134 protein-coding genes are annotated in these 162709 nt (G+C 60.6%); 50 read left to right on the plus strand and 84 right to left on the minus strand.

What is annotated here, in order from left to right; genetic code table 11:
* Positions 1-30: 30 nt before the first annotated feature.
* The 12 genes from RRF64_RS16535 to RRF64_RS16590 form a co-directional block, all read right to left on the minus strand.
* Positions 31-525, minus strand: coding sequence for a PH domain-containing protein (locus RRF64_RS16535; RefSeq protein ID WP_323847029.1), 495 nt, complete (start codon positions 523-525; stop codon positions 31-33).
* A gap of 68 nt (positions 526-593) precedes the next feature.
* Complete coding sequence (locus RRF64_RS16540; protein WP_323847030.1) at positions 594-836, minus strand: hypothetical protein; 243 nt, start codon at positions 834-836, stop codon at positions 594-596.
* Positions 837-956: 120 nt separating this feature from the next.
* A complete protein-coding gene (locus RRF64_RS16545; protein WP_323847031.1) occupies positions 957-2033 on the minus strand; it encodes a hypothetical protein in 1077 nt (358 codons plus the stop codon).
* Positions 2034-2224: 191 nt separating this feature from the next.
* Entirely contained in the window at positions 2225-2926 is a 702-nt protein-coding gene (locus RRF64_RS16550) for a hypothetical protein (protein WP_323847032.1), read from the minus strand.
* Positions 2927-2971: 45 nt separating this feature from the next.
* Complete coding sequence (locus tag RRF64_RS16555) at positions 2972-3250, minus strand: hypothetical protein (protein ID WP_323847033.1); 279 nt, start codon at positions 3248-3250, stop codon at positions 2972-2974.
* Positions 3251-3303: 53 nt separating this feature from the next.
* Positions 3304-3783 (minus strand): hypothetical protein, encoded by a 480-nt coding sequence (locus tag RRF64_RS16560; protein ID WP_323847034.1) that lies wholly within the window; start codon positions 3781-3783, stop codon positions 3304-3306.
* Positions 3784-3874: 91 nt separating this feature from the next.
* Positions 3875-4345 carry a hypothetical protein gene (locus RRF64_RS16565; protein WP_323847035.1) on the minus strand — a complete coding sequence of 157 codons (471 nt, stop codon included), beginning with the start codon at positions 4343-4345 and terminating at the stop codon, positions 3875-3877.
* Between the two features lie 115 nt (positions 4346-4460).
* Entirely contained in the window at positions 4461-5144 is a 684-nt protein-coding gene (locus RRF64_RS16570; RefSeq protein ID WP_323847036.1) for a hypothetical protein, read from the minus strand.
* A gap of 314 nt (positions 5145-5458) precedes the next feature.
* Positions 5459-6019, minus strand: a complete 561-nt coding sequence (locus RRF64_RS16575) for a hypothetical protein (RefSeq protein ID WP_323847037.1) — start codon at positions 6017-6019, stop codon at positions 5459-5461.
* Positions 6020-6028: 9 nt separating this feature from the next.
* Positions 6029-6202: a hypothetical protein gene (locus RRF64_RS16580; RefSeq protein WP_323847038.1), complete on the minus strand. Its 174-nt coding sequence runs from the start codon at positions 6200-6202 to the stop codon at positions 6029-6031.
* Between the two features lie 153 nt (positions 6203-6355).
* Positions 6356-7000 (minus strand): SOS response-associated peptidase family protein, encoded by a 645-nt coding sequence (locus RRF64_RS16585; protein ID WP_323847039.1) that lies wholly within the window; start codon positions 6998-7000, stop codon positions 6356-6358.
* A complete protein-coding gene (locus tag RRF64_RS16590) occupies positions 7000-8196 on the minus strand; it encodes a multidrug effflux MFS transporter (protein ID WP_323847040.1) in 1197 nt (398 codons plus the stop codon). The genes RRF64_RS16585 and RRF64_RS16590 overlap by 1 nt, the downstream gene beginning before the upstream one ends.
* Before the next feature lie 568 nt (positions 8197-8764).
* Between RRF64_RS16590 and RRF64_RS16595 the strand changes: the two genes are divergently transcribed.
* Entirely contained in the window at positions 8765-9829 is a 1065-nt protein-coding gene (locus RRF64_RS16595; RefSeq protein ID WP_323847041.1) for a glycosyltransferase family 25 protein, read from the plus strand.
* 23 nt (positions 9830-9852) lie between these two features.
* Here the strand turns inward: RRF64_RS16595 and RRF64_RS16600 are convergent, their stop codons facing one another.
* The 4 genes from RRF64_RS16600 to RRF64_RS16615 form a co-directional block, all read right to left on the minus strand.
* The gene (locus RRF64_RS16600) at positions 9853-10290 is read right to left on the minus strand and encodes a potassium channel family protein (RefSeq protein ID WP_323847042.1); all 438 of its coding nucleotides are present in this window, start codon (positions 10288-10290) and stop codon (positions 9853-9855) included.
* Positions 10277-10732, minus strand: coding sequence for a tRNA adenosine(34) deaminase TadA (tadA, locus tag RRF64_RS16605; RefSeq protein WP_422732641.1), 456 nt, complete (start codon positions 10730-10732; stop codon positions 10277-10279). Before tadA ends, RRF64_RS16600 begins: the two co-directional genes overlap by 14 nt.
* Positions 10733-10949: 217 nt before the next feature.
* A complete protein-coding gene (locus RRF64_RS16610) occupies positions 10950-11753 on the minus strand; it encodes a putative RNA methyltransferase (protein WP_323847043.1) in 804 nt (267 codons plus the stop codon).
* Positions 11750-13384, minus strand: coding sequence for a GMC family oxidoreductase (locus RRF64_RS16615; RefSeq protein WP_323847044.1), 1635 nt, complete (start codon positions 13382-13384; stop codon positions 11750-11752). Before RRF64_RS16615 ends, RRF64_RS16610 begins: the two co-directional genes overlap by 4 nt.
* An 88-nt stretch (positions 13385-13472) precedes the next feature.
* Between RRF64_RS16615 and RRF64_RS16620 the strand changes: the two genes are divergently transcribed.
* Positions 13473-14174, plus strand: coding sequence for a class I SAM-dependent methyltransferase (locus RRF64_RS16620; RefSeq protein WP_323847045.1), 702 nt, complete (start codon positions 13473-13475; stop codon positions 14172-14174).
* A gap of 294 nt (positions 14175-14468) precedes the next feature.
* Positions 14469-14939, plus strand: coding sequence for a phosphate-starvation-inducible PsiE family protein (locus RRF64_RS16625; protein ID WP_323847046.1), 471 nt, complete (start codon positions 14469-14471; stop codon positions 14937-14939).
* 498 nt (positions 14940-15437) lie between these two features.
* Here RRF64_RS16625 and RRF64_RS16630 read toward each other — a convergent pair whose 3' ends face one another.
* Positions 15438-18140 carry a family 20 glycosylhydrolase gene (locus tag RRF64_RS16630; RefSeq protein WP_323847047.1) on the minus strand — a complete coding sequence of 901 codons (2703 nt, stop codon included), beginning with the start codon at positions 18138-18140 and terminating at the stop codon, positions 15438-15440.
* A 514-nt stretch (positions 18141-18654) separates the two neighbouring features.
* Between RRF64_RS16630 and RRF64_RS16635 the strand changes: the two genes are divergently transcribed.
* Together RRF64_RS16635 and RRF64_RS16640 are read left to right on the plus strand one after the other, a co-directional pair.
* Complete coding sequence (locus RRF64_RS16635; RefSeq protein WP_323847048.1) at positions 18655-19143, plus strand: hypothetical protein; 489 nt, start codon at positions 18655-18657, stop codon at positions 19141-19143.
* Between the two features lie 61 nt (positions 19144-19204).
* Positions 19205-19699 (plus strand): RDD family protein, encoded by a 495-nt coding sequence (locus RRF64_RS16640; protein WP_323847049.1) that lies wholly within the window; start codon positions 19205-19207, stop codon positions 19697-19699.
* A gap of 77 nt (positions 19700-19776) precedes the next feature.
* On the opposite strand, the gene lptG is transcribed toward RRF64_RS16640, so the two are convergent.
* Together lptG and lptF are read right to left on the minus strand one after the other, a co-directional pair.
* Entirely contained in the window at positions 19777-20838 is a 1062-nt protein-coding gene (gene lptG, locus RRF64_RS16645) for an LPS export ABC transporter permease LptG (protein ID WP_323847050.1), read from the minus strand.
* The gene (gene lptF, locus RRF64_RS16650; RefSeq protein ID WP_323847051.1) at positions 20831-21961 is read right to left on the minus strand and encodes an LPS export ABC transporter permease LptF; all 1131 of its coding nucleotides are present in this window, start codon (positions 21959-21961) and stop codon (positions 20831-20833) included. The genes lptG and lptF overlap by 8 nt, the downstream gene beginning before the upstream one ends.
* 192 nt (positions 21962-22153) lie before the next feature.
* On the opposite strand from lptF, the gene RRF64_RS16655 reads away from it, so the two are divergent.
* The 19 genes from RRF64_RS16655 (at position 22154) to RRF64_RS16740 (ending at position 44702) form a co-directional block, all read left to right on the plus strand.
* Positions 22154-23635: a leucyl aminopeptidase gene (locus tag RRF64_RS16655; protein WP_323847052.1), complete on the plus strand. Its 1482-nt coding sequence runs from the start codon at positions 22154-22156 to the stop codon at positions 23633-23635.
* Positions 23636-23828: 193 nt separating this feature from the next.
* Complete coding sequence (locus RRF64_RS16660; RefSeq protein ID WP_323847053.1) at positions 23829-24251, plus strand: DNA polymerase III subunit chi; 423 nt, start codon at positions 23829-23831, stop codon at positions 24249-24251.
* A gap of 28 nt (positions 24252-24279) precedes the next feature.
* Positions 24280-25077: a hypothetical protein gene (locus RRF64_RS16665; RefSeq protein WP_323847054.1), complete on the plus strand. Its 798-nt coding sequence runs from the start codon at positions 24280-24282 to the stop codon at positions 25075-25077.
* 148 nt (positions 25078-25225) lie between these two features.
* Positions 25226-28000, plus strand: coding sequence for a valine--tRNA ligase (locus tag RRF64_RS16670; protein WP_323847055.1), 2775 nt, complete (start codon positions 25226-25228; stop codon positions 27998-28000).
* A 391-nt stretch (positions 28001-28391) separates the two neighbouring features.
* Positions 28392-28820, plus strand: a complete 429-nt coding sequence (gene ndhC / locus RRF64_RS16675; protein WP_479691304.1) for an NADH-quinone oxidoreductase subunit A — start codon at positions 28392-28394, stop codon at positions 28818-28820.
* A gap of 16 nt (positions 28821-28836) precedes the next feature.
* Complete coding sequence (locus RRF64_RS16680) at positions 28837-29484, plus strand: NuoB/complex I 20 kDa subunit family protein (RefSeq protein ID WP_323847056.1); 648 nt, start codon at positions 28837-28839, stop codon at positions 29482-29484.
* Positions 29485-29612: 128 nt separating this feature from the next.
* On the plus strand, positions 29613-31418 hold the full coding sequence (gene nuoC, locus RRF64_RS16685) for an NADH-quinone oxidoreductase subunit C/D (RefSeq protein ID WP_323847057.1): 1806 nt from the start codon (positions 29613-29615) through the stop codon (positions 31416-31418).
* A 33-nt stretch (positions 31419-31451) separates the two neighbouring features.
* A complete protein-coding gene (gene nuoE / locus RRF64_RS16690; RefSeq protein WP_323847058.1) occupies positions 31452-32018 on the plus strand; it encodes an NADH-quinone oxidoreductase subunit NuoE in 567 nt (188 codons plus the stop codon).
* Complete coding sequence (nuoF, locus tag RRF64_RS16695) at positions 31996-33282, plus strand: NADH-quinone oxidoreductase subunit NuoF (protein WP_323847059.1); 1287 nt, start codon at positions 31996-31998, stop codon at positions 33280-33282. Before nuoE ends, nuoF begins: the two co-directional genes overlap by 23 nt.
* 86 nt (positions 33283-33368) lie before the next feature.
* Positions 33369-36221 carry an NADH-quinone oxidoreductase subunit NuoG gene (nuoG, locus tag RRF64_RS16700; RefSeq protein ID WP_323847060.1) on the plus strand — a complete coding sequence of 951 codons (2853 nt, stop codon included), beginning with the start codon at positions 33369-33371 and terminating at the stop codon, positions 36219-36221.
* Positions 36218-37174, plus strand: a complete 957-nt coding sequence (nuoH, locus tag RRF64_RS16705) for an NADH-quinone oxidoreductase subunit NuoH (RefSeq protein ID WP_323847061.1) — start codon at positions 36218-36220, stop codon at positions 37172-37174. The genes nuoG and nuoH overlap by 4 nt, the downstream gene beginning before the upstream one ends.
* A 202-nt stretch (positions 37175-37376) precedes the next feature.
* Positions 37377-37895, plus strand: coding sequence for an NADH-quinone oxidoreductase subunit NuoI (gene nuoI / locus RRF64_RS16710; RefSeq protein WP_323847062.1), 519 nt, complete (start codon positions 37377-37379; stop codon positions 37893-37895).
* Entirely contained in the window at positions 37892-38347 is a 456-nt protein-coding gene (locus RRF64_RS18820) for an endonuclease domain-containing protein (protein ID WP_422732642.1), read from the plus strand. Before nuoI ends, RRF64_RS18820 begins: the two co-directional genes overlap by 4 nt.
* 4 nt (positions 38348-38351) lie before the next feature.
* On the plus strand, positions 38352-38879 hold the full coding sequence (gene nuoJ / locus RRF64_RS16715) for an NADH-quinone oxidoreductase subunit J (RefSeq protein WP_323847063.1): 528 nt from the start codon (positions 38352-38354) through the stop codon (positions 38877-38879).
* Positions 38869-39186 (plus strand): NADH-quinone oxidoreductase subunit NuoK, encoded by a 318-nt coding sequence (gene nuoK, locus RRF64_RS16720; protein WP_422732643.1) that lies wholly within the window; start codon positions 38869-38871, stop codon positions 39184-39186. Before nuoJ ends, nuoK begins: the two co-directional genes overlap by 11 nt.
* Before the next feature lies 1 nt (position 39187).
* On the plus strand, positions 39188-41035 hold the full coding sequence (gene nuoL / locus RRF64_RS16725) for an NADH-quinone oxidoreductase subunit L (protein ID WP_323847064.1): 1848 nt from the start codon (positions 39188-39190) through the stop codon (positions 41033-41035).
* Positions 41032-42624 (plus strand): NADH-quinone oxidoreductase subunit M, encoded by a 1593-nt coding sequence (gene nuoM / locus RRF64_RS16730; RefSeq protein WP_323847065.1) that lies wholly within the window; start codon positions 41032-41034, stop codon positions 42622-42624. The genes nuoL and nuoM overlap by 4 nt, the downstream gene beginning before the upstream one ends.
* Entirely contained in the window at positions 42621-44156 is a 1536-nt protein-coding gene (locus RRF64_RS16735; RefSeq protein ID WP_323847066.1) for an NADH-quinone oxidoreductase subunit N, read from the plus strand. Before nuoM ends, RRF64_RS16735 begins: the two co-directional genes overlap by 4 nt.
* An 87-nt stretch (positions 44157-44243) precedes the next feature.
* Positions 44244-44702 (plus strand): hypothetical protein, encoded by a 459-nt coding sequence (locus RRF64_RS16740; protein ID WP_323847067.1) that lies wholly within the window; start codon positions 44244-44246, stop codon positions 44700-44702.
* 243 nt (positions 44703-44945) lie between these two features.
* On the opposite strand, the gene RRF64_RS16745 is transcribed toward RRF64_RS16740, so the two are convergent.
* Positions 44946-47483, minus strand: coding sequence for a TonB-dependent receptor plug domain-containing protein (locus RRF64_RS16745; RefSeq protein ID WP_323847068.1), 2538 nt, complete (start codon positions 47481-47483; stop codon positions 44946-44948).
* Between the two features lie 665 nt (positions 47484-48148).
* On the opposite strand from RRF64_RS16745, the gene RRF64_RS16750 reads away from it, so the two are divergent.
* The 3 genes from RRF64_RS16750 (at position 48149) to nagX (ending at position 50837) form a co-directional block, all read left to right on the plus strand.
* Positions 48149-48298, plus strand: a complete 150-nt coding sequence (locus tag RRF64_RS16750; protein WP_323847069.1) for a cellulose-binding domain-containing protein — start codon at positions 48149-48151, stop codon at positions 48296-48298.
* A gap of 373 nt (positions 48299-48671) precedes the next feature.
* Positions 48672-49610, plus strand: coding sequence for a glycoside hydrolase family 16 protein (locus tag RRF64_RS16755; protein ID WP_323847070.1), 939 nt, complete (start codon positions 48672-48674; stop codon positions 49608-49610).
* 129 nt (positions 49611-49739) lie between these two features.
* On the plus strand, positions 49740-50837 hold the full coding sequence (nagX, locus tag RRF64_RS16760; RefSeq protein ID WP_323847071.1) for a transmembrane glucosamine N-acetyltransferase NagX: 1098 nt from the start codon (positions 49740-49742) through the stop codon (positions 50835-50837).
* Here the strand turns inward: nagX and RRF64_RS16765 are convergent.
* The 7 genes from RRF64_RS16765 to RRF64_RS16795 form a co-directional block, all read right to left on the minus strand.
* Positions 50834-52066 (minus strand): hypothetical protein, encoded by a 1233-nt coding sequence (locus RRF64_RS16765; protein WP_323847072.1) that lies wholly within the window; start codon positions 52064-52066, stop codon positions 50834-50836. The genes nagX and RRF64_RS16765 overlap by 4 nt on opposite strands.
* 8 nt (positions 52067-52074) lie before the next feature.
* Positions 52075-52899, minus strand: coding sequence for an MBL fold metallo-hydrolase (locus RRF64_RS16770; RefSeq protein WP_323847073.1), 825 nt, complete (start codon positions 52897-52899; stop codon positions 52075-52077).
* A gap of 131 nt (positions 52900-53030) precedes the next feature.
* Entirely contained in the window at positions 53031-53534 is a 504-nt protein-coding gene (locus tag RRF64_RS16775) for a protein disulfide oxidoreductase (protein WP_323847074.1), read from the minus strand.
* A 22-nt stretch (positions 53535-53556) separates the two neighbouring features.
* Positions 53557-54171, minus strand: coding sequence for a thioredoxin family protein (locus tag RRF64_RS16780; protein WP_323847075.1), 615 nt, complete (start codon positions 54169-54171; stop codon positions 53557-53559).
* Complete coding sequence (locus RRF64_RS16785) at positions 54168-56213, minus strand: protein-disulfide reductase DsbD family protein (RefSeq protein ID WP_323847076.1); 2046 nt, start codon at positions 56211-56213, stop codon at positions 54168-54170. The genes RRF64_RS16780 and RRF64_RS16785 overlap by 4 nt, the downstream gene beginning before the upstream one ends.
* A 130-nt stretch (positions 56214-56343) precedes the next feature.
* Positions 56344-56481 carry a hypothetical protein gene (locus RRF64_RS16790; RefSeq protein ID WP_323847077.1) on the minus strand — a complete coding sequence of 46 codons (138 nt, stop codon included), beginning with the start codon at positions 56479-56481 and terminating at the stop codon, positions 56344-56346.
* A complete protein-coding gene (locus RRF64_RS16795) occupies positions 56471-56914 on the minus strand; it encodes an ATP-binding protein (protein ID WP_323847078.1) in 444 nt (147 codons plus the stop codon). The genes RRF64_RS16790 and RRF64_RS16795 overlap by 11 nt, the downstream gene beginning before the upstream one ends.
* A gap of 273 nt (positions 56915-57187) precedes the next feature.
* Between RRF64_RS16795 and RRF64_RS16800 the strand changes: the two genes are divergently transcribed.
* Positions 57188-59596 (plus strand): DNA polymerase II, encoded by a 2409-nt coding sequence (locus RRF64_RS16800; protein WP_323847079.1) that lies wholly within the window; start codon positions 57188-57190, stop codon positions 59594-59596.
* Here the strand turns inward: RRF64_RS16800 and tsaA are convergent.
* The 20 genes from tsaA to trmJ all read right to left on the minus strand — a co-directional run bounded on the left by tsaA (position 59538) and on the right by trmJ (position 79053).
* Positions 59538-60218 carry a tRNA (N6-threonylcarbamoyladenosine(37)-N6)-methyltransferase TrmO gene (tsaA, locus tag RRF64_RS16805; RefSeq protein ID WP_323847080.1) on the minus strand — a complete coding sequence of 227 codons (681 nt, stop codon included), beginning with the start codon at positions 60216-60218 and terminating at the stop codon, positions 59538-59540. The two genes, RRF64_RS16800 and tsaA, sit on opposite strands and share 59 nt — an antisense overlap.
* Positions 60219-60396: 178 nt before the next feature.
* A complete protein-coding gene (locus tag RRF64_RS16810) occupies positions 60397-61854 on the minus strand; it encodes an NAD-dependent succinate-semialdehyde dehydrogenase (protein ID WP_323847081.1) in 1458 nt (485 codons plus the stop codon).
* Positions 61855-61957: 103 nt separating this feature from the next.
* The gene (der, locus tag RRF64_RS16815) at positions 61958-63352 is read right to left on the minus strand and encodes a ribosome biogenesis GTPase Der (protein WP_323847082.1); all 1395 of its coding nucleotides are present in this window, start codon (positions 63350-63352) and stop codon (positions 61958-61960) included.
* 230 nt (positions 63353-63582) lie between these two features.
* Positions 63583-64749 (minus strand): outer membrane protein assembly factor BamB, encoded by a 1167-nt coding sequence (gene bamB, locus RRF64_RS16820; protein WP_323847083.1) that lies wholly within the window; start codon positions 64747-64749, stop codon positions 63583-63585.
* Entirely contained in the window at positions 64746-65477 is a 732-nt protein-coding gene (locus RRF64_RS16825) for a YfgM family protein (protein ID WP_323847084.1), read from the minus strand. The genes bamB and RRF64_RS16825 overlap by 4 nt, the downstream gene beginning before the upstream one ends.
* A 130-nt stretch (positions 65478-65607) precedes the next feature.
* The gene (gene hisS, locus RRF64_RS16830) at positions 65608-66870 is read right to left on the minus strand and encodes a histidine--tRNA ligase (RefSeq protein ID WP_323847085.1); all 1263 of its coding nucleotides are present in this window, start codon (positions 66868-66870) and stop codon (positions 65608-65610) included.
* 234 nt (positions 66871-67104) lie between these two features.
* Complete coding sequence (gene ispG / locus RRF64_RS16835; protein WP_323847086.1) at positions 67105-68217, minus strand: flavodoxin-dependent (E)-4-hydroxy-3-methylbut-2-enyl-diphosphate synthase; 1113 nt, start codon at positions 68215-68217, stop codon at positions 67105-67107.
* Between the two features lie 211 nt (positions 68218-68428).
* Positions 68429-69505, minus strand: a complete 1077-nt coding sequence (locus tag RRF64_RS16840; RefSeq protein ID WP_323847087.1) for a RodZ domain-containing protein — start codon at positions 69503-69505, stop codon at positions 68429-68431.
* Positions 69495-70271, minus strand: coding sequence for a type IV pilus biogenesis/stability protein PilW (gene pilW / locus RRF64_RS16845; RefSeq protein ID WP_323847088.1), 777 nt, complete (start codon positions 70269-70271; stop codon positions 69495-69497). Before pilW ends, RRF64_RS16840 begins: the two co-directional genes overlap by 11 nt.
* Positions 70272-70317: 46 nt before the next feature.
* Complete coding sequence (gene rlmN, locus RRF64_RS16850; protein WP_323847089.1) at positions 70318-71445, minus strand: dual-specificity RNA methyltransferase RlmN; 1128 nt, start codon at positions 71443-71445, stop codon at positions 70318-70320.
* A gap of 103 nt (positions 71446-71548) precedes the next feature.
* Positions 71549-71977: a nucleoside-diphosphate kinase gene (ndk, locus tag RRF64_RS16855; RefSeq protein WP_323847162.1), complete on the minus strand. Its 429-nt coding sequence runs from the start codon at positions 71975-71977 to the stop codon at positions 71549-71551.
* Positions 71978-72205: 228 nt separating this feature from the next.
* Positions 72206-72400: a Fe-S cluster assembly protein IscX gene (gene iscX, locus RRF64_RS16860; RefSeq protein ID WP_323847090.1), complete on the minus strand. Its 195-nt coding sequence runs from the start codon at positions 72398-72400 to the stop codon at positions 72206-72208.
* 26 nt (positions 72401-72426) lie between these two features.
* Entirely contained in the window at positions 72427-72765 is a 339-nt protein-coding gene (gene fdx, locus RRF64_RS16865; protein ID WP_323847091.1) for an ISC system 2Fe-2S type ferredoxin, read from the minus strand.
* Positions 72766-72861: 96 nt separating this feature from the next.
* Positions 72862-74739, minus strand: a complete 1878-nt coding sequence (gene hscA / locus RRF64_RS16870) for a Fe-S protein assembly chaperone HscA (protein ID WP_323847092.1) — start codon at positions 74737-74739, stop codon at positions 72862-72864.
* Between the two features lie 2 nt (positions 74740-74741).
* Entirely contained in the window at positions 74742-75266 is a 525-nt protein-coding gene (gene hscB, locus RRF64_RS16875; protein ID WP_323847093.1) for a Fe-S protein assembly co-chaperone HscB, read from the minus strand.
* A 158-nt stretch (positions 75267-75424) separates the two neighbouring features.
* Complete coding sequence (gene iscA, locus RRF64_RS16880; RefSeq protein WP_323847094.1) at positions 75425-75748, minus strand: iron-sulfur cluster assembly protein IscA; 324 nt, start codon at positions 75746-75748, stop codon at positions 75425-75427.
* A gap of 42 nt (positions 75749-75790) precedes the next feature.
* Positions 75791-76213, minus strand: coding sequence for a Fe-S cluster assembly scaffold IscU (iscU, locus tag RRF64_RS16885; protein WP_323847095.1), 423 nt, complete (start codon positions 76211-76213; stop codon positions 75791-75793).
* Between the two features lie 184 nt (positions 76214-76397).
* Positions 76398-77612, minus strand: coding sequence for an IscS subfamily cysteine desulfurase (locus RRF64_RS16890; RefSeq protein WP_323847163.1), 1215 nt, complete (start codon positions 77610-77612; stop codon positions 76398-76400).
* Positions 77613-77677: 65 nt separating this feature from the next.
* Complete coding sequence (gene iscR, locus RRF64_RS16895; protein WP_323847096.1) at positions 77678-78154, minus strand: Fe-S cluster assembly transcriptional regulator IscR; 477 nt, start codon at positions 78152-78154, stop codon at positions 77678-77680.
* 107 nt (positions 78155-78261) lie between these two features.
* Positions 78262-79053, minus strand: coding sequence for a tRNA (cytosine(32)/uridine(32)-2'-O)-methyltransferase TrmJ (gene trmJ, locus RRF64_RS16900; protein ID WP_323847097.1), 792 nt, complete (start codon positions 79051-79053; stop codon positions 78262-78264).
* Positions 79054-79198: 145 nt separating this feature from the next.
* On the opposite strand from trmJ, the gene RRF64_RS16905 reads away from it, so the two are divergent.
* Positions 79199-80002 (plus strand): inositol monophosphatase family protein, encoded by an 804-nt coding sequence (locus tag RRF64_RS16905; protein ID WP_323847098.1) that lies wholly within the window; start codon positions 79199-79201, stop codon positions 80000-80002.
* A 75-nt stretch (positions 80003-80077) separates the two neighbouring features.
* On the opposite strand, the gene RRF64_RS16910 is transcribed toward RRF64_RS16905, so the two are convergent.
* Both RRF64_RS16910 and RRF64_RS16915 read right to left on the minus strand, forming a co-directional pair.
* The gene (locus tag RRF64_RS16910) at positions 80078-83092 is read right to left on the minus strand and encodes an EAL domain-containing protein (RefSeq protein WP_323847099.1); all 3015 of its coding nucleotides are present in this window, start codon (positions 83090-83092) and stop codon (positions 80078-80080) included.
* Between the two features lie 288 nt (positions 83093-83380).
* Positions 83381-85390 carry an ATP-binding protein gene (locus RRF64_RS16915; RefSeq protein WP_323847100.1) on the minus strand — a complete coding sequence of 670 codons (2010 nt, stop codon included), beginning with the start codon at positions 85388-85390 and terminating at the stop codon, positions 83381-83383.
* A gap of 617 nt (positions 85391-86007) precedes the next feature.
* Between RRF64_RS16915 and RRF64_RS16920 the strand changes: the two genes are divergently transcribed.
* Entirely contained in the window at positions 86008-87171 is a 1164-nt protein-coding gene (locus RRF64_RS16920; protein WP_323847101.1) for an acyl-CoA desaturase, read from the plus strand.
* 99 nt (positions 87172-87270) lie between these two features.
* Here the strand turns inward: RRF64_RS16920 and RRF64_RS16925 are convergent, their stop codons facing one another.
* The 3 genes from RRF64_RS16925 to RRF64_RS16935 are packed head-to-tail and all read right to left on the minus strand — an operon-like array spanning position 87271 to position 90569.
* Positions 87271-88275 carry an alpha-L-glutamate ligase-like protein gene (locus tag RRF64_RS16925; RefSeq protein ID WP_323847102.1) on the minus strand — a complete coding sequence of 335 codons (1005 nt, stop codon included), beginning with the start codon at positions 88273-88275 and terminating at the stop codon, positions 87271-87273.
* A complete protein-coding gene (locus RRF64_RS16930) occupies positions 88276-89808 on the minus strand; it encodes an inactive transglutaminase family protein (RefSeq protein WP_323847103.1) in 1533 nt (510 codons plus the stop codon). It lies immediately after the preceding gene.
* A 59-nt stretch (positions 89809-89867) separates the two neighbouring features.
* A complete protein-coding gene (locus RRF64_RS16935; RefSeq protein ID WP_323847104.1) occupies positions 89868-90569 on the minus strand; it encodes an ATP-dependent zinc protease family protein in 702 nt (233 codons plus the stop codon).
* A 410-nt stretch (positions 90570-90979) separates the two neighbouring features.
* Here RRF64_RS16935 and RRF64_RS16940 point away from each other — a divergent pair, with 410 nt between their 5' ends.
* The 9 genes from RRF64_RS16940 to RRF64_RS16980 all read left to right on the plus strand — a co-directional run bounded on the left by RRF64_RS16940 (position 90980) and on the right by RRF64_RS16980 (position 101022).
* Complete coding sequence (locus tag RRF64_RS16940) at positions 90980-92641, plus strand: thiamine pyrophosphate-binding protein (protein ID WP_323847105.1); 1662 nt, start codon at positions 90980-90982, stop codon at positions 92639-92641.
* A 9-nt stretch (positions 92642-92650) separates the two neighbouring features.
* Entirely contained in the window at positions 92651-93439 is a 789-nt protein-coding gene (locus tag RRF64_RS16945) for an SDR family oxidoreductase (protein WP_323847106.1), read from the plus strand.
* Complete coding sequence (locus tag RRF64_RS16950; protein ID WP_323847107.1) at positions 93439-94908, plus strand: aldehyde dehydrogenase; 1470 nt, start codon at positions 93439-93441, stop codon at positions 94906-94908. The genes RRF64_RS16945 and RRF64_RS16950 overlap by 1 nt, the downstream gene beginning before the upstream one ends.
* A 187-nt stretch (positions 94909-95095) precedes the next feature.
* Entirely contained in the window at positions 95096-95512 is a 417-nt protein-coding gene (locus RRF64_RS16955; RefSeq protein WP_323847108.1) for a RidA family protein, read from the plus strand.
* Positions 95513-95524: 12 nt separating this feature from the next.
* The gene (locus RRF64_RS16960; RefSeq protein WP_323847109.1) at positions 95525-96073 is read left to right on the plus strand and encodes a 3-hydroxyanthranilate 3,4-dioxygenase; all 549 of its coding nucleotides are present in this window, start codon (positions 95525-95527) and stop codon (positions 96071-96073) included.
* Complete coding sequence (locus tag RRF64_RS16965; protein WP_323847110.1) at positions 96067-97086, plus strand: amidohydrolase family protein; 1020 nt, start codon at positions 96067-96069, stop codon at positions 97084-97086. The genes RRF64_RS16960 and RRF64_RS16965 overlap by 7 nt, the downstream gene beginning before the upstream one ends.
* Positions 97087-97103: 17 nt before the next feature.
* Positions 97104-97925, plus strand: a complete 822-nt coding sequence (locus RRF64_RS16970; RefSeq protein WP_323847111.1) for a cyclase family protein — start codon at positions 97104-97106, stop codon at positions 97923-97925.
* Between the two features lie 191 nt (positions 97926-98116).
* Complete coding sequence (kynU, locus tag RRF64_RS16975; RefSeq protein WP_323847112.1) at positions 98117-99397, plus strand: kynureninase; 1281 nt, start codon at positions 98117-98119, stop codon at positions 99395-99397.
* 248 nt (positions 99398-99645) lie between these two features.
* Complete coding sequence (locus tag RRF64_RS16980) at positions 99646-101022, plus strand: FAD-dependent oxidoreductase (RefSeq protein ID WP_323847113.1); 1377 nt, start codon at positions 99646-99648, stop codon at positions 101020-101022.
* 142 nt (positions 101023-101164) lie between these two features.
* Here the strand turns inward: RRF64_RS16980 and RRF64_RS16985 are convergent, their stop codons facing one another.
* The 3 genes from RRF64_RS16985 to RRF64_RS16995 all read right to left on the minus strand — a co-directional run bounded on the left by RRF64_RS16985 (position 101165) and on the right by RRF64_RS16995 (position 104927).
* Positions 101165-101491, minus strand: a complete 327-nt coding sequence (locus RRF64_RS16985) for a YqcC family protein (protein ID WP_323847114.1) — start codon at positions 101489-101491, stop codon at positions 101165-101167.
* Positions 101492-101501: 10 nt separating this feature from the next.
* The gene (gene dinG, locus RRF64_RS16990) at positions 101502-103700 is read right to left on the minus strand and encodes an ATP-dependent DNA helicase DinG (protein ID WP_323847115.1); all 2199 of its coding nucleotides are present in this window, start codon (positions 103698-103700) and stop codon (positions 101502-101504) included.
* Positions 103701-103769: 69 nt separating this feature from the next.
* Positions 103770-104927 (minus strand): 1-acyl-sn-glycerol-3-phosphate acyltransferase, encoded by a 1158-nt coding sequence (locus tag RRF64_RS16995; RefSeq protein WP_323847116.1) that lies wholly within the window; start codon positions 104925-104927, stop codon positions 103770-103772.
* Positions 104928-105237: 310 nt separating this feature from the next.
* Between RRF64_RS16995 and nhaC the strand changes: the two genes are divergently transcribed.
* The 3 genes from nhaC (at position 105238) to pgi (ending at position 110474) form a co-directional block, all read left to right on the plus strand.
* Positions 105238-106719, plus strand: a complete 1482-nt coding sequence (gene nhaC / locus RRF64_RS17000; protein ID WP_323847117.1) for a Na+/H+ antiporter NhaC — start codon at positions 105238-105240, stop codon at positions 106717-106719.
* A gap of 114 nt (positions 106720-106833) precedes the next feature.
* Positions 106834-107883: a DUF3549 family protein gene (locus RRF64_RS17005; RefSeq protein WP_323847118.1), complete on the plus strand. Its 1050-nt coding sequence runs from the start codon at positions 106834-106836 to the stop codon at positions 107881-107883.
* A gap of 968 nt (positions 107884-108851) precedes the next feature.
* Positions 108852-110474, plus strand: coding sequence for a glucose-6-phosphate isomerase (gene pgi / locus RRF64_RS17010; protein ID WP_323847119.1), 1623 nt, complete (start codon positions 108852-108854; stop codon positions 110472-110474).
* Positions 110475-110774: 300 nt separating this feature from the next.
* Here pgi and RRF64_RS17015 read toward each other — a convergent pair whose 3' ends face one another.
* The 5 genes from RRF64_RS17015 to sbcB form a co-directional block, all read right to left on the minus strand.
* Positions 110775-111425, minus strand: coding sequence for a MarC family protein (locus tag RRF64_RS17015; RefSeq protein WP_323847120.1), 651 nt, complete (start codon positions 111423-111425; stop codon positions 110775-110777).
* 18 nt (positions 111426-111443) lie between these two features.
* A complete protein-coding gene (locus RRF64_RS17020) occupies positions 111444-112205 on the minus strand; it encodes a slipin family protein (protein WP_323847121.1) in 762 nt (253 codons plus the stop codon).
* Positions 112206-112232: 27 nt separating this feature from the next.
* The gene (locus RRF64_RS17025) at positions 112233-113660 is read right to left on the minus strand and encodes an NfeD family protein (RefSeq protein WP_323847122.1); all 1428 of its coding nucleotides are present in this window, start codon (positions 113658-113660) and stop codon (positions 112233-112235) included.
* Between the two features lie 392 nt (positions 113661-114052).
* A complete protein-coding gene (locus tag RRF64_RS17030; protein ID WP_323847123.1) occupies positions 114053-115069 on the minus strand; it encodes an aspartate carbamoyltransferase in 1017 nt (338 codons plus the stop codon).
* A gap of 280 nt (positions 115070-115349) precedes the next feature.
* Positions 115350-116792, minus strand: a complete 1443-nt coding sequence (sbcB, locus tag RRF64_RS17035; protein ID WP_323847124.1) for an exodeoxyribonuclease I — start codon at positions 116790-116792, stop codon at positions 115350-115352.
* Between the two features lie 407 nt (positions 116793-117199).
* Between sbcB and RRF64_RS17040 the strand changes: the two genes are divergently transcribed.
* The 3 genes from RRF64_RS17040 (at position 117200) to RRF64_RS17050 (ending at position 120538) form a co-directional block, all read left to right on the plus strand.
* Positions 117200-117649, plus strand: a complete 450-nt coding sequence (locus tag RRF64_RS17040) for a VOC family protein (RefSeq protein WP_323847125.1) — start codon at positions 117200-117202, stop codon at positions 117647-117649.
* A 96-nt stretch (positions 117650-117745) separates the two neighbouring features.
* Complete coding sequence (argS, locus tag RRF64_RS17045; RefSeq protein WP_323847126.1) at positions 117746-119506, plus strand: arginine--tRNA ligase; 1761 nt, start codon at positions 117746-117748, stop codon at positions 119504-119506.
* A gap of 150 nt (positions 119507-119656) precedes the next feature.
* A complete protein-coding gene (locus tag RRF64_RS17050; RefSeq protein ID WP_323847127.1) occupies positions 119657-120538 on the plus strand; it encodes a dTDP-4-dehydrorhamnose reductase family protein in 882 nt (293 codons plus the stop codon).
* Between the two features lie 48 nt (positions 120539-120586).
* Here RRF64_RS17050 and RRF64_RS17055 read toward each other — a convergent pair whose 3' ends face one another.
* On the minus strand, positions 120587-120979 hold the full coding sequence (locus tag RRF64_RS17055; protein ID WP_323847128.1) for a hypothetical protein: 393 nt from the start codon (positions 120977-120979) through the stop codon (positions 120587-120589).
* A 299-nt stretch (positions 120980-121278) separates the two neighbouring features.
* Entirely contained in the window at positions 121279-122217 is a 939-nt protein-coding gene (locus RRF64_RS17060; RefSeq protein ID WP_323847129.1) for a 1-phosphofructokinase family hexose kinase, read from the minus strand.
* Positions 122218-122585: 368 nt separating this feature from the next.
* On the opposite strand from RRF64_RS17060, the gene gcvP reads away from it, so the two are divergent.
* The gene (gene gcvP, locus RRF64_RS17065) at positions 122586-125477 is read left to right on the plus strand and encodes an aminomethyl-transferring glycine dehydrogenase (RefSeq protein WP_323847130.1); all 2892 of its coding nucleotides are present in this window, start codon (positions 122586-122588) and stop codon (positions 125475-125477) included.
* Between the two features lie 173 nt (positions 125478-125650).
* On the opposite strand, the gene RRF64_RS17070 is transcribed toward gcvP, so the two are convergent.
* The 12 genes from RRF64_RS17070 to purU all read right to left on the minus strand — a co-directional run bounded on the left by RRF64_RS17070 (position 125651) and on the right by purU (position 140559).
* Positions 125651-126400: a gluconate 2-dehydrogenase subunit 3 family protein gene (locus RRF64_RS17070; protein ID WP_323847131.1), complete on the minus strand. Its 750-nt coding sequence runs from the start codon at positions 126398-126400 to the stop codon at positions 125651-125653.
* 1 nt (position 126401) lies between these two features.
* A complete protein-coding gene (locus RRF64_RS17075) occupies positions 126402-128084 on the minus strand; it encodes a GMC family oxidoreductase (protein ID WP_323847132.1) in 1683 nt (560 codons plus the stop codon).
* Positions 128085-128100: 16 nt separating this feature from the next.
* Positions 128101-128796: a 3-keto-disaccharide hydrolase gene (locus RRF64_RS17080; RefSeq protein ID WP_323847133.1), complete on the minus strand. Its 696-nt coding sequence runs from the start codon at positions 128794-128796 to the stop codon at positions 128101-128103.
* A 47-nt stretch (positions 128797-128843) separates the two neighbouring features.
* Positions 128844-130091, minus strand: coding sequence for an MFS transporter (locus tag RRF64_RS17085; RefSeq protein ID WP_323847134.1), 1248 nt, complete (start codon positions 130089-130091; stop codon positions 128844-128846).
* Positions 130082-131164 (minus strand): sugar phosphate isomerase/epimerase family protein, encoded by a 1083-nt coding sequence (locus RRF64_RS17090; protein WP_323847135.1) that lies wholly within the window; start codon positions 131162-131164, stop codon positions 130082-130084. Before RRF64_RS17090 ends, RRF64_RS17085 begins: the two co-directional genes overlap by 10 nt.
* Before the next feature lie 22 nt (positions 131165-131186).
* Positions 131187-132326, minus strand: a complete 1140-nt coding sequence (locus RRF64_RS17095) for a Gfo/Idh/MocA family protein (RefSeq protein WP_323847136.1) — start codon at positions 132324-132326, stop codon at positions 131187-131189.
* Positions 132327-132602: 276 nt separating this feature from the next.
* Positions 132603-135410 carry a TonB-dependent receptor gene (locus tag RRF64_RS17100; protein ID WP_323847137.1) on the minus strand — a complete coding sequence of 936 codons (2808 nt, stop codon included), beginning with the start codon at positions 135408-135410 and terminating at the stop codon, positions 132603-132605.
* A gap of 471 nt (positions 135411-135881) precedes the next feature.
* Positions 135882-136613: an AraC family transcriptional regulator gene (locus tag RRF64_RS17105; RefSeq protein WP_323847138.1), complete on the minus strand. Its 732-nt coding sequence runs from the start codon at positions 136611-136613 to the stop codon at positions 135882-135884.
* A gap of 34 nt (positions 136614-136647) precedes the next feature.
* Entirely contained in the window at positions 136648-137016 is a 369-nt protein-coding gene (locus RRF64_RS17110; protein WP_323847139.1) for a hypothetical protein, read from the minus strand.
* A gap of 669 nt (positions 137017-137685) precedes the next feature.
* Complete coding sequence (locus RRF64_RS17115; RefSeq protein ID WP_323847140.1) at positions 137686-138906, minus strand: acetyltransferase domain-containing protein; 1221 nt, start codon at positions 138904-138906, stop codon at positions 137686-137688.
* A 211-nt stretch (positions 138907-139117) separates the two neighbouring features.
* Complete coding sequence (locus RRF64_RS17120; protein ID WP_323847141.1) at positions 139118-139549, minus strand: hypothetical protein; 432 nt, start codon at positions 139547-139549, stop codon at positions 139118-139120.
* Between the two features lie 173 nt (positions 139550-139722).
* Positions 139723-140559: a formyltetrahydrofolate deformylase gene (purU, locus tag RRF64_RS17125; protein ID WP_323847142.1), complete on the minus strand. Its 837-nt coding sequence runs from the start codon at positions 140557-140559 to the stop codon at positions 139723-139725.
* 89 nt (positions 140560-140648) lie between these two features.
* Between purU and pepQ the strand changes: the two genes are divergently transcribed.
* Both pepQ and RRF64_RS17135 read left to right on the plus strand, forming a co-directional pair.
* Positions 140649-141983, plus strand: coding sequence for a Xaa-Pro dipeptidase (gene pepQ, locus RRF64_RS17130; protein WP_323847143.1), 1335 nt, complete (start codon positions 140649-140651; stop codon positions 141981-141983).
* Between the two features lie 437 nt (positions 141984-142420).
* Positions 142421-144379, plus strand: coding sequence for an amidohydrolase family protein (locus tag RRF64_RS17135; RefSeq protein ID WP_323847144.1), 1959 nt, complete (start codon positions 142421-142423; stop codon positions 144377-144379).
* 111 nt (positions 144380-144490) lie between these two features.
* Here the strand turns inward: RRF64_RS17135 and metE are convergent, their stop codons facing one another.
* On the minus strand, positions 144491-146839 hold the full coding sequence (gene metE, locus RRF64_RS17140) for a 5-methyltetrahydropteroyltriglutamate--homocysteine S-methyltransferase (protein WP_323847145.1): 2349 nt from the start codon (positions 146837-146839) through the stop codon (positions 144491-144493).
* Between the two features lie 231 nt (positions 146840-147070).
* Between metE and RRF64_RS17145 the strand changes: the two genes are divergently transcribed.
* Positions 147071-147997, plus strand: coding sequence for a LysR family transcriptional regulator (locus RRF64_RS17145; RefSeq protein ID WP_323847146.1), 927 nt, complete (start codon positions 147071-147073; stop codon positions 147995-147997).
* A 305-nt stretch (positions 147998-148302) separates the two neighbouring features.
* On the opposite strand, the gene RRF64_RS17150 is transcribed toward RRF64_RS17145, so the two are convergent.
* The 3 genes from RRF64_RS17150 to RRF64_RS17160 form a co-directional block, all read right to left on the minus strand.
* Complete coding sequence (locus RRF64_RS17150; protein ID WP_323847147.1) at positions 148303-148980, minus strand: Fe2+-dependent dioxygenase; 678 nt, start codon at positions 148978-148980, stop codon at positions 148303-148305.
* A 12-nt stretch (positions 148981-148992) separates the two neighbouring features.
* Positions 148993-151209, minus strand: a complete 2217-nt coding sequence (locus tag RRF64_RS17155; RefSeq protein WP_323847148.1) for a TonB-dependent receptor — start codon at positions 151207-151209, stop codon at positions 148993-148995.
* A 431-nt stretch (positions 151210-151640) separates the two neighbouring features.
* Positions 151641-152807 carry a PepSY-associated TM helix domain-containing protein gene (locus RRF64_RS17160; protein WP_323847149.1) on the minus strand — a complete coding sequence of 389 codons (1167 nt, stop codon included), beginning with the start codon at positions 152805-152807 and terminating at the stop codon, positions 151641-151643.
* Positions 152808-152993: 186 nt separating this feature from the next.
* On the opposite strand from RRF64_RS17160, the gene RRF64_RS17165 reads away from it, so the two are divergent.
* Entirely contained in the window at positions 152994-153533 is a 540-nt protein-coding gene (locus tag RRF64_RS17165) for a cytochrome b (RefSeq protein ID WP_323847150.1), read from the plus strand.
* Between the two features lie 535 nt (positions 153534-154068).
* Here the strand turns inward: RRF64_RS17165 and RRF64_RS17170 are convergent.
* From RRF64_RS17170 to rfbA, 6 genes are all read right to left on the minus strand, one after another.
* Positions 154069-155820: a DEAD/DEAH box helicase gene (locus RRF64_RS17170; RefSeq protein WP_323847151.1), complete on the minus strand. Its 1752-nt coding sequence runs from the start codon at positions 155818-155820 to the stop codon at positions 154069-154071.
* Positions 155821-156271: 451 nt separating this feature from the next.
* A complete protein-coding gene (locus RRF64_RS17175) occupies positions 156272-158005 on the minus strand; it encodes an SLC13 family permease (protein ID WP_323847152.1) in 1734 nt (577 codons plus the stop codon).
* 305 nt (positions 158006-158310) lie between these two features.
* Positions 158311-159372 (minus strand): dTDP-glucose 4,6-dehydratase, encoded by a 1062-nt coding sequence (gene rfbB, locus RRF64_RS17180; protein ID WP_323847153.1) that lies wholly within the window; start codon positions 159370-159372, stop codon positions 158311-158313.
* The gene (rfbD, locus tag RRF64_RS17185; protein WP_323847154.1) at positions 159365-160324 is read right to left on the minus strand and encodes a dTDP-4-dehydrorhamnose reductase; all 960 of its coding nucleotides are present in this window, start codon (positions 160322-160324) and stop codon (positions 159365-159367) included. Before rfbD ends, rfbB begins: the two co-directional genes overlap by 8 nt.
* 123 nt (positions 160325-160447) lie before the next feature.
* On the minus strand, positions 160448-160996 hold the full coding sequence (gene rfbC, locus RRF64_RS17190; RefSeq protein ID WP_323847155.1) for a dTDP-4-dehydrorhamnose 3,5-epimerase: 549 nt from the start codon (positions 160994-160996) through the stop codon (positions 160448-160450).
* Between the two features lie 60 nt (positions 160997-161056).
* Entirely contained in the window at positions 161057-161971 is a 915-nt protein-coding gene (rfbA, locus tag RRF64_RS17195) for a glucose-1-phosphate thymidylyltransferase RfbA (RefSeq protein ID WP_323847156.1), read from the minus strand.
* Positions 161972-162709: the final 738 nt, after the last annotated feature.

The following is a 162709-nucleotide window of genomic DNA, read 5'->3' on the forward strand; positions in this document are numbered from 1 at the left end:
CGCCCGGCTTTTTAATTGGTGGTCAGTGTTTCAGATATTGGCCAGTAATCGCTTTTTCGCTTCCTGGAACTCTTCGTCACTTACTGCGCCCGAATCGCGTAATTTTGCCAGGCGTTCCAGCTTGGCCAGGCTGTCTTCCGCTGCAGGCTCCGCTGGCTTTGACTGGGATCGCTGGCGGCCCGCATCGATCGCGGCAGCCAGTGCCTGGTCGCGCTCTTTATCCAGGCTTTTAAATTCCAGGGAATCATTGCTGGTATGAACGCGCAAAGTGTAATGACCTAGGCGGGATCTGCGATCGATAGAAGAAATCTTGTCCAGCTCGATGCTTTCCAGCACTTCCCCCAACATTCCCTTGCGGCAAAATATCACGCGATGCTGCGAAACCATCAGCGTGCCATTCTTCTGCGATTCGGCGCCCTGCCCCATCACTTTGCCTATATAGCCTTCCGCCCACGCCTGGATCCCCTCACCGGGTTTTGCGTGCGCTTGTCGAAAGTGGATAACGTGTTTCGATTCCTTGGCCATTGGATTTCTCCCTGCGGTATTAATGGCAGCAGATACTAGGAGAAATCCGCCGCGCGCGTCCAATGACACTATTGTGAATTGTGCCGATTTGCCAGCCAATTCATATTCGCTTCGATCGCGCGGAACATCGCCAGTCGGTCCATCAGCTCTTTGCGCCACTCCCGACCGATGGGCCATTGGTAGCGCGCGCCATAGAGGCGCTCAAAGTTCGGAAAAAAGATTTCATACATGGCTGCCTGGCGGTCGGTGGCAGCGCGCACGCGCCGGATCTCCACCGGCTCGCCGTCCACAATGATCTGTCTCGCTTTCATGAGTTGTCCTATACTGTCTATTTATACAGTACAGGACAAGAAGACGGCAGAATGCCAATCCAGCAGCAGACACTTTAACGAGCTTTTAACGCTAGAGCAGAGGCGTGTCTTTACTGCATTCTACTGGCTGGTTTTTTTGGACTCCTTTTCCCTGCGCAATAGTTTCATTACATGATCATGCATAGCTTGCACTTGTTTTTCCTTTTCATTCCACTCTTTTCTTGACTTAGGCTTCCTCCCAAACTCGTCCTGAGTAGCGATCAAACGCCCATCCGCCCCTCCTATGAATATCTCCTTGCCTCGCCCAAGTAACTTCACACTTTTTGATATGAAAACCCTATCCAGAGTCGCCCAATCCTTTTTCTTTAGGCCTTTCTCGGGAAATAGCCAATCTCTTCTGGCAGCCGCAACATACCTTTTTGCCCTTGACTTCAGAATATAATTTATCGCCAAAACTTGTTGTTCATCTAAATCCCGCTCACGGATAATATCGTCATAATTGGCAATTGTATTATCGAAATACCTCGGATTTGTTCTGGGCTTTCCAGCTTTTAACTTTCCGGGACTCCTCGCATATTCAATATTAGTTAGTATGGCGCAGTGATTTAAGTCTAGCGGGAAAATTGTTCTAGTGCCTTTAAGATGAATGCCGGGGTCATGCGGGAATTTACATTGCTTACTTCCAGGATAGAAAGCGGGATTGTATAGTGTCACGGGATTATCAGTAACTACGAACTTTGTATCTGAATTACCAGCACTTACAACTTCCATAGAAGCCTCTACCCACATTGTGCAGTGCATTCGGCGAATTTTTTGCATTCCAATAAGGAGATCGTTGTAATTTTTTGGCTTAACAAGCCCTATCAACCATGACAGCCCTTTGGGTGTGCGTAAACGCTGGGCATCCATGTATTCATAATAATTTAAGATATGATCGTGAATCTCCCGCATCCAGTTCTGAGATGACAACGCTGCAACGGCTGCCGAACCATCGGTATCGATTCTTCCGAACAGATATTTCTCGATATCGTCATTCTCAACACCGAAGTATTTGGTTGTATACAGGTCTATTTCGAAAAAAAACTTGCCAGGACCTTTTACAAGAACTTCGCCTTTTTTAACTTCCCTTCCATCAGGTGTAATTATGCGCTCCGGGGACAAATCCAGCCGGTAATAAGCCGTCTGCCCGTTAAGCATAAACCTCTTTTGATACCACTCGGGAACATAATGGTGTTTATGAGATTGTTGCACGACTACCTTTAACTGAATCTAGATGTTTCTTCGAACGACCAATTTTACAACTCAGAAGACCAATGGGGTCGGGCTCCTTTGATCTTTTAATTTCACTGCCTTAGAGCACGAGTCATTGATGCGAAGTTACAGGAGACCTAATTAACGTGATTGCTAAAACTTTCATCAATCGGAATTCCATTTTCTGCTCGAATACGCTTGTGACGCAGCTTCAAGGCTACTTGCATGGCCGTCATTACCAGCATTACCGAGAAAATTACTAGAATCATGGGAAAAACAGAGTCGGCAACCTTCCCGAATAAAGTAGAACTCTCGAAGCTTCCTTTAATAAACGAGAGCATTGTCCCCAATGCCACTATGGTTCCCAGCGTCATTGATAGGAGGCTGGTCATTTTCTCTTTGTATTCAACCCTTGCCACAAAAGCTTCTCTATCTATGATATCTGCCTGTAATTCCTTGGTTTCTTTTTGAATTAACGTACTAAGTGCTTCGCAATACCCCTTCTTTGAGGAAGAGGATATAAAACTAGAGTCCATAATTTCCTTAATAAGGTCTTCTACTATTTGTGCCGTGCCATGCAGCCTCTCTACTTCAACCTTATATTTTCTAGCGGTCGCGTTCCTTAACGCCTCAATTACCTCTGTGGAAGGAAGGCTATTCTCCGAAATTTCTGGACGGATAGCATACAGAATTTCTTTGTTGGCCGTACCAATGCTGATGGCCAGTTCCCGCTGGTCTTTCTTAGAAAATAAGGTTCTGGTTAGCCAAGCTACGATAAGGCCACTTAGTACACCACCACCGACTCCAACTACCCATCCATTATTCAATAGTTCTTCCATATTCTCCTCATGGAGCTATCACGACTATCCCATAGAATCGAATCATCAACTGAATGACCTTTGCCCCGCTTCTCGCAAATAGTTCATTTCAGCCCTTATTACAGACAACCTATCCTTGTAAACAATATGCAAAGGGAAAGCTACCGCTAATAGATGCCAATTTACCAACCCAATATTATTCCATTCCCCAATCAAGATGATGAATGCTATAAACCCCATCAAACCGACCACAGATGCTTGCAATCTCATCCTTGCCAGAAGCGCACTGTGAAGCAGAGTGTCTTTTACAGATGAAAACTCTTCATTATATAATTGCGTTTTCAATACCTAACCCTCAATTACAAAACCACGCCCGTCGCCGTTATCTGCGATGCATTTTACAAAGACACCTGAAAATCCTTTGTGGAACGTGATTGATCTTCATTGTCCCAGCGTAGAGTAATCGGAAAAGATGGATATCCACCGCCAAGAGCAATCACAGCATGCATGGTAAAATAATCACCTGGGTTTAAAATTTCATAAGGAATTTTTTCACTGTACTCGCTTCCGATTATTGGATTTGAAAAATCTCCCTGCCTAAGATTAAAATAAATATTCTCGGCTTTTGCAGGCCCAAGATTTTCTATATAAAATTTATACGAACCATCGTGTTTCTGCAGACTTATTCTTAAATCCGCTTTCTTTGAATTAGCTTTATCTTCAGCAATTTTTGCCAATTGTGTTTGACTTAGTTCCGCATGAATATTTTCAAGCTCAATTAGCTTCTCAGAAGTTTTTTTGCTTCTAGAGAGAGAAACTACTGACGCCAGTATCGCCAAACCAGAAAGAATCGTATTTAGAATTTCGTATTTACTCATGACTCATACTACTTAATGTTGGCAACACCCGCAGAGCGTAGCGAGGCCCAACGCATAAAATGTGCGATGACGCTTGGCCTTACTGTGAACCTTACTGTGCAAAGCCTACGTATTTATTCACAATACTCCAATTCACTGTATTTGGTGAAACACCAAGCTTTAAAGATGGCGCTTTATAACAGACACCAAATGTCTGATTTGGAGCAAGAATTTTGTGCGATTCATATGGCGTCGAGTACTCCCCACCGTATGAACCGTAGTTTACGATATTGTCGCTATAACCTGGCCTGTATGCACCAATATTCCACTTTATGTTTTCTACAACCTTTCGGCTACCATTTTTGAAGTTTATAGCTATTGGATATTCTTCAGAGCAGATTGATGTATCGTATTTCACAACTATTGATACTGCTTCAAGATCTCGTCTCTTAGAGTTTTCATCTACCTGTAGATATAGGTAAATTGCTCCCATACCTCCAACCACAACTGCACCTAGTACTCCCATCTGCTTGGGAAAAATGAATATCAATATTATTCCTATAATTATCGCAACCCAAATCATGGAATCCCCTTACCTTTACTTATAATACCTGCAGCGGGGTAGGAGCGGCCGAAGCGTAGCGCACACCATTTTGCCCACCACTAGGAGCTGGGAAAACGGCCTGCGCTTGCTATATTTATTCTGTTAATAAGGAGATCATTTTGGGATCGTAGTGAATCCCAACAGTTACGTTTTTACCTGAAACAACACGATTTGACCCAATTTCGCGAGAAAAATCTACTTTGAATTCTGAATTTAGCTTCTCGATAACTTCAGAATCAATTGTGATCTCTTGATTAGACTCATCAATCACCTTAAAGGAAACTGTAGCATTCAAAGTCTGGGTAATAACATCAAAATGAGTGCCATCTTTCATATAGGCTTGCAATTGCCGCCTCAGTGATGAGTCATTATTTATAGCCTCATCAATTGCACGGAAAATTCTATTTTTGGGAATTAAACTTGTTTTGGTGTCAGTAAATTCTACCTGAATTCTCTGGTTCGAATTATAAGACGCTCCAGCTGATAAGATTTTACTAATTTCAGATTCAAATTTAGATCTAATATTACTGGTTTCTTCAACACTAATATCCCACCCTTTTGAGGTGCTAGCTAAATCCCATGGGATTTGCGGATCAAATGCCACCTCAACTTTTCTTGGCGACGAATAAATCTCCACAATTTGTCCGGAAGTATAAATATTGCTGGGATTTGGCAGCTCCACAAATCCAGTATGTTTTTGTATTCCAACCTGATTGCCAACGCAACTTGCCAACAAAATAACGAGCATTGCAAAAAGTGGGTACTTTAAATATTTCATGATCATTCCTTTGGATATACTTAAATATGATAGGTTGCTTAAACTACAAATTCTTTATATCCGTATCGCCTAATACGGAGGGAACAACCAATCAATCTTTCAAGAAAAGTTATCATTAATCAAGAGAATTCAAATTACATCAAATTTCATGAAACTGTACATATAACGATCACTTTCCCATAGCAGAGTTGTTACTACAAGCCGAACAGATCTACGCCTCCCAAAAATCCAGCCACTTAGGTACATAATCACCGGGATACTAGGCATCATCCCACTGAGCTTCGAATACGAGCAGGCCAATTATTGGTGATTAATTAATCAATCAGAGAGCTGAGGGAGGCACTGAGCGCATTGGCATCGCCCTGATGCTCCCCAATACCCGCCTGCTGATCCGGCGGCGCCCCATGGCTCGCGTGGGTGTGGCCTGCCAGAATATTGGCCAATGACGACACAATGTCGATCAGATCCGCCAGCACCTGCAGCACATTCAGCGATTCGCTGCCCAGCCACACGGTGCCGCCGTCTTTCACCTTCACCGATTGCTGCACCGCTGCCAGGGAATCGCGCACGTTGCCCACGCGCTCTTTTAGATCCCGCCCGGCGGTGCTGTTGATATCGGCCGCCGTGGTCAGGTTCAGATTATCCAGGGCCGACAGGTTCAGGCTGCCGCCGGTAAGCAGCCGCAGCGCGCCCAGGGCTTCGATGATCTTGGCAGCGGCGATTTCTTCCAGGGAGTGTTCGCGCACCTGTTTGCGTTCGGTGCCGTAGTCTTCCAGATTTTGCGCCGCTGACAGAATGCGGCGCAGGGAATCTTCCGTGATATTGCCGTGCGTTTCGCGCAGCCAGTGGCCGGCCGCGTCGATCTTTTGCCGCACCGCTTCACTCTACTGCCACAGCTGTTCTTCGCGATCGAGCGCCGGCACGCCCAGGCCGCGACTCAACACCGTGCGGATAAAGGGCTGATCCGACTGGCCAAAGGCAAAGGGCAATTCAACCACCGTGCCCGGTTCTGGCAATGCCAGCGCGCCGCGCTCGGTACCGGCGTTGGCCAGTGCCACACTGCGGAAAATTGGCAGACTGTTATCCGACGAGACCGGCTCTCGGTTCGACCAAGCGCAGCAGTTGGGACGCCGAAGGCGCCCGCTGGAGTGCATCGGCAATGCCGACGCGATCAGTCCGACCGGGTTCATGCACAACAGCGCCCGCAACGTTCACTCGACGCTGACTTTAACTCCCGCATATTCCGTCGAAGTCGCCCTGACCACCGGCTGCACCGTCAGCATTTTGCCATCGTACTCGATATCCGGGTGCAGATAGGGTTCAAATCCTTCGGTGCTTTCACCCCCTGCCAGCCAGCGCTCGACAAAATCCGCATCCGCCGGCGCGATCATCGGCAGGGATTTCTCGTGGTATTTTTTTGTCGCCGGATGGGCATCCAGAGTGATGATGGAGCAGCTGAGCAGGTCGCCCCAGGTCTTGTACAGGCCACAGAAGAAAAACGGCTCGCCGTAGCTGAACTCCACCGGGTTCTTGCCGCCCTGACTTTCCACCCAGGCGGTCGCCGGAATCAGGCAGCGGGACTTGCGGTATTCGGGCCGCGTGCCGAGCTTTTTCCAGTTGCTGTTGATCGACCAGTACTTGCGGTGCGGCTTCCAGCTATCGCCGTCCCGCTCCAGGTACAGATGCCAGATGGCGTTTTCGATTTCCGCCTCGCCGCTTCTCGCGGTGACGATGGAGACCTGCTGGGTAGGGCGGCGGCGCCGTCCGAAGATCATGCGCTGCGGGTGGTGCACGCCGTAGATCTCCAGGAAGCGCTCAATGCCCGCGTGGTCGTCTACATCGAATACGCTGCACATCAGGTCACCGCGACCTGCTCTGCACCGCGCAGCGTCAAGGCTGAAATAGCCAGCGCCAGCACCGAACAGAGCGCGATGGCCGCCACCAGCGGCAGCGGCGTGCCGTCGAACACCAGGCTGACAATCACTATCGCCACTGCGCCCAGCAGCATCTGCACTGCACCCCCGAGGGCCGCGGCGGTGCCGGCAATGGGGCCGTGCTCTTCCAGTGAGAGCACCATGGAGGTAGGGATCACCAGTCCGAGGAAGGCGTTGCTGGTCAGCAGCATGACCACCAGCAGGGAAAAATCATCGAAACCGGCGGCGATCACGCCCAGCATCAATACGGAGCTGGCGGCAAAGCCGCTCACCGCCCATCTGACCACCGCTACCGAGCCGAAGCGCTCGCCGAGGTTCGCCGCGAACTGGCTGGCGGTGAAGAAACCCAGCGCATTCAACGCAAAGGCGAGGCTGAACTGGGTGGGCGTCAGGCCGTAGTGGCCGGTGTAGAGAAAGGACGCCGTGGACAGAAATACAAAAAAGCTCGACATGCCCATGCCGCCGATCACGGTGAGCCCCATGTAACCCGGGTCGCGCAGCAGGGTGGCGAAGGCGCGGGTCATGGCGCTGAATTTGAAAGGCACGCGATCTGCCGGCTGCAGTGTCTCCGGCAACCCGGTCGCGGCCAGTATCAGGCTGAGGACAGTGGCCAGTGCCACGGCAATAAATACCGAAGGCCAGCCGAAAGGTTCGATCAGCGCACTGCCGGCCAGCGGTGCCAGCATCGGCGAAATGGAAATCACCAGCATCACCGTGGTCATCAGGCGGGTGGCCTCGGAGCCGGTGTAGCGATCGCGGATCACCGCCCGCGGGATGGACATCACCGAGGCGGCCCCCACGCCCTGCACAAAACGCAGCGCGACCAGCCACTCGATGCTGGGGGCGAGAGCGCAGCCGACGGACGCCAGCGCAAACAGTACCAGGCCGAAATACAGCGGCGGCTTGCGCCCGAACATATCCGAGGCCGGGCCGTAGAACAGCTGGCAGAGCCCGAAGGCGACGAAAAAGGACATCAGTGTGTACTGGGTCGCCTCCACCGGCGCGTCCAGACTCGCGGCGATCGCCGGCAGCGCCGGCAGGTACATATCGATCGCAAACGGGCCCACGCAGCTCAAGAGCCCGAGAATCATTGCCATCCTGACCAGGTCCGACTTCATAACTGCCTTCCAATGCCTCTACCAAACTACCGCGCGGCCTGATCTTCTCACGGGTGAGCTACCAGGGGTGAACCGGGGATTCTAACAGGATAGCTGCCGGCACCAAGGCCGCTTTCTGGGTCGCGTTTCTGCCGTGCCTACAGTTCATGGGTCAATTTTGCAAAAATTGAAGCATTACCAATCAGATCATCCGTGTTGGTGTTAAGCTCCGGGACTTGGGTAAAGTGCAGAAACATAATTTGACGGTGTAGGGGATCTGTGTCGCTTTCCTCGCGGCGCGTGCCTCACTCAGCACTTCCGGTAGCGCAGGTCTCCCGACCGCCTGCGGAGGCCCATGAGACCAATAAGTCAATCATTAGTATCCAGATACAGGGAAGTTCGGCCCGGCCGATAAGTTTTGCTCGATCACGGACCTCAGTAGCAATCGCTGGATCTGTCGACCGCGGATAGCGGTGACTGAATTGCAGATTAAGGTGATCTTCATGCTTAGGGGACAAATTCCCACAGCGACGCCCCTGTACAACTGCAGCGGCAGTGCCGCCCATTGCACGAAAATCGGGGGGCGCAGATGAGCCGGTCGCTGCATCGCACTTTTGATAAAGTCCGGAAACTCGTTAAAGAGCTGGTGCTCCCCCACAATCAGAGTCTGCGCAGCCTGCTGCAAAAGACCTGGGTCAGAGGAGTGCCAAGCGGCCAGCTGCTCGCGGTAGCCGCAGGCCCCGAACCCGCGCACCAGTCCCGCCCCGAGGACAGACCGCAGCCAGCCGCACCGCGCCGGCGCCAGCGGCCGACACTGCTGCGCCCCGCGGCAGATGCGAATCCCTTTATCGCCACCACACCCTGCTGGGTGATCACCCTGAATCCGGAGGGCGAGCGGACCCGCGCGCTGATGGATTCCCTGCAGGAACAAGGGCTGCCGGCGCAGACCATCGCCGGCGTCGACGGCCGCGCCGGTATGCCGCAGTTAGAGCCCGGCGAGCGACTGGCGAATGCCACCACCCGCTGGCGCCACCTGTGCGAGCTGAAGAGTTCCGAAGTGGGTTGCTATCTGGCCCACCTGCGCGCAATACGCCGCGCCTATGAATCCGGCCTGGAGCGGGTCTGTATCCTCGAGGACGATGTGTGCCTGGAAGCCGACTTCGGCAGCGTGCTGGCCGAACTGGAGCGGCTGCCGGAGGATATCGAGATGGTGCGCCTGATGGGCCTGAAAATCCGCAAGCGCAAGGAAATCCAGCCGCTCGCCGACGGCACGCACCAGCTGGTGCGGCCGGAGCGCGGCTGGTGCGGCACCCAGGGCTACATCATCAACCGCGCCGGCATGAAGAAGGTACTGGCACACGGCAGCCGCATCTTCGAACCCATCGACAAGATGTTCGATCACTTCTGGCAGTTCGACCTGCACCTCTACGGCGTCGAGCCGCACCTGCTGTGGGAGATGGAGCAGACATCGAGCATCGAGAAATCCAATGCGGGCCGGGACAGGGTCGCCCCCTGGCTCTACTGGCTGCACCCGCTCGGCAAGCTCTGGCGGAGCCTGGGGCGCCACTATTACCTGCGCCGGCACGCGCGCGATTTCTACCCGGCGCGCAAGCCGAAACAGCGCCCGGGGCGCAGCGCCCGCATAAGACCCTGACCGGCAGTTGCGGCGCGGCGAACTCAGGATTGCCAGAAGCGTTGCATTTTCAGAAACATGAAAGATGCGGTCCAGGTGATCATCATCAGCCCGGTGAGCGCTTCCAGTCCGGCGGTAAAACGCAGGTGGCCCATGGGTTCGATATCGCCGAAGCCCAGCGAGGTATAGGTGGTAAAGGAGAAGTAGGCGCAGTCGATCAGGCTGCCGTCGAAGTTGCCCGTCAGCGTTTCAAAGTGCTCCGAATGCACCATAAAGAAATAACCGAGCGCGAAGAGCCAGATCTCCACAATATGGGCCAGCAGTGCGCCGAAAACGCCGGTCAACACCGCCAAATTGCGCTTGAGGGACAGCTTCTGCCCCAGGCGAAACAGACCGTTCAGGGACTCGTGATGGATCACCACTGTCGCGGCGACGAGCAGGCTGTTCAGCAGGAAGGCGATCAGCAGGTCAGCGTCGTCCACGAAAAAACTCCCTGACCAGGCCGCCGGCCTCCTCCGCCATCACACCACCTTCCAGCGCAATCCTGTGGTTGAAGAAGCCCGCCTCGCCGAGGCGCAGCCGGCTCTCCACGGCACCGGCGCGGGGCTCGGCGGCGCCGTACACCAGCCGGCCGACGCGCGCGTGCACCATGGCACCGAAACACATGGTGCAGGGTTCGATGGTCACGTACAGGGTGGTCTGCGGCAGGCGATAATTCTGCAGATGTTCCGCCGCGCGGCGCAGGGCGATGATCTCCGCGTGGGCACTGGGGTCGCAGTTGCCGATCGGCCGGTTGCTGCCCTCGCCGATAATTTCCCCCTCGTGCACCAGCACTGCGCCTACCGGCACTTCGCCGCGTTCGCCGGCGATTTCCGCCAGCTCCAGCGCGCGCCGCATAAAAGTGTAATCTCTCGGGGTTGCCATAAATAACGATGTATTTCTTCTGTGAGCGAAATGGCGGGGCGGACAAGTGTCCAACGCATCCGCTTTTCTGCTTGGTGATGCGCTAGCGCTTATCCGCGCCGCAAATCTGTGGGAGCCTGCCCTGCAGGCGACAGCATGGATGCCATCAGCGGCATTGTATCGCCAGTAAGGCTGGCTCCCACAGGCCACAACCAGCCTGCGCCGGGAAGCTTTCAAACTATTTTTTGCTGATCAACCGCCGCACGACAAAATCCGCCTCCAGCTTCAGGCTGTCGCGCAGCTCCAGCTCGCGGCGCACGTCGCTGTTGCCCTTCCAGGCGAAGGGCGTCATCGCGAGAAAGTCCGCAATCGCCTCGCGGCCGCGCAGCTTGAATGGAAAGCAGCAGCGCATCTCCACTTCCGGCGCAAAGCCCTCCACCGGCTTGGGCGGCGGGTGCCGGCGCGGTTCGTCGTAGAGCGCCGCCTTCAGCGGCCACAGGTGGTCCGGCCCCGGCGAAACGTCCAGCAGCGAACCGCCGGGATTCACGACCCGGTGCATCTCCGCATCCGCGGCCGGCGCGAACACCCGCAGCAGATGATCGACGCTGTCTGTCGCCAGGGGCAGCTCGTAGCTGCCCGCCACCACGAACTGCACACCGGGCTGGCTTTTCGCCGCCATGCGCACGCCGGCCTTGGCGATGTCGAGGCCCGCCAGTGCCTGTGCCGGCCAGCCGGCTGCCTGCAGCCCGCGGCTGTAGAAGCCCTCGCCGCAGCCGATATCCAGCAGCTGCCGCCCCGGTACATAGGGCATGAGCGCGACGATCGCTTCCACTAGCGGCCGGTAGTGACCCGACTCGAGGAAGCGCCGGCGCGCCTGCAGCATTTCTGCGGAATCTCCCGGCTCCCTGCTGCGTTTCTTGTTCACCGGCAGCAGATTCACATAGCCCTCGCGGGCGCAGTCAAAACAGTGCTGGTTGGCACAGCGCCAGGCGCCGTCGCCCAGCGCGAGCGGTAGATTACAGACGGGGCACTGCCAGATCATTCTGCTTCCATGGATTCTGTGGTCGGCAATTTCGCGGCCGGATGCTTGCGCAAGATTAAATCGGCGGCTTTTTCGGCGATGGCGATCACCGGCGCATTGGTGTTGCCGCTGATCAGGGTCGGCATTATGGAGGCGTCCACCACGCGCAGTCCATCGACGCCGCGCACTTTCAGCTCCGCATCGACCACGGCGAGATCGTCACCGCCCATTCTGCAGGTGCCGACCGGGTGATAAATGGTTTCGGCGTTCTGACGAATGAAACGCTTGATGGAAATCTTACTGACGAGCGGCTTTTGCGGGGACCACCAGCGCTTGTGATAGCGCTGCAGGTCCGCCTTCTGCAGAATTTCGCGCGCCATGGCAAAGCCCTCCTCCATCACCGCCATGTCTTCGCCGTCGCTCAGATAATTGGGCTGAATCAGCGGCAGCGCGCGGGGATCATTACTGGCCAGTGTGATTTCACCGCGACTCCGCGGGCGCAGTGCGCAGGCGTGCAGTGAATAGCCGTAGCCGCCGGTTTTTTTCCTGCCGTGCTCGAACAGCGGTGCGGCGGTCAGGTGAAACTGGATATCCGGATTGCCACCCGAGCGGCTGGAAGAGGCAAAACCACCCGCCTCGGCGACGTTATTGGTCAGCGGGCCGCGATTGATCAGCAGAAATTCCGGCAGGTGCATCGCCGTCTGCAGCTTGGGCAGCAGGGAATCGGAAAAAGTCACCGGTTCCGAGGCCTGCACCACCTGGGTGATATCCAGATGGTCCTGCAGGTTCTTACCCACCCCCGGCAGGTGCGCCTGGGGCACAATGCCGAGCTTGCTGAGTTGCTGCTGCGGCCCGATGCCGGAAAGCAACAGCAGCTGGGGCGACTGTATGGCGCCTGCACACAACAGCACTTCCTTGTTGGCCAGAATGCGCTTGCCGTTCAGCAGTTCCACTCCGCTGACCCTGTCGCCCCTGAACAACAGGCGCGCCGCCTGGCTGCGGGTCAACACGGTCAGGTTGGGCCGGTTCTTCACTGGGTGCAGATAGGCGGTGGCTGAGGAGCAGCGGCGGCCGCGCCTCTGTGTCACCTGGTAGAAGCCGACGCCATTTTGCTGGCTGCCGTTGAAATCATTGTTGAAGCGGTGACCGGCCGACTGGGCCGCCCGCACGAAGGCGCGCCCCGCCTCCGTCTTCCATTTCAGGTCGGCAACCGTCAGCGGGCCGATGCCGCTGTGGAAGGCATCGCTGCCCCGTTCATTGCCCTCCGCCCGCAGGAAGTACGGCAGCATGCCCTGCCAGCCCCAGCCGGGATTGCCAGCCGCCTCCCAGGCATCGTAATCGGCGCTGTTGCCGCGCATGTAGATCATCGCGTTGATCGAGCTGCTGCCCCCGAGGGTGCGCCCTCGCGGCCAGAACAGGCGGCGCCCGTTCAGATGCGGCTGCGGCTCGGTGTAATGATGCAGGTTGAAGCGCTTGCCGGGCACCAGGTAGCCGATACCGGCGGGCATGGAAATCAGCAGACTGCGGTCCACCGGTCCCGCTTCCAGCAGACAGACCCGGTGCTGCTCCTCGGCACTCAGCCGATTGGCCAGCACACAGCCGGCGGAACCGCCACCGACGATGACGTAGTCGAACACCAATTGGCGGGGCATATTTTCTCCGCTCGTTATTTTGTCGTGGGAATCGCCGAGACAGTACACTCAGCGGCAGCGAAATCACAGCCCGGCACGGGGCCAACCCATGAGCGATTCCGAATTCAGCGATAAAAAAATCCTGCAGAGCTGGCACAGCAATGCCGCGCCCTGGATTCGCGCCATCGACGGCGCCACTATCGCCAGTCGCAAACTGGTTACCGATGGAGCAATTGTAGCCGCCGCGCTGGACCAGCGTCCCCTCTCGGCGCTGGACGTGGGCTGTGGCGAGGGATGGCTGGCGCGGGCGCTGGCCGCAAATGGCATTGACGTGTGGGGAGTTGACGCGGTGCCGGCGCTGATCGAGGCGGCGCAGCGGCGCGCCGGGCCGCGGGAACACTACCGGCAACTCTCCTATGAGGCACTATCCGCAGGCGCACTCCAGGTGCGCTTCGATCTGCTCGTGTGCAACTTCTCACTGCTGGGCCGGGAATCTGTGAAGGGGCTGTTTGGCGCGACCCGGAAACTGCTGAATCCGGGCGGTCACCTGCTGGTGCAGACGCTGCACCCACTGGCCGCCTGTGGTGACGCCGCATACCGGGACGGCTGGCGCCCCGGTTCCTGGCAGGGTTTCAGTGAGGATTTCACGGACCCGGCGCCCTGGTATTTCCGCACCCTGGACAGCTGGTTCGCACTCTACCGCCGCAACGGCCTGGAAGTGGTGGATCTGCGGGAGCCGCTGCACCCCGAGACCGGCAGGCCCGCCTCGCTGATTCTTTGCGGGAAGATCTGTTCTAGTGTCCTGAGTTAGAAGTTCGTTCATGAATTGGCGACTGGATTTCGTTGCCAGGCAAGGCGCGGCGACGAGTCGTAGCAGAGCTATGGCGAGGAGTCGCAACGCAGCTTGGCGGCAAAAGACGCCGAAAGATCAGCTCAAAGAAGCCCCCTAATCGGCCTGGAACAGGGCGGCGCCATTAATTGCCGGTGTGCGCCACCACGATTCTCTATTAGCCTCTTTACTGAAGCCGCTATCCGGTTTGGTATGCGCTAGTCTCAGGCAGGCGATTTTAACAGTAACCCGGAACACGGGCGAAAGGAGCAGCGAATGGATATCCCCGGACTCAAACGCCTGCAGAAAGACTGGCCTCTGCTGACCTATTACCAGAAGTTCGAAAGCATAGTCGCGCTGATACTGACACTGATCATCGGCCTGATCATCGTGGTGGCCACCTTTCGCCTGGGCTACTCGGTGATCTCCGGATTGCTGTTCGGCATACTAAACCCGCTGGAATTCGAAGTGTTCCAGAGGATTTTCGGCGAGATCATGACGCTGCTGATCGCACTCGAGTTCAACCACACACTGCAGTATGTGGTGACGCGCCAGCAGAGTATTATCCAGACGACGGTGGTGATCCTGATCGCGCTGCTGGCATTGGCCAGGAAGTTCATAATTCTGGACCTGAGCAGCACAAGCGCCGGACAGCTGCTCGGTCTGGCCGCGGTAACCCTGGCACTGGGTATTACTTATTGGGTGCTCAGGGAAAAACGGGCCTGTGAACCGGAGAATATCGGCTAATCGCCGGACTGCGGCACAAACCCGACCGGTACCTACAGTCCTGAAGTGAGTCGATAATAGAAATCCAAGCCATACCGCCACAGAAAAAACTCCAGCGCATCCTGGTCACCGCCCCGTGCCTGATTGCCGACGGGGCCAGCTACCTGCTCGGCGTCCCCGCCGGTGGCCCCGCATTCCTGGTGGTGGGATTGCTTTTGAAGGTATCTTCTTGGATTCGCCTGCTGCGCAGTTAATACGGCAACTCCGTTGCCGGCTTGTCGTCGCAAGTCTCGCCGAAAGTCCCGCCGGAATGCATCTGCCGGCACCAGCCCGGAATGGATTATTTAATCTTTTCCTGTTTGCGGCGTGGAAGCAGCCGGAATTCTTCTCACAGAAAATCCGGGCGGGATTCAGATTGCCAAGGTCACATGCTCATGCAATTTTGTCTGAAACAAATTTGGACGCCGAAGGCGCCCGCAGGGCGAGCGCCAGGGATGGCGCGAGCTGGCGATGCCGGAATCAGCGCTGTGTCGTTGCCGGTTGCGGCGCTACGAGTTCCACCGCGCGGCCGGCGCGGCGGCCGTCGGCGCTGCGGGCGCGCAGGGCCTTGACCGCCGCGGCCGGCACCGCATCGGTGAGCGACTGCCAGCGTTCGCCGTCAAAATACTCCAGCGCCAGGCCCGGGTAAGGCAGCGCCGTCAGCAACTGGCCGTTCTCGGCCAGCGCGCCGGGGACCGGCACCCGGTAGCCCACGCCACCGAGATCCAGCTTCAGCAGCTCCTTGTTGCCGAGCGCCGCGGCAAACCCCCGCCAGTCGTCCTCCAGCGCCCGCTTGTCCACCGCGTCGGTCTCGGCGGAAAACGTCTGCCCTTCGACCAGCGGCAGCTCCCAGGCCGCCCGGTGCCAGGCGCGCTCCGCTAGCGCCAGCAGGCGCGGGAAGATCATGTACTCCACCTGGGCATCGGTGCGCACCACCTCGCTCCACAGCTGGCCCTGGATACCGCGCACCCGCTCGGCGAACTCCGGCGCCGGCGCGGTCGCCGACCAGGCATTGCCATCGCGGTCGGTGGAGACCTCCGCCAGTTGCGCGGTATTCAGCGGCGCATAGCTGAAGGTCTTCTTCGTGGCGGTGTGGCGCGAGGCCCAGTAGTAACCGCTCTCCTCGGGATCCACCTCGTAGGGCATGTCGAAATAGAGGAAATCGGAGTGGGACTGCACCACATCGAGGCCGGACTGGGCCAGGTGCACGCTCTCGTCACCACCGCCCCAGAACAGCGGCGCCCAGGAATTCGCATAGTTCTTCTCAGTAGCCAGTTCCTCGCCCGCATCGGCGATGCGCTTGACGCCGTCGTTCCAGGCGGCAAAGGTGGGAATGCCCGCCTCGGCGACCAGCACGCTCACCCGCCGCGCGTAGAACTCGCCCAGTTCATCGATCGAAGCCACGGCGCCGGATTCCACCAGCTGCCGGCACTGGGGCGAATTGCTCCAGGGTTTCCGGCGCGATTCTGCCGCGACATCGCCTTTCTCGGCGTCGGTGCCGGGCGCATCTTCAAAGGAGCCGCCGGCGAGAATGTTCACGGCCTCGTCGCCGCCGAAATGCCAGCTGGTGAGCGGCGCGCCGGCGGCCGCGTGCATGGCCTGCACCTCGCGGATCAGCTTGCCGACAAAGTGATAAGTGGAGTCGATGCAGGGGTTGATATAGCTGTCGTCGTAGAACTGCACCGACAGGAACCGAGTGTCGTCCTGCGGATCGATCAGGCGGTACTCGCTGGCCCTCTCCGGCGCCGCGTCTTTCAAGTGTCGGTAGCGCGCCTCCATGGCCACTACCGCCGCGCGGGCATGGGCGGGCATATCGAACTCGGGTATCACTTCGATATGGCGCGCGGCGGCATAGCGCACTATCTCGATATAGTCATCGACGCTGAAATAGCCGCTGCCGTTGTTGTCGCTGTTGGGCCCCGAGCCCAGTTGCGGCAGCAGGCAGCGGGTTTCGCTCAGGTCGAAGCAGCGCTTGCCACCCACCTCGGTCAGCTCCGGCAGGCCCGGAATTTCCAGGCGCCAGCCCTCGTCGTCGGACAGGTGAAAGTGAAAGCGGTTGAGCTTGTAGGCCGCCATCTGGTCCAGCAGCTTCAGTACCAGCTGCTTGCTGTGAAAATTCCGCCCCACGTCCAGGAACAGCCCGCGGTGCTGGAAGCGCGGCGCATCCTCAACGGTCACTTGTGCCAGGGTGCGGCTCTTTGCGTCCACCAGCGCGAGCAGGGACTGCAGGCCGTAGAAGGCGCCGGCCTGGTCGTAACCGGTGATCTCGGCACTGCGCTCTCCCACCTGCATCCTGTAGGCACCGGCGGTCTCGCTATCGAAAGCGGCCTCTTCAATTTTCACCCGCACCGAGTAGGCGCCGGGGCCGGTCGGCGCCAACTGCAGCCGCTCCAGGCGCTGGCGGAAGGCGTGCAGGCTGGGGCTGTCGAGCGGGCCCGCGTCCACGGCGATGCCGGTGCCGAGGGCCACGGGAGCACCGGTGATTTCCGCCGAGGACGGCTGCGGAATAATCCGCGCGCGCCAGCGGTCATCGGCCGGGAAAGGCTCGCTTCCGAAGTCGGCGTAGCGGCTGGCGGCAGTGGCGAGCACATTGTTGTCCGCCGCTGTGCGCTTCCAGTTATCCGGGTTGTTGTGGTTGATCGGCAGGACCAGCCCCGCGATGCTGTCGCTGTCGGTGGACTCGATTACCTGTGCGGCGCCGGAGCCGTCCACGACAAACAGCCGCGGCATAAAGTCCGACTCGAACTGCATCCAGTTCTCCGCCAGGAAATCCAGTTCCAGCGTCTCACCGGCGCCGATACCGGCGAAACCGTCATTGGGCACCAGGCGGTGCAGATCCCCTTTGACATGCTCGAGGACAAAATCATCGCGGTTCAGCAGGCGAAGGGTGCGGCGCACGCTGTGGAAGTAGAGGGTCCAGTCGCGCTCCTCGGCGCCGATGGCCGGCCCCTCATTGATCAGCGAGATCCGGTAGGTGGAACAGATAGCCCCGCTGCCGCCGGCGCGCTTGCAGTCTGCGCGCAGCGCCGCATCCACGCCCTGAAAGTTGGTCAGCACCTCCTGGGTCACGGAGAAATTCCGCGCGATCAGCGCCGCGCCGTCGAGTTTGCTGTGCTCGGTCGGACTGCAGGCGGAAAGGAGGGCGCCGAGGGCCAGGGTCGGGAAAATCGGGGCGCGTATCATGACTCTTCTCTTATTCTTAACGGGCAGGAGGCAACCATAGCGAAAAAGACAACGCTGTCAACCGCGTTCATCGCGGCATGCTTCCCGGGGCAATGCGCGGTTGCAGGGCTGCGACTAACAGGGAGGGAAAGGCGGGGGGCAGGCCAGGAGGAAAAACAGGATAAAAAGGCCCGCCAATACAAAAATGACCAGTGGGTGCCAAGATGCCTAGGGTCGATCAAAAAGGCGACTTAGATCAAGTTTTCATTACGAGAGAATCAGTATCGTAGATGCAGTAATAATAAACTTTGGCGCTCTCCTTCTCACCACCTTGACCAGATGGACAACAATGAGAAAACCCAGCACGGATGCGGCCTGCAACATAACGACCGACTTTCTGGGATAGTTCAAAAATTAAGGTTGCATTAGGCGTCAAGAGTATGAGATACAACAGTGTATTAAGGGTGAACCATAATAATTTTGACGACTGCTAAGCGGTCGTTTGGCTAAAAAGTAGACACCCGGGGTAGATACCATGGAACTCTGCAGTCTTCGATTCCGTCCCAATAAACACTTGCCATTCGTGTTGGGTCTGCTTTTGTTTCCCGCTTCCAGTTCCTGTCTCGCCGATGACCTGTTTATTCCCGACTCCAGCAGCGCGCTCAACCTGGAGGCCGACAACGCCTTCTTCATCGACAGCGCCTTCGGCATGGACAATGCGGCCCTCTACGAGGCCGCGGAAAACCTCCGCAACAATTCCATGAGCACCGTGCAGCGCCGCCTGAACTACCAGTGGCTGCAGATGCATACGAATCCGGACAAGTTCCAGCCCACAACCGGCGGCAAGGCGCTCAATGAAATCCTGAAGATGGGCTGGCAGACCTATCGCGAGCAGAACAAACGCAACCTCAACAGCGGTTTCCTGCGCTATACCAACGGCCACGGCAAGATCGGCAACGCACTCGATTACGACGTGCGCCTGTCCGACGACAAGTTCAAGTTCTCGTTCGAATACGAGTTCTGATCCCCGTCTTAATTCCTGGTTTGTTAGAATCTCCGCCAGTTATTCCCTGGCGGAGATTGCCGTGAGCAACCCAGACACCCCCACTTCTTTTTCCCAACTGCCCCACGCGAGTGTCGGCCGGCGCCTCGCCGCACTGGTCTACGATGCACTGATCGTTATGGGGCTCCTGATGGTTTACGGCTTTGTCGCAATGCTGGTGGCATCGACGGTGGTGGGGCTGAACTGCCAGCCGGAGGCACTCGACTACAACCCCTGCGTCGGCGGCCCGCTGTTCCAGCTGGGTGCCGTGGCGGTGATCGCCGGCTATTTTGTCTGGTCCTGGCGCGCCGCCGGGCAGACGATCGGCATGCGCGCCTGGCGCCTGCTGCTGGCGAACGCCGACGGCGTGCAGCTGAGCTGGCGACAGTGCGCCGTGCGGGCCCTGACCGCCCCCCTATCCCTCGCCTGCCTCGGCCTGGGCTATTTCTGGGGATGGACGCGCGCGGACAGGGCCAGCTGGCACGATCTCGCGTCGGACTCTGAAGTGCGCCTGCTGCCGAAAAAGAAAAAGAAATAGCAGTGAGAAGTTATCAACCCGGCATTGAATCTTGCCGGGTTGACAGGCGGCACGGGGCGCTGCCGCCGCGCACCGGTTCAGCGCGCGCGCTTGAGGAGCAGCCACCCCACGGCAAAACACAGCAGTATCGGCAGCAGTACGGCGATAAACGGCGGAAAACCGAACACCAGTGAGGAGGGGCCCAGCATGTCCTGCAGGGTTTGAAACACGATACCGACAATAACGCCGGTAAATACCCGCAGGCCGGTGGTCACTTCCCGCAGCGGACCGAAAATAAATGAGATCGCCACCATGACCAGGCTGGCGATGGTCAGCGGCTGCAGCATTTTTTTCCAGAACTGCAGCCAGTAGCGACTGGAATCCTCGCCTTTGCGATCGAGAAACTTGCCGTAGGACCACAGGTTGCGCGGCGAAAGATCCGAGGGTAGCGGCACGACGAGGGCGAACAGCTCCGGCAGGATATCCGTCTGCCACTCGCTGCGCGGCGTTATTTCACTCATGGATCTGTCCGCGCCGAAGGTGGTGGCCCGGCTGTTTTCCAGCAGCCACTGCTCACCGTCGAAGCGGCCGCGCTCGGAGAACTCCACCCGCTGCAGTTCGCGGTCCTCGCCGAAGCGGTAGCGGGTAATGCCGTACAGTACGCCATCGGGCAGCGCCGCATTGAAATGCACAAACTCCCCGCCGTCTCTGAGCCACAGTCCCTGCTCGAGGCCGCTGGCCTCGAGTTCGCCAAGCGCCATCGCCTTGCGGCTCTCCGCCACCTGGTTGGTCTTGGGTATCACGAATTCCGCCAGCGCCATGCCCAAAACAATCAGCAGCAGCACCGGCTTCATCACCGCCCAGGTGATGCGCCCGATCGAGACGCCGGCGGCGCGCATGACCGTCAGCTCGCTGGTGCCGGCGAGCGTGCCCAGCCCCACCAAACAACCCACCAGGGCGGAGAAGCCGAGCTGCTCGTAAATGCGGTCCGGCAGGGTCCAGGCCACATACTGCACGGCATCGGCGAACTGGTAGTCGCCCTCGAGCTCGCCCAGCTGGTCGACAATGGCGAAAATCAAATCCAGCCCGAGAATGACCAGCAGCACCGCGCCAACGGCCAGCGCTATGGTGCGGGCGATGTAAAGATCCAGTCTACGCATCTGCCGCCCCCCCGCTTTGCACCGCCGGGCGCTTCGGCCGCCGGCGCCAGCTGCCGCCGCCGAGCAGCAGCAGGCCGAGAACCAGGAACGGTGGATGGACCAGCCAGATGGCGGCCGGATTGGCGATCTTGCCGTCCTCGATGGCGCCGCGCACGCCCTGCAGTATCACCAGGTAAGTGATATACAAGAGCACCGCCGGAACCATTTTTGCGTAGCGTCCCTGGCGCGGGTTGGTGCGCGACAGGGGCACCGCCAGCACCGCGACCACCATCACCAGCACCGGCAGGCTGAAGCGCCAGTGCAGGAAGGCGCGTTCCTGCGGCACGTCGCTGCGCCACAGGTCCAGGGTGGAAGCGGATTCGATGCGGTCGCGCCAGCGGCTGCGGGTCTCCGGAATCTCCAGCTGCACCTCGTAACTGGCAAATTTCATCAGGCGGTAATCCCGCTGCCCGGGTACGCCTTCGTAACGGTAGCCGTCGCGCAATACCAGGTAGCGCAAGCCGGTATCCGGGTCTATCTCCTGCACCCCCTCGCGCGCGAGGATCACGATCTGCTGATCGGCCTCGGTTTCAGCGCCCGAGGAACCCAGCTCCGCGAGGAATACATCGTACATGGTGGACTTGTCATCGCTGAGCGAGTCGGCGTAATAGACCGCCCTGTCGCCCTCGGTAGCGACAAACTTCTTCGGCACCAGATGATCGAATTCATTGCGCGACTTGTCGGCTGTGAGCAGCCCCGAGGAACGCTCCATGCCAGTGGGCGAAAAGTAGAGGCTCATGGCAGCCACCACCAGCGCCACCAGGAAAGCCGGTGCCAGCGTGTACATCAACAGGCGTCGCTCGCTGAAACCGCAGGCGTGCAGTACCGTCATCTCGCTTTCGATATACAACCTGCCATAGGCGAGCAGAATGCCGACGAACAGGCCGAGCGGCAGCACCAGTTCCAGAAAGCCGGGCAGTCGGTAACCCATCAGGGAAAAGAGGATATTGGCGGAGAGATCGCCAGCCGCCGCCTCTGCCAGATATTTCACGAAGCGGCCGCTCATCACCATCAGCAGCAATACAGCGCTGACTGCCAGCGTGGCGAAAAGCAGCTCGCGGCAGAGGTAGCGGAAAATAATCACAGGGCGAATGAATTCCTTGGCGACAGCGGTGTGGCGAATTCTTGATCAAAAAATGGGCAAGTTTCCCGGCGGATACAGCAATCCCGCAGCTGGCAGGTTAAACTTGTGCGGCGCATTATCGCCAATATTACTTGCAATGTCTCGGTTCAGGGCCATTGATTCAGTTTCACCAGGTATTAAGGAAAAGGAATTATGCAGTTCTCTGCCAAGGTCTCCGATATCAGCAAACAGCGCAGCGCCTGCGCCATTATTTCCGCCGATGCGAAAAACCGCCTCAGCAGCAGTGGCGCCGCACTGGACAAGGCCACTGGTGAAATTATCGGCAAAGTGCTGAAGCGCGGCGACCTCGGCAGCAAACTGGGCAGCACACTGACGCTGAATCTGGTGGAGGGCCCGGCGGAGCGGGTACTGCTGGTCCGCAGTGACGAGGGTGTCCTGAGCCAGGCGGATTTCCGCAAGCTGGCCAAGGCCAGCGCCAACGTCGCCAAGGGCTTCAAGGATGCCACCAGCTACCTGACCGAACTGGAAGTTGCGGATGCCGACAGCGCCTGGCAGGCCCAGCAACTCGTACTCGCCGCCGGACTGGCCGCCTATAAATTCACCCGCTGCCTGAGCGACGCCAAAGGCAATCCACTGGCCAAATTCACCGTGCACGCGCCGGACAGCAAGCAACTGAAAGCGGTGCAGCGCGGCGTCGACATCGGTGCGGCCCAGGCACTTGGCAGCAACGTGGCGCGGGAACTGGGTAACCTGCCCGGCAATATCTGCAACCCGACCTACCTCGCCGCCGAAGCGCGCACACTGGCCAAAAAACACGCAACGCTGACCACCACCGTGCTCGACGACAAGAAGATGGCGTCGCTCGGCATGGGCGCCTTCCTGAGCGTGGCCAAGGGCAGCGACGAACCGCCGGCCCTGATCGCCATGCACTATCAAGGTGGCAAGAGCAAGGGCGGCAAAGCCACCGACAAGCCGGTGGTCCTGGTTGGCAAGGGGATCACTTTCGACAGCGGCGGCATCAGCATCAAGCCCGGCCTGCAGATGGACGAAATGAAATTCGACATGTGCGGCGCCGCCAGTGTCTTCGGCGTTATGCACGCGCTGCTGGAGCTGCAGCCGGCGATCAACGTGGTCGGCCTGGTGGCCGCCGCCGAGAACATGCCGAGCGGCCGCGCCAGCAAGCCCGGCGATATCGTCACCTCCATGTCCGGCAAGACCATCGAGATTCTCAACACCGACGCCGAGGGCCGCCTGGTACTCTGCGATACGCTCACATACGCCGCCAAATTCAAGCCGAGTATCGTCATCGATGTCGCCACCCTCACCGGGGCCTGCGTCATTGCCCTCGGCAACCACGCGACCGGGCTCTATGCCAACGACGACGAGCTGGCCAAGGAACTGCTCGCGGCCGGCGAGCGCACCGGCGACCGCGCCTGGCACATGCCGCTGTGGGACGAGTACCAGTCCTCGCTGGACTCCAACTTCGCCGACCTCCAGAATATCGGCGGCCGCGAAGCCGGTTCCGTAACCGCCGCCTGCTTCTTGTCCCGCTTCGCCGAGGATTACACCTGGGCGCACCTGGATATCGCCGGCAGCGCCTGGAATTCCGGTGCCAACAAAGGCGCCACCGGACGGCCGGTGCCGCTGCTGATGGAATACCTGCTGGGCAAATAACCCGGCTCCTTACCCCGGCCACTCTCGTAGGGTGCGCCGCGCGCACCGCGGGTCCAGTGGTGCGCGACCGCCATGGACGGCGCAAGTGCAGAAAATGCAGGAGCAATTTTCTGTCGCGGCGCACCCTACGGAGCAGAAACATCGAGGCTAAATCCTGTCCCGGATCCAATTGCCAACCACATTGATACGAAAAATGACCCGCATAGATTTCTACGTACTCGCCTCCGAACAGCTTCGGGACGCCGATCTCTTCGCCTGCCGCCTCGCGGAGAAGGCCTACCGGAGCGGCCTGCGGGTGCTTGTGGCAGTGGACGACAAGGCGCGGCAGGAGCAGCTGGACCAGCTGCTGTGGAGCTTCCGCGAGGACAGCTTCCTGCCCCACGCACCGCAGAATGCAGAGCAGAGCGCGGCCGTGGAGGTCAATTGCGGCGAGGATCCGGGCACTCACCACGGCCTGCTGATCAACCTCTGCAGCGATGTGCCCGGCTGGTTCAGCCGCTTCGAGCGACTGGCGGAAATCGTCGTGCAGAGGCCGGAGTCGCTGGCCCGGTCGCGATCGCGCTTCAGCCACTTTCGCGATCGCGGATATCCGCTACAATCCCATAAAATCAAATAACTTCTGGTAAGCAGCCGCTCACACAACCATGTCCGGTCGAAAGAACAAATACAAACAGCGCGGGCAGCAACGCGGGCAATCCACCGACCTGCTCGACGAGCTGAATTCCCTGCGCGACCTGCTGGGCAGCGATGACATCGGCGATATTCCGCTGCTCGACCAGGTTGCCTCGCCCGGCAGTCCCCAGCGACCCGCCGCCCCGCCGATCACGCCCCGTCCGCCGGTGCGGGCGCCCCTGGACGAACTCGACCTGCCGATCCTGTTCTCGCCGGTGGACGAGGAGTTGTCTGAGGATTTCACGGCCGAACTGAACGAATCCGACCTAAAGCTGCTGCGCCCGCTGCAGGATCTGCCCGCGGCCCCGCAGGACAGTAAGCCTGCGGCCGCGAAAGACCACGCGCCGGCGCCGCGGCGGGAACAACAGCGAGAGCTGTTCGAGCAGCCGGCACCGGTCACGGAGAACCCGTTCCTGCCGGCGCATATCCGCGCGCGCCTCACCGGCGGACGGGTGCCCAGGGCCGAAGAACCTCTACCGGAACCCGCAGCGGCCCCCGCACGGGTTGACGTATCCCTGATTCCCGAAGAAGTCCTGGTACCGGAGCCTGAGCCCGCCCCTCCGAACGCGGCTGCGCCCGCACCGACAGACGCCTGTCGACAGGCGTCCGCGAAGAAAGCCGCAGACCCGGCCGCGATCCTGATGTCGGGGGGCGAAGACGAGCGCCGGCAGCTGGTCGACCGCCTGGTGGCCAAACAGCTGCCGGAGCTGGAGCGCCAGCTGCGCGCCCGTATCGAGCAGATGCTGGACGAACTGGAGGCCAGGCGCTGAGCCCGGGGCCGCCACCCTCTCCTTTTGCCGCCCTCTCCTTTTGCCGCCTCTAGCCCAGCGGTATAATTCCCGCCTTTTTGGCGCGGCCGGACTATCCTGAGCCCGATTGGCGCGCCCGCAGTCAGTTAACACAAGGTTTCCCACCCGCATGGACAAGACATACCAGCCCAACGCCATAGAACAGCAGTGGTACAAGACCTGGGAGGAGAGCGGCTACTTCAAGCCCAATGGCGATACCGAAGCCAAGCCCTACTGCATCATGATCCCGCCGCCGAACGTCACCGGCAGCCTGCACATGGGCCACGGCTTCCAGGAGTCCATCATGGATGCGCTGATCCGCTACCACCGCATGCAGGGCGACAACACCCTGTGGCAGGTGGGCACGGACCACGCCGGTATCGCCACCCAGATGGTGGTCGAGCGTCTTTTGAGCGCTGAAGGCAAAAGCCGCCACGAACTGGGCCGGGACAAGTTCATCGAAAAAGTGTGGGAGTGGAAGGAGGAGTCCGGCGGCACCATCACCCGCCAGCTGCGCCGCCTGGGCGCCAGCCCCGACTGGTCCCGCGAGCGCTTCACCATGGACGACGGCTTCTACCAGGCGGTGCAGGAAGTCTTTATCCGCCTGTACGAAGACGGTCTGATCTACCGCGGCAAGCGCCTGGTGAACTGGGACCCGAAACTGCACACGGCGATTTCCGACCTGGAAGTACTGAACGAAGAGGAACAGGGCCACCTGTGGCACTTCCGCTATCCGCTGGCGGACGGCAGTGGCCATCTCGTCGTCGCCACCACCCGCCCGGAAACCATGCTCGGCGACACCGCGGTCGCGGTACACCCGGAGGACGAGCGCTACCGGCACCTGATCGGCAAGACCATCAAGCTGCCGCTGGCGGAGCGCGAGATCCCGATTATCGGCGACGATTACGTCGATCGCGAATTCGGCACCGGCTGCGTCAAGATCACCCCGGCGCACGACTTCAACGACTACGAGATGGGCCAGCGCCACGACCTCGAGATCATCAACATCCTCGACGCGGACGCCAACCTGAACGAGAACGTGCCGCAGAAATACCGCGGTATGGAGCGCTTCGCCGCCCGCTCGCAGGTGGTCGACGACCTGGATGCCCTGGGCCTGCTGGAGAAAATCGAACCGCACACCTTGAAAGTGCCGCGCGGCGATCGCTCCGGCGTGGTCATCGAACCCTGGCTCACCGATCAATGGTATGTAAAAACCCAGCCGCTGGCGGAAGAGGCCATCAAGGCGGTGGAAGACGGCCGCGTCGAATTCGTGCCGAAAAACTACGAGAACATGTATTTCTCCTGGATGCGCGATATCCAGGACTGGTGTATCTCTCGCCAGCTGTGGTGGGGCCACCGCATTCCCGCCTGGTATGACTACCAGGGCAATGTCTACGTCGGCCGCAGCGAGAAACAGGTGCGCGAGAAGCACGGCCTCGACGCCGACACGGCCCTGCGCCAGGACGACGACGTGCTCGATACCTGGTTCTCTTCCGGCCTGTGGACCTTCGGCACCCTCGGCTGGCCGGAAGAAACTCCGGAACTGCACACCTTCCACCCGACCTCGGTGCTGGTGACGGGCTTCGACATCATCTTCTTCTGGGTCGCGCGCATGATGATGCTGACCCTGCATTTCAAGAAGGAAGTGCCCTTCCGCACCGTGTACGTCCACGGCCTGGTGCGCGACAGCCACGGGCAGAAGATGTCCAAGTCCAAGGGCAATGTGCTGGACCCGATCGATCTGATCGACGGTATCGACCTGGAAAGCCTGGTGCAGAAACGCACCACCGGCATGATGCTGCCGCACCTGCGCGAGAAGATCGAGAAGCAGACCCGCAAGGAATTCCCCGACGGTATCGCCGCCTACGGCACAGACGCGCTGCGCTACACCTACTACTCGCTGGCCTCCACCGGCCGCGATATCAAGTTCGATGTGGGGCGCATCGAGGGCTTCCGCAACTTCTGCAACAAGATCTGGAATGCCTCGCGCTATGTGCTGCAGAACTGCGAGGGCCACGACTGCGGCCAGGACGGCAGCGGCGACTTCGAGCTGACCCTCGCCGACCGCTGGATCATTTCCCAATTGCAGCGCACCGAAATCACCATTCGCGAGGCGATGGATACTTATCGCTTCGACCTGGCTTCCCAGGCGCTGTACGACTTTATCTGGGCGGAGTACTGCAGCTGGTACCTGGAACTGTCGAAGCCGGTGCTCTGGGACGAAAATGCCAGTGACGCCATCAAGAAGGGCACACGCCGCACACTGATCCGGGTACTGGAGACGGTGCTGCGCCTGGCGCACCCGCTGATGCCGTTTATCACCGAGGAGATCTGGCAGCGCGTCAAGGCGCTGGCGGGCAGCCAGGGCGACACCATCATGCTGCAGCCCTACCCGGAAGCCAACAAGCACAAGATCGACACCGAAGCGGAAGCGGCGATCGCCTGGCTGAAACAGGTGATCGAAGGGGTGCGCAATATCCGCGGCGAGATGAACATCTCCCCGGCAAAGAAAATTCCGCTGATCCTGCGCGGCGGCTCGGCCCGGGACAAGGAATTGCTGGAACAGGCCCGCAGCCTGCTGAGCAAGCTCGCCAGCCTGGAATCGATCGCCTGGCTGGCTGCCGGCGAAGCCGCGCCCGCCTCCGCCACGGCCCTGGTCGGCGACATGGAGCTGCTGGTACCCATGGCTGGACTGATCGATGTGCAGGCGGAAACGGCGCGCCTGCAGAAAGAAATCGACAGGCTGGAAAAGGAGCTTGGCCGCGTGGCGGGCAAGCTGCAGAACCCCAAGTTTGTCGACAAGGCACCGGCCGAGGTGGTCGCCAAGGAAAAGGAAAGGCTCACTGACATGCAGAGCGCTCAGGCGCGATTGCAGCAGCAGCTGGAGGAAATCAGCAAACTGTGATGACGTGAATATTCACCGAAAACACAGCAACAAAGGGGCCTCAGGCCCCTTTTTTGCGCGCAAAAATCTGCCGAAAAAAATTCGCTGACGCTAAATATTACAGAAGCTACGCGCATAAAAACGATTTAGCTAAGAAACAATCGTTCCTTAGCCAAACTGGCGCTATCCCCGTCAAAGATTTATAAATCAGGCAACGTTTCGATTTGAATCGCGCTTCAATTGATATCCGCGCCAATACGCACAACAACAACAAGAATTACTGCGTCAATTGGCTCCCGTCCGCAACGGCAGCCAACTCTGTAACCAGCAAGAATTTCTGAGGTTTCTCTTACGCCGTTGTATCAGTGATGAACCCGGGCCCGCGCCCAACAGCAGATCGGGGAGAGAGAAGTTGCAATACCCAGCCCAGTTCGACCCGGCCATGCATTTTGCACAAATTTGGCCACTGGTTGTCTACTGCCTGGCCGTCCTGGCATTAATTGCGCTGATGCTTGGCCTGTCGAGTGTGCTCGGTCAGCGCCGCCGGGACCCGGCCACTGACGAACCCTTCGAGTCCGGCATTGTCTCCCAGGGAAGCGCCCGCCTGCGCATCTCTGTCGCCTACTATCTCGTCGCCATTCTCTTTATCGTCTTCGACCTGGAGGCAATTTATCTGTTCAGCTGGGCCATTGCCTTCCGCGAAGCCGGAATGCTGGGTTTTGTCGAAGCGACGATTTTCATCGTGATACTGCTGGCCGGCCTGGTCTATCTGTGGCGCCTGGGCGCACTGGACTGGGGCGGCAGGCAAAAGAGCCGGATGGAAGCCGGAGACCATCGATAAAAAATAAGGAAGCACTATGCGCTGGCAGTTGACCAAAGCGGAAGACCTGATTGCGGCGAGCGGTGGGCGCACGGAAGAGGAAATTTTCTCCGAGGAAGTCAAAAAAAACATTCTGCTGACCAAACTGGAAGACCTGGTGGCTTGGGGCAGGGCCAATTCCCTCTGGCCATTTAATTTCGGCCTGTCCTGCTGCTATGTGGAAATGGCCACCGCATTTACCAGCCGTCACGACATCTCCCGTTTCGGGGCGGAAGTCATCCGCGCGACACCGCGGCAGGCGGACCTGATCGTCATCTCCGGCACTGTATTCATAAAAATGGCGCCGGTATTGCAGCGTCTCTACGAGCAGATGATGGAGCCCCGCTGGGTGATTTCCATGGGGTCCTGTGCCAACTCAGGCGGCATGTATGACATCTACAGCGTCGTGCAGGGCGTAGACCGCTTCCTGCCGGTGGATGTCTATGTGCCGGGCTGCCCGCCCCGCCCAGAGGCACTGATGCAGGGCCTGACCCTACTGCAGAAATCCGTGGCCGCCGAGCGCCGCGGCCTGAGCTGGATCGTCGACGACCACGGACCGCGCCAGGTGCCCAAGACCAGCCAGCGCGACCTGCACTGCGAAGCGCGCATGCGCGCGGACCGGCTGCGCGCACCGGATACCGTCTAGCCACTAAACAGTCCCCTCTCCCCCTTGGGGAGAGGGTTAGGGAGAGGGGGCTCCGAATGAATCCCTCTCCCCCGGCCCCTCTCCCGCAAGCGAGCGAGGGGAGAAGAAAGATAAAATCGGAAAACCCTATGACAGGCGTAATCGCAGCGAGCGTTTACCGCGAAACACCCTACCGAGCCGACGCCGAGGCCTTTATCGGTGATCTGCGCGGTGAGTACCCGCTGGAAGACTACTGGCTGCAGCCGGACTGCCTCGATATGCCGACGCTGTGGATCGATGCGCAGTCACTGTTGCCGCTACTGCGTTTTCTGAAAGCCGGTATTTCCCGTCCGTTTGCCATGCTCTACGACCTGAGTGCCATCGACGAGCGGCTGCGCATCAACCGCGGCAAGGACGAGGCACGGCAGCCGGCGAGTGATTTCACGGTCGTCTATCAGCTGTTATCGGTGCAGCGCGACCTGTTTATCCGTATCAAAGTGGCGCTGTCCGAGTCCCGGCTGTCCGTCCCCTCGGCTACCAGTGTGTGGGCCAGCGCCAACTGGTATGAGCGGGAGGTATGGGATCTCTTCGGTATCGAGTTTGTCGGTCACCCGCACCTGCGCCGCATCATGATGCCGACGACCTGGCGGGGGCACCCGCTGCGCAAGGATCACCACGCCCGCGCCACCGAAGTGGATCCCTTCACGCTCACGCCAGAAAAACAGCGCGCGGAGCAGGAGGCGCTGCGATTCAGGCCCGAAGACTGGGGCATGGCCAAGGCCAGCAACAGCGCCGAGTTCATGTTCCTGAACCTGGGGCCGAATCACCCGAGTGTGCACGGTGTATTCCGCATAGCGCTACAGCTCGACGGCGAGCAGATAGTCGACGCGGTTCCCGATATCGGTTACCACCACCGCGGCGCGGAGAAAATGGCCGAGCGCCAGGCCTGGCACACCTATGTGCCCTACACCGACCGCATCGACTACCTCGGCGGCGTCATGAACAACCTGCCCTACGTACTGGCGCTGGAGCAGCTGGCCGGCATTGCGGTACCGCCGCGGGCACAGGTCATTCGCGTCATGCTGTGCGAGCTGTTCCGTATCGCCAGCCACCTGGTGTTTTATGGCACCTTTGCCCAGGACGTCGGGCAGATGTCGCCGGTTTTCTATATGTTCGTCGACCGCGAAAAGCTGTTTGGCATCGTCGAGGCGATCACCGGTGGGCGCATGCATCCGGCCTGGTTCCGAATTGGCGGCGTGGCCCAGGATCTGCCCCGGGGCTGGGACAAAATGGTGCGCGAATTCCTCGACTATATGCCGGCGCGGCTGCGCGAGTACGAGGGTATGGTGATCAAGAACAAGCTGCTGCAGAAGCGCACCCGCGGCATCGGCGTGTACGATACCGCCGAGGCGCTCGACTGGGGCGTCTCCGGCCCGGGCCTGCGCGCCACCGGATTCGAGTGGGACCTGCGCAAACGGCGGCCTTACAGCGGCTACGACCAGTTTGAATTCGACATCCCCACTTTTGACGGCGGCGACTGCTTCGATCGCTGCCGTGTACGCGTGGAAGAAATCCACCAGAGCCTGCGCATCATCCGCCAGTGTCTGGACAATATGCCAGACGGCCCCTACAAGTCGGACCATCCACTGACCACACCGCCGCGCAAGGGGCGGACCATGCAGGACATCGAGACGCTGATACAGCACTTCGTCAACAACAGTTGGGGCCCGGTCATGCCGGCCGGGGAAGTCTGCTTCCCGATCGAAGCCACCAAGGGGCTGAACAGTTACCAGATCGTCAGCGACGGCGGCACCAACGCCTACCGCACTCGAATTCGAACGCCCTCATTCCCGCACCTGCAGATGATTCCGCTGATGTCACGCGGATTACTGGTGGCGGACCTGATCGCGATCATCGCCAGTATCGATTTTGTGATGGCCGACGTGGACCGATGAAGGGTCTCGGAGTGAATGCCTGAGGAAGCGCATATGTCCAGCATTTTCGAACCGGAAGTAATTGAAGTAATGGAGCACAGCAACAGGAGCCCGGGCCCTATTGAAAACAGCTTGAGCGCGGAAGAAAAGGAGGAGATCGATCGCGAGTTTTCTCACTACGAGGACAAGGCTTCCGTGGGCCTGGAGGCGTTGCGCATAGTGCAGAAGCACCGCGGCTGGATCTCCGACGAGAGCCTCAGCGCGGTGTCCGCCTACCTGGATATTCCGTGCGCCCAGCTGGAAAGCGTCGCCACCTATTTCCAGCTGATTTTTCGCCAGCCGGTCGGCAAGGAGGTGATATTTCTGTGCAAGAGCGCCAGTTGCTGGATCATGGGCTGCGACCGCCTGCAGGAAAGAATCCAGAATAAACTGCAGATTAAACCGGGGGAAACCACCGGGGACGGGCTCTTCACGCTGCTGGAAACACCCTGTCTGGGAGATTGCGACAAGGCACCGGTACTGATGATCGGCGAGGAGATGCACCGCAATCTGACTGAATCTGCCGTCGATGAAATAATCGATAACAAGAAGAAACACCATGCCGACCTTTCAGCTGACTAAGCCGCTCACCAAGAATATCGGCCCGCAGAATATCGCCGCGGATATCGACTGCTATCTGGGCAACGGTGGCTACCGTGGCTGGCGCAAGGCGCTCGGCATGCCGCCGGACAATATCGTAAAACTGGTGCAGGACAGCGGCCTGCGCGGGCGCGGCGGTGCGGGCTTCAATACCGGTCTCAAGTGGAGTTTCGTGCCCCGCGGCGAGGGCAGCCCGGCGGTCAAGTATCTGGTCTGCAATGCGGACGAAATGGAGCCCGGCACTTTCAAGGACCGGCTGCTGATGGAACGCGACCCGCACCTGCTGATCGAGGGTATGGCCATCGCCGCCTACGCGATAGAGGCGCGCACGGCCTATATCTTTATCCGCGGCGAGTACCACCTGGCCGCGGAGCGGCTGGAGCGCGCCATTGCCGAGGCGAGAGACCAGGGCCTGCTGGGTGCGAACATTCAGGGCGGTGACTACAGTCTGGAAATCTACCTGCACCGCAGTGCCGGTAATTATATCTGCGGAGAGGAGACCGCGTTGCTAAATGCCCTCGAGGGCAGGCGCGCCATCCCCCGGGCCAAGCCGCCCTTCCCCCAGGTCAGCGGCCTGTGGGGAAAGCCCACAGTCGTCAATAACGTGGAGACCTTCTGCAATATCCCGCACCTGATCGAGATGGGTGCCGACTGGTACAAGGGCCTGGGGCGCGGCGAGGATGCCGGCAGCAAACTGTTCGGTGTCAGCGGCAGGGTAAAAAATCCCGGCACCTGGGAACTGCCCATGGGTACTCCGGTACGAGAAATCATCGAGCAGCACGCCGGTGGCCTGCAGGACGGCCTGAAATTGAAGGGCTTTCTGCCGGGCGGCGGCTCCACGGATTTCCTCGGCCCGGAGCACCTGGACCTGCCGATGGACTATGACGTTATCGGCAAGGCCGGCAGCCGCATGGGTACCGGCACCATCATAGTGCTCGACGACCGCACCTGCCCGGTGGGGCTGGTCCTGAATCTATCCCAGTTTTTTGCCCGCGAGTCCTGCGGCTGGTGCACACCCTGTCGCGACGGCCTGCCGTGGGTGGTCGAAATTCTGCAGCGCATAGAGAAAGGCCACGGGCTGCCGGAAGATCTGGAGCTGCTGCGTGAACAGGCCGCGCGCATGGGGCCGGGCAATACCTTCTGCGCACTGGCGCCCGGCGCCGCCGAGCCGATCCAGAGCGCGCTGAAATTGTTCGAGCAGGATTTTATCGACCACATTACCAAGGGCTGCTGCCCTTTTCTGTAGGGTGCGCCTTGCGCATCGAAGAAACCGAGTGGTGCCCACAGCGCACCCTACAGGAAAAATAAAAGAGCCAAAATAACGGACCGAAAATGCCTACCATCACCATCGACGGCGAACGCTACGAGGTAGACGGCGACCAGAACCTGCTCAGCGCCTGTCTGGCCCAGGGCATCAACCTGCCCTATTTCTGCTGGCATCCCGCCATGGGCTCGGTGGGCGCCTGCCGCCAGTGCGCGGTCATCGAGTACAAGGACGCCGATGACCAGCGCGGCCGGCTGGTGATGAGCTGCATGACACCGGTAAAGGACGGCGGCATCTACAGTGTTACCGCGGAGAGCGCGCGTGAGTTCCGCGGCGGCATCATAGAAGACCTGATGACCAATCACCCCCACGACTGTCCGGTTTGCGAGGAGGGTGGCGAATGCCACCTGCAGGATATGACCGAGATGACCGGTCACACCAGCCGCCGCTACCGGGGCAAGAAGCGCACGCACCGCAATCAGTACCTGGGCCCGTTTATCAATCACGAAATGAATCGCTGCATCGCCTGTTACCGCTGTACGCGCTTCTATCGCGACTACGCCGGCGGCGACGATCTGCAGCCACTGGGCAGAAACAACCAGGTCTATTTCGGGCGGCAGCGAGACGGAATGCTGGAAAATGGCTTCAGCGGCAATCTGGTGGAGGTCTGCCCTACCGGCGTATTCACCGACAAGACATTCAGCCAGCACTTCGTACGCAAGTGGGACCTGCAGACGGCGCCGTCGATCTGCGAGCACTGCGCCGTGGGGTGCAACACCGCACCCGGTGCGAGAGAGGCGGGCAATGGCCGGGATGCGATACTGCGCCGGGTGGTAAACCTCTACAACCGGAATATAAACGGCTACTTCCTCTGCGACCGTGGACGCTTTGGCTACGACTATGTGAACTGCGATGCGCGCATCAAGAAAGTATTGGCAAAGCGCCGCGAGCGGATTATCAGCTCCACCGCCGCAGACGGCGACAGAGTGCACGAAGAAATCCCGCCAAGACAGGCGGTGCAACGGCTGGCACAGCGACTCGACGAAGCCCTGAAGGGCCGGCGCCGGCTGCTCGGCATTGGATCACCGCGCAGTTCGCTGGAAAACAACTATGCGCTGCGCCAGTTGGTGGGGGCGGAAAGCTTTTATTCCGGCCTGAACCAGCGGGACCTGGAACTGTTACACCTGATTGACCGCATTCAGTGCGACGACCGCATTCACAGCCCGACCACGCCGGAAATCGAGCGCGCGGATGCGGTGCTGATTCTCGGCGAGGATTTAGACAACACGGCGCCGCGCATCGCCCTGGCCGTGCGCCAGGCCGCCCGCAACCGGCAGAAGCAGCAGGCCGCCGACCTGAAAATACCGCTGTGGCAGGACGCCTCGGTGCGCCAGCTGCGCGGCGATCACAGCCCGATCATTTTTGCCGGGACAGAATTGTCGGGTCTCGGCGATATCGCTAGTGCCACCCTGTTCGAATCTCCCGAGCAGGTCGCCCTTTTTGCCGATGCGATTGCGCGTTTGATCGAGGGCGCGGATCCGGCACTAATCACACTGCAGGGTGAAGCGCGGGAGCTGGCGATGCGCGCTGCGGATCTACTGGCAGCGGCCGCACAGCCGCTTATCATTTCCGGCTGCGGCAGTCGCCACGGCGACATCATCCGCGGCGCCGGTAGAATCTCCGCAGCAATTGCGGAGAAATCCGCGATGCCCTGTGCACTGTATTTGGCTTGTCCCGAGGCGAACAGCCTGGGCATCACACAGCTGTGCGACCCGCAACAGGGCGCCCTGGAGCAGCTGGCGCTGCAACTGCAGGCCACCGGCGGTGACGACAGGCCGGTTTCCCTGCTGGTACTGGAAAATGATCTCTACCGGCGCGCCGACCGCGAAACGCTCGAAGCCATTTTTTCCCGCACCGGTGAAGTGATTCTTCTGGACAGTCTGCTGAATGACACCGCCAGACGCGCCGACCTGATTTTTCCGGCGGCGGCCACGGCGGAGTCCCAGGGCACCTTTGTCAACAGCAATGCCCTGGCGCAGCGCTATTACGCCGTTTACGAGGGCGTGGGCTTTATTCAGGAGAGCTGGCGCTGGCTGGCCGACGCCGCCGGCTTCTGCCGGCAGAAATCAGCGGCTGTATCGATGGTCGCCGGATGGCGGCACAGCACGGATCTGACCGAGGCAATATCGCGCGAATTCCCCCAGCTGCGGGATCTGGCAGAACTCGGCCCCGACGAGGATTACCGCATCGACGGTCTCAAGGTGGCGCGCCAGAGCCACCGCTACAGCGGACGCACCGCCGTCCGCGCCAAGGCCTGGGTAGCCGAGTCCGCTCCGCACCAGGATCCGGATGCACCCATGGCCTTCAGCATGGAAGGCATTCAGAGCCCCGGCAAGACGCCCCTGCAGGCCAATATCTGGTCACCCGGCTGGAACTCCAATCAGTCGATTTTCAAGTTTCAGGAGGGTATCGGCGGCGCCCGCAAGGGCGCAAACGGCGGGGTCAGATTGCGGCGGCATTCGCAGCGCATGCCCGACTGGGCCATGCCCGCTTTAGCGAGCGCCGAACGGACAGCGACGCAAAGCCAGCTACAGGCACTGCCGCTCTATCGGCTTTTTGGCTCGGATGAGTTGAGTGCCCGTGCCGCCGCGATCGCCAGCGTGATTGATAAACCCTTCGTCACCCTCAATGCGCATGACGCGACCGCCTTTTCCATTCGCGCAGGAGACAGCGTGGCACTGGAAATCAATGCCGACCAGTTCCGGATGGAGGCGAGGCTTTCCGCCACCCAACCCGCAGGCACGATCGGCGTTCCCTACGGCATACCGCAATTGGAAACCCTGTCGCCCCTGCTGCCGGGGGTCGCAACCCTGAGCCGCCCCGAGCCGGAATTCGCCACGGAAAGCGGAGACGATCAATGACCTCGCCTGTCTGGATTACGTTACTGAATGTGTTCGGGGTGCTGCTGGCCGCGGTGCTGCTGGCTGCACTGCTCACCTGGGGGGAAAGGCGCCTGCTGGGGTTCTGGCAGGACCGGCCCGGTCCGAACCGGGTCGGCCCCTTCGGGCTGCTGCAGGTGGTCGCGGACATGATCAAGTTGTTTTTCAAGGAAGATTTTGTCCCCCGCTTCGCCGATGTTCCGGTATTCATCATTGCCCCCACAGTCGTCATGGCAACCATGCTGCTGGCTTTCGCCGTAGTGCCGGTATCGCCGGGCATCGGTGTTATCGATCTGAATATCGGCCTGCTGTTTATCCTCGCCATGTCGTCCATGGCGGTTTACAGCGTGATCCTCGGCGGCTACGCCTCGAACAACAAATACGCGCTGCTGGGCGGGCTGCGCGCGGCGGCACAGACGGTCTCCTATGAAGTTTTTATGGGACTCAGCCTGATGGGTGTCGTCATGCTGGCGGGCAGCTTCAACCTGCGCGAAATAGTGCTGGCCCAGCAGAACGGCTGGTTCATCCTGCCGCAATTTGTCGGCTTTCTGGTGTTCCTTATCGCCGGCATCGCCGAGAGCCACCGCCTGCCCTTCGATCTGCCGGAGGCCGAGCACGAACTCACCGCCGGCTTCCACACCGAATATTCGGGCATGAAGTTCGGCATGTTTTTTGTCGGCGAATACCTGGCCGTCATCCTGATTTCCGCGCTGATCACCACCCTCTTTCTCGGCGGCTGGCAGGGCCCCTGGTTCCCTCCGCTGGTCTGGTTTTCCCTGAAGACCGCTTTTTTGGTGATGCTGTTTATCCTGTTGCGCGCAGCCTTGCCGCGCCCGCGCTATGACCAGCTGATGCAGTTTGGCTGGAAGGTGATGCTGCCGCTGTCGCTGCTCAACCTGCTGGTTACCGCGGGGGTTCTGCTGTGGATCGGATAGAAGGAACCTCTGAAAAACTACTGCGCGTGCGCCTGGCGATGTGCGGCGGTGCTGGTGCGCCAGCCCGGTCGGAATACCCATGTACTAAAGTACACTCCGCTTCCTGCGCTCCGGCGGCCACCACCAACCACCCGCTCGCTACGTTTTTGAGAGGTTCCTAGATGGGAATGAAAGGCGTGCAGACGCAAGTTGGAGAAGAAAGATGATCGCGAGTCAACTGCGCAGTATGTGGCTGGTGTTCAAGCACCTGTTCCATCGCAATGCGACGGTACAGTACCCGGAGCAAAAGCCCTATTTGGCGCCGCGCTATCGCGGGCGCATAGTGCTGACCCGCGACCCGGACGGCGAAGAGCGCTGTGTGGCCTGCAACCTGTGCGCGGTCGCCTGCCCGCCCGACTGTATTTCCCTGCAGAAAACCGAGGATGCCGACGGACGCTGGCGCCCGGAATATTTCCGCATCAATTTCTCCCGCTGCATCATGTGCGGACTCTGCGAGGATGCCTGTCCCACCTATGCGATCCAGCTGACACCGGATTTCGAGATGTGCGAGTACGACCGGCAGAACATGGTGTACGAGAAAGAGGATCTGCTGATCAGCGGACCGGGCAAGTACCACGACTACAGCTTCTACCGGGTGGCCGGTAAGGCGATTGCGGGCAAGGACAAGGGTGAGGCGCAGAACGAGGCCGAACCGATCAATGTTAAGAGCCTGAATTTATGATTAACCATAAAAGGAAGCTCCCCTCTCCCGCTTGCGGGAGAGGGGCCGCGGGAGAGGGCAAGCTGCAACTGGCACGAGCGCGGAAGCTGCGCACAAATTCTACCGAGGCCGAGCAACGCCTCTGGTACTTTCTGCGCGCACACAGATTTATGGGCCTCAAGTTTAAACGTCAAAAGTCCATAGGCAGATATATAGTCGACTTTGTTTGCCTTCAGCCAAAGCTAATTATTGAGTTGGATGGCGGACAGCATGCAAATCAGATCCGATACGACCAACAGCGAGATACATGGCTGCGAAGCCAGGACTTCAGGATCCTCAGGTTCTGGAACAATCAGGTTCTGACTCAGACCCAGGCTGTATTGGACTTGATCAGGCACGAAATATTGGCCCTCTCCCCCAGCCCCTCTCCCGCAAGCGGGAGAGGGGCGCTTTCTTTTCAGGCCGAGGAATAAATTGATGAGCGCAACGGTTTTCTATCTCACCGCGGCAGTCGCGATAGTTTCAACGGCCCTGGTCATTTTCAGCCGCAACGCGGTGCACGCCCTGCTCTACCTGATCGTCTCGCTCCTCGCCGTCGCGGTGATCTTCTATCAGTACGGCGCCCCCTTCGCCGCAGCGCTGGAGGTCATCGTCTATGCCGGCGCGATCATGGTGCTGATGATATTCGTCATCATGATGCTCAATCAGGGCGATGCCGCCGTGAATCAAGAGAAGGAGTGGCTGCAGCCGCGCGGCTGGCTGGGCCCCGCGCTGCTCTCGGGTATATTGCTGGCCCAACTGATGCTGCTGTTGCCCGCGGGGCAAGTTGAAACCACTCAGGCGGCGCACTACGTCGGTCCCAAGGAAGTCGGGCTCGCCCTGTTCAGCCGCTATATCATCGCCGTGGAGCTGGCATCGATGCTGTTGCTGGCGGGCCTGGTGGGCGCCTTCCACCTGGCGCGACACAGGAGCGCCGAAGCAAAGGAGGTCCGCCATGCCGATTGAGCCGATCCCCAACCTGGAATCCGGACTGTTACTGGCGGCGATTCTGTTCTGCCTCGGCCTCGCCGGCATGTTGGTGCGGCGCAACATCATTTTTATGCTGATGTGCGTGGAAATCTGTACGAACGCCGCTGCACTCGCCTTCGTGATCGCCGGTTCGCACTGGGGCAATGCGGACGGCCAGGTGATGTTCGTGTTCGTAATCACCCTGGCGGCGGCCGAGGTCGCCATCGCGCTGGCCCTGGTACTGCAGTTCTACCGCCGCCGGCACACGGTGGATATCGACCAACTGACCGGACTGAGAGGTTGATATGCAGGAACCTGTTACCTCGGCTTTAGCCTGGATCCCGCTGCTGCCGTTACTCGGCTTTCTGGTGCTGGTGACCGCCCCGCTGTTCAGCCGGCGGGAATTGCCCGAGCGGCTGATCGCCGCTATCGGCGCCGGCAGCGTCGGACTGGCCGCACTGCTGACTGCAGTGGTGGCGTTTTCGGTTTTCCGCGCGGATGCGTCGGCGGTATTGCAGGCTTCAATGTGGCAGTGGCTCAGCGTGGGAACGCTGCAACTGGGCATGGATTTCCGCGTGGACTGGCTGACGCTGGTCATGCTGCTCGTCATTACCGGTGTGGGCTTTTTGATCCACCTCTACTCCGCCGGCTACATGCGCGGCGAAGCGGACTACCGGCGCTATTTCGCCTACCTCAACCTGTTTGTCTGCGCCATGCTGCTGCTGGTCCTGGCAGACAACCTGGTGCTGCTCTACCTGGGCTGGGAGGGCGTGGGCCTGTGCAGCTACCTGTTGATTGGCTACTGGTACAGGGATCCGGCCAACGGCGCCGCCGCGCGCAAGGCATTCATCGTCACCCGCGTCGGCGATACCGCCATGGCCATCGGCCTGTTCCTGCTGTTCCGCGAATTTGCGACGCTCAATATTCGCGAACTGCTCGCCGCCACCAGCGGCGCCACACTGAATGACCCGACCATCACCCTGGCGGCACTGCTGTTGCTCGGCGGTGCCGTCGGCAAATCCGCGCAGCTGCCGCTGCAGACCTGGCTGCCGGATGCGATGGCCGGCCCGACCCCGGTCAGCGCGCTGATCCACGCCGCCACCATGGTGACCGCGGGTGTCTACCTGATTGCGCGCATGCACCCGCTGTTTGCACTGTCGGAGACGGCGATGAGCGCCGTCGCTGTCGTCGGTGCCCTGACACTGCTGTTGGCGGGCTGCAGCGCCCTGGTGCAGAGCGATATCAAACGGGTGCTCGCCTACTCCACCATCAGCCAGATCGGCTATATGTTTCTGGCGCTGGGTGTGGGCGCCTGGTCCGGGGCCATCTTTCACCTGATGACCCACGCCTTTTTCAAGGCGCTGCTGTTCCTTGCCGCCGGCTCGGTAATCCTGAGCCTGCATCACGAGCAGAATATTTTTGCGATGGGCGGCCTGCGCCGGAAGATTCCCTTCACCTTCATCTGCTTTGCTATCGGCTGTGCCTGTCTCGCCGCCCTGCCGCTGACATCCGGTTTCTACAGCAAGGATCAGATACTGCTCAGCGCCTGGAGCTATTACCACGGCTTCAGCGGTATCTGGCTCGCCGGCATCCTGGGCGCCCTGATCACCGGCGTTTACAGCTTCCGCCTGCTGTTCCTGGTGTTCTTCGGCAGCGAGGGCTCCGCCTCGGCGCACTGCGAGGACGCCAACAACCGCGCGATGACCGTGCCGCTGGCGGTACTTGCGGCGCTGGCGCTGCTTGGCGGCCTGCTGGCTCCGCCACTGCAGGCGGTATTCGGGCCGGAGCAGGCGGCGCACCCGGCGACATGGGTGGAAGCCATCGCCGTTGCCATGCCGATTGCCGGGCTCGCCATCGCCTGGTGGCAATTCCGCCGTCGACGCCCGGTCGAGCGGGCTTCCGCACTGCAGAGATTCTTGTTCGGCGGCTGGGGCTTCGACTGGCTCTACGACCGCCTGCTGGTCAGGCCGTTTGTGCTGCTCGCACGGATCAACCGCAACGACCTGGTCGATGTGTTCTACAAGGGCACCGCCGCGCTCAGCCGCCTGCTCAGTCTGCTGCTCAGCAGTTCGCAGAACGGACAGGTGCGCTGGTATATGACCACCCTGGTGGCCGGCTCCATTCTCTTCCTCGCGCTACTGGTGGCACTATGACACTACTGGCAATCATCTCGATTCTGTTCGCCGGAGGGGTTCTGGCCTGGCTGTCGGAGCGGTTCCTCAACCGCGGCAGCCGCCGCATTGCCCTGTTCAGCCTGCTGCTCGCGACGGCGCTGCTGGGCCGCTACTGGGCGTACTTCGCGGGAGATGCCGCCAGCGCCGGCGCCTCGCCCTGGTGGGACAGCCTCAATCTCGCCTGGATTCCGCGATTCGGTATCAGCTTCCATCTGGCCGTCGATGGACTCGGATTTCTGATGCTGGCACTGACACTGCTGATGGGGCTGTTCGGCCTGGTCGTGACCTGGAGGGATATCGGTTTTCGCCGCGGCTTCTTCTATTTCAACTATCTCTGGACACTGGCCGGGGTAGTGGGCGTCTTCACCGCGATGGATCTCTTCCTGTTTTTCTTCTTCTGGGAAGTGATGCTGATACCGATGCTGTTCCTGATCGCGGTCTGGGGTTATGAACAGCGCATCTACGCCGCCATCAAATTTTTTCTGTTTACCCAGGCCAGCAGCCTGCTGATGCTGATTGCGATAGTGGCGCTCGTCTACCTGCATTACAGCAACAGCGGCCAGCTGACCTTCGACTATCAGTCACTGCTGGCCGCGCAACTCCCGCCGGATACCGCCTACTGGCTGATGCTCGGCTTTTTTGTCGCCTTCGCAGTGAAATTGCCGGCACTGCCGCTGCATACCTGGCTCCCCGATGCGCACACTCAGGCCCCGACCGCGGGCAGTATCCTGCTGGCGGCCATTCTGCTGAAAACCGGCGCCTATGGCCTGCTGCGCTTCAACCTGCCGCTGTTTCCGGAGGCCTCTGTCGCCTTTGCGCCGGTGGCCATGGCAATCGGTGCGGTGAGTGTCGTGTACGGCGCGGTGCTCGCCTTTGCACAGCGGGATATGAAACGCCTGGTGGCCTATTCCAGCGTCAGCCATATGGGTTTTGTACTGCTGGGACTCTACGCCCTCAACACTATCGCGATTCAGGGTGCAGTCATGCAGATGATTGCCCACGGACTCAGTACCGCGGCGCTCTTCGCGCTCGTCGGCGCACTGCAGCACCGCCTGCATACCCGCGATATGGCACACCTGGGCGGTCTCTGGGCTGTCCTGCCCAAGCTGTCCGCCATAGCGCTGTTTTTCGCCGTAGCGTCGCTCGGCCTTCCGGGCCTCGGCAACTTTATCGCCGAGTTCCTGGTACTGCTCGGCAGCTTCGGCAGCGACCCCTGGCTCACCGCGCTGGCGGCGGCGGGCCTGGTCGGTGCCGCGCTCTATGCGCTGTTGATGATGCAGCGAGTTTTCTTCGGCCCACTCGCCGATAAAACCGGCAGGATTGCCGGCGTGGCGGATCTGCATCCGCGAGAGACCGCTGCCCTGCTTTCCCTGGCGGTAGCCCTGGTCTTCCTCGGACTGCGCCCACAGCCGGTGTTCGATATCGCCGAACCGTCCGTGGCCGGCGCCACGGCGAAGCTGACAGCCGCCGGGCTGGAGGGAAAATCACAGGCGCTGGAGCAGGGCCTGCAGACCGCCGCCCACCCCGGCTGGCCAGAATCGGACCGCGCAGGAGGTGAAACACCATGACCGCACAGGAACTTTACGCCATCCTGCCGCTGCTGGTTCTGAGTGGCGGCATAGTCATATTGCTGCTGCAGGTGTCATTCTGGCGCGGACATCTGGCGGCGGCAGTTACCACCGTGACCACCCTGGCGGCGGCGATCTACGCCTGCTTTCTGGTCGCCGCGACACTGTCGGGCGGGGTCGGTTCCAGGGCGGTAACCGGCCTGCTGCTGGTGGATCACACCGCCCTGTTCTTTTGCCTGCTGTTGCTGCTCGCGGCAATCGCCGTTGCGGTGCTGGGGTTCAGCTACCTGCAGCAGCGTTGCAATCAGAAATTCAGTACCGGCAGCTACCCGGAAGAGTTTTATATTCTGCTGTTGCTGGTCATGCTCGGAGCCACGGCGCTGGTCTGCGCCAACCACTTCGCCAGCTTCTTCCTCGCCCTGGAGCTGATGAGTCTGGCGCTCTACCCGCTGCTCGGATTCGCAGTGAGCGGCGACCTCTCGCCGCAAAGGGACCAGATGCACTCGCTGGAATCCGGCATTAAATACCTGTTGCTTTCTGCACTCTCCACCGCCCTGGGTCTGTTCGGGATCGCGCTGATCTATGCTGCCGGCGGCGCCCTGGACTTCGGCGGTATCGCGGCTGCGGTCGCGCAGCTGCCACAGGGGCCATCACTGATGCTGACCGGCTTGACCCTGCTGTTGATCGCGGTGGCCTTCAAGCTCTCCCTGGTGCCCTTTCATATCTGGACACCCGATGTCTACCAGGGCGCCCCGACGCCGGTAACGGCGCTGATCGCCACCGTTGGCAAGGGGGCCGTAATAGCGCTGCTGTTGCGCTTCTTCGCCAAAGCGGATCTTTTCGCGGTGCCCACCCTGACCAATCTGCTCGCCATCACCGCCGTGGCCAGTATGCTGGCCGGCAACCTGCTGGCCCTGATGCAGGACAACATCAAACGCCTGCTGGCCTACTCCTCCATCGCTCATATCGGCTACCTGATTGTCGCCTTCCTTATCGGCAACAGCGCCTTCGGCAGCGAGGCGGTGATCTACTACCTAGTGGCCTATGTCATCACCACGCTGGGCGCCTTCGCCGTGGTCGGCCTGATTGCAGACTCGACACTGGCACAGGCGCCGGGCGGCGCGGCGCCCATTGGCAATGCCGCCAGCGATCCGTTTCAGCGCGATTTCTATCGCGGACTCCTGTGGCGCTCGCCGTGGCTCGCTTGCTGCCTGGCCGCGATGCTGCTCTCCCTGGCGGGCATTCCACTGACGATCGGCTTTATCGGCAAGTTCTATATTTTTGCCGCCGGCGTGCAGGGGCAGATGTGGCTGCTGCTGGCGGCGGTGGTGGTGGGCAGCGCCCTGGGGCTCTTCTATTACCTGCGCCTGCTGTTGACGATGGTGCAGCGCACCCCGGAACCGGCCGTCGCTACTGCCGGCAGCGTGCAAATCGCCATCTCCGGGCAGATCTTACTTCTCTCCCTGACCGCGGCGCTGTTGCTGTTTGGCGTATTTCCGCAGATCTTGATCAATTGGATAAATACACTATAAACATATCTATGGAGCGATGATTGACGAGACACGCATTATGTTTTGCCGCCGCCATATAAAGACACAAAAATACTGAAAGGCAAACCCATGAAAACCTTCAAGCAAGCATTCGAAGTCCTCAAGGACGCGGAAAAATTTCACCTAGAGATGGCCAGTCTTTATAAAGAATTGCTGGAAAACTCGGAAGACAAGCGAACGCAGTTGCTTCTCAAGCATATGCTGGAGCACGAACAGCGCATGGCGAGAAACCTCGCCAACTACGGCGAGGTGGCACAGCACAAGGTCATGCAGACCTGGCTGCAGTACACCCAAGAGGAATCCGCCAAGGATTTCATCAGGAAACTGGAGTTGAGCGACCCGCCCACCATCAAGGAAATCAACAATATGGGCCGGGAAGTGGACCGCTACTTTTCCGAGCTGTACGAAGCGGTTTACGGCGCGATCGAATCTGCCGAAGTCAAAGAAGTGTTCGAGGATCTGAAACAGATCCAGGACAAAGAGCGCATCACCCTGTCGATGGCGACCAATTCGCTTTGGGATATGTAAAAAACTACACGCTCAGAGCCACTGCTGCCCCACAGTTTGGGATGAATGAAAAAAGCACGAACCAAACCGGTTACAACTTTTTCGCCAAAAAGACAATGTAATCAGGGAGGATTCCGGCCATGTCACGTTATAACCCTGCGTAACAAAGCGAGCCTCAATCGAGACTCGCTTTGTGCCTGCTGTACTGCGCGACAGCAGTGCCCCGCAGAGCGCCTTTTCAGAATTCCAAAACAGGACGCTGTTTTAGAATTCGTAGCCGGCTTTCAGATAATAGAAACCACCGCCAATGCCATAGGGCGATGTCTCATAGTAAATCCCGCCCAAATCATTGTCAGGGACTCCTACGATTGAGCCATCAATCTCGCCACCCATTTCATCAAACAGATTAGCGGCGCCGGCAGTCAGCACGATGCTGTCTGATGCGGCGTAGGTAAGTTCAAAATCTACCGTGAACTCAGAACCTAGCTCCTCACCGAACCAGTCGGCGTGTACGCCCACATATTCGCCGTAGAAGTTAGTACGAACAAAGGCGCTCAACTTGTCCCAGTTCTGGAATACGGTGAAGGAGGCCCGATGCTCTGGCAGGCCGCGCTCCAGGCGTACCGCTTTACAGATCTCACCCTGGTTGTTTACGAAACTACCACCACAGGTGGTGTCTCCACCGATAACTTCGGTCTGGGTCCAGTTATAGGCCAGGCTGAAGTCGGTACCGCCACCGAACAATTCCGTACCGTAGGTTGCCACCACGTCGAGTCCGGTAGTTTCGGTATCGAAGTCGTTGGCAAAGTAGTTGACCTGACCGATCAATTCCGGGTTGGGAACGCCTGCAGCCGCCATGGCAGAGCGCTGGGCTGCGGTAGGCGTGGCATTATCGGTCAGGGCGATTCGGTCGGTTACTTCGATGAAATAGGCATCGGCAGTCACTTCCAGATCACCAACAGACATTACCAGACCAGTGGCAAAGTTAACGGACTCTTCCGGCTGCAGCTCGGCCTCACCCAGTTTGGGCGCCGGCAGTGTTTGCGCCTGGGTTAGCTGGCCGCCAACGATCGAGGTCTGGGTATTCACAACGGACGCCTGGCCCATGGTCGGAGCCCGGAAGCCAGTGCTGTGTGAAGCGCGCCAGGCAAGATTGTCGGTAATCTGCCAGTTAGCCACCAACTTGTAGTTAGCGGTATCGCCAAAAGTATCGAAATTTTCGTAGCGCAAGGCGCCGCCTAGCATAAAGTCATCCGTCAACTGGTTTTCCAGGTCCGCATAGAGGGCGTAGTTGCTGCGCTCAGCGGTACCAGCAGAATCAATAGAGAAACCGGCAAAACCATGTGAACCAATGTTGAAGCCCTGATCGGCCAGCGGACCTACCTGCCAGGACATTCCCTCGCCGGCGATGATCTGGAACGACTCATCACGCCATTCAGCACCCATGGCAACACTCAGGTTATCCATTTGCTTCTGCAAATCGAAGTTGAGAGTCTTCTCCAGCTGAATGTAGGAACCTGTATCGAAATCGCGCTTGCTGTCGGGTCCGAAGGATGGGTTGATGGTGTTGTTCAGACCAAACACTGCCTCGTTGCGGCCCACAGACGCGCTCAAGTCAAAGTTCCAGCCCTGCATAAAACCATCGAAGAACTCTCCGCGACGACCAGCTGTCAAGGAGGTGTCGGTAATATCGCCAACGAAACGCGGGGTATAACCGCCGGGAATTGTCTTGTTGAAGGCAAAGCAGTTGTCGTCTGCCATCAGGCCGGAAGCCACCATGTCAGAGCCGTCAGCCAAAGGTGCGGTGCGGTAGGCATCACAGCTGGAGGCATTGCCGTCCAGTGCACCAACTAAGCGGTTGCCATCACCGTCGGTGTAAACTCCTGAACGGTTGTTCGGGCTGCGGTAATAGAATCCACCGTCGACCTTGCGGTTGGAGTAGTTTCCGAAGGCATAGATCTCGGTGCCATCCTTCAGGTCCATGCCGAAGTTGGCAAACATAGTCATGTCATCGTCAACGATCGGGGCACCCCAAATCTGTGCCGGGTCAGCTACTGCGGTGTTACCGGCGTCGATGAGCGCCTGGGCATCGGCACGCTGCACTGAACGAGAGGTGTCATCGGCATTTTTCAGCTGGAAGCTCAGATTCAGGAAACCCGAGTCTGTCATTGCCATGCCGTAATTGCCGGCGATAGTGCTGGTCTGGCCGTCACCTTCGAAATACTGGCCAGTTTTCAGCTCGAGCGAACCACCTTCGGCATCGTCTTTCAGCACAAAGTTCATCACGCTGGCAATGGCATCAGAACCGTACTGCGCCGCCGCGCCATCGCGCAGCACTTCCACTTGCTTCAGAGCGATGCTGGGAATAACGGAAATATCAGGACCCTGGGCACCATCGTTAAGACCACCGCCCTGGAAGGCAATCACAGAGGCGCGATGACGGCGCTTGCCGTTGAGCAGGATCAGCGTTGAATCAGACGACAAGCCACGCATGTTAACGGGGCGAATCATAGATGCAGCGTCACTGATGGGTTGGTCGTGCACATTAAAGGAAGGTACGGAGCTCTTCAGCATGTCCAACATGTCACTGCTGCCAGATTTCGCCAATTCCTCGGCACTAATGACGTCCACGGGAACCGGAGATTCGCCGACGGAACGCGGCTTGGTTCTCGAGCCTACAGTCACCACCTCTTCAATCACTAAATTGTCACCAGCGGACTGCGCCAGAGCCGGCGCGGCCAGGGCGCCGGTCAGAGCGATCAACGAGACCGACGAAACTCCGAACTGTGTAGTTTTTTTCATTGAAAATACCCTTGCAATTTTTCGTTTTTATGCGCACGTGTTGCGCGTGCGTGTTGGAAGGTTCCCACAGCAAAAATGCAAAAACCGTGACACATTCGCGCACGCCCGAATGAAAAATGGTTCTTTATCAAGAAGCGTGCAAACTGACGACAGAGCAAAGCAAAATTAACTATTTTTTAGCTCTATTTTGTATTTGCGGTATTAACAACATTTCGCACACAGACTGACAAAAGAGCACGCAAAGTTTAATCGCGTCACAAAATTCCTGTTCGCCCGGCAGGTACACTCAATTCACTTCGACAGCAAAATATGCGATGGCAATTCTGCGTTTCACCCGCTCCCCTCGCATACAAGGAACCGGGCTGCAATCTGAGTCACCATCAGTAACACCGGCACCAAAACAGTGCGTACCTGCTACTCAGCTGCTGATTTTCGCGCACAACTTGGCGGGGGAATCGCTGCCTGTTGCACATTTATGGCAGTTGGTCGTTGTCAGCGCACCCGGACTGCTGTTATTTTGACAGCGATGTCATTTTTTTAGCAGCGCCCTCGCCTGCGAACGCCCGGAACTGCCGCTGGCGGATCTCGCCGGCGGTGGTGACGGCTGCGATGGTGGCAGCGGCGGTACCAGCTGCTCCAGTGCCGGGGTCGACACGTCTGGCCTGATGACTTATCCGGCCTGGCCCGCCGGCGACCACGCCAACGGCGGCGACCGGATCATTCACCAGGGCGATGTCTATGAAGCCAACTGGTGGACCAATTCGGTCCCGGGTAGCGCCGACAGCAGCTGGGATTTTCTCTGTAGCGTGGAATAAGGCTTAAAAAATCTGTAGGAGCGGCGGGGCGGCCATCCGCCGCTGGCCGCGATGGATCTCGCCGTACCGTCAGGCATCGATTGCCGCCAAGGGCCGCTCCTACAGAATACTGTCGTCATGCCGGCGCAGGCCGGAATCCAGGTGCCACCGAACTGGAAACCGGTACCGGATCATTCCCGGCACAGGCTCTGAGCCGGTTTGAAGACTGAACTGCAGCTGACTCGAAACAGAGTAACTACAGGCGACGTGCAGGATTTAAAGAAGTTGTTCTCACAGGAAGTTCTCTCTCGTTGTTGATCTATAGGTAATGCTCCTATATTTGCCCCGGGTCACCGGGGCTTTTTTTGTTGTTATAGGAAAAGAAAGTTTAACCATGCAGAAAAAAATGATTGCCCTGGCCGCCGCCCCGCTGCTGTGTCTGCAGCTCGCTGGCTGCGGCAGCAAAAACGAAACCGCGTCCTCGGCAGAAGAAAGCGCGATGATACTGTTCGACGATTTCTCCTACGCGAACCTGGATGCAATGCTCGCGAACGACTGGCGCGTGCGCACGGAAACCGGCCACCCGGGCGTCAGCGGCGCGCGCTGGTCAGCCGACGGCATCGACTTCTTGACGGACAGCGAACGGGAAGGCAACAGGCTGCTGCGTCTGACTTCGTCCACCGATGGCAGTGGCGAAAACACCAATCACACCCAGTTCTGCCACCAGCGCAAATACCTGGAAGGCACCTACGCCGCCCGTGTCTTCTTCCGCGACGAGCCGACGCAGGGGCCGGACGGCGACCAGATTATCGAAACTTTCTACACCATCAGCCCACTGCAGGCGCCTCTGGATCCTGACTACAGCGAGATGGATTTCGAATACCTGGCCAATGGCGGCTGGGGCGAAGAGAGCAACGCACTCTTCGCCACCAGCTGGGAAACCTTCAAACTGGATCCATTCGTCAAGGAAAATGAATACTCGGTGAAACCCGGCAGTTTTGCCGGCTGGCATGCCCTGGTGTTGCATGCGGCCAACAACGAGATCCGCTACTTTATTGACGGCGAGGAATTCGCACAGCACAGTGAACAGGTATTCCCGGAAGCGCCCATGTCCATCAATTTCAACCTCTGGTTTACCCAGCAGGGGCTGATCGACTCGGACGAGCTGCGCATTTACCAGCAGGACGTGGACTGGGTATTCCACCGCGCCGGCGAGATACTCGATACCGAGGAAGTGATGCAGGCGGTCGAAGATTTGCGTGCGCAACAGGTGTCCTTCATGGACACGGTCCCGGACTGGAGCCCCAAACTGGAATCGCCCTGCGGCCTGTAAACATTGCCCTGTAGGAGCGGTGGGGCGGCCGTCCGCCCATGGCCGCGATCAATCTATCCCGATAAACCGATCGCGGCCATGGGCCGCTCCTACAACAGCACTAGAAAAACAGCAGTAACAGAAGTACTTATGACCAATAAAAAACAGCGCTTGGCCTCAGTGGACGCGTTGCGCGGCTTCGACATGTTCTGGATTATCGGCGGCGAGGCGCTGTTCCTGCCGCTGCTGACACTCACCGGCTGGTCCATCTTTTCCTTCGGCCACACGCAGATGCAGCACAGCGAATGGCACGGCTTCCGGTTCTACGACCTGATTTTCCCGCTGTTCATTTTCCTGTCCGGCGTCACCCTCGGCATCGCCAATAAATCCCTGCGCGGCCTGCCGCTGCCGGAGCGGCGAGCCGTATACGGAAAAGCGGTCAAACGCCTGCTGATACTGATCGGCCTCGGCATCGTCTACAATCACGGCTGGGGTACCGGAATCCCCGCCGACCCGAGCCAAATCCGCTTTGCCAGCGTCCTGGCCCGCATCGGCCTTGCCTGGTTCTTCGCCGCAATGATTGTCTGGCACTGCGGACCGAGGGCCCAGTACCTCATCGCCGCCGGCATACTGCTCGGCTACTGGATACTGCAGATCAGCTTCGGCGCCCTGACCCCGAGCGGCTCCGTCAACAGCTGGGTGGATCAGTGCTGCCTGCCCGGCATTACCTACCAGAACCGGCCCTACGACCCGGAAGGCCTGCTCTCCACCATCCCCGCAGTGGTCAATGCCCTCGCCGGCGTATTCGCCGGGCGCTGGCTGCGCAACAGCCGGGGACAACACCAAAGAATCCTGTCGGGCCTCACCCTGGCCGGGCTGGCCTGTCTGCTCGGCGGCTTCCTGTGGCACTGGATCTACCCGGTCAACAAAGAACTCTGGACCAGCTCCTTTGTGCTGATCACCAGCGCCTGCAGCCTGCTATTGCTGGCACTCTTCTACCTGCTGGTGGATATGTGGAACTGGCGGCTGTTCAGTACCTTCTTTGCCGTGATCGGTTGCAACGCGATCCTCGTGTACCTGGGAACCAGCCTGGTCAACTGGAGCTACAGCAGCAAGAGCCTGTTCGGCGGCATTGCCGCGGCGCTGTCCGAGGCGGGCGGAACCCTTGTTATCGCCTGCGGCGTGATTCTGCTGCAATGGCTGGTGTTGCGCTGGCTGTACCGGCGGGGCATTTTTATCAGCCCTTAGGCGTCGCACGCCACCTCGGCTTGAATCTGTTCGAAGGTGGGCAGCCAGCCACCCGGTGGCTCCAGGTCGAGGCGACTCTCCCGGCGCGACGCCCTGCCGCTGATCAGATAGCGCTGGCCGCGCCAGGACCAGACCCGGAGGTCCGCCCACAGCGGATCGCCGTTGGCGTCCTGCAGCTGCCCCTTATCGACCCGCCGCTGGGCGACATAGCGCTCTCCTTTCGCCAGCAGCCGGTGCAACCGGTGCCGGCCGACGTCGCGGCTCTCCAGCACACCGAGCCCGGCGTGGCTCTGCGACGGTTTGAATACCAGCTCCAGTTTGCGCGCCGCCAGTGCGTCGAGATTGTCTTCGGACACTTGCCAGGTAGACGGCACATGTCGTGAAAGCAGCGCCCGTTCGTCCGCTATGATGCCGAGCTCCCTGTCCCGGTCGGGGCGCGACAGCCAGTCCAACAATCGCTTGTCGCTGCGGGTGGCGTAGCTGAAGGGGTTCGGGGCAATGTAAACGCGGCCGCTCGCGTAGGCTTGCCGGAGCGCACTGAACTGGTCCCCCTGCCAGAAAAAATCGGTCGCGCGGTTGACGACAAAAGAGACCGGTTCACTTTCGACCAGCAGGCTGGCACCACTCCAGGTCAGGTCCTCGGGTGCGGCGACACGGGCGCGCCAGCCCCGCGCCCGGCAAAGCTCAGCCAGTCGCCCGAGTTCCTCGCGGAAGCGCCCCTTTTGCAGCGAATCCCGGTCGTCGAGAATCAGCACGCCGTCGGGAGTATCGGTGTTCAGGCAGTTGCGGGTTTCCTGCGCTATCATCCCCTGAACCTGCCGCTCCAGATCCTCAGGGAGCGGGGGCGGCCGTATGGCGATATCGTCGGCGAGGAACAGCTGGTAATAGACTCGGTTGACCTGCGCCGCGAACAGCAGACCGGAGCCATTGTCGTTGAACTCGATCAGCTGCCAGTCGCCGGGCTTGTCCGGTGGCAGATGGAAGTCCCAAGCGCTGAAAAAGCAGACTTCCGGGCGGGCCGATCGGGCGATAGCCGGTACCTGATCCGTCACCCGGTCGATCCATGCCTGGCGCCGGGTGACGCGCTCGAACAGAGCGATGAAGTCATCGATTTCGGCGAGCAGTGTGTGGGGGATGCGCTGGTGCGCGCAGGCGACCGAAAAATAGTCGGGCAGTGGCGGCTCCGCGCCCCGCAAATGCCGGAGGAAATTTGCCGCGGCGTCGGCCATGTCATCACCTATTGCCTCAGGGGATAGCGGGAAAAATCGACCTGCAGACAGGATACAATCAGATTCCGCTTGCTGAAATTGTAGCGGCTGACGATGCTCATCAGATTCTCTTTGCCCAGCAGTCGCCGCGTAATCACCTCCAGCTCCATCCCCTGCTGCGCCAGTTCCTGCGCCTGCGCTGCCAGGTTCAACAGATAGTCGTACTTTTCGCGCAAGCGCTGTTTGCCGTTTTCCACCACACCGCGGTGCGGGCACAGGATTACGTCGAAGTCGTGGCCGAGCACGGTGCGGATGCTGTCTAGCAGCGTGGGGATATGCTCGTCGCTGCGCAGCAGTTTCAGGTAGTTGGCGATATAGAGGTCCGCGCTGAACAGCCAGCCGCGCTCAGGCAGCAGGTAGCAGGTCATATCCTTGGCGTGACCCGGGGTAAAAATCGGCGTGACAGCTTCGCCGCCGATGCGGACGTTATCCGGCAGCACCGCCGCGTCTGCCTTGCCCGCCGAACCCCAGATGATTTTCTGCATCGGCGGAATGCGGAAACCGCGCGCGAGAATCTCGACCGTTTTGGCCGGGGCGATTGGCTGCACGCCGGTGAGCCGGTGAATGGCGCCAGCATTGCCGCTGTGATCTTCGTGGTGATGGGTCAGCAGCAGCTGGCTGAAAGGCCTGCTCTCGATGAAGGGCTTGACGTATTGCCACTGGTTGCTCGGGCCGGTGTCGACAATGGTGTCCCGCAGTCGGTAGACGATGAACGAGGTATTGATGCCGAAATCGAAGCGGCCGACCCGCAGGGCATCGAGGTCATGGTAGCGGAAGGAATCGAGAACGGACACGGGCAACCCTCAACAGCAGATGAAGGCTATTTGTACGCAATTGCGCGGCCGGAAGAAATTGCAATATGCGCGAATGTGCGTGACATATCGGGCCGGCTATCGTCTCTTGGCACCAGCCGACAGGTCCCGGGCTATTCGGTCAGCGCCAGCCTGAGCTGCAGCCCCCATTTGGAGGTGGTGCCGGAAGTCACCCAGGCCACCTCGCCGTCGCTGCCGACGATGACGATGGTGGGTGTTACCCTGACACCCCAGGATGCGCCGAGCGCACCGCCGGGGTCATTGATGGTCGGAAACTGCAATCCCTCACGGTCCAGATAGGCGAGCAGCTCCTCCTCAGTACCGGATTGCATGGCGACCGAGATGACCTGGTGCTCGCGCGCGAGGTCGGAGATTGCCGGCGACACCACGCGGCAGTAACCACACCAGGTCGCCCAGAAATAAATCAACACCGGCCCCTGCGGGGTCATCTGCTGCAGGTCCAGCAGATCGCCGCCGAGCGACCTGCCGACGAGCGGCGGTGCCTCGTCTTTGGGCATATCCCGCTGCTGGTAGTAGCCGACCGCGCTGACCACCAGCACCGCAAGCAGGACGAACCCGGCCAGCTGGCGCAGGGCTGCAAACCGTTTCTTGTGCACCGCAACTTGTCTTGCGCCGGCCTCAGTATTTCACGCTGCAGCCGTAGGCCCGCGATGCGGCAACCGCGACGGCTTTGCCGCTCAGGGAGGCGTCAAGCGCCGCCGCGACATAGTTGTTGGACTCAGGGATCACCGCCGGGTTGGCAGAGTCGTTGTCATCGATGGCCCCGGCGTAAACCACCTCGCCCTGCGGGTTGATGATGAACATATGCGGAGTGGTCTTGGCGCCGTAAGCGCGCCCCATGCTGCCGTCCGCATCCAGCAGGAAGGACGCACTCGCGTTCAGCTTATGGCTCTCGGCGACGGCCAGTGCCTGCGCCGGCTCCAGGTGGCCCTGCTTGCCCTTGGCGGAGGAAATGACGGTCAGCCAGTTGATGTCCTGGCCGGTGTATTTTTTCTGCAGGGCCTGCATGTTGCCGCTGCCATAGTGCTTGCGCACATAGGGGCAGTCCTTGTTGAACCACTCGAGCACCAGCCACTGGCCGGCATAGTCATCCAGGGAATGAGTTTTGCCCTGCGCATCCACTTCGGAGAAATCCGGCGCCTTTTCGCCGGGCGTGGCGGCCGCCAGCACCAGCGCAGGTGCGACCAGAAACAGGGACAACATCAATTTGCGGATTTGAAGCTTTGCGTTCATGGTGAGTTTTCCTCTGTGGTTTGAGAGAAGGGGGCTCTGTCGAACAGTGACGCGATCATCTGTTCCTGCAATATCTGCGGCAATAGCTCCGGCTCGCGCGCACCCGGCGCATACCAGGCGTAAACCGGTACCGAGTTGCGTCCCAGGGCGGCCAGCGCCGCGGTAATTTCCGGGTCCTGCCGGGTCCAGTCGGCGCGCACGAGCAGCACGTCGTGGGCGCGGAACAACTCCATAACCGGCGGGGATTCCAGCACCAGTTTCTTGTTTACCTGGCAGGTGATACACCAAGCGGCAGTGTAGTCGATAAACACCGGGCGCTTCTGTGCGCGCGCCTGCGCTATGGCCGCCTTGTCGTAACCACGCCAGCCATCGGTCGCCAGTTCCGGTGCGGCCGGCGGCGCGCGCAGGGCACCGAGCGCGACTGTGATGGCGACTGCGGCGAGCACATAGCCCGCCGCCTTGCCCCAGGGGGCGTAGTTGCGCCCCAGCCACAGGGCAAATACAACCGCCAACAGCAACAGCGAGCCGATTAGCCAGCCGCTCTCGCCGAGTATGCGCCCCAGCACCCACAGCAGCCAGATCACCGTGGCGTACAGCGGGAACGCCAGCAGCTGGCGCAGTTTTTCCATCCACGGGCCCGGTGCCGGCAGTTTGCTCAGCAGTGCCGGACTGGCGCAGAGCAACAGGAAAGGCGCCGCGAGACCCAGGCCCAGACCGAGAAATATCGCCATCGCCTGAACGCCCGGCAGTGTCGCCGCCGCACCGAGGGCCGCGCCCATAAAGGGCCCGGTGCAGGGGGCGGCGACAAACACCGCCAGCACGCCGGTGGCGAAGGAACCGCCGCGGCTGCTGCCGGCGATGTCCATCAGCCGGTGGCCGAATTCGAAGACGCCGCTGAATGACAGTGCCATCAGCCAGAACAGCAGTATCAGCGCCAGCACGACCGGTGCCGACTGCAGCTGGAAGCCCCAGCCCACCGCCGCACCCCCGGCGCGCAGCGCCAGCAGCAGTGCGCCCAGCGCGGCAAAGGTGGTGATTACGCCGGCGCCGTACACCAGCCCCTCGCGCAGGCGGCTGGACGCCGCCGCACCGGACCCGACCAGTCCGAACAGCTTGATCGAGAGCACCGGGAAGACACAGGGCATCAGGTTCAGGATCACGCCGCCGGCGAACGCGGCGAGTACCAGCAGCCACAGCGCCTGCGCCGGCTGCGCCGGCGGAGCGGCACCGATCGCAACTGAATCCAGCTGCCAGGCGCGCGCGCCATCACTGATAACGAAATCTGTTGCCGCAGTGAGAGGTGCGCCGGGCACGCGGGAGAAGGTGTAGACAGTGCGATTGCCTTCGCTGACAAGCTGCGGTTCGGCCGCGGTGAGCAGTTCGCCATCCAGAGGAAATACCTGCGGTGGGGCGGTAACGCGTTGGTCCCGGCGCTCGAGCGCGAGCAGGAACTGCTCGCCGCCGGATTCCGTCAGAGAAACGGTGCGCCAGGGGCTCTGCTCCGGCGGCTGCGGCACGCGCGCCCGGAACCGGTCCCGCAATTGGCGATCGGACGGCGGCCAGCTCGCCACCTCGCCAACGGGGCGCGCCAACTTCATGGTGCCGAAACCGGGGATGCAGTCGACCTTGCACACCAGCCATTCGAGATTTACATCGAGTGATACCTGCTCCGCATCGGCGGCGGGCGTCACATCGAACAGATAGGCGACATCGCCCTCGTAGCCGAGATTGGTCAGGTGCTCGATCGGCAGGCGCACCGGAAATGGCCACTGTATCGCGCCGATCCCGGCGCCGCTGGCGCTGATATCGAACCGCGGCGCCGCGCCCGAATCGCCCGCGTTGCGCCAGTACACATGCCAGCCCGGATCCACCTCGAAGTGGAAACCGATCGTCTCGGCCTCGCCGCGGGCAAAAGAATCCGGCGCCAGCCAGCGCACGCGCACATGGTCACCACTGGCGCTGTCCTGGGCGAAAGATACCCCGGCAACCGCCGCCATTATCGAGCCCACCAGGATCGCAACCAGGCGCTTAAATAAGGACACTGCAGCACTCTCCCTGCGGAATTTCCCCCTATGCCCGCGCCCACTGTTCCGCTGGGCACTGGCTACCGGGCTGCTATTTACTACGGATACGCCATTCAATCGGATTCCCGGGGTTCCTGCAAATCCATCGCTACTGACGCCGGTCTCCTGTCAAGCTGGTGAAGCAGCGTCCGGCAAGCCGGGCCACAATCAAGATATCCGGCAGTACGCAGTGATCGTCAGCGGTTTCAAACACGCGTATTTTTCTGTCGAGCTCATCAAATTTCATGCCAGGCTTCCACCCGGTACCGCCCCTCTTTCAGGGTCACACGGTAGAGCTGATCAAACCCTTCCGCCAACGCCGGTAATTCAAGCTTGCGACAGGTTGCTCTGATGCCAGCCTCGGGAACGCGGTCTCTCCCCTGCCGCCGGGAATTGCTTTCCAGGCAGTCCTCCAGGCTTGCGGCGAAATAGTAGCCCACCACCTCGAAGCGGTGGTTCTTGAACCCGGCGACATATTTTTGCCGGTCCTTTCTGGTGGGGTTGGTGTTATCGATCACCACCGGCTGCTTGGACTCGAGGCAGGCGTCAAACAGGATCTTCTCCCGGTGCCTGGTCTTCAACATATCCAGGTTGAGCCGGATATGCGTCTTGTAGAAGTGCTCCAGGTAGAAGGTCGATTTTCCGCTGGCCTGCAATCCGATAAAAATAATACCTTTCACGAATCAACTCCCGAGTCATGTCGCCGCACGCCGCGCCTGGGCAAGGGCATCGGCGGACGGCATACAGGGTTTGATGTCGAGTACCGCGGTACGGGGGCGCACGCTGGCCGGCGGCCGGATGAAACTGAAAATGGGCATGACTCACCATTAACCTCCGTGGATTATTCACTGGAGGTTAGATGCCAGGGGCGATTCTTGTCGTCACTTGGGTGGTGCTGGTATCTGTAGATTTATCCAGTAAAATGACGCAAAGCCACCACCCAAGACAGCCTCTTGCCACAAGGATTTCTCCTCAGCCGCCACAGCTTTGATCAGGGCGACAGCACCTGCATCCACTACTGGCTGACCACGCCCCAGGGCCCCGCCAAGCTGGTCATCGAGGGAGAGCAGCCCGTCTTTATGGTGAGGGTGGCAGATCGGGCCCAGGTGGCCGAGGCCCTGGCCGGCGTGCCCTACGATTGGCAGCAGCCGGGCTTTCAGACCTTTGGCCGCGAGGAAGCGGCCGTGCTGTATTTTCCCACCATCGATGCCCACCGTCGGGGCCAGACCCTGCTGCAAAATCGCGGTATCCAGGTGTTCGAAGGGGATTTTCGTCTGCACGACCGCTATCTGATGGAGCGCTTTGCCCGCGGTGGCCTCTACTTCGAGGGCCGGGCCCAGGCCAAAGACGGCTATACGGAGTATCGCCAGGTGCGCCTCAAGGGCGCGGAGGTGCAGCCGGATTTCAACGTGGTGTCCCTGGATGTGGAGTGCTCCGGCCAGGGCGAGCTGTATTCCATCGGCCTCTATGGCCACGGCGTGGCAGAGGTGCTGATGGTGGGCCAGCCCCAGAGCGCCGATACTGCCATTGACTGGGTGGCTGACGAGCGGGCCCTGCTCGAGGCCCTGGAGGCCAGGATCCAATGCCTGGATCCGGACATCATCATCGGCTGGTCCGTGGTGGACTTTGATTTCCGGCTGCTGTTGAAAAGGGCCGAGCGCCACGGCCTGCGCCTGAAGCTTGGCCGCGGTGGCGCGGATGCCCGCTGGCGGGATGGCCGGGAAGGCGGCCAGGGCTTTGTGACCCTGCCGGGCCGGGTGGTACTGGACGGTATCGACGGCCTGAAGAGCGCCACCTACAACTTCGAGAGTTTCAGCCTGGAGTTCGTGGCCCAGAACCTGCTGGGCAGGGGCAAGGACACCGAAGACGTGGACAACCGCCTTGCGGCGATCGAGCACGACTTTCGCCACAACAAGCCCAAGCTGGCCGCCTACAACCTGGAAGACTGCCGTCTGGTCTGGGACATCTTCCAGCACGCCCGGCTGCTGGATTACCTGCGCCTTAGAGCCCAGCTCACCGGCCTGGAGCTGGATCGCAGCGGCGGCTCTGTGGCGGCCTTCACCAACCTCTATCTGCCCAAACTGCACCGCAGCCGCTTTGTGGCCCCCAACCTGCCCGCCGACGGCGGCCTGGCCAGCCCCGGCGGCTATGTGATGGACTCCCGACCGGGCCTCTACGACAACGTGCTGGTGCTGGATTTCAAGAGCCTGTATCCGAGCATTATCCGCACCTTCAAGATCGATCCAATGGGCTTGGTTGAGGGATTGTCCGAGGGTCTGGTGGACGACGATGCCATCCCCGGTTTTCGCGGCGCGCGCTTTTCCCGTGACAGGCACTTCCTGCCGGACATCATTGCCGATCTCTGGGCGCAGCGGGACATCGCCAAGCGGGAGCAGGACGCCGCCCGCTCCCAAGCCATCAAGATCATCATGAACTCCTTCTACGGGGTGCTGGGCTCGGGGGGCTGCCGTTTCTACGACACGCGCCTGGCCAGCTCCATCACCCTGCGCGGCCATGAGATCATGCAGCAGACCGCCCGCTGGATTGAGGAGCTGGGGCACCAGGTGATCTACGGCGATACCGATTCCACCTTTGTCTGGCTGAGCGGCCGCCCCAGCCCCGACGAGGCGGATGCCACCGGCAAGGCCCTGGCCGCCGAGATCAACGCGCGCTGGCGGCACAAGCTCAGAGAGGAGCTGGCGCTGAACTGCCTGCTGGAGCTGGAATTCGAAACCCATTACCGGCGCTTCTTGATGCCCACCATTCGCGGCTCGGAGGCGGGCTCCAAGAAGCGCTATGCGGGCCTGGTGGTGCAAGGGGGAGAGGAAAAGCTGGTATTCAAGGGTCTGGAAACGGTGCGCAGCGACTGGACCGCCCTGGCCAAGCAGTTCCAGACCCGGCTCTACGCCATGGTGTTTCGGGGCGAGGATCCGTCCGAATATATCCGCGAGACGGTGGCGAAGACCCGGGCCGGGGATATGGACGAGCAGCTCGTGTACCGCAAGCGGCTCAGGCGCAGGCTGGAGCAATACGTAAAAAACGTGCCGCCCCATGTGCGGGCGGCGCGACAGGCCGATGAACTCCGCCGCCAGCGGGGCCTGGCGCCCCGCTACCAGAACAAGGGCTGGATCCGCTATGTGATCACCCTCAATGGCCCGGAGCCCGTGGAGCATCGCCAGTCGCCCATCGACTACCAGCACTACATCGACAAGCAGTTCAAACCGGTGGCCGAGGCCATATTGCCCTTCGTAGCGCTGGATTTCGACAACCTGGTGGATGGCCAGCTGGGCCTGTTCGAAGCCGTTACTCCAGCCCCACAACCTCGAGCGCGGCCGAGGAAAGGTAGCGCCAGCGCAGATTGAATCCGCACAGCTGCATGCCGTAAATGCGATCCGGGTCAGGCAGCTGGTATGCGGGCTTGGGATCCTGGGCCAGCACCTGTTCAATCAGCAGCGGCAGGTCCGTGCCCCAGTCATCGCGATAGGCGGCAGCCTGCTCGCGAATATGATCGGGAATCAACACGTTAATCGGCGCCGGCGGCGCGCCGGCAAATGCGCTCTGAGCATCGTCGAGTGCGTCGGCGTAGGGAATATAGGGTTTGATATCCAGCACCGGGGTGCCGTCCACCAGATCGGCGCCGCCGACAATCAGCTCGACCTTCGGTTTGGTGCGCACTTCCAGCAGACGCACCACCGACAGGCCGATATTGTTGGGGCGAAATGGCGAACGGGTGGCGAGAACACCGAGTTTCCTGTTGCCGCCGAGACGCGGCGGGCGCACCTTGGCGGACCACTGGCCGGCAGCCTGGTGGAACTGGAAAATCACCCAGATATGCGTGTTTTCCTCCAGGCCGGCCACCGCGTCGGGCGTATCCAGCGGCGGCAGCAGTTCAATCGCCGCACGGCTGGCGTCCGCCAGCAGCGGCTGGCGGGGAACGCCGAACTTCTCGCCAAAGCAGGAGCGCACGCGCGCGATGGGGGTCATTTGGAATGATGATTGCGGAATGCGGAATGCGGAATACGCGGGCCAACGTATTGCCAAATGGCAGGGCTCTTGGCCGCGAAAGCGCTGCAACTGAAGCCGCGGAATCGATCGCGGCCAACGGCCGCTCCTACAGCGTTTCTTTCTAGTTCCGCATTCATAATTCCGCATTCCACATTGCTCAAATCCCCCCCATACAGAGGTATTTGATCTCCAGGTAGTCATCGAGTCCGTACTTGGAGCCCTCCCGCCCCTGGCCGGACTGCTTGACGCCGCCGAAAGGCGCCATCTCGTTGGAGACGATACCCTCGTTGATGCCGACCATGCCGTATTCCAGGCCTTCGGCGACGCGCCAGATACGGCCGATATCGCGGGAGTAGAAATAGGAGGCGAGGCCGAACTCGGTATCGTTGGCCATGCGGATCACTTCTTCCTCGGTGGAGAACTTGAACAGCGGCGCCACCGGGCCAAAGATCTCTTCCTTGAACAGACGCATCTGCTCGTTGACGTCAGTCAAGACCGTGGGGGCGTAGAAGCATTCGCCGAGTGCGTTGGGTCCGCCCTTGACCGTCGGCACGGCGCCCTTCTGCAGCGCATCGTCCACCAGCTCCTGTACGCCCTTGACCGCCTTGCTGGTAATCATGGGGCCGACATCAGTGTCCTGGTCAAAACCACTGCCCATCTTCAGCGCATTGACCGCGGCGGTAAATTTCTGCGCGAACTCGTCGTAGACGCCTTCCTGCACAAAAATGCGGTTGGCGCAGACACAGGTCTGGCCGGCGTTGCGGTATTTGCAGATGATCGCGCCCTTCACCGCAGCATCGATATCCGCGTCGTCGAAGACGATGAAGGGTGCGTTGCCGCCCAGTTCCATCGAGGTCTTCTTGATCGTCTCCGCACACTGGGCCTGCAGTTGCCTGCCGACGGCGGTGGAGCCGGTGAAGGTGAACTTGCGCACCAGCGGGTTGGATGTCATTTCCGCACCGATTTCCCGCGCGCTCCTGCCGGCCACGACATTGAAGACACCGGCCGGAATGCCGGCCTCTTCCGCCAGCACCGCCAGCGCCAGTGCCGACAGTGGTGTTTCCGAGGCGGGCTTGGCCACGAAGGGACAGCCGGCGGCCAGCGCCGGGGCCATCTTGCGCGCGATCATCGCGCTGGGGAAGTTCCACGGGGTCACCGAACAGGTGACGCCGACAGCCTGCTTGATCACGACGATGCGCTTGTCCCTGGAGGGCGGCGCTATCACATCGCCGTAGACGCGCTTGGCTTCCTCGGAAAACCACTCGAGATAGTTGGCGCCGTAAACGATTTCGGTTTTCGCTTCGGACAGCGGCTTGCCCTGCTCGGCGGTGAGGATTTTCGCCAGGTCATCGGCGTTGTCGATGATCAGGTTGTACCAGCGCCGCAGGATCTTGGCGCGCTCCTTGACGGTGCTGTCGCGCCAGGCGGGCCAGGCCCTGTCCGCCGCCTCTATGGCACGGCGGGTCTCCGCCGCGCCCAGGTCGGCGATACTGGCGACGATCTCGCCATTCGCCGGGTTGGTGACATCGAAGGTTTCGCCGGAATCGGCGTCTATCCATTTGCCGTCCACGTAGGACTGGTTGCGCAGCAGTGAAGCGTTTTTCAGGTCCAGCATGGCGTTCTCCTTTCTTTGCCCTCTCCCCCGGCCCCTCTCCCGCAGGCGGGAGAGGGGGGCGCACAATCTGGCACCGGGGAAGTCTCGTCTAAAACCTCATCATTTATTTTTTCTTTTTCACAAACTTCATCAGGCGCCGCTTCTTCGCCTTTTGGCGGTCGGTCAATTTCTGCTTCTTGCCGGCATAGGGGTTGGTACCGGTGCGGAATTCGATCTTCACCGGGGTGCCGTGCAGGTCCAGCGCCTTGCGGAACGTTTTTTCCAGGTAGCGTACATAGTGCCCCGGCACCTGTTCGGTCTGATTGCCGTGAATCACAATTACCGGGGGGTTCTGGCCGCCGGCGTGGGCGTAGCGCAACTTGATGCGATTGCCGTGCACCAGCGGCGGCTGGTGCTCAGTCACCGCCCACTGCAGGATGCGCGTCAGGTGGTTGGTGGACAGCTTGTCGGTGGCGCTCTGGTAGGCCGACTCGATCGACTGGTACAGGTTGCCGACCCCGGTCCCGTGCAGCGCGGAAATAAAGTGGATATCCGCGAATTCGACGAAGCGCAGGCGCCGCTCCAGTTCCGTCTTCACGTATTCGCGGTGGTCGGCCTCTAGGCCGTCCCACTTGTTCAGTGCCACCACCAGCGCGCGGCCGGCCTGGATAACGCTGCCCATCAGGTGCATGTCCTGGTCCACCAGGCCCTCGCGGGCGTCGATCACCAGCACCACCACATTGGCGTCTTCCACCGCCTGCAGGGTTTTGACGATGGAGAACTTCTCCACCGACTCCTTGATGTTCTTGCGCCGGCGAATGCCCGCGGTGTCGATCAGGGTATAGGGTTTGTCGTCGCGCTGGTAGTTGATATAGACGCTGTCGCGGGTGGTGCCCGGCTGGTCGTAGACCACTACGCGGTCCTCGCCCAGCAGGCGGTTGACCAGGGTGGACTTGCCCACATTGGGGCGGCCGACGATGGCGATCTTGATGCCCGTCGCCTCCTCCTCTTCCACCGCTTCGGCCTGCTCCGGCAGGTCCGCGACCACGCGCTCCATCAGAGTGCGCACGCCGCGGCCGTGGGTGGCCGTGGTGGGAAAGAGTTCGCCGATACCCAGCTCGTAAAAGGGCGCCAGCGCGATATCCGGGTTGACCCCGTCGACCTTGTTGGCCACTAGGAATGTCGGTTTGGAGCGGGTGCGCAGCTGGTCGGCGATCATCTGGTCCGCGGGCGTCAGGCCGGCGCGGCAGTCGACCAGGAACAGCACGATATCCGCCTCCTCGATGGCCTGTATCGACTGCTGGGCCATGGCCGCGTCTATGCCCTCCTCGCCACCGCTGATACCGCCGGTGTCCACCAGGATCACCTTGCGGCCGTCGATCTCCGCCTCGCCGTACTTGCGGTCGCGGGTCAGGCCGGCGTAATTGGCCACCAGGGCGTCGCGACTCTTGGTGAGCCGGTTGAAGAGTGTGGATTTGCCCACATTGGGGCGCCCGACCAGGGCGATTACAGGAAGCATATATCTATTTTCTCGGGGCAAAATTGCTTTTGCCAGAAATGCGAACGCCCGCGGAGCGCGGGCGGTAATTACATCGGCGGGCCTGCGGCCCGCATGCGGAGCCAGAGCCTTCAGCGCTCCTAAAGAGCCTTCAGCGCTCTTAAGAGAGCCTTCAGCACCCTTGGTAGAGAGCCTTCAGCACCCTTGGTAGAGAGCCTTCAGCGCTCCTTGAATGGCTCCGCGGTCCCAGTTTACTGGCGGCGCTCCAGGCGTAGTGCCACCAGCTCGCCGTCGTCAGACAGCGCGAACAGCAGGTCGCCGTCCACCAGCAGCGGGATACGCACCGGGTCGCTGTCGATGCGCTTGCGGCCGACGAAGTTGCCGGTCGCGGGGTCCAGCGCGTGCAGGTAGCCCTCCAGATCGCCCACCACGACGACATCGCCGAAGTAGGCCGGACCGCTCAACGCGCGCCGCAGCAGCTCGTCGTTGCTCCAGACGATCTGGCCGTTGCCCACATTGTAGGCGTAGACACTGCCGGAGGCATCGCTCAAGTATACATTGCCCGCACCCACGGCGACGCTGTGGTTGGTGGAGGCGTCGCGCGCCCAGAGGCCGCGGCCGTCATCGCGGGACAGGGCCACGACGCGGCCCTGGTAGCTGGCGGCGAAGACGAGGTCGCCGCGCACAACCGGCGCGCCGTCGATGTCCACCACCCGCTCCAGCTCGGCGGAGCCCTGCGGAATGGCGACGCGCTGCTCCCAGCGCGGTACGCCGTCCCGCGCGTCCAGCGCAATCAGCTTGCCGTTGTCGAGGCCGGCGATCACGTTGCCGCCGCTGATCACCGGCGCCGCGGTGCCGCGCAGTGTCAATACGGGCAGTACCGTGCTGTGACTCCAGCGCTCTTCGCCGGAAGTGGCATCCAGGCCCACCAGCTTGCCGTCCACGGTTTGCACCACCACTACGCCGGAGCCGACTGCGGGCGCGGAGACCACTTCGCCGGACACCTGGTATTTCCACAGCTCGCTGCCGTCGTTCAGGTCGAGAGCGACCACGCGGCCGCGGTAATCCGCCACCACGGCGACACCCAGACCGACGCCGACGCCGCCGCTGAGCTCGACATCCAGCTCCGTCTTCCACTGGCGCTTGCCAGTGCTGCGGTCGAATGCGATGACGTCGCCGTCGCTGTTTGCCGCCACTATTCTGCCGGCGCCAATGCCCGGCTCCAGCATCGCGTAGCGCTTGACGTCGATGTCGCCGATATTGGTCGACCAGACTTCCTTCAGTTCGACACTGGCAGTGATGTCCACCAGCTCTAGCGGATCCGTATCTTCCTTCTCGTCATTGGAGGCGCAGGCGGCGAGTGCCACAGCCAGCGCGACGGCTAGGGCGCGGTTTGCCGCGCGGGAAAGGCATTTCATTGCTCGTCACCCTCCTCTGCCTGTGCCGGAGATGCCTGCTCGCTCTCGGTATCGGCGGCTCCGGCAGCCGCTTCGGCGCCGGCCAGGCTCTCGGCCTTGAGGCGCAGCAGTTGGGCGCTGCCCGCCTGCTCCGGCAGCAGTTGCGCCAGCGCCTGCTGGTACGCGGTGCGCGCACCCGCCTTATCGCCCTTTTGCAGCAGGATATCGCCACGGGTCTCGGCGTAGAGGGCCGCGAAAGACGGCGGCACATTGCCTTCGAGGAGTTTCAGCGCCTCGTCGGGCTTGCCGCGCGCGGCCACAATCGCCGCCAGGCGGCGCTTGGCCAGCAGCTGCAGCGCCGCCTCACCGGTATTGTCCAGAGCCCACTGCAGTTCTTTCTCGGCCACTTCCAGGTCGTTTGCTTCCGCCGCCAGTGCCGCGAGGCGCAGGGCTGCCTGGCTGGCGTAGATGCGCTTGGCATAGTCGGTCTTCAGCTGCTGGCCAATCGTCTTGGCGGTGGTCAGCTGCTTGTTGTCCGGCTGACCGTCATTGGCGGAGACCGCCGCGACAAATTCCTGGTACAGGTTGGAAGCCTCTTCCGCCTTGGCGCGCTCGGCGCCCTGCCACCACTGGAAACCGAAATAGCCGGCCAGCGCCAGCACCACGCCGGTCACTATCCCCTTGCCGTTTTCCGCCCACCAGCGCTTCAGCGACTCAATTTGTTCTTGTTCGGTAATGTGGTCAGCCATTGGGTAATTCGCCTTTCCTGAAATTTTTTAAGTCTTCCTGTAAGATCGCTCGATCGGGCTTTATCGCCAGCCTATAGATCGATCGCGGCCATGGGCGGATGGCCGCCCCGCCGCTCCTACGTGTTTCGTGTCAGCCCTGCAACAGTGCCGCCAGTTCGGCCAGCGCGACTGTCTGCTGCGGCTCGTCGGCGCGCAGGTATTTCACCGTGACGCGCCCGGCCGCGGCCTCGTCCTCGCCGATGATCAGCGCGTAATCGGCGCCGCTCTTGTCCGCCTTCTTCATCTGGCTCTTGAAGCTGCCGCCGCCGCAGTGGGTCTGCAGGCGCAGCCAGGGCAGCTCGTCGCGCAGCTGTTCCGCCGCAGCCAAAGCCGCCGATTGTACATCACCTACCGCCACCAGATAGGCATCCACCTGCTGTCCAAGCGTCTCCGGCAATACCGCGAGGGTTTCCAGCATCAGCACCAGTCGCTCGACGCCGAGGCCGAAACCCACTGCGGAGGTCGGCTTGCCGCCCATCTGCTCCACCAGGCCGTCGTAGCGCCCACCGGCACAGACGGTGCCCTGGGCGCCGAGGCTGTCGGTGACCCATTCGAACACCGTCTTGCCGTAGTAGTCGAGGCCGCGCACCAGTTTGGGGTTGATCTCGTAGGTCACCCCGGCCGCGTCCAGCAGCTGGCGCAACTGATCGAAGTGCGCCGCGGATTCTTCGTCGAGGAAGTCCAGTAGACAGGGCGCCGCCGCCAGCAGTTCCTGGGTCTGGGCGTTTTTGCTGTCGAGAATGCGCAACGGATTGCGCTCCAGGCGGCGCTGGCTGTCCTCGTCCAGCTGCTCGCGGCGGGCATCCAGGTATTCCACCAGCGCGTCGCGGTAGGCGGCGCGGCTGGCGGAATCCCCGAGGGAGTTCAGCTGCAGCTTCACGTGCTCGCCGATACCCAGCTGGCGCCACAGGCGCGCGGTCATGATCAGGATTTCCGCGTCTATGTCCGGCCCCTCGATGCCGAACACCTCGACACCGAACTGGTGAAACTGCCGCAGGCGGCCCTTCTGCGGGCGCTCGTAGCGGAACATGGGGCCGAAATACCACAGGCGCTGCGGCTGGCTCAGCAGGTTGTTCTGGATGGCCGCGCGCACGGTGCCCGCGGTGCCCTCCGGGCGCAGGGTGACGCTGTCACCGCTCTTGTCGTCGAAGGTGTACATCTCCTTTTCGACGATATCGGTGGCCTCGCCGACCGCGCGGCTGAACAGCTGGGTCGCTTCCAGATAGGGAGTGCGGATCTCGCTGTAGCCGTAGCGGGCAAAGAGTTCGCTCAGGGTAGATTCCACATACTGCCAGACCGGGGACTGTTCCGGCAGCAGGTCGTTCATGCCGCGTATTGCGCGAAGCTGTTTCAACGGTATTCCTTACTTTCCAACTCGTATCTATTCAACGCTTTTGCAGGACCGATGGCGCCGTGAATGTCGGGAACCGCCGGCCCAGGGCAACTCTGTAAGCAGAGCCTTTGGCGGCCCCGCTACCGGGAGTCATTCGCTCAACAGCCTCATCGGCAAATGTTTCCCGAATGACTCCCGATAGCAGGGCCTTCGCATTTGAATCCTGTGTTTTTTTCCAATCCCGCGTTTCAGGATTCACGCCTTGGCGATTATGTCCGCCTCGCGCTCGGCCTTGGCCGCGGCCTTTTCGCGAATCAGCCGCTCCAGGTCGTCGACCAGGTTGTCATTGGTGAACTTGCGGTTCGGCTGGCCGTCCACGTAGATGGCGTGACTCGGCGTGCCGCCGGCGAGCCCGATATCCGCCTCTTTCGCTTCGCCGGGGCCGTTGACGATGCAGCCGATCACCGCAACGTCCAAGGGCGTGGTGATGTCTTCCAGGCGCGCCTCCAGCTCGTTCATGGTTTTCACCACGTCGAAATTCTGCCGCGAACAGCTGGGACAGGCGATAAAGTTGATGCCCTTGGAGCGCAGGCGCAGGCTTTTAAGCAGGTCCCAGCCCACCTTCACCTCTTCCACCGGGTCCGCCGCCAGCGAAACCCTCAGGGTGTCGCCGATGCCGTCCAGCAGCAGCGCGCCGAGTCCGATCGCGGATTTGACCGTGCCCGAGCGCAGGCCGCCAGCCTCGGTGATGCCCAGGTGCAGCGGTTGTTCGATCTGCTGTGCCAGTTTGCGGTAGGCGGCGGTGGCCATAAAGATATCCGAGGCCTTTACGCTCACCTTGAAGTTGTGGAAATCCAGGCTGTCGAGGATTTCCACGTGGCGCAGCGCCGACTCCACCAGCGCGTCCGGGGTCGGCTCGCCGTATTTCTTCTGCAGATCCTTTTCCAGCGAGCCCGCGTTGACGCCGATGCGGATCGGGATATTCAGATCGCGGGCCTTGTCCACCACCGCGCGGATGCGCTTTTCGCGGCCGATATTGCCCGGGTTGATGCGCAGGCAGTCGACCCCAAGGTCCGCCACGCGCAGCGCGATCCGGTAGTCGAAGTGGATATCCGCTACCAGCGGCACGGTCACCTGCTTTTTGATCTCGCCGAAGGCCTCGGCCGCATCCATGGTCGGCACGGATACGCGCACTATGTCGGCACCGGCCTGTTGCAGGCGCTGTATCTGGTCGACAGTCGCGGCCACATCGCAGGTGTCGGTATTGGTCATGCTCTGCACCGAAATCGGTGCACCGCCGCCGACGGGCACATTGCCCACCATGATCTGGCGCGACACGCGGCGGACGATCGGTGACTCAAATTGCATAGGGCTGACCTGGCAGTTTTACTGACAAAATAGGAGGGGGATTATAAATGCGGAATGCGGACAAATCAGCAGGATAGCCGATTTAAACAGCCGAAGGCTGCCCCGCAAGGGGATGAAGTGCAGGGATCTACTTCATAAATGATGAATGCGGAATAGTTAGATACGTCCGCGGAGGCGGGATTTCCGACCATTCCGCATTCATCATTCCGCATTAATCCCCAACCGTCAGGCGGCGAGTGCGGCGGTTGCCGATGGGATCGCTGTCGATCAGCTCGCCCCTATAGCGCACCTGGGTGCTCTCGGCATTGCCGAGCATCAGCTGGAACGGCGGCTGGCCGGTCAGCAGAGCCTCCGACCCGGCGGGCTGCAGATTGGCCAGCAGCAGGGCTCCGGCGGCATCCTTCACTTCAACCCAGGCCTCTTCTTCAAAACTGAGCTGCAACTCAGCAGAACTCGCCGCTGCAGCCGCTTCAGCGCCGGGTTCGGGCGCTTCGGCTACCTCCGCCGCCGGCTCAGCCGGAGTGGGCACCGCGACGCTCTCCGCTTCCGCCGCCGCCACCTGGTCCGCAACGGGCTCTGCGGCAAGCGGCTCGCTCTCGGCGATTTCCGTGACCGCCGATTCGGCGAGACCATCCGCAGACTCGCCGCCTGCAACCCCGCCGTCCGCAACAGAGTAACCACCCCGGACTTCGTCATCACCGAAGTACGCATCTTCTCCGGCATGCTCCGGGGTCGGAGCACCCGGGATCGATTGCAGTGCCTCAGCGCCGGGGCTCGACGTTTGATCCGCGAGCGACGCCACCTGCATATCCTCGAAAGCGGGCTTTGCCGCGATTATCGCCGTCGGCGTCACGTCGCTCCCGTGCATCCACCAGAAGACAGCGCCGCCCACGATCAGCGGTATCAGAGCCAGCCCCCTCAGGCTGCGCTTGCGCTCCCGGATCACCATTCCGCGACTGACGTGCGCGACAATTTCTCTACTCGCCTCTTCAGCCGTGCAGTAACCGGCATAGGCCTGCAAAACCGGTTCCGCATCTGCGCCCAGCGCCTTACAGATGTTGCGGATATAGCCGCGCACATAGATGGGGCCGGGCAGGCGGTGGTAATCGTCGCGCTCCAGCAGTTCCAGCTTGTTGCCGGTCATGCACAGGCGGCGGGACAGTTCCTCGCGGCTGAGCCCGGCCATTTCCCGCGCGCGCCGCAGCTGGCTGCCGGGGGAGTTGTCGAGTACTTGCTCGCCGCTATCCAGCACGGACTCTTCGGCGATCTCGGAAATGTTATCCGTCATTGGCCATCATCTGTTGGTACTTCAGCGTTTCCGCCGAATAGGGATAGAGGTTTTTCAGCGCCAGGGCGTAACTCCGTTCCTTGTCCCGATTGCCAAAGATTTTCTCGAGGCGGATACCCAGCCACAGGGACTGCGGAATCTGCCGGTTATTTGCACTGTATCTGTCCAGGTAGTGCTTTGCCTGTACATAGTCACCGGCATCGAACTTTAGTTCCGCCAACTCCAGCAGAGCCTGCGGCAAGTCGGCGCTTAGTGCCAGCGCGCGGGTATACGCAGCTTCCGCCTCTTCCAGTTTACCGAGCCTGGCTGCAGTGCGGCCGTAGTTGGCCAGCGCGTAGGAGCGGCGGTTGTAGGTGAGATCTGCCGAGGCCTTCTTGAACTGCTCCAGCGCGTCTTCGTAGCGCTCCTGCTGGTAGAGGAAGACACCGTAGTTGGTGCGCGCCATCGAGAACTTGTCGTCGTAGCGCAGCGCGCTCTTGAAGTGCGATTCCGCCACCTTCAGCTCGCCATCGGCCTGGTACAGCAGGGCCAGACCGTGGTGGGCGAGCGGATTCTTCTTGCCCAGCTCCAGGGCCTTGTTGAAGTGGTGGCGTGCCGCTTCGCGGTTGTCACCGCTCTGCAGATAGCGCAGGCCCAGCTGCACGTGGGTCTCCAGCGCCTTTTCCAGGTTGACTTCCTGGCGCGGCGGAATGCCGGTGGTCACACAGCCACTCAGGCCGACACTGAGAATCAGCCCCAGCAGCAGGGTCGAGAATTTCGCGAACACAACATCACCCGTGTTTTTATAGTGCGTTTAGGAACGGCGGCGTTGTTCAGCCGACAATGCGGACCGGCCGCTCGGCATTGCGATAGCGTTCGGAGCGGCGCGTGCGGTCGTTGACACTGCCGGCCAGCTGGCCGCAGGCCGCGGCGATATCGTCGCCGCGGGTCGTACGCACGGTTACCGTATAACCTTTGTCCAACAAAATCTGTTGAAAGCGTCGCAAAGCGTTGTTGCTGACTCGCTGGTAGTCGGACAGCTCGAACGGGTTGAAGGGTATCAGATTTATCTTGACAGGCACATCGCGCAGCAACTCGGCCAGCTGCTCGGCGTGTTCCGGGCGGTCGTTGACCTCCCGAATCATGGTGTACTCGATGGTCATCTTGCGGTGGGTGTCCGGCATACGCTCGATATAGCGCTTGGCGCTGTCGAGCAGCATCGCGATCGGGTACTTCTTGTTGATCGGCACCAGCTCGTTGCGCAGCTCGTCATTCGGCGCGTGCAGGGAGATTGCCAGGCTCACGTCGGTCACGTCCGCGAGGCGGTCCAGTGCCGGCACCACGCCGGAGGTACTCAGGGTCACGCGGCGCTTGGAGATGCCGTAGGCATTGTCCTCCATCATCAGGTTCATCGCGTCGACCACGTTGTCGAAATTGAGCAGAGGCTCGCCCATGCCCATCATCACCACGTTGGTCACCTTACGCGGCCCTTTCGGCGCAAGCTGGCCGAAGGATTTGCAGGCGATCCACACCTGGCCGATGATCTCGGCCGCGGTCAGGTCGCGGTTGAAGCCCTGCTTGCCGGTGGCGCAGAAGCTGCAGTCCAGGGAGCAGCCCACCTGGGAGGACACGCACAATGTGCCGCGATCGCCATCGGGGATATAGACGGTCTCGATGGCATTGCCGCCCTCGACCTGTATCAGCCACTTGCGCGTGCCGTCGGCGGAGTCCCACTGGCCCAGCACTTCCGGCGCGCGGATCTCGGCCACTTCCGCCAGCTTCTGACGCAATGCCTTGCTGACATTGGTCATCTGCTCGAAGTCGTCCGCCCCGTTCTGGTGAATCCACTTCAGCACCTGAATGGCGCGGAAGCGCTTCTCGCCCAGCGATTCAAAAAACGCAGCCAGCTTGTCGACGGACAGGCCGAGCAGGTTGGTTTTGGACGTTTCGGTGATGCTCATGGATTCACTACCTTGGCCCTCAGGCCTTTGGACCGGTACCGCTAAGAGACTCCCGGGCGGCCCTGCTACTTAATGAGCCGAGCTAGGCTTCAGCCCAAATTGATCAAGCGCGCGGGCAGATCTCGTCGTCGGCGAAGAAGTAGCTTACTTCACGCGCGGCGGATTCGGCGGAGTCGGAACCGTGTACGGCATTGGCGTCGATGCTCTGGGCGAAATCGGCGCGGATGGTGCCCGGAGCAGCTTCCTGCGGGTTGGTGGCACCCATCAGGTCGCGGTTGGCCAGGATGGCGTTTTCGCCTTCCAGCACCTGAACCACAACCGGACCGGAAGTCATGAAATCGACCAGGTCTTTGAAGAAGGGACGCTCTTTGTGCTCGGCGTAGAAGCCCTCGGCCTTCTCGCGGGACAGCTGCTGCATTTTCATGGCAACGATACGCAGACCGGCTTTTTCGAAGCGGCTTTCGATTTCGCCGATAACATTCTTGGCTACCGCGTCCGGCTTGATAATGGAAAGGGTGCGTTCCAGGGCCATGGTTTTCTCCAGTTTGAGTTGTTGATACATACAAGAAGAGCAACCTGAATAGTTGCTCTTCCTTGGTATTCCATCGGCACCCTGCTTCAGGATGCTTAAAATTTGATCGCCGCATTGTTTGCGGCGGGCGGATTATACGGGTAATTGGTCGAGTTTTGTACTCAATTAGTACCCCGATCTAGCGCCGCCTCGTAGCGCTTCCCTTTAGCGCTCTCCTTTCGCACTGTCCTACTCCAGCTCCTCGATCCAGGCCGCCTGAATCGCCTCGAGGATCTTCTCGCCACAGCGGCCGGGATCGTCGTCGAAATCGGGCAGTTCCATGACCCAGTTGCGCAGATCGACAAAGTTGACCGTCAGCGGGTCCACATCCGGGTGCGCTTCCGACAGTTCTAGCGCGATATCGTGAATATCCGTCCACATCATAAAAGTGACTCTCCAGCTTCGACCGGTCAGTGCTTTTCCGAAACCTGGTTGATGGTGTACTTGGGAATCTCCACCACGAGATCCTCATCGTCCACGATCGCCTGACAGGACAGGCGCGACTCGGGCTCCAGCCCCCAGGCCTTGTCCAGCAGGTCCTCTTCCAGCTCGTCCGGCTCCTCGAGGGAATAGAAACCCTCGCGCACTATCACGTGACAGGTAGTGCAGGCACAGGATTTCTCACAGGCGTGTTCGATCTCGATGCCGTTCTCCAGCGCCGCATCACAGATGGTGACACCGCTCTCGACTTCCACCACCTTGCCCTCGGGGCAGATCTCGGCGTGGGGTAAAAACACAATTTTCGGCATGGGTTACCAACTCTCTAATGGTCTGGAACGCCGAACTCCAGCTCGGCACTCTCTCTTCCGGCCCCTCTCCCGAAATGGGGAAAGGGGCCAGAAAGGTTATTTATCAAATTCGTCCAGCGTATGACCCTGCATGGCGCGCTTGATGGAGGCATCCATGCGCCGCGCGGCGAAGGGCTCCGACAGCTGATTGAGTGCGTCTATGCGCCTGCGGATCTCCTCCACATCGCCGCCGTTGTGGGCCAGTCGCAGCCCCTCCATGGCCCTTTCCAGCGCGTTCAGCTCGCGTTCGTCGAGCAGTTCGGCCCCGTTCTCCTGCAGCGCCGCCAGCAGGCTCTCCAGGGCCCGCTCCGCTTCCACCTGCGCCTCGCGCAGTGCGCGCGCGGCGATATCCTCCGCCGCGTGCGCGTAGGACTCCTGCAACATCCGCGCAATTTCCCGGTCTTCCAGGCCGTAGGACGGCTTCACCGCCACATCAGCACTGACACCGCTGCTTTTTTCCATCGCGGTCACCGACAGCAGGCCGTCCGCATCCACCTGGAAGGTCACGCGGATATGCGCCGCACCGGCCACCATCGGCGGAATGCCGCGCAGCTCGAAGCGCGCCAGAGAGCGGCAGTCTTTCACCAGCTCGCGTTCGCCCTGTACCACGTGAATGGCCATGGCTGTCTGGCCGTCCCTGAAAGTGGTGAACTCCTGCGCCTTGGACACGGGGATGGTGGTGTTGCGCGCTATCAGCTTTTCGGTCAGGCCGCCCATGGTTTCGATACCCAGCGACAGCGGGATCACGTCCAGCAACAGCAGATCGTCCCGCGACTTGTTGCCCACCAGCACGTCCGCCTGCAGCGCCGCACCGATGGCCACCACCTGATCCGGGTCTATATCCGCGTGGGGCGCGCGGCCAAAATAGTCCTCGACCCGCTCGCGCACGCGCAGGGTGCGGGTGGAGCCGCCGACCAGCACGACTTCCTCGACATCGTCGACAGCCAGGCCGGCATCGCGCAGGGCGCGCCTGCAGGCGCGCAGTGTCTTGTCGATCAGCGGATCCAGCAGTTCCGCCATGGCGGCGCGATCCAGGGTGCCGCGCCAGTCGCCGTATCCGAGTTCCACCCGCTCCTGTAGTGCCAGGGACTCCTTGGCCTTGCAGGCGCTATCCAACAGCGCGCGCTGGGTGGCCACATCCAGGTCGGTGCCCAGGCCCGCCTGCAGCGCGATCCAGCCGGCGATCTCGCGGTCGAAGTCATCTCCACCGAGGGCCGTGTCGCCGCCGGTGGACAGCACCTCGAACACCCCGCGGGACAGGCGCAGTATAGAGATATCGAAAGTACCGCCGCCGAGGTCGTAGACCGCGACTATTTTGTCCCTGCCGTCGCCGCCCTCCTCGGTTCTATCCAGCCCGTAGGCCACCGCCGCCGCGGTCGGCTCGTTCAGCAGGCGCAACACCTTGAGACCGGCCAGCTGCGCCGCGTCCTTGGTGGCCTGGCGCTGCGCATCGTCGAAATAGGCCGGCACGGTGATCACCGCGCCGTCCAGTTCGCCGCCGAGGGCCGCGCGGCCGCGCCGCGCCAGCTCTTTCAGGATTTCCGCGGAGACCTGCACCGGGTTCACCGGGCCGGCAACGGTCTCTATCGCCGGCATGCCGCTATCGCCGTCGGCAAACTTGTACGGCAACTGCTCACCGAAGCTCTTCACATCCGCGATGCCGCGCCCCATCAGGCGCTTCACCGACAGCAGGGTGTTGTAGGGATCCGCACCGGCGCGTGTGCGCGCCGCGGTGCCCACGGTAATCGCGTCTTCACCGTAGTGCACTGCCGAGGGCAGTATCACGCTGCCGTCTTCCGCGGCTATGGCCTCTGCCGAACCGCTGCGCACCGTGGCCACCAGCGAATTGGTGGTACCCAGGTCTATGCCAACCGCGCGTTTGCGCTGGTGGGGTTCGGGAGTCTGGCCCGGTTCGGAAATCTGCAGTAATGCCATTATCAATCCAGTAAATCTTCTTCCAGTTCTTCCACCTGCCGCTGCAGCTTGCTCAGGAACTGCAGTTTGAGCAGGGAATCCTTGCCGGCCTGGAGATCGCCAGCGGCAAAGACCGCGGCGAAATGTTGCTGCTCGCCGGCAAAGAGGTCCCGCACCTCGCCGGCCAGCGCATCGAGTGCCGCGGCGGGGTCCGTCTCGTCGCGCACTTCTTCGAGGCGCTCGCGCAGCAGCATCTGCTGCATCAGGAACTCGGCATCGGCGGTGGTCTGCTCCGGACTCACTTCCACGCCGGCGAGCTTGAGCAGATAGCCGGCGCGCAGCACGGGCTCGCGCAGAGTCGTGTGCGCTTCATTGATACGCGCCGCGTACTGCATCGCCAGCAGCTGTTCGCGATCGGATTTCGCCGCGTACTTGTCCGGGTGAAATTCCCGCTGCAGCTCGCGATAGCGTTTGGACAAAGCCGCGCGATCAATCTCAAACGCGGGCCTGAGGCCGAATAATTCGAAATAAGTCTGCTTCAGTGACATATTCAATCACCCGGGCGAACACAGGGTTCGCCCCTACATGGCGGGCCCGCGGCCCGCGTGCCGAGCCGGGGCTCGGCGCTCCCGGCGGTTCCGGATCCCGAACATATTAAAAAGGCCGGCGTGCGCGACGCACCCGGCCTTGCTGTGGCGAGGGCTGATCAAACGTGAAAGCTTTCGCCGCAGCCGCACGCGTTCTTCACATTCGGATTGGAGAACGCAAAACCCTCATTCAACCCTTCCTTGACGAAATCAAGTTCGGTGCCGTCCAGGTAGACGAGACTCTTCGGGTCCACGATCAGCTTTACACCGTTCTGCTCGAACACCACATCATCCGGCTCCGATTCGTCGACAAACTCAAGCACATAGGCGAGACCGGAACAGCCGGCGGTCTTCACGCCGACGCGGATGCCGATACCCTTGCCGCGCTTGGCGAGCTGGCGCTGGATATGCGCCTGCGCCGCCTCTGTCATGGTAATAGCCAAAACAATACCTTTACTGCTTGCGGGCCTCACTGCCCAATGGACTTAACCGGCCGCTTCTTCCCTGGTACCACCGGCGTCGGTCAGCTGGCCGCGCTTTTCGCGGATATTGCGCACCGCCGCCTTGATGGCATCTTCCGCCAGAACGGAACAGTGAATCTTCACCGGCGGCAGCGCCAGCTCTTCGGCGATCGCGGTGTTCTTGATCTGCTCGGCTTCGTCGAGAGTCTTGCCTTTCACCCACTCCGTCAGCAGCGAGCTGGAGGCGATGGCGGAGCCACAGCCGTAGGTCTTGAACTTGGCGTCCTCGATCACACCGTTTTCATTCACCTGGATCTGCAGGCGCATCACGTCGCCACAGGCGGGCGCGCCGACCATGCCGGTGCCGACATTGTCCGACTTGTCATCCAGACGCCCGACATTGCGGGGGTGTTCGTAGTGGTCGATAACTTTATCGCTATAGGCCATGTCTATTCTCCTAACTCATCATTTCTAAAAGTGGTCTCAAAGCGTAGCGAGCGAGTGCCAGGCGGTGGCCGCCGGAACGGAGGCACCGGAGTGTACACGGCAGTACATGAGGGTGCCGACCGGGCTGGCGCACCAGCACCGCCGAACGCCGCCTGGCGCACGCGCAGTAGCTTTGCGGCCACTTTTAGTGGGCCGCCCACTCAATGGTATTGAGATCGATACCGTCTTTGTACATATCCCAGAGCGGCGACAGCTCGCGCAGTTTCTCCACCGCCTTGCGCACTTCCGCGGCGGCAGTGTCCACGTCCTGCTCGCTGGTGAAGCGGCCGAAGCTGAAGCGCAGAGAGCTGTGGGCCAGCTCGTCGTTCACGCCGAGGGCGCGCAGCACGTAGCTGGGCTCCAGGCTGGCCGAAGTACAGGCGGAACCGGAGGAAATCGCCAGGTCGCGCAGCGACATGATCAGGCTCTCACCCTCGACGAAGGCAAAGCTCACGTTCAGGTTGCCGGCCACGCGCTGTTCGACGGAACCGTTGATATGTACCTCTTCCATGTCCTTGATCTGGTCCCAGAAGCGGTTGCGCAGGCTCAGCAGGCGCTTGGACTCCTCGGCCATCTCCTCTTTGGCGATGCGGAAGGCCTCGCCCATGCCGACGGCCTGATGGGTCGGCAGTGTGCCGGAGCGCATGCCGCGCTCGTGGCCGCCGCCGTGCATCTGCGCTTCGAGACGCACGCGCGGCTTGCGGCGCACGTACAGGGCGCCGATACCCTTGGGGCCGTAAACCTTGTGGGCGGAGAAGGACATCAGGTCGACTTTCAGCGTTTCCAGGTCGATCGGCAGCTTGCCGGCACTCTGCGCCGCGTCCACGTGGAAGACTATTTTTTTCGCGCGAAGGATTTCGCCGATGGCGGCGATATCGTTGATCACGCCGATCTCGTTGTTCACGTGCATCAGGCTGACCAGAATGGTGTCGTCCCGCAGCGCCTCTTCCACCTGCTCCGGGTGGACTATGCCGTCAGCGCGCGGATTCAGGTAGGTGACCTCGAAGCCCTCGCGCTCCAGCTGGCGGCAGGTGTCCAGCACCGCCTTGTGTTCGATCTTGGAGGTGATGATGTGCTTGCCCCTGCCCTGGTAGAAGTGGGCTGCACCCTTGATCGCCAGGTTGTCGGACTCGGTGGCGCCGCTGGTCCAGACGATTTCGCGCGGGTCGGCATTGACCAGCTCGGCCACGTGGCGACGCGCTTCCTCAACCGCCTCTTCGGCCTTCCAGCCGAACAGGTGCGAGCGCGACGCCGGGTTGCCGAAATTGCCCTCCATCGTCAGCTGCTCCGCCATCTTGGCGGCGACGCGCGGGTCCACCGGGCAGGTAGCTGAGTAATCCAGGTAGATGGGAAGCTTCATAGTCATACCGTTTCCGCTCAATAACTCTTTAAATCTCGCTGCCGGGCCTGTACGAGCCCCGGCGATTACAGTCCGCCGAGCACGGCGACCCGCTCTTCCGGCGCTTCGCGCATATCCTGGCGGCGCGCCACTTCCTGCACTTCCGCCCGCGCCACCAGATTGGCGAGGCTGATACCGCTCAGGAAGTTGTGGATCTGTTCGCTCAGGTCAGACCATAGATAGTGGGTCAGGCACTGCTCGCCACCGGCGCAATCCGCGTTGCCGCCACAGCTGGTGGCATCCACCGATTCGTTGACCGCATCGACTATCTGCGCGACGAAAATCTGATCGCCGGACCGCGCCAGGCGGTAACCGCCGCCGGGGCCGCGCACGCTGGAGACCAGACCGGACTGGCGCAGGCGGGAGAACAGCTGCTCCAGATAGGACAGGGAAATGCCCTGGCGCTTGGAGATGTCCGCCAGGCTGATCGGACCGCGATCGGCGTGTAACGCCAGATCCAGCATTGCTGTGACCGCATAGCGGCCCTTGGTTGTCAAACGCATATCAGCTCCCGACTGATCTACAGCCCATTTCCGATCGGGGCGCGAGTATGGAATAACCCAGCAGGTCAGTCAAGTATATAACCCCTGACGACACTCAGGTATTGACCCTAATCCGGGCGACCCTTGCCACCGGTCTTGTGGATGTAGTTCTGGATCGCCGTCAGCCAGCCGCGCAGTATGCCCAGCTCCATATCGTCCGGGCGCACGCGACTGAACAGTCTCCGCAAACGGGTCATAGTCTGGCGCGGGTTGTCCGGATCGATAAAGCCTATCTGCCCCAGCGCCTGTTGCAGGTGCTCGAAGTAGAGCTCCATATCGCTGGCCTTGGCCGGGGGGCGATCCCAGTCGGCGTAACTCAGTTCCGCGCCCTTCTCCGCCTCGAGCGCCGCCACCCGCACCTCGTAGGCCAGCACCTGTACTGCCGTGGCCAGGTTCAGGGAGCTGTAGTCCGGATTGGCGGGAATATGCACGTGGAAATTACAGGCCTGCAACTCCTCATTGGTCAAGCCCCGGTCCTCGCGGCCGAATACCAGCGCCACCGGGTGGGTGGATGCCTCCGCTGCAGTACGCTGGCCGCACTGGCGCGGCGTCAACAGCGGCCAGGGGATGCGGCGCTCACGCGCGCTGGTGGCCACCACCAGACCACAGTCGGCCACCGCCTCTTCCAGGGTGTCCACTACGACCGCCTTATCCAGCAGATCCGCGGCACCAGCCGCGCGCCAGACGGCGTTGGCGGCGGGAAACTCCCGCGGCGCCACCAGATAGAGCTGGCTCAACCCCATATTCTTCAGTGCGCGCGCAGCGCCGCCGATATTGCCGGGGTGGGCAGTGTTCACCAGCACCACGCGCACATTGTCGAGGGCGGTAAGGGAAGCGGTGTCGAGAGGAGACTTGGCCATACTGTACGAATGTGTCGAATCTAGGTATCGGGATAGCGCGGGCGCGCGAGTGTAGCAAAGATGAGCGGGAATCCCTACAATCGCACCCGCCCGGCCGGCCCGGGCGCGCTTTTTAATCTCTTCAACTTCTTAGTGCGGAATAGTTATGGAACCCATGCTGAATATTGCCCTGCGCGCGGCGCGCAAGGCCGGTGAACTGATCGAACGAGCCTGGGAGCGCGGCGACCTGATGAAGTTTGAGGAGAAGTCCCGCAACGATTTCGTCACCGAAGTGGACAAGGCCAGCGAGCAGGAGATCATCTACCACCTGCGCAAGGCCTACCCCAAGCACAGCATCCTCGGCGAAGAGAGCGGCCTGCAGGAAGGCGCCGAGCCGGATTACGAGTGGATCATCGATCCCCTCGACGGCACCACCAACTTCATTCACGGCGTCCCCCAGTTTGCGGTATCCATCGCCTGCCGCTACCGCGGCCGTATCGAGCACGCGGTGGTGCTGGACCCGATCAAACGCGAAGAATTCACTGCCAGTCGTGGTCGCGGCGCTGCCCTGAATGGTCGACGTATCCGCGTGTCCCCGCGCCAAAACATGCGCGGCGCCCTGATCGGCACCGGCCTGCCATTCAACGGCCCGGCACTGGAGAACATCGATCCCTACCTGGCGGCACTGAAAGAGATTGCCGGACAGACCGCCGGCATCCGCCGCCCGGGTGCGGCGGCGCTGGACCTGGCCTATGTGGCCGCCGGACGTTTTGACGGTTTCTGGGAAATGTACCTGAACACCTGGGATATCGCCGCCGGCTCACTGCTGGTGAAAGAGGCCGGCGGCCTGATCAGCGACTTCCGCGGCGGCGAGGATTACCTGGACTCGGGCCACCTGGTGTGTGCCACGCCCAAGGTATTCAAGCCGCTGCTGCAGATTGTCGGCAAGCACCTGGGCGGCGTGCGCTAGCCGGGAGCACCGAGCCCCAGCCCGGCAGACGGGCCGCAGGCCCACGTGGGCGAACACAGGGTTCGCCCCTACACCCTACACGTCGCTCGCCGCCAGTTCCCGCACCTCTACCTTACCGGCCAGCAACTGACCCAGCGGCACAGGCTGGCCGACATGGTAACCCTGGATCAGGTCCACGCCGATGGTGCGCAGGCGCGCGGCGGTGGATGCATCCTCAACATATTCGGCGATGGTCTTGGCACCCAGTCGGTGCGCCACCTGGTGAATCGACTCGACAATGATCAGGTCGACGAAGTTGGACTCCACCTGGCGCACGAAACTGCCGTCTATCTTGATGAAGTCTATGGAGAAAGCCTTCAGGTAACTGAATGAACTGAGGCCGTTGCCGAAATCGTCCAGTGCAATCTTGCAGCCCATCCGGCGCAGGGTCGCGACGAAATGACTGGCGTTCTCCATCTGGTTGACCATCGCCGTCTCGGTGATTTCGAAACTGATACGCGACAGCGGAATCGGCGTCCGTTCCAGCAACTTGATCAAGTGCGTCTGGTACTCGGCATCGCCCAATGCATCGGCGGACAGGTTCAGGGAAAAGCTGAACTGCGCCGCGTTGATCTGCGCCCCGCGACGAACCAGGACCTCGTCCGCCACCCACCGATCTATCTGCAGCATCAGGCCGTAGCGCTCGGCAGCGGGAATAAACGCCGCGGGCAGTAGCGGCTTGCCACTTTCGTCGACCATGCGCACCAGCATCTCATAGTGACTGACCTGGCTGGTGTCGCCACTCGTGGCAATCGGCTGGGTGCAGAGTGTCAGCCGGCCCTCGTCGAGCGCTTCGCGGACTGTCGACGCCATGATGATTTCCCGATGCTGGTCGGCCGCCGCACTCTGCTCCATCTCGTAAATCATCACAGTGCCGCGGCTGGCGTGCTTGGCCGAATAACAGGCCACATCCGCCTGACTCAGCAGTTCGCCGAGGCGGTCGTTGCGCCGGTTTATCTCGGTAATACCGATACTCGCACCGATGTCGTAGACGCGCTCGTTCCAGGGAAAACGCAACGTCACTATCTGGCGGATCAGCTGCTCGCAGCGAAGCTTCGCCTGCTCCTTGTTGCAGTTGCGAAACAGCAGGCCGAACTCGTCGCCACCGAGACGCGCGACACTGTCGGAACTGCGCAGCAGCGCGCGCAGGTACTTGCTGATTTTCTTCAGCAGCGCATCGCCCGCCAGGTGTCCGGCGCTATCGTTGATCACCTTGAATCGGTCCAGGTCGATATAGGCCAGTGCGTGACACTCGTCGCCATCGCGTGCACTCTCGATAGCGTCCAACAGTTCGCGCTTGAAGGAATCGCGGTTGGGCAGGCCGGTCAGGTCGTCGTGGGAGGCCTTGTAGCTCAACTGCCGAATCAATTGCCGCGACTCGCTCACGTCCTGGAAGACCATCACCGCGCCGAGCAGATCGCCGCGTTCGGTCTTCAGCGGCGATGCGGAATTCTTGATATCGTAGGTGCGCCCATCCCGACTGTGCAGGACCGCACCTTCGACACCGCGCACCGCCTCTCCCAACTGCAGGCACTCCGCCACGGGGTTATCCAGCGGCTTCCCTTCGCGCCCGAGGGTGACGTGAAAGATCGAATCGATCGACTCGTTCAGCGCCTGCTGCAGGGTAATGCCAGTCATCTGCTCGGCGACCGGGTTCATGAAATTTACCCGCTGCTTCACATCGGTGGCGATCACGGCATCGGCGATCGAAGACAGAGTTACCTGCAGCCGCTCCTTGGCTTCCCGCAGGCTGTTCTCGCTGCGTTTACGCCAATCGATATCCTCTACCTGCGCCACCGAATAGAGCGGTTCGCCGTCGATGCCCCGGGCCAGACAGCAGGACAGGTATCCCCACACCACCTCGCCGTCCCTGCGCACGTAGCGCTTCTCCATATGCGGCGATTCCTGCTCCGCCCGAAACAGCATCTCAAAAATGTCTCGCGTTCCCGAGAGATCATCCTGGAAGGTAATATCAAACACACTGCGTCCGACCAGCTCGCGCTCCTCATACTGCAGGAAATCGCAAAAGCTGCGATTGGCCTGCAGGATAATCCCATCCAGTGAGACCAGCAGCATGCCGATACGCGACTGCTCCACCGCAGCGCGAAAACTGCTCTCCATTTCCACAATGCGCGCGTTGCGATTGCGTTCGATATTGGTGTAGACCGACATAACGTAAGCGGGAATCGCCGCGGCAAAAATTACCAGCACCAGCAGACTGTCCGTCTGACCACCGCCGGCCGGCACAATGCTCGGATTCGCATGCTCCTCTAAACCGACATACCTGAGTGCCATTAGCAGAATTACGCCGAAGATAACCGCCAGGGTCTGGAATAGTGGCAGTCGTGTGGCCACCCATATAAGCGGCAGTGCGACAAACACAAACGGCAGCAGTGCCACTTCGAGGATCAGAAGGATGGCCGCAACGGTGACGGCAGTCGCGAACAGCAGCCTGCCGAGAACTGCGCGATCGCGGAGCCCCCGCAGGGAATTCACGCTGCAATTGAGGGCGAGAGGCAGCAGCACCAGGATGCCCGCGGCATCCGCCAGGTACCAAGCCGGAAACATCGCCGAGTATTCGATGCCGGTGCGCAGAGCGGCGATCGCCGAGCCGATACCGGCACTGGCCAGCGGCGGTAATACCGCCGTGATCAGGATAAATTTGGCCCAGCGCTCGAGGCTGTCGAAATAACCACCCCCCGGGAAGTAACGTTTTAGCAGCAGGGCCGCTGGCAGCACCTGAGCCAGTCCGGCCAGGGTATAAATCGACGCCACACTGCCCTCGAAGCCCATGCCGAGCCCCGCCAGTACGTTGACGCCAAAGAAAGTGCCAACCAGCACAGGCCAGTGCCGCAGACGGTGCCGGTACAGAAAAGCGATGGCGACCGCATCGGCAAACCAGATCACCGCGCTACCGCTGTTAAAACTGAGCAGCTGTTTACAGATGACTACAAAGGTGACGCTGAGCACTGCCAGCAGCAGCGCAGAGACCCACAGGGGCATTCTGGTTTCCCGCTCTTCACAGCGGTAATCCGGTAGCATTACAGACATCCACTTCCTCGGTTTATTGGTATCGTTCCGTGAGATCTGCCTGATACTTTTTAGAGGCTGTTGAAAAACGCCGTCCAAAACCTTTCTCAACCCGGGTTTACGGCGCATGTCCGCAAACCTGCACCACAAATCGAGCCCTAATGCGCCCGATTTGCGGCCCGAACCTCCGTGTTCGGGTTAACAGGCCATTGAAAATTTCGTCTCAACGGCCTGCTAACCCGTCGGCGGCACCAAAAGCCGCAAGTGTAGACGAGCGCGCGGTCATTAAGGAACCTCGGAAACGCTCTCTTAGTCGCCGGCCGGTGTGACACTGGGAGCAAACCTATCCATCACCTGGGACAATTGTGCCAACTCAAACCCCTCAGGCAGAGTGGCATCGAATCCCCCTCCGCTGCACTCTCCGATCGCCACCACGCGAATTTCTGCTGTCAGGGGGTCCTCTTTCAGGATGCGCGCCAAATCGGTGGCCGACATACCGGGCGCCGCAGGGTCGAACAGGACAATATCCGGGCGCAGGGTCCGCGCCGTGAATATTGCCTCCACGGCATCCTCGGCGATCAGGTGTTGGACCTGAGCGGCACCATTCAACATGGATTTCAGGCGGTTGATGCCCGTGGGGCGATTGTCGATCTGCAGCAAGCGGCACGGGGGCAATCTCACCGGCGTGTTCGGTTGGGCGGACAGCTGCATCAATTCCGCCGGAGCATCGATCAGTGGGAACTCAATCCAGAAAATCGAGCCCTGGTCTTCGTGGCTGTCAAAATCGATACGCCCGCCCATCGCCTCGGTCAGCCGCTTGGCGATCGCCAGCCCCACGCCAGTACCCTCTATCTGCCCCTTCTCCGCGCCCAGGCGATTGAAAGGCTCAAACACCTCGGCGCGCTTTTCTTCGGCAATTCCCCGCCCGGTGTCGAGAATGCTGAGCCGCAACCAGCCCTCCGCCTGGGGGGCAAAGTTGATCACCACGCGGCCGTTCTCACGATTGTATTTCACCGCGTTACCGGCCAGGTTCAGCACCACCTGCTTGAAGCGCACCGGGTCGGCACAAATATAAGCGGACTCCCAACCAAGGGGCTCGAAAATAAGGCTGACGCGGCGGGTTTCCGCCAGCGGCTCCAGCAGGCGCTTGCAGTCTGCCACCAGGGCAGCGGGCTGAATCGGCTCCATGGAGGGAGCCAGACGGTGGCTGTCGATGCGGGCCAGTTCCAGAACGTCGCCCACCAGGTGCAACAGGTGCTGCCCGGCGCGGCGAATCTCGACCAGGCGCTGGCGCTGAACGGGATTAAGGCTCTGGTCCAGCTCCACCATCTGGCTGTATCCGAGTATCGCATTCAGCGGCGTGCGCAGTTCATGGCTGAGGCTGAACAGCAGGTCGGCGCGGTTGGCATTTTCCTGGCGCTGCTGTTTCAGCTCCCGCTCGGCGCGCAACAGCGCCTCGCGGCTGCCGGTGATGTCTTGCAGCAGCCCGAGCACTCGCACGGGTATGCCTCGACTGTTTCTCTGCGCCTGGCCGCGACAGCGCACCCAGACGATACCGCCGTCCCGGTGCCAGAGGCGGAACTCCACATCGAGAGGCAGTTGCTCGCGAACGTGATCCTTGAATGCCTGCTCGGCGCGAGAAAAATCCTCCGGCAGGATTCTCGATTTCCAGTGGGCGAGTGCAGCGCGCGCGATCGTGTCTACCGGACTCTGTTCGTAGCCGAGCATGGCCCAGCAGGCCCCGTCCAGCACCACCTCGTCCGCCCGCAGGTCCCACTCCCAGAGACCGTCGCTGACTCCCGCCAGCGTCTGCAGTGGGCGCTCGCCGGGAAGGCTGGACAGGTATCGCGCCGACATCGAATCCGTGTAATCAGCACAACTGCCGATCACGATATTCCCGCCGCTGCCGCCATCGACGGCGACAGATCTGCCCCACAACCTCAGCCAGCAGAGCTGGCCGTTGCTGTCATAGGCGCGGAAAGTGGTATCGAAGGCGCCGCCCCGAGAGCCGCAGCGGTGGCGCAGCGCGAGCAACTTGTCACGGTCATCAGAGTGCACAAAACACAGGTCGTCACCTGTCCACAGACCGGTCAGGGCGGCCTGGCTGTCCTCGGCAAACGCCGACCACAGGGCGCCCTGCGCCCGCTGCCGACCGCTGCCCGGATGCCATTCCCAGAGGCCACAGTCCAGATCCAGCAGCAGGCTCTGCAGACAGGTCACCTGTCTCGCCAGCTGCTCGGGCCCGAGCCCATCCAGCTCGTCAGGTGCGATCAGCTGCAGCGGCAAGTGGCGATGCTCAGTAAGGGATGGCTCAGACACACAGGTCTCTTATTCTTGGTAAAGCGTACGGCCAAGTGAATCATTTAAGTGCAGTCGTGAAAAGAGCGCCCGCCGCTATATGTAACGAAATGCTTAAATTCTGTTGGACCAAGGACAAGTGGTTATATATCGAGCAAGAAATTGGGAACAAAAAAAGGCCCCGCAAAGCGGGGCCTGAATCAGCGATGATGAGAGAAAACGGGAAGTCACGCAGTATATTTCACCGAGTCCGGCCGCTGGCCGGGCTGTTTGCCATAACCCGTGATGGATTCCCGGAGCGCGGGCCTTGCGGCCCACATACTGGTAAATGCAACCGCCATGCCAACTTTGAAACGCCCGCGCTGAAAGGCGTTGTGCCACGCCACTTGCCACTGCCAACGGGGCGCGTGAACCAACAAAGACCCGGCAAAAGCAGGTTCGCACCAAAAGCAGGCAGATGTGACCAGAATCGGATCACAGTTCTCAGTTCGGCCGTCCGGGGATGTCTTAGGCGGTCTGATCGGTTAGCATCTCCCGATGAATGGTTGGGCGGCAAAATATTGACTAATCAGTCTCTATATACAATGCACAGTCCCGCGAACCAACCAGCGCAACAGCGTATTTTTAAGGTTGTAAATATGAACGCAGTCCCCGGGGCCTCAGGGCCCGCCACCCCGCCCCGCCTGTGGGTGACCACGATTCTTTTCACCAGCACGGCATTGGCCGCGCTGATCCTGGTGCCGCTCTACGGCGTGCTCTACGGCTACCACTGGTACCAGTGGCTGGCCTTTGCCGTCTACGGTGCGCTGTGCGGATTTTCCATTACCGCCGGCTATCATCGCCTGTGGTCGCACCGCACCTATGAAGCGCACTGGTTCCTGCGACTGGTGTTCGCTCTGTTCGGCGCCGCAGCGCTGCAGAACAGCATTCTGGTCTGGTGCTCCGGCCACCGCCGCCATCACCGTCACGTCGACGACAATGAACAGGACCCCTATTCCGCCAACCGCGGCTTCTGGTTCTCACATATCGGCTGGATGCTGCGGGATTACCCCAGTGGCAAAGTCGACTTCGACAACGCCAAGGACCTGCAGCGTGACAAGATCGTGATGTGGCAGCACAACCACTACATCGCCATTACCGCGGCGATGAACCTCGGCCTGCCATTGCTGCTCGGCTGGCTCACCGGGGACATCATCGGCATGCTGCTGCTCGCCGGCGTGCTGCGCATAGTGGTCAACCACCACACGACTTTCTTTATCAATTCGCTGGCCCACATCTGGGGCCGCCGCCCCTACACTGACGAGAACAGCGCGCGGGATAACGATCTGCTCGCCTTTTTCACTTTCGGTGAGGGCTACCACAATTACCATCACATTTTTCAGACTGACTACCGCAACGGCATCCGCTGGTATCAGTGGGACCCGACCAAGTGGTTGATCAGAACCGCCAGCTGGTTCGGCCTCGCGCGCAACCTGAAGACGGTACCCGCAATGCGCATCCAGCGGGCCATGCTCACCATGCAGTTCAAGCGGGCGGAGCAGAAGCTGCAGCAGTCCAGCCACAAGGAGCGCTGGCACCAGCTGCTGGAGAAGGAAGCGCAGGAGTTTTCCGCGGCCCTGAACGAGTGGAAAGAACTGCAGTCCCGCCGTTACGAAAACGCGCGTGAACGCCTGATGGCCAAGTGGGAGACCGCGGCCATTCGCACGCGGGTAAAGGAGCTGGAATACAGCCTGAAAATGCAGCGCAAGCGCCTGCAGATCATGATGGAGCAGTTCCATCTCTGCCCGGTGACTGCCACCTGATCTGGGCCATGACGCAAATATAAAAGGCGAACATTACGTTCGCCTTTTTTTATTTCCGGCCGCGCCGGGTTTGGGCGCTGGAACTGACCGCGCGACGGATCAGCTGGGAGTCACGGCGGCAAACTCCTGCATGGAGTAGGTCACCCGCTCGTCGACATTCTTTTCCAGCTGTTCCAGATCCAGCTTCTCGATATGTTTCAGTCGGGTGCACAGGCCCACGCCATTGGCCACCTGGATCGCCAGGCCGGGCCGCGCATTGGCCTCCAACAGCAGCGGGCCGCGTTTGCGGTCGAGTACGATATCGCAGCCGAGATAACCCAGCCCCGTCATTTCGTAGCAACTGGCCCCCAGCCGCAAGAGATCGCGCCACCCCGGCACTTTCAGCTTGTCGAACGGCATTTCTGTGTCCGGGTGCCTGCTGATGCGCAGGCCGCGCTGCACTGCGTGACAGCTCTTGCCGGTAGCCAGATCCAGACCGACACCGACCGCGCCCTGGTGGAGATTGGCCTTGCCGTCGGAATCGTGCGTGGAACAGCGCAACATGGCCATCACCGGAAAACCGCGAAACACGATCACGCGGATATCCGGCACGCCCTCGAAAGAGTAGTTGTCGAAGATCGGATCGAAATCCACCAGGGCCTCTACCATCACCCGGTCCGGCTTGCCCCCCAGGCTGTAGAGTCCGCTGGTGATGTTGCTGACATGGCGCAGTATGTCTTCCGCCGTCACCTCGGCACCGGAGGGCTTCTTGTACTTATCGCCATTGCGGCCGACGATCACCAGGATACCCTTGCCGCCGGAACCGCGCGCCGGCTTGATCACGAACTGCCACAGCGGCTCGATCAGCTTTAGCACGCGTGAGCGCGTCGGCTGTGTTTCAAAAGCGGCGATCAGTTCCGGCGTCGGTATGCCGTAGCGCCTGGCGGCGCGCTTGGTATTGAGCTTGTCATCGACGACCGGGAATTTGTCCCGGTCGTTATAGCGCGCTATGTAATTGATATTGCGCGCGTTCATGCCCAGGATTCCCATGCGGTGCAGCGCCAACGGCGACACCAGGCCGCCGCGCAGCTTGGTGATCACATGCTTCATGGAAAAGCCGAGCATTTATCGTACCAACTGCCGGAAGCGCATCAATTCACCGAGGCGGTAGCCGGTGTAGTTGCCGATCACCAGGATAATGGCCAACAGTACCAGCAGCAGCTCCGGGAAATTGAAAGTCCAGTGTTCGATGTAGCGGTTGGTCATCACCCACCACGCGAGCACCGCCACCAGCAGGCTGCCACCGGCCTGCACCACCACTTCATAGGGGCCATCCTCCTCCCAGACGATGGACATACGCTCGATGGTCCAGGCGAGAATGATCATCGGGAAGAAGGTCACCGTGAGCGCCTGCTCGATGCCCAGCTTGTAGCTGATCACGCTGATGGCCCCCATCAATATCACCACCGTGACCACCACCGCGGCGATCCGCGCCACCAATAACAAATTGAGGCGACTGAGATAGAAACGCACCCACAAACCCAGTATCAGGATCAGCGTGAAGATCGACAGTCCGGTAAAGAGCTGGGTTTCGATAAAGGCGACCGCCAGCAGCACAGGCATAAAGGTGCCGGACGTGCGCAGGCCGACAAACACGCGCAGCAGCACCACCACCAGCGCACCCACCGGCACCAGCAGAATCAGCTTGAAGATACTCTGCTGCTCGATCGGCAGGCTGTAAATAGAGAAGTCCACCAGCGCTTCTTTCTCTTTGCTGGTGCTGAGCATCGACACATCACGCGCCGGGACATCATTGGCGATCACAGAGAAGGTCACCTGGGAATTGCGCCCGCCCTCGACATCCAGCAGGCTCTTGCCGCCGCGCTGCCAGATGAAAAAGTTCTTCGGTACGCCCGGCGAGCCGGTAGTAGGCTCAAAGACGACCCAGCGCCTGCCGTCGTAAACCTCGAGCAGGTCTTCGGGATCCAGACGGCGCCGGTCGTCTTCCAGGTAGAGTCCGCGAATGCGGTGGGCGGGGATGTCCGCCGCCGCCAGCACCACCAGCGCCACATCCACCAGGGTGAGATCCTTGTAGTAACCGAAAATCAGGTTGCGGTCCTGGTTGCCGGTATCGCCCAGGGCCGTGAGCAGCTGCGTGGTAAAGGTCCTGGTATCGGAGGAGCGCTGGTGGGCGTAATCAACCAGCGAGTAGATCGCCAGGCGCACCGCCTCCTGTTCCCGCGCCTCCAGCAGGGGCCTTTGCACTTCTGTGCTGAGATCGAGTGGCTGTTCCAGCGGCGCGCCCGGCGTCTGGTGCACGTCCAGCTGGTAGAACAGCGATTGGGCACCGCTGGCGGCGCGCCGCGACCACACGGCGCGGTACTCGTCATTTTCGCGGATGATGTTGAAGCCGTAGCCTGAAGAACTGAAGGTCTCCCCCAATATCTCCATATTGCGCTGTTCGCGCGGCAGTGTCAGCGCCGCCTTGACCGGCCCGCCATCGGCATTGAAGCGCACCTTGGCCTCTATGGTCCAGACAGTGCGGTACTCGCCGGGCAACAGCGGAAAACCGAGTACGCGATTCTTGTAGATCGTAAGGCCCGCCCCCATCAGTGCGAGCAACGCAGCGAGAATATAAACCTGTGCGCGCGGCGACATTCGCCATTCCCTATAGTTCTAATGGCGCCGGGCTGACCGGAACCAGATATCTTTTACGTTTATTTGCTGTCTGCCACTTTGGGCTCGCCCTGGACGTTGCGCCGGCTCACATCGACCACCGCCGCGTCCTTGAGGAAGTTGCGCCCGATCAGCATCAGGAAATCGGAGCTGCTGCGGTCCGTCAGGTTGACCTCAACCATATGGGTGACATCGCCCACGGTCAGGTTCATCTCTACCACCGGCCGCCGCTGACTTTCAAAGCCGGGGCGCGCTACCCGCATATGGCGCTTGATCGGCAGTTCTATGGTGATCGGGTCTGCATCTTCCGCGCTGCCGGGCGGCACCAGTTTGAACTTCACCCAATCCTTGCCGTCGCGCTCGAACGGCGTCAGCTCCCGGGCACTCAGCGAAGAGGTGGACGATCCGGTGTCGATGACCGACTCCAGGAACAGGCCACCGGGCTCGATCGATACCGTCTCAACGGCACCCAACACCAGCTTGTCCTTGGCGACGGGCACTTCGACCACCTTTTCAAACCTTCGTTCGATCACCCGCTCAACAACTTTGACCTCCGGCTCGGCGCAAACCACCTCCACAGGCGCCGGGCACTGCTCGCCCGCCGCCGCGGTCGCCGGAGCTGCGCCGGTGTCAGCAGCGGGCACCGCTGCCGCCGGGGTTTTATCCCAGGGGAAATGCAGCGACTCGCAGCCCGCCAGTAACTGAGCAACCAGCAACAACCATAAAAGGGGAAAAGTCCGCATTTATATTTACTACCTTAGGGCCTTCCGGCCATCCCTTATCGCTTCTGGCTGTCCGTGCATTATTGCCGGAGGATCCCGTCTCCGATGCGCGCAAAAGGCGGATATTAGCGCATCCTCCCGGTCACTGAACAGCGATGGCCCCGGAACGGCACCCGCCAGCATCGGCCACCACCAACGCCGAACTGCGCAGAAGTATAGTCGCACTGCCTGGAATTCAATGCGGGCACGAACAGTGAATCCTCACTCACACACGGCCCGGCGGATGCCGAAAATTGCTGTGCAATTGCCTCGCCGCCACCTCGCAAACACCTCGCAAACACCGCCGAACATCTCCCGCTTTGTATCCCCGGTCGCAGAGGGGTATAGTCGAGAGACATTGCTTTGTCGCCACTATATATAAGAATAAGACAATGACCGAGACAGCAACTCTGGCTGCCGCCAGTGGTGGTCAGATTCTCGTACAGTGCCTGCAGTTCCAGGGTGTGGAGCGGGTCTTCTGCGTACCCGGTGAAAGCTACCTGGCGGTACTCGACGCCCTGGTGGATACCCCGGAAATTCAGGTCGTCACCTGTCGCCAGGAGGGGGGCGCCGCCATGATGGCGGAGGCCGACGGCAAGCTTACCGGCAATCCGGGGGTCTGTTTCGTCACCCGCGGCCCCGGCGCCACCAATGCCAGCGCCGGTGTGCACCTGGCCCGCCAGGCATCGACACCGATGGTGCTCTTTATCGGCCAGGTCGGCCGTGATGCCCGCGACCGGGAGGCATTTCAGGAGATCGACTACCGGCAGATGTACGGCGGTATCGCCAAATGGGTGGCCGAGATCGACAGCGCCGGGCGCATGGCAGAGTATGTGCAGCGCGCTTTCGCGGTGGCCCGCGCCGGCAGGCCCGGCCCGGTGGTATTGGCCCTGCCCGAGGACATGCTGCGCGAAACCGCGCCCCCGCCCCGACTCAGCACGCCCCCCCGCCCCGCCCACCCGGCACCCGATAAGACCGACATTGAGTTGCTAACTCGCCTGCTGGCGGAAAGCCGCCGGCCCCTGGTGATATGCGGCGAGGCGCGCTGGTCCGAGGCCCGCAAGCGGCTGCACGCCTGGTGCGAGAGCCGGCAGCTGCCGGTCGCGGCCGCCTTCCGCTGCCAGGACAGTTTCGATAACGACAGCCCCCTGTACATCGGCGATATCGGCCTGGGCATCAATCCGGCACTGCGCCGCCGCGTCGAATCCGCGGATCTGGTGATCTCTTTGGGCGGCCGCTTCAGTGAAATCGTCACCCAGAACTACAGCATTCTGCAGCCGGGCCGCGGGCAAAGGATCGTCTATGTACACCCCGACGCGGACGAGCTGGCCAGTGCGCCAACCGTTGCCCTGGCGATCAATGCCAGCGTGGACAAGCTGCTCGGTTCACTGGTCGATGACGGCGCAGCGGCAGTGACCGCCGAGCGACGCGAATGGCTGCAAGGCGCCCGCGCGGACTACGAGCAGTGGAGCAGGCCGAATCAGATTCCCGGCCCGCTGCAGTACGGCGAGATAGTGACCTGGCTGCGCGACCGGCTCGATGACGATGCCATCATCTGCAACGGCGCCGGCAACTATACCGTCTGGGTACACCGTTTTTTCCGCTACCGCCGCGCCGACACCCAACTGGCGCCGATCAGCGGTTCCATGGGCTATGGTCTGCCAGCGGCCATTGCGGCCAAACTGCGTTTCCCCGCGCGGCAAGTGGTGTGCTTCGCCGGTGACGGCTGCCTGCAGATGACACTGCAGGAGCTGGCCACGGCGTACCAGTACGGCGCCAATATCCTGCTCATCGTGGTAAATAACGGCAGCCTCGGCACCATCCGCATGCATCAGGAGCGCAACTATCCGGGTCGCACCAGCGCCACCGACCTGCAGAATCCGGATTTTGTCGCGCTCGCGCGGGCCTACGGCTTTCACGCGGAAGCAGTTGCAGAAACACAGCAATTCGCCCCGGCCTATGCCGCCGCGGTGAACGCGGGCAAGCCGGCACTGCTGGAACTGCGGCTGCCGCTGGAAGCACTGACACCCAACCTGAAACTGTCAGATCTATAGGAAGTGAAGATGGACTTGAATTTACACGGCAAGCGCGCGCTGGTGTGCGGTTCCAGCCAGGGTATTGGCAGGGCCTGCGCCGAACAGCTGGCCGCCCTGGGGGCATCGGTGGTGCTGTTTGCCCGCGACCGGGACAAGCTCGAAGCAGTTAAACCATCGCTGGATATGTCCGCCGGACAAAAACACGGCGAGCTGGTCGCGGATTTCGCCTACCCGGCGCAGGTCAAGGCAGCGGTGGAAAACGAGCTGGCGAAAGGCGGGCCCTTCGAGATCCTGATCAACAATACCGGCGGCCCGCCCCCCGGCCCTGCGCACAGCGCAGCCCCCCAGGAGTTTATCGACGCCTTCAACCTGCACCTGATTTCCAACCAGACACTGGTACAGGCCCTGCTGCCGGGCATGAAGGCAGCCGGTTACGGCCGCGTCATCAATATTATTTCCACCTCGGTCAAACAGCCGCTCAACGGCCTCGGCGTGTCCAATACCGTGCGCGGCGCCGTCGCCAGCTGGGCCAAGACCCTGGCCAACGAGCTGGGCCAGTTCAATATCACCGTCAACAATGTACTGCCCGGCGCGACGGCCACGGTGCGGCTGGAAGCCATCATCGAAGGCAAGATGCAAAAGCTGGGCAAGACCCGCGAGGAAGTGGAACAGGCGGAAAAGGCCAGCATCCCCCTCGGCCGCTTCGGCGAGGCGGCCGAAATTGCCAACGCGGTGGCCTTCCTCGCCTCGCCGGCCGCCTCCTATATCAGCGGCATCAACCTGCCGGTGGACGGCGGCCGGACCGGGTGCCTGTGATGGCCACGCCCGATCGCCATTCCGACCACTGTATCGGCAACTTTATCGGCGGCGAAATTGTACAACCGCCGGCGGATGCGCAGCTGCTGGACAACATCGAGCCCGCCACCGGCCAGGTCTACGGCAAGCTGGTCGACTCCAGCGACGGCGATCTGCAGGCGGCGGTCGCCGCCGCCGAGGCCGCCCTGCCCCACTGGCGCGGCCTCGATCCCGAGGAGCGGGCCCGCTATCTCGAGCGCATCGCCGCCCTGATCGAGGACAACCTAGACGCCCTCGCCGAAGCCGAGTCCCGCGACAACGGCAAACCGCTGGCGCTGGCGCGCAGCGTCGACATCCCCCGCGCCGCGGCCAACTTCCGCTTTTTCGCCCGCGCCATCACCCAGTTCGCCTCTGAATCACACGCCATGGGCGAACGCGCCATCAACTACACCCTGCGCGCGCCGCTCGGCATTGTCGGCTGTATCTCGCCGTGGAACCTGCCGCTCTACCTGTTCACCTGGAAGATTGCCCCGGCACTGGCGGCGGGCAACTGCGTGATTGCCAAACCCTCGGAAGTCACCCCCAAGACCGCCAGTATGTTGGCGGAAATCTGCCAAAAGGCGGGACTGCCCGCCGGCGTGCTCAATATCCTGCACGGACGCGGCAGCGGCATCGGCAGCGCCCTGGTCGCACACCCCAAGATTGCGGCCATCTCCTTTACCGGCGGCACCGCGACCGGTGCGCGCATCGCCGCCGAGGCCGCACCGCGCTTCAAGAAACTGTCACTGGAACTGGGCGGCAAGAATCCCACCCTGGTATTCGCCGACTGCGACTGGGAAAAGACCCTCGACGGCGTGCTGCGCGCCGCCTTTGCCAACCAGGGACAGATCTGCCTGTGCGGCTCGCGCATCTATGTCGAATCGTCCATCTACAAGGATTTCAAGGCGGCACTGCTGCAGCGGGTGGCAAAGTTACGGGTTGGCGATCCGCTGACCCAGGTCGATCAGGGCGCACTCATCTCCGCCGCGCATATGGAAAAAGTGCTGAACGCGATCACACAGGCCAAAGAGGAAGGCGGGCAGATCCTGTGCGGCGGCGAACGTCTGCAGGTCGAGGGCCGCTGCCGCAACGGATACTTTGTCGCACCGACGCTGATCGAAGGGCTGCCGATCGACTGCCGTACCAACCAGCAGGAAATATTCGGCCCGGTTGCCACCATCCAGCCGTTTGCTGACGAGGAAGAGGCGCTGCAGCTCGCCAACGGCACCGGTTACGGCCTGGCCACCTCGGTCTGGTCACAGAACCTGAGCCGCTGCCACCGACTCGCCGGGCAACTGGACTTCGGCATCGTGTGGATCAATTGCTGGATGCAGCGGGATCTGCGCACCCCCTTCGGCGGCATGAAGAACTCCGGCGTCGGCCGCGAGGGCGGCTGGGAAGCGCTGCGCTTTTTTACCGAGGCGAAGAATGTCTGTATCGATTACGCCTGACGCAGTCAATCGAAGAGAAGCGCGCACCAATTTTGACTTGGCACGATGCGAGGCCCTGCTGCCGGTGGCCGTTTGGGAAATATTTACCGATCAGGTTTTTTCCCAGGCGGCCACCGGCAGCAGGGCCGATCGGCGTCACCGACTTGGGATCCACATCTGACCGTGCACTGAAGCAACAGGAAGACCAATGAACAAGGCCATTCACTCCACTAAGGCACCAGAACCCGTAGGCCTCTACCCGCATGCGCGGCGGGTCGGCAATCTGCTGTTCCTGTCCGGTGTCGGCCCGCGCGTGCGCGGCAGCAAAGAGATTCCCGGCGTCACGCTGGATCCACACGGGGAAATCATCGGCTACGACATCGCCGCCCAGTGCCATTCGGTATTCGACAATGTCAGAAATATTCTCGAGGAATGCGGCTCCGGCTGGGAGCACCTGGTAGACGTCACCGTTTTCCTGACCAATATGAAAGCGGACTTCGCCACCTACAACAGCATCTATGCCGACTATTTCCGCGATAACCAGCCGGCGCGGACCACCGTCGAGGTGCTGTCGCTGCCGACACCGATCGCCATCGAACTCAAGTGCATAGCCACCATCGACTGAGAGGGCCACCCCATGACGAACATCATGCCCCCGATTAACTTCCACAAGTGGATAGAGGAACATCGCGAATTTCTGCAACCGCCGGTGTGCAACAAACTGGTGTTCGAGGAGCAGGGATTCTTCGTCATGGTGGTGGGCGGACCCAATAAGCGCAAGGACTATCATGTAGACGAGGGACCCGAACTCTTCTACCAGATCGAAGGCGACATGCTGCTGAAGACCATTCAGGGCGGAAAAGTGGTGGACATTCCCATTCGCGAGGGCGAGATGTTCCTGCTGCCGCCGCGGGTGCCGCACTCACCGCAGCGCTTCGCCAATACAGTAGGCCTGGTGGTGGAGCGCCGCCGCACCGATGCGGAACTGGACGGGCTGCAGTGGTACTGCGACAACTGCAATCACCTGCTGTACGAGGAATTCTTCAAGCTGCGCAATATCGAGAAAGACTTTCCGCCGGTATTCGACCGCTTTTTCGGTTCCGAGGAAAACCGCCGCTGTGACGCCTGCGGCCATGTCATGCCCCTGCCGGAGGGCGCATCGCACAGCAAGAGCGAAACATGCTGACCATCGATATCCACACACACATACTGCCCGAAACCTGGCCCGACCTGAAAGCGCGCTACGGCTACGGGGGTTTTATTCACCTGGATCACCACAAGTGCGGCTGCGCGCGCATGATGCAGGGGGAAAAATTCTTCCGCGAAATAGAGAGCAACTGCTGGGATCCGCAGGTGCGCCTGCAGGAGTGCGACGGCTACGGCGTCCACGTGCAGGTACTGTCCACCGTGCCGGTCATGTTCAGCTACTGGGCCAAGCCCGAACACACCCTGGATCTGTCGCGGCTGCTGAACGATCACATCGCCGGCGTGGTGGCCGAGCAGCCGCGGCGCTTCGTCGGCCTCGGCACACTGCCCATGCAGGCGCCCGAGCTGGCGGTGCGGGAGCTGGAGCGCTGTGTCAGGGAGCTCGGTCTCGCCGGCGTGCAGATAGGCTCACACGTCAACGGCTGGAACCTGTGCGATGAAAACCTGCAGCCGGTGTGGGCCGCGGCGGAGGCCCTCGGCGCGGCCATCTTTGTCCACCCCTGGGGGATGATCGGCAGCGAGCAGATGCCCAAGTACTGGCTGCCCTGGCTTGTCGGCATGCCCGCGGAAACCTCGCGCGCCATCTGCTCGATGATCTTCGGCGGTGTGCTGCAGAAATTCCCGAAACTGCGCGTCGCCTTCGCCCACGGCGGCGGTTCCTTTCCGGGCACTATCGGCCGTATAGAACACGGCTTCGAGGTGCGCCCCGATCTCTGCGCGGTGGACAACGGCCACAGCCCGAGAAGCTACCTCGACAAGATCTATTTCGACTCACTGGTGCACGACCCGCTGATGCTGAAATACCTGATCGAACTCTCGGGGGCGAATCGCATCGCCCTGGGCAGCGACTACCCTTTCCCGCTCGGCGAGCTGGAACCGGGCAAGCTGATCAAATCCATGGCGGTGGGTGAAGAGGTCAAGGCCCGCCTGCTGCACGGTACCGCGCTGGAGTGGTTGGGGCTGGAGCGGAGCCAATTCCTGCACACACAATGACCCCTGGAGGTCGCCAGATGAAACTGACACTGACGTTGAATGGCTGTACCTATCGAACAGATACCGAAAAGGCGCTGAACCTGGCCATCCCGCTCAATTTCGACGGCGCGCAACCCAATCACTTCGGCGCGCCCGTGGCCCGCGCGGAACCCCTGGAAGCCGACGGTTTCGTCGGCGACACCCGCCGCGGCGGCAGCTGCAATGTCTCCCAGCTGACTCTGGTCCCGCACTGCAACGGCACCCACACCGAGTCCGTCAGCCATATCGTCGACGAACTGGTGCCGGTGGGAGAACTGCTCACGCCGCTGCTGCTCCCCTGCATCGTCGTCAGCGTCACCGCGGAAACCCTCGGCAGCTGCAATGAAAACTATACGCCCAACCCCGAGGCCGGCGACCTGGTGGTGAGCGGCAGAAGGCTGGCCGAGGCACTCAGCCAGCAGCCGGCCGCAAACCACTGTGCGGCCATAGTGATCCGCACACTGCCAAACGACGAGGAAAAATGTCGCCGCGCCTACGCCGAGGGGCAACCGCCGGTGTTTTTCTCCAGCGAGGCGATGCAGCTGCTGCTGACCTTCGACCACCTGCTGGTGGACTTCCCCAGCATCGACAAGATGTACGACGAGGGCGCGCTGGATAATCACCACCGCTTCTGGCAGATCGCGGCGGGCAGCCACAGTGTCGGCGCCGGAACGAGGAACCGCTGCACGGTGACCGAAATGGTCTATGTCCCAGACGACGTGGCGGACGGACTCTATCTGCTCAACCTGCAGATTCCAGCCTTCCGCACCGACGCCGCGCCCAGCCGCCCGGTGCTGATGCCGCTGGAAGAAATCGAGTAATAGCCGGACTCGAGACTCGGAAAGAAATGATACCGCTTGATACGAAGGCCCTGATGCCGGTGGCCATTTGAGAAATGATTGCCGATGAGGCTTTTTCGCAAATGGCCACCGGCAGCAGGGCCGCCCGGCCCCCTCTTACTGGCAACCGGGGGCAAGTAGTAACGAATAACCAACAAAATGGGTACCGCAGTATGCAATTCGAAGCAGGCCAGGAGTTCGCCCGCAAAATGGACCGTGAAGACCCGCTGGCGCGCTTTCGCGACGAGTTCAGTATTCCCACGCGCGCCGACGGCAGCCCGGAAATCTACCTGTGCGGCAACTCGCTGGGTCTGCAGCCCCGGCGCGCACGCGACTATGTCAACCAGGAGCTGGACAAGTGGGCGGCACTCGGGGTCAAGGGCCACTTCGACTGCGATTTTCCCTGGATGCCCTATCACGAGTTTCTCGCCGAGGCGTCGGCGAATCTGGTCGGCGCCCGGACCGACGAAGTTGTGGTGATGAATTCACTGACCGTCAATCTGCACCTGATGATGGTGACCTTCTACCGCCCGACCAAACAGCGCTTCAAGATCGTGATCGAGGACCACGCCTTCCCGTCGGATCACTATGCAGTGGAGAGCCAGCTGCGCCACCACGGCATAGATCCCGCAGACGGCCTGCTGCTGCTAAAGCCCCGCGCGGGCGAAGACCTGTTGCGCATCGAAGATATCGAGTCGTTAATCGAGGAGCAGGGAGATTCCATCGCGCTGCTGCTGTTACCCGGTGTGCAGTACTACACAGGCCAGGTATTGCCGATGGCGAAGCTGACCGAGTTGGCCCACCGCAACGGAATCTGTATCGGCTTCGATCTGGCCCACGCAGTGGGCAATGTGCCGCTGCGACTGCACGACTGGAACGTGGATTTCGCCTGCTGGTGCAGTTACAAATACCTGAACTCCGGCCCTGGCTCCGTGGCCGGCTGCTTCGTGCACCGCCGCCACGCACAGAACACCCAACTGCCGCGCTTTGCCGGCTGGTGGGGGCACGACAAGCAGACCCGCTTTCGCATGGAGAACCGCTTCCAGGCCATACCAACCGCCGAGGGCTGGCAGCTGTCCAACCCGCCGATACTGTCGCTGGCCGCCATTCGCGCCTCGCTGGATATTTTCACCGAGGCCGGCGGCATGGGCCCACTGCGGCGCAAATCGGAAAAGCTCACGGCCTATCTGCAGTTCCTGTTGAAGCGCGAAGTGGGCCAGTTCATTTCCATCATCACGCCGGAGGATCCGGAGCAGCGCGGCTGCCAGCTATCGCTGTGCTGTGATGCCAGACATTTAACCGGTCGCGAGCTTTTTCAGAGACTGGAGGAAAACGGTGTGACCTGCGACTGGCGCGAACCCAACGTGATCCGGGTGGCGCCGGTGCCGCTGTACAACCGCTTCGAGGATGTGTATCGCTTCGTGGAAACTCTACAAGCGGCCTGCAACGAGTAGCCGCTCTATAAGTTTGGCAACATTTGGAAAGCTCATTACTAAATGTGATCAACGCTTATTGGCCAGATATGAAGCCCAAGTGCCGGGATAAACATTTCGGAACCGTCGGCGCCAGGGAAGGCGCCGACGGAGCTACAGGGACGTATTTATGCGTTTCCGAAATGTTTATCCCGGTGCTTGGGCGCCCCAGTCCCGTAAGCGGAGTGCCTCGGAGCTTTTCGAAGGCGCCCTAGAAAAGGCTTTATCTGATGCAGGAAAAAATCGTTATCGCCGGCGGCGGCCTGGTTGGCGCCATGGCCGCCGCTTTTCTCGCCCGCCGCGGTTGCCGGGTGGAGGTTTACGAACGCCGCCAGGATCTGCGGGAACACGATATTTCCGCCGGGCGCTCCATCAACCTGGCGCTCGCCAATCGCGGCATCTACGCACTGGAGAAGCTCGGCCTGATGGACCGGGTATCGCAGCTGCTGATCCCGATGCGCGGGCGCATGGTGCACGACGTCGATGGCAGCTGTAGTTTACAGCCCTACGGACAGAAGCCGGAGGAAGTGATCTACTCCGTTTCCCGCGGTGCGCTGAACAGCCTGCTGCTGGACGCTGCCGAAGCGTCTGGCAACGTCGATATTCTGTTCGAGCGGGAGCTGCTGGACATCGATTTCGAAGAAAGGCGTGCGCGCTTTCTCGACCACTCGACGGACTCGGAGGAATGGATTCCCTTCGACCGCATGATCGGCGCGGATGGCGCCGGCTCCCGCGCGCGCAGCCTGCTGTTGAAGGCGGTGCGCCTTCACGAGCCAGACAGCCAGTGTAGCGAGCAGACTGAGCCGCTGGATCACCAGTACAAGGAATTGGAGATACCCGCGGATGCGAACGGCGGCTTTCAGCTGGAGAAGGAGGCGCTGCATATCTGGCCGCGCGGCGGCTTTATGCTGATTGCCCTGCCCAATCTCGACGGCAGCTTTACCGTGACCCTGTTCCTGCCGGAGAAATCCAACGGAAATCAGCCCGGCTTCGACGCACTGCAGAGCGATGCCCAGGTGGAAGACTTCTTCCGGCAGTATTTCCCCGATGCCGCCGCACTGATGCCGTCATTGCTGCAGGACTTCTTCCGCAACCCCTGCGGGCACCTGGGCACGGTGCGCTGCGTCCCCTGGTTCTTTCAGGACATGGCGATGCTGATCGGCGACGCGGCCCACGCGATAGTGCCCTTCCACGGCCAGGGCATGAACTGCGGCTTTGAAGACTGTGTCGCGCTGGACGACTGTATCGGGCAGAGCCCCGGCGACTGGCGGGAAATCTTTGCGCGCTACAGCGCCGCGCGCATACCCAACGCCAACGCCATCGCCGACATGGCGCTGGAAAACTATGTCGAGATGCGCGATTCGGTGCGGGATCCCAAGTTCCTGCTGAAAAAGGCCATCGGCTTCGAGCTGGAGACGCGCTTCCCCGGCCGTTTCACGCCGCGCTACGGCATGGTGATGTTTCACCGGCTGCCCTATGCGGAGGCGCAGCGCAAGGGGGAGATCAACCGCCGGATTCTCTCGGAACTGGCGGATGGTATCGAATCGGTGGAGCAGGTGGACTGGGACAGGGCGCAGCAGCTGGTCGATGATCTACTGCCGCAATAGTTGATCTCGGCGCTCGGGGGTCTCTGAATAAGTCCAGCGCGTCACTCAGGCGCAAGCCGGTATCCGCTGGTTTTCGCAGTCTTCTGAATTCCGGCTTGCGCCGGAATGACGATATTCAGGAGTTCCCTCCAGGAGTTCCCTTTTAGCCGCGCTGCAAACGCTCGTCGATGGCGGCCAGCAGATGGATCAGCGCGCCGGCGGTATAGTCGCCGCCGCGAAAATACTCTTCGGCGATGGGCGCGATACCGCACTTATCCGGCAGCGGACGCGATCCTTCGACCAGCTCGGCCATGCGCGGCAGAAAGACGAACTGCAGCCACTGCGGCAGGCTCAGCGTATCCACGCAGAAGGGTTCGGTGCTCGCCAGCGCCTCCGCCGGCGGCGCCTCGTCTTCCCACAGGCGCAGGCGGCGCAGCTCAAGCTCCAGCTGCAGCAACAGGGTGGCGACATCGTCGTAGATCGGATCCATAACTTTTACTTTAATCGATTCGACGGACAAATGGTGGCAGCGAATCGAGAATCGCACGACCGTAGCGCCGCGTGACAATGCGCCGGTCCAGCAGCGTGATGGTGCCGATGTCATCCTCGGTGCGCAGCAGGCGGCCGCAGGCCTGCACCAGTTTCAGCGCCGCGTCCGGCACCGTGATCTGCATAAACGGGTTGCCGCCCTTGGCCTCGATCCACTCCGCCAGCGCCGCCTCGATCGGATCGTCCGGCACCGAGAACGGCAGCTTGGCAATCACCACGTGGCGGCAGTAGCTGCCCGGCAGGTCCAGCCCCTCGGCGAAGCTGGCGAGGCCGAACAGGACGCTGCTGCCACCGCCGTCGACGGTCTCCCGGTGGATCTCCAGCAGCTGCTGGCGGGATTTCTGCCCCTGCATCAGGATGCGGTTGCGCCAGGTACCCGGCAGCGCCTCGTACACGGTTTCCATCTGCCGGCGCGAGGAAAACAGCACCAGAGATCCCCCGGCTTCCCTGAGCAATTCCGGCAGCGCATCGATGACCGCCTTGGTGTGTTCGTCGGCGTTGCCGGCATCCACCGCGCCGGCGGGCACCTGCAGCGTGGCGCGGGAGAAATCGAACGGGCTCGGCACCACCTGATAGCTGGCATTGTCCGGCGTGCCGGCGCGCATTTTCAGGCGGTCGAACTTGCCCAGCGCGGTCAGGGTCGCGGACGTCAGCACGGCCCCGAAGCAGCGGCGCCAGAGGCTGTACTCCAGGGTCTTGCCGGCCAGAATCGGCGAGCTGCAGACTTCGAAATCCGTAGCGCCTGCGGCTCCCGATCGAGTAGAGCCCCAGTCCACCAGGGTCACCCAGCGCGCCTGGGGCAGCGCCCCCTCGGCATCCGCTCTTGAATAATTGGCCCACAACTGCAGGTTGGCCTCGGCGCGGCCGTACCAGCTGCCGAGCTGCGGATACCAGCGTTCCAGATCCACCGCCGGCACCGGCGAGTGCGGGTCTTCCAATAGCCGCTGGGCGGCCTGCAGCATCTTGTTCAGCAGGCCTTCCAGCTCGTCGAAGTCATCGCGCAGCTTGTCCGCCAGCTGCATGATGGGCTCCGGCACCACACCGCCCTCGAAGCGGTGGCGGGCGCTGCGGCCTGGAGAAGAGCTGCCGGAACGACTGGCCTGCTGATAGCCCCGCTCATCCTCGAACTCGCAATATTCCTCGATCAGCGGCCACATCTGCTCCAGGCCCTGTTTGGCCGCAGTCAGCACCGCGGGCAACTGCTCGCCGCAGCGGTCCAGCTCCCCGCCGTCGCCTATCTCGCCCAGCATCTGGCCGAGGTTCTTGTTGGCCTGGTCCAGCCAGCCGGTGGAGGCGCCGACGCGGCTGTGGTGGGAGAAGTGATTCAGGGCCTTGTCCGGCAGGTGATGCGCCTCGTCGAGCACATAGATGGTCTCCTCCGGGGGCGGCAGAATGGCCCCACCGCCGAGGGCCAGGTCGGCGAGCAACAGGTCGTGGTTGGCGACAATCACCTGGGTCTTGCCGAGGCTCTCGCGGGCGCGGAAGAAACTGCAGCCGGAGACATGGGGGCAGCGGCGACCGCTGCACTGGCGGTGGTCGGTGGTGACGCGGCTCCAGTCCTCGACCTCGATAGCCTCCGGCCAGTTGTCGCGATCGCCATCCCAGTTACCGGTGGCGAGCTTGTCGGCCATGCCCCGGTACAAATTGACACTGTCCTCGCCCACCTGCGGCAGCTCGTCCTCGTAGAGACCGAGGGAGATGCCGGTACCCGTGGTCGAAAAGCTGGACAACAACTGGTCGAGTTTGGACAGGCACAGGTAGCGGCCGCGCCCCTTGGCGAGACTGAAGTCAAATTTCAGGCCGCTGTGGCGCGCCACTTCGGGCAGGTCCTTGTGGATGATCTGCTCCTGCAACGCCACCGTCGCGGTGGAAATCACCAGTTTCTTGTCCTGGGCCTGGGCCAGCGGGATGGCGGCGAGCAGATAGGCCACGGTCTTGCCGGTACCGGTGCCCGCCTCGACCACACAGATATGTTCGCCGTTGCACTTGGCGCTGTCGCGCTCGCCACTGCCATCCTGGACTATGGCCCCCAGTGTGCGCGCGATCGCCGCCACCATCAGCTTCTGCCCGTAACGGGCCCTGAGGCCGCGCCCGGCGAGGAACTGGCTGTAAGCGGTCTGGATAGCTTTTTTGTGTTGGTCTTGTAGCACGGAGAGGCCGGTGATTGGTGGTGAGTGGTCAGAGGGCGCATTATCCACTAACCACCGACCTCTCACCACTTACTCGTAGGCGAGCCGGGAGACCACCGGGTTGGCATAGCCCTGAATCGCCTTGTCGCGCCAGCGCTCGTCGATGCGCGCCATGCGCTCCTCGAACTTCTGCCGCGTCGCTGCATATTCAGCCGGATCCCAGCGCTTGGGCGGGTAGCTCACCGGCAGTGCCGGTACATCGCCGTAGATCATCTCGTAGGCAATCAGGTTGGTCGGATGCAGCACATAGTTGCCGATGATCTGGCGGTCTATCTCGTCGGCCAGGGAAGCCACATCGTGGAAATCACCCTCGATAGGTGTACCGAAGGCGGCGTGCACACTACCCTTCTGGCCGATCACGCCCTTGGCGATGGAACCCAGGTCCTCGTGTTCTCCCTTGCGGTACTCCTCTTCCTTATGCTCGGTGAAGTACAGTTGCCTGGCCTTCTGCTCGTCACAGGGATCCCACTCGTAGGAGATGGACAGAGGGACTATGTGGAGCTTGCGCCAGAAGTCCGCAAACGGCGTTTCCTTGTCCTTGGACATCGCGAACATGGCCGCCAGTGCCGGATTGGTGCGGTCCAGGCCGTCTTTGGCGCGCCCGGAGCGCTGCGCGATCCACACATGCTCGTTGTCGTTGACGATTGAGTAATAGATGTAATTGGACAGCTGGATGGCAGATGCCAGCTTCTCGCGGCGGCTGCCGGCCTTGCGTTTGACGGTGAAGCACTTGTTCAGCTTCATGATATCGGTGGCGAACTGCTTGGTGAGCAGATTGTCGCCAATGGCGATGCGCGCCGTCTCGTGCCCCTCTTTGAACATGGCGACGATGGAGAGCGCCGGGTCCATGGCGATATCCCGGTGATTGCTCACGAACAGGCAGGCGCGATCCCGCGGCAGGGTGTCGAGGCCGGAAATGGTAAATTCGGTGGTAGTGCGAGCCACCACCTTGTCCATGTATTTCTCCACCACTTCCTGTACGCCGCGCACATCGCGCGCGTTGCGGAATTCGAAGCGCAGGAACATCCGCACCAGCCAGGCCAGCGGGCCTTCCAGACGGGCGAGTTTCGGCACCAGGAAGTGCGCGACCGCGTGCGACATCTCCGGATCGGCGATCAGCCGGTCCAGTACTTCACGCACCTCGTCGTCGCGATACGGGCGAATTTCCTCGAATTGAGCGGGATCCAACTCACTTGCTCTCATGCACTCACTACCTGCCATGCCGCCGAAAAGCGGTCGCGGCCCATTCTTATTGTGGACAACCGGCCCGGATCGCGGGCCGGCGCAGAACATACCGGAACATCCGCTGAACTGCCAGCACCGCGCCCGACCGGGCGGTTGAAATGTGCGGCCGGGTACAAATCTTTGACTGCGTTCAAAGTGGACTTCGCTGCCCACAGTCGGGAGAATAGGCCGCCTGACTCCGTCGCCGACGGCCACAACAACGATAATGAATTCCGGTCCAGTGAAGGGCCGCGCAGTAAACCGGGAGTTGACCTTGACTCAGACCAGTTCCTCTCACACCGGCTCAAAAAGCGAGCCCCGCGCCCCCAGTCTACTGGACGCCCTAATCCCTCTGGCGATACTGATCGCCCTGCTTTCCCTGTCGGTGTACTTCTACGGCGCCGACTCCTCCTATGGCCCGAACCAGATCGCGCTGCTGCTCTGCGCCGGCGTGGTGGCCCTGATGGGCATGAAGAACGGCCACAGCTGGAACGATATGGAAGGCGGCATGCTGCACGGCATAGGCCTGGTATTCGGCGCCATCCTGATCCTGCTGGCAGTGGGTGCACTGATCGGCAGCTGGATCCTGGCCGGTACCGTGCCCTCGATGATCTATTACGGTGTGCAGATACTATCGCCGCAGTGGTTCTACGCCGCCAGCTGCATCATCTGTGCGATCGTCGGCCTCAGCATCGGCTCCAGCTGGACCACCGCCGGCACCCTCGGCGTGGCGCTGATAGGGATCGCCGGCGCCCTGGGGCTGGATCCGGCAATTACCGCCGGCGCAGTCATCTCCGGCGCCTATTTCGGCGACAAGATGTCGCCCCTGTCCGATACCACCAATGTCGCCGCAGCGGTGACCTCCAACGACCTGTTCCTGCACATTCGCCATATGCTGTGGACCACCATGCCGGCGTTTTTTGCCGCGCTGGCAATCTTCTCCGTCATCGGGCTCACCGCCGATACCGGCACCGCCTCCGCGACCGATATCGAGCAGCTGCTGACCGCGCTCAAGGGCGAATTCAATATCTCGATCGTCAGCCTGCTGCCGCTGGCACTGCTGCTGTTCATGGCCTGGCGCAAGGTGCCCGCATACCCGACTTTGATCATCGGCGCCCTGGTAGGCTGCGCCATTGCGCTCATTTTCGAACCGGAGACCGCGCGCCGCCTGGGCGGCGGCGAGGGTGCCATGGCAGGGCTCAAGGGCGCCTGGTACGCCCTGTTCGACGGTTACAAGTCCACCTCCAGCAATGAAAGTGTGGCCGAACTGCTGTCCAAGGGCGGTATGAGCAGCATGCTCAACACCGTGTGGCTGATCATATCGGCCATGGCCTTCGGTGGCGCCATGGAGCGCGCCGGCTTCCTGCAGGTTATCGTCGATTGGACCCTGTCCCGGGTGAAGACTGTCGGCGGCCTGGTGACCTCCACGGTGCTGACCTGCTTCGGCATGAATGCCGCCGCCGGCGACCAGTACATGGCGATCATCATCCCCGGGCGCATGTTCCGGGAAGCCTTTGCCGACAAGGGCCTGCACGGCCTTAACCTGTCGCGCACGCTGGAGGACTCCGGCACCATCACCTCGGTGCTGATCCCCTGGAATACCTGTGGGGCCTTTATGAGCGGTACTCTGGGTATCGCGACCTTCACCTATGCTCCATACGCGCTGTTCAATCTGATCTGCCCGCTGCTGGCCATCGCCTACGGCTGGTTCCACTTCAAGCAGATGCCGCTGTCGGCGGCGGCTTCGGCGCGCTGACAGTCGCAGGGCTCCGAATCGGCCCGCCAGCGGTCACCGCCCGAGGGAAAACCTCATCGGTAAATATCCCCCGGGCGGTCACCGCCGGCAGGCGGATTCACCCCAAGTTGAGTTATGAGTGAAAGTACAACCCTCAGCGCCCTGATCGCAGACGCCCAGTTCAAACTGCGCTGGTTCGATCTGGGTCGGCGCGTGCAGCCGGTGCCGCGCTCGACCGCCGAAGCCTTCGAAGCCGGCCAGGCCCCCTGGCCGTACCCCTACCTGCGCCAGGCCTGGGCGGGACTCCTGCTCTGGTCCGAAGAGGGCGAGGGCGGCGAACCGGTGGTCTGGTTCTTGCGCCTGCCGCTGGACGAGCAGGGCAAACTGCAGCTGCAGGTACGGGATGCCTTTCTGCGCCTGCTGACCCAGAAACTGAGCCGGGGAGCTGCCGCCGACTCGGGTGACCAGTTGCACGCAGCGCTCGAGGAAAGCGGCCTGCTGTTCGCACCGGCGCCGCAACGACAGGCCAGCTTCCACGCCCGCGCGGCACTGCTGCTCCACCGCCCTGCAAGTTCCCACTTTGCCGCGGCGCTCGGCTACATCCACGCACCGCAGTCCCAGCGCTGGGATCGACTGGCCATCCAGGGCATTGCCGATCTGGCGGCACACTGGGAAGATGAGAAGAAGCTGCTGCAGCGACAGATGTCCGCCCTGGCGGCGCCTGTGTTTATCAGCCTCGGCCAGTGCCTCGAAAGCGAGGCGATCGACCACCAGCTGGCGGAGACCATTACCGGGCGCGCCGATGCCGAGCTGCACAGCGCATCACCGGACTTTGCCGTCGTCGCGGCCGCGGTGCGCGGCATCTCCCACTCTCCGGCGCGCGGCCTGCGCCTGGCCTTTCTGGAGCGAGTGCTCGACTCCGCCGCCGGCACCGACGGCGAGGTTCTCGCCGCCATCGGCAGCCGCTGCGCCTACGACCTGGAGAACGCAACGCTGGCGAGGCAGTGGCTCGCCGCGCTGGCGCGCACGGAAAACCAGCCGGCCTTCAATCTGCTGCTGTCCGATCTGATGTTTTTGCCCCAGGTGCGCCCCTCTCTGCTCGACGCCTTGCGCGACCCAATGCGCCCGGAAGTCCTCGCCCGCGCCTTCGGCAGCTTTTTGCGCGGCCCCGCGCCTGCCCATTGAAACAGGCGCGACAGCCACCATCGCATCAATGGCTCAGACTATCTTTCCCTGGGGCAATTCTGAATCCGAGCCGCGACGAAAAATCCGGCGCCGAAAAAGGCCGTCTCGGCCTGACGATCAAAACCAGAAAACATTCCGGAAGAGAATTTTTTGCCAACTTTCAAAAAAAATTTCTCGCCGCCGCGCAATGGTCTACGACCCAATTTGGCAGAAAAACCCTTTAATTTAGGTGTTTTGACGCGACAAACTGGCACAAAATTTTTCCAGACTTAACCGCTGGCGGCTATTTAAACCCTGCGCCTATTACACTCCATTGGGCGGTATCTTTGTAGAAAAGATTTTTACAAAGCTGACCAAACAGGTGACGTTTTATTGGCTATGCTAATGGCTAACATCAACGGAAAGGAGTTAGGGGATGAATTTCACTCCAGCCAAGTACTTAATGGGTATTATCAGTGCACTGGTTCTGGCGGGCTGCTGTGCGGCACCTGCACCACCGGCCTCCTGCCCTCCGGGCTCTGAACAAATCCCGCTTTCAATGGCCTGTCCCGCAGACGCGGATTGTTGGATGGCTTCCGACGACGTGCGCTGCATGAAAGTGGTCAAGTAAGATTACTTTCAAGCAGGACCAGTGTGGTGATTCATACTAAATGAGGTTTTACAGCGTGTGCGGCGCCGGCGGAACAGACACTGCCGGGCCCTAGGCGAGGATTGCGGGGAGCATCATTTAGTATGAGTCACCACACCGAATGCCGCTTTTCAAAGCGGCATTCGTATTTATAGTCTCCCCGCTTACCTGAGCCGGCCAGACGCTCCAGCCCAACTCCTTTGTTCCTCTGGCCGACTGGCTTGAATACCGCTAGCATTGACAATCGATGCCGATCGAACGAGCGCGCCTGCTTGCGGTTTAGCAGGCGCTGATCGCACCAGGTCGCCCCTATCTGACAGAGCAATAACCAACGAACATCATGAATAGCGAAACTCTCGCGGTCAGCCGCACCGCCGCAATCGCGCGACTGAAATCCCATCAACAGCAGCACAAGTGGTCCCTGCGGGAGCTGTTTGCCAGCGACCCTGCGCGCGCCGGGCGCCTGAGCTGCGAAGCTGCCGGTATCTACCTCGATTACAGCAAGAACCACCTGCGCAACGAAACGCTGCAGCTGCTGCTGGACTACGCCGAGCAGATAGAACTGAGTCAGCAGATCTCCGCTCTGCTGAGCGGAGCCAATATCAACAACACCGAGCACCGCCCCGCCCTGCACAGCGCGCTGCGTTTTCAGGGACAGCCGCAGACCGAACACGAACGGGCAGTGGCGGATTGCCGCAAGCAGATGCAGCACTTCGCCGAGAAGATCCACAGTGGCAGCTGGCGCGGCTTCAGCGGCGAACCCATCCGCCATATCGTCAATATCGGTATCGGCGGTTCCGACCTGGGCCCCCGCATGGTAGTCGAGGGCCTGCGCCCCTGGCACAGGGACGACGTTTCGGTGCACTTTGTGGCCAATATCGACGGTGCCGACCTGAGCGACACGCTGCTCGGACTGCCGCCCGAACAGACACTGTTTATTGTCGCGTCCAAATCCTTCTCCACCCTGGAGACCCGTCAGAACGCGCTTTCGGCGCGCCAGTGGGTGCTGGCGGCCGGCTGCCGCGAAGATCAGCTGGCGCAGCACTTCGTCGCCGTCAGCAGCAATATCGTGGCGGCACAGGATTTCGGTATTGCGGCGGAAAACATTTTCCCCATGTGGAACTGGGTCGGCGGCCGTTATTCACTCTGGTCCGCCATCGGCCTGCCGATAGTCCTGGCATGCGGTTACGATGCCTATGAGCAGCTGCTGTCCGGCGCCCATGCGATGGACGCGCATTTCGCCAATGCCCCGCTGGAAGATAACCTGCCAGTGCTTATGGCGCTGATTCATTTCTGGTACCGCCAGTGCTGGAATGTCGGCAGCCAGGTGGTATTGCCCTATGCCCAGCGGCTGGCCAAGTTTCCCGCCTGGCTGCAACAGCTGGATATGGAGAGTCTCGGCAAGAGCGTGAATCGCGAAGGTCACGCGCTGCAGTATCCCAGTGGCAGCGTGATCTGGGGCACCGAGGGCAGCAACGGCCAGCACTCCTTTCACCAGCTGCTGCACCAGGGCAAAGATCTGATTCCCGCGGACTTTATCGCGGTCAGGGAACCAACGTCAGAATTGCACGAGCAGCACCAGTGGCTGCTGGCCTGCTGCATCAGCCAGAGCCAGGCGCTGCTGCGCGGCAAGAGCCTGCACGAAGCCCGGCAGGAACTGGAGGAGCAGGGCTACACCCACCGGGAGGCCCACGCGCTGGCGCCGCACAAGGTGGTGCCCGGCAACCGCCCCAGCAACACCCTGGTACTGCAGCGCCTCGACCCCTACAGCCTGGGTTCGCTGCTGGCCCTCTACGAGCACAAGGTGTTTGTCGGCGGCTGCCTGCTGGGCATCAATCCGTTCGATCAGTGGGGCGTGGAGCTGGGCAAACTGCTCGGCGCGCAGATTCACGCAGCGATCGGCGGTGAAGCGCCGCCGGACTGGGATGCCTCGACCCGCAACCTGCTCGAGCGGCTCTTTTAGCTCGAGTAGCTCAAGTTTCGAAGTTCGGAGGCGGATAATCGGTGCCCGGCGCACTGTGGGAGCCTGCCCTGCAGGGCCAAAGCGTGCGCCTACAAAGCACTGCCTTGTGCGCGGTTTGGCGACCCGCCATGGAAGGCGGGGCCGGGGTCAGATCGAACACGATAGTGTCGCGCCATGGATGGCAAGCACAATGTTCATCGCCGGCGGCATTCGCCAGCGGGGCTGGCTCCCACAGGGCAATACCCATTACCCAATTCCGGCCTTTGCCTGCCACCGAGCTCCGAAACTCGGGCATTAACTTCAGAGCGAACCAGCACCTGGCGCTAAGGGCCCGCCCATTAGCGCCAGCCACCGCTCGATGCCCTTCAGAATCATGTCTATCGCAAACGAGCCGGTAAACAGCGCGGTTATGCGCCCGGCAACCTCGATATATTTACGCACATAGCGCTCCTGGCGCGTCTGCACCCAGTCATAGAGCATTTTCAGCAGGATCAGCGACATCAGGGCCATGGCCATCGCCAGTGTGATCGCCGCGGAGCCGCCGACCGCACCCAGGCGACTGCCGGCCAAAACGCTGGCGCTGATGGTGCCGGGTCCGACAATAAACGGCATGGCGATGGCCCCCGCCACTTCCTGCGAGTGCAGATTGATACTCTGAATCGGCGCGCCGACCCCGAGCGTCAGGCGGATACCGATAATCAGGAAGGTGATGCCGCCGAAAATCAGGAATGCTAGAAAGCGCACCTGCAGCACATCGTCAAATATCACCTCGCCGAACCAGGCGAACAGCAGAAATACCGACAGGCTGATCAGGAAGGCGCGCAACAGCAGGCCGGAAAATACTTTCAGTTCCAGCCCGCGAATCAGGTCGAGCAGGTAGACGCTCAGAATAAACGGATTCAGCAGGACCAGGAGCAGCAGGAAGGATTTGTTGAACTGCTCCAGGTCCATCGTCGTCTACTCAGGCGCTCAGGAATTGCCGCTGCCCATCTGTTTCATCAATGGCTGGATCAGGTCCAGTGGCAGCGGGAACACGATGGTGGAATTCTTCTCGCCGGCAATATCGATCAGCGTCTGCATATAGCGCAGGGTAATCGCGTTGGGGTTTTTCGACAGCTGGTCCGCGGCCTCGGTGAGTTTTACCGCAGCCTGCGCCTCACCCTCGGCGTGGATCACCTTGGCGCGCCGGGAGCGCTCCGCCTCCGCCTGTTTGGCGATGGCGCGGATCATGCTCTCGTCCAGGTCGATATGCTTGATCTCGACATTGGTGACCTTCACGCCCCAGGCATCCGTCTGCTCGTCGAGGATCTTCTGGATATCCACATTGAGCTTGTCGCGCTCCGACAGCATCTCGTCCAGTTCATGTTTGCCCAGTACCGAGCGCAGGGTGGTCTGCGATAGCTGGCTGACCGCCTCGTGATAGTGCTCGACGTTGATAATCGCGGATTGCGGATCGACCACCCGGTAGTAGACCACCGCGTTGACCTTGACCGAGACGTTGTCGCGGCTGATCACATCCTGCGTGGGCACGTCCATCACCACCACCCGCAGGTCCACGCGTTCCATGGTCTGGATCACCGGGATGATGATGATCAGGCCAGGGCCCTTGACGGCCTGAAAGCGACCGAGAAAAAAAACCACCGCCCGCTCGTATTCGCGCAGGATGCGAATGGCGTACATCAGCAGCAGAACCACCGCCGCGATCAGCAGCCCTAAAAAATAACTGATCATCCCAAGTCTCCTCTTCCCTTGTCCCTGTCAACCCGGCTCGACCTGCAGCTTTAACCCCTTCTGCCCGACGATCCTCACACGCTGCCCCGGCTGCAGTGGCTGGTCGCAGTGCGCGCTCCAGATTTCGCCGTCGACATGCACCAGCACCTCGCCATCCTCAATATTGCTGACGATGGCCGTGCGCCCCACCAAAGCCTGATCTATGGCGACGCGCGGCTTGCGCAGGCTCTTGCCCACCGCCATCAAAAATCCGAGCAGGGCCAGACCGCTGACACCGGCAATGGCGCCGATCAATCCGCGCGACACCTGCATGCCCGGCACATCGCTGTCGATCAGCATCACCGAGCCGATCACGAGCGCGATCACACCGCCGATGCCGAGCGCGCCGAAACTCGGCATAAACACTTCCGCCACAATCAGCAGCGCGCCGACAATAATCAGTGCCAGCCCGGCGTAGTTGATCGGCAGTACCTGCAGTGCATAAAAGGCCAGCAAGAGGCAGATGATGCCGACGATACCCGGTACCAGCGCGCCCGGGTTGTAGCCTTCAAAAATCAGACCGTAGATACCGATCAACAACAGAATATAGGCGATCTGCGGGTTGGTGATCAGCGCCAGTATCTCGTTGCGCCAGTCCGGCTCGTAGGCCTCTACCGGCAGCTCTGCGATATCGGCGGACAGCGTGATCTCCCCCGTTTCAAGCGCCACCTTGCGCCCGGCGACCTGCCTGAGCAGGTCCTCGTTATCCTTCGCGACTATGTCGATGACATTCAGTTCGAGGGCCTCACTGGCGGTCAGGGTGGCCGCCTCGCGCACAGCCTTCTCCGCCCAGTCGGCGTTGCGACCGTGCCGCCGGGCCAGGCCGCGAATAAATGCGACCGAGTCGTTGACCATCTTGCGTTCCAGCGCCGTGCCGGAAGTAGGCGCCTCTTTTTTTTCACCGGGCTTTTCGTCCTTTTCTTTTTCCTGCTCGCCGCTTTCTTTTTCAGCGGATTCCGGCGCTTCGCCGGGCGGCGGCTGGCCCGGCACGCCGCCCATCTGCACCGGCGTGGCCGCGCCCAGGGTGGTGGCGGGCGTCATGGCGGCGATATGGCTGGCGTAGAGGATATAGGTACCGGCGCTGGCGGCGCGGGCGCCGGCGGGATGCACGTAGGTGGCGACCGGAATGGGGGAAGCGAGGATGTGTTTGATGATATCGCGGGTGGCCGCATCGAGGCCGCCAGGGGTGTCCATCTGGATCACGACCAGCTGTGCGCCCAGCTCCTGGGCTTCCTCCATGGTGCGCACCAGGTAGTCGGTGGTCGCTGGGCCTATGGGACCCTCGATAGAAAGCTCGGCCACGTGGGGGCGGACTTCCTGCTGACCGCTGGCGAGCACTGCCAGGCCCGCCAGCAGCATCAGTATGGCTACTTTAGCGCCGCGCAATTGCACTCTGTCTGAAATCCGCTTCAGCATGGCATCGTTCCGTGATGCGATAGGAATAAAAGCAGGTTATCAGAAATATCCTGCTCAGGCTGCTGACAAAGTCCTGCAGTCGGAATTTAAGGCAAAGTGCTAGTGGTTCAAGCGGTAAATTCGGTAACTAAAGCTCACAGCCACAGGCTCCGGGGCAAGGCGAAAAAGCGCTGAACTAGCAGGGCTAATTCAAGCTTTTTCAACGCCGCACCGGGGCCTGTGGCGAAGAGATCGGTTACTGAATTTACCGTTTGGACCACTAGGACCGGCATTTCGAAACCGTCGGGTACAGGGATGTACCCGACGGAGCTACAGGGACGTATTTATGCGTTTTCGAAATGCCGGGCCTAGTGCTTGGCCGCCACTGAACTCAATAGATACGGGAAGTGGGATTAAACCGGATTGCGGCGGCTGTGCCAGCGCACTTCGTGGGAGTACTGGTCCACCTTGCCTTCCACCCCCAGCAACAGCGCGAACAGCGCCATGCGCACCAGCAGGCCGTTGTCGGTCTGGCGGAAGATCGCGAGGCTGGGGTGCTCGTTGAGATCGGTGTCCAGCTCGTTGGCCTCGGCGCGGGAATCCCGCGGCAGCGGGTGCATGATCACCGTGTTGGGTTCGGCAAAGCGGGTGAAGATCTCGCGGTTCAGGCGGAAGCGGCCGCGGTAGAGATTGGCCTCTTCCTGCGAGGCGAAACGTTCCTCCTGGATGCGGGTGGAATAGACGATGTCCACGTGGGAGATGGACGGTTCCAGCTGGTCGGATATCGTCACCTGATGGCCGGACTGGCGCAGTTTTTCCACCACATCCTCGGGCATGGCCAGCTCCGGCGGCGACACCAGCACGATCTGCACGTTGCTGAACAGGCACAGCAGTTTGCACAGGGAGTGCACGGTGCGCCCGTACTTGAGGTCGCCGATCATGGCGATGCGGAACTTGTCCAGGGAGCGGCCGTGGCCCTCCAGCTCCTTTTTGATGGTGTACAGGTCCAGCAGCGCCTGGGTCGGATGCTCGTTGGCGCCGTCGCCGCCATTGACCACCGGCACGCGGCTCGCGGCGGCGAATTCGGCCACCGAGCCCTCCTGCGGGTGGCGCATGCAGATCACGTCGCTGTAGCCGGACAGGACCCGCGCGGTGTCGTACAGGGATTCGCCCTTGGCCATGGCGCTGGCGGTGATGCCGACGGTTTCCCGCACGGTGCCGCCGAGCAGATTGAAGGCGGCGCCGAAGCTGAGGCGGGTGCGGGTACTCGGCTCAAGGAACATGTTGCCGAGGATGGCGCCCTCCAGCACGCGGGTGACTTTCTGGCGGCGCGCGTAGGGGCCCATGGTGTCCGCCACCGCAAACACGCGATCGATATCGTCGCGCTCAAACTGGCTGACGGAAAGGATGTTGGCTCCGATAAAGTCCATTGCTACTCCGTAGGTTGCGCCTTTTGGGCGCGAGTCTTAACCGGGGGCATTCTACTCGGGCGCCGACAAAGAGCCTAGCTGGAACGATGTCGGCACTACACTGGTTTCCACTAGAGAGAGCCGTGGCGGCCCTGCTATCCGGGGCGACTCGCGGGACACGCCGTGAATCCATCCCTGGAGGCTTGTCGGCCGGGTCCCTCCGGCCGACAGTCCCGCAAGCCGCCCCGGACAGCAGGGCCTGCGCTTCTAACTTGAGCGTTCTTTTCGTGCTTACGAAAGTTTACGCCAGCAGACTGTCGCCCCAGCTCTCCAGCTGATCCAACAACTGCGCCCTATCCGGATACTGCTCGCGCAGTTCGGCGATCTGCTCGAAATAGGCCTCCAGCGTGATGCTGGCACCGGCGTTCGGATCCGTCAGGCGGCGGTAGCGCCACTCCTGCCAGCGCTGCTGTTCCTGTGCCGACAGGGTTTGCGGGAAGTTGCGCGCCCGCAGGCGGAACAGCAATTCCGGCAGGCGCTGGTCGGCAAAGGGCACCTCACCGGCCAGCGCCTCGGGGCCGCGCTCGGCCAGGTCCCGGTGCAGTTGGCGGCACAGGTCGCGGTCGGCGTCGTTGAGGAAGCCGTCGTAGAGGCTGGCTTCCACATCCCGCCGGGGGAAGTCGCTGTCGAGGAAAACCCGGTGCAGCTTTTCCGTCAGGTCGACGTCGCGCAGCCGCTGCCAGTTGGCCTCGCAGGCCGCCTTGTCGATGCCCAGTTCCGCGGCGCGTTTGTCGTCGAGCATCTTCGCGGGGGCCAGCACCGGGCACTTGTTCAGGTGCACCAGTTTCAGCCCGGCCGGCAGTTCCCCTTCGGCCAGCTGGCCGCGGGCCGTGTAGAGGCGCTCACGCAGGCGCTCCGCATCCAGGCTGAACAGCGGCTCCGGATCCATGGCCAGATTGGCAACGATAATCGCGTTGCGGTTCACCGGGTGGGCCGCCAGCGGAACGATATAGGTGAGATGTCCCTGGGTGGCCGGCACCTTGCCGGATATGTGCAGCAGCGGCTTGCGGTGGCGCAGGTCGATCAGGTTCGCCGCCTCCTGCTTGCGCCGCAGCCGGTAGACATAATCGTAGAGTTTCGGCTGCTTGCTCCGCACCAGGCGCGCCATGTCGATGGTGGCGCGCACGTCGGACAGGGCGTCGTGGGCGCCCTCGTGGGCGATGCCATTGGCGGCGGTCAGCTCTTCCAGCCTGAACGACGGCACAGTCTGCCCATTTGCGGCCTCGCGCTCGGGCCACTCGATGCCCTGCGGGCGCAGGGCATAGGTAAGGCGCACCATGTCGATGATGTCCCAGCGGCTGTTGCCGGAGCGCCACTCGCGCTCGTAGGGATCCAAGAGGTTGCGGTACAGGGTGTGGCGGGTCACCTCGTCATCGAAGCGCAGGCTGTTGTAGCCGACGCCGCAGGTACCCGGCGCGCCCAGTTCGGCGAGGATGCGCTGGATAAAGGCTATCTCTGGCACGCCCTCGGCCAGGGCGCGCTGGGGGCTGATGCCGGTGACCAAGCTCGCCATCGGCTGCGGCAGGCAGTCGTCCGCCGGGCGGCAGTAGAGCATCAGCGGCTCGCCGACGATATTGAGATCCTCGTCGGTGCGGATACCGGCAAACTGGGACGGTTTATCCGCGCCCGGATCCGTGCCCCAGGTTTCGTAGTCGTGCCAGTAGAGTGTGTTTTTGCTCACCATGCCCCTCCATTTTTAGCGGGCATCATAACATCCGCGGCACCGCCGAGTGCGCGGGGCTGTTTAGCTTTCAGCGCTGAAGGCTCCTGCTCCGCTTGCGCGCCGTAGGTTCCCCCAGGACGCCGGGGAGAGCATTAGAGCAGGATGCTAAGGCCCTGATGACGGTGGCTGTTTGCGGGGCGATACTGCGCGCTGAGCGAGCGCCGCTCGCTGCGTGGAATCGCGCCCGGCCAAAGACGGCCGGGCTGATGGGAGCTCCAGGGATGGCTGCTTGCGATGTATTCACCGCGTGTCCCGCGAACAGCCACTGGCAGCAGGGCCGCCACGAAGGCCCTCCCTAAGGCTTCAGGGCTGGACAAAGACGCAAGTGAGGCACACCATTGCCGGTCACCGAAACAAGGAGAGTTGATATGACAGTCAAACCCGTGCCCGACGGCTACCACAGCGTCACCCCCTACCTGAGCGTCAACGGCGCCGCCAACGCGATCGAGTTCTATGAGCGCGCCTTCGGCGCCCGCGAGCTGTTTCGCTTTCCGATGCCCGACGGCAGCATCGCCCACGCGGAAATCCAGATCGGCGACACCCGCATCTCGCTGGCCGACGATAATGACGAAGGCGGCCTGCTGAGTCCGCAGGGCAGCTCCCCGGTGGGCCTGCTGCTGTATGTGGACGACGTGGACAGTGTCTTCGCCCGCGCCGTCGAGGCCGGGGCCTCCGTCAAGCGCCCGCTGGAAGACCAGTTCTACGGCGACCGCACCGGCACGCTGCAGGACCCCTTCGGCCATGTGTGGTTCCTGGCCACCCATATAGAAGACGTTCCCATGGACGAGCTGGAGCGCCGCGCGGCCGAGCTGTCCTGATCTGACATTCCGCATCCCAAGGGGGCGGCCGGTTGCAAAGCCGCCCCCGGACATTAAAATCCCGCGATTCCACGAATTACAGCAGCAGTTCCCCGTATGAATATTCGCCAGCTCCTCTCCGACAAGTTCCAGGCCGCCATGATCGCCGCCGGTATCCCCCAAGACTGCGGCCCGGTAGTGGCGCCGGCGAAGAAGGCGGGTTTCGGCGACTACCAGGCCAATGGCGCCATGGCCGCGGCCAAGCGCATGGGCACCAATCCGCGCGAGCTGGCGGCCAAGATCCTCGAGCAGCTGGACAAGGGCGAGATGATCGAAAAGGTCGAGATCGCCGGTCCCGGCTTCCTGAATATCCACCTGAGTGAACAGTGGCTGGCCGACAGCCTGGCCGCGGCCGGGAAGGACGAGCGCCTGAACATCGCCGCGGTGGAACAGCCGCAGACGGTCGTCATCGACTACTCCCATCCCAACCTGGCCAAGGAGATGCACGTCGGCCACCTGCGCACCACCATCATCGGCGACGCCCTGGCGCGCCTGCTGGAATTCCAGGGCCACAAGGTCGTGCGCCAGAACCATATGGGTGACTGGGGCACCCAGTTCGGCATGCTGCTGGCGCACCTGTCCGACAAACTGCAGAGCAGCGGCGCCGGCGCCGGCAGCGATCAGGAAGCCAGAGTAGCCCTGGCCGACCTGGAAGTCTTCTACCGCGAAGCCAAGGTGCGCTTTGACGAAGAGGAGGGCTTTGCCGACCGGGCCCGTGAATACGTGGTGAAACTGCAGGGCGGTGACGAGCAGTGCCTGAAGCTGTGGCAGCAATTTATCGATATCTCCATCAGCCACTGTGAGGAGATCTACTCCAAGCTGAATGTCACCCTCAAGCGGGAAGACGTCTACGCCGAGAGCCAGTACAACGACGACCTGCCGGTACTGGTGAAAGAGCTGCTGGATCGCGGCATCGCCGTCGAGGACCAGGGGGCCATCGTGGTGTTCCTGGAGGAGATGGCCGACAAGGAGGGCAATCCCAGCCCGATGATCATCCAGAAGAAGGGCGGCGGTTACCTCTATGCCACCACCGACCTGGCCGCCATCCGCTACCGCGCCAACCAGCTGCACGCCGACCGCATCCTCTATGTGGTGGACGCGCGCCAGTCCCTGCACCTGCAGCAGGCGTTCACCGCATCGCGCAAGGCCGGCTTTCTACCGGAGTCGGTGTCCCTGGAACACTGCGCGTTCGGCACCATGATGGGCGACGACGGCAAGCCGTTCAAAACCCGCACCGGCGGTACCGTCAAACTGGCCGCGCTGCTGGACGAAGCGGTGGAGCGCGCCGAAAAGCTGGTGGCGGAGAAGAACCCGGACCTGGACGCGGAAACCCGCGCGGAGATCGCGCGCAAGGTGGGCATAGGCGCGGTCAAGTACGCCGACCTGAGCAAGACCCGCACCAACGACTATGTATTCAGCTGGGAGGCGATGCTCAGTTTCGAGGGCAACACCGCCCCCTACCTGCAGTACGCCTACACCCGCGTGCGCAGCATTTTCCGCCGCGCCGGCATAGCGCCGGGTGAACTGCAGGGTGACATACTGCTGGAAACCGCCGAGGAGCGCGCGCTGGCGATCAAGCTGTGCCAGTTTGGCGAGGTACTCGACCAGGTTGCCAAGGACACCTTCCCGCACATGCTGTGCAGCTACCTCTACGACCTGGCCAGCGCCTACATGGCCTTCTACGAGGCCTGCCCGGTGCTGAAAGAGGGGGTCAGCGAGGCGCAGAAACAGAGCCGCCTGCAGCTGTGCGACCTGGTGGCCCGCACCATCGCCACCGGGCTGGACCTGCTCGGTATCGAGGTGATGGAGCAGATGTAAGGCAAAATCCCCCCTTGTAGGAGCGGCCCATGGCCGCGATCGATGTCGGGGATACCCGGAAAATCCGATCGCGGCCATGGGCCGCTCCTACAAAGGGAGAGCCAAAACTACAGAGACATCCCCCAAGAAGGTAGGAAACGGGAAACCGCCTTGAACATCCTGATCACCGGCGCCTCCGGCCTGCTCGGGCGCAGCGTTTTCAAACGGCTGAGCGCCAATCCCGAACTGACCGTAACCGGCACCGCTTGGTCCCGCGCCGGCAATAACCTGCTGCGCCTGGACCTCACCGATGCCGGTGCGCTGCAGGAAACCCTGCAACAAATTCAGCCACAAGTCGTGATCCACTGCGCCGCAGAGCGCTGGCCGGATCGCTGCGCCGAGAATCCCGATGCCGCCTGGCAGCTCAATGTGCAGAGCACTGAGAGGCTCGCCCAGCTCTGTCGCGAGGCGGGCGCACAGCTGGTGTATATCTCCACCGACTATGTATTCGACGGCAGTGCCGCGCCCTACTCCGCCGACGACAGCCCCAACCCGATCAACTTCTACGGCCGCAGCAAACTGGCCGGGGAACAGGCGGTGCTCGCCAATGGCGACCACTGGGTGCTGCGCCTGCCGCTGCTGTTCGGCCCGGTAACCCACCTGCGCGAATCCGGCGTGACGGCGCTACTGGAAACCGTGCGCGATCCGGCTCCGGCCGCGCTGGACGACTGGGCCATCCGCTTTCCCACCAGTGTCGAGGACGTGGCCCGGGTGCTGGAACAGTGCCTGCTGAAAAAGAAGTCGGGCACCCGCTTTACCGGCATCTACCAGTGGAGCGGCGACACCGCCTGCACGCGCTATCAGTTGGCTAAAATGGTGGCGGAATGCTGCGGCCTGGCGGCGGATCACCTGAGCGGCGATCCAGCGCCGCAGTTCGCCGAGCCCCGACCGTTCAACTGCCAGCTGGACAAGTCGCGCCTCACCGAATTGGGTATCGAAGCCGGCGAGCCGCTGCCGCAGCAGCTGGCGCGCTGCCTGAGCCCGTTCCTGTAGGCCGGGCGAGGCCGCACCAGGGAGAGGGGAAACAAACGGAAACCGCCGTCAGGCGATTTCCGCAGGGGGGGATGAAGAGGAGGAGATCCGGTTGGCCACCAGGGTCAACCGGGGCATTTTTTCCAGCAGCCCTATCGGCGCTTGTACAGATTCCGCCGTCAGCACGCGTTCAAGCAGCTGCGCCGCGGATTCCAACTGGTGGTCCTGCAAAACCCACAATTCCGAATACCAGGCCAGGGGGCCAGTTTCCTCCTGTGGTACGTCGACCACAGATTTTTGCGTCAGGACAGAAATACCAGCCCGTTTCAGCAACGTATACAGGTGACTAACGAGCAATTGGTCGCTGGCGACGAAGATCCTATGCGCCATAATGAATTTTCCGCAATCCTTGCCGGCTGACTGCCCCAGCAATTCCTTTATCTTTATCGTTATCGAATCCAAAGCCCCGAATACCAGCAAATTTACTTTCGGGTACTTTTAAAAGTAGTCGAGCGACAGGGATTGCGCGATGTTCAACCGCACAGAAAAGTGAAAATTCGCGACTGACGCGCAATGACACCGGCGGGAGCCGACTGCCGGCCTAGTGGTCCATGCGTAAAGTTCGGTAACAAAGGAGCGCCGCCAAAGCATTCAGATCAGGGCGAGAAAGGGCTGGAATAGCAGGGCTATTTCAAGCTTTCTCAACGCAGAGCTGGATGCTTTGGCACAGCGAACTGTTACAGAACATTGCGCATGGAGCACTAACCCGGTTGCGAATCGCGCATCCTCGCAAGAATTTCGGCCAGCCTGTCGGAGCGACAGAGTGTGCTGCCAAACTCTTCCACGGCTGCGGCGCCGGCGGCCACCGCATAGCGGGCGGCCGCACTCGGTGACTGCCCACCGGCAATGGCCAGGGCAAAAGCGCCGAACATGCTGTCGCCGGCGCCGGTAGTGTCGACCACGTCCACCGCGGGCGCCTCGATATACTCGCTGCGCTCGCGCGTCACGCACAGGGCGCCCTCGCCCCCCATCGAGATCAGGATAATCCCCACCCGCCGCTCGACCCGCACCACGGCTTCGGCGCGCTCGATCAGCGCCCGGCGATCGCCTCCGCCGCCGCGGATCTGCTGCCACTCGGACCTGTTGGGCTTTATCGCGAATAGATATTCGTCCGCCAGCGCCCTGCGCAACGCCGCGGGCGGGCTGTCGAGAAACATCTGCGCTCCGCTGCGCCTGGCAACTGCGGCCACGCGGGCATAGAAGTCCTCCGGGACACCCGGGGGCAGGCTGCCGCTGGCAATCAGCAGGGAGCTATGGTCGAGAACCTCTTCCAGCCGGCGCAGCACCGATTGCCACTCGTGTTCGAGCAATTCCGGCCCGGGCAGCACCAGCCGATAGGCACCCTCCTCGTCCTCGGGATTGGCGAGTACATTGATCCTGCTGTGCCCTTCGACATCCACCCGCTCGATGGCGATGCCCGCGTCGCGCAGTTGCCGCTCGATGATCTCGCCGGTGCCGCCACCGCAGATCACCATTGCGCGGGACTCCCCACCCAGGTTGGCGATGGCGCGAGAGCAATTGATCCCCCCGCCACCGGGGGTAAAGCTCGCCTCCCGGCAGCGGAGCTTGCGCTTGATTTCCAGCCGCGGCGTAGTGACCGCCAGATCGAGCGCCGGGTTCATGGTAAGCGTCCAGATCATCGAGCACCTGCCAGTTGTATAAGGAGGTGACACGGCCCGCGGCCGGCACCCGCTAGAATAAAATTGCACCATACTCGTAATAGCAGGATTTAGCGCCCGATATTCCGCAAAAAGCAGCAGTTTTGACGCTAAAAGCCGGCAGATTGCCGGCACCGCCCGCGATTGCTAAGATGCGCGCGCCCGGCGCCCCCAACAGACCTCACTTTCCGCCTGTCTGGCGGCTGCCAGCCCGCCTTTCTCACGAGTATCTCTCGCGAATCCGCGATGCGGAGGCCGCGGGCTTTTTGGAGAAGCGGGACAGATTTCAGGTGCTATTTTTAACCGCGAGCGCCCAGCGACGACTCCCTGCGATTACAGGAACGAAGTTTATGACCCAGCCATCTCTTCAGCAGTTGGAACAACACGACGCCTTTATCCACCGCCATATCGGCCCCGACGCCGAACAGGTCAAGGCGATGCTGAAAACCCTCGGCGTCTCCAGTCTCGACGAGCTGATCGAGAAGACGGTACCCGCATCGATCCGCAAGACCGACGAACTGGATCTCGCCGACGCGGTCAACGAGGTCGAGGCGCTGGCAGAACTGAAAAAGCTGGCGGGCCGCAACAAGATCTACCGCACCTTTATCGGCATGGGTTACCACGACACCATCACGCCGAACGTGATCCTGCGCAACGTGCTGGAGAATCCGGGCTGGTACACCGCCTACACGCCCTACCAGCCGGAAATCGCCCAGGGCCGCCTCGAGGGCCTGCTGAACTTCCAGCAGATGATCATGGACCTGACCGGCATGGAACTGGCCAACGCCTCCATGCTGGACGAGGGCACCGCTGCCGCCGAAGCCATGGCCATGTGCAAGCGCCAGGTGAAGCGCAACAAGTCCAACACTTTCTTTGTAGACCGGGACTGCCACCCGCAGACCATCGCCGTGGTCAAGACCCGCGCCGAGCACTTCGGCTTCGATGTGGTCGTCGGCGATGTGGACAAAGACATGCCGACGGAACTGTTCGGCGCCCTGCTGCAGTACCCGGGTTCCACCGGTGTCGTGCGCGACCTGACTGACATTATCGCCAGGGTGCACGAGGCCAACGGCCTGGTGACCGTCGCCGCCGACCTGATGAGTCTGGTCGCGCTGAAGGCGCCGGGCGAGATGGGCGCGGACGTGGTGGTCGGCTGCAACCAGCGCTTCGGCATCCCGATGGGCTACGGCGGTCCGCACGCCGGCTTCTTCGCCTTCCGCGAGGCCTACAAGCGCTCAGCGCCGGGCCGCATCATCGGTGTGTCCGTCGACAGCAAGGGCAAGCGCGCCCTGCGCATGGCCATGCAGACCCGCGAGCAGCATATCCGTCGCGAGAAAGCCAACTCCAATATCTGTACCTCCCAGGTGCTCTTGGCAGTGATGAGCGCGTTCTACGCCATCTACCACGGTCCGCAGGGCCTGAAGACCATTGCCGCGCGTATCCAGCGCCTGGCCGACATCCTCGCCGCCGCGCTGAAGAAAGAAGGCTTCGACCTGGCGTACGACAGCTGGTTCGATACCCTAACCGTCACCGTCGGCGGTGTGCAGGACGAGATCTACCAGCGCGCCATCGCAGCCGAGATCAACCTGCGCAAGGTCGGCGCCGATGCCCTGGGTGTCAGCCTGAACGAGACCAGCTCGCTGCAGGACGTATCCGACATCATCAATGCCTTCACCGGCACCGCGCACAGCCTCGACCTGCGTGCGCTGGACAGCGAAATCGCCGCGAAAGGCCCCCAGGGCGTGCCCGCATCCCTGGTGCGCGGCAGCGAATTCCTGACCCATCCGGTCTTCAACACCTATCACTCCGAAACCGAGATGCTGCGCTATCTCAAGTCCCTGGAATCCAAGGACATAGCGCTCAATCATTCCATGATCCCGCTCGGCTCCTGCACCATGAAGCTCAACGCCACCGCGGAAATGATCCCGGTGACCTGGCCGGAGTTCGGCAAGCTGCACCCGTTCGCACCCGTCGACCAGGCCCAGGGCTACGCCGAGATGTTCAAGCAGCTGGAGCAGATGCTGGCGGCCTGTACCGGCTACGACGCCGTGAGCCTGCAGCCGAACGCCGGTTCCCAGGGCGAGTACGCCGGCCTGGTGGCGATCAAGAAATACTTCGAGGCCAAGGGCGAGACCCAGCGCGATATCTGCCTGATCCCCGCCTCCGCCCACGGCACCAATCCGGCTTCCGCCATGATGGTGAGCATGAAGGTGGTCGTGGTCGCCTGTGACAATAAAGGCAACGTCGATATCGCCGACCTGAAGGCGAAGGTGGAAGAGCACGGCGACCGCATCGCCGCGCTGATGGTCACCTACCCGTCAACCCATGGCGTGTTCGAAGAAGGCATCCGCGAGATCTGCGACCTGATCCATCAGGTCGGCGGCCAGGTATACATCGACGGCGCCAACATGAACGCGCTCATCGGCGTGGCCGCGCCGGGCCAGTTCGGCGGCGACGTGTCGCACCTGAACCTGCACAAGACCTTCTGTATCCCGCACGGCGGCGGCGGCCCGGGCATGGGCCCGATCGCTGTCGGCGAGCACCTGAAGCCCTACCTGGCCGGCCACCCGGTGACCGAAGTGCCGGAAACCGACGTCGCCAACGGCACCATCTCCGCGGCGCCCTGGGGCTCCGCCAGCATCCTGCCGATCAGCTGGATGTACATCCGCATGATGGGCAAGCAGGGCATGAAGCGCGCCACCGAAATGGCGATCCTGAACGCCAACTACGTGGCCCGCAGACTGAGCGAGCACTACTCGCTGCTGTACACCGGCACCAACGGCTTCGTCGCCCACGAGTGCCTGGTGGACCTGCGCCCGCTGAAGGAAGCCAGTGGCATCAGTGAAGAGGATATCGCCAAGCGCCTGATGGACTTCGGTTTCCACGCGCCCACCATGTCCTTCCCGGTGGCCGGCACCCTGATGATCGAGCCGACCGAGAGTGAGTCCAAGGAAGAGCTGGACCGCTTTATCGAAGCCATGGCAATCATCCGCCAGGAAGTGGCAGACGTGGTCAGCGGCAAGTACAGCGCCGACGACAACCCGCTGCACAATGCGCCGCACACCCTGGAAGACGTGATGGCGGACCAGTGGTCCCACAGCTACTCCCGCGACGTCGCCGGCCGCCCGGCGGCCTGGCTGAAGGAGCACAAGGTGTGGCCGGGGTCCAACCGTATCGACAACGTCTACGGCGACCGCAACCTGATCTGTTCCTGCCCGCCGGTCGAGAGTTACATGGAATAACTCTTATTCCGCGCTGGACGCAACAGGAAAAACAAAAATGGCGAGCTTACCAGCTCGCCATTTTTATTGTCGGATCATACAGGGAGTGCCGAGCCTAACAAAAAAGCCCGACAAACCAACTACCTTTGACAGTAATGGTTTACCGGGCAAGATCAACTTACACTCTTATTGAGTTAAGCGATCTCCAGTGACAACCCAAGATGATCCAATAAGCCGTTCAGATGCTGCATTGCTTCGCGTGTAGGGCCCGGGTAATCTCCAGCAATAGGCACGTTACCCAGATAGCCAAGATCTTTCGTACCTTCAGGCGAGCAAAAGAAAGCAGCGAGTACCAGAGAGCGCAACCGGGAAAAGGCGTTCGCTGGCCGGGCGAACGCCTCTGAACGGAATGCCTTCTTGAAGGCAATATCATCTATGATCGCAATCCTTTGAGACTGCGTTATCGCGCGGAAGCCGTTCTTGTAGCGCAACGTCGACTCATCTTCCAGCCAGGCAAGCAGACTCAGGATTTCTAGGCGGTCCCTCTGCTGTCCTGCGTACGGAGCACTGACCCACTCATTGACGACGTCAGGCACCTTGACTTCGCTTGCGGAGGGAACGCCTCCCTCTCGCGGCACAATAATGTCAGACAGCACCGCTATCGTATTAAGTTCTCTCTGCTCCAACGTTAACGGCCAGGGGGATTCCGGGGGCACGATCAGGTTAGGATCCTTACCGTAACCCTTGGATGAAACCGGCTTCAGCGATAGCTCCGGCCAGTGCCCTTTGCCAGTTTCAGCAACTGTTTCTTCGCCGCTCAATGTGATGATAGCTGGAACGGCCACAGAGGCAGATAGCAGCCCCAACCACTTCAACGATTCCCTGCGAGTCAGGCCGGGCTTATAGGATTTCCCATCTACTGCTTTATCTTTGTTAGAAGCCATTTTAAAGAACTCCTTGCTTCAACTGCTCAGCCAACCAGGAGGAATTCCTCATGGCCAGGGTCATAATCGTCAGGGTGCAATTCTTGTGTGGATTGGAGGCAAACACACCCGCATCCATCACAAAAAGGTTGTCGCAGTCCCAAGTTTGTCCCCACTGATTGGTTACAGAATCCTCAGGGGATGAACCCATACGCGTGCTGCCAACCTCATGAATGATTTCGCCCCCCTTCGAAATAGCATCCTCTGCCTTTGGTAATGGATTGGTGAACGTGGCCCCCATGTTTTCGAGAATTGCCTTGGCAGTTTTCAAGCCATGCTCAACCTGCTTGAGCTCATGCTCAGACCATTTCCAATGGAATTTCGCGACCGGAATGCCCCAGGCGTCTTTGACATTTTCGTCAATTTCCATGTAGCTGTGTTCGTTCGGCAGCATTTCACCACGTAGAGACAACCCTACATAGGAGCCATATGCGCGTTTCGCAATATCCTTCATCGGTTTACCGTAACCATCGAGATCGCCGGGCACACCGGCACCGGGCTCGCGGAATCCGCTACCGATTTCAAAGTGGTAACCACGGGGAAAATCCAGCTCCCCTTTTTCCTGCATTTTGTGCCCCCACCAGGGTATGAACAGATGATTCGCGGTATGGCCATCTTCGTTGTAAATCGGCCGTCCCTGAAGGCCGGGAATCATCGCCCCCAGATTCATACCGGTTGAATCCATCAGGTTCCGACCGACATGCCCACTGGAGTTAGCCAGACCTCTCGGATGATGCTCATTCTTGGAATTCAGCAAGATACGTGCAGACTCACAGGCACTGGCCGCCAGTATAATGACACGCGCTTCAAGTCTGCGGGGCGACCCAGTCTTTTTATCGATATAAGTGATCGCCGTAACTTTGCCGCTATCATCGACGTTCACCTCTTTCACCATGGCATCCGTGATCACCTGCAATCGGCCGGTGGCTTTCGCCATTGGAATCAACGAAGTGGTGGTCTGGAATGCCGCACCGATCGAGCAGCCATGCCCGCAAGGCGTGGCATAAAAGCAGGCTGCGCGATTGTCTTTCGGGCGAGTCAAAACCGCCCGGCGCATCGGTACCGTGGGAATGCCCAGTTTATTTGCGGCCGCTTTCACGAGCAGCTCTGGAACTCGGGGCTTGGGCGGCGGCTGAAGGATGCCTTCAGATGCGTCAGGCATGTCATCCAATCCAGTGTTGACCCCACAGATACCGACAATCTCTTCCGTCTTGTCATACCACGAGGCTAGATCCTTATACTCGATTGGCCAGTCGGCACCCAGGCCATCTCGGGATTTCCCCTTAAAGTCGTGTTCGCTGAAACGCAACGAGTAACGACCCCAGTGGTTGGTCCGCCCTCCGAGCATACGAGCGCGCCACCATAAAAACTCAGAACCTTCGCCGGTAGTGTACGGTTCATTCGGCACCGTCCAGCCGCCGTCTACAGTTGCGTCGTAATATCCAAAGTTCTTATCTGCGTTACCAGCTCCCATAAGAGGAGCATCACCGTTGCGTTTAAACATCGGTGTTTCTTTCTTAGGGTCGTAATCCCGGCCGGCCTCAAGCATCAATACCTTATGACCTTCCTTGGTAAGCGTATAGGCGGCCATCGCACCGCCGGCACCCGAGCCAACGACAATAACTTCGTAATCGAAATCTTTCATACCTGGACACCTCGTATTACATTTCTTTTATTTTAATATTTCTGAACGCGACTCTATTGCCGTGATCCTGCAGTCCGATGTAACCGCCTTCGGCCTTTGCAAATCCTTCCCACGTACTAAATTTGCTGCGAGATACCAAGTCATTCCATTCATCACTGCCGACAGTAATTTCTGCGGTCTTCTCGCCATTCTGCCAGACCTTCAAATGGCGCTGGTTAAGATATATACGTACGTGATTCCACTCACCTGCGGGTTTATGAGAAGAAGCGGGGGACGCGACTATGTCGTAGATTGAACCGGAGAGATGCGAAGCAAGTTTGTTATCCGAATGCCGCTCATTGTCGAGAATCTGCACCTCGATCGCATTGGAATAAATTTTATCACCAAGCTCATCAGCTAAAACGAAAATGCCGCTATTGCCCGCCTGGGAAATCTTCCACTCTAACTTCAGGTCAAAGTCTGCATATTTCTTCTTGGTTAAGATGTCGCCACCATCAGCACCAGTGAGCACCATTTCACCATTTATTGCCTGCCACTTCTCGCTCAGGCCATCCTTCTTAAAATTTCGCCACTTGCTCAAATCGTGGCCGTCAAAAAGCAGCTCCCACCCCTCCGCCCTCTCCTCTTGCGTCAACACATTATTCTGCGCCGACACACCACAAGAAGCCGTCAAAGCCATCATCACCAACGCGTTTCCAAGCATATTTTTCATAGCTATATCACCTTCCGTTCTTTATTTTTAAAGATTACAAGTCCCAATCAATTAACATCAACCGCCTGGGATGAAGTAGCACTTTCAACGCTCGATTTGATGTAACGCTTCCTCATGTACCAATTCAGACCGAGGAAGGCAACAATGCACACCAGCGGAAATATATTAAGATTCTCCAGTGTCGCCTGACCGGCTATCAGCTCCGCCACCTGTGGACTTCCGCCCGCTGCCAGCGCTTCTTCCCGAGCCTGATCAATCCATCCACCAATAATGGGATTCCACATGCTCACGGCGAACATCCCAATGCCGCCCATTATCGACATACCGAGGGCCCCGGCCTGCGGAATATTTTCAGCCACAAAACCGAGCATCGTGGGCCAAAAGTAAGTTACGCCGAAGGCAAAAATAAGCGCAGAAATATAGAGCATATGTCCCGTCGACACGCTCATGCTATAGATTCCAATAGAGGTGACTATCGCCGAATAAAGCAGTACGCCTTCAGGATTCAGTTTCTTGACGATCGGTGCAGCAAAATAGCGTCCAATTGCCATAACACCGGTGATCATCGCCATGATGAGCATTGGCGATGCGCCAGCCGCCCCCAAAATCCGCTCTATCCACTGCTGTGTCCCCAGCTCGCTGGTAGCAGTAAGGGTCATACAGAAGGCGACGAACAGAAACAGCGGCGAAAACATGGCCGCTATATTGTTAGCGGTCGAGGTGTCGACCGCATGGCTGCGGGGAAAGTCCTGGCTCAGGATCAGGTAACCGTAAATAGCCGTCGGCAACAGCATTACCGCAATCTGCGCCTGCCAGCCGAATCCGAGATCCGTCATAAATTTCGAAACCAGTGCACCAACAACAATCCCACCCGGGAACCAAACATGGAACCTATTGAGCATGGTAGTCTTATTGCTGCTATAAATACTGGCCACAAGGGGGTTGCAACCTGCCTCAACCGACCCATTCGCGAAACCAATGCAGAAGCTGGAAATAAGCAGGGCCCAGAAGCCGTCTGCCGTTATGGTCAACACCAGCCCCAGGACGTGTCCAATGAACGCAATCAGCACCAGCTTTTTGGCGCCGATAAGATTGTAAATCAGCCCACCCACCATGGTTGCGATCGGGAAGCCAAGGAACGCCATCGCGTTGATCCAACCGAGTTGAACATCTGACAGGCCGAAATCACGGCTGAGCTGGCCAAGTATTCCGGCTCTGATAGCAAATGTCATCGCGGTTACTGTTAGTGCCAGACAGCTCGCCACGAATAATTTATTATGATTATTTACAGACATGTTTCACCTTTATCCAATGAATCCAGCCCAAGAATTTGTCGGTTTAACGCGGGGTCACTTCCACTTGATGCAAAATCGTCGAAGGCGCGATCACTGGTCCTAATCAAGTGTCTCGAGATGAAGCCTGCACCTTCCCGGGCACCATCCTCGGGATGTTTCAAACAACATTCCCACTCAAGGACCGCCCAACCGCCGAACCCGTACTGGGTCAACTTGCTGAAGATCTGCAAGAAATCGACCTGCCCGTCACCCAGAGAACGGAAACGACCGGGACGCTCGATCCAGGATTGATAGCCACCATAGACACCACTCCTGCCATTAGGACGAAATTCGGCATCCTTGACGTGAAAGGCCTTGATTCGATCATGATAAATATCGATAAACTCCAGGTAATCCAGCTGCTGCAAGACAAAATGACTCGGGTCGTACAGAATATTGGCACTCACATGGTGATTGGTCGCATCGAGGAACCGCTCAAAAGTAACACCATCATGTAAGTCTTCACCCGGATGTAGTTCGAAACACAGATCGACGCCGGCATCCTCGAATTTGTTTAATATCGGCAACCACCGCGCTGCCAATTCCTTGAAACCTTCATCTACCAGGCCTGCAGGGCGCTGCGGCCAGGGATAGAATGAAGGCCATAAAAGCGCCCCAGAAAATGTTGCATGTGCGTTCAAGCCCAGGCGCTCACTTACTTTTGCCGCCATCGTAACTTGCTCGGAAGCCCACGCCGCACGAGCCTTTGGATTATTTCTTACGCATTCAGGAGCAAAAGCATCAAACTGCCGGTCGTAAGCGGGATGAACCGCGACCAGCTGCCCCTGTAAATGGGTGGAAAGTTCGCTGATGGAAAGCCCCGCGTCGGCGACAATACCTTTAATCTCATCGCAGTAAGTTGAACTCTGATAGGCCTTATCCAGATCAAAAAGACGGTGATCCGTAGTAGGCAGCTGAATAGCCTTATAGCCGAGACTGGCTGCCCATTGGCAAATGCTGTGTAAATCATTGAAGGGCGCCGCATCATTGACAAACTGCGCCAGAAAAATTCCAGGACCTTTTATTTTAGCCACCTATTTTGTCCCCAAATTACCATTAATTAACGGAAAAGGTCTTCCATTTCATATTCGACTGACTGGCTTCAACAGTATTTTCAATAAATGCCATCCCCCTAATGGCCTCGTCAATTCCAGGAACATCGAATGACTTACTATCGGCCTTTTCCCCGCGCTGATAGGCCCGTATTTGCAACACGAAATTCTTGTAGATATTGGCGAAAGCCTCCAAATAACCTTCCGGATGACCGGCAGGCGTCCGCGTAGCCATCTGCGCGGCCAGACACAGCTCTCCCACGCCAGTTCTGATCTGCTGGGTGGGCTCCGTATTTGAACGCAACCACAAGGTGTTCGGCTCCTGTTGCGACCATTCGATGCTCTTCCTGTCGCCATATATGCGCAGCCGGAGATTGTTCTCCTCCCCTATTGCGATCTGGCTCACGATCAAGACACCTTTGGCACCATTGTTAAATCGGACTATGACAGTGCCGTCATCATCGAGTCTCCGGCCCACCACCATGGAGGAAATATCTGCGCACAATTCGGCAATTTCCAGCCCGGAAACGTACTCCACCAGATTGGCGGCATGGACGCCGATATCCCCGATGCAACAACTGCTTCCGGCCATTTCGGGGTCCAGGCGCCAGCTGGCCTGCTTACTCTGCTCGTCCTCTTTGGAAGCCAACCAACCCTGACTGTATTCCACGACCACTTTGATGACATTGCCGAGCTCGCCTTTTTCAATCAGGTACCTGGCTTGCTTGATAAGTGGATAACCGGTGTAAGCATGCGACAAGGCGTAAAGGCAACCGCTATCCTCGATAGCACCCTTGAGTTCGATTGCCTGCTGCAGATTCATTGTTGCGGGCTTGTCGGAGATAACATGAAATCCATGTCTCAGTGCGGCGATGGCTACGGGGAAATGGAGATGATTTGGCGTGACGATCGCGACGAATTCCATGCGTTGGTCCGCAGGGAGCCGCGCCTCACAATCGAACATTTCCTCATAGCTTCCATAACAGCGATCTTCATCAAGATATAGCGACCGCCCAGACTCCAGGCTTCGCCCTTTGTCGGCTGAAAACACACCACAAACCAGATCTACATCCTGATTTATCGCCGCGGCGATGCGATGAACAGCACCAATAAAGGCGCCGTTGCCACCGCCTACCATACCCATTCGTAGTTTTCTCATACTGCAGAAACCCGATTTAACCGATTAATTTATACGCTCAAGCATGGAGATTCCCCGATATCTGCCGAAAGTTCGCCGTATCCTTTTGCAAAACTTGAGAACTCAATCTCCACAATCTACCGATTGAGAACCGTAGCCGTCAGATAGCCCTCTCCGTGCTCCTGACTAGACCTTAAATACAAAATTGCCACATCGATTCAGTGAAATAGACAGGCATAGGGGGCACCCTATGCCTGTTACCTACACTTCAGTTACGACTCATTAAAATTTGTAGTTAGCGCCAAGGTAGAAACGCCGCCCGTAGTAATTATAATAAGTCATCCTGTTTTCCTGCTTCCAGAAACCTTCTTGTGATTCTTCGGTCAGGTTAATAATCGATGCCGTAAGACTCAGACTTCCATTGAAGTTATAGCTGGCGTTGACGTCAAGCTGGCCGTACGCCTTGTCGTACATGTTGTAACCCTGATGAATCCAGCTAGCGCGATCATCTTTCCAGTTATAAGAGGCTCGTACACTATAAGTATCATTCTCGTAATAACCGGAGAGATTGTACTGGTGTTTGGCCGTACCCGGGATTTCTGCCTCAGTAGACACGCCGTCATTGAGTACGCCTGAGGTGCTAGTGTCGGTGTAGGTATAGTTCGCCATAACACCAAAGCCACTCTCAAAGGCATGCTGGGCAAAGAGCTCAACGCCTCTTGAGGTTGCCTCTCCGCCCCCAATTTTGGTGCTCATTTCAACTTCAATCGGGCCGTTACAACAGCTATGTTCACGCTCGACGATCTCGACGATGCTGACCGGAAGATTGCTGATTTCCTTGTCAAATAGCGTTGCGCCAAGCGCCGAACCGTCAGCGTAGTACCACTCAACACCCAGGTCATACTGGTTTGCCATCATGGCTTCGAGACCAGTATTGGCAGATGTACCCGAACCTCGGCCGGTCCATGAATCTTTCGAATTAATATTTACCGGAGGACCATAAGACTCGGCCTGTCCTAGATCCCCGTAGCTAACTCGAGTCATCGTCTTGGCCGCAGCAAAACGTAGTACGATGTCATCGGTTAAGTCCCAGGCCACGTTCAGGCTCGGCAGAAAATTGTCGCTGTCGGCGCTGCGGTCGTTGGCAGCGGTCACATCTGACTCCTGGCCAACAATATCGTCATAGGTAGAAGTGGTCAGATCTGTGTTGACGTAACGAACGCCGAAGTTACCGCGAAAGTCCTGCCACTGGAAATCTGCCTGGGCGTAAGTTGAGAAGATCTTCTCGTTGATCGTGTACGTGCCTGAAAGGACCGGAACAACGGTGCGAGAGAAGTTGTCACTCACATATTGCTTTAAGGCATCCATATCAAACGGCAGATAGTTGATTGCACCGGTATCACCAGCACTATTATCCACGACGTCATAACCTAGCAGCGTCGAGGTATCTGGATGGAAATCAGGGTTATGGAACCATTCGGTTCCGGACAGCCAGCCACGATAGCCGCCGTTATCCGGGATACCGTCGTCCCAACGGAAGGTATCTCTCAGTGACTTAATTTCATGGTCGCGGTACTTTGTGCCGACATAGACTTTGGTAATCAAATCCCATTTCGTGTCAAACGTCAGGTCTAACTGGTAATAGTCTTCCGTATCTTTGTTCCGGGTGGAATCAGAGCTGAACCAGTCGTAGTACGGATAGGCGTCGCGATCAGAGGTGAGGTCTTCCGAGATCTCGTAATCGGGCTTGCCGCCTTTGATCGACCACAACCAGCTGTTGACCGACCCATTGCGAGCATCCATGTTGGCCATGATGCGCTCGGATACACCGCCCTTCGCTTCGGTTCTGCCGATGTTCACATCTGCGGTATAGAAACCGCCGTCGTACGAAGCTTCGAAATCGTAAGTGTTCGATTCTGATTCTCCGGTGATGTCCTCGCCAGTCAACTGTGGAGACAACAGGCCACGACGAACCTCTACACCCCCGTTCACATCTGCGTCACCCCAGTTGGCATCGTTGAGCAGACCATTATCCCCAAAACCGTAGGCAACAACGGTATCCCCTTCCAGCTCAATACCAAAATAAGGATTATGATTGTCATTCCACTCAGCTAGCGTGAGGCGCTGTTCGCTGCGGTTGTAGCCCAGCGTAGAACCAAAATAGTTGAGGGAAAACTCCAATTGCTCGGTGGGGCGCCACTGCGTCGTCAGCTGATATCCATCCCGAGTTCGATCCTGCTGCTTATTGGAAATTCCCATAGCTCGGGGGGCCCACACATTGTTGTAGACCTCGCCTGTTGCCTGGTCGACGATGGCCGGCCTTTCGGCGCCCTCTACCGTGTCGGAATGGAAGCGCCAGTGGCTCGCATTGTTTTCTATGGCCCCAACAGTACGGTCCTGTTTGGTGTAACTGGCCAATACACCGAAGTTCCCAGCTTCATTTTTCCACGAATAAAAAGAGCTGAAATTCGGCTCGAATTTCTCCGTGGTGTCCGAATAGGTTGACTCGGCGGTGATGACACCTTCACCAGCGTCTAGATCCAGAGGTTTACGGCTGTGAAGAATTACGGTGCCGCCAATGCCACCCTCGTCGATACGCGCTTCCGGACTCTTGTAGACTTCCACGCTGCTGATCATATTGGATGGCAGTAGGGCATAGTTGAAACTGCGAGTGGGTTGACCGCTGTCGGAAGTGGCAATGTAGTTGCCATTCAACTGGGTAAACGTCCAGTCGGAGCTGGTTCCCCGAATACTGACTCGACTACCCTCGCCGCCATCTCGGGTGATGGTTATACCTGGGACGCGCTGAAGCGAATCCGCCACGTTTTTATCGGGGAACTTGCCGACATCTTCCGCAGTAATCGCATCTACAATTGAATTTGAATCCCGCTTAATTTCTAGGTTTTTGGTATTACTCTCCAAGATACCAATGACCTCGACAACTTCCAGGGCAGGGCTACCAGAATTTGCCTCGTCCGCAACTACCACCCCACTAGCTGCAATTGATATTGCGGCGCATAGTGCGGTGCGCGTGAAAAGCTTCCCTCTCGTCGCAGTTGCATATTGGCAATCAGTTTTATTTATCATCATGTTCTTTCCCAATTTTCTCTTCTAATTATCGCTATTCGAAAGATACCACTACTCTATTTTTCGATGCTCAAGTAGCCGGAGTCCACCTGAGTCTCGATAAAGCACGATTACTCCCATGAGACATCGTCTACTTATCGAGCACCCTGATACTAGGAAAGAATGTCGTCACGAAGGTAATTAAAACTCGGACGTCAATGCAACAAAATCGGCGCGTAGCTATTTTCAGGAAACTATAGACACAGAAACAATTCCCAGATTTTCGCTTGGGTAAGCCGCCAAATCGCATAAAAAACAACCTACGATAAAGCACAACTGATATGCGATTGAGCAGCCATGTAGCCGCCAATCCTTAGGCAGAAGCTGAGTAAGCTCTAGATGCTGGGGAGATAACCTGCTCTGAAAGGCGATGGTTAGCCGTATCATGTGCTGACAGGGTATTTATCTACTTAGTGACTGACTTGCCCTCTGAGATTACAACTTTTCCTGAATCTCTTCTCGATAGCTGGCAGGCAGCTGACCAAACATTTTTCCAAAGTGGCGGCTAAAATAACTATGCGAGGAGAATCCACTCTGGTAGGCAATCTCAGAAATAGGCATTTGAGTTTCAACTAGCATGCGTCTTGAATTTTCAAGCCTGATCTCGCGCACAAACTGCATCGGCGTTTTTTTTAAGTACTTCTGAAATCGCCGCTCCAGAGCACTTACAGACAAATTTGCCACTTCTGCCAGCTGTTCAATAGTGATCGCTTGACTATAGTTATTCTTAATGAATTCCACTGGTCTTCTTATTTTTTCCATGCCTGACAGCGTCTTTACGGTTTCTTTAAGATTCCTAGCGATACCATAGGTTCCAATTATTTCTTCGTTGGAATTTTTCAAAGGTCGCTTAGAGGTTGTGAACCAAGCTAAATCGCCAGATTTGCCTATATTCAGTTCCAGTCGATCAGTAATTAATTCGCCAGCCATTACCCTCTGATCGTCCAGCATGAAATTTTTGGCCAAATAAGAAGGTGAAAAGTCCAGATCTGAATGACCTAAAACCTGACTTATGGATTTTCGGCCAACGTGTTCTACGAATTCTTGATTGCAGTGAATTACCCGACCTGCCTCATCTTTTATCCAAAAAATGACATCTGAGAGAAGATCAAACATTGAAATTATTTGCTGTGTCGAAATTTGAGACAGTATAGATTCGTATTTCATGCATCCTCCTTCAGTAGCAACATCCAGCAGCGTCTTAGTGACAATAAGATAGCTGGTCCAGAGACAGAAAGTGCGGGATTACGACGAGGTCGAAAGCGGCACTCTCAGCTCTCGGGAAGACTCGCATGTTGGGCTGCATATTGAGCTGGGGCGCGACCTTGGCCTGGGGTTCAGTCATCTGGAGGTCACCCTTATTGGTGAGAAACACACCAGCTACAACATATTCCATTGCCAGGGACACCAGTGGGGATGCCTCCTCGCCGCGGATACCACTGCTCATCACACATCCCTTCGGGCAGCAGTCGACAATTTTTGATTCACTGCAATCTTGCGCAAAAGGTAATAAATCAGGCAGGACCCGCACCGCGGTTACCGCCAGAAATGACGGACTCAGAGATAACATCTGCAAGGGCTCTCATCTTGTTTATTATTTTGCTAACAGTCAGGTACCAGCCATGCCCTGCGTCGCATGCCGGTTACTATTTGAGCAACAACAGCGAAGAGCGCTACGCAAACCGGCTGGGGCCACCTGGCCAGAGTATTGAATTTGACCAGTGCGATCAATTGCCAGGCAGGAAATCACAAAAATTCTCGAAAGTCAGCCTCTTGATTGTTACACACAATGCTGATTTATGCGCCAAGCGGGAGAACTTTTGCGTCATTTCCATTAATTGAACATAGAGCTTGCGGGACCCATGCGCCATCACCCCTAGACACGGGTCAGGTATCAAGCTTTTGCGACGTCAGACATAGTCGCCGCTCCGCGCATAGCACGAGACGCAAAATAGAAATCCAGTCACTGCCTTAGTTCCTCACGAGTGTTTCCGCCTTGCCCTATGGCCGCGACCCTTTGGCCGCGAACTGGTGGTGCGCCTGGCGCAGTGGCAAAGCATGCACAACGTGGGTCGCCTTCTAACGGCACAGACAACGTCTAGGGCGACCGCAACCGGATCTGAGCCTCCCCGCCGGTTGAGAGTTACATGGAGTAATTTCCTTTTGGGGCCGAATACAAGCGGACCAAACGAAAAATGGCGAGCCCCAGAGCTCGCCATTTTTTTTGTTTCTGTATTTGTCAGAGGTAACTCAACCACCAGTCTCTGCGCCGCGCCTTGACCGCTGCCAGCCAGCGACAGAACGGATACAGCAGCGCGACCACCGCGAGCCAGACCAGATAAACAACGGGCAGCGGCAGACCGTAACCCTCGGGCAATGTCCACCAGCCGCCGGCGGCCGCAAACCAGCCGAAGCCCTGCCACTGCGCCAACCCCAGCGCCAGCAGATGCGCAATGTAGATATGCAGAACGTAATAGGCAAAGGGCACCCGGCCGAACGTATTGATCACATCCACCAATGGCCCGCGCAGGCGCTCCGACCAGGCCAGCAGCAACAGACCAGGCCCCAGGGTCATCAACAGGTAGAGCAGTGAGGGCGGGTACTTCTCCAGGTTAAAGAAGGAGACCAATGTCATACCGAAACTGACCTGGCCCTCCCAGGGTACCGGGTCGCCGTAGATATTGAATCCGCGCAATAGCAGAAACAGGGCGATGGCGCCTCCACCTAACAGCGTCAGCACCCGCCTGCGACTATCGGCCGGCTGTTTATACAGATCCGCCAGCAGGTAACCCAGTGGCATCACCGCCAGCCACGGTAGCAGTGGATACACGACTACCAGCGGTATTCCGGCGATACGGGTAAAGATGTCCTCATGCAGCCCGTACCACAACGGTGGCGCGCCCTCCTCGGGCATCGGCAGGCGCCCGTCGAGCAGGTTGTGCCCGGCAATCAGTGCCAGGCTAAGCAGTAACAGCGGCAATCGTGGCAGGTGAATAAAGACGGCCATGCTGATCATGCAAAAACCGATCATCGACAGCGTCGTCAGCACGAATGCATAGCCCTGTGGCTGCACAAAGCTCCAGCCAAACGACATCACTGTCTGCTCGATAAAAATAAGCCAGACGCCGCGGGTGAACAGGAAAATACTCAGTTCCCGTGGTGATCGGCTCGCCCGCATAAAGCCGGCACCCATGCCCGCCAGCAGCACAAACAGCGGCGCGCAGAAATGAGTGATCCAGCGGGTAAAGAAATAGGCGGGACTGGTCTCGTTGAGGTCCTCCGGCGCAAACCTCGCGGAGGACGTAAAGTCGCGCACATGGTCAAGGGCCATTAGCACCATCACCAGGCCGCGGGCAAAATCGACCGAGACCAGACGACCGGCCCTGACCTGCGCCTGCTCGGCTTCAAGGGGATCTTGAACGGCCTCGATGGAAGGATTAACTGATGCGGAATTTTGCATGGCGGCTACGTAGTAATGTCGGTTTATGGAGTTTGGGGCACCGCTTTACATCAGAGACGAGCGACAAGCAAAGACTATTCGAGCATGGATTGCAAGATCGGACTCAGGCGGCTGTGGATGTATGCGCCGGGGCCTTTCGCTATTCACCTATATAAAAGCCGGGGCACATTGCTGCACCCCGGCTTCACAATTCCGTTCAATGTGAGATCTATCAGCGCTGCGCGCCCTCGCGACATTCACCGCGCACTTCGCCACCCATCGGCGACACGCTGCGCTCAATCACGAAGTAGCCATCCAGACAGAAGCCGGTCTCCTGCAGCTTCAGGTTGAGGGCGTGATCGAAATCAAGCCCCCGGTTGCGACGTGGCTGGCCGGCCGGCATGTTCTGGGGGCCCATCATACCGCCGCGCGAGGCCGGGCTCTGCGTATAGGGACCGCGCACCAGGGGCGTTGTCATTTCCAGTGTGTAGGTGAAGCGCTTGGAACCATTGGCAGAAATTTCGGTGTGGAATGACTCCTTCAGGCCGGGATTGGGGGCCGGCGGCGCGCTGCTACAGGCGATCAGGAGCAGCGGGACTAAAAAAAGTGCGCAGAGTCTTAATTGCGGCGAGTTAACAGTGGCGGCTCGAGTTATTGTTATCACTACAACGTCTCCCGAAAAATACAAAGAGGCAACCAGAATAGAGGGCCTGCGATATGCCTCTGTGGGAGCTTGCCCTGCAAGCGATTGCCAGGGAGCTATTGGCAGCGCCGGTTTCGCCTGCAAGGCAGGCTCCCACAAGGTACCCGGGTAGGGCGATTATCTTCAGCGGCTCTCTACTTAAATACGACCGTTTTGTTGCCGTGGATAAATACCCGCTCCTGCAATAGCAGTTGCAGGGCACGGCTGAGTACCGACTTTTCCACATCCCTCCCCGCCGCAGCCATCGCCTCGGCGGAATAGGCGTGGTCCACGTGAATAATATCCTGCTCGATAATTGGCCCCTCATCCAGGTCATCGGTGACGAAGTGCGCTGTGGCACCGATGATTTTCACTCCGCGCTCATAGGCCTGCTGATAGGGCTTGGCACCGATAAATGCCGGCAGGAAGGAGTGGTGAATATTGATGATGCGCCCACGGTAGTGGGCCACAAATTGCGGCGTCAGTACGCGCATATACTTGGCCAGCACCAGATAATCGGGTTCGTAGCTGTCCACCAGCGCCATCACCTGTTCTTCGTGCTGCGCCCGCGCCAGCCCCTCGGCGGGCAGATAGTGGAAGGGGATATCGAACTTCTCGACCAATGCGCCGAGTTCCGGGTGATTGCCGATCACCGCAGCTATCTCCACATCCAGCGCGCCGGCATAGCATTTCATCAGGATATCGCCGAGGCAGTGGGGTTCGCGGGTGACCATCAGCACCAGGCGCTTGCGCCCGCTGGCCACCAGGCGGCGCTCGGCGCCCGCCGGCAGGGCCATATCGAGATCCTCGAGCAGCGTGGCATCGTTGAAGATGCCCTCCAGCGCAGTGCGCATAAAGAAGCGCCCCTGCTCGCGGTCGACGAACTCATCGTTCTTGATGATATTGAGCTGATGCTTGTAACAGATGTTGGTGATCTTGGCGATCAAACCCTTGGCATCCGGGCAGTCCGTCAGCAGTATCTTCTTTTCCATGGTCAAAATTCAGGCCAAACAACCAGACTTCAGACTATACACTATGCCGGATAGTCGAATCACACCCCATTGATCCTCTTAGGGCAGACATGGACAAGAACCTCTACGCCGAACATATCGCAACGCTGCGCAGCCGCTACGACGACATTCTGGAGCAGTGCGGCTACGACACCCTGAACGTCTTCAGCGGTGCGCCCAAGGTGCAGTTCCTGGACGACAACTACTATCCATTCAAGGCCAACCCCCAGTTCAAGGCCCTGGTGCCGGTCACCGACAATCCGCACAGCTGGGTGATCTATCGCCGCGGGCAGAAGCCGAAGCTGCTGTTCTACCGCCCGGTGGATTTCTGGCACTATGTACCGCCGGCGCCGCAGACCTTCTGGAGCGAGCACTACGATATCGAGCTGCTGAGCAAGCCGGCCGATGCCAAACAGTTCCTCAGCGCCGACTCTTCCTCTGCAAAGGCGGCCTTCCTCGGCGAGACCACCGGCCTCCTGGACGGCTGGCCCATCGGCACCCCCAACCCGGAAGACCTGCTCGCCCGTCTGCACTGGGCGCGCGCCTACAAGACCCCCTACGAATTCGCCTGCCTGCGCGAGGCCAACCGCATCGCGGTGAAGGCCCACCAGGCGGCCGAGGCGGCCTTCCGCAGCGGCGCCAGCGAGTTCGAGATCAACCTGGCCTACCAGCAGGCGGCCGGCCAGGGCGAGAACCGCATGCCCTACGGCAATATCATTGCCCTGAACGAGCACGCGGCGATACTGCACTACACCCACCTGTCGGACCAACGCCTGCCGGAGGCGCAACTGCGCACCTTCCTGATCGATGCCGGCGCCGACTGCCACGGCTACTGCGCCGACATCACCCGCACCCATATCAACGAGGCCTACCGCGACGGCGAGTTCGCCGAGCTGGTGGCGGCCGTGGATGAAAAGGAACAGGAACTGGTGGCCGGTCTCAAGCCGGGCCTGCCCTACCCCGACCTGCACCGCGAGTGCCACCACAAGGTCGGGCAGCTGCTGAACCAGTTCGGCATCATCAAGACCTCCGCCGAGAGCGCGATGGAATCCGGCCTGACCGGCACCTTTATGCCCCACGGCCTGGGTCACTTCCTAGGCCTGCAGGTGCACGATGTCGGCGGCCACCAGACCGCGCCCGAGGGCGGCACCACGCCGCCGCCGGCGCAGTACCCCTTCCTGCGCACCACCCGCACCATCGAGCAAAACCAGGTGTTTACCATCGAGCCCGGGCTCTACTTTATCGACAGCCTGCTGGCGGAGCTGAAGGATTCAGAATTGGCGAAGGAGGTGCACTGGGACAAGGTCGAGGCCCTGCGCCCATTCGGCGGTGTGCGCGTCGAGGACAATGTCATTGTGCACGGTGACCGCGTCGAGAATATGACCCGGGACTGCTACGCCAAGTAACCCGACTGTCTGTAGGAGCGGCCGGTGGCCGCGATCGATGTCGGGATAATCCCACAGCCCGATCGCGGCCATGGGCGGATGGCCGCCCCGCCGCTCCTACATTCACTTGCAGATATCGTCATGCCGGCCTGCGCCGGGAAGACAGAAAGTAAACCCCTTGTTCGCCTTTTTCCTCATCGAGTGCGGTGCGCGCAAAGCCACCCAGCACCTAATGACAAACACTTTGTCAGTCTAGTCACGTTTTTTGGCGCGCAGTTTTTTCTTGTAATCCCACGTCACCGTGTTCTGTTGCCTATCCCAAAAAATACGGCCAATCTGGGGAAGCCAAATCCAATAAAAAGGCTCCCAAAATGAAAATCTCTACTTTTCCTGCGGTGCTTGCAGCAGTACTTGTCACTGCCGCAAGCCACTTGCATGCGGAAACCATCGAATATGTCTTGTACGACAAAGAAGGCGTCGCAGGTACAGAGGTAATCGAAATTGACGGCGCCAATGTTTCCGGCGAACTGACATTAGGCTGGAACAACCGCCGCCTCAAACTGACGGAAAGCTTTACCATCGGCGCGGGCGGGATACCCAGCCAGCTGCATATCGAGGGTATCAGCCCGTTCGGCGCGCCGGTGAACGAAACGTTTTCCCTGACGGACGGTGTGGCCAGCTGGAGCGGCACGGACGAGCACGGCAATGCAAAGACGTCCGAACCACAGTTTTACCTGCCGAAGAACAGTACGCTGGCGGTCAAGGCGCAACTGGTCAAAGCGCTGCTCGCCGACGCGGATAACACCATCAATCTACTGCCCCAGGGCCAGGCGCAACTGTATCGGCTGGATACGGTCACACTGAACCAGGATGCGCAGCAACAGACGATCCATCTGTACGGTGTCAGCGGGCTCGAGCTAACGCCCGAGATGGGCTGGTTCGACGAACAGGGCAACCTGTTTGCATCGGATGAGGGCGGCTGGATGGCGATCCTGCGCAAGGGCTGGGACAAGTCGCATCTGGAAAACTTGAAAGCGCGGCAGATCAAGGCCGCCGATGACCACCTGCAGAAACTCGCCGCAAATCACACCCACAAGTCCGAAAAGCCCATACTGATCAGCAATGTCGACCTGGTCGACGTAGAAGCGGGCGCCTTGCTGGATAAGCGCCATGTCCTGATCGAGGGCGGCAAGATTGCGCGCATCAGCACCGCGCCAATCGGTATTGCCGGCGCCACCCGGATTGACGGCCGCGGCATGACCCTGATCCCCGGCCTCTGGGACATGCACGGCCACCTGTCACCGTCGGACGGTGCACTCAATATGGCCGCCGGTGTGATCAACGTGCGCGATATCGGCAACGCCCACGAAAATATCATGCGTGTGACCGAGCTGTTCGAATCCGACAAGGTGATCGGAGGCGAGGTATTCCGCGCGGGCTTTATGGATCGCGAAAGCGAAAACGCGATGCGCATGGGCAAGACCGCCACCAGCCTCGAGCACGCCAAGGAAATCGTCGACTGGTACGCGGAGCGCGGCTATCAGCAGATCAAGACCTACAGCTCCATGGAACCCGAATGGATAGCGCCGCTGGCCGAGCACATCCACAGCAAGGGCCTGCGCCTGTCCGGCCATATCCCCGCCTTTATGACCGCCGAGCAGGCCGTGGATGCGGGCTTCGACGAGATACAGCATATCAACATGCTGTTCCTGAATTTCATGGGCTCGCTCGACACGCGCAAGAAGCTGCGCTTTACCGAAATCGGCGAGCACGCCCACGAACTGGACCTGGACAGCAAGAAAGTCGCCGCGTTTCTGGACAAGCTCGCCCGCAAGGGCATCGTGGTGGATACCACCACCACCGTGTTCAGCTCCATGCTGCTGCGCCAGCCGGGCAAACTCGATCCGGAATATGCCGGCATCGCCGACCATCTGCCGGTCAATGTGCGCCGGAAGTTTATCGGCGCCGATCTGGACGTAAAGCCGGAGCACCGGCACGACTATGACCTGTCCGCCGAAGCGCTGTTGAACATGGTGCGCAAGCTGCACGAGCACAAGGTACCGATGGTCGCCGGCACCGATGGCCTGCCCGGCTTTACCCTGCTGCGCGAACTGGAACTCTACGCCAAGGCCGGCATTCCCAATGCGGATGTGTTGCGCACCGCGACGGTGGTCCCGGCCAGAATCGTCGGCGCCCTGAACCGCAGCGGCACCATCGACGTCGGCAAGGACGCGGACCTGGTGCTGCTGGACGGCAATCCGCTGGAAGATATCAGCGCACTGCGGCGCACCGCGCTGGTGATCGAGGGGCAGAACCTATACCGGCCGGACCAGCTGTACCGGGCCCTGGGCATCAAGCCCTTCCACGAGTCGATTCCGTTCAAATTGAATGGCTCGGCGACCGTAGCCGCCAATTAATTACCGGCATCACTGTTACGTTGTCCTTTCGTCATTCCGGTGCAGGCCGGAATCCAGTTTCAACGTCCGATGCTGGATCCCGGCCTGCGCCGGGATGACGAGCGTAGCGAATCAGGCCAGCTCCGCGCGCACGGTGCGCGCCGCCTCCACCATGTTCAGCAGCGACGAGCCCACCTCCGCCCAGCTGCGCGTCTTGAGGCCGCAGTCGGGGTTGACCCAGAGTTTCTCCAGCGGAATCACCCCGGCGATTTTCCTGAGCCGCGCCACCAGCTCTTCCCGCGCCGGCACATTGGGCGAGTGGATGTCGTAGATGCCCGGGCCTATCTCATTCGGATAACCACCCTGCTCTTCGCCAAACGCGCGCAGCAGCCGCAGGTCCGAGCGCGCGGACTCGATGGTGATCACATCCGCGTCCAGCGCCACTATTGCGTCCATGATCGCGTTGAAGTTGCTGTAGCACATATGGGTGTGAATCTGGGTTTCCGGCCTCACTTCACTGCAGGTCAAGCGGAAACAGGCCACCGCCCAGGCGAAATAATTCTCGTGTTCCGAGGCCCGCAACGGCACGCCCTCGCGCAGGGCCGGCTCGTCGATCTGGATAATGCCGATACCGGCCGCCTCCAGATCCAGCACTTCCTGCTGCAGCGCCCTGGCGATCTGCAGGCAGCTCTCGGCTCGCGGAATATCCTCGCGCGGGAAGGACCAGTTCAGAATCGTCACAGGGCCGGTGAGCATGCCCTTGACCGGTTTCTTCGTCAGGCTCTGGGCATAGCTGCTCCACTCCACGGTCATCGGTTGCGGCCGGGAGATATCGCCGAAGATGATCGGCGGCTTCACGCAGCGGGAACCGTAACTCTGCACCCAGCCGTTGCCGGTATGCACGAAGCCGTCCAGCTGTTCGCCGAAGTATTCCACCATGTCGTTGCGCTCCGCCTCGCCGTGCACCAGCACGTCCAGACCGAATATTTCCTGGCGGCGGATCGCCTCGGCGATTTCCGCGCGCAGATGGTCGACGTAATCCTGTTCGCCGATTTCGCCGCTGCGAAACTGTCTGCGCACCTGGCGCAACAGGTCCGTCTGCGGAAAGGAGCCGATGGTGGTGGTAGGCAGCAGCGGCAGCTGCCAGCGGCTTCGCTGCAGCGGCGCGCGCTCGGTGTAGGACTGCGGACGCCAGCTGTTTTCCAATGCAGCCGCAACGGAATCCCTGGAGTCAGCCTCGAACGGCGTGTAGCCATCTGTGCTGTGGGAGCCTGCCTCGCAGGCGATTGAGACGGCGCAATTGGCAGCATCTGATTCGCCAGCAGGGCTGGCTCCCACAAGGTGTCCCCCGCTTAACCCAGTGCCGTTGGGGCCAGGCGCGGTTGATGTCAGCCGGGTTTGCAACTGCCGCAGCTCTTCCAGCTTTTGGCGGCTGTAGGCGAGTTTCTGCAACTGCTCCGCCGGCAGTTTGTCTTCGGTGTCCAGATCCACCGGGCAGTGCAGCAGCGAGCAGCTGGCGGACAGCCACAGGCGATCTCCCAGCTGCTCGGCGACTGGTTTCAGTTGGCACTGCCACTTTGCCAGGTCCGCGCGCCAGACATTGCGGCCGTTCAGTACGCCGACCGACAGCACCTGCTGGTCGCCCAGCGCATCGAGCGCAGCGGGCAATTCCTGCGGTGCGCGCACGCAGTCGATATGTACACCGGTTACCGGCAGGCCGAACGCCAGCGACAGGTTTTCCCGCAGCGGCGAGAAATAAGTGGCGAGCAGCAGCTTGAGTGCCGGTGCGACACGATTGATGCGTTCGTAAGTATCCGCAAAGGCTGAGCGCCACGGCTGCGGCAGGTCGAGGCCGAGGATGGGCTCGTCTATCTGTACCCATTGCACGCCGGCAGCGGCCAGCTGTTGCAGCAGCTGCTCGTAGCAGGCCAACAGTCGCGGCAAAAGCGGAAGCCGCTCGCCCTCGGCGCGGCCGAGCCACAGGAATGTGAGCGGGCCTATGATCACGGGTTTGGCGATGTGACCGAGCGTTTGCGCCTCATGCACTTCGGCCAGCAGCCACTCCGTGTCCAATTCGAATTGCTGCTCACCGGAAAATTCCGGCACCAGGTAGTGATAGTTGGTATCGAACCATTTCGTCATCGCGCTGGCGGCCACCGGCGCGCCGGACGGCGCGCGCCCGCGGGCGAGGCGGAAGTACTGGTCCAGCTTGTTGTCGGCGGCGCCCTGCTCGAATCGCGCCGGCACGGCGCCGAACATCAGTGTGTGGTTGAGCACCTGGTCGTACCAGGCGAAGTCGCCCACGGTCACCAGATTCAGGCCGGCGTCTTTCTGTGCCTGCCAGTTGTCGCGGCGTATCTGCGCTCCTACCGCCTCTAGTTCGCTCTGTGAAATGTCACCGCGCCAGTAGGCCTCTAGGGCCCTTTTCAGCTCGCGGCCGGCGCCGATGCGCGGGTAGCCGAGGATATGTGTCTGTGCCATCTCTATTTCCCCAAAAATGATTCGATACTTCGCTCTTCTGTAGGAGCGGCCCATGGCCGCGATCGAAGTGCGGTGGTGGCTGGAAGTCCGATCGCGGCCAAGGGCCGCTCCTACAGGGGAGCCCCTCTCCCGCACGCGGGAGAGAGGAGCGAATTTCGGGGTTGATTCTGCGGGCACGCTGTTATTCAATCAATTTCATATTTTTTGCCGAAAACATGAATATTTCTAAAGATGATTGAACTGCGACACTTGAGAGCACTGACGATCCTGCGGGAGACCGGCAGCATGGTGCGCGCGGCCGAGCGGCTGCACCTGACCCAGTCCGCGCTGTCGCACCTGTTCCGCGAGATGGAGGAGCGCCACGCGCAGCCGCTGTTCGTGCGCAAGTCGCGCCCGCTGCGCTTTACCAGTGCCGGCCTGCGGCTGCTGCAGCTGGCGGATGACGTACTGCCGCGGGTGGCGCTGGCGCAACGAGACCTGGCGCGGCTGGCGTCAGGCCAAGCCGGGCGGCTGAATATCGCCATCGAGTGCCACAGTTGTTACCAATGGCTGATGCCGACGCTGGACAAGTATCGCGACGACTGGCCGGAGGTGGAGCTGGACCTGTCCAGCGGCTTCCACTTCGCGCCGCTGCCGGCACTGGTGCGCGGCGACCTGGATCTGGTGGTCACCTCCAATCCGGATCCGGAACTGAAAGGTATCCACTACCAGCCGCTGTTCGGGTTCGAAATGGTGCTGGCCATCAGCCGCAAACACGCGCTCGCGGAAAAACGCTGGGTGATGCCGGAGGATCTGGAAGGCGAGGTGCAGATCACCTACCCGGTCGAGCGCGAGCGGCTGGATATCTTCCAGCACTTTCTCGACCCGGCCGGCGTCGAGCCCGCCGATGTGCGCACCGCGGAACTGACGGTGATGATGGTGCAGCTGGCCGCCAGCGGCCGCGGCGTCTGCGCACTGCCGAACTGGGCCCTGCACGACTATCTACAGAAGGGGCAGAAGGCATTTGTCGCGCAGCTGCGGCTCGGCGAGAGAGGCCTGTGGAGCACGCTCTACGCGGCGGTGCGCGAGGAGATGCTGGAGCAGGCGTTCGTGGAGGATTTTCTGCAGACGGCGCGGGATACCTGCTTTGCCAACTTGAACGGCATTCGCGCCGTGTGATCCATTAAGTCGTCATTCCGGCGCAGGCCGGACTGCGGAGGCATGGATGCCGAAGCGAGCACGCGCAAAGCGCGTGGCCCGAAGGGCGTGGTGCAGGAGCACCACCTAATCCAGGTACCTCCGGCACCCGTTCTGGATGCCGGCCTGCGCCGGTATGACGAAAATAAAAGCCGGCCTGCGCCGCAGATGATGAATACTCGGATACAAGAAATTGTAGGAGCGGCCCATGGCCGCGATCGGACTATCCGTTAACCGGAAACATCGATCGCGGCCATGGGCCGCTCCTACAAGTTTTGCCTCAATAATCAGGGTTCCGACCAGCGCCGCAGCAGATTGTGGTAGACCCCCGTCTGCGCGACGATCGCCTCGTGTTCACCCAACTCCTGGCGTAACCGGTTGATCGACATATCCAGGTCGAACAGTAATGTGCGCTGGCCGTCGTCGCGCACCAGGCTCTGCAGCCAGAAGAAGGAGCTGATACGGCTGCCGCGGGTGACCGGCGTTACCCGGTGCAGGCTGGTGGACGGATAGAGCACCAGCGAGCCCGCCGGCAGTTTCACCTTGTGCGCGCCGTAGGTGTCGTCGATCAGCAGCTCGCCGCCGTCGTACTCGTCCGGTTCCGACAGGAACAGGGTGCAGGACAGATCCGTGCGGATCTGTCCGCCCGTCGGCAGGCGGCGGATCGCATTGTCCACGTGATTGTGGAAATGCTCCCCGCCTTCGTAGCGGTTGAACAGCGGCGGGAACACCCGCTGCGGCAGCGCCGCGGACATAAACAGCCCGCTGCGCGGCAGCGCCTGCAAAATAATATTGCCGCACTCCCGCGCCACTTCTGAGTCCTCCGGCAGCTGGCGATTTTTTTTCGCCTGCGCCGACTGGTGGCCGGCGGTCACCCTGCCGTCCACCCACTCCGCCTGCAGCAGGGCCGCGCGCATGTCGGCGACCTGCTGCTTGCTGAGAACTTCGGGGATTTCCAACAGCACCTTTACTGCCTCTTAATAGCTGAAGTTGACGCTCAACAGCGCGGTGCGGCCGAGCCCCGGAATAAAGTGGCCGCCGCCGACGTAGTCGATATATTCCTCACCGGTCAGGTTCTGGATATTCAACTGCGCACTGATGTTGCTGCTGAAAGCGTAAACGCCGGACGCCTCGTAAACCCAGTAGTCCGGCGCCTGGCGCAGGTTGGCGGTGTTGTTGTAGCGGTCGCCGACATACTGGGCGCCCACACCGACCTGCAGCTTTTCACTCACCGCGTAATTACCCCACAGGTTGAACGAGTGCTCGGGGGAGTTCGCCAGCTCCTTGCCGACCTCTGCCACATCCTTGCTCTCCAGCACCTCGGTATCCAGGTACACGTAACCGGCGTTCAGGCTCAGGCGCTCGGTGACGGCTCCGGCCACACCCAGCTCCAGCCCCTGCACGCGCTGCTCGCCCTCCAGCACCAGCAGATCGTTGGGGTCGTCCGGATCCTGGGTGCGCGCGTTGACCTTGTCGGTGCGGAACAGCGCCGCGGTCAGCAGCAGGTTGCCGTCCGCGATCTGCCACTTGGTGCCCAGCTCCAGGCTGCGGTTTTCCTCCGGGTCCAGGTCGGCAATGCCCGGCTGGCGGCTGCTGGTGGAAATGGACAGCGCCTCCGCGGTCGGATTGAACGAGGTGCCGTAACCCAGGTAGAAGGTACCCGCATCGACCGGCTTGAACACCAGGCCCGCGCGGTAGCTCAGCATGGAATCGGTGCGCTCCATCAGCGGGCTGCCGTCCGGGGTGTACTCCAGTTCGAAGCGATCGTAGCGCAGGCCGCCGTTCAGCTGCCACTGCTCGTTCAACTGCACCGAGTCGGACAGGTAGGCCGCCACCGTGGTGGAATCGGCGGTGCTGGCAGTGCCGGTGCGGCGGTAGCTTTCCAGGTAGGGATCGTTCGGGTTCGGGTTGTACAGGTCCGTCGCCGGGGAGTCCTCGCCGGTCAGTTCCTGCGTATAGCGCTTCTCGCCCTCGAGGCTCAGTTCCGCGCCCAGCAATATCTTGTGCTCCACCGCACCGGCGTTCACCGTCACCATCAGGTCGGTCATGTTGCTGATGATGGTGTCTTCATCGTCGCGGTATTTTTCGTCGCTGCGGCGAATATCGGTGCTGTCGCTGCTGGCAAAGCGCGGCGCGGTGATCATGGAATCGCGGTAGGTGCGGCCCCAACGGGTCACGTTGCGCAGGCTGGTGCTGTCGGTCAGCCGCTGCTCCAGCTGCACGGTGGCGAGGGTCGTCTCCGTCTCCTCGAAATCGCGGGACTTGAGACCGTACCAGTTCTCGAAATCCACCGGCGCCGGCTCGTTGGCCAGGTCCGCCAGCGGCGCATTGCCCTCCGGCACCCAGGGGATACCGTAGTCGGGCACATTGTCCTGCGCCAGATGGAACAGGCTCAGAGTCACTTCGGTGTCCGTCTCCAGGCCGAAGGCGATGGACGGCGCCACGCCCCAGCGGGAATTGTTCACCTCGTTGCGGCCGGCGACGTCCTGGTCGTGCACCATCAGGTTGACGCGCGCGGCGGCGTTGTCGATGCCGTCCAGGGTCTGGTTCACGTCCAGGGTCGCGCGGCTGTAGCTGTCGCTGCCGGCGATGATATTGGAGCGGGTGCTGTCGGTGAGGCTCGGCGCCTTGCTCACCAGGTTCACGGAACCGCCGGTGGAACCGCGGCCCGAGTAATCGGAAGACGGCCCCTTGACCACTTCCACCTGTTCCAGGTTGAACGGGTCGCGGGTGTAGCCGCCGAAGTCGCGCACGTTGTCGACGAAGATGTCGGTGCGCGCGCTGTAGCCGCGGATCGCGAACTGGTCGCCGGCCGGCGCGCCGCCCTCACCGGCCTGCATGCTGATGCCGGAGACGTTGCGCAGCACGTCGCGCAGGGTGGTGGCGGCGCGCTGTTGGATCACCTCTTCGGAGATCACGTTGACGGTCTGCGCGGTGTCCAGCAGCGGGCGCGGGAATTTGACCGAACTGGTGCTCGTCTCTTCCTGCCTGTCGACCACTTCCACCAGTTCCGGTGCGCGGTCGCTCTTAGGCGCGGTTGCCGCTTCCTGCGCCTGGGCAGCCGCAACAAGACTGCTGGCCATGGCGGCGGCCAGCGGAATGCGGGCAATTTTTTTTGCCAGCGGTTTGATCTTGAAAGAGTCCGTGGATTCGAGCAGTGCGAGTTGGTCCGTTGTACTCGGCAGTTTGGTCATGGTGATTAGCCCCAACGAGAGATTTATAAGTTGCCTGTTTAATTAGCAACGCTAATGCGACTGATTATCATTTAAATATGTAAAGTGGGCAAGATGGTCGTGAAAAGAAAAGGGATTATTTTTTTCGCGGAGGGGATACCGCTCACAAATCAAACAGAAAACTGGTGAGGCGCCGACTGCAGGCTGTTGCCACCCCACCTTTCCTTATTTCTCAGCAGGTGCGGTAGCGGCAAAGCACTGGGGCGAGTATTTCGAAAACGCTGTGAATACATCCCTGTAAGCTCCGTCGGCGCCATCCATGGCGCCGACGGTTTCGAAATACTCGCCCCAGCACTTTGCCTTCAGTTCAGACTGCCGGACTCTGTCAGCGACCTGGGCCGGCAGGAGTAATTGCTGATAGGAAATACGCTGTGACGTTCTCCTACGGCCCGTCAGGCGGGATCGGCGGCGGCTTGCCGCTGGGCGCGGGCCTTCCGGCTTCTGGCGAGGAAATTGCGGAAGCGGCGCAGCGACAGCGCCAGCCCGGTCCACACCATCAATACGCCCGCCAGTGACGCGAGGCCCGCGATCGTCTGCCCCAGGATGCCCAGCGCCTCGCCGGTGTGCAGGAAGCGGATCCAGGAGCGCCACTGGCGGCCGGTGGATTCGTCGGCGAATGTCTTGCGCTGGATGATCTCGCCGCTGCTTGCGTCCAGGGTCAGGCTGCCGCGCTTCTGCGGCTGGCCGCCGTTGCCCCGGTCGACGCTGATCTCTATCGCTTTCGCATCGCCCTGCGGCAGACGGACAGTGAGCGACTGCCAGCCGTCACTCTCTGCAGCCGCGTTGCGCAGCAGCTGCTCCAGCGGCAGGCCGCTGTAGGCTACCGGATTGGACTCATGTCGCTCGGGCGGCCGGCCGCCGCGGCGCTGTGGCGGTTCCTCGCCGGCGAGTTTGTAGACCAGGCCGTTGGCCCAGGAATAATTGAACACGGTGGCGCTGGCGACAATTACCACCAAGGGCAGCGCCGCCCAGAAACCGAACACATGGTGCCAGTTGAAATCCCGCGCCTTGCCGGACTTCGCATTCGGGTGGAACCAGAGGCGGATGCGGAAGGTGCTCCAGCGATAGATCGCCGGCAGCCACAGGTAGAGGCCGCTCAGGATCAGGAACAGGAACGCCAAGTTGCAGGCGCCGGTGATCGCGCGGGCGATGCCGCGGTTTTCGTCGCCGGCGTTGAACCAGCGGTGCCAGTGCACCACCGCGTCGAAGAAGTCGTGCAGTTGCTCGCCGCCGGGCTCATAGACTTCTGCGGTGTAGGGATTGATGTAACGGCTCTGCGCGCGGCCCTCGCGCAGCAATACTGGCGCGTCCGTATCGGCAAACATGGTGGCGCTGTCCGGGCGGAAATCCCCGCCGCCGGAGGCGGCAGTGATCAGCTCGTCCAGCGGCAGCCGCTGCTGCCCGTCCGCCGGCTGCCAGTTGTAGCTGCTGCCGTCGCTCCAGGCGAGTATCTGCCGTTCATAGGTGAGCAGAACGCCAGTCACCGACATCATCAGAATCACCAGCCCCGCGATCACACCGCAGATCAGGTGAATCCAGAAAATCCCTTTGCGCAACATGCCAGGCCCCCAACAGCAGCTGTTATCAGGCGCAAATGATAATTGTTATCTATAAGACGGGCAATGCAGATCCGCGCGCTCGGCAGCGGAAAACAGTAAAGAATTCCTAAGCCTGCCATGGCCCGGCTCCCTCAGGGGCACAATGCGGGTAAGATAGGGCGCAGATTCAAAAAGGGGAGATTTTGCATGGCGAACCCAATCGAGCGCTGGAACCCGGTAAGCAAGGGCCTGCACTGGCTGTTCGTTATCCTGCTGCTGAGTGTCTGGGGCGCGGTGGAACTGCACGAGTTCTACGACCGGGAAGATCCGATGCGCGGCTGGCTGGTGCGGCTGCACTTCTCTCTCGGCATTACCGTATTGCTGTTGCTGGCCGTACGCCTCTACTGGCGGGCCCGCCACAAGCGGCCACAGCCTGAGGGATCGCGCTGGCAGCAGGCGCTGTCGAAGCTGACCCACGGCGCCCTGTACCTGATTCTGCTGGCAATGCCCGCCTCCGGCATTACGATGCGGCAGCTGTTCGGGCGGGATACGGAATTTTTCGGTCTCTTCGCCCTGCCCCGGCTGCTGACGGAGAACCCGGATCTGGGCAAACAGGTTGCCTTCCTACACAAGGAGGTTCTGTGGCCGGCGCTGCTGGTGCTGGTGGGCCTGCATATAGCGGCGGCGCTCTGGCATCACTTTGTGCAGAAGGACAAAACGCTCACCAGGATGCTGCCGCAGAGGTAGTTCTGTTCGGGCATCGATCGCGGCCATGGGCCGCTCCTACAGGAGGTAACAAGGAACTTGTAGGAGCGGCCGTTGGCCGCGATCGATCTACCTGGCCACACTGGATCCCGGCCTGCGCCGGGATGACGACGGATAATAAAAAAGGGCGAACCTTTCGATTCACCCTTTTCGCAAACAATGAACAATTTGTCATACCGGCGCAGGTCGGCGCCCTATTGGACACCGATCGCGGCCACCGGCCGCTCCTACTGGAGGTTATAAAGAAACTTGTAGGAGCGGCGGGGCGGATGGCCGCCCGTGGCCGCGATCGATCTATCTGACCGCGCTCGATTAGGTGGTGCTCCTGCACCACGCCCTGCGGGCCACGCGCTTTGCGCGTGCCCGCTTCGGCATCCATGCCTCCGCAGTCCGGCATACGCCGGGATGACGACGGATAATAAAAAAGGGCGAACCACTGGGTTCGCCCTCGTCGCAACCAATCCTCTTTCGCAACTTCGCCATACCGGCCTGCGCCGGGATGACGCGCTGAAATTGGTTATTGCTGCGGCTTGCGTTTTCTCGGCTTGGCCCCGCCCGGTTTACCAGCGCGCGGCTTGCCGCCGCCGACCTGCTCACCCAGCTTGGCAATTTTCATCGGCCGGCCGGCCACGCGTACCTGCTTCAGGTGCTGGAACACTTCCTTCGGCATACCCTCCGGCAGATCCACCGTGGTGTACTCCGGGTAGATCTCGATGCGGCCGATATAGGAACTCTCCAGATCCACCTCGTTGGCGATGGCGCCGACGATATTGCCCGGCTTGACGCCGTGCTCGCGGCCGACTTCGATGCGGAAGCGCTCCATGCCTTCGTCCGGCGGCGACATCTTCTTGTCCTTCTCGTAACCGCCCTTCTTGCGGCCGCGGCCCTCGAACTCCTCATCGCGATCCCAGCGCTCTTTCCTTTCTCTCTGCGGGCGCTCTTGCTCCTTGATCAGCAGCGGCTGGTCGCCCTGGGCCATGGCGGCCAGGGCCGCGGCCACGTCGAGCGGATCGGCTTCGTTCTGCGCCAGGTATTCCTCCACCAGCTGGCGGTAGGGCGCCAGGTCGGTGGCGCCGTCCAAGGTGCCGGTGATGCGTTCGCGGAAGCGCTGCATGCGCGCGTCGTTCACCTGCGCGGCGCTCGGCAGCTGCAGCTTTTCGATCGGCTTCTTGGTCGCCTTCTCGATGATGCGCAGCATGCGCTGTTCGCGCGGAGCGACGAACAGGATCGCATCGCCCTCGCGGCCGGCGCGGCCGGTGCGGCCGATGCGGTGGATATAGGCCTCGGTGTCGTAGGGAATGTCGTAGTTGATCACGTGACTGATACGCGCCACGTCCAGGCCGCGGGCGGCCACGTCGGTGGCGACGACAATATCCAGCGCGCCCTTCTTCAGCTTGTCGATCACCTGCTCGCGCAGGTTCTGCGCCATATCGCCGTTCAGCGCCGAGCTGGCAAAGCCGCGCGCGGCGAGCTTGTCCGCCAGCTCCACGGTGGTGTTCTTGGTGCGCACGAAGATGATGGTCGCGTCCACCGGCTCCGCTTCGAGTATGCGGGTCAGCGCATCCAGCTTGTGCAGGCCGCCCACCGGCCAGTAGCGCTGGCGGATGGTCTCGGCGGTCTCGGTCTTGACGCGGATCTTCACTTCCACCGGCTCGCGCAGGTGCTCGCGGGCGATGCGCGCGATTTCCTTTGGCATGGTGGCGGAGAAGAGCGCAATCTGGCGCTCCTCCGGAATCTGCTCCAGTACCCACTGCACATCGTCGATAAAGCCCATGCGCAGCATTTCGTCGGCTTCGTCCAGCACCAGGATCTTCAGGTTGGACAGGTCCAGCGAGCCGCGGCGCATATGGTCCATCACCCGGCCCGGGGTGCCCACTACCAGCTGCACGCCGCGTTTCAGCTGCTGAATCTGGCCGCGGTAATCGGCGCCGCCGTAGATCGGCGCCACGTGGAAGCCCTTCAGGTTGGCGGCGTAGGACTGGCAGGCCTCGGCGACCTGGATCGCCAGCTCGCGGGTCGGCGCCAGTACCAGCGCCTGCGGGCGCTTGTCTTTCAGGTCCAGCTGCGCCAGCATCGGCAGCGCGAAGGCCGCCGTCTTGCCGGTGCCGGTCTGGGCCTGGCCCAGTACGTCGCGGCCTTCCAATAAAGAGGGAATGGTCTGCGCCTGGATCGGCGAGGGCGTCTCGTAGCCCAGCTTCTCGATGGCGTTAAGGATGTCAGTCGGCAGGCCCAGTTGGTCAAAACCAACCAGATTCGGGGTATCGGTCATTTGGGGATTCACTTGATTCTACAAAGGGGCCGGGCGGAGGCCATGGTCCCAACGGGATAACCATAGCTCACAGCCAAAGATTGATGGGCGTGGAGAAAAAGCCCAGCAATAGCACCCGCTATCTTCAAGCTCATTCAACGCAGTACAGGGGCCTGTGGCGAGGAGGTCTGTAACCCAGTTAGGCTGATGTCCCACTCAGGCGCCATAGGGGCGGGGGACAAAAGGCCGCGCAGTCTATCAGGTTCGGGCGCAGCTAGCAGTATGTTTATTAGGCGCCTCACGGGCGCAGTAGCTCCGGGTGATGGCATTGCCATCGCTCCCGACAACTTCGGGCAAGCTTGCGCGGGGCGACGCCACGCCCTCTTTGAACGGGTCGCCGCTCTCCAGCAATTCCTCGACCGGATCAGTGAGGCAAATCCACCCAGCCCGTTGGTACCGGCTAGCCTAAACCTCAGGTGTTGAACGGAAACACCAACGGCAACAGCGTCAGCACCGTGACCGAATAAGCAATCGTCAATGGCAGCCCCGCGCGCAGGAAGTCCCGCAAATGGTAACCACCCAGGTTCTGCACCATCAGGTTGGTCTGGTAACCGAAGGGCGTCAGGAAGCTGGCGCTGGCTCCGTAGGCCACGGCCATCACGAACGGCATCCAGCTCACGCCGAAGCTCTCCGCCAGGCTCCAGGCCAGCGGGAACGCCAGCGCGGCGGCGGCGTTGTTGGTCATCAGTTCGGTCAGTGCCAGCGTCAGCAGGAAAATCCCCACCAGGCCGACGAAGGGCCCGGCATCCTGTAGCGCACTGCGCATGCCGCCGGCCAACGCATCCGCCAGGCCACTGCCGGAGAAGGCCTCCGCCAGCACCAGCGCGCTGGCGATGATCATCCAGATCTGGAACGGGAAGCGGCGCTGCAGCTCGGTGGTGGACACAATGTTCAGGCCGATCATGCCGCCGAGCAGTACGATCAGGCCCTTCAGCAGCGAGAAATATCCCAGCGCGGCACCCGCCACCACCGCGGCGAAGCCGAGCCCCATCAGCCAGCTGTCGCGTCGGGAGAGCTGGCGCTGCACGTCGTTGCCGGTGATCACATAGAAATTCTTGTCGATATTGCGGTGGTGCTTGAAGTCCGGCCCCACCGCGAGCAGCAGTGCGTCGCCGGTCTGCAACTCGATCTCGCCCAGCTTGCCCGACAGCCGGTCGCCGCCGCGGCGCATCGCCACCACGGCGGCGTCGAAGCGGGTGCGGAACTGGCAGCTCTTCAGGGTCTCGCCGATGATGCTGGAGTTGGGGGTCAGGACCACTTCCGTCAACTCCAGGTCCAGCTTGTCGTCCTCCAGCGCAAACTGCCGCAGCCCCTCGATCGCCTGCAGGCGCCCCAGATCGCGCACGTCGCCGCTGAAGATCAGCTTGTCGCCGCTGCGGACCATCTCGGTTGGCGCCACCGGGCTGATACTGCGCGCGCCGCGCACTATTTCGATCAGGTAGAGGGTCTCCAGCTGGCGCAGCTTGTTCTGTTCCACCGTCCTGCCGTCCAGCGGCGAGTCGGCCACCACCTCCGCCTCCAGCAGGTACTCGGCGGCCCTCTCCTCGGTAACCCGCCCCGCCGGCAGCAGGTGGTTGCACACCATCAGCACCAGCAGCCCGACCAGGGTCACGCCCAGGCCGACCGGCAGGAAGGCAAAGAAGTCCAGGCCGGGCGCGCCGCGGTCCAGCACAAAGCTGTTGACGATCAGATTGGTGGAAGTGCCGATCAGGGTGAGGGTGCCGCCCAGAATCGCCGCATAGGACAGCGGCAGCAGCAACTTGGCCGGCGGATAGCGCCGCTGCGCCTTCACACTGGAGGCCAATGCGGCCACCACCGCGGTGTTGTTCAGGAAGGCCGAGCTCAGCGCGGTGGCGCCGGTCAGGCGCAGCAGACTGCCGCGCAGCGAGCCGCCGATCAGCCCCTCGGAAATCGCCCGCAGCCAGCGCGCCTTCTCCAGCCCGATCGAGGCCAGCAACAGGGCGACCAGCGTCACCAGACCCGGGTTGACCGCCTTCTGCAATACCGACTCAGCCGGCACCAGCCCGGTCAGAAAGCAGACCGCCGCTGCCGAGGCGAACACCAGGGAGGGGCGAATGCGGGTAAAGATCAGGGAAGCAATCACCAGCACAAAGATGCCGGCAACGACGAACTGGCTCAGGGTCATGGGTGTACGGCGCCGATCGGCTGCCCCTTTATGTGGTCACTTTTTATACACAACTTGTTGAATGCCATTATGCCAAATCTGGCGTAGACACCCAATGTATTTGCGCCACCGTAGCGTCCGATCAATGTCACTGCATACCGACGAGCGCTGGGACTCGCGATACTGAAGGCTCCTGTACTCCGCTGCTGTTATCGCTGAGGCGGGACTGATCGCGGCATTTGCCCTGCAAACGGCAAAACTGTGCAGCCGGCTCTGTTATTTTTGTCGGGCACTGTAGTCAGAAAGAATATTTTTCGCCGGAGGCGCTATTTGAGCGGACCCCACCAACTGTCGTTATCCAGATACCACTGAATGGTCTTTCGGATGCCCGTCTCCAGGCTCTGCCGGGGTTTATAGGACAGCTCTGCGCTCGCCTTGCGCGCGTCGATCGCATAGCGGCGGTCATGCCCCGCCCTGTCTGTGACAAACGAAATCAGCTCCTCTGCCTTGCCCGACCTGACCTTTGTTGCGTTCGGATAGCGCTCACCCAGTTGCGGATTGGAACCGAAGGATTGATTCATCAGCTCACAGATCAGCCGGACAATATCGACGTTCGCCCATTCATTGTTACCGCCGATGTTGTAGCACTCGCCGTGGCGGCCCTTTTTCAGCACCAGTTCGATGCCCCGCACATGATCCTCGACGTAGAGCCAGTCCCTTATCTGTCTGCCGTCGCCGTAAATTGGCAGAGGCCTGTCCTGCAGGATGTTGGTGATCACCAGCGGGATCAGCTTTTCCGGGAAATGATAGGGCCCGTAGTTATTGGAGCAGTTGCTCGTGGTTACCCTGAGGCCATAAGTATGGTGGTAGGCGCGCACCAGGTGATCGGAAGCCGCCTTGCTCGCCGAATAGGGGCTGTTGGGTGCGTAGGGTGTGCTCTCGCGGAACGGCCGCTCGCCCGCCGCCAGGGTGCCGTAGACTTCGTCGGTGGAGACGTGGTGGAAGCGGTGTGCCTCCCTGAGTTCGCCCGCTTCCAGCCAGACCTTCTTGGCCGCCTTGAGCAGGCTGTGTGTGCCGATGATATTGGTCTCGATAAAGGCGTCGGGCCCGGTGATGGAGCGGTCCACATGGCTTTCGGCAGCGAAGTTGACCAGCGTGTCGATGCGGTGTTCCTTTAACAGCACTTCAACCAACCCGGTATCGCAGATATTGCCGTGACAGAAGGTGAAGTTCTGGCGATCCGTCAACTGCGCTATGTTGGCCCTGTTGCCCGCGTAGGTCAGCGCGTCCAGCACCACCACCTTGTCTTCGGGGTATTCCGCCATCCAGTAGTGGACGAAATTTGCCCCGATAAAACCGGCCCCGCCGGTAACCAGCAAATTACTCATTACCCGGAATTCCCATGCTTTCTGCGACCTCGCTGCCCGCCGTGCGGCGATGGGTCGTGCTCGGCGCGGATTTCTCGCCGCTACTGCATTTCATTTCCTCGAGCGCCCTTCTCAGGGTTTGGCGCCAGTGCGGCAGATCAAGACCCAGTTGGCTTACCAGCCGCTTTTTATCCAGCACGCTGTATTGGGGACGAATGGCCGCGGTCGGATATTCTGACGTGGCAATGGGTTTGATCTGTATTTCTCTGTCAGCGGGTAACAGCCCCACCGATTTGGCCTCTTCATAAATGGCAACGGCGAAGTCGTACCAGCTGGCCGCACCCGCATCCGTATAGTGATATACACCGCGGGCACTGCCGTCATACGCCAGCGCATAGAGCACCCGAGCAAGCGTGCCCGCCCAGGTGGGCGTGCCTATCTGATCGACCACCACGCCCAGCTGATCCCGCTCGGCCATCAGGCGCAACATGGTGTTGACGAAGTTATTGCCGTGCGCCGAGTAGAGCCAGGCGGTGCGCACGATGACGGCATCCGGCAGAGCCGCTCGCACGGCCTCTTCTCCCGCGACCTTGCTCTCGCCATACACGCCCAGCGGGCGGACCGGATCCTGCACGGTATAGGGACTGGATTTCAGGCCATCGAATACGAAGTCGGTGGAGACATGGAGCAGCCGGACGCCGAACTCTTTGCAGGCGAGCGCCAGGCTCTCCGCACCGATGGCGTTGACGGCGAACGCCTCTGTCGCGTCGGATTCCGCTTTGTCGACCGCGGTATAGCCGGCGGCATTCAGCAATACTTCGGGCCGCACTTTATCCAAAACGGACGCCACTGCCGCGGGATTGCTGATATTGAGTTCTTCACGCCCCAGGAAAACCGGCCTCACACCCTGCGGCGCCAAGATCTGCAGCGCCCTACCCAACTGGCCGTTCTTTCCGGTGATCAGGATCTTCATCGAAGCTTCTTCCTCGCTCGCCCGCTTCTGACAATTATTAGCGTCATCCCTGCCTGACTGTGCGCCGACTCCGGTGCGGACGTATTGCGTAACCTCATCACCGAGAAGCGCCATTCGCCGCCATCAGCAGAAAGTCACCGCATCTTTGAGCAGTTTTCCCTGCCGATCTTTCGCCGAAAGCTTTGGCGCCTCTCCATTGTAGAGCGGCCATTCTATGTTGATTTCCGGGTCGTCCCAGCGCAGGGAATGTTCGTGCTCCGGCGCGTAATAATCGGTGCACTTGTAGACAAACTCGGCTGCTTCACTGGTGACGTAGAAACCGTGCGCGAAACCTTCCGGCACCCAGAGCTGGCACCTGTTCTCCAGCGAAAGGGTAGCGCCCACCCACCGGCCGAATGTGGGTGAGCTGCGGCGCAGGTCCACCGCCACATCAAAAACTTCACCGGATATCACGCGCACCAGTTTCCCCTGGGTGCGCTCGCTCTGGTAGTGCAGGCCGCGCAGGATCCCGCGGCAGGATTTACTGTGGTTGTCCTGTACAAATACGCGTTCGGCGCACTCCCGGTTGAATGTGTCCTGGCGGAAGCTTTCGAAGAAAAATCCCCGCTCATCCCCGAACACTTCCGGTTCGATAATTTTTACGTCGGGGATGCTTGTTGCAATAACTTTCATAGCGGGGATCTAGAGAAGGCAGCTGGCCGGGCTGGCGTTTCCAACCACCAGAAACGCCTGTCAGCGCCTGAATACATGGTCGCGCTGTGCATCGACTAACAGCTGGATCAGGTAACTGCCGTAGCCGCTCTTCATCAGAGCCTGCGCCTGCCGCTCCAGTTCATCGCCTGAAATAAATCCTTTGCGGAAAGCGACCTCCTCGGGGCAGGCGATTTTCAGTCCCTGCCGGCGTTCAATGGTCTGGACATACTGCGCAGCCTCAAGCAGGTTGTCGTGGGTTCCGGTATCCAGCCAGGCTGCACCGCGACCCATCAACTCTACATTGAGGAGTCCCTGATCGAGGTAAATGCGATTGAGATCGGTGATTTCGAGCTCGCCCCGGGTGCTGGGTTTGATTTCCTCCGCCAGGTCACAGACCTGGTTGTCGTAAAAATACAGGCCCGTTACGGCGTAGTTGGATTTCGGCTGAGCCGGCTTTTCTTCGATACTGACAACCCGACCGGCGACATCGAATTCAGCCACGCCATAGGCGCGGGGGTCAGCCACGTGATAGCCGAAAACGGTTGCGCCCTCTTGACGCGAGTCCGCTCTTTGCAGTACTTCACTGAAATGCTCGGCGTAGAAGATGTTGTCCCCCAGCACCAGCGCTGAGGGATTATTTCCGACATGCTCGCGACCGATAATGAAGGCCTGGGCCAGTCCATCCGGAGATGGTTGGACCGCGTAGCACAGGTTGATTCCCCACTGAGTGCCGTCACCCAGCAGATTCTGGAACAGCGTCTGCTCCTGCGGCGTGGTGATAATCAGAATGTTGCGAATTCCCGCCAACATCAGCGTGGTGAGTGGGTAATAGATCATCGGCTTGTCATACACCGGCATCAACTGCTTGCTGACGCCTTTGGTGAGCGGGAAAAGCCTTGTGCCGGTGCCACCGGCGAGGATGATGCCCTTGCGGGCCGTGTTGGTCGCGTCCATGCTTCCTGCTTTCGTTTTGGTCTCAGCAAGCCCGACTGTTTGAGCGATTCTTTCGATCTGAATTTTTAGCTATGCAACCTTGCTGACGCTTTCGGTGACCTTGCCCATTGGATCTTGGTAGAGAAATCCGCTTTCCCTAGCAGTGCTGGTTTTCGCTGCCGCCAGCCGGCGCTATCCAACCCTGCCCGGTGCGCACTTCATTTAAGACCAGGGCCATGGGGAATTCCACTTCACAGAGTACGGAGACAGGCAAAGCCTTTTTTGGCATGCAGTGCCGGTGTCAAATACGGGTAAGGCCGTATCTTTGCGTAATACTGTTCATTTAACTGAACGTTCCGCGAAGGTGCCGATACCGGGGACAGCCTTGCGAGACCTGCACCGGCATGGATGCCGGTGCAGAGCCCCCATGGATGGGTTCACGGCGTGTCTCACAAGGCTGTCCGCGGTAACGGCTCCGCCTGCAAAACCGTGATGTGAACCGGAGCCTTGTCTCGCTCTCGCAGCTGATACCGGATACGAAAAAAGGCCGCATCCTTTCGGAAGCGCGGTGCCGGAGATTAGGCCGGGGCGCGGGATGATTCGTGGGCTTTGCCCACTCACCCCTTCGGGGTCGCTCGCGCGCGAGCCCGGCCGGGCGGGCGCTCTGCGGCACCGCTTTGCGGTGCCTTGGAACCGGGGCTTTGCCTCGCTTCCAATTAGCTCCACCAAATACTAAAAAGGCCGCACCCTTGCGGGTGC

It is taken from the genome of Microbulbifer magnicolonia (assembly GCF_035117725.1).
Classification (GTDB): Bacteria; Pseudomonadota; Gammaproteobacteria; order Pseudomonadales; family Cellvibrionaceae; genus Microbulbifer; species Microbulbifer magnicolonia.

Bases quoted from the DNA above. Each gene is read 5' to 3' on its own strand.
- RRF64_RS16535 (WP_323847029.1), bottom strand. From the start codon at position 525: ATGGCCAAGGAATCGAAACACGTTATCCACTTTCGACAAGCGCACGCA.
- RRF64_RS16540 (WP_323847030.1), bottom strand. From the start codon at position 836: ATGAAAGCGAGACAGATCATTGTGGACGGCGAGCCGGTGGAGATCCGG.
- RRF64_RS16545 (WP_323847031.1), bottom strand. From the start codon at position 2,033: ATGCTTAACGGGCAGACGGCTTATTACCGGCTGGATTTGTCCCCGGAG.
- RRF64_RS16550 (WP_323847032.1), bottom strand. From the start codon at position 2,926: ATGGAAGAACTATTGAATAATGGATGGGTAGTTGGAGTCGGTGGTGGT.
- RRF64_RS16560 (WP_323847034.1), bottom strand. From the start codon at position 3,783: ATGAGTAAATACGAAATTCTAAATACGATTCTTTCTGGTTTGGCGATA.
- RRF64_RS16565 (WP_323847035.1), bottom strand. From the start codon at position 4,345: ATGATTTGGGTTGCGATAATTATAGGAATAATATTGATATTCATTTTT.
- RRF64_RS16570 (WP_323847036.1), bottom strand. From the start codon at position 5,144: ATGAAATATTTAAAGTACCCACTTTTTGCAATGCTCGTTATTTTGTTG.
- RRF64_RS16585 (WP_323847039.1), bottom strand. From the start codon at position 7,000: ATGTGCAGCGTATTCGATGTAGACGACCACGCGGGCATTGAGCGCTTC.
- RRF64_RS16590 (WP_323847040.1), bottom strand. From the start codon at position 8,196: ATGAAGTCGGACCTGGTCAGGATGGCAATGATTCTCGGGCTCTTGAGC.
- RRF64_RS16595 (WP_323847041.1), top strand. From the start codon at position 8,765: ATGAGCCGGTCGCTGCATCGCACTTTTGATAAAGTCCGGAAACTCGTT.
- tadA (WP_422732641.1), bottom strand. From the start codon at position 10,732: ATGGCAACCCCGAGAGATTACACTTTTATGCGGCGCGCGCTGGAGCTG.
- RRF64_RS16610 (WP_323847043.1), bottom strand. From the start codon at position 11,753: ATGATCTGGCAGTGCCCCGTCTGTAATCTACCGCTCGCGCTGGGCGAC.
- RRF64_RS16615 (WP_323847044.1), bottom strand. From the start codon at position 13,384: ATGCCCCGCCAATTGGTGTTCGACTACGTCATCGTCGGTGGCGGTTCC.
- RRF64_RS16620 (WP_323847045.1), top strand. From the start codon at position 13,473: ATGAGCGATTCCGAATTCAGCGATAAAAAAATCCTGCAGAGCTGGCAC.
- RRF64_RS16625 (WP_323847046.1), top strand. From the start codon at position 14,469: ATGGATATCCCCGGACTCAAACGCCTGCAGAAAGACTGGCCTCTGCTG.
- RRF64_RS16630 (WP_323847047.1), bottom strand. From the start codon at position 18,140: ATGATACGCGCCCCGATTTTCCCGACCCTGGCCCTCGGCGCCCTCCTT.
- RRF64_RS16635 (WP_323847048.1), top strand. From the start codon at position 18,655: ATGGAACTCTGCAGTCTTCGATTCCGTCCCAATAAACACTTGCCATTC.
- lptG (WP_323847050.1), bottom strand. From the start codon at position 20,838: ATGCGTAGACTGGATCTTTACATCGCCCGCACCATAGCGCTGGCCGTT.
- RRF64_RS16655 (WP_323847052.1), top strand. From the start codon at position 22,154: ATGCAGTTCTCTGCCAAGGTCTCCGATATCAGCAAACAGCGCAGCGCC.
- RRF64_RS16660 (WP_323847053.1), top strand. From the start codon at position 23,829: ATGACCCGCATAGATTTCTACGTACTCGCCTCCGAACAGCTTCGGGAC.
- RRF64_RS16665 (WP_323847054.1), top strand. From the start codon at position 24,280: ATGTCCGGTCGAAAGAACAAATACAAACAGCGCGGGCAGCAACGCGGG.
- RRF64_RS16670 (WP_323847055.1), top strand. From the start codon at position 25,226: ATGGACAAGACATACCAGCCCAACGCCATAGAACAGCAGTGGTACAAG.
- RRF64_RS16680 (WP_323847056.1), top strand. From the start codon at position 28,837: ATGCGCTGGCAGTTGACCAAAGCGGAAGACCTGATTGCGGCGAGCGGT.
- nuoC (WP_323847057.1), top strand. From the start codon at position 29,613: ATGACAGGCGTAATCGCAGCGAGCGTTTACCGCGAAACACCCTACCGA.
- nuoE (WP_323847058.1), top strand. From the start codon at position 31,452: ATGTCCAGCATTTTCGAACCGGAAGTAATTGAAGTAATGGAGCACAGC.
- nuoF (WP_323847059.1), top strand. From the start codon at position 31,996: ATGCCGACCTTTCAGCTGACTAAGCCGCTCACCAAGAATATCGGCCCG.
- nuoG (WP_323847060.1), top strand. From the start codon at position 33,369: ATGCCTACCATCACCATCGACGGCGAACGCTACGAGGTAGACGGCGAC.
- nuoH (WP_323847061.1), top strand. From the start codon at position 36,218: ATGACCTCGCCTGTCTGGATTACGTTACTGAATGTGTTCGGGGTGCTG.
- nuoI (WP_323847062.1), top strand. From the start codon at position 37,377: ATGATCGCGAGTCAACTGCGCAGTATGTGGCTGGTGTTCAAGCACCTG.
- RRF64_RS18820 (WP_422732642.1), top strand. From the start codon at position 37,892: ATGATTAACCATAAAAGGAAGCTCCCCTCTCCCGCTTGCGGGAGAGGG.
- nuoJ (WP_323847063.1), top strand. From the start codon at position 38,352: ATGAGCGCAACGGTTTTCTATCTCACCGCGGCAGTCGCGATAGTTTCA.
- nuoK (WP_422732643.1), top strand. From the start codon at position 38,869: ATGCCGATTGAGCCGATCCCCAACCTGGAATCCGGACTGTTACTGGCG.
- nuoL (WP_323847064.1), top strand. From the start codon at position 39,188: ATGCAGGAACCTGTTACCTCGGCTTTAGCCTGGATCCCGCTGCTGCCG.
- nuoM (WP_323847065.1), top strand. From the start codon at position 41,032: ATGACACTACTGGCAATCATCTCGATTCTGTTCGCCGGAGGGGTTCTG.
- RRF64_RS16735 (WP_323847066.1), top strand. From the start codon at position 42,621: ATGACCGCACAGGAACTTTACGCCATCCTGCCGCTGCTGGTTCTGAGT.
- RRF64_RS16740 (WP_323847067.1), top strand. From the start codon at position 44,244: ATGAAAACCTTCAAGCAAGCATTCGAAGTCCTCAAGGACGCGGAAAAA.
- RRF64_RS16745 (WP_323847068.1), bottom strand. From the start codon at position 47,483: ATGAAAAAAACTACACAGTTCGGAGTTTCGTCGGTCTCGTTGATCGCT.
- RRF64_RS16750 (WP_323847069.1), top strand. From the start codon at position 48,149: ATGACTTATCCGGCCTGGCCCGCCGGCGACCACGCCAACGGCGGCGAC.
- RRF64_RS16755 (WP_323847070.1), top strand. From the start codon at position 48,672: ATGCAGAAAAAAATGATTGCCCTGGCCGCCGCCCCGCTGCTGTGTCTG.
- nagX (WP_323847071.1), top strand. From the start codon at position 49,740: ATGACCAATAAAAAACAGCGCTTGGCCTCAGTGGACGCGTTGCGCGGC.
- RRF64_RS16765 (WP_323847072.1), bottom strand. From the start codon at position 52,066: ATGGCCGACGCCGCGGCAAATTTCCTCCGGCATTTGCGGGGCGCGGAG.
- RRF64_RS16780 (WP_323847075.1), bottom strand. From the start codon at position 54,171: ATGAACGCAAAGCTTCAAATCCGCAAATTGATGTTGTCCCTGTTTCTG.
- RRF64_RS16790 (WP_323847077.1), bottom strand. From the start codon at position 56,481: ATGAAATTTGATGAGCTCGACAGAAAAATACGCGTGTTTGAAACCGCT.
- tsaA (WP_323847080.1), bottom strand. From the start codon at position 60,218: ATGACCCCCATCGCGCGCGTGCGCTCCTGCTTTGGCGAGAAGTTCGGC.
- RRF64_RS16810 (WP_323847081.1), bottom strand. From the start codon at position 61,854: ATGCTGGACCTGAAAAACGCTTCACTGCTGCGCAACCAGTCCTACGTG.
- der (WP_323847082.1), bottom strand. From the start codon at position 63,352: ATGCTTCCTGTAATCGCCCTGGTCGGGCGCCCCAATGTGGGCAAATCC.
- bamB (WP_323847083.1), bottom strand. From the start codon at position 64,749: ATGAAATGCCTTTCCCGCGCGGCAAACCGCGCCCTAGCCGTCGCGCTG.
- RRF64_RS16825 (WP_323847084.1), bottom strand. From the start codon at position 65,477: ATGGCTGACCACATTACCGAACAAGAACAAATTGAGTCGCTGAAGCGC.
- ispG (WP_323847086.1), bottom strand. From the start codon at position 68,217: ATGCAATTTGAGTCACCGATCGTCCGCCGCGTGTCGCGCCAGATCATG.
- RRF64_RS16840 (WP_323847087.1), bottom strand. From the start codon at position 69,505: ATGACGGATAACATTTCCGAGATCGCCGAAGAGTCCGTGCTGGATAGC.
- rlmN (WP_323847089.1), bottom strand. From the start codon at position 71,445: ATGAGCATCACCGAAACGTCCAAAACCAACCTGCTCGGCCTGTCCGTC.
- ndk (WP_323847162.1), bottom strand. From the start codon at position 71,977: ATGGCCCTGGAACGCACCCTTTCCATTATCAAGCCGGACGCGGTAGCC.
- iscX (WP_323847090.1), bottom strand. From the start codon at position 72,400: ATGATGTGGACGGATATTCACGATATCGCGCTAGAACTGTCGGAAGCG.
- fdx (WP_323847091.1), bottom strand. From the start codon at position 72,765: ATGCCGAAAATTGTGTTTTTACCCCACGCCGAGATCTGCCCCGAGGGC.
- hscA (WP_323847092.1), bottom strand. From the start codon at position 74,739: ATGGCATTACTGCAGATTTCCGAACCGGGCCAGACTCCCGAACCCCAC.
- hscB (WP_323847093.1), bottom strand. From the start codon at position 75,266: ATGTCACTGAAGCAGACTTATTTCGAATTATTCGGCCTCAGGCCCGCG.
- iscU (WP_323847095.1), bottom strand. From the start codon at position 76,213: ATGGCCTATAGCGATAAAGTTATCGACCACTACGAACACCCCCGCAAT.
- RRF64_RS16890 (WP_323847163.1), bottom strand. From the start codon at position 77,612: ATGAAGCTTCCCATCTACCTGGATTACTCAGCTACCTGCCCGGTGGAC.
- iscR (WP_323847096.1), bottom strand. From the start codon at position 78,154: ATGCGTTTGACAACCAAGGGCCGCTATGCGGTCACAGCAATGCTGGAT.
- trmJ (WP_323847097.1), bottom strand. From the start codon at position 79,053: ATGGCCAAGTCTCCTCTCGACACCGCTTCCCTTACCGCCCTCGACAAT.
- RRF64_RS16905 (WP_323847098.1), top strand. From the start codon at position 79,199: ATGGAACCCATGCTGAATATTGCCCTGCGCGCGGCGCGCAAGGCCGGT.
- RRF64_RS16910 (WP_323847099.1), bottom strand. From the start codon at position 83,092: ATGTCTGTAATGCTACCGGATTACCGCTGTGAAGAGCGGGAAACCAGA.
- RRF64_RS16920 (WP_323847101.1), top strand. From the start codon at position 86,008: ATGAACGCAGTCCCCGGGGCCTCAGGGCCCGCCACCCCGCCCCGCCTG.
- RRF64_RS16925 (WP_323847102.1), bottom strand. From the start codon at position 88,275: ATGCTCGGCTTTTCCATGAAGCATGTGATCACCAAGCTGCGCGGCGGC.
- RRF64_RS16930 (WP_323847103.1), bottom strand. From the start codon at position 89,808: ATGTCGCCGCGCGCACAGGTTTATATTCTCGCTGCGTTGCTCGCACTG.
- RRF64_RS16935 (WP_323847104.1), bottom strand. From the start codon at position 90,569: ATGCGGACTTTTCCCCTTTTATGGTTGTTGCTGGTTGCTCAGTTACTG.
- RRF64_RS16940 (WP_323847105.1), top strand. From the start codon at position 90,980: ATGACCGAGACAGCAACTCTGGCTGCCGCCAGTGGTGGTCAGATTCTC.
- RRF64_RS16945 (WP_323847106.1), top strand. From the start codon at position 92,651: ATGGACTTGAATTTACACGGCAAGCGCGCGCTGGTGTGCGGTTCCAGC.
- RRF64_RS16950 (WP_323847107.1), top strand. From the start codon at position 93,439: ATGGCCACGCCCGATCGCCATTCCGACCACTGTATCGGCAACTTTATC.
- RRF64_RS16955 (WP_323847108.1), top strand. From the start codon at position 95,096: ATGAACAAGGCCATTCACTCCACTAAGGCACCAGAACCCGTAGGCCTC.
- RRF64_RS16960 (WP_323847109.1), top strand. From the start codon at position 95,525: ATGACGAACATCATGCCCCCGATTAACTTCCACAAGTGGATAGAGGAA.
- RRF64_RS16965 (WP_323847110.1), top strand. From the start codon at position 96,067: ATGCTGACCATCGATATCCACACACACATACTGCCCGAAACCTGGCCC.
- RRF64_RS16970 (WP_323847111.1), top strand. From the start codon at position 97,104: ATGAAACTGACACTGACGTTGAATGGCTGTACCTATCGAACAGATACC.
- kynU (WP_323847112.1), top strand. From the start codon at position 98,117: ATGCAATTCGAAGCAGGCCAGGAGTTCGCCCGCAAAATGGACCGTGAA.
- RRF64_RS16980 (WP_323847113.1), top strand. From the start codon at position 99,646: ATGCAGGAAAAAATCGTTATCGCCGGCGGCGGCCTGGTTGGCGCCATG.
- RRF64_RS16985 (WP_323847114.1), bottom strand. From the start codon at position 101,491: ATGGATCCGATCTACGACGATGTCGCCACCCTGTTGCTGCAGCTGGAG.
- RRF64_RS17005 (WP_323847118.1), top strand. From the start codon at position 106,834: ATGAGTGAAAGTACAACCCTCAGCGCCCTGATCGCAGACGCCCAGTTC.
- pgi (WP_323847119.1), top strand. From the start codon at position 108,852: ATGAATAGCGAAACTCTCGCGGTCAGCCGCACCGCCGCAATCGCGCGA.
- RRF64_RS17015 (WP_323847120.1), bottom strand. From the start codon at position 111,425: ATGGACCTGGAGCAGTTCAACAAATCCTTCCTGCTGCTCCTGGTCCTG.
- RRF64_RS17020 (WP_323847121.1), bottom strand. From the start codon at position 112,205: ATGATCAGTTATTTTTTAGGGCTGCTGATCGCGGCGGTGGTTCTGCTG.
- RRF64_RS17025 (WP_323847122.1), bottom strand. From the start codon at position 113,660: ATGCTGAAGCGGATTTCAGACAGAGTGCAATTGCGCGGCGCTAAAGTA.
- RRF64_RS17030 (WP_323847123.1), bottom strand. From the start codon at position 115,069: ATGGACTTTATCGGAGCCAACATCCTTTCCGTCAGCCAGTTTGAGCGC.
- sbcB (WP_323847124.1), bottom strand. From the start codon at position 116,792: ATGGTGAGCAAAAACACACTCTACTGGCACGACTACGAAACCTGGGGC.
- RRF64_RS17040 (WP_323847125.1), top strand. From the start codon at position 117,200: ATGACAGTCAAACCCGTGCCCGACGGCTACCACAGCGTCACCCCCTAC.
- argS (WP_323847126.1), top strand. From the start codon at position 117,746: ATGAATATTCGCCAGCTCCTCTCCGACAAGTTCCAGGCCGCCATGATC.
- RRF64_RS17060 (WP_323847129.1), bottom strand. From the start codon at position 122,217: ATGATCTGGACGCTTACCATGAACCCGGCGCTCGATCTGGCGGTCACT.
- gcvP (WP_323847130.1), top strand. From the start codon at position 122,586: ATGACCCAGCCATCTCTTCAGCAGTTGGAACAACACGACGCCTTTATC.
- RRF64_RS17070 (WP_323847131.1), bottom strand. From the start codon at position 126,400: ATGGCTTCTAACAAAGATAAAGCAGTAGATGGGAAATCCTATAAGCCC.
- RRF64_RS17075 (WP_323847132.1), bottom strand. From the start codon at position 128,084: ATGAAAGATTTCGATTACGAAGTTATTGTCGTTGGCTCGGGTGCCGGC.
- RRF64_RS17080 (WP_323847133.1), bottom strand. From the start codon at position 128,796: ATGAAAAATATGCTTGGAAACGCGTTGGTGATGATGGCTTTGACGGCT.
- RRF64_RS17085 (WP_323847134.1), bottom strand. From the start codon at position 130,091: ATGTCTGTAAATAATCATAATAAATTATTCGTGGCGAGCTGTCTGGCA.
- RRF64_RS17095 (WP_323847136.1), bottom strand. From the start codon at position 132,326: ATGGGTATGGTAGGCGGTGGCAACGGCGCCTTTATTGGTGCTGTTCAT.
- RRF64_RS17100 (WP_323847137.1), bottom strand. From the start codon at position 135,410: ATGATGATAAATAAAACTGATTGCCAATATGCAACTGCGACGAGAGGG.
- RRF64_RS17105 (WP_323847138.1), bottom strand. From the start codon at position 136,613: ATGAAATACGAATCTATACTGTCTCAAATTTCGACACAGCAAATAATT.
- RRF64_RS17110 (WP_323847139.1), bottom strand. From the start codon at position 137,016: ATGTTATCTCTGAGTCCGTCATTTCTGGCGGTAACCGCGGTGCGGGTC.
- RRF64_RS17115 (WP_323847140.1), bottom strand. From the start codon at position 138,906: ATGCAAAATTCCGCATCAGTTAATCCTTCCATCGAGGCCGTTCAAGAT.
- purU (WP_323847142.1), bottom strand. From the start codon at position 140,559: ATGGAAAAGAAGATACTGCTGACGGACTGCCCGGATGCCAAGGGTTTG.
- pepQ (WP_323847143.1), top strand. From the start codon at position 140,649: ATGGACAAGAACCTCTACGCCGAACATATCGCAACGCTGCGCAGCCGC.
- metE (WP_323847145.1), bottom strand. From the start codon at position 146,839: ATGGCACAGACACATATCCTCGGCTACCCGCGCATCGGCGCCGGCCGC.
- RRF64_RS17145 (WP_323847146.1), top strand. From the start codon at position 147,071: ATGATTGAACTGCGACACTTGAGAGCACTGACGATCCTGCGGGAGACC.
- RRF64_RS17155 (WP_323847148.1), bottom strand. From the start codon at position 151,209: ATGACCAAACTGCCGAGTACAACGGACCAACTCGCACTGCTCGAATCC.
- RRF64_RS17160 (WP_323847149.1), bottom strand. From the start codon at position 152,807: ATGTTGCGCAAAGGGATTTTCTGGATTCACCTGATCTGCGGTGTGATC.
- RRF64_RS17165 (WP_323847150.1), top strand. From the start codon at position 152,994: ATGGCGAACCCAATCGAGCGCTGGAACCCGGTAAGCAAGGGCCTGCAC.
- RRF64_RS17170 (WP_323847151.1), bottom strand. From the start codon at position 155,820: ATGACCGATACCCCGAATCTGGTTGGTTTTGACCAACTGGGCCTGCCG.
- RRF64_RS17175 (WP_323847152.1), bottom strand. From the start codon at position 158,005: ATGACCCTGAGCCAGTTCGTCGTTGCCGGCATCTTTGTGCTGGTGATT.
- rfbB (WP_323847153.1), bottom strand. From the start codon at position 159,372: ATGAGTAATTTGCTGGTTACCGGCGGGGCCGGTTTTATCGGGGCAAAT.
- rfbD (WP_323847154.1), bottom strand. From the start codon at position 160,324: ATGAAGATCCTGATCACCGGAAAGAACGGCCAGTTGGGTAGGGCGCTG.
- rfbC (WP_323847155.1), bottom strand. From the start codon at position 160,996: ATGAAAGTTATTGCAACAAGCATCCCCGACGTAAAAATTATCGAACCG.
- rfbA (WP_323847156.1), bottom strand. From the start codon at position 161,971: ATGGACGCGACCAACACGGCCCGCAAGGGCATCATCCTCGCCGGTGGC.